Here is a 230,686-nt window from a genome sequence, read left to right on the forward strand (position 1 = left end):
GTAAGGACTGGTGGAGCGCTTAGAAGTGAGAATGCCGGTATGAGTAGCGAAAGACAAGTGAGAATCTTGTCCACCGAATGCCTAAGGTTTCCTGAGGAAGGCTCGTCCGCTCAGGGTTAGTCGGGACCTAAGCCGAGGCTGAAAAGCGTAGGCGATGGCCAACAGGTTGATATTCCTGTACCACCTCCCCGCCGTTTGAGTAATGGGGGGACGCAGTAGGATAGGGTAAGCGCGCTGCTGGATATGCGCGTTCAAGCAGTTAGGCTGATGAGTAGGCAAATCCGCTCATCATAAAGGCTGAGCTGTGATGACGAGGGAATTATAGTACCGAAGTTCCTGATTCCACACTGCCAAGAAAAGCCTCTAGCGAGGCGGGAGGTGCCCGTACCGCAAACCGACACAGGTAGGCGAGGAGAGAATCCTAAGGTGATCGAGAGAACTCTCGTTAAGGAACTCGGCAAAATGACCCCGTAACTTCGGGAGAAGGGGTGCTCTGGTAGGGTGTATAGCCCGAGAGAGCCGCAGTGAATAGGCCCAGGCGACTGTTTAGCAAAAACACAGGTCTCTGCGAAGCCGCAAGGCGAAGTATAGGGGCTGACGCCTGCCCGGTGCTGGAAGGTTAAGAGGAGGGGTTATCCTTTGGGAGAAGCTCTGAATCGAAGCCCCAGTAAACGGCGGCCGTAACTATAACGGTCCTAAGGTAGCGAAATTCCTTGTCGGGTAAGTTCCGACCCGCACGAAAGGCGTAACGATCTGGGCACTGTCTCAACGAGAGACTCGGTGAAATTATAGTACCTGTGAAGATGCAGGTTACCCGCGACAGGACGGAAAGACCCCGTGGAGCTTTACTGTAGCCTGATATTGAATTTTGGTACAGCTTGTACAGGATAGGTAGGAGCCTGAGAAGCCGGAGCGCTAGCTTCGGTGGAGGCGTCGGTGGGATACTACCCTGGCTGTATTGAAATTCTAACCCGCGGCCCTGATCGGGCCGGGAGACAGTGTCAGGTGGGCAGTTTGACTGGGGCGGTCGCCTCCTAAAATGTAACGGAGGCGCCCAAAGGTTCCCTCAGAATGGTTGGAAATCATTCGTAGAGTGTAAAGGCACAAGGGAGCTTGACTGCGAGACCTACAAGTCGAGCAGGGACGAAAGTCGGGCTTAGTGATCCGGTGGTTCCGCATGGAAGGGCCATCGCTCAACGGATAAAAGCTACCCCGGGGATAACAGGCTTATCTCCCCCAAGAGTCCACATCGACGGGGAGGTTTGGCACCTCGATGTCGGCTCATCGCATCCTGGGGCTGTAGTCGGTCCCAAGGGTTGGGCTGTTCGCCCATTAAAGCGGTACGCGAGCTGGGTTCAGAACGTCGTGAGACAGTTCGGTCCCTATCCGTCGTGGGCGTAGGAAATTTGAGAGGAGCTGTCCTTAGTACGAGAGGACCGGGATGGACACACCGCTGGTGTACCAGTTGTCTTGCCAAAGGCATCGCTGGGTAGCTATGTGTGGACGGGATAAGTGCTGAAAGCATCTAAGCATGAAGCCCCCCTCAAGATGAGATTTCCCATAGCGCAAGCTAGTAAGATCCCTGAAAGATGATCAGGTTGATAGGTCAGAGGTGGAAGCGTGGCGACATGTGTAGCTGACTGATACTAATCGATCGAGGACTTAACCAAACTTTTAAAAGCGTAAGCTTTACTCAGCAAACTGTTACCTAGTTTTGAGAGAACAAAACTTTTCAAAAAAGTCTTGCTTTCTTTATCAAATCATGTATAATATAATATGTCTGGTGGCGATAGCGAAGAGGTCACACCCGTTCCCATACCGAACACGGAAGTTAAGCTCTTTAGCGCCAATGGTAGTTGGGACTTTGTCCCTGTGAGAGTAGGACGTTGCCAGGCTGTTATTATTCCACAGTAGCTCAGTGGTAGAGCTATCGGCTGTTAACCGATCGGTCGTAGGTTCGAGTCCTACCTGTGGAGCCATTTGGAGAGCTGTCCGAGTGGCCGAAGGAGCACGATTGGAAATCGTGTAGGCGGTTAACGCTGTCTCAAGGGTTCAAATCCCTTGCTCTCCGCCATTTTTATTTAATTAGCACAGTGGCCCGTTGGTCAAGCGGTTAAGACACCGCCCTTTCACGGCGGTAACACGGGTTCGAATCCCGTACGGGTCACCATTTATTTTTATCTACATAATAGTGGAGGATTAGCTCAGCTGGGAGAGCACCTGCCTTACAAGCAGGGGGTCGGCGGTTCGATCCCGTCATCCTCCACCATATATTATCATCGCGGGGTGGAGCAGTTCGGTAGCTCGTCGGGCTCATAACCCGAAGGTCGCAGGTTCAAATCCTGTCCCCGCAACCAAGTGGTCCCGTGGTGTAGCGGTTAACATGCCTGCCTGTCACGCAGGAGATCGCGGGTTCGATTCCCGTCGGGACCGCCATTTTAAATTTAATAAGGCTCGGTAGCTCAGTTGGTAGAGCAAAGGACTGAAAATCCTTGTGTCGGCGGTTCGATTCCGTCCCGAGCCACCATTTTAAAAACAAATGTTTTTAAAATGCCGGTGTAGCTCAACTGGTAGAGCAACTGACTTGTAATCAGTAGGTTGGGGGTTCAAGTCCTCTTGCCGGCACCATAGTTATTGTGGAGGGGTAGCGAAGTGGCTAAACGCGGCGGACTGTAAATCCGCTCCTTCGGGTTCGGCAGTTCGAATCTGCCCCCCTCCACCATTTACAGGGGCATAGTTTAAAGGTAGAACTACGGTCTCCAAAACCGTCAGTGTGGGTTCGATTCCTACTGCCCCTGCCAATTATAAAAATAACATTGCATATATACGTGGCGATTGTGGCGAAGTGGTTAACGCACCGGATTGTGGTTCCGGCATTCGTGGGTTCGATTCCCATCAGTCGCCCCATTTATAAACGATATGCATATTCCAATATTGGGCTATCGCCAAGCGGTAAGGCAACGGATTTTGATTCCGTCATGCGTTGGTTCGAATCCAGCTAGCCCAGCCATATTTGCGGAAGTAGTTCAGTGGTAGAACACCACCTTGCCAAGGTGGGGGTCGCGAGTTCGAACCTCGTCTTCCGCTCCAATTTTAATAAAGTTATTTAGTCTTGAGTAAATGGCGGCATAGCCAAGTGGTAAGGCAGAGGTCTGCAAAACCTTTATCACCGGTTCAAATCCGGTTGCCGCCTCCATTTATTTACAAACTGCCGGGGTGGTGGAATTGGCAGACACACAGGACTTAAAATCCTGCGGTAGGTGACTACCGTGCCGGTTCAAGTCCGGCCCTCGGCACCATTTATAATTTTAACTTGCCTTTTTTATTTTGCCGATGTGGCGGAATTGGCAGACGCGCACGACTCAAAATCGTGTTCCTTCGGGAGTGTCGGTTCGACCCCGACCATCGGTACTTTAGCTTTACTTGACAGGATGATTCCTGTTTTTATTTTTACTTATTGGTCGACAAATTTTGATAATATTTGCGGGTGTAGTTTAGTGGTAAAACCTCAGCCTTCCAAGCTGATGTCGTGAGTTCGATTCTCATCACCCGCTCCATACATATTGTTATCACAACGCAGTGTCTCGCTTTCAAAGCTGAGATGTTGCGTTTTTTATTTTTAGCGTAAATATAGCGTCTATCTTTTCAAGATAGACGCTATATTTACGTACATCAGTTAATGACTTGATAGGTTGCTTCGCCACCGTGAATTTGAATGAACATGTCACTTAGGGATTTAGTTAGTTTATAAGCCTGTTCTTCTGAAAGTGAAGGCTTTAAATAGATGAACTGTACAGCTTGTGTTGTCTTTTCAGTTACGTACGCTCGGTTAGAATCGACATAAGGGCTTCCGAAAGCTCCTAGGGCATCTTTTGATATGATTTTATTTTCTAAAGAAATGTTACGTTCATTTAGAGCTTCATAAGACTCTTCTTTTTTACCGATAGTAAATTCGATGGGGCCCTCTAAATTAGAGGAATCATAAATTCCAATTGGTACTTCATATTGCAATGAAAAAAAGTTATTAATGTCCACAGCAGAATTGATAGAAGGTAGATATGTTTGTTTTCCTATTCGTCGAATTAAAGCTTCTATAGAAGGACGGTATTTACTTGGATCAGTTCCAAATGTTTTGAAAAGCTTTCTCCACTCGCTAACACCTTCGAATTCTGTTACTTTTTTTGACTCAAGGTCGAAATAAATGGATTCTTGAAAGAGGCGCAGACGTCCTTTTAGCATTTGAGGAGAATCACCAACTTCAATATTTTTATACTGAATGATTCCCATTTTAAAAGAAGGGCAAAGCTGTTTAATAGCGGGTGATAATGTAAAGTTCATTTTTTTGATCCTTTCTATTATAATTAGTATTTGTTCGTTTATAGATACCATCCTATCATTTCATTGAGTGAGAAAACAGTTCAATGCATGAATATATAGAATTTCTTAGAAAGGAGGCCATTACTCACTATGAATGCGTATCAGTTGAAGGAAGAAATTATTTCATACAGCAAAGAGATTGGAATCGATAAGATTGGATTTGCGAGTGCTTCTATGTTTGATGAGTTAAAGAATCGATTGTTAGCACAGCAAGAGTTAGGTTATGCTTCAGGCTTTGAAGAACCTGATATTGAAAAGAGAATAGATCCCACATTAGTTGTTCCAAAAGCTAGATCTATTATTTCAATTGCACTTGTGTATCCTTCTAAATTAAAGGATGCACCAAAGAGCACAAAGGAAGATCGCCGAGGAATCTTTTGCCGTGCTTCTTGGGGACAAGATTATCATACGGTTCTACGTGATAGGCTTCAAAAGCTTGAAACCTTTATAAAAGAAAAAGTACCTGCAGCTATCCTTCAATCGATGGTAGACACAGGCGAGCTGTCGGACCGAGCTGTAGCAGAAAGAGCTGGTATTGGCTGGAGCGGTAAGAACTGTGCCATTATTACACCTGAATTCGGTTCCTACGTGTATTTAGGAGAAATGATTACAGATATCCCGTTTCCTCCTGATAAACCGATAGAAGACGGTTGTGGTACTTGTAATAAGTGCGTTGATGCGTGTCCTACCGGCGCGCTTGTAACAGGCGGTCAGCTGAATTCGCAGCGATGCATTGCCTTTTTAACCCAAACAAAAGGATTTTTAGCTGAAGAATTTCGAAGTAAATTAGGCAATCGTTTATATGGCTGTGATACATGTCAAACTGTGTGTCCTGAAAATAAAGGAAAAGACTTTCATTTTCACCCTGAGATGGAGCCTGACCCAGAACTTGCGAAGCCTAAATTAAAACCGCTTTTAACGATGAGTAATCGTGAGTTCAAAGAGAAATTTGGACATGTTTCAGGGTCTTGGAGAGGGAAAAAGCCAATTCAGCGTAATGCCATTATTGCACTGGCCCATTTTAAAGATCAAACCGCCGTTCCAGATTTAATTGAGTTAATTAAAAATGACGTTCGCCCTGTCATTCGAGGAACAGCGGCATGGGCGTTAGGCAAAATTGGTGATAAAGAAGCGTTAGATACACTTATGAACTTAAGAGAAAAAGAAAAGGACCAAGAAGTAATTGAAGAAATGTCAAAAGGTATAGAGATGCTTCAAGAGATCTAAACCGTATTTTTATTGATAAAGTTAGCTAATGAGTCATAGCGTATAATAAACGCTTAGAAAAGTGGTGACATTATGCTAACAAAAAGGAATGTATTATATACCTTAATTAAAGCGCGTGCGGACAGCTATGTAAAAGGTGAGCTTCATGAAGACTTTAAGCCTTTCATTGAACATCAGTGTGAGCTAAAGCGGTCTCTTATAAAAAAAAGAGAAGTTGATGTTTTAAAATGTAATATGAAAGGTTCTATTCAATCTGCTCATACGGATCAGGAAGAAACAAAAGTATTATATAAAGTGCACATTCAGGCATTTTTAAAACAAAACGATTTTTTCTATATAGAAGAAGAAATTGAAGAACGTTTAGCTCTTTTTTATAAAGACACGCTTATTCAAGATGAGCTGCTGGTAAAGGATTTTTCTGAAGATGAGGTTGAAATAGATGTAGAAGAAGTAGAGCAAGACGAAGAAAGAGCCTCTTATTATGATCGTCTTGCGGCTGTTCAGTATGCAGAAAAATATTGGGATAAACCTAATGAAAGTTATAAGCAGTTTGAGGTAAACTGCACCAACTATATCTCACAGTGTTTGCATGCAGGAAAGGCGCCGATGAGGGGATATCCTAAAAAAGCAAACGGATGGTGGATGAGAGGGAACGCCTGGAGCTATAGCTGGGCAGTTGCTCATTCCATGCACAGCTATTTAAGTAACTCCAAATCAGGACTTCGGGCTGTGAGGAAATCTTCAGCAAGCGAACTTGTCCCGGGAGACGTTATCTGCTACGATTTTGAAGGAGATGGAAGATGGAATCATACGACGATTGTTGTAGCAAAAGACGGTCACGGTATGCCTCTTGTGAATGCGAACACGTATAATAGTCGAATGAGATATTGGGCTTATGAAGATTCAACGGCTTACACGCCAAGGATTAAGTATGATTTTTTCCATATCGTTGATCAGTAAGCCTTTCGTTTTAGCAAGTTAGTGGTATAATGATGAATAGATTTGTTAGCAGAGGTGAAAATTTGTGGGAGTACACGTAGTGTTATTTCAACCAGAAATTCCAGCAAATACAGGAAATATTGCGCGAACATGTGCAGCAACAAATACGACGCTGCATTTAGTTCGACCGTTAGGCTTTTCAACAGATGATAAAATGTTAAAGCGAGCTGGATTGGATTACTGGGAATTTGTAAATGTGGTGTATCATGATTCATTAGAAGAAGTATTCGAAAAGTATCCTGAAGCAGGTTTCTACTTCATCACAAAATTTGGTCAGCAGCCACATACAACATTTGACTATAGTGACTTAGAGCAGGATCATTTCTTCGTATTTGGAAGAGAAACAAAGGGTCTGCCAAAGCACATTATTGAAGAGAACATGGAAAGATGTCTTCGTTTACCGATGACAGAAAATGTTCGTTCTTTAAATTTATCTAATACAGCAGCTATTTTAATCTATGAAGCGCTGCGTCAACAAAATTATGCTGGTTTATCTTAAGTAAAAAGCGAGGTTCAAATTTTATTGAACCTCGCTTTTTTATTTATGTCGACGATGATATGTAGTGGTTATTTTTTAACGCCCGGTTTATCATTGTATCCCGCTCTGAAGATGGATGCTAAAAAAGCAATTGTTACTCCTAATACTAAAAGTAAGCGCATTGATTTTCCTCCTCAATCTAATTAAAAGGATTATAAAGCTACTACAGTTAAAACCGACTTCCCATATCTCATGATGATAATAATGACAAAATAACTCTTCTAGAGACGTAAGTTCTCTAACAAAGTTTAACCGTTCCTTCTTACTCTTTTATTATAGCTAATAAATACTTCACTGTGAATGCCTAGCAAGGACAAATTTCTGAATTTTACAATTTAAAAAGCATGTTCAAACATTTTGCTGCATAGATTGTATTAATCTTGTTCACTAGCACCATAACTAGTAGGGGAGGTCCTTTAATGGATATATTAAAGAAAGTTGAAAGATACCGCGAAGAAGAGAATCGTCTTAAGTGGGAAGGGACATTTGAAGAGTACCTAAAGCTGATTAAAGATGAGCCTTTAATTGCTCAGCCTGCACACTCTAGAGTATACAACATGATAAAGGATGCAGGAATTGAAGAGGTAAATGGTAAAAGACATTATAAATTTTTCAGTGGACAAATGTTTGGACTTGAAGATTCGCTAGAACGCTTGGTGGAAGAATATTTTCATCCAGCTGCAAAGCGTTTAGATGTTCGTAAACGTATTTTACTTTTAATGGGTCCAGTAAGTGGTGGTAAATCGACGCTAGTGACCATGTTAAAAAGAGGGCTTGAAGCTTATTCGCTTACTGATCGAGGAGCTGTTTACGCTATTAAAGGATGCCCAATGCATGAAGATCCGCTGCATTTAATTCCGCATCATTTACGTAAAGACTTTTTTGAAGAGTATGGTATCCGAATCGAAGGAAACTTATCTCCTTTAAATACAATGCGATTAGAGGAAGAGTATGGCGGCAGAATTGAAGACGTCATTATCGAACGCATTTTCTTCTCAGAGGACAAACGAACTGGAATTGGAACGTTCAGTCCTTCTGATCCGAAATCTCAAGACATTGCCGACCTAACAGGAAGCATTGACTTTTCAACAATTGCAGAGTATGGATCTGAGTCAGATCCGCGTGCTTACCGCTTTGACGGAGAGCTTAATAAAGCAAACCGGGGAATGATGGAGTTCCAGGAGATGTTAAAATGTGATGAGAAATTTTTATGGCATTTACTCTCTTTAACCCAAGAAGGAAACTTTAAAGCAGGAAGATTTGCTTTAATTAGTGCAGATGAATTAATCGTAGCGCATACAAATGAAACAGAGTATCGCTCGTTTATTTCCAATAAGAAAAATGAAGCTTTGCATTCACGAATTATTGTAATGCCTGTTCCATATAACTTAAAAGTGAGTGATGAGGAAAAAATTTATGACAAAATGATTCGTGAAAGTGACGTATCAGATGTTCATATTGCCCCTCATACGTTACGTATTGCGTCTATCTTTACTACATTAACGAGATTAAAAGAGCCTAAAAAAGGCGATATCGATTTATTAAAGAAAATGCGCCTATACGACGGTCAATCTGTAGAAGGCTATAACGATGCAGACGTAGAAGAGTTACAAAAAGAGTATACGGATGAAGGAATGAGCGGTATTGATCCTCGTTATGTCATTAATCGCATTTCATCTACCATCATTCGAAAAGATATTAAATCAATCAATGCATTAGATGTACTGCGTTCATTGAAAGAAGGGTTAGCACAGCATGCGTCTATTTCTGCTGAGGACCGAGAGCGTTACCTGAATTATATTTCTCTGGCGCGTAAAGAATATGATGAAATTGCTAAAAAAGAAGTGCAAAAAGCGTTCGTTTATTCGTACGAAGAGTCTGCTAAAACATTAATGGATAATTATTTAGATAATGTCGAAGCATACTGCAACAAAAATAAGCTTCGTGATCCGCTAACAGGAGAAGAGTTAAATCCAGATGATAAATTAATGCGTTCAATTGAAGAACAAATTGGTATTTCAGAAAATGCAAAAAAAGCATTCCGCGAAGAAATCTTAATTCGTATTTCGGCTTATGCACGTAAAGGAAAACGATTTGATTATAATTCCCATGAGCGCTTACGCGAAGCGATTCAGAAAAAATTGTTTGCGGATTTAAAAGACGTAGTGAAAATTACAACGTCCACTAAAACACCAGATGAGCAGCAGCTGAAGAAAGTAAATGAAGTAGTGGCTCGATTGATTGATGAACATGGATACAATTCAGTATCTGCTAATGAACTGCTGCGCTATGTAGGAAGTTTGTTAAATCGATAACTCAGTACTAACAAGAAAACATGGCACTTCCGATCTGTGCCATGTTTTTCTTATCTCTTAAAATAAACTCTGCATAATTAGGCTAATGTGTAGTACGCATTGCACTTAACCATCATATGATAAGTCATAAACATATACATGACACTAGACACTATAAAATGAATAGTTAATAGTGAAAGAATTAGTTAGCAAGTATACCATTCTTGCGCATAGGATAAGAGTAACCAACCTTTGAACTAAAGGTATTTGTCCGAAACTTTCGGTATAGCTTATGCATGCCGAGTAAAAACGTGCAGGTGTTTTTTAAATAAGGAGGGGAATAGCGTGGGAAAAGAAGTAGATAAAAGTTTTGCTGTCTCAAAAGAAGACTGGTCCCTCCATCGTAAAGGCCACGATGATCAAAAAAGACATCAAGAAAAAATTAAAGAAGCAATTAAAAATAATTTACCGGATTTAATTACAGAAGAAAATATCGTGATGTCCAATGGAAGAGAAGTTGTTAAAATTCCGATCAAATCATTGGATGAATATCGAATTCGGTACAATTATGATAAAAACAAACATGTGGGTCAAGGTGATGGAGACAGTAAAGTTGGGGATGTAGTAGCACGCGACGGATCTGCTGGAGATGGTCAAAAAGGAGCAGGAAAAGGTCAAGGAGCAGGAGACCAGGCTGGAGAAGACTACTTTGAAGCGGAAGTGTCCCTCATGGAGCTTCAAGAGGCTTTATTTGCTCAATTAGAATTGCCTAATCTTCAGCGAAAAGAATCTGATCAAATTGTTGTGGAACACATTGAATTTAATGATATACGACGTACAGGTTTGATGGGGAATATTGATAAAAAACGAACGATGATGAGCGCTTATAAGCGAAACGCAATGACAGGAAAGCCTGCTTTTCATCCTATTTATCCGGAGGATTTAAAATTCAAAACGTGGAATGAAGTTATAAAGCCAGAATCGAAAGCAGTCGTCTTAGCTATGATGGATACGAGCGGTTCGATGGGCATATGGGAAAAATATATGGCACGAAGCTTTTTCTTTTGGATGACACGCTTTTTACGTACGAAATATGAAACAGTGGAAATTGAATTTATTGCGCATCATACAGAGGCAAAAGTAGTATCAGAAGAAGATTTCTTCTCCAAAGGAGAAAGCGGAGGAACCATCTGCTCATCTGCTTACCGAAAAGCGCTTGAATTAATTAACCAAAAGTATGATCCGAGCCGCTATAATATTTACCCGTTTCATTTTTCAGATGGCGATAACCTAACTTCAGATAACGCAAGGTGTGTAAAGTTAGTAAATGAATTAATGAAAGTGTCAAATATGTTTGGGTATGGGGAAGTGAATCAGTACAATCGACATTCCACTTTAATGTCTGCTTACAAAAATATTCAAGACGAAAGTTTTAGACACTTTATTTTAAAACAAAAATCAGACGTTTTTCACGCGATGAAAAGCTTTTTTAGAAAAGAAACAGAAGACCAGAAATATGCGTAACCTAAAAGGCCTAGACTTGTTATCTAGGTCTTTTTTATGCGGTTTATTCAACGCTTCTTTGGAGATAGTAAAAGTACGACTTTATCCAAAAGGAGAATAAGTGAATGAACGAAAATATAAAGAGCGAAATGCAAAAACATCAACAAAATCAGCGGTTGAACGCAGCCGAGTTAGGTTATTTATGGGCGCAATATTTAGGCGATACGCTGTATGTATGTGTTCTTGGGTATTTTCTATCTGTTGTAAAAGATCCTGAGATTAAGGACCTCTTAAAAAAAGCACATCAGATTTCACAAACTCATGTAGACGAATTGACGGAATTATTCAGTTCGGAAAAAATTCCAATCCCAGTAGGTTTTGGGGAACAAGATGTGAACAAAGGAGTTCCTGCTTTATTTGATGATATTTTTATGGCTATTTATGTCAATGAAATGGCCATTGGAGGTATGAAGAAATATGCCAGAGCGCTAAGCGCAGTGAGAAGGCAAGATATTTATGACCATCTATCCCGATGTGTAAAAGAAAGCGACAGTCTTTTGGAGAATTCTAACCACGTTATTTTAAGAAAAAGCATGCTGATGAGACCTCCGGTTATTCCTTATCCTGTAAAAGTGAATTTTGTGGACCAGAAAACGTTTATATCACCATTTTTCTCTCAAATGCATCCTCTAACTTCTTTGGAGGTTACGGCTATTCAAGAAATTGTTAATACAAATGTATTAGGTAAAACGCTGATGCTGGCATTTAGTCAAGTAGCTACCACACAAAAATTACGCTCTTATTTTTTTGATGGAGTCAAGCTTGCGAGTAAGCAAATCAAGCACTTCACCGAGTTACTGTCTGAAGCTGATTTACCAAGTCCGAGGCTGCTTGATGCATATGTAACCAACTCAACGATTTCACCATTTTCAGATAAGCTGATGATGTATCATACTTCCACAGCGGTGACAATCGCTATTGATAACTGTGGTGCTGGCTTGTCTATGTCGTTCCGTTCTGATGTAGCAGTAGAATTTTCTCAGCTAATTGGACGTATAGGGAAGTATGGAAAAGATGGAATTCGGATTATGATTGAGCAAGGTTGGATGGAAGAACCTCCAATGGCAACTGATCGTAAGAAGTTGGCGGAGAAATAATAAGGATTATGTTGTGGGTTATCAGTAATTTTGTGGTACTGAAACATATATAGCTAAGAGAAAATAGATTGCTCTAGACCCACTTGAATGTGCAGTGATAAGATAAAAAAGCTGATTTTTCAAGAAGTAAGTCGAGGTGTGCAAATGAACAATAGTATAAGGGAGTCCATTGCGAAAAAAGTAGCATGGATTAGCGTATGGAGCAATATTGCCCTTACGCTAGGAAAAGTAATAGTAGGATGGATTGGAAATAGTGATGCTGTATTTGCTGATGGTATTCACTCTGCAGCGGACGTATTTGCCTCTATTATTGTCTTGTTGGTTATACGAGTAGCAAATAAGCCAGCAGATGATGATCATCCATATGGGCACGGAAAAGCAGAAGTGATTGTCTCAGGAATCGTAGGAATTATTTTATTGCTTGTATCATTTTATGTGGTATTTGAAGGAGTCGTTGGTTTATTCCATCCGGTTGAATCTCCAAATATTTTAGCCATGTGGATTGCTGTTATTTCATACATAGCAAAGGTATTGTTGTACCGTTATTCTTTAAACGTAGCGAAGCAGCACCACAGTAAGGCAATTGAGGCAATTGCATTTGATCATAAAGCAGATATTGTTGCTTCTATTGCAGCGGCAATTGGTGTTTTATTATCCATTATTGGTGATAAAATGGATGTTCAACTGCTGTTATACGGAGATAAAATAGCAAGTATCTTTGTTGCTTATTTAATTTTTAACATTGCCAGACAAATGATGGGAGAGTCTTTTCAAATCTTAATGGAAGGCAATATTGACGAAGAGCTACTGAAAGAACTTGAAGAAAGTATTTATGAATTTGAAGATGTGAAGCGGATTGATCGCGTTCGGGCAAGAGAGCATGGCCATTACATATTAGTTGATATACGTATTTCGATTGATCACTTTAAAACAATTAAGGAAGGTCATGATCTGGGACGAGAAATCAAAGCAACACTTATGAAAAAGCATGATAATATTCAGGAAGTATTAATCCATTTGAATCCTTATTATCCAGATTAAATAAGAAGCAGCGAAGTGTTATCTCGCTGCTTCTTATTATTTATAGATGTAGAAATTAATGAAATGAGTAGAATAAAATGGTGATGATTTTTATTTATAAAGAATCAAGTTTAATAAAATTGTATAAAGGGAATTGTATTTATTTATTGATGTGATAGGATAAAAAAGCATGTAAATGCATTCACTACGAATGAAAGCAGTGGACGGGTACATATAGATAATAATAAATGGTTTTGGGAGTCAAAGAAGGTGATGTTGAAGTGAATGTAAGCATCAGGTCAATCGTTAAAAAAATCATGTTCACTCTATTTATTGCGTATACGGCAGTGGTCATTTACGCTACTCTCATACGGGAAAACGAACATGTTTACGGAAAAGCAATGAACTTGGATTTATTTAGTACGATCCGTCTGATGTGGGACAGCGGGAATATAATGCTCACTCTGACAAATATACTGGGAAATATCGTGATGTTCGCGCCGCTTGGAATGTTTATCCCTTTGTTTATGAAGTGGTTTGACGGTTTTATTCAAGTGTTTACGACGGGTTTCTTAATCAGTTTTCTGATTGAAATTTTACAGTACAAGCTAACGGAACGAGTATTTGATATTGATGATATTTTTTTGAATACGCTAGGCACATTTATAGGCTGGGTTATTATTAAAATACTATATTGGATTAAGAACATGCTGAAAGCACGTTTCAAAAAAAGATGAAATTGAGAGACGTAACGAAATCAATCCAATCTAAAGACGAACAAATGGGATAAATGAGCTAGTATGGATAGCTTGTTACGCTGCGGTTGATTTCCGTGCAAGACTTTGCTTTCCGCGGGCGGCCGGTGAGTCTCCTCGTCGCTTACGCTCCTGCGGGGTCTCACTTATTCCGCTTTTCCCGCAGAAGTCTTCGCCTCGCCCTCCAATCAATCGCTAGAAGCAACTACATGCATGAAATCTACGTTCACCCTACCAATGAAAAAATCCGAGCGAGTTGGATTCTTAATCAAGAATTCAACTCGTTCGGATTTTTCTTCAACTAAAATACTTTTGGCTCAGCCTCTGCTTCTTGTTGATAGAAACACTTAATGCAGCGTCTTACGGAAGAATGTGAGGATTCAACGATAATGTGCTGACAATTTTGCTGAACAAATAATAACTTTCTTTCAAGCTGCTTAATTTGTTCTTTAAGCTGTTCTACTTCATTATTGATAGATATTTGAACCACTGTTAACAAACTCTTTAGCTTTTTCTTTCATTCCTTCTTTTCTTACTTCGTTTACATCTTTTTCATTTTCTTGAGCCATGTTACGAATATCTTGAGAAATACGCATCGAACAGAATTTAGGTCCACACATTGAACAGAAATGGGCTGTTTTAGCACCTTCAGCGGGAAGTGTTTCATCGTGATATTCTTTTGCGCGCTCTGGATCTAGTGACAGGTTAAATTGATCATTCCATCTAAACTCAAATCTTGCTTTAGACAGCGCGTTATCGCGTTTTTGTGCTCCTGGATGGCCTTTTGCTAGGTCAGCGGCATGCGCAGCAATTTTATAGGTGATAACGCCTTCTCGAACGTCTTCTTTATTCGGAAGTCCTAAATGTTCTTTTGGCGTTACGTAGCAAAGCATAGCTGTCCCAAACCAGCCAATCATTGCAGCCCCAATACCTGATGTAATATGGTCATAGCCGGGAGCGATGTCGGTTGTAAGCGGTCCAAGAGTATAGAAGGGAGCTTCCTGGCATATTTCCATTTGTTTATCTACGTTTTCTTTGATGAGGTGCATAGGGACATGTCCAGGACCTTCAATCATAACTTGAACATCGTGTTTCCAAGCAATTTTAGTTAATTCACCAAGCGTTTCTAATTCACCGAACTGTGCCTCATCATTAGCATCTGCAATGGAACCAGGACGTAGCCCATCACCAAGCGAAATAGAAATATCGTATGCTTTACAGATTTCACAGATTTCTTCAAAGCGAGTATATAAAAAGTTCTCTTCATGATGAGCTAAACACCACTGCGCCAAGATGGATCCTCCGCGTGAAACAATACCTGTCGTACGTTTCGCTGTTAGAGGAATATAGCGTAAAAGAACACCTGCGTGAATAGTAAAGTAATCAACACCTTGTTCTGCTTGTTCAATTAATGTATCGCGATATGCTTCCCACGTTAGATCTTCTGCTACGCCTTTTACTTTTTCAAGCGCTTGGTAAATAGGAACGGTCCCTACAGGAACAGGCGAGTTGCGGATAATCCATTCGCGTGTTGTGTGGATATCCTTTCCTGTTGATAAATCCATAATTGTATCGGCTCCCCAACGCGTTGCCCATGTCATTTTTTCTACTTCATCTTCAATAGCTGAACGAATAGCTGAATTTCCGATATTAGCATTAATTTTCACGTGGAATTTGCGGCCGATAATCATCGGTTCGCTTTCAGGGTGATTGATATTATTAGGGATAATGGCACGTCCTCTTGCTACTTCTTCACGCACGACTTCAGGATCCATCTGTTCACGAATAGCGATAAATTCCATTTCGGGCGTGATGATTCCTTTTTTCGCATAGTGCATTTGCGTTACATTTTTATTTTTTTTCGCGCGTAAAGGTAAACGATTAGTGATAAAGCGCTCGTACTGATCTCTTGGATCACCATCATAATAACCGTTATCCTGTGGCTGAACCGTACGGCCTTGATATGTTTCTACATCGTTTCTTTCTGCAATCCACTTTTCGCGCAGAGCCGGTAATCCTTTTTGTAAATTAATTTCATAACAGGGATCTGTATAAACACCGCTCGTGTCATATACACGTACGGGATTATTTTCTTCTTCACCAAAAGATCCTGTAGTAGGAGACTGATGAATTTCACGCATAGGCACTTTAAGGTCTTCTCTGGATCCTTGGACATATACTTTGTGACTGTTTGGAAAAGGCTTTTTCATAGAAACTGATACATTTTGTTTTGACATTACATATTCCTCCGGTTTCGCATAAAGTGTAGCTATACCGAACCATAAAAAAATCGGGTTCTGTGATAGACAGAACCCGATGGAATAGGCGAAAAAAGAATAAACATATACTATTCTTTTCAAGACTACTTCCCTCCGCTGGTATAACCCAAATCAGGTTCAAAGGGTTAAAGAGTTTTATTGCACTCTTCTCTCAGTCTGAGCTATCAGACACCCCTAGTAGAAATAACATTCAAATTATTCAATTTACGGCTTAAGTTTACCATCATTCGGTAAAAAATCAACCCCTAAATAAAAAAAGTTAGACAATTAGTGTTGTCTAGCAGCATCGATTGCAATCACAATAGCTGTAATAATATGCATGATAAACCCTAAAAATGGAATCCAAGCAACCAGTGAAGTAACAATCCCTAGTATGTTTCCATAAGCAGATAACCCTCGTCTATTAGCTAAAATGAGTGTGATAGCATGAAGAATAAATCCAATAAAAAGAGGAGTATAACTAAAGCCGATAACAATCCCCGCGCCAATTAAAGGAATTCCCAGCAAGGCTTCATACCCAGCAGTGACCCATTTCATTGTACGTACATTTCCATTCATAGTAAAAAGCCTCCTAAAAAAGATACTACTATATACGAGAAAAGAGAGAAAAAAGTTTCAAATTACTTAGGGGATATGTCGCATAAGCAAGCACTAGTTGATTAAAATGATAGATGACAGTAAAGGAGGATGGAAAAAATATAATGATTTAGTCATTTTTTCACACTACAGAAAAATAGTCTATATGATTCATTTTTAGCTAAGGGACCGGAACTTATACCGAACATAGTGACTACTTTTTAAAATAAATAAAAGCTGATATCGTGTTTTTTGGTTATAGCATGTAAGGTTTTTATTACAAATTATTAAAGATTCTTATCTTTTTGCAAATACACATTGTATTTCATAGTTTTAACAATTATGATAAAAAAGCAAGTGTCAAAATAGGAAAATAGATGAGCATGTAAAACGAAGCGATAAGCTTATTAATTTGAAAGAAAGGCAAGGTACATAGCTTTATGTGGGAAATTATTGTAGCAATCATTTTAGGGATTGTAGAAGGTTTAACAGAGTTTGCTCCTGTTTCGTCAACTGGGCATATGATTATTGTGGATGACCTGTGGTTAAATTCAAAAGAATTATTTTCATCTCCAGTAGCTAATACATTTAAAATTGTTATTCAGCTAGGGTCGATCTTAGCAGTAGTTGTTATTTTTAAAGATCGTTTTATTAATTTATTAGGATTGGGAAAAAAACCAGCTGCTCCAATTGGACCGACAAATCGCTTGAATTTAATGCAGGTAATTGTTGGTCTGTTACCCGCAGGAGTGTTAGGACTTTTGTTTGATGATTATATTGATGAACATTTGTTTTCTTTAAATACGGTGCTAATTGGCTTAGTGGTCGGAGCTGTATTAATGATTCTAGCAGATTTGTTTGGACCTAAACGTCCGCGTGTAGAGACGGTGGACCAAATGTCTTATGGACAAGCACTGGGTATAGGACTGTTTCAATGTATTGCTCTTTGGCCAGGTTTTTCTCGTTCAGGCTCAACGATTTCAGGAGGGGTTCTTCTTGGAATGAGCCATAAGGCAGCCGCAGATTTTACATTTATTATGGCAGTGCCAATCATGGCAGGAGCAAGTGGACTTTCATTGGTTAAAAACTGGCAGTATTTCACATCAGATGCACTACCGTTTTTTATTGCTGGTTTTATCAGCGCCTTTATTTTTGCGCTGGTATCTATTCGCTTTTTCCTAAAATTAATTAATCGTATTAAATTAGTGCCGTTTGCGATTTATCGAATTATTTTAGCAGTTATTCTATATTTTGTATTTTTATAAAATAAATAAGCGTGTATTATAGCCATTTAAACTTCCGATAGAGACTTAAAAAGCAAGAAAAAGCTATTGCAATGTTGCAATAGCTTTTTTGCATAAATATATATTATCGTCTTTTGAAAGCGTTTTATAAACATGGGTATTGACAAAACGTGTCGAAAAATAGTAAATTAATATTTGTGCAGTATAAAGTTAAGTAAAAGTAAGACTTCTGTTTAGTTTTATTGACTGTAAAAAACGTATGACAACGTATAGATCGTTTTAATTTTATAAAAACTGAATAATAAGCTTAATCGTATAGAGCGGGGGAATCATTATCGGCAGTAAAGCTGCCTTGGGGTGAATCCTTACAAAAGGTAGGAAACTCTCAATTCCGAATCCGACAGTTAACCCCGTTTGCTTTATTGAGAGAAAGAGCCCAAAATAGCGTAAGTAAAAGGCTGTTCTTTCTTAAGAATAGTCTTTTTTTGTTTTTTCAGAAAAGTATATACAAATGTCATACATCTTTGGGGAGGTACATCTATGAAAAAAATTCGTTTTGGTTTGGCTACGCAGATTTTTACCGGATTAATCCTCGGTGTTCTTGTAGGGGTAATTTGGTTTAACGATCCGCGTGTAGTAACATACCTACAGCCGCTAGGAGACTTGTTTTTAAGATTAATTAAGATGATTGTTATTCCAATTGTTATCTCAAGCTTAGTCGTTGGAGTTGCAGGAGCAGGGAGCGGTAAACAGGTCGGAAAGCTCGGCGTTAAAACCATTCTCTATTTTGAAATTATTACGACTTTTGCAATTGTAATCGGTGTATTGATTGCTAATATTTTTCATCCTGGGCAAGGTGTAGACATTCATTCAGCACAGAAGAGTGATATTTCACAATACGTTGAAACATCTGAACAGCAAGAAGGAAAGTCAGTGGCTGAAACTTTCTTACACATTGTTCCGACAAACTTTTTCCAGTCAATTGTTGAAGGAGACATGCTAGCAATTATCTTCTTTACAGTGTTATTTGCACTTGGAGTAGCGGCAATTGGGGAAAGAGGAAAGCCAGTTGTACAATTCTTCGACGGCGTTTCTCACGCAATGTTTCACGTGGTAAACCTTGTAATGAAAGTGGCTCCAATTGGTGTATTTGCTTTAATTGGTGTAACAGTTTCAAAATTCGGCTTAGATTCACTCCTTTCATTAGGAAAGCTTGTTATCTTAGTTTACTTAGCGTTAATTTTCTTCCTACTTGTTGTATTAGGAGGAATCGCGAAATGGGCAGGAATTAACATTTTCCACTTATTCCGCTATATGAAAGATGAACTGTTGTTAGCATACAGTACATCTAGTTCTGAGACAGTTCTTCCGCGTATTATGGAAAAACTTGAAAAGATGGGCTGTCCAAAAGCTATCGTATCGTTCGTTGTACCAATTGGTTATACATTTAACCTAGATGGTTCCGTTCTTTATCAAGCGATTGCAGCGTTATTCTTAGCGCAGGTGTACGGTATTGATTTAACGATCGTTCAACAGCTGACGCTCATTCTTGTATTGATGGTTACATCTAAAGGAATGGCTGCAGTGCCAGGGACATCATTTGTTGTATTACTGGCTACTCTTGGAACAATCGGTGTTCCCGCAGAAGGATTAGCCTTCATTGCTGGAGTAGACAGAATCATGGATATGGCACGTACGGTTGTTAACTTAGTAGGAAACACACTAGCAGCAATTGTAATGTCTAAATCAGAAGGCAAATTTGACCCTAAAAAAGGTACAGAGGTCATGAGGGCCGGCTAATTTATAAATTAAAAAGCTACTTATTCTATTCAAAAAATTAGAATAAGTAGCTTTTTTCATAATAATTCCTTTATTATTATGGGAATTGACCCTATAATATGTAACATCAGGTATAAAAATATCCAAATTTTATTCTTACATAAAGCAGTCACTGGTTCCTTTCTTTATCAGTAAATATAGAGATAGCTTAGCTAGTAGGGGGATAGTAGAGTATGTGGAAAAAGCGAATATGGGTCATCGCCTCGATAGTAATCGTATGTTTGTTAATCCCTTACAGTTTACCGATTGTGTTTGCTTTATTAACAGCATTAGCACTTGAGGGGATTGTTCAGAAATTGCATCAATCTTTTAAAATGAAGAGAGTCTATGCAGTGCTTATGACCTTCATTTTATATGTTGTTTCGCTCATACTTATTGGATTTTTTATTGTTCGGACAATCGTTACGCAAGTGGTTGCTCTTTCAAAAATAGCGCCTTCATTTGTAAAAGAAATCTATGAAACCGCGATTTATCCAACTATTATTAAGTGGAAGTACTATTCAAACGCTCTTCCTACAGAAGTGATTTCTTCTATCGAGCGCACGCTTGAAAAAACCGTAAATTCATTAGATTCTCTATTAAAAAGTACCGTAGAAATCATTATTAGCTTTGCCGCTACTGTTCCTGGGTTTCTATTAGAGTTTCTTATTTATTTAGTAGCGCTTGTATTTATCAGCCTTGAGCTGCCTGCTATTAAAAATAAAATTAAGTCATTCTTAACAGAAGAAACGAAATATAAGCTACAAGTTGTCATCACTCAGCTTATCCAAGCGGGGGTTGGTTTTATCAAGGCACAAATTATCTTAAGTGTCATGACGTTTGTAATGGCTTATGTAGGGCTTTGGCTATTAGATGTTCCGTATACCGCGCTGCTTAGTTTATTAATTGTAATTGTCGATATCTTACCAATCCTTGGGACAGGCTCGGTGCTCGTTCCATGGGGGATTTTTGCTCTTACTCAAGGGCATGACTCATTAGCAATCGGCTTATTTATTCTATTTGGAGTCATTACGGTAGTAAGACGTGTAGTAGAACCAAAAGTATTTTCTACAAATATGGGTATTTCACCTTTGGCTGCACTAGTTAGTTTGTACATTGGATTTAAACTTTTAGGTTTTGTCGGGTTATTTTTAGGACCGGCTTTAGTTATTTTATACGATGCTCTTCGTAAAGTAGGTATTATTCAAATTAACTTTAAACTATAAAAGCGCTGGATAAAACTAGCGCTTTTTTTTATTGAAACTTTTGTAGTACGTAATACGTAAAGAGGGAAAGGAAAAAACTATGCCGCGTCGTTGGTTTTTATCTATCAATCGGCTAAATTATAGTTTTGCAGTCTTAGATTTAATGACATGAGGAGGAGAATTTTTGTTAGAGTCGGTTTTACTTTCTTTAATTGAAGCGCTAAAACAGCTCTCTTATTTTGGCGTAATTTTAGCATTAACGTTTGAGTTTGTCCCCGCAGAGCTTGTTTTACCTTTAGTGGGGTATTGGGTGTATCAAGGTGATATGAATTTGTATCTAGCTATCCTTGCAGGCACAGTAGGCGGTGTTTGTGGACCGTTGACTCTTTACGCATTGGGACGTTACGGTGGACGACCGCTAGTTTTAAAATATGGGAAATATTTTTTGGTGAAAGAAAAAGAAATTGATGCTGCTGATCGCTTTTTTAATAAGTACGGCGGCGGGGTTGCTTTTTTTGGACGTTTTATTCCAGGAGTACGCACGGCAATCTCTTTTCCGTGCGGGATGGCAAAAATGAATGTATGGCTGTTTTCCATTTACACATTTGTTGCGATGCTTCCAGTAACGGCCATCTACGTATATTTAGGTTATAAGCTAGGGCCTAAATGGAAAGAGGTGGGGCCGATTGTGTCTCAATATATGCAGCCCATTGGAATCGGAATTGTTGTTTTAATTGCATTGTTTTTTATCATTAAATATGTGCGAAATAAACAAGTAGGACAGGGTTGATAAATCAAGGAAAAGAGTGAGGATATGTCAGAGCATGAACAGTTGAGAGTAGAATTACGAAAAATTGAAAAATGGGAAAAAGACCAAAAAGGACTTTTTTTCTGGGAGAGGCTGGCTCGCTTGCCTTTTTCAGCTTTAGATAAAGTAACGCCAAAGTTCATTCATCAAAAAATAGAAAAATTATTAGATGAAATTGCTAAGTATGTCGATAATGGAGGTCAGTATTTAGCTAATACGTCTGCCACGCTAGAGAAAGCATCAGCCCAATTACAAGAAAATAAGCAGCTTTCGATAGAGGATATTCAGCATTTATCTCTGCAAGAAATGGATGAATTGGCGGAGCATTTTATTGAAGTTCGAAAAAAGAACGCACAGATTCAAGGAGCTACAACCGGAGTAGGTGGAATTTTTACACTGGCTATTGATGTTCCTTTTGTATTGGGACTTACACTTAAGACACTGCAAGAAGTGGCTGTTTCTTATGGGTACGATCCCACTGAGCAGGAGGAACGTATTTTTATGGTCAAATGCATGCAGTTTTCGTCTTCAGATATTGTAGGGAAACGTGCAATCTTAGAAGAATTAGCAAGCGGCAATCGAACGCAGAGCTTGCAGCAGCTCCAAGGTTGGAGAGAAGTGTTTCTAACCTATAGAGACAGCTTGGGATGGAAAAAGCTATTTCAAATGATTCCTATAGCAGGAATGGTATTTGGGGCGTATATTAACAAACAAGCGATTACTGATATAGGAGAAGTTGGAATGATGCTCTACCGTAAAAGGCGCATTTTGGAAAAAGTCTCACAATCTAAAAAATAAAAAGAGACTAGTACGAAAGTATTTTAGTTGAAGAAAAATCCGAACGAGTTTGATTCTTGGTTGAGAATCAAATACGTTCGGATTTTTTCATTGATATAGTAAACGTAGCTTTCATGTGCTAAGTCTATTTCCTTAATCAAAATGAAAAGTAGGAATGGTAATAGTATTTTTTCGTCTGGCAATCAGTAAATAAATAATTCCGATTATACTCCATACAATACCGATAAATAAGGATGTTGTTTCTAAGTTAAGCCACATAAAAAATAAAAATAAAAATAAACTGCCAAGTAAAGGCATAAGTACATATGAAATATATCCACTGAAGGATCGTTTGTTTTGATGAATAAAATAATGGATAAAAACCGCTATGTTTACTGAACTGAACGCAATTAAAGCACCAAAATTAATTAAAGAGGTAGCTTTTTCAAGAGACAGACCTAGTGAAATTAAAGAGAGGCCACCAATAATCACCACGTTCCAAACAGGCGTCTTTGTTTTAGGGTGAATATAGCCAAAAATTCCCCGAGGCAGATAACCATCTTTCCCAATTGCATAGAGAAGTCTTGATGCACTCATATGTGAGACAAGTCCAGAAGCAATAGTTGAAGTCAAGGCCGCTGCTACAAAAATAGATTGAAAAAGCTGGCCGCCAATTTTATAAGCGATCTCCGCTGATGCACCTTCTAAATCATGAAACAAAAAGACTGAAGGGAAAAGAAGCTGAGCAAAGTAAGAAACTGTGATAAATAAGGCGCCTCCCGTACATGCAATAATAAGAATCCCTTTAGGAATGGTTTTCTCAGGCTTAAGTGTTTCTTCGGCCATGGTGGTTACAGCATCAAATCCTAAAAAAGAAAAGCATAAAATAGCTGCTCCGTTTAATAACAGAGATATAGAGACCGATTCACTTATAAACGGTTTAAATGATAACTCTTGGCCTTGAGTTGTAGCACTTAAAATAATAAAGATAATAGCTACTAAAATTTGAAAAGCAACTAATAGCGTACCAAAAGAAACGGTTAAATGAACGCTAAAAATATTCATTATGGTCATGATGACAACAAAGCTGATAATCCATACGGCCTTTGGAACACCTGGAAACAGAGAGCTTAGGTAAATATTTGTCAAAAGTGCATTGATCATTGGCAGAAATAGATAATCAAGAAGAGCCGTCCATCCTAACAAAAAACCAATGCTTGGATTCATTACTTGCTGTGCGTATGTATAAGAGGAACCAGCTCCGGGAAAAGCTTTTACCATTTTTCCGTAACTAATGGCTGTAAATAAAATAGCAATCAACGTTAATGCATAAGCGCCTGAAACATGTCCATCTGTTGATTCAGTTACAATGCCAAATGTATCAAAAACGGCCATAGGTGCCATGTAGCCTAAGCCTATCACGACGATATGCCATAATTTTAGTTGTTTAAGAAGAGAAGGTTCATGATTCATATTTGTCATCCTTTCTGTGTATAATCATTCTTCATTTTTTATTATTATACTATATTATTAGGTTTGTCATCTTTTTTTGAAAAAGAAGAGAAAATTGCGCGCTAAGAGATAAAGAGCGTTTAATTGATTACTAGATAAAGCAAAAAAATGCTTTTTTTCACTTTGATTTTTACCATTGAGTCTAGAAAGTATTTTACATAAAATGAAAGAAAGTAAAAAAGCTTCGTTTAGGATGATCTACTTGTAATAAATACGAAAACAAACTTTTGAATGCGGTTACATCTTTGTAGGTATACAAAGTTAAGAATGATGGTAAAGGAGATGAAGGAAGTGATTGCTACACCCTATATAAACTTGGAGATAAACAAGGAACCAGGTGTGCATGTCGTATTGGATGAAACAAAAAAAGATGGTGTTTATTTTATTAAATTAACGGTCAAGTCGACTAAAAAAAGAATTCTTCCAAAAATGGCGTTAAAATGGAGCGTTCCGTTGTTAGATATTCAACTATATAAATCTTTACAAACTAGTAAGGGCGATGTGAGTGCCTCTTTTGTTCATTGTTTTATGAATAAGAATGGTTCTAACCGCTACACCATTGCATGTTCAGACATACGTCATCCTATTCTGTGCGCTCCTAATTGGAAAGAAATGTGTCTAGATGTAGAAATGACCTTATTTAGTGAAAGCACTTGGTCTCTTCATAGCTATGAAACTGAACTGCGAGTAGACACAAGAATGGTTGAAACAGAAGAGTTATTCAAAGATTTAGCGAAATGGTATGAGAGAAAAGAGATTAATCTAGCATCTGCTTTTGAGCATGCAACGGCAATAGACGAAAGAGGAAATGTCTCGTTAGATGTTTGATGGTAAGGAGAGGGATAAAGTGGGAATCTTATTTAATGAACGTACAAAGGAATTTCACCTGCAGGGACGCGATGTAAGTTATATCTTTTCAGTGTTGAGAAACGGGCAGCTCGGTCACTTGTACTATGGAAAAAAGCTTAGGCACCGTTCATCTTTTCAGCATTTTTTACGTGTAGAAACAAGAGGAGCTAGCGCTTCGGTATATGAAGGAGAACTAGCATTTTCTCTTGAAACAATCAAACAAGAGTATCCTTCTTATGGAACAACAGACTTCAGAGAGCCAGCCTATCAACTTCTTCAGCAAAATGGAAGCCGAATTACAAATTTTGAATACGATAACCATAAAGTTTACGAAGGTAAGAAGCCATTAAATGGCTTACCTGCGACATATGTAGAAGAAGAGAGTGAAGCCACAAGTGTAGAAGTTGAACTGATTGATAAATTGCTCAATGTATCACTTATTTTAACGTATACCGTTTACGAAGACCGAAATATTATCACGCGTCATGCACGATTTGAGCATGGGGGAGAAGAACCAGTCGATATTTTACGTATCATGAGCGGCAGCATTGATTTGCCTACATCAAATTATGAAATGGTTCAGCTTTCCGGTGCGTGGATTCGAGAAAGACACGTTAAAACACGAATGCTTCAGCCTGGTATTCAAAGTATTTCTAGTGCGAGAGGTACAAGCAGCAGTCAGCAAAACCCATTTTTAATTTTAAAGAATCCAGCTGCAACTGAACACAGTGGAGAAGCGTATGGTTTTAGTCTTGTATACAGCGGAAACTTTCTTGGACAAGTGGAAGTAGATCATTATAATGTATCAAGAATAACGATGGGCATTCATCCTTTTGATTTTCAGTGGCGACTAGAAAGTGGACAAACTTTTCAATCACCAGAACTAGTACTGGCTTATTCAAATAGCGGGCTAAACGGTCTTAGCCAAGAGTATCATGAGCTTTATCGCAAGCGTCTTGCTAGAGGAAAATGGCGGGATTTGGAGCGGCCAGTTTTAATTAATAACTGGGAAGCTACGTATTTTGATTTTAACGAAGAGAAAATTGTACATATTGCCAAAGAAGCGCAAAAGCTAGGCGTTGAACTTTTTGTATTGGATGACGGCTGGTTCGGTAAACGTAATGATGATACAACTTCTCTTGGAGATTGGTTTGTAGATGAAAATAAGCTTCCGGGCGGTATGAAGTCATTGGCTCAAAAAGTAACGGATTTAGGTATGGACTTTGGGTTATGGTTTGAACCTGAAATGATTTCAAAGCAAAGCAACTTGTATGAAAAGCATCCAGATTGGTTGATTCATGTGCCAAATCGTCATCAGTCTCATGGACGAAATCAATATGTGCTTGATTTTTCACGAGAAGAAGTAGTGAATTATATCTATGAACGAATGGAAGCTATTTTAAGTGAAGCACCTATCTCTTATATAAAATGGGATATGAATCGAAATATAACGGAGATTGGATCTGTTGGGCTGCCCGCGAATCGTCAGTTTGAAGTAGTACATCGCTATATTTTAGGTGTGTATGATTTATATGAGCGACTAACAAGGAAGTTTCCGGATATTTTATTTGAATCATGTGCAAGCGGGGGCGCTAGATTTGATCCGGGAATGCTTTATTATGCTCCTCAAGCTTGGACGAGCGATAATACGGACGCGATTGAACGTCTGAAAATTCAGTACGGCACGTCTTTTGCCTATCCAATCAGTTCAATGGGAGCACATGTGTCAGCCGTACCAAATCATCAAGTACGCAGAGTAACAAGTCTAGAAACAAGAGGAGACGTTGCGTATTTTGGCGCATTTGGTTATGAGTTAGATGTTACGCTGATGACAGAAGATCAAAAAGAAACGGTAAAAAAACAAATTCATTACTATAAAAAACACCGATCTCTTATTCAAAATGGCACGTTCTATCGATTAAAAAGTCCGTTTGAACAAGATGGAAATGTGACTAGCTGGATGGTTGTTTCATCCGATCAAAAACAGGCAGTCATCGGTTATTATCAAGTATTGGCTAGACCAAATCCTTCTTATGAACGCATTGAGCTAAAAGGGCTTCATCCTGATTATGAATATACAGTGATGGAAACAGACCAAACAGCTTATGGAGATGAGCTCATGTACGCAGGGATTGCTCTAACTCATGAGTATCCAGGTGTTGAAGCATATGATGAAAAATCTGGAGACTTTGTATCGGTTATTTACACACTGCAAGCGCAATAAGCAAAAAGCCACTTCTATATCATAGAAGTGGCTTTTTTGAGTTAACTATTAATTATACAGTGTTGACATAAAAGGAGAAGTAATGGTAACTTTTAGTTATAATTGTTAACTTTATATTTTTTTAGTTTACTAAAGTGGAGGGGAATCGATGGAAACCACAAGTTTAAGAGGTTGGAAAGCACTTGCTCAGTCTATTATTAAAGGGAAAAAAATTACATATAACGAAGCGCTTCAACTTCTTCATGTACCGGATGAAGAAGTGTTAGAGGTCATGAATGCCGCGTACTTAATTCGTCATCATCATTATGGAAAAAAAGTAAAGCTCAATATGATTATTAATACTAAATCGGGTTTATGCCCAGAAGACTGTGGATATTGTTCGCAGTCAATTGTATCAGAAGCGCCGATTGATAAGTATGCGTGGTTAACAAAAGAGAAAATTGTAGAAGGTGCTTTTGAAGCTCAAAAAAGAAAAGCAGGTACATATTGTATCGTGGCGTCAGGCCGCCGCCCTACTGATAAAGAAGTAGCGCACGTAGTGGGAGCAGTAAAAGAAATTCGTCAAAAGACAGACTTGAAAGTCTGTGCCTGTCTAGGGTTTTTAACAGATGATCAAGCACACGAACTAGTCGAGGCGGGTGTTCATCGCTATAATCATAATTTAAATACTCACGCTGATAACTATGACAATATCTGTTCTACGCATGGCTATGAAGATCGAGTCGATACGGTTACTACATCTAAAAAAGCAGGTTTGTCACCTTGTTCCGGTGCGATTTTTGGAATGGGCGAGACAAATGAACAAGCCGTTGAATTAGCTTTTCAAATTAAAAAGTTAGATGCAGATTCTATTCCATGCAACTTTCTTGTTGCCGTTCCAGGAACGCCTCTAGAAGACAAAAAGGCGTTAAAGCCAATGCAATGCTTAAAGCTGTTAGCGATGATGCGTTTTGTAAATCCAACCAAAGAAATTCGAATTTCAGGAGGCAGAGAAGTCAACCTCAGATCACTTCAGCCGCTTGGTTTGTTTGCTGCAAACTCAATTTTTGTAGGTGATTATTTAACGACTCAAGGTCAAGAACCTACAGCTGACTGGGGTTTAATTGAAGATTTAGGATTTGAAATTGAAGAATGTGCACTGTAAAGCCGTTGAGAAATCAACGGTTTTTTGATTTTTAGGAGATTTACAGGAACTATACGGTTTTTTACAAAACTCAACAGCTTCTTTATATTTCCTTCATAAATAACCATTATTATAAAACATGTGAACGATAAGTGAATAGTTACTAAGGTTATGAAATTGAGAAACCACAAAAAACAATAGGTCTATATCAATACCCTATGCGTTTTTTGTGGTTTTTTGTGAATGAAAGGAAGGCATCGTTTTGAATAAGGAAGCAGATTTCTTACAACAGCTTGGGCAAGACCGTTTGATTGCATCCATTAAAAGCCCAAAAAATTTAGAACAATTTTTAGAAACAGAGATCCAGGCCGCCTTTTTATTAACGGGCAATATTAGTGTTATTAAACGCTATGTAGATTTACTCAAACAGCATAATCGAACGGTTTTTTTACACGTTGAAAAAATTCCAGGGATTAGCTATGACCGAGAAGGGCTTAAATTCCTTGCTAAGTTTGTAAAGCCTACAGGTATCGTAACCACTAAAAGTTCACTCATTAATTACGCAAAGCAAGAAGGACTGGTTGCTATTCAGCGGCTGTTTTTAGTTGATACAGACGCGGTAGCACAAGGGTTGAAAACCGTTCAAGATATTAAACCGGATGCATTAGAACTAATGCCAGGATTAATTCCGGAGATGATAGAGAAAGTCGTTAAAAAAACAAGTATCCCTATTATTACAGGTGGACTCATTCAAAATGAAAGCCATATCCAAGCGGCTTTAAAAGCAGGAGCTACGGCAGTTTCTACAGGGAAATCATGGTTGTGGAAAAAATATGAATGAGAGAGAAAGGAGCGTTTTTAATGAAAAAAGTAGAGCTAGTTAACATCGGGAAGTCATACGATCAAAAAACAAATGTTATTCAAGATATTAACGTCACAATTGAACCGGGAGAGTTTTTCGTACTAGTAGGTCCTTCAGGATGTGGGAAAAGTACAATGCTGAGAATGATTGCCGGATTAGAAGAAGTCACGCAGGGAGAGCTACTAATTGGAGATGTAAAAGCAAATAAACTGCTTCCAAGTCAGCGCGATTTGTCAATGGTGTTTCAAAACTATGCCTTATATCCGCATTTGACAGTGGAACAAAATATTCTTTTTGGCCTGCATACAAAGAAAATTTCAAAGCAAGAACAGCAAAAGCGCTGCAGGGAAGCAGCAGAGATGCTTGGTTTAAGTGAATATTTAAAGAGAAAGCCTAGACAGCTTTCGGGAGGACAGCGTCAGCGCGTAGCGCTCGCACGTGCTATTGTTACTCATTCGCCTATTTGCTTGATGGACGAGCCGTTATCAAACCTAGATGCGAAGCTGCGAGCAAAGATGAGATCGGAAATTCGCCAGATTCAGCGCAAGTTAGGTATTACGATGATTTATGTTACGCATGATCAAACGGAAGCGATGACGATGGCAGATCGAATGATGATTTTAAATGGAGGAAATATTCAACAAGTTGGACGTCCGCTTGATATTTACAATGCACCAAAGAACACGTTTGTAGCATCTTTTATAGGCTCTCCCCCTATGAATTTATCAAACGTTTCTATAGAAAATAACTTACTAGTTTTTGAAGATAGAAGAGCTATTTCTATGAGTACACCAAACAGTAACCTTAACGGTAAAAAAGAAGTTGTGGTTGGAGTGAGACCTGAGCATATACAGCTTGCGACAAACGATAATACGAGTTTTATTGTGGAGGTAGATAATGTAGAAATTCTAGGAACGGAAACACTGCTTACATTTCATATGGGTGACAAGCAGTGGATGGCTAAGTGGAACGGTCAATGGAATATAAAGGTGGGAGAGCGAGTTCCTATTTTTATCGATCCAAAACACCTGTTTTTATTTGATGGTGATACAGGTTCATGCTTGCACTACGAACCATTAACAGAAGATTTAACTGTAAAGGGGGCATTTGTATGAGTGCTGTTACCAAAACAGCAAACTCACCTGTTTCTGTTTCAGCAAACCCAAAAGAAAAAAAATCAATGCCTACTATCATTGTTGGACTATCTTATTTACTGCCATCCTTACTGTTATTTAGTGTATTTCTTTTCTACCCAATGATTAAGACATTATATTTAAGTCTTTTTATTACGGACACACAGGGAAATCCCTTAAATTTTGTAGGACTGCAAAATTTCTTATATCTATTTACAGATCCTAATTTCTTACAAAGTATGAAAGCTACTTTTCTATTTGTACTCTACACAGTGCCTATTGGCTTAATTATTGCATTATTCCTAGCGCTAATCGCAAATGAAAAGCTGAAAGGAATTGGTTTTTTCAGAACAATGTTTTCATCTACGATGGGAATGAGCGTAGCGGCTTCTTCTGTGATTTGGATGTTTATGTATAATCCGACAATCGGGGTTATCAATAAAGTATTAAACCTTGTAGGGATTCATGACGTGCAGTGGTTATTAGATCCTAAATATGCATTGGTTGCTGTGTCTATCTCTACAATTTGGATGAACATTGGGTTTACCTTTTTAATTTTACTTGGCGGGTTACAAAATATTGATGAAAAGCTGTATGAGAATGCGCGTATTGCTGGAGTTAGCTATTGGTATCAGCTCCGTAAAATTACGCTTCCTATGCTTTCGCCAACGCTGTTTTTTATTATCACCGTTTCGTTTATTAACGCGTTTCAAACGTTTGGACAAATTGACATTTTAACAAAAGGCGGACCTACAGATTCCACAAATGTCATTGTTTATTCAATCTACAAAGATGCATTTGTAAACTATAATGTTGGCTCTGCAAGTGCTCAAGCTACAATTTTATTTTTCTGTATTCTACTGGTTACCGCTCTTCAATTCAAGCTTGGAGAAAGGAAGGTACATTATCAATGAGCATCACGAGAAAATGGACAACTTATTCGTTACTCATTGCAGCTACTTTAGTATTGATGTTTCCTATTCTATACGCTTTTTCCATTAGTTTTATGAGTGGAGCGGAAGTGTTGGAAGGAAAGATTTGGCCGTCATCTTTTTCATTTGAAAATTATCGAGCTGCTTTTGAAAAAGTTCCGCTGCTTCATTATTTAATTAACAGTTTTGCAGTGTCTATCTTCGTCATGGCTGGGCAGCTGTTAGTTTCGAGTTTGGCCGCTTTTGCATTTGTATTTATTAAATTTAAAGGAAGAGATGCTATTTTCTTTCTCTTTATTTCTACGATGATGATTCCATGGGAAGCAACGATGGTTCCTAACTTTTTAACAGCACAAAAGCTAGGATGGATTAACAATTATTTAGGATTAACGATTCCTTTTTTTGCTTTAGCGTTTGGGACATTTTTATTGCGTCAACAGTTTAAAACCATTCCGAATGAGTTATATGAAGCTTCTCAAGTTGCAGGGATCAGCCGCTTTCGTTTCTTTTGGAACGTCGTGCTCCCCGTGTCTAAAACAAGTCTAGTTACGCTTGGTGTATATAGCTTTTTAACAACATGGAATATGTATTTATGGCCACTATTAGTGACAAATACAGAGGATGTTCGTACCGTTCAGATTGGTTTAAAGCAAATGCAAACACAGGAGATTTCAACTGATTGGGGAGTGGTTATGGCCGCTGTCGTTGTTGTTATCTTACCGACATTATTACTATTATTCCTAGGTCAAAAACGTCTTCAAAAAGGATTAACCCAAGGTGCAATTAAATAGGAGAGTGAATGTGATGAAAAAGATATTGGCTATCGTAACGGCATGCTTGCTAGTTATTCTAGGTGCTTGCTCAAATTCAACTGGTTCTTCGGAAGCGCAAGAAACAAAAAAAACAGCATCAGGTAAAACAGAAGTCGTATTTTGGCACGCTATGAGCGGTGACCTTGAAAAATCACTCAATAAAATTGTCGATGAGTACAATAAATCTCAGGACAAAGTCAAAGTAAAGCCTGTTTTCCAAGGAACGTATGAGGAAGCACAAACAAAATTTAATACAGTAGCAGGAACAAAGGATGCACCGGCTATTATGCAAACGTTCGAAGTAGGAACGAAATTCATGATAGACAGCGGTAAGATTCAGCCTGTTCAAAAGTTTATCGATCAAGACCACTATGATACTTCACAGTGGGAGAAAAACATTTCAAGCTATTACCAAGTAGATGGAAAGCAATATTCAATGCCATTTAACTCTTCAACACCTGTTCTTGTTTACAATAAAGATGCTTTTAAAAAAGCAGGGTTAGATCCTGAAAATCCTCCAAAAACATATGATGAATTAAAGGCAGCTGCAAAGAAATTAACAGAAAAACAAGGAAATAAAACATCGCAATACGGTTTTTCAATTCTAAATTACGGATGGTTCTTTGAAGAGCTAGTTGCTTCTCAAGGCGGCTTGTATGTAGATCACGAAAACGGCCGTAAAGGTGATGCTGAGAAGGCAGTATTTAATGGAAAAGAAGGACAAAACGCATTTAATTTAATCAATGATATGTACAAAGAAGGTACATTCTACAATGTAGGGCAAAACTGGGATGATATGCGCGCAGCATTTCAATCTAAAAAAATTGCAATGTTCCTGGACTCATCAGCAGGTATTAAAACACTAGTAGACAATGCTCCATTTGACGTAGGCGTATCTTATATTCCTGTCCCAAAAGAAGAGGATCGCCAAGGAGTAGCTATCGGCGGAGCATCTTTATGGATGTCTAAAGGAATCAGTGATGAAACATCAAAAGCAGCCTGGGACTTCATGAAATATTTAGCAACACCAGAAGTTCAAGCAAAATGGCACGTAGAAAGTGGATACTTTGCAGTTAACCCAAAAGCGTATGAACAAGATATTGTGAAAAAAGAGTGGGAGAAATATCCGCAGTTAAAAGTAACGGTTGATCAGCTTCGTGAAACAAAGCCTACTCCAGCTACGCAAGGTGCTTTAATTTCTGTGTTTCCTGAATCGCGTCAAAAGGTAGTAACAGGGATGGAAAGCCTGTATCAAGGAGTAAAGCCAAAAAAAGCACTTGATCAAGCAGCAAAAGAAACAAATAGAGCATTAGAAGTAGCCAATCAAAAATAACGTATGATTACCAAGCTCGTCTTTCAAGTTATTTTGAGGACGAGCTTTTTACTTAGTGAATGACTAGTTAGGGGAGATAGAGGACAATGAATACTTCAATTGATCTTTATGCGCATCGCGGCTTTAGCGGACGATATCCTGAAAATACAATGATTGCATTTGAAGAAGCTAGGAAAATGCAAGTTGCAGGTATTGAATTAGATGTACAATTAACAAAAGACGGGGAAATAGTAGTTATTCACGATGAACGAATTGACAGAACGACGAATGGAATGGGGTATGTTCAAGAATTTTCATACAAACAGCTGCGTTTATTCGATGCTGGAAGTTGGTATGACTCTCGTTTTTCTAAACAATCGATTCCAACATTAGTAGAAGTGTTTGAGTGGATGATGGACAAAAAGACAAAATTAACGGTGAATATTGAATTAAAAAATGACCGAATTTACTATCCAAAACTTGAAGAAAAAGTTCTTCGTCTAATCGATGAGTTTGATTTAGAAGATCAAGTTATTTTGTCATCTTTTAACTATGATAGCTTGGCTAAAGTGAGATCTCTCCATTCATATATACCAACAGGTTTTTTATTTGAAGGGGTGAGCGAGGATGCGATTGGAAAAGCGAAATCGATAGGAGCGCACCTACACTGTGATATGTCGTTTGCTCTTTCTTCATACGGGAAAAAAGCAAAGCAAGAGGGATTAGACTTACGAGTATATACAATTAATGAAATGAATGACTTTTTAAAGCTCCAGCAGGCTTCAGTAAAAGTAGTGATGACAGATTACCCTAACCGTTTTCCCTCTATAATGTTCAAAGGATGACGTAGAAAGAAGCCGGGACAAAAGTATTTGAGCCAAAGTGAAAAACGAACCATTGATCAAAATGTTTGATTAGTGGTTCGATTTTTTGGTTATGGTGAACGTGAGTTTCATCTGTTTCGTTCCTTCTAGCAGTTGATTGGGGGGCAAGGCGAAGACTCCCGCGGAAAGCGAAGTCTTGCATGGAAATCAACTGCGGTGTAACAAGCGGTTCAGCTCATGTATCCCATTTGTTCGTCTTTAGGTTGGATTAAGTTCGTTATGTCTCAATCTCTTTTTTTACAAAAAATATTATTCTATTCTGAATAGTATAAAAGTTATATTGTGAAATTGTTTTATAGATGATATATTGAGAATAGATTATAATGTTCCTTGTGAAAGCGAATACATGTTGCGTAGCTCCGCAAACGTTCATTTGCCGGTCCCTAGCATCGTCTGTTATCTCTTTTAGGAGGAATAAAAAATCATGTATGATCAAGATACTATCTACATTATTGGAGATGCCAAAGCTCCTCAAAGCAATCCGATCACTAAAAAGTTCAATCAGTATTTTTTAGGATTGGTAGTTGATAAAACAAATGGGAAAATTATTGATGTGGAATGCTCAGCGACGATTGAGCTGACCGTTCGATTTGTTCAATCGATTTTTATTGGACGTCACATAAGTGATCCCACCCTTACAGACGAAATTAACAGCCGCTATTTTGGGTCTTCCCAAAAAGCACTGGTGGTAGCGTTTCATGATGCACAGAAAAAATATCAGCAAATAACAGCTGCTTTGTCTACATAGACCTAGATGAAATCCAGCCTGACGTTTTCAAACGTTGGGCTGGATTTTGTTTTGTATAAAAACATTTTCATGGAGATGAAGGGGGAAGAATGAATGATTCAAGATGGATTTATGTATGTGAGTGTGTTAACTGCCTTTGCTGCGCTCATGGTAGGAATTGAAAAAAGATTTAAAGCCAATCGATTTTTTAAATTTATCCCGGGTATCGTACTTATTTATATAGGAGCTGCTCTTATGCAAACGGCAGGATTATTTGGAGATAGCGAATCAAATGTCGCCATGTATACGGGTGTTAAAAATGCACTGCTTCCGGCCATGCTGATGCTTATGCTGTTAAAGTGTGATGTTCGAAGTGTAATTAAACTTGGTCCAAGAATGCTGGGAGGATTCATTGTTGCGGTTTTTAGCATAATGGTAGGTTTTATCCTCGTCTATGCCATCTTTAAGAATTTCTATGTAGAGGATACGTGGAAAGCTTTTGGTGCTTTATCAGGAAGTTGGACGGGAGGATCAGCTAACATGGTTGCTCTCCAAGGGATCTTGGATGTTCCAGAAAATATATTTGGCTACGCTCTTATGATGGATACGATTAACTATGCCGTATGGGTTATGTTTATGTTTTGGCTTGTACCGTTTGCATCTAAATTTAATAAATGGACAAAAGCAGACGTCAGCTTTATTGAGAATAGTATAGATGAAGTCGCAGCAACTTCTGAAAGCGCAAAAGAAGGCCCTCAGTTTCAGCATCTTCTTTATTTACTTGGTCTAGGTTTGTTCGTTTCGGCATTTTCTACATTTATCGGAGGGCGTTTGCCTGAAGTGGGAGCCGTTATTAATGCAACGAGCTGGACGATTATGATTGCTTCTGTCGTTGGTCTAGTGCTTGCTGTAACCCCAGCAGCAAGAATTCCAGGTACGCTTGATGTATCCAACGTTATGTTATACATCGTTGTAGCGCTAATTGCTTCTCAATCGGATTTTTCAAATTTAGCTCAGGCTCCTATTTACTTAGTATCTGGTTTTCTTATTATGTTTGTGCACTTAGTGATTATGCTGTTGCTAGCTAAACTATTTAAATATGATTTATTTACGCTCGGGGTAGCAAGTTTAGCTAATATTGGCGGGATGGCGTCATCTCCAATGCTTGCAGCTGCTTATAACCGTGCACTGATTCCGGTAGGAGTTATTATGGCTCTGATGGGTTCCTTCTTAGGTACTTATTTTGGTATGATGATCGCCAAAATTTTAGGGGCAATCTAAGGATAAACCAAAATACGTATGGAAGAATATGTGTGCTAAATGGAAAGGAAGCGATTGAAATGATAATTAAAGAGATAACTGTAAAGTATCAAACCGTTCCACTGCTTGTTCCGTTTAAAACAGCGCTTCGAACAGCAACAGAGATAGACAGCATAAGTGTAGAAATTCAGTTAGAAAACGGAATAAAAGGAAAAGGAGCGGCTTCGCCAACATATGTTATTACAGGCGATTCTTTAGAAGGCATTCAAGCTGCACTTCAAGGGCCTATTAAACTAGCGTTAATAGGGGAGGATATACGTCAGTTTCAAAAACTCTTAAAAAAAATTCAGAGCTGCTGTATTCACAATTCAAGTGCTAAAGCGGCTGCTGATATCGCTTTGCATGATGCTTATACAAAGTTTCTCAACATTCCTTTATATGCTTTCTTGGGCGATAAGCAGCCTATCTCTACGTGTATGACGATAAGTGTTGATACACCTGAAAAAATGGCTGAAGACGCACAAAAAAGTGCAGCGGACGGATTTGACATTTTAAAAGTAAAGGTAGGTTCAATTCCTGAGCTAGACCTTGAGCGCATTAAACATATTCGATCTGTCATTCCGGATCATGTAAAACTTCGTTTGGATGCAAATCAAGGATGGACTCCAAAACAAGCAGTGCAATTAATTAATGAAATGGAAACTCTCAACTTTGGTATTGAGTTGGTAGAACAACCTGTCCCTGCTCATGATTGGGAAGGGTTAAAGTTTGTGACTGAACGAGTAAACGTACCCATTATGGCAGATGAGAGTCTATTTTCTGCCAAAGATGCATTAAGGCTTGTAAGCGGGCGATACGTGGATCTTTTGAATATTAAGCTAATGAAGTGCGGAGGAATTAATGAAGCAAGAAAAATCGCAAGTATTGCTGAGGCGAACGGTGTTGCATGTATGATTGGAAGCATGATGGAACCATCACTTTCCGTGGGAGCAGCTGCTCATCTGGCAGCCGCTCATCCGAATATCACGTATTTTGACTTAGATGCTCCTCTTTGGCTTTCAACTGAACTGGATGTGTTAAAGTACAGCGGTCAAGAGGTTTTCTTATCAGATCTTCCTGGAATAGGGGAAATCACCGTTCCTATCTCAAAATAAAAAGGTAGTAATATAGTAGAAGGAGAGAGACGATGAATATAAAACGTTGGCTTTTGACGGTAACAACAGTTATTTTAGCTACACTTGGGGTCAGTGCAGTTCCTTCTGTTCATGCTTCTGAAGAAAAAGAAACTGCTTATATAGATGTCGCAGCAGCTACTCTGTGGACAGCACCAAACATCTTGCGTGAAGTGGACGCTCCGTCAGCTACTAATCCTGTAGATATGAAAAAGTGGACCACATCGATGAATTTGAAACAGAAGCAGCAGTTATCTAGCGATGGGATGCTTGAGACACAAGCGTTATATGGAAACAAAGTAACGGTTTTAGAAAAGCAAGGAGACTGGGTCAAAGTAGCTGTAGACGGACAGCCTACTTCTCGAAATGAATTAGGATATCCCGGATGGATGCCTAATAAGCAGCTAACCTATAGTAAGAGGTACGAACAGTATGCAAAGAAGCCTTTTGTAATGGTGACAGCTCCGACTACTTATTTATATCATTCGCCTTCTTTGAAAAAGAAAGGTATTGAAGTTAGCTATAATACGCGCTTACCTCTTTTGGCAAAATCAAAGAGTGCATATAAAGTACTAAAACCAAATGGAAAGACAGCATGGATTTCTACAAAAGCAGGAAAAATCTACGCGTCTCAAAAAGATATTCCTGTACCAACTGGCACGGAGCTTGTTGAAAGTGGAAAGGCATTTTTAAACCTTCCATATTTATGGGCTGGCATGAGTGGGTTTGGATTTGACTGCTCTGGATTTACGTTTACGATGTACCAGTCCCATGGTATTACAATTCCACGTGACTCAGGGCCACAGTCTCGAGCAGGGAAATCAGTAGAGATGAACAATCTTCAACCCGGAGACTTATTATTCTTTGCCTATAACCAAGGAAAAGGAAGCGTCCACCATGTAGCAATGTATGCGGGAGATGGCATGATGATTCATTCGCCGAATTCCGAGCGGACAGTAGAGATTATTCCTTTAAACACGAAGGGGTACATGGAAGAGTATGCAGGTGCGCGCCATTATTTACCTTAATCACTAAGATGAGAAAGAAGCTCTTTTTGTGAAGGGCTTCTTTTTTAATATAGAGTATAGCTAACAAATACTTTTAAAAAAATAGAAAATTTAGTTTATTTACGTTTAACTACTTCTCAGTAAGGGAAGAAGTTAAACAAGAGAAAAAAATCATTTTTCTTCTTGAAACATATTGACTTTATGTGCAGAGCATTATATTATTATAAAGCGTCGTTGAGACATACTCGTAACAACGAAGCTGAAAAAAGAATTTTAAAAAGTTGTTGACATTACGTTAATAACTTGATAAGATAATAAAGTCGCTTAAGAGCGGCGGTTGAACTTTGAAAACTGAACAAAGCGACAAACGTCAACGTTAATTTTTATTTTTTAAATTGAGCAAGTCAAACATTTCTTCGGAGAGTTTGATCCTGGCTCAGGATGAACGCTGGCGGCGTGCCTAATACATGCAAGTCGAGCGAACTGATTAGAAGCTTGCTTCTATGACGTTAGCGGCGGACGGGTGAGTAACACGTGGGCAACCTGCCTGTAAGACTGGGATAACTTCGGGAAACCGAAGCTAATACCGGATAGGATCTTCTCCTTCATGGGAGATGATTGAAAGATGGTTTCGGCTATCACTTACAGATGGGCCCGCGGTGCATTAGCTAGTTGGTGAGGTAACGGCTCACCAAGGCAACGATGCATAGCCGACCTGAGAGGGTGATCGGCCACACTGGGACTGAGACACGGCCCAGACTCCTACGGGAGGCAGCAGTAGGGAATCTTCCGCAATGGACGAAAGTCTGACGGAGCAACGCCGCGTGAGTGATGAAGGCTTTCGGGTCGTAAAACTCTGTTGTTAGGGAAGAACAAGTACAAGAGTAACTGCTTGTACCTTGACGGTACCTAACCAGAAAGCCACGGCTAACTACGTGCCAGCAGCCGCGGTAATACGTAGGTGGCAAGCGTTATCCGGAATTATTGGGCGTAAAGCGCGCGCAGGCGGTTTCTTAAGTCTGATGTGAAAGCCCACGGCTCAACCGTGGAGGGTCATTGGAAACTGGGGAACTTGAGTGCAGAAGAGAAAAGCGGAATTCCACGTGTAGCGGTGAAATGCGTAGAGATGTGGAGGAACACCAGTGGCGAAGGCGGCTTTTTTGGTCTGTAACTGACGCTGAGGCGCGAAAGCGTGGGGAGCAAACAGGATTAGATACCCTGGTAGTCCACGCCGTAAACGATGAGTGCTAAGTGTTAGAGGGTTTCCGCCCTTTAGTGCTGCAGCTAACGCATTAAGCACTCCGCCTGGGGAGTACGGTCGCAAGACTGAAACTCAAAGGAATTGACGGGGGCCCGCACAAGCGGTGGAGCATGTGGTTTAATTCGAAGCAACGCGAAGAACCTTACCAGGTCTTGACATCCTCTGATAACTCTAGAGATAGAGCGTTCCCCTTCGGGGGACAGAGTGACAGGTGGTGCATGGTTGTCGTCAGCTCGTGTCGTGAGATGTTGGGTTAAGTCCCGCAACGAGCGCAACCCTTGATCTTAGTTGCCAGCATTTAGTTGGGCACTCTAAGGTGACTGCCGGTGACAAACCGGAGGAAGGTGGGGATGACGTCAAATCATCATGCCCCTTATGACCTGGGCTACACACGTGCTACAATGGATGGTACAAAGGGCTGCAAGACCGCGAGGTCAAGCCAATCCCATAAAACCATTCTCAGTTCGGATTGTAGGCTGCAACTCGCCTACATGAAGCTGGAATCGCTAGTAATCGCGGATCAGCATGCCGCGGTGAATACGTTCCCGGGCCTTGTACACACCGCCCGTCACACCACGAGAGTTTGTAACACCCGAAGTCGGTGGAGTAACCGTAAGGAGCTAGCCGCCTAAGGTGGGACAGATGATTGGGGTGAAGTCGTAACAAGGTAGCCGTATCGGAAGGTGCGGCTGGATCACCTCCTTTCTAAGGATTTTTACATGACGTACGTTTTGACACTTTGTTCAGTTTTGAGAGTTCAATCTCTCAATTATAGAAAGCACACTACTTTCTTCTTATCTAATAAGAAGAATTTTGGTTGCGATTGTTCTTTGAAAACTAGATAACAGTAATTGCTGAGGAAAAGTGAAACTTTTCTTTAATCAAACCAATAAATAACACAACATTACGTTGTACCATTTATTCGCTAATGGTTAAGTTAGAAAGGGCGCACGGTGAATGCCTTGGCACTAGGAGCCGATGAAGGACGGGACTAACACCGATATGCTTCGGGGAGCTGTAAGTGAGCTTTGATCCGGAGATTTCCGAATGGGGAAACCCACTGTTCGTAATGGAACAGTATCTTTATCTGAATACATAGGATATTGAAGGCAGACCCGGGGAACTGAAACATCTAAGTACCCGGAGGAAGAGAAAGCAAATGCGATTTCCTGAGTAGCGGCGAGCGAAACGGAATTAGCCCAAACCAAGAGGCTTGCCTCTTGGGGTTGTAGGACACTCTATACGGAGTTACAAAGGAACGAAGTAAATGAAGCGACCTGGAAAGGTCCGTCGAAGAAGGTAACAACCCTGTAGTTGAAACTTCGTTCCCTCTTGAGTGGATCCTGAGTACGGCGGAACACGTGAAATTCCGTCGGAAGCTGGGAGGACCATCTCCCAAGGCTAAATACTACCTAGTGACCGATAGTGAACCAGTACCGTGAGGGAAAGGTGAAAAGCACCCCGGAAGGGGAGTGAAAGAGATCCTGAAACCGTGTGCCTACAAGTAGTCAGAGCCCGTTAACGGGTGATGGCGTGCCTTTTGTAGAATGAACCGGCGAGTTACGATCCCATGCAAGGTTAAGCTGATAAGGCGGAGCCGTAGCGAAAGCGAGTCTGAATAGGGCGTTTAGTATGTGGTTGTAGACCCGAAACCAGGTGATCTACCCATGTCCAGGGTGAAGTTCAGGTAACACTGAATGGAGGCCCGAACCCACGCACGTTGAAAAGTGCGGGGATGAGGTGTGGGTAGCGGAGAAATTCCAATCGAACCTGGAGATAGCTGGTTCTCTCCGAAATAGCTTTAGGGCTAGCCTCATGTTGTAAGAGTCTTGGAGGTAGAGCACTGATTGGACTAGGGGCCCCCAACGGGTTACCGAATTCAGTCAAACTCCGAATGCCAAAGACTTATCCATGGGAGTCAGACTGCGAGTGATAAGATCCGTAGTCAAAGGGAAACAGCCCAGACCACCAGCTAAGGTCCCCAAGTATACGTTAAGTGGAAAAGGATGTGGAGTTGCTTAGACAACCAGGATGTTGGCTTAGAAGCAGCCACCATTTAAAGAGTGCGTAATAGCTCACTGGTCGAGTGACTCTGCGCCGAAAATGTACCGGGGCTAAACGTATCACCGAAGCTGTGGATTGACATCTTTGATGTCAGTGGTAGGAGAGCGTTCTAAGTGCAGCGAAGTCAGACCGTAAGGACTGGTGGAGCGCTTAGAAGTGAGAATGCCGGTATGAGTAGCGAAAGACAAGTGAGAATCTTGTCCACCGAATGCCTAAGGTTTCCTGAGGAAGGCTCGTCCGCTCAGGGTTAGTCGGGACCTAAGCCGAGGCTGAAAAGCGTAGGCGATGGCCAACAGGTTGATATTCCTGTACCACCTCCCCGCCGTTTGAGTAATGGGGGGACGCAGTAGGATAGGGTAAGCGCGCTGCTGGATATGCGCGTTCAAGCAGTTAGGCTGATGAGTAGGCAAATCCGCTCATCATGAAAGCTGAGCTGTGATGACGAGGGAACTATAGTACCGAAGTTCCTGATTCCACACTGCCAAGAAAAGCCTCTAGCGAGGCGGGAGGTGCCCGTACCGCAAACCGACACAGGTAGGCGAGGAGAGAATCCTAAGGTGATCGAGAGAACTCTCGTTAAGGAACTCGGCAAAATGACCCCGTAACTTCGGGAGAAGGGGTGCTCTGGTAGGGTGTATAGCCCGAGAGAGCCGCAGTGAATAGGCCCAGGCGACTGTTTAGCAAAAACACAGGTCTCTGCGAAGCCGCAAGGCGAAGTATAGGGGCTGACGCCTGCCCGGTGCTGGAAGGTTAAGAGGAGGGGTTATCCTTTGGGAGAAGCTCTGAATCGAAGCCCCAGTAAACGGCGGCCGTAACTATAACGGTCCTAAGGTAGCGAAATTCCTTGTCGGGTAAGTTCCGACCCGCACGAAAGGCGTAACGATCTGGGCACTGTCTCAACGAGAGACTCGGTGAAATTATAGTACCTGTGAAGATGCAGGTTACCCGCGACAGGACGGAAAGACCCCGTGGAGCTTTACTGTAGCCTGATATTGAATTTTGGTACAGCTTGTACAGGATAGGTAGGAGCCTGAGAAGCCGGAGCGCTAGCTTCGGTGGAGGCGTCGGTGGGATACTACCCTGGCTGTATTGAAATTCTAACCCGCGGCCCTGATCGGGCCGGGAGACAGTGTCAGGTGGGCAGTTTGACTGGGGCGGTCGCCTCCTAAAATGTAACGGAGGCGCCCAAAGGTTCCCTCAGAATGGTTGGAAATCATTCGTAGAGTGTAAAGGCACAAGGGAGCTTGACTGCGAGACCTACAAGTCGAGCAGGGACGAAAGTCGGGCTTAGTGATCCGGTGGTTCCGCATGGAAGGGCCATCGCTCAACGGATAAAAGCTACCCCGGGGATAACAGGCTTATCTCCCCCAAGAGTCCACATCGACGGGGAGGTTTGGCACCTCGATGTCGGCTCATCGCATCCTGGGGCTGTAGTCGGTCCCAAGGGTTGGGCTGTTCGCCCATTAAAGCGGTACGCGAGCTGGGTTCAGAACGTCGTGAGACAGTTCGGTCCCTATCCGTCGTGGGCGTAGGAAATTTGAGAGGAGCTGTCCTTAGTACGAGAGGACCGGGATGGACACACCGCTGGTGTACCAGTTGTCTTGCCAAAGGCATCGCTGGGTAGCTATGTGTGGACGGGATAAGTGCTGAAAGCATCTAAGCATGAAGCCCCCCTCAAGATGAGATTTCCCATAGCGCAAGCTAGTAAGATCCCTGAAAGATGATCAGGTTGATAGGTCAGAGGTGGAAGCGTGGCGACATGTGTAGCTGACTGATACTAATCGATCGAGGACTTAACCAAACTTTTAAAAGCGTAAGCTTTATACTCAGCAAACTGTTATCTAGTTTTGAGAGAGCAATCTCTTGTCTGGTGGCGATAGCGAAGAGGTCACACCCGTTCCCATACCGAACACGGAAGTTAAGCTCTTTAGCGCCAATGGTAGTTGGGACTTTGTCCCTGTGAGAGTAGGACGTTGCCAGGCATTTTTATTATCGCGGGGTGGAGCAGTTCGGTAGCTCGTCGGGCTCATAACCCGAAGGTCGCAGGTTCAAATCCTGTCCCCGCAACCAAATTATCTTTTATACATACTTGAATATATCATTATTATCCTTAGGCATAGCCTAAGGATTTTTTGTTTGGCTATATTTATAAACCCTTGTTTAGGTTATGATATAAGATAGTGATGCAGATTAATCAGGAGGTTTTTTCATGTTACAAAGTAATATTCAAACTTATATTGAAAAAGAAATGAACGTTCAAGGTCAATCTTTATCTCTATACCAGGAAGAAAAGGAATATGCGTTGCAAAAAGAGTTGGTACCGCAAAACCTGATAATAGAAGAAAAAGAGGCATCTTTACGTTTTAAAGATTCTTATATCGAAAGAGTAGATAAAGAAACGGACGAGCTGATCGCAGAAGAATCTCCTCTTTCGTTTTTAGATACTCCTATTTCTTACTTGAAAGAACACAGAAGTGAATTTCTATATGTAGAATCAAAATGGTTCGAATTTATTAAGCTTGATGGATGTTCTTTTGAAGTGGATGATGTGTTTGGCACATATAAAGTATTAACGGGGTTACATATGCAAAAAAAATTCGGTTCTGTACTAAAACAATTTTTTGCTAAAGAGCTTAATGAAAGCCCAACAAGCGTCCAGCTTTTATTTAATGATAAAGATGGATTATGGGATGTGAATATTGAGTTAGATGCTATAAAAGAGTTTGATGAAAAAATGTCGATAGGTGAAGCTCTTGTTCTTACATATCGTTTTTTCTTTCATCTAGTGGAGTATGTAGAGAACGAAAAAGCTTAAGAAGTGATGATTACTTTCACTGTAAAGCATAGAACTTAGTTTCTATGCTTTTTTTGATGAGTAATACGTAATGAATGCTAAATGAAGCTGGAAATACATTTACATCTCTATGTTTTTATGGAATGATAAAGAGTATCTTTACATATATGACTGCTTTGGGGAAGGACCAACTATCAGGAATCTTTCTAGTTTTTTGAGAAAGCAGCTCACATATTAGCTGTTAATAGCACTCAGAGCAAGAAAGCTTCTGTAGGATGAAGTATAATATATACATACAGGAACTATTTTTAACTTTATAAAAAATGTCTGCTGACGTATGGGATTATAAATAAAGAGGGGATGTTCATGTTATTAAGAAAAATAAAGTCTGAAGAATTGGCAGAAGTCTATCAAATGGGATATGCCGCATGGCCTAAAGGCAGGACGTACAAAGAGTATGTGAGAGATAATCAAAAAGAAGAAACATATGGAATTCGGTATGTATACGTAAATGAAGAGAATCAAATTATTGGTTCATTTATTTTGCTTCTTTTACAAACTCCTCGATTAAAGTTTGCTTTGCATGGTATTGGATCCGTTGTTGTACACCAGCTTTATCAACGAATGGGGTATGGCCGTGATATGCTTGAAGACTTTTTTAAAAAGATGAAGATAGAGAAGCGCAGCGCTATTTTTATGCTGTATAGCGATATTCTTCCTGAATATTATCATCAGTTTGGGTTTAAGGAGCTCCCTTCTCATTTACAACGTTATCCTCAATCCATTGCTATGGTAAATTGCAGCGAGTCACAATATGAATACTTAAGTAAGCAATCCATAGAAGACATACCGGCCTATTTTTAAAAGGTATGTCTTTTTTATAGTATTTATCGGCACAATCGTTTACAATTTTATGTAAGCGCTTTCTTTATTTGGAAGATGAATGATTTTATTCGTCCTCATAAGCGTAGGCAAATCGTGCAGTTAATATAAATTTTATTACATAAAACCTTGCTATCATCTTACTAGTAACTCTTATTCATTTCCCTACCATACCGATATGTACGTTTGCTGCCAAGTATAACCATATCAATATAAGGAGGAAGCAGGAAGATGAAACGATTATTTATAGCAGGGATGATTTTTATACTTTTTTTATCTTTAGGTGCTGTATCTTCTTCAGCCGCAGGAAGTTTTACCTCTAAAACATATAATGGAAGGACATACAAACTGTACGTACCTAGCAGTTATCAGAGAGGTGCTGCCTTACCTCTAGTAGTTATGCTACATGGCTGTACTCAAGACCCTGATCAATTTGCAGCAGGAACACAAATGAATGAACTGGCGGAGACAGAGAAGTTTCTTGTTCTTTATCCAGAACAACCTTCTTCTGCTAATTCAAATAAGTGTTGGAACTGGTTTGATACGGCTCATCAATCAAGGGGAAGCGGTGAACCAGCGTTAATTGCTGGAATGGTCAATCAAATAAAAAGCAGTTATTCAATAGATGCCGACCAAGTCTTTGTTGGAGGGCTATCTGCTGGTGCAGCTATGAGTGTTATTATGGGAGCTACTTATCCAGACATATTTGCAGCTATTAGCGTTGGAGCGGGCTTAGAATATAAAGCAGCGACTAATGTGACAGGTGCTTATACAGCAATGAGCAGTGGAGGTCCTAATCCTATCCAACAAGGAGATTTAGCCTATTCAGCCATGGGAGATCATAAACGAGTGGTTCCAGTTATTTTGTTTCATGGGACGGCCGACTACACTGTTGCGCCTATAAATGCGCATCAAATATTATCGCAATGGGCTCAAACAAATGATAGAGCGTCTGATGGGCTGGATAATAACAATATTGATGATACGGCAGATCAAACTGCAACAGGTACAGTATCTGGTGGAAGAAGCTATACGCAATATATTTACAAAGATACAGCTGGAAAAACAGTAATGGAAAAGTACATGATAGAAGGAATGGGACATGCTTGGTCAGGGGGAAGTACATCCGGTTCTTATACAGATCCTAAAGGACCAAATGCAACTAAATTAAGCTGGAACTTTTTTAAAAGCCATCCGAAAAATGGTGATGCTCCTAATTCAGGAGATATATCCCCACCGGTTACAGCTGCTTCACCAGCGGGAGGAACGTATGGAAGTTCTGTTTCTGTTTCATTATCAACCAATGAACCTGCCATCACTTACTATACATTAGATGGAAGCATACCAACTGTTAATTCTCTAAAGTACTCTGAGCCTATTACCATCAACTCTAGCAAAACAGTAAAGTTTTTTAGTGTAGACGCAGCGAGCAACCAAGAGGAAGTAAAGACGGAAGTTTATCAAATTTCTGGAACTTCAGAGAAACCTTCAGTATTTTCTTCGCTTGCTGCTGAAGATGGATTTATCGGAAACTTATCAGCTGACGGTATGAGTAGTTCTATTCATAAAATTGGGGATAAAGGAATGTACAATACCGACACATACCGAACCATTTTATCTTTTGACACAAGTTCTTTACCTGATGATGCAATCATTACGGATGTATCTTTAAAAATTTATCGCAAATCTTCAACTGGTAATATTTCATCTTTGAAAGGCGATATTAAAAGCCGTGTATTTGGAACTAGCAGTGCTTTAGAACAAATAGATTATCAGGCTTCACCATCTATTTCAGCGGGCTTCCAAATGTCAGTGCCTTCACTCAATAATGGATATACAACTATTCAACTTCCTTCCTCACTTTGGGGATATATGAATAGGACCGGCAAAACTCAATTTCGCTTGTCAAGCTCAGGTCCAGCGGACTTTTTAAGTGACGTAGTTGAAATTTATGGGGGCGACAGTCCTGCATATGCTCCAACTTTAACTGTTTCATATCAGTAAAAAAACCTTCTAAAAGCTAACTGCTTTTAGAAGGTTTTTTTTGCTGATAAGTTACTTTTATCACCGAATACAACTCCAACTTTTTATAGAGTTTTCTTCAAATTTTGACATGATTTTGATGAAATTTAATCATTATTCAAAAATGAATTGTCAGAAATATTACAAGAAAATGTTTAAAATTAATTAAATCCGTAATAAAAGTAAAATATTCCTGTAATGGAAGTGAAATGAACAGGTGGTATCATTCAGTCATTGAGTAAATAAGGAGGTATTCGGAAAATGAAGAAATTTGTATTTACTCTAGGGACAACGGCAATTCTTTCAGCAGGATTTGTAGGTGCAGCATCTGCCTCTACAAGCGGAACGTATGAAGTACAAAAAGGTGACACTTTATGGAAAATCGCTCAAAATCATAATGTGAGCGTAGACGAGCTAAAAGATGCTAATAACTTAACATCAACACTAATTTATCCAAATCAGACACTAAACTTATCTAGCATAAAAGAAATCGTACATACTGTAAAACGTGGTGACACTTTGTGGTCAATCGGTCAACATTATGGCGTAACAGTAGAAGAAATTAAAGAATGGAACGGTTTAACATCAGACTTAGTTTTCCCTGGAGAACAATTTAAAATTAAAACGGCACAAGCAGCTCAATCTCAAACAGCTAGTGCGCCAGTAGCAAAGGCAGCTCCACAAGCGCAGCAGCCTCAAACGGCACAAGCTCAGCAAGAACAAGCAGCACAAGAACAAACACAAAAAGAACAAGAGCAAGCTCAAGTAGCAGCACAAGAGCAAGCACAAAAAGAACAAGAACAAGCTCAAGTAGCAGCACAAGAGCAAGCACAAAAAGAACAAGAACAAGCTCAAGTAGCAGCACAAGAGCAAGCACAAAAAGAACAAGAGCAAGCTCAAGCAGCACAAGCACAGGTAGCACAAGAGCAAGCACAAAAAGAGCAAGCTCAAGCAGCAGCACAAGCACAGGTAGCACAAGAGCAAGCACAAAAAGAGCAAGCTCAAGCAGCACAAGCACAGGTAGCACAAGAGCAAGCACAAAAAGAGCAAGCTCAAGCAGCAGCACAAGCACAGGCAGCACAAGAGCAAGCACAAAAAGAGCAAGCTCAAGCAGCAGCACAAGCACAGGCAGCACAAGAGCAAGCACAAAAAGAACAAGCAGCTCAGCAACAGCAACAGCAACAAGCAGCTCAACAGCAGCAACAGCAGTCTCAACAGCAAGCTAGCGGCAAGTCTATGACTGTTGAAGCAACAGCTTATACAGCTAACTGTGCTGGATGCAGTGGTACAACAGCTACTGGAGTAAATTTAAAATCAAATCCAAATCAACGAGTAATTGCGGTTGATCCTAGCGTTATTCCATTAGGTTCAAAAGTATACGTTGAAGGTTATGGTCAAGCTGTAGCAGCAGATACAGGTGGCGCAATTAAAGGAAATCGAATTGATGTATTCGTTTCTTCAGATAGTGCTGCACAAGACTGGGGCAGAAGATCAGTTAAAATTACAGTTATCGACTAATACTAGTCTTATAGAATAGAAGTAAAGAGAGATGTCTTTTAGGAGACATCTCTTTTTTTTATGCTTAAAATGAACGTTTGAAAAAATTAGGTCCGGGCATACTAAAATTTATAGTAGGAATTAGTTTGTTATATTAGTAATTATTTCTTGATTTATATACAATGTTTGAGTGTCCTAAAAAGCTGAAAATATGTCAGGAGTATAGAAATATGAAACTTTATAAAAAAATGGCTTTACTAATAGTGCTGGGTGTTATTGCAGGATTCTCGTATCTAGGCTATCAGGGATTATTTCAGCACGACGATCATTTGAATACGTCTGATCATAATCCTTTATCTTCTTCTAAACAGAAGCAGAATAGTATAGAAATTGTAGGGAACCCAGAATCCATTGCTGTGTTAGTAAATAAACAAAATCTTCTTCCTGATCACTATGAACCCACTGACCTTGTATACCCAGACGTTCGGTTTATATTTAAAGAAAAAATTGAAAAGCGCCAAATGCGTACAGAAGCAGCAAAAGCGTTAGAAAGGATGTTTTCAGCTGCTGAACGAGAAGGAATTTACCTAGCCGGTGTTTCTGCCTATCGTTCTCAAAGCCGTCAAGAATCTCTTTATCAAGCGTATATAAAACAAGATGGAGAAGCGGCAGCTAATCATTACAGCGCTCATCCAGGCAGCAGTGAACATCAGACTGGTTTAAGTATAGATGTATCAAGCAGCACCGGTAAGTGTGCAGCTCAAGATTGTTTTAAAGATACTCCTGAAGCCAAATGGATTGAAGCAAATTCATATAAATACGGATACATTGTTCGCTATCCAGAAGGAAAGCAGCAGATTACAGGTTATAAATATGAGCCGTGGCATATACGATTTGTCGGGAAAGAACTCGCCTCTAAAGTGTCTAAGAAAGGAATTACGTTAGAAGAATATTATAATGACTACATGCAAGTTGATAATCCAGTTCAATAAAAAAGAAGAGTTATATAAACTCTTCTTTTTTGTATTGCTCGAATATACCCTTACTTTAAAAGGGGGAACGAGGGAAAGATGTAGAGATGAACCACGGGATGCTATATCCTATGCCTTACTAGTAAAAGAGTTAACGTTTATAAATTATAATGAATTTTGTGATAAAGAATACTCATGTTCGTTTTCATTTTCCTTCACATATTCTACAAAAAAGGAGGTGAAAGAAAATGAGTTTTTACGGAGGTTATGGTTATGGGTACGGATACGGAGCAGGTCACGGAAGTAGCTTTGCGTTAATCGTTGTGCTATTTATTTTACTAATTATCATTGGTGCTTCATGGGCAGGGCACTATTAATACGGTGTCCATAAATAAGCTCCCTTGAAATAATTCAAGGGAGTTATCTGTTTTTATCTATAAGTAGGTAACTGTAAGTACGAAGTGCTTACATATCCTTTAAAGCCGTTGTATTCTACAAAAGCCCAATCAAATGAAAGCTTGTTATCTTTTGAGTAGCCCCAAGCTAAGAAGCTGACGCTTTTTCCTTTAGGAATAGTTGTTACAACTTTGTTGCTTGTGCTAGGTCCTGTACGTAAATTAAGGTTAGCAGCTGTATGAACAGTAGAAGGGACTTTCATTAAATAGGAAGTACTGATATATCCGGTGCCGCCAATTATTTTAATAGCAGCCCAATCTGCATTTACAAACTTGACTACTTCAATTTGATCTTTTTTTCTTAATGTATCAAGAATCTTTCCCTGAGTGCTAGGTTTTGAACGTATATTGAGTACGTTTGCGGTCACTTCATATACGCTGAACGGTGCGTTTATTTTTTCTGCTGCACTTGCTGTTTGCTCGTGAGTGAATGGCAGTGTTCCAGATAGAGATGAAAAAGTAAAGCCCGCTGCTAATGCTAAAACCGATATAGATTTTGTAATTGTCTTCATACAAATATCCAACTCCTTAGTGAAATAGGTAATAACTTTTCTATAACACTAAGAATAAGGAATACTTGTTTCTAAATTGTTACCAACATATATCCCAGTTGTAAATTTATAAAAGGTCTGTAAAAAGGTTTATTTTACAGACCTTTTAATAGCATTATCGTTACTGTTCCTCGCGATCTTCCGTTGATTTGTAAAAAGAAAAATATACAAAAACAGATAATACTGTTCCATAAATGCTCCACAAAGCTAAAGCGAAAATAAATTCTTTCTGCAGGCAATAAATAATGGTTAAAGCAACTAGTGCAATAAAACTTATTAAAATGGTCTTTTTCATAAGCACCCCGCCTATTTAGTTTGATTACTCTATATGCTTTTTGATCTTGCTTTTACCCTATAATTATTCGACTGTTGCGCTAAAGATGAAAGGAAAAAGTTAAATAAAGCCGAACTTATAATAAAAAGAAGAATGCAGGGGGCGTTTTATGTTAGAACAACATGTGTTAGAAGATATACAAAAGCTACAGTCTATTTGCGAACAAGAAGAGCACATAGAGCTGAAGCTGAATTTTGATATGCTACGAAGTCGAAAACAAAATGAAGTTAACGATTTTTTTCATTATGAAGATAATCAGCTTGTTGGGTTTATTGGTCTTTATGGGTTTGGGAATACAGTAGAAATATGCGGAATGGTCGCTCCTAGCTATCGCCGAAAAAGGATTTTTTCAAAGCTGTTTTCTCAAGCTTTACATATCTGTAAGAAGCGTGAGTATACAGAGATTTTATTAAATGCTCCTGGCGATTCGGTTTCAGGCAGGGAGTTCTTAAAGCAAATTCCATGTTCATTTACTTTTTCAGAATATCAAATGAAGTGGACAAAAAAAGAATTGGAAGATGATAATCCCTTTGTTACACTTCGCTCTTCTAAATTAGATACAGATATGAAAATGGAAATGCAAGTTGATGTGGAATGCTTTGGTATGTCTTTAACAGAAGCAGCTGCTTATTATGAACAAATGAAAACGGAAGGAAAGCAAAATCATTTTATTGTAGAGTACAATAGTCAAGCGGTTGGAAAGTTAAGGGTATCTTATGATAAGAGCGAAGCATGGATTTATGGATTTGGTATTTTGCCTTCTTATCAAAAATTGGGAATAGGAAAAGCTGCTTTAAAACAAGTTGTTTTACAGCAGCTTAAGCTAGGATATGATATATTTCTTGAGGTTGAAGCGAAAAACAAACGCGCTTTGCAACTCTACGAAACATGCGGTTTCAATTCATATCACGTGCAGGATTATTACGTATACAGCTTGTAGATAAAAAACACGGAAATCTTAGATTTTCGTGTTTTTTATCTACATATTAGATGATATGTGCTTTTTTGAGTAAATAATGAGAAAGTAGAGAAAAAGTGATATGCCCGTTGATAAAAAAAGGGAAGGCCATACAAATATGATAGGAGCGCTGCGAGCAAGGATACACGTAAGAATACCTCCAATGAATGCTTTTCTAAACAATTGATAAGCCGTATACCCCAGGCTAATACTGATAAATACATTGATGAGGCTAAGAAAAATAAAAGAAAAAAACAAATTATTTCCTCCTTGTTTTTAATACGCCATAGAAAAGAAATATTTTACATTTTGAGTATAGCAAAAAATAAAAAAACAATAAAACTTGGATACTAAAGATGAAAAAGGAAGCTATCTGTGTTATGTATAGTAAAGTGAATGAGAGCGTTAAAAACGGGAATGAGTTAATAAAGCAATGCAGTAGAAAGAAAGGAGTAAAAGGATGGAATTTGCCCATATCTTTACACTAAGTGTATCCGTTGTGACAGCTATTAATATTTTATTAGCCGGTATTCTTATTTTCATCGAACGAAGAGATATAGGATCTACATGGGCGTGGCTTCTTATTTTATTTTTTATACCGATTGTCGGCTTTATTGTATATCTATTCTTTGGAAGACAGCTAAAACAGAAGAACTTTTATAAGTTATCATCTGATGAGCGGGAATATTTAAGATCTTCAGTAGATGAACAATTAAAAGAACTTAAAGCTACCCATGAATATCGAAATGATTTATTGATTCAACATAATAAACTGCTGTTCACTAATTTAAATTCTTCTAAGTCACTCGTGCGCACCGACAATGAAATTGTTATCTTTAGTGATGGTAATCAGAAATTTGATGCATTGTTTGAGGACATTCGAAATGCTAAAAAAGAAATTAATATTCAATATTATATTATTCAACGAGATAATCTCGGGGAAAAATTAAGAGATGAGCTAACAAAAAAAGCAAAAGAAGGCATAAAGGTTCGCGTTCTTTATGATGAAGTAGGATCTAGAAAAATGACGCCATCATTTTTTAAGGAGCTTATTTCATATGGCGGCGAAGCACAGGCATTTTTCCCTTCAATTCTTCGCTTAATTAATTTTCGGATCAACAATCGAAATCATCGAAAGCTTTGTATTATTGATGGTGAAGTAGCATACATAGGAGGATTTAACGTAGGAGATGAATATTTAGGGTTAGATCCAAAAATGGGTTATTGGAGAGACACTCATTTTCGCATTAAAGGAGAGTCAGTGAACGATATTCAAGGGAGATTCATTTTAGATTGGCATCAAGCAACAAAGCAGCCAATTGAACTGGAACAATTTTTGCATCGTACAGAAACTCATTCTGGAAAGGTTCCTGTACAAATTGTAGCAAGTGGGCCAAACTCGACTACCCAGCATCTGAAAAACATGTATATCTCATTGATTATGTCTGCCAAAGAAAGTGTGTACCTTCAAACGCCTTACTTTATTCCTGACGCAAGCTTTATGGATGCTTGTAAAATTGCTTTATTATCTGGAGTAGAGATTCATATTATGATTCCAAACAAACCCGATCATCCTTTTGTTTATTGGGCTACGTGGTCTCACGTAGGTGAACTGCTGACATATGGTGCGAATATTTATCTCTATGAAAAAGGCTTTTTGCATGCTAAAACAATTGTAGTAGATAATGAAGTGTCTTCTGTAGGAACGACGAATATTGATCCACGAAGTTTCAGCCTTAATTTTGAAGTGAATGCAGTTGTATATGACCAGCCTATTGCCAAAAAATTAAAGAACCTGTTTCTTGAAGATGTGCAATGCAGTTCAAAATTAACGCTCGAACGATATAAAGAGCGCTCTCTTCTTATAAAATTTAAAGAAGCGGTATCTCGCTTACTGTCACCAATTTTATAATACAAATCATTGATATCATGAAACAGACTTGAATTTTTAGATTCAAGTCTGTTATTTTATTGGTTTCTCCTTGTAAGGAGAGCTAGAGATAAAGTTAAAAAGTTTTACCAAAAAATCCAAGGGTATTAATACTATAACAAGCTAAAAAATGATAATACCTAGGAGGAATAGAAAATGACAAAAAATGTAGTAGGTACGTATGATTCAGAGGCAGCCGTTATTACAGCGATTCGAAATTTAAAAACACAGGGATATCCGGACAGTGCACTTTCTGTTTTGACAAACAGTGGTCCGCATCATGAAAATACAGAAGCGATTGAGCATTCTGCAGGAATTGATGTGCAAACAGTTGATACAGATCAACACTCAAAGCACCATCAATCCTTTATGGAGAAAATAAAAAATGCTTTTACTCCGTCTGAAGAAAAAATGGATCAAGATGTTAATCGAATCGAAAATCAATTAACCGAATATGGTGTACCTGCTGCAGAAGCTTCCTCATATGTATCTGATCTTAAAAACGGAAAAGTTTTGCTGATGGTAGACGCAGTTGAGCATGATAAACACAATTCAGCTCTAGGCCAAACAGTGACACCTGCTGAAAAATCAGCTGACCCAATGAATGAAAAAATGTTATACGGCAATCACGAAAATAAAATAAGGTAATGTTGAAGTAACTAAATGAGATAATAAAAGACTTCGTTCTTAAATAAAAGCTAGTTAACGAAAGGAAGGGGACCGATGAGAAATCTAGAAAAAACGGAATATGAACTTGACTATTTAAAACAGCAGCAAGAAGTTAATCAGGAGCTCATCAAAGTTTCACAGTCTCTTGTTGCTACGTTAAAACAGTATGAAGAAGAACCAGAGAACACAGAAGTGTTAGCTGTTCTTGCTGACTTAGAAGGTCAGCAAGAACAACTTAAAGCAAAGACCGAAAAGATATCTAAAGAGCTTGCACATTTATAAAGTGAGATAAAAGAAGTTCCTATAAAAGGAACTTCTTTTTATGTTTTATCATAAACAATCTATTGTGAGAGAAAGAGAACCTTATATAACGGGATGTGAACGTTATGGGGATAGTGGTTTTGTTTTAGATACATATAGAGGAGAAGAAACGCGATAAGAGATTATGTAAAAATTGGAAAAGGAAGAACGGTCATTCGCTCTTCCTCCAGCCGTATTGCTTATGATAGTGATTTAGAAACGTCCGCCGCCAAGTTGCTGTTCAGCCATTTGCACAAGGCGTTTTGTGATTTCGCCGCCTACTGAGCCGTTTGCGCGTGCAGTTGTGTCAGGACCAAGAGTTACGCCAAATTCGCTAGCGATCTCATATTTCATTTGATCGATTGCTTGTTGAGCACCGTGTACTGCTAATTCGTTGCTGCTCTTATTTCTGCTGTTTGCCATCATAATCAACTCCTTTTATAAGGTTAAGATTATGATTTGATTAATAGATAGTTTTTATACATAAAATAAAAAAATTTTTTCAAGGACTTATAGAATATGCTTATGGTAATATATAAAACGATTGAATGCTTTCGTGATAAAATAAAGGAAGAGATCACGAAGAAAGGAACAGTGAAAGTGAAACCAACCATTTACGATGTTGCGAAAAAAGCAGGGGTATCGATAGCCACTGTATCCAAAGTAATCAATCAGACAGGCCGTATTAGTGAAAAAACGATAAAAAAAGTGAATGAAGTAATGATGGAATTAGATTATCAGCCTAGCAGTGTCGCAGCGGCGTTAACAGGAAAAAAGACATACACGATTGGTGTTCTAGTTCCTGATATCTCTAATCCTTTTTTTGCAGAGGTAGCAAGAGCTTTTGAGAATAGTGCTAGAGCAGCGGGATACACGCTTTTTTTATGCAGTACAGATCATCAAACTGCGCGCGAGCATGAATATATAGATCTTTTATTTAAAAAACAAGTAGATGGAATCATTATCGCAACCGAACTAAATGATACGAAGCTCGTAAAGAAAATTGTGAAGCATGATGTACCGCTTGTATTGTTTTCAGTTGACCATCCTTCTATCTCAACGCATGTAGTGACAATTGATAACGTTCGCGGAGGATATATCGCAGGTACGTATTTAATAGAAAAAGGTCATCAATCGGTAACGATTATGACTGAAAAAGATAGGAAAAGCAGTGAAGGGCGATTAGCGGGTTTTAAGCAAGCACTCACAGAAGCAAATTTGTCACTAGAAAATCAGTCCATTATCAGCTGTTATTCAACAGTAGAAGATAGCAGAAGAGCAAGTAAACAGCTGCTTTCCTTGCCTAACAGGCCAACAGCAGTCTTTGCATGTACAGATCTAATTGGGGTATCGCTCATAAACGAGGCAAGGAAGCAGGGGCTTTCGATCCCAGGAGATCTGTCGGTAATTGGATTCGATAATACGATTTATGCCGATATTGCTGAGCCGGGTTTGACAACGATTGAACAACCCATTTCTCAGATGGCTACTAGTACGTTTGAACAGCTGTTAAAGTCTATGAAAAAAGAAGAGCATGCGAAACAGCGAGTAACGATTATTCCCGAACTAGTAGAACGTGCGTCAGTAAAAAAGTTATAAAGTAGAGAAAATAAAAAAGCTGCAGGTGTTGAGGCACCTGCAGCTTTTTCTGCTTAAGCATATTTATAGAGAGACCGGACTTTTGACTTCGTTTATTGTTTCGCCTTTAATAGTTGTCTCTGTTGGAATCGTAAGGAAACCAGTTAGAAAAGCACCAAAGAAGTATAAGCAAGCAAAGATCCAAATCACACCGCCCGTGCCCAAAAGACCAATGAAAACGGTCACAATTAAAGGGCCTACAAAAGCAGAAAGTCCAGATCCTAGGTTCAACACAGACATTGCGGCTCCTTTATTCTCAGGAGCTAAAGAAGGCACTAACGCTGTAAGAGGAACATATCCTGCTAGTGTTGCACCGTAACAGCATGCGACAATCATCATCACCCAATAATTATGTCCGACGAATTGCGGTACATAGTAAAGAGCAAGTGTTACAATCCCGCATCCAACTCCGCCGAACCATTTGATTGTATTTACCCAGCCGAACTTATCTCCAACAATACCAAAAATAATATTAAAAGCCATATTCACAAAAAACAATGTGCCCCAGATCTGCAACCATTCACTCATCGTAAAATCATGTTTCATCATGTAGGTTGGCAAGAAAACAACAAATCCAAATTGAGCAGCAGAGTTAATAATCTTTACGATTCCTCCGATGCCTACTTTAGGGTTCTCAAATGCGATTGTAATCCCTTTCATTAATTCTTTTGTTTTATTATCGTTTACTTTTTGAACGGTAAACTTGTCTTTATTCATAATAATTGAAAAGACGCCACCAATCAAAACAAAAAGCAAACCACTCCACAAAGTAGCGATTTCGCCGATTTTAGGAACCATGTAACTGGAGTAAAAGGCTCCGATTACGCTTAAACCAAGCTGGAAGACAAACCAAAACCAGCCTACTGCTTTTGAAAGCATTTCCTGAGGCGTGCGGTAAGACACCCAGACCAAGAAGGAGTAGGCAAATAAAGGGTAACCAAATCCTCTAAGAGCATAACAAATTAATATAATTGTGTAATTCATAATATGAAGTCCTAAACCTATAAATCCGATTGAACCAATAATAAAGGATATCAAGCCGAATGCCATTGCTTTTCTAGGACCCCACAATTGAACCAGTACGCCGGAGAACCAGGAAGAAACAGAGACCGTAATGCCGTAAACAGTAAACAGTAAAGCAGCATGTTCAATGGTTAAACCTCTTTCTACAAGATAAGGAGATAACCATCCTTGTTCTAAGCCATCGCCAATCATAAAAACAATAATACCTATGTATCCCCACGTTAAATGAGAAGGGATCCCAATCCTGTCTAAAGCCGTTTTTCTGGAAATAAATTCATTCATTTTTTCACACCACCAGATCGATTATTTTGTGTAAAACATCAAACTAATTTGGTTAAGCGCTTAATCTATTTGATAAAAGTATACGCTTACATTTTTTGAACGTCAATTAAAATTTTAAATATATATAATTTTCAATTAAATAATTTCAACCATAAAAATATTGGTGCTTAAGGTAATAATCACTGAATTTATGATAAAAATACTTAAATATAGAGAATTTCTTTATGTTTTAGCGATAAATAGATAAAAAAATAAAAATAGTTTTTATATACGTTTAGATGGTTGAAAAACAAATATTCTAAATAATCTATAAAAATCGTTTGCATTTTAGACAACGTTATGTATAATTGAAATCAGGAAAGCGCTTAACCAATAATTAAGGTTTGAGCGAATGTTTTCTTAACTTTTAATTAAAGGGGAAAATAAGATGGGAATTCTTACAATTGGAATAATTGGTGCTGGACGCATAGGGAAATTACACGTTGATAATTTAAAATTAATGCCACAAATAAAAATTAAAGCGGTTTCAGACGTGGTAGTAGATCATTTACATGAGTGGGCTGCAAATAAAGAAATTTCGACGTTAACAACAAATTATCAAGATTTATTAGCTGATTCAGAGATTGATGCCGTTTTCATTTGTTCGCCAACGAATACGCACGCATCGATTATTAAAGAAGCTGCTCGAGCGAAAAAACATATTTTCTGTGAAAAGCCCGTTAGTTTTTCAGTAGAAGAAACAATCCAAGCGTTAGAAGTAGTAAAAGAACATGGCGTACAGCTTCAAGTTGGCTTTAACCGACGCTTTGATCCCAACTTTAAAAAAGTGCATGATCTTGTACAGCAAGGAGAAGTAGGACAGCCGCACATTCTAAAAATTACGTCTAGAGATCCCCAGCCGCCGAGTCCGGAATATGTTCGCGCTTCAGGAGGGCTGTTCATGGATATGATGATTCATGATTTTGATATGGCTCGTTATGTAATGGGCAGCGAAGTGGTAGAAGTATCAGCTTATGGCACGACGCTCATCGATCCTGCTATTGAAGAAGCGGGAGATATAGATACAGCCATTGTGTCATTAAAATTTGCAAATGGAGCTTTAGGTGTAATTGATAACAGTCGTCAGGCTGTCTACGGTTACGATCAGCGCCTTGAAGTTTTTGGTGAAAAAGGTGCAGCTGCCGCTGACAATTGCCGTCCTACTACAGTAGAGATATCAACAGGCGAAAGCGTAGTCAAAGAGAAGCCGCTGTATTTCTTTCTTGAGCGCTATACACAAGCGTACATAGATGAAGTAACACAGTTTGCAAGAGCAATTATGGAAAATCAAAGCGTTATTTGTACAGGGAACGATGGGTTACAAGCAGAACGAATTGCTAAAGCAGCAAAAGAATCTTTACTATCAGGGCAGCCAGTAAAGATTGAACATAAAAAATATGCAGTGAATTAATGACGATAAACCTGGGGTGAAAGAAAATAAATTATTCTTTCTACCCTTTTAGGAAAGCGCTTAACTAAGGAGGGATAAAGATGAATCCACTTATTTTTAAAGAAAATCGTGGGTTAGATTTCATCGCTGTTGGCCGCTTATGTATTGATTTAAATGCAAATGAAACGCAGCGTCCGATGGAAGAGACTAAAACATTTACTAAATATGTAGGAGGCTCTCCAGCTAATATTGCGATTGGAGCAGCAAGACTAGGCTTAAAAACCGGTTTTATCGGAAAAGTATCAGATGATCAAATGGGACGCTTCATTACGGATTATCTGCAAAAAAATAAGATTAATACAGATAGCATTGTTATTGATAAAACGGGTGCCGTAACGGGGCTAGCTTTTACGGAAATCAAAAGTCCTACAGATTGCAGTATCTTAATGTATCGTGATAACGTAGCAGATTTAAAGCTGAGTCCTACAGAAGTATCCGAAGAATATATCAAACAGTCAAAGGCACTTTTAATATCTGGAACAGCTCTTGCGCAAAGTCCTTCTCGTGAAGCAGTGTTTTTAGCACTAGAACATGCACGCAAGCATGAAGTTGTTGTATTCTTTGATATCGATTATCGTCCATACACATGGGAATCAGAAGCTGAAACAGCGGTCTATTTTAATTTAGCCGCTGAAAAATCAGATGTAATTATCGGTACGCGAGAAGAGTTTGATATGATGGAAAAATTATTAAATTATGAAGAATCTAATGATCAAATAACAGCAGAGCGATGGTTTTCTCATCATGCTCAAATCGTCGTGATTAAGCACGGTGGAGAAGGATCTATTGCCTATACAAGAGACGGCGAATCTCACCGCGGAGGGATATTTAAAACAAAAGTTCTTAAAACGTTTGGCGCTGGTGATTCTTATGCTTCAGCCTTTATTTACGGATTGATGCAAGGGATGGAAATTCCGCAGGCAATGCGATTGGGCGGTGCTTCAGCTTCGATTGTGATTTCAAAGCACAGTTGTTCAGATGCCATGCCAACAAGTATTGAGCTCTTCAATTTTATGGAGACAGCAACGGAAGTTTTGCAGAAAGCTTAATAGATAAAGGGAAAACCTTAAGAGATTAAAGGGATAGAAGTTTATTAAAATGAGATAAAGGGAGAGATATTTTATGACACAAACAGCGGTAAAAACAGTAAAGAACTATATTGGCGGACAATGGATTGAATCAGCTACATCAAAAACAGAGCCTGTGTATAACCCAGCGACAGGTGAAATAATCGCACAGGTGCCTCTTTCTACAAAAGAAGATGTAGATCAAGCGGTGCAAGCAGCAAATGAAGCTTTCAAACGATGGGCAAAAACAGCCGTGCCTAAACGAGCACGCATTTTGTTCAAATATCAGCAGCTATTAGTAGATAACTGGGATGAATTAGCAAAGTTAGTGACAGTCGAAAACGGAAAAAGTTTTAACGAAGCGCGAGGTGAAGTGCAGCGTGGAATTGAATGCGTAGAGTTTGCTGCTGGAGCTCCTACGTTAATGATGGGTAAACAGCTTCCTGATATCGCAACAGACATTGAATCTGGCATGTACCGCTATCCAATTGGTGTAATTGGAGGAATTACGCCGTTTAATTTTCCAATGATGGTTCCTTGCTGGATGTTCCCGCTTGCGATTGCTTGCGGAAATACATTTGTGTTAAAGCCGTCTGAGCGTACACCGCTTTTAGCTGCAAGGCTAGCTGAACTGTTTGAAGAAGCTGGTTTGCCAAAAGGCGTGCTAAATATTGTAAACGGTGCTCATGACGTAGTGAATGGCCTTCTTGAACATAAGCTCGTAAAAGCTATTTCGTTTGTAGGTTCACAGCCTGTAGCTGAGTACGTGTATAAAAAAGGTACGGAAAACTTAAAACGTGTTCAAGCTTTAGCGGGTGCTAAAAACCACTCGATCGTATTAAATGATGCAGACTTGAACGTAGCAACAAAACAAATTATCGGAGCTGCTTTTGGTTCAGCAGGTGAACGTTGTATGGCAGCATCTGTTGTTACTGTACAAGAAGAAATTGCTGATCAATTGATTGAAAGATTAGTAGAAGAAGCCAACAATATTGTAATTGGCGACGGCTTAGAAGAAAACGTCTTCTTAGGACCGGTTATTCGTGAAAACCATAAAGAGCGTACGCTTAGCTACATCGAATCAGGCGTGCAAGAAGGAGCCGAGCTTATTCGTGACGGTCGCACAGACGCAGCAGTAAATGGCAACGGCTACTTTGTCGGACCAACGATTTTTGATCATGTTACGCAAGAAATGAAAATTTGGCAAGATGAAATTTTTGCACCTGTGCTGTCTATTGTACGCGTGAAAACATTAGAAGAAGCTATTGAAGTAGCTAATAACTCTCGATTTGCAAACGGTGCTTGCATTTATACAGATAGCGGTGCAAGCGTACGTGAATTCCGTGAAAATATTGAATCAGGTATGTTAGGAGTGAACGTAGGGGTACCGGCACCTATGGCATTCTTCCCATTCTCTGGTTGGAAAGATTCTTTTTATGGCGATCTTCATGCAAATGGTACAGACGGCGTGGAATTTTATACAAGAAAGAAAATGGTGACAACTCGCTGGTAAGTGATTCGTTAAAAATCGCATCTCATTTAAAAAGGAAGTATCAGGAATTAAAGATATTCCTTATGCCTCCTTTTTTAAAATCGCAATCTAGTACTAGAGGGGAGAAAGAAGCATGGAAACGATTAGAATGACGACGGCACAAGCATTAGTGAAATTTTTAAATCAGCAGTATGTTGAATTTGATGGAAAGCAGCACAAGTTTATCAAAGGGATTTTTACAATTTTTGGGCACGGGAACGTGGTAGGTCTTGGGCAAGCTTTGGAAGAAGACCCAGGAGATCTAGATGTATATCAAGGGCGCAATGAACAAGGAATGGCCAATGCAGCGATGGCTTTTGCAAAACAAAAACATCGAAAGCAGATTATGGCTTGTACATCTTCAGTGGGCCCAGGCTCAGCAAATATGGTTACAACGGCAGCCACCGCTTCAGCTAATAACATTCCAGTTTTGCTGCTTCCCGGTGATGTATTTGCAACTAGACAGCCGGATCCGGTTTTGCAGCAAATTGAACAGTCATATGATTTATCTATTTCTACAAACGATGCTTTTCGTCCAGTGAGCAAGTACTGGGATCGCGTAAGTCGACCTGAACAATTGATGACAGCTATGATTAATGCAATGCGTGTGTTAAGGAACCCTGCAGAAACGGGAGCTGTAACTATTTGTTTGCCTCAAGATGTGCAGGGAGAAGCATGGGATTTTCCAACTTATTTCTTCCAAAAGCGCGTTCACCGCATTGAGCGCCGTCTTCCGACTAAGGACAGTCTAGGCGATGCGATTCAAGTAATGAAAACAAAGAAAAAGCCAATCATTATTTGTGGAGGCGGCGTTCGGTATTCAGAAGCTGCAAAAGAGTTAAAACAATTTGCTAGCGAGTTCCACATTCCATTTGGAGAAACTCAAGCTGGGAAAAGTGCCGTCGAAAGCGACTATCGATATAATCTTGGCGGAATTGGTGTAACAGGGAATTTAGCTGCTAACACAATTGCTAGAGAAGCGGATTTAGTAATTGGAGTAGGCACGCGATTTACTGATTTTACAACAGCCTCTAAACAGCTTTTTCAACATCCCGAAGTGAAATTTCTTACCATTAACACATCTGAATTTCATGCAAATAAACTCGATGCTGTGAAGCTTGTAGCTGATGCAAAAGAAGGCCTGCTTGCTCTTAGGGAAGAGTTAACATCAATTGGCTATCAGTCTGGTTATACAACAGAAATTGCAAGTGCTAAAGACGCATGGGAAACAGAATTAGAACGTCTACATAGCATACGTTTTACTGGGGCAAATTTCATTCCAGAAATAAAAGGTCATTTAGATGAAAGCTTAGCTGAATATGCAGAATCACTTGGCACTCAATTAACGCAAACAGGAGTAATTGGAGAGGTGAATAAGCTCCTTGATGACAACTCCGTCATTGTTGGTGCAGCAGGAAGTCTTCCGGGTGACTTACAGAGAATGTGGAAGTCTAATAAACCCAATACCTATCATATGGAATATGGATATTCATGCATGGGATATGAAGTATCAGGCGCACTTGGAGTTAAGCTAGCGGAACCAGCTAAAGAAGTATACGCGATGGTTGGGGATGGAAGCTATCAAATGCTTCATTCAGAGCTCATTACAAGTCTTCAAGAAAGAAAAAAAATAAATATTTTACTATTTGATAATTCCGGTTTCGGATGCATTAACAACCTTCAAATGTCAACTGGAATGGGAAGTTTTGGAACAGAGTTTCGCTATCGAAGCGATGAAACAGGAAAGCTAAACGGGAACGTGATGAAAATTGATTTTGCAGCAAGCGCGGCAGGATACGGTGTAAAAACGTATAGCGTAAGTTCTCTTGAAGAATTAAAAACGGCGATGGCAGATGCACAAAAACAAGAGACTTCTACGCTAATTGATATTAAAGTACTGCCAAAAACTATGACAAATGGTTATGAATCATGGTGGCATGTAGGAGTAGCAGAGGTATCTGAAAATCAGCAAGTACAAGAAGCTTATAAAGATAAAGTGAAAAACCTTGAAATGGCAAGGATTTATTAAAAACCAAGAAAAAATTGCGGATGTTGAGGAGAAATATTCAGTACATGTAAAAGCGGTTTTAATTTCATATAAGGGAGAGGAAGAGATGTTCAAGGAAAATACGGTCAAACTGGGGATTGCTCCAATTGCTTGGACAAATGATGACATGCCTGAACTAGGAGCTGAAAATACATTTGAACAGTGTATCAGTGAGATGGCTTTAACCGGTTTTAAAGGAAGTGAGGTAGGAAACAAATATCCGCGAAACGTTTCCATCTTAAAAAAAGCACTATCGCTGCGGAACTTAGAAATTGCAAGTGCATGGTTTAGTACATTTTTAACGACAAAGCCGCTGGAAGAAACGGTGACTCCTTTTATTGAACATCGTGATTTTTTATACGAAATGGGAGCAAAAGTAATTGTTGTGTCTGAACAAGGGCACAGCATTCAAGGGCTGATGGATGTTCCTTTATTTAAAGAAAAGCCTGTGTTCACGCCAACAGAGTGGAGCAGACTTGCAGAAGGCCTGCACCATCTTGGGAAACTGGCACGAGAGAAAGATATGCATATTGTCTATCATCACCACATGGGAACAGGTGTACAAACAACAGAAGAAATTGAGCAGCTAATGGAGCTTACCAATCCGGAGCTTGTTTCGCTGCTATTTGATACCGGTCATCTTGTCTTTTCAGGAGAAGAACCTCTTTATATCTTAAAAAAATATCTGCACCGTATTAAGCATGTTCATTTAAAGGATATTCGTCAAGAAGTAGTTGATCGAGTCAAAGAACAAGACCTGAGCTTCTTGCAAGCGGTAAAAGAAGGAGCCTTTACTGTTCCAGGTGACGGAGCTATTGAATTTGATGAAGTATTTACTACGCTTGCCACTTCGGATTATAACGGATGGTTTGTCGTAGAAGCAGAACAAGATCCAGCCCTTGCTAATCCTTTTGAATATGCGTTAAAAGCAAGAAACTTTATTAAAGAAAAAAGCGGTCTTTAATTTCCATTGTAAAAGGTTTTACGCCTTTTATGTGCTTATGAAAGGAAAGGAGGAGAGGAAATGAAGCCAACCATTTATAGTGTGGCTGAAGAAGCAGGTGTATCAATTTCTACCGTATCAAAAGTCATTAATCAAACCGGTCATATTAGTGAAAGAACAAGACAAAAAGTAATTGAGGTTATGGCGCAGTTAAATTACCATCCAAGCGTCGTGGCATCTGCTTTAACAGGAAAGCCCACTAAAACGATTGGGCTTCTTATACCCGACATCTCCAATCCTTTTTTTGCTGACTTAGCAAGAAGCATAGAAGACCGAAGTCATGAGCGAGGCTTTCATGTGGTGATGTGCAATACCGATAACGATGCGGAAAAAGAGAAAAAGTATCTATCGCTGTTAATACGTCAGAGAATCGACGGTTTAATTGTAGCTTCTGCTTTTCGCAATGCTAATCTTTTAAAAAATATGCTTAAGCAAGATATACCGATTAGCGTTATTGCTTCAGAAATTCCTCATGTATCCGTTAATACAGTGACAGTGGATGACTACAAAGGAAGCTATTTAGCGACTGATTATTTACTGTCTTTACATCATGAAAACATTGCGATTATTACAGAAAATGCAAAAAGTAATCACGCCCGTTTAGATGCTTTTCGAGACGCTATGCAAGAAAATGGAATCATCATTTCACCTCAGCACGTTATTACGACCGAAGCAAGTATTCAAAAAGGATATGAAAGTGCTAAGCAAATTTTTTCAATGAAGGAGAAAGTGACGGCTATTTTTGCTTGTAACGATTTATTGGCTATCGGCGTTATGCAAGCTGCAAAAGAATTCAAAATTGATGTGCCGAAGGACTTATCAGTGATTGGATTTGATAATACGGTTCTTTCTACTACCATTACGCCCATGTTGACGACGGTAGCACAGCCGACAAAGGAAATGGCTGTAAACGTAGTGGATTTGCTGGTGAGAGAAATGGAATATCCAACGATGCATAAAGAACATTTGCTTCTTGAGCCAAAATTGATTACCCGGAAATCCACGGCTCCGTTACGAAGAGACGCCACAGCATCTACAAATAATTGAATACAATCAAGAATACTGCTGTTAATAAAAATTCAGCATAGTCACATATTCAAAAGAATTTATAGATTCTATAAAGAAAAAATGAGTGATTAGTAAATTCTAATTGCGCTACTACATAAAGGAGGAAGTTAAGCATGTTAGGTAAATTAGGTGAATTAAATAAAGGATATAACGTACTTACAGAAATGGCTGGTCAGCACAAAGATATGCTGATGGATATTGGGATTTATAAAATGTCCCAAGGAAAAGAGGCAACTTTACTAGACAGCAGCAATGAAACGGCTATTCTTCTACTAGAAGGAAAGGTAAAGCTAGAGTGGGAAGGCCATTCGAAAGAAATTCAGCGTCAGTCTCTTTTTGAAGAAGAGCCTTGGTGTTTGCATGTTTCGAAAAATGTGGAGGTTAAAATTACTGCGCTTGCCAATAGTGAAGTACTAGTTCAAAAAACGGATAATGAAAAAGAATTCTCATCAAAATTATATACGCCTGAAGATTGTCAAAATACAGTGGCTGGTGAAGGAGTGTGGGAAGGTACCGCTCAGCGTGTAATTCGAACAATCTTTGACTACAATAACGCTCCTTACTCTAACCTTGTTATTGGAGAAGTTATTTCTTATCCAGGAAGATGGTCGAGTTATCCCCCTCACCATCATGATCAGCCTGAAGTGTATTACTATCGTTTTGACAAGCCGCAAGGGTTTGGCTGTGCAATGGTTGGAGAAGATGCGTACCGTGTAGTTGATAATAGTTTTATTACAATTCCAGGTGAATTGGATCATCCTCAAGCAACGGCTCCCGGCTATGCAATGTATTTTTGCTGGATGATTCGCCATCTTGACAATAATCCATGGACAGACCGTATCATGGAAGAAGAGCATAAGTGGCTATTAGAGCCGGATGCAAAAATTTGGCCTGAGAAATAAAAGCCGATCCTTTATACGATGCTGAAAAAGCTCAAATAAATTATGCGTAAAATAATAGTTTATTTTTGTAAAATATGTTTTTATATGTTAAAGTATAACTTGTATTAATATTCAGGCGATGATATCGCTCTTTGCTGCAGATTCCTTTTTAGGAGTCTCTTTTTTTTGGAAACTGAAGCAAAAGATACAGACGATTCGTATATAAATTAAAAAGAAAAGGAGATAAGCGTAAGCCGCTTATCTCCTTTTCTTTTTAGCATTATCTAACGCTAAGTTCTTTTTCACTACTTTTTCTAAAGCAACTTCTACGTGAACATTTTTTTCATCGATGTCGTTCACAAGCACGACGGTTCCTTTTCGTCCTTTAATCTTTAAATCATCACCCGTAGAAGGAATATTTTCCCGCAGCTGGCTTAATAGAAGCTTTCTGTTTTCAAAAAAGTGGACAGCCACCATTTTATCTCACCTAATTTCATATGATATGTGTGATACAAAGATGTGTATATGAAATCCTTCCTATACATTATGTCGTCAATGGTGGTTTTAGAACACATTGAATAGACAATTGTTGTATCGATATATGAAATAAATAGGATGGCATAGTTATAAATCTCCTATCCTTGGACATACTTATACTACTAATCTAAAAAGGGATGTGGATGAAAATGAAGGTGGCTATCGGATTAAGTGTATTTACGGTCGTTACAGGGGCAATTGCGTTAGGGACGGTTTACTTTTTAGCAGGTATCTTTTCGTTTTTCTTAACGGTTTTTTCATAAAAAAAATCCACCAAGAGGTGGATTTTTTTTATTTAGCAGCGGCTTTTGTTTCATGAGGCGAATTGCCGATAAATCCAAATTTCCCGCCGACAACTTCTTTTACTTCGTGGATGACAATAAAAGAATTCGGGTCAATTTGCTGGATTTTCTTTTTAATTTTTAATAGCTCGTTCTTTTTAATAACAACGTAAATAATACGTTTATCTTTGTTGGCGTAGTAGCCATATCCGTAAAAGATGGTGGCTGCATTTCCAAACTCACTGGTGATAACTTGTGCTATGTCTTTGTATTGATCAGACATAATCGTCATTGCTTTTTTGTTGTGGAAACCTTCGATAACGACATCTACGATTTTGGCACAAAGATAGACAAATATAAAGGTATAGAGCATGTTATTGACGCCAATAGCAAAAACCGATGCTAAAATAATGACGCTGTCCATGTAGAACATGCTTTTAGAGATATTATAGCCTTTTGTGTAGTTTAATAAATAAGCCAAAAGAGTTGTTCCACCGGTAGATCCATCCGCTATAAAAATGAGAGCCAGTCCTGTTCCCATTAGTAAGGCGCCGAATACAATTCCTAAAATCATGTCGTGAACGTGAAAGGGAATATAACTGACCAGGCCGAGGAAAACGGACGTCATGACAGCTCCTAAAATAGTATAGAGAATCGTTTTTTTTGTTAGGAATTTATAGGCTAAGGCAATAAATACAAGGTTCACGAGGAAAGTGCTGATACTTGTAGGAATATGAAATAAATAATATAAAACAAGAGCAATACCAACCGTACTGCCGTCACCTAATTTATTTGGAATAACAAAAAAATCAATCGATGCAGCAACTAAAAGCGCTCCGGCAATAATTAAAATGATGTCTTTATAGATTGTTTTCAATATGCAAACCTCCCTGATCATTAGGATATTTTCACGTGGAATTTTATTTTTACTAGTGTTTCACAAATGATGAAATAAAAAACGTCTTAGAAATTGTCTAGTTATAAAACTGATCAACTTCTAAGACGAAGAATTACGATACGTGTATAGGTCTTGATCCTGCTTTTCTATGCTTCGATGTCACCGATTATATAAACCTCTGACCGCTATGTCAACGCTATGAGAGATGTTCAACTTTTCAAAAAATAGAAGGCGGTTTCCTACATAAAAAAAGAATCCTTTGCGACGGCGCAAAGGATTTTCAAATTTATTGGAATAGGGGGAATACGTTATTAGAATTGTCATTTTCATAAATTAATATACCTCTATTTTCAAAAAAAATTATTTGTTAATGACGATTGAAAGTTTGTAATTCACATGCTGATTTAGCTCTGTCAAAAAATCATTTAGTTCTTCATTTGAATGAAATTTGCATTCTAGTAAGTAGCAGCCATCGCCGCTGATTTTAAAGTTGTTGATAACGTACTCCTGCTGACTTTCTAAAAATGAGAGGTACGGGTGATGATGAAGACTCTGCTTATAGATATTTAAAAATGCATGGATGGTGTAGCCGAGTTTTCGTTCATCAATGTTAATTGTATAGCCTTTGATAATGCCTTCATCTTCTAACTTTAATACTCTAGCAGAAGCGGCTTGTCCGGTTAGATGCACTTTTTCTCCTAATTCTTTCATCTTCATACGTCCATTTTTTGATAACTCTTCTAGTATGCGCTTATCTGTATTATCTAACATCGCTACAAATCCTTTCGTATTTCAAATCAAAAGGGTTAACTATTTGATGTCACCTATGTATACTGATACGTCTTCTATTTTATACTAAAGAAAAGTAAGAAAAAAGAGCAGTCAATATGCAAGATATAGAAAGCAGCAGTAGTTTGTAAACAGCTAGATTGACGAAAGCTTAAGCTTGCTGTATGATTCTTTGAGTGTTTACGTGGTTCGTAACCATCCCACGTTAAAAAACTAAGGAGAGAATAGTAAGATGAATATAAGAACACTTTGCGTCAACGGTCTTTTAGCTGCTATGTATATTGCTGTCAGCATGCTAATTCAGCCGTTTGGCTTCACCAATATCCAATTTCGTATATCGGAAATGTTCAATCACTTAATTGTGTTTAATAAAAAGTACGTGTACGGCATTGTGCTAGGAGTATTTCTGACGAATTTGTTTTTTTCACCAATGGTCGCTTATGACCTGGTGTTTGGGGTAGGGCAATCTGTGCTATCGTTACTCATTACCATTTTTTCTATGCGCTACATTAAAAACATGTGGGCTCGTATGCTTGTTAATACACTTGTGTTTACGTTTACAATGTTTATTATTGCGTTTGAACTGCACTTAGCATTTGATTTACCATTTTTCTTTACATGGTTAACAACGGCTGTTGGTGAGTTCATTGTTATGCTTGTTGGAGCACCAATTATGGCGGCAATTAATAAACGTGTACAATTTAATAAGCTAGTTGGATAAAAAAGGATGTGGCTGTGATAAATCTCACAGCCACATCCTTTTTTCTTTGTTATTCTATAGGTGTAGTGATAAACCCCTTATTATTGAAGAGCTTTTCACGCATGGACAAATTACCCATATCTAGCATGTAAAAAGAGCAGGTCGCGTTTGCGTTCTGCTCTTTTTGCGTAAGGCAATAGGAAGTATTCGGTTAGATTATTTTGAAAGAAGGAGTGATAAATCTCACAGCGCATTCTTTTTTCTTTTGTTACGATATATATATAGTTGGCAAACTCCTTATCGAAAAGTTTTTCGCACAACAACACATTACCTATGCGTAGCAATTAAAAAAGCAGACCGATGACGGTTTGCTTTTTTAATTGTATTTTTACCATTAAATAACTTTTTTGAGTTATAGTTGTAAAATAACCTTTGTTACTAGAGAGGGGATTATTTTTTGAATAGAAAGTTAGGAATTCTTGTTTTATTAGCGTTAGCCATCTTATTTTCCGGGTGTTCAAAAGAAGAAGTAAAAGCTCCTTTAAGAGAACTAGAAAAGATACATATTAACGTAATCAAAGAACAAAAGATGAAGCGAGGGATTTCATATGAGATGGAATTAGTAAACAAGAGCGATTTGACCATCAAACAAAACAATGTCTTTTTATCCTATCCTTTAAAAATGAAAAACGGTTATTCTGAAAATAAATTTAAGGTGTTAGCAGAAGGTAATAAATTAAATATTAAGCCAAAACAAAAAGTGAAGTTAACGGCATTTCTTCCTTATAAAGGGATTAATAAAGAAGCGTTAGTTATTGATGAGCCTGACGTAAAGTGCATAGGGTATTGGAATAAAATTGATGACTACCATCAATTTTCTTTTGGAGGATCCTTGAAGCAAAAATAATATATAACTATTTGTTAAATGGTGGAACTGAGCGTGAGGGATTGATAAAGGCGGTGAATGAACAGTGAGTGTAGACACGGATAAATTAGTTAGCTTCTTTATTTTATGGGGAACACCCGCTACTTTTAGTGTAGTAGAGTACTTTAAACTGAGTAAAGCTGAAAAAAAAGAAGCTATACGAGACTTAACATCTGTAAAATCTATTGTAACAACAGGATTTATATTGACAGGAGGAGTTATGGCGAGTTTAGGTAGAGTATTATCTCTGCTGCCTCTGCAAGTTATAGGTACTTCTATTTTAGCTATTGGTGGTATTGTGAGCGCTATTGAAGCATGGAAAACAGAAAGAAAGAAAAGTATTGTTATCCTTGTTTTCATAGTATCTATGATTGCTCTTACATTTGTAATATAAATTCTGCATGTAACAAGAGCTGCTCAAATCATGAGCAGCTCTTGTTAGTTTCTTATCTATTGTGTTTCAAGCTGCTGATCTTTTTTCTTTAATGTAAGAGCGAGCAGGAACGAGACGACGGCGAAAGCGATGGCTACATAATAGACGGTATGAACTCCGCTTGTCATACTTTTTATTTGTAACAGCGTTTTATTCGTTTCATTTGATTGTTGAATAAAGTGCTGAGAAGCCATGGTCATGATGCTTGTATACAAAGCGGGACCAATCGCGCCTGAAACTTGGTTAATCGTATTTGAAATGGCTGAACCGTGAGCGTGAAGCGGTTTTGGTACTTGATTTAAAGCAAGCGTCATCACGGGCCCGATGCTTAAACCTACGCCAATTGTAAAGGCTGCGTATAAGATGGCTGCAGTCGTCGTGCTTGTTCCGCTTGAAATAGTAGTGAACAAACTTAAGATAATTGTTAAAAGGACTAAGCCCGTTAAAAGCAGCGGTTTAAATCCAATTTTATCAAACAAACGCCCTCCGACCATAGCTGTTAGAGCCAACGTTACTCCTCCTGGAAGCATAAGAAAACCTGTTTGCAAAGGAGACAGTCCCGCAGCCGTTTGGAAATAAAGCGGCAAAATTAACATCATTGAAAACTGAATCATCATAATGAGAAACATTAAAAAAATAGATCTTGAAAATACAGATGACCTAAAAGGCTTCATATTAATCATGGGAGAATTCAGTTTGGTTTGCTGTCTGACAAATAAGGCAAGAGCTACAACGCCAATGATGAGCGTAAGCCATACAATAGGATTACTCCATCCAGTCTCTTCACCAGCTGCGCTAAATCCATAAACAACTCCTCCAAATCCAATTGTAGAAAGAATAACAGACGGAATGTGAATCGTTGGTCTAGATGTTTCAGAAACGTTACTGAGTTTGAAAAGAGCAAATAGGAAGATAAGCGCCGCTGCAATTAAAAGACCTAGAAATATAATTCGCCATGAATAATATTGAATAATTAATCCTGAAAGAACCGGTCCTATTGCGGGTGCAAATAAAATAGCTACGCTAAAAATACCCATTACAGTGCCGCGTTTGCTAACAGGCACGAGTGTTAACATTGTGCTCATCACAAGAGGTAAAATAATGCCTGTTCCTAATGCTTGAATCATACGTCCGACAAAAAGTAGAGAAAACCATGGAGTGATAAAGCCAATGAAGGACCCAATTAAGTAAAAACTCATAGCTGTCACAAACAGCTGTCTTAACGTAAATCGTTGAATTAAAAAAGCAGACACCGGGACGGATATGCCAATCACAAGCATATATCCGGTAGTTAACCATTGAGCTGAGCTCGTCCTAACGTGAAAATCTGAAATGATACTTGGCAAGGCCACGTTCATGACCGTTTCACTAATTAAGCATAAAAAATTTCCTAAAATCAAAATGAAAAGGATAAGCTTACTTCGTGTACTCATTTTTTCTTCTGTTTGTGTCATAAGTGACCTCCTTTTACTAAATTAGTTTTTATTTGCAAACAGCTTGCCAATTTGGTCAGCTGCAATTTGCATAGGGACTGTACTATTTTTAGTTAATGAAAGAGTATAAGCACCTTCAATCCAAGACTGTATAGCTGAACCTAGCTGTCTTGCTTCCTCTTGTTCATAACCCGAACAAACTAACTTATCTGCATAAACTTGCTCCCACTCGTTATACACGGCTTCACAGGCCATACGAAGCGTTTCGTTTGATGACCATACTTCACTCGACATAGCAGCGAGAGAGATATCCGCTTCATTTTCCACTTGTTCAAACATTCGATCAGCCATCAGTTTTATATGATATTGAATAGCTGACGCGGCATCTTCATGAGAAGCGAGGGATTTTTCAATATAAGCTTTGACTCTTTCTCCCGTTTTTTGAATAGCTTCTTTTGCTAATTGTTGTTTTCCATCCGGAAAATAATAATAAATAGATCCTCTCGGAGCGCTGCTTTCTTTTGTAATTTGACTTAGACTGGTGGCGTGATAGCCTTTTTTGCGAAAAAGTTTAGCAGCAGCGCTTAAAATTTTTTCTTTTGAATTGGTTGGTTCCATGAAAACAGCTCCCTAATATAATTACTAGTTGATCGGTCAGTATAATGGTAGCAACTCTATACTGATCAGTCAATCCAGACGTCTAGGTCTTGTATATAAGTGAAGATTGATGCAAGTTTCACAGGTGTAAGCATTGATTGAAATGTTAAGAATAAGGTTACAAAGTATTTTGGACCTATACTTCTATTACTGTTAAAAAAATATGATTAAGTAATGAAATTAAAAGAAGACGAGAAGCGTATAGCATGTTACGATAGGGACGGTATAGAAATTGGCATATGTCTGTTTCTAATAGAAGAGACAAATTTTAAAATTTTTAAATGTAAGGTTGTGATTCACCTGAGACTGAATAAATTTATTAGCGAATCTGGAAAGGCGTCAAGACGCGGGGCAGATAAGTTAATTAGTGAAGGAAGAGTAACCGTTAATGGAAAGGTTGCAAAAATCGGAGATCAAGTTAAGCCTGGCGATGATATTCGAGTAAGCGGCCAACAGCTTCGGATTGCTCGAAATAATGTATATATTGCGCTTAATAAACCAGTCGGCATTACAAGTACGAGTGAAAAAAAAGTAAAGGGAAACATCATCGATTTAGTCAATCACCCTTTGCGTATTCATCATGTCGGACGGCTTGATAAGGATTCAGACGGCTTAATTTTACTTACAAATGACGGCGATATTATTAATGAAATTTTACGTGCAGAAAACAAGCATGAAAAAGAATATATTGTTGCAGTAGATAAGCCGATTACACCAGAGTTTATCAAAAACATGTCTGAGGGAGTAAAAATTTTAGGCACAAAAACGCTTCCTTGTAAAGTGACACAGCTGTCTAAGTATGAGTTTCAAATTATTTTAACACAGGGTTTAAATCGTCAAATTCGCCGTATGTGTGAAGTGCTCGGATATGAAGTATACCGCCTTCAGCGCACGCGTATTATGAATATCCATTTAAACAACTTACCTGTTGGGCAATGGAGAGATTTAACGAAAAAAGAGCGTACGCAGCTATTCAAAGAATTAGACTATGAACCTAAAGAGTGGTAAATCAAAAGACACCAGCCTGTTAGACTGGTGTCTTTTTTTATTCGCATACAACTACTTGTCTAGAAAATACGCTTTTGCGCGCTACGCAGCGATCTGAAATAGAAAAGCCAGCTTCATAAATCATATGGTCAATCGTATCTACTGTAATCACGACTACTTTATCCGCAAAGCGGCGAGCGTGTTTTAAAATAGAAAGCTGATCTTCAGGCGTCGCGTGGGTGTAGAGATTGTAAGGCATGTCGATGATAGCTACATCATAGTGAGTTGTAACGTCCGAAATCGGTCCAGTTTTGACATCACCGCTTAAGCCGAAATGCGCAATATTTTCACGAGATCCGTCGGTCACAAGTGGATTGATATCGCGTCCTACAATATCAATGCCCATTGAAAGTGCTTCTACAAGGACTGTACCGATACCACAGCATGGATCGATCGCTTTGATTCCTTCAGGGTTTGGAACGGCAATGTTAGCTACAGCTCTTGCAAGGCGGGTACTGAGTGCTGTAGAGTATTCACGCGGTTTCTTCAAATGATGCAGCCATACAGCTTCGCTTTTTTGATATTTCCCAAAATACCAGCGTCCTTCAAATGGAACAATGCCAAACAAATGGTCAGGGTTATGCAAGTCTGCTTCTGCTACAAAATGCCAACCCACATCACGTTCAATAGCACGCTGACCTTTATAACTTATTTTTTGATCTTTTTCCAAGTCATTAATTTTCATGAAAATGAGTTTAAATGTTTTGTCTCCAAGGTCAATATCTTCTACTTGCTTACAAATATCTGCAAGGTCATCTGATTCATACATAATATCTAATCGCTCTTTGATAAAAGGGCTTCTGCTTGGATCAAGTTTAACGGCACTTTTTATGATAGGTTTCTCAGTTTCAATTTCAAAAAGAGAGCGTCTCTCTAATTGACATAGTGAGAATTCCTCTTCGCTGCATGCGTATGTGTAGATATACTGAGGCAGCTGCGTATGGTTATTCAATATCGTATCATCCTTTATCGTATCTAATTATCCTTCTTCTCAAACAATAGCGAGAAAAGAAGAGAAAAGCAACGAATTTAAATATATTTGGCCGTGAATACTAAATTGAAGCGCTACATAGTCCACTTATTTGACAAAACATGCTAAAATAACTGGTGATAACCTGCATGTGCTGCTGTTTATACAAAAGAACTGGATCAAGGTTTCTCAAAAATCATTTACACACTGCTGACATTTTGATGAATAGGAGAGGCTACGTGATGTCTAAAAGTGATCATGAAAAGCAACAGATGAGTCGGGCTGATATGAAAAAACAAGCCAAAACATCCTCGCAAAACCTTGTGATGAACGTACTCATTGCTATTGTATCTGTATGTATTTTAGCTCTTATTATAAATATTTTTGTACTAATGAAATGAGCCGTTATGCTGCTCATTTCTTTTTATTAGGTTCAGCTTTTATTGAAGCGTTTGAGGTCTCTTTCACTAGAGAACACATTGTGAATAGCATATCTTTTTTTTACAAATGATAGTTGTGATATGATGAAGCAATAATACATTAGACAAAAAGCTGGAGGTTACTTAGTATGCCATTACTTAGATTTGATGTAATAGAAGGAAGAGATGAAAAAGAGTTAAAAACATTACTAGACGCTACTCACCGAGCGATGCTAGAAGCCTTTGGCGTCCCAGAACGCGATCGTTATCAAATTGTTCATCAGCATCCTGCTCATGAAATGATTATTGAAGATACAGGTCTAGGTTTTGAGAGAAGCAAGGATTTGGTTATTATAAGTGTAACGAGCAAACAGCGAACAGAAGAGCAAAAGCAAGCTCTTTACAGATTAATTGTAAAAGAGCTTGGAGAGAGCTGTGGCATTCAGCCAAACGACATTATGATTTCGATTGTTGAAAACGGTAATGCTGACTGGAGCTTTGGCATGGGAGAAGCTCAATTCTTAACTGGGAAATTATAAAACGGTTTATTATCTAGAGAAGCCCTTATTTCTAAGGGCTTTTTCTCATTTTGTCTATAAAAATATTATTCTCTTAGTCACATCTTACTCAAAATTAAATACAGACATCTGTCAAATGAATGATACAATAAGCTTATATGCCGTTTTGAGTGGAAAAACCATAAAAGAGTTCGGCGTACTAATTTTAGAACAACAATAAATTTACATAAAGATGTAAAGATTTAAAGGTTAAAAGAGAAATGTATAAAATCTGTAAAACAAAAGAACAGTTACGCGTTAAACATAGGAGTAAAAGGTTCTTCACGTGTTTTTTCGGATAATAAGAGAAAGTAATTTTGATCATTGAGGAGGAACTTAGAATGTTTGGATTTGATGCAGATGTATCGCCGCTAGTGCGAATTAAAGTAATTGGAGTCGGCGGTGGAGGAAATAACACCGTTAACCGTATGATTGAACACGGTGTACAAGGAGTAGAATTTATCGCCGTCAATACGGATGCTCAGGCGCTTAACTTATCTAAAGCAGATGTGAAAATGCAGATTGGTGCGGCATTAACGCGAGGATTAGGTGCAGGAGCTAATCCAGAAGTAGGAAGAGAAGCAGCCGAAGAAAGCAGAGAACAAATTCAAGAAGTACTGCAAGGCGCAGATATGGTATTCGTAACAGCTGGCATGGGCGGAGGAACCGGTACTGGAGCAGCTCCGGTTATTGCCCAAATTGCCCGTGAACTAAATGCTTTAACAATTGGAGTAGTTACTCGCCCGTTCAAGTTTGAAGGAAATAAACGTACCAAGCAAGCAGTAGGCGGTATTACTGCGATGAATGAATCGGTAGATACCCTTATTGTAATTCCAAACGACCGCTTGCTTGAAATTGTCGATAAAAAGACGCCTATGCTTGAAGCATTCCGTGAAGCAGATAATGTTCTTCGCCAAGGTATTCAAGGTATTTCGGATTTAATCGCTGTTCCAGGGCTGATTAACCTTGACTTTGCTGATGTAAAAACAATCATGTCTAATCAAGGATTTGCGCTTATGGGTATCGGACGAGCTTCCGGATCAGACCGGGCAATTGAAGCAGCGAAAAAAGCGATTTCTAGTCCGCTGCTAGATGCATCGATTGATGGAGCAAGAGGCGTGCTGTTGAACATTACGAGCGGCAGCAGCCTGAGTCTTTACGAAGTACAGGAAGCAGCAGATATTGTCACGTCCGCTTCTGATCAGGACTTAAATATGATTTTTGGGTCCGTGATCAATGAAGATTTAAAGGACGAAATGATGGTAACCGTTATTGCCACTGGATTTGATGATGAAGACATTTCACCATCAGCTTCTACTTCTAGAGTTTCAAGAGCACGCTACTAAATTAAATAACAAGCTTTTATGGTGGTAATTGTTTTTCAATTGCCTTAAAAGGGAATCCGGTGCAAATCCGGAGCGGTCCCGCCACTGTAACAAGGAGCCTTATGTCAAAAAGCCACTGTCTATTTAGAGACGGGAAGGCGGTATAAGGCAGTGACTTGAAGCCAGGAGACCTGCCATAAATCGCAGCACACAATAACCTACGAGGATAGGGAGGTGTTTTGGCAGAATCAAAAATACGATAAACAAGGGATACGTTTATCTAGATTTGTTGTGAAGACAAGCACTTCTTTTTAGAAGTGCTTTTTTTGTGTATTAAAATAGAAGGTGGAAAAATGAATGATAAATAATAAAAAACTCGTATCTATACTGCTTCTTGTTTTACTTGGTCTTACTGCTTGCGCGCCTCATGAAGAGAGTATGAGTATAAAAGAAAGAAAGAAAACGGATGAAAGCGTTACATTTTTATTTAATTTCACACCTGCAACCCTTGATCCCCATACCGATGATGATTACACGGCAGTTCGTGCAGGAGTGGGGGAGACGCTTATCAAAATCAGCGACGATTTAAAGATAAAGCCTTGGCTTGCTGAAAAGTGGAAAACAAAAGATAACGGCCTTACATGGACATTTACGATAAGAAAGAACATCACGTTTCAAAATGGCAAAGTGCTGGATGCAAATGCCGTGAAGTCTTCTCTTCAAAGAGCAATAGACCAAAGCTATGCGATGAGAAACGCTTTAAAAATCAAAGAAATGAAAGCGAACGGTCATATACTGACAATTACGTTAAAAGAGCCAATACCTAAATTCCCTTCTGAATTAGTGCATCCAAACACAGCCATTATAGACGTTAATGCTTCTCATATAGCTAAGAAGCCCATTGGCACGGGTCCATTTCACGTCTTGTCTTTTGATCAAGGAAATCAAGTGAAATTAGAAAGATATGAGGATTATTGGAATGGAAAAGTAAAATTGAAAAACGCGACCTTTGCATTTAACGAAGATGCTAATGCGCGAGTTGCTGCTCTTCAATCTGGAACAGCCGATATTATTTATCGCCCGCCTTTAGAAAGTTTGGGCACTTTACAAACAGATCCGTCTTTTAAGGTAAGTGGAGTACCTAGTGTGCGTACTCATTTATTACTTTATAATCAAACCAATGACGCATTAAAAGACGAAAATGTAAGAAAAGCTATCGATGCCTTATTGAACCGAAAAGAAATTGTCAGCAGCATAATGAACAATCAAGCGGCAGCGGCTCGAGGTCCATTTTTACCCCAATTTCCTTTTGCTGATAATACTGCTAATGAGCAAAGAGGTATCGCATCTGCTAAAAAATATTTAGAGAAAGCAGGCTATCAAATCAAAAATGGAAAAGCAATCAAAAATGGAAAGCCATTATCGCTCTCTTTGGTCACATACAGCTCGTTGCCAGAACTTCCTTTGATTGCTCAGCTTATACAGTCTAATGCGAAAGAGTTAGGAATTAATATTAAGATTCATCTCGTTGAGGACAGCGATGAATATTTAATGGCAAAAGACGATTGGGATTTAGCATTGTACAGCCTTATCACTGCACCTAGAGGAGATGCAAGCTATTATTTAAGTACGAACTATTTGCCGGGCGGTGGTTTAAATGCCAGCCGGATTAATGATGATAAGCTAACAAAAATGATTGAGCAGTTAAATTCAACCGTAGATGACGCAAAGCGAGATCAGTTAGCTAAGCAAGCAACCGCTTTGATTAATGGGAAAATGCTGACGTCATCGATTGTACATCCAAACATTGTTGTTGCTTATAATCAAAAAGTGAAAAACTGGACAACAAATCCAAGCGAGTATTATATGCTGACTCAGCATTTAGAGGTAACGCCATAGTCAATATTGCTGTTCCTATAGGGAAAAGAGAAAGTATACAATGATAGATAAAAGGATGTGACAGTAAACGTGCAAGAAGTACAAATGTATCAAATTAAAGAAATAAAAGAAAAGGATGCTGAAGTGATTCAGTTTGTCATGAATATGCGGAATGAGCTATTTCCTATGCTGGAAAAAAATCAGCTTCCTGTGGATTTGCTTCATTTTAATGAACATTATGCTCAAGCGAAAGGCGCTGCTTTTTTTTCAGCTGTCACGGAAAATCAACAAGTAATTGGAACAATTGGTTTATACGCTTACGATGGAAGGTTTCATGCATTAAAAAAGCGATATGAACATAAAACTGCAGCCGAGATTGTAAAATGCTATGTCGATCCAGCATACCGGCGTCTAGGCATTGGACAGCAGCTGTTCAAGGCAGTGGAACAATTCGCTCAAAATCATTTTTATGACACGTTGTATCTGCATACTCATCCTTTTTTACCGGGGGCTATCCCATTCTGGACTTCACAAGGTTTTATCGAAAGGCTAGCTGAACAGGATGAGCCATGGAATACGCTGCACATGGACAGAAAAATACAACCGGTCGTAATGTAACGATATTATACAGTAATTACCATGGAATCTAAATAAGAGCTCATGCTATAATGAACGTACTTACATTTATAGCCTGTAGGGCAAGTCCTTACAGAAAAGAACCACGTTTTGAATTGGCTGAAACGTGGTTTTTTTCTATGAAAAACAAATAACAAAATATTTTTAAAAATATATATGAAATCGCTTTCAAAATAATGAAATATATTATATAATTACTAGTGTTGTGTTGTACTTTGTTAGTGTTAAATCAATATCCTACATGTGTGAGCCGATTGCCTTATGGTAGTCGGCTTCCTTTTTTATGGTAGGAGTCTAAGGGGAAATAGCATTCGTTAAAATGGCTGTAATCGTCATGATAATAGTTGTCCCAAAGGCCCATTTAAAAAGAAACTTTTGATGCTCGCCGAAATCTATTTCAACCAGCCCAATCAGAATGAAAGTAGCAGGCACTAAAGGGGATAGAGGAAACCCAGTTGTGGAATGTCCCAATAAAGCTGCTCGTCCTATTTCTACAGGGTCTACACCAAAATTAGCTGCTGTATGGCTAATAACAGGCAAAATGCCAAAGTAATAAGCATCAGGTGAAAACACAAAGCTAAGAGGAAGGCTCGTTATTGCTACAACTAAGGGAAGGTGGGAGCCTAGCCATTCAGGAGTAAGGCTGACAATGGTATTAGCCATGGCATCCATCATTTTTGTTTCTGTAAAAACGCCTGTAAAAATTCCGGCTGCAAAAACCAATGTACTAACCATTACAAAGCTGTTTGCATGACTTAAGATTCTTTCCTGCTGTTCTTTTGGATGAGGAAAATTAACAAATAAAGAAATGGCAAAAGCAATAGCAAATAAAATAGGAATAGGAAGTATGTCTACGACCAAGAGAATCATTAAGCACAGTGTCAATAAGGCATTAAACCAAAAGAGTCTAGGTGGCTTCCCAGGGGTCTCATGAACTGAAAGCTGTTCAGCAAAAGCCATTGATGAACCTTTTAAATGAATGGTTCCTAAGCGCGCTTTCTCTCTTTTTCCGAGTAGATATGCTGAAAATAAAGTCCACATCAATCCCGCTGCCATAGCTGGAATCAGAGGGTTAAATAGATCTGATACTTCTAATTGTAAACTTGCTGCGGCTCTTACGAGAGGACCTCCCCAAGGAATCATATTCATAACACCTGCGCTTAAACTAATAACACAAGCCAGTATTAGTCGGTTCATTCCCAGTTTTGTGTACAAAGGAAGCAAGGCGGAAACTGTAATTAAAAATGTAGAAGAGCCGTCTCCATCTAGGCCAACAAGCATTGTAATAATGGCAGTTGCCATTACGACTTTTAAAGGATCGCCTTTCACAATGTTTAGGATACGAGAAATCATAGGATCAAATAAACCGACGTCAATCATTAGTCCAAAATATAAAATAGCAAAAACAATCATAATGGCCGTAGGAGCTACTTTTAAAATACCATTCATCATCATATCGCCCATATCAGCACTAAAACCTCCAATTACACCAAAGAGGATAGCGACAAAAATAAAAGCAACAACCACGGACAAGCGTCTACTAATGACGAGAAATAGAAAAGTCGCAATCATTCCAAACCCTAACAAAGAAAGCATTATCCATCACCCCTTAAAAGTTAGAAAATTCTATTAATTTATATTATAGCATTAGAATTAATGTTAAAGTTTGGAATTTTTAAATAAGATAGCTTCAACCTAAAACTAAAAAAGCCGCCTTATAGGCGACTGGTTTAAGCTAGGTCAGCTGTTATGGACTGCTTTTGAAGGTGATCAGACAGCAGGCTGTAAGCAATAATTTTCTTTTTATACTGTTTTACGACATCGACATGATCATCATAACTGTATACGCATAATCGAACATCTTTTTTTCCTTTTTTCGTATCGATAACCAGTGGAGTTTCACTGTCTTCTAGGTGTTTATAATAGTCCTTATTTCCTTCATGGACATAATATTGTTTTAAAAATGTTGCTTTATTAAAATAATCAATCACTTGCATTTTGTCTTTGCCTTCTAAATGTTTCCCATCAACTGTGACAGTAACGTTTTGATCATCAAGTGTTGGGTGTAATTGAAATTTAGTCATAAGCCATTTGACCACTGGAGTTGGAAGACACGTTACTAATATTTTGAGTGCACTTACAAGAATGATGGAAAGTAATACAATCCACGTCATAGTTAATCATCTCCGCTATAGTTTAAATGAAATAAGATTACATACTTATTTTACCACAGAGAACATGAGTACTTTTTGTACATTATGTGAACCTTCCTTAGTGAAAAGATGTATATGAAATGCGTTTATTTATGCACATTTAGGGAAATATAGAATTATAACAAATACTACATATAAAAAAGGAGAAAAAATTATGTTGTGGACGATTATTGGACTTTTATTTATTTTTTGGTTATTAGGATTAGTTTTTCATATTGGCGGCGGCATCATTCACATTCTTCTTGTCATTGCAGTGATTGTGCTAATCGTAAAACTTGTGAAACGAATTTAGATATAAAAGGCCTTTCCTTAGGGAAAGGCCTTTTATGTGGAGAGATTATAAAAACAAGACGTATTTTGATATAAAAAATCATATGCTTCCGTTCCAGAAACTCCTTTGAGACGTGCTATTTCCTCAACGGACTGATGTATCATTGATGGAACCGTTGTCTGGTTTTGAAAAGGTCCTTCAAATGGCCACGGACCATCTGTTTCGACCATCAAGTAGTCAAGAGGGTATTCCATGGCAAGCGCTTGGATTTTAGGCTTATATACAATATCAGGTGTAACTGAAATATAGTAACCGTTGTTTTTCATTCGTTCAACGGTTTTTTTAGCTCCTTTGAACCAGTGGAAGTGAGCTTTAGACACGGAATGTTTTTCTAGTAAGTCACACACAATTTCAGCGTCTTCATATACAGCGTGAAGAATTAACGGTTTTCCCCACTTTTTTGAATGAATAATAAAAGCTTCAAGCAGCTCCAAATAGGGCTCTAGAGAAAGAGTATAGGTCTGATTTAAGTAATAAGGTAGACCAACCTCACCAACAGCTATCATTTCTTCATTGTTTTGATCAATCCAGGCAAACAGCTCCGCTAATTCATTTGAAGAAGGCAGTATTTGTTCAGGATGAAATCCGTAGGCGGGTTTCACACAGGAATACAATTGGCTGATTTTTTGATTAAGTTGGCAAGACTGTAATGTGGAAGATACAGAAATAAGCGCTTGTAACGAAGGATCCTTCTCTATTATGTCCTTCCAGCTTTTCGGTTCATATTGATCGAGGTGAATATGAGCGTCAATGATTTGTTTCATGAGTATCGCTCCTTTCAGCCCAATTTGTTTAGAAATAATACGTAAGAAAATGTATGCTTCTGTTAGGCTTCCATCTTATTTTTTATGTGTTTTTTGTTCCCCCATTTAGTAATAGATGAAAACGTATAAACAATAAGAGCTAACCAAATAAAACTAAAAGCAATAACATGAGCTTTTGTTAGCGATTCATGGTATAGAATTACTCCTGCTAGCAGAGATAAGGTTGGTGAAATATATTGAAGAATACCATGCATTGATAATGATACTTTTTTAGCACTTTTTGTGAATAATAAGAGTGGTAGAGCTGTGACCATTCCACTTCCCATTAATAAAAGACTTGTTGAAAAAGAATCAAAAAACTGCAAGTGTGATTGAAACGTGAGGTAGCCTATGTATGCTAATGAAATAGGGGAGATGACCATCGTTTCAAGGGTTAATCCGATTGTCGAATCAGCTTTAATCTTTTTCTTTGCCAAACCATATAATCCGAAAGTAAGAGCTAAACTAAGCGAAATCCAAGGAACAACACCATAATGAAGACTGAGTGTTAATACGCCGATCCCTGCTAGTATAAATGCAAAAATTTGAGCTCCGCTTAATCTCTCTTTTAAGACAATAACACCTAATAAAACACTTGTTAGGGGATTAATATATTGTCCAAGGCTCGCTTCTACTATTTTTCCATCAATGACAGCCCACATAAAAATGCCCCAATTTGCACTAATAAGTACAGACGCAGTAAAAAGGGACCAGAATAAGGATGGTTTTTTCATTATTTCTTTTACAAACGTAATGTATGTACGCCATTTCTTTGTTATCAATAAAAGAATAAGCATAAAAATAAAAGACCAAAAAACGCGCTGAGCTAAAAGCTCCCCTGGTGCTACGTGGTGAACCAGCTTCCAATAAATTGGCGTAAGCCCCCACATAAGATAAGAAAGGACTGCATACGTTACACCATCTTTGTCATGATTTAAGTTCATTTAAAACCTTCTTTCTAACATGAGATAAATTTGGTAGTAAGAGTGATAGATTAACATAAAAAAACAGCATAAACGATTATATCACAGAGAAAAACGATTCTTCACATGTTGAATGGCTCAAAAAAGCGCTATGCGCAAGGTCATTGCTTTTCCATGTCTAAAATAAAATCAAATTGCATGTTTCTAACAAGGTAAGTGCTTACACAAGTGTGCATGATAAGCGCTCCTTCAGCTTATATTCAAGTGGTTATGAAAAACAGTTGATTTCCCCATTAGAAACTGTCAAGCTTAAGGAAGAAAAAAATCTTAGAGGAAAGAATATATAGGTGACGAATATGATCGAAATAAAAGTGTCTGCGATAAGCGACGGAGAATTTAATAGAGGTGTATTTGCTAAGCAAGATATTAAAAAAGGAACGCTTATTCACGAAGCTCCTGTTATCGCTTATCCTAATAAAGAGCATGATTTTATTGAGAAAACAACACTAGCGGATTATGCTTTTGAATATGGAGTGAATCATACGGCTATTCTTTTGGGATACGGTATGCTGTTTAATCACTCGTATACACCCAATGCTACGTATGAAATTAATTTTGACAATCATACCTTTGATTTTTATGCATATACGGATATCCAAGCAGGAGAAGAAATTCTCATCAACTATAATGGAGATGAAGATGATCAAGAGCTCCTTTGGTTTGATCGTGAAGATGAAGAAGAACAAAAGTAAAAAGTTAAGCCCATCGAAAATCGATGGGCTTTTTATTATGCTTTTTTATCTGGATACATAGTAGAATTCAAACGGATGAATTGATAAATATGCGTAATAATAACTTTTAAAACGGCATATCCAGGGACGGCTAAAATAATACCGATGATTCCGAATAAGTTTCCGGCGGTTAGAATGACAAAAATGACTGTAATCGGGTGAATGTCTAGGCTTCTTCCCATAATTTGCGGAGATATTACTTTACCTTCAAGCAATTGAACAACTGCCCAGACAATGGCTAGTTTTACAAGCATGAAAGGAGAGGTAATAAACGCAATAATAATTGCTGGTATGATGGCGATAATAGGACCAAGGTAAGGCACAACATTGGTTACCATGGCTATAATCGCTAAAAGTAATGCATAGTCTAATCCAATAATCAGATAGCCAATGAAAAGCAGTACACCTATACAAATTGCAACGAAAATTTGCCCGCGAATATATGCGCTTAGTGCATGATTCATATCGGCTAAAATAAACTTAGCCTCAGAACGAGAACGATTTGGAAGCAGCTTCACAATGTAATTAGGAAGATTTTTTCCATCTTTCAACAAGTAAAAAAGAATAAAGGGTAAAACGGCAACCGATAATATTATTTCTGTGATGGTTCCGACAAAATTAACGATACCGCTTGAAAATCCAGAAACATATTTACTCAAGTGTTTGGAAGCATCTTTTGAAAGCTTGTCTAGGTCCGTGTTGGCCGACTGAAGACCCTGCTCGACATATCGGTTATTTGAAAGATTCGTCACCGCATGCTGAACGTCATGCGTCAGCTCTGGGATATTATCAATAAGACGGTCAACTTGATTTTTTAGAGGCGGAATAACCGATGAAATAATAATGGCTAATGCGCCGATAATCACTATGTATAAAACAAGAATGGAAATAATTCGTTTTACACCTTTTCGTTCTAAAAAGTCAACAAGCGGATTAAATAAATAAAAGCAAATTCCTGCTAAGATAATCGGCAGTGCGATTGTTTTAATAAAAATAGAGATAGGAATTAAAATAAAACCGATTTTTGATAACGAAAAAATAGTCATGCTGAGAATAAAAATAATAATTGTATATACAACAAATTTATTATTTAAGATTTTTTCTCGGAAAAAAGTTCCTTTCTGAGGTCTAGGTTCCAAGCTGTTCAACTCCTTTAAAAAATAAATGTATAGTTATCATACCCTGATTTAGACTAATTTAAGAGGGTTTTTTACAAAGAAGTGTGCATACTAGTAGAAAATCTTCTAGAAAGAAGGGGTGAAATCATTGAAAGAACACAAACCGTATGATGATTTCTCTACAGTAGAAAAAAGCCACGAGTATATAACCGCTGAAGAATTTCCAGACGGTCCTTTCGGCTCTCCTGTTAATCAAAAACTTGGGAAATCTACTTCATGGGAAGAAGGGCAGCGAACGTATAGCGCATTTAATTATGAAAACAAAAATCTTCATGAAAAAGCGCAAAGATTATTTCCAGGCGCGCATCCTGTACATGATAACCCAGAGGAACATGAACAAAATCCAAGTTAATGTCTTTATTATGCTCTGAATATATTGCCCTATCTTTTTGCTGAATTATGTTGACAATAAGCAATTTAGCCTGTAATATAAAACGTAACTTATCACTGTTTCTACAGGATTCGACAAAATTTGATTTACTTAAACTTGTGATCTCAACTTCTATTTACAGCTATTAGAGCGCTGTAAGTAGAAGTTTTATTTATGTTATCGATAAAAAAGAAAAAAGCAGGTCTGCTCAAGCAGGCCTGCTTTTTTTATTATTGAACAGCGTCAAATTTATTTACTTTCCACTGAGAATTAGATTTATAGAATGTGACAGTGCGTTTTACGCTGCCGCCATCTACAGTTGGAACTGTGAATTCATAAGAGCGAACTGTTGCTGTTTGATACACAAGCTTTGTTTTTGCTTTTGACCACTCTAACATGCTGAATCCGTCGCCGATTGGATGTGCAAGTTTGCCGTTATATGTGATATAGCCGTAATTTGTTAATCCTTTTTCTACTGCACTATTTGTAAATGTCTCAGATAAGTAGCTTGATAGCTCAGCTTTTGTATCAAATTCAGGGCAAAGATACACGTACTCAGTTCCTTTATATTCAAATGTACGTTCTGTACATGGTTTGTTTTTATAACCGTGCAGAGCACTCCAGAAATGATTGCTGGCACTAGCTGCAATTTTGACAGCATTTGCATCCGTTAGTGTTGTAGATGTTGTTTGTGCTGTAACTCCAGTGCTTAGTGTAAAGAAAATAGCGATTGATGATAAAACTAGTCCAATTTTTTTCATTTCTAACTCACTCCTAATTAATTAACCTTATTTATGTAACAATTATGTGTTTTATATTTCTTTTGTTACATTTATATTACAATAAATCTGTAACAAAAGAAAGTGTTTTGTCTTTTTTTTCTTAAATTTTTTTAGTTTTTTACTAGTTTCTAAAATAGATATAGTAAGGGAATTACCAGTTAAATGTTGATTTATCAACGTTTTCAGGCGTTTCTTTCTACTTTTTAATCTTTTTGTTACAAAAATATTGTTTGTAACAAAACTGTAATAAAAGAAGCTTAATACCTTTACGATACAGAAAAATAAAGATAAAACGGTGAAAAAGTGAATGTGAAAACTGTTTTTTTTCCTTTTTTAGGCATATTTCTTTTACCATTTTCAGCTTTTTAGTAGGGTAGATTAAGAGGAGGCGAAATGATGAAAGGCATTATACATAGTGAAAAAAGTGGAATAGCAGGCATGAATTACAGAGATCTTCAGGAGATGCAACCTCAAAGAGGAGAAATAAAAATAAGGTTAAAAACAGCAGGTTTAAACCGGAGAGACTTGTTCGTTATGAAAAATCGAGGTAAAGGAGATAAGCCGTTTATTCCCGGTTCAGACGGTGCAGGTATTATAGAAGAAGTGGGAGAAGGCGTAAAAGGTTTAAAAACTGGAATAGAAGTGATCATTAATCCAAGTCTGGAGTGGGATCGTGTAGAGGACATTCCGTTTACACCTAAAATTTTAGGTGGTCCATCGAATGGAACATTTGCAGAGTATGTAATCATAAAAGCGGATAATGTTGTGCAAAAGCCATCTTATCTATCTTGGAAACAGGCGGGGGTTCTTTCATTATCCGCTTTAACTGCCTATAGAGCTCTATTTACAAAAGGGCAGTTAAAAAAAGGAGAGCACCTCCTTATTCCCGGTATAGGAAGCGGAGTCGCGACCTATGGATTGTTATTCGCAAAAGCTATCGGAGCTAACGTAACAGTCACTTCTAGAAGTGATGAAAAAAGAAAGCAAGCTCTAAAGCATGGAGCGGATTATGCGTTAGATAGCGGAAACAGTCTAAAAGAAGAAATCAACAATAGAAAAGTAGATATCATACTTGATAGTGTGGGGGCAGCTTTATTTCCTACTTATTTTGAAATATTAAAGCCAAATGGAAGAATTGTTAATTTTGGGGCGAGTTCTGGAAATGAAGTTGAATTGCCTCTAAGAACTATTTTTTATCCTCAATTCAATATACTTGGCACGTCTATGGGAAGTCAGGAAGAATTTGTGGACATGATGGATTTTATAGAGAAACATCAAATTAAACCAATCGTCGATCGATTCTATCCGTTGTCAGAGGCAGTTGCAGCTTGCGAACGATTAGATAAAGGAAAACAATTTGGCAATATAGGTTTACTTATTTCAGAATAAAAAGGTCCCCAGCGCTAACTGGGGACCTTTTTATATAATCAAACGTTTGTTTAAATGAAAGAAACAAGGTAATAACAGGATTTTTAGCAGTTTTTTATCATAACCACCAAGCTAACAAAAAGGTAACAAATCCCCCTAGTATCAAAAATCCCATGCTGTATTTGAGCGTGTATTTGAACAGTTCACTTTCTTTTCCAGCCAGTCCCACTGCTCCGGCAGCGACGGCAATTGATTGAGGAGAAAGCATTTTAGCCATCACTCCGCCGGCAGTATTGGCCGCTACAAGAATAATTGGCAAAACATTAATTTGCTGAGCTGTAGTTAGCTGCAAGTTGCCGAACAGCGCATTATTTGATACGACAGACCCCGTTAGAAATACGCCGATCCAGCCAAGAAATGGAGATAAAAATGGAAAATAAGCAGCTGATGTAGCGAGCGCTAATCCAAGTGTAGAAGACTGTCCTGAATAATTTGAAATAAAAGCAAAAGCAATGACCATCATAATAGTAATAATAGGTCTTGATAATTCTTTTACGGTTTCTAAAAGAGTGGTCCATGCCACTTTTGGCGATACGTTAAGCAAGAAAACTGAAAGGATACAAGCAATAAGAATTGCTGTGCCTGTTGCTGCAAATACGTCTATTTTTAAGACAGCAGCGTAAGGCGTAGGATCTTTTACTAAAGGCGCTGCTTTAATTACGTGATTGTGTAAAAATGGGACGTTAATAAGCAGGTTCATATGTTCAAGCATCGTTTTGACAAAAGAAATGCTCCAAGCCGTAACGAGTATCGTTAATAGAATAAAAGGAGACCAAGCCTTTAAAATCTGTTTTGGTGACAGGCTGAAGCTTTTAGCTGCTGCCGGGCTTGTTCGTTTAATATAAAAAGCAAGAGCAAGCAAACTCACAATAGAAGATGTGATATTTGGAAGTTCAGGGCCGATGTATGTAACAGTTAAATACTGTGTCAGTGCATAGGAAATGGCTGTGATGCTCGTTGCTTTCCATACGTCTTTTAATCCTTTTATCCCATCCATAATAAAGATAAGTAAAAAAGGGATAAGAAAAGAAATAATCGGAAGCTGCGTACCAAGAAAATGAGCAATTTCTTTTGGATTTATGCCAGATACTTGTCCTGCGACAATGACAGGAATCCCCATGGCGCCAAACGCTCCTGAAGCTGTATTAGCAATTAAACATAGCGCCGCTGCTTTTAACGGTTTGAAGCCAAGTCCAACTAGAAGCGCTGCTGTAATGGCAATTGGAGCTCCAAATCCCGCTGCACCTTCTAAAAAAGCATTAAAAGAAAAAGCAACAAGCAGCATTTGCAAGCGGGGGTCATCGGTTATTGAAATAATAGATTGTCTGATGGTAGTAAACTGTCCACTTTTGACAGTTAGCTTGTATAAGAACACCGCTCCGATAATAATATAGCTGATGGGCCAAAGTGCATACAGAAACCCATAGCCTGTGGCTCCTAAGACCATTGAGGCAGGCATATCATAAAAATAAATAGCAATAATCATAGAAAGAAGCACCGTAATACCGGCAGCAATGTGTCCTTTTAATTTCAAAAGAGTTAAAGCAATAAAGAAAAAGATAATGGGGATGAGTGCAATTAGTGCAGAAAGCCAAATATTATCTAACGGATTATATACCTGAGTCCACGTCATATTCATACACCTCTACTACATATTTAAAACAAGGGAGCGGGGGAGTCCCCCGCAAAAATCTTTAGATGTTACACAAAAGCTCTGTCGCGAGTTTGCTTAAGAATGCTAGCAGAGTGCTCGAGCTGCTGCTGTTCGTGAGGAGTTAAATTCAATTCAATAATTTGGCGCACGCCGTTTTTATTAATAATAGCTGGTACGCCGATATACACATCAGAAATACCGTATTGTCCTTCTAATAAAGCAGATACCGTTAAAATAGAATTCTCATCATCTAAAATAGCCTTGGTGATGCGTACAAGCCCCATCGCAATTCCGTAATAAGTCGCTCCTTTTCGATTAATAATATGGTAAGCCGCATCGCGGGTTTGTTCGAATAGATGCTGCATATCCGGTTCTTTTTCAATAGCGGCAGTATTGATAAAATGTTCGAGCTTCACACCGCCAATTTGCGCGTGGCTCCAAACAGGAAATTCCGTATCTCCATGTTCGCCCATAATATAAGCGTGGACGTTGCGAGAATCTACTTCGAAATAGTCGCTTAACAAGTAGCGGAAGCGAGCTGTGTCAAGAATCGTTCCTGAACCAATTACCCGTTCGTTTGGTAATCCTGATACTTTTTGTGTAACGTGTGCGAGAATATCAACTGGATTTGTTGCCACTAAAATGATGCCGTCAAACCCGCTGTTCATAATATCTTTTACAATGCATTCAAAAATTTTAACGTTTTTTTCAACTAGATCTAAGCGTGTTTCCCCTGGAGCTTGATTAGCGCCCGCTGTAATAACTACTAAATCAGCGTCAGCACAGTCTTTATAATCTCCAGCCCAGATTTTCATCGGTGTGGCAAATGGCATTCCATGATTGATATCGCGTGCTTCACCTTCTGCTTTTTCTTTGTTCATATCGATTAACACTAATTCATTGGCAATACCTTGATTCACCATTGAAAAAGCGTAGCTTGAGCCAACAAAACCAGTTCCGATAACGGCAACTTTTCGTGTTTTTGGTGTAAATTGTGTTTTCATTTGTATCATCCTTTGAATTTTATTTTGTGATGTTTTTCACAATGTTAGTGTAACAAGAATAAATACCCTCGGCTGTGATAAAAATCACACCCTTTAAGAAATAATAAATAATTTTACAGGGCGATTTGAGAAAAGGGTCCTCCTACATGAAATGCCACATTTAGAAAGATCTTAAACGTTTAAAGTGTTGAGTAAAGGCAACTTGTTTTGCAGAAAGCTAAAGAGTTTAACATTCTCTATTTGTATGTTAACAGCCAATAATGTTTCTATAGACCCACACCAAATCCATTTGTTACACTAAGTTTGCTTATTTTGAATAAAGGAGTGGAAGGGATGGAGAACTACTATGAGCAAGCCCAAAAAGGCGCTTGGGTTAGTATCTTATCATATATCTTTTTATCAGCATGTAAACTTATTATTGCGGGTATCACCGCTTCCTCTGCATTAAAAGCCGACGGTCTTAATAATGTTACAGATATTATTGCATCAATTGCCGTCTTAGTCGGCTTAAAAATCTCTAAAAAACCTCGCGATAATGATCACCCCTATGGACATTCCAGAGCGGAACATATCTCTTCACTTATTGCTTCTTTTATCATGATGGTCATCGGACTAGAAGTATTGGTCGATGCGGGTCAGTCATTATTTATGGACAAATCTGAAGCGCCTAATTTACTGGCTGCTTGGGTAGGTCTTGGAGCGGCTGCCATTATGGGTGGTGTCTATCGATATAATATTAAGCTTGCTAAAAAACTTGATAGCCAGTCTTTATATGCGGTTGCTAAAGATAATTTGTCTGATGCACTTGTGAGTATAGGGGCTGTTGTGGGAATTTTTGGCTCACAATTCGGCCTGCCCTGGCTGGACGTGGTAGCTGCTTTTGCTGTGGGAATTATTATTTGTAAAACAGCCATCGAGATTTTTAAAGAAGCGGCTCATTCCTTAACAGACGGATTCGACGAAGAGAAGTTAGGGCACTACAAAGAAAGCATCGAGCTTGTAGAAGGTGTAAAAGAAGTAGAAGATGTGAAAGCGCGCAAGCTTGGTAATCAAGTCGTGATTGATGTAACTGTTAAAGTAGATCCCCATTTAAATGTTATCAAAAGCCATGAAATTGCTGATCAAATTGAACATATGATGAACGATGAGCATCAAATTAAAGATACGCTTGTTCATATTGAACCTGATGCATACGAAAAGCAAAAATAAAACCAGCACGTTCTTTCGTTATGAAAGGATGCGCTGGTTTTATTTTGTGGGAATTTGAAATAAATCACAAAAACTTCTTCAAAAATGAAAATGAAAAGCCGTTATTAGTAATATAAAGATTTTTGTAGAAGGGTGAGGGAATGAAGAGGTTAAGTGCAAAGCTCGTAGTATTTTTTAGTATTTTTATAGCTAGTTTATTATTAGTTGTTTCAGGGGCTGTTTATCAATTTACCAAAACACAAATAGAAAAAGATGTAGAAGTTCAGTCTCAAAGTCAAGTGAAAGAGTTAAAAGAAACGATTCATACGTACTTAGACATGTATAGTCGTTCTTTGCTGACGTATAGTGAAAATGATGTAATTGTTAATTTTGTTAAGCAGGAAGGAGATCAAACAAACCAAGAGAAAAATCCGTATTTTACATGGAACACAGTTCAAAAAGAGTTTACGCAGTTTAAAGAAAAGTATCCAAACCTAGCACTTGAATACATAGGCACTAAAAATAAAGGAATGTATTCTGTTCCTAAACAAGAGTTTGGTTCAAACTATGATCCGACTTCAAGGGTGTGGTACAAACAAGCAGTAGAATCACCTGATAAGGTTATTTATACGGATCCATATGAAGATGCAGCAACAAAAAAGACGGTTGTGACAATTGCAAAGGCTATTTTAGATCCAGATACTAAAAATGTGCTGGGCGTTATAGCTACTGATTTAGACTTAGATGCATTAAAAAACATTGTAGGTAAAGCAGAAGTAAATCACGGTGGGTATGCATTTTTATTTGATCAAAATGGCACAGCGCTCGTTCATCCAACAGAAGCTGGGAAAAATTTAATGAATCAGCCATTTATGAAAAAAATGTACGAAGCAGACCGGAATAGAGATTTCATGAAGTATACGTTTCAAGGTGAAGAGAGAGTGATGGCATATGATACTCTCGAAGGGACGAATTGGAAGATAGGAAATGCCTTTATTTATAATGAAATGCTCTCAAGCGCTCATCATTTACTGACTGTTATTGTCTGGATTGCGTTAATTGGCATCTTATTATCAGTGGTGTTAACCATCTTTTTCTCAAGAATCATTACTAATCCGATTCGCCGCTTGAAAAATGAAGTAGCCAAAGTAACAGCTGGCGATTTAACGGTTCAGGTGAAGACGAAGTCAAAAGATGAAATTGGTGAGCTTACTCATTTATTTAATGATATGGTAGCCAAAATGAAAACATTGATTGGCACGGTTCAGACGTCTGTTGAGACAGTAAAAACGTCTGTTGAAGACTTGAGTGCCGTATCTGAAGAAGCAACTGCATCCAGTGAGGAAATCGGCCGGGCTATCCATGAGATTGCCAGCGGTGCCACGCAGCAAGCTTCTGATGCTGACTCTACTAATCATAAAACGATGAGTTTATCTTCGCAAATTGAAGAAGTCATTGAACAAAATGCACAGATTAATAAAATGACGATTGAAGCTGTAAGCATCAATGAAAAAGGTTTAAAACAGATGCAGCTCCTTCGCAACCAAACCACTGAATCGTCTCAAACGATTCACGCTGTTCAAGCTGTAATGGAAGAGTTAACAAATGAGATGAAAAAAATTGAATCTATTATTTTCACGATTAATAGTATTTCAGATCAGACAAATTTACTTGCCTTAAATGCTAGTATTGAAGCAGCTCGTGCAGGAGAACATGGCAAAGGATTTGCGGTAGTAGCTGAAGAGGTGCGAAAACTTGCTGAACAGTCCTCTCAGGCCACTGAACAAGTTCGCCATACGATTGCAGCGATTCAAGGGGAAGTCGCTGCTGCGCGTGAAGAATGCAACCGTACAGAAGAGCTTTCAAAGTCTCAAGACTTTGTGGTAGGAGATACAGAACGAGCTTTTCATGAAATTGCAACTACGATTGAACAAGTGGCGGCGGCTGTCGAACATGTGACAAGCAGCATGGACAGTATCGATGAGCATAAGGAAGACGTGGTAGCGGCCATTCAAAGCATAGCAGCTATTGCACAGCAATCAGCAGCGGGAACTGAAGAAATTACCGCTTCTACAGAAGAACAAATTAGAGCTATTTCTACTGTTTCTCAATCAGCTGAACATCTGCAAGAGATTAGTGAAGAATTGGCGAACTTGATTCGTCAGTTTAAAATTCAATAGAAAAAAAGAGGCTAGGACAAAAGTATTTTATTTAAACGAAAATCCGAACGATGAATTGAGATTCTTGATAAAGAATTCAAATCGTTCGGATTTTTTATTGATATGGTGAACGCAGGTTTCATGTATATGGCTGCTTCTAGCTGGTGATTGGAGGGCAAGACGAAGACTCCGGCCGCCCGCGGAAAGCGAAGTCTTGCACGGAAATCAGCAGCGGTGTCTCAAGCGATCCATACGAGCGTATTTCTCCTATTTGTTTGCCTTCAGCTGGTTGTGTCTTAACCTCTCTTTTATGTTTAATAGGAAAGCAACTTGCTGTAAGGCAAAAAGACTTGCTGAGTTGGAGGTGCAACAGCTGACACGCGCTGATGTGTAAACGGATGTATAAAAGAAAGCTTAATGGCATGTAAAGCTTGCTGCTGCTCTTTTAATCTCTTTCCTCCATAAAGCGTATCGCCAAGTAATGGATGGCCGATGTGACTCATATGAACACGAATTTGGTGAGTGCGTCCGGTCTCGAGCGAAAGTTCAATAAGCGTCTCATTTTTGGCCGTATTGCGTTTTAACACCCGATAAGATGTTTTGGCAGCTTGTCCCGTTCTAGATACTCTTCTTCTTGTAGCATGGTGACGATCGCGTCCAATGGGTTCATTGACGATTCCGTCCTCTTTTTTTATGATTCCTTGGACGAGGGCAATATAAGTCCGATTAATTTTACGTTCAGCCAGCAGCTGATCAAACACAGAGCTTGCTACAAAATGCTTCGTGAATAAGATAGTACCTGATGTATCGCTGTCCAAACGGTGAACGTGTCTAGGCTTTGTTTTGAGGCCTATTTTTTGAAAATAAGCAGCTACAGCATTTAAAAGAGTTTTTTGGTCTTGTTCTGATGAAGGATGAGTATCTAGGTTTATTGGTTTGTTTACGATTAGTGCGTGCTCATCTTCAAACAAAATCTCTATATCAACATTGTAAGGTGTTATTTCATTAGGCTCTGCTTCAAAAAAAGGGAGTGACACTTTATCATTTTCCTTGAGAGTGTTTCTCCATGGTAAAGGCTCACCGTTTATAAGCACATTTTTATTCATCCGAAACTGATGCAACGTTTTTTTAGGAATACGCCATTTCGTTTTTAAATAATCTTCAATTGTTTGCCCTGCATCATTTTTTGCGATTTTATCTTCTAGCCATTGGCCGTGTATACTCATATTTAATCCCTTCCTTACATACTAGTAAATATCCTTTAATCTTTTAAAAGAACTTGTAAATAATTAGGAGGAAATAACTACCTGAAGTTCTCGTTTTATGTTTATGTTATGCTAAATAAAGAGACATAAGTTAAGAGAAAAAAGGGGGGGTAACCATGAAAATTGCCCAAGCAGCTCCGCCAGAAATGGAGAATTACATAGAAGAGTTGACTGAACAGCTTCGCTATGACTTGTTACCTCGGTATGTATCTGTAGATAAGCTTAATCCTGATGAATTATTAAATCCAGATTATTGTACAGACCATTTATATAATGGCTTACTCGATGAAGCATTGCAAGTCATTAGTAGCCTTCAGACAATAATTGCCGTGATTGAAGCGATTCAACATCGGCCGATTGAAGAAAGCGACTGCGAGCAATTCGAAAAAAATATTGCAATTTTAAAAAAATACGGGTTCTTATTTCCTGTTTCCATTGAATGTTTTGCAAAAGAAAACAATTTGATTACGTATTCGTATGAATCGTTTTATAATTCATACATAAATTGAAAAGAAAAAAGCATGATTATCCCATGCTTTTTTCTTTTTTTTTATGAATTTCGGCTTTCAATTGGATAAAAAAAGAACTTGTGATATCGTTAAATTTGTATAAAGTTCTTATAGAAACATGAAATCAAATACTATTGCTTTTCATATAACAAATAAATTGAAATAATACAGATGTATAAGGTGCTGTAAATTATGTAAATCATACTAAATAATGTTATGATTAGACAGGCCGTATAAAGAAGAGCATTTATCTTTCATAAGATTACAAAACGTTTCAATCTTATTACATATGTTTAAAATTAGCCTAAATGGTTTCTTTTTACGCCTATATCATATACAATGCCCCCTAGATGATTTTTTCGAATAGCTAATAATCGTTTGGGATTATGAAAGGAGATTAATCATGAAAAAACTGATGTATACATTGCTCATTGGGTTAATTGCTGCAGCTTTAACAGCATGCGGTTCAAACGATGATGCAAAGCAATCAAAAAGTGATGATCAGAAAACTGCACAAACTGAGAAGCAAAAAGAGGCTCAGGAAAAGCAGGAAAAGCAAGCAAAAGAAATGCAGAAGAAATTAGATAAACAAAAAGTAGATGAGAAGAAAACCGTAGCGGTTGTAAACGGTAAAAAAGTTTCTGGTGAAGAATATAATGCTGCATTATCCTCATCACAAGCCCAATATCAACAAATGGGACAGGACCCAACATCTAAAGAAGCAGCTAAACAAGTAAAGCAGCAAACAATTGACAATTTAGTAGGTCAAACGCTGCTATTGCAAGAAGCTGAAAACAAAGGCTATAAAGCAACTGATGAAGAAGTAAATAAAAAGTTAAAAGAAACGAAAAAGCAGTTCAAAACAGATAAACAGTTTAAAGCGGCTTTAAAAGATGCAGGACTAACTCAATCACAATTAAAGTCTGAGCTGGCTGACAGCATTAAATATCAGCAGTACGTAGATAAAGACATCCAAACACCAGAAGTAACAGATAAAGAAATTCAAGATTATTACGATCAATTTGCAAAACAAAGCCAAAGTCAAGCAAGCGGCGGTAAAGAACAATCTCAAATGCCAAAGCTTGAAGACGTAAAGCCTCAAATTAAGCAGCAGCTTGAACAACAAAAGAAACAAGAAGCGTTGGAGAAAAAAGTTGAAGAACTTAAGAAAAATGCAAAAGTTGAAGTAAAGCTTTAAATACAAATGAAACGGCCCTTTAAAGGGCCGTTTTTTGTTATGTACATTTATTGCTTCTTGTCAGTAAAAAGGGGTGCGTGAAAGATTTTATTGTATTTTGACTTATAAGGTAAAAAGTGTTCTGATGGTTTGCCTTTCATCCTATACTTTTCTTATATAGATATAAGAGAAATTGGGGGGAGTCGATAAATGAAAAAGGTGGCTGTTTTTTTTGTTGGGCTTGTTTTTTTACTCGCGGGGATGGGTCTGACAGGCAATGCTTCTGCGGCGTCAAATCAACTTATTATTATTAACAAATCTACTAACACCCTTGCTTTTTATGATAGAGGAAAATTAGTAAGGACGTTCAAAGTTGCGACGGGGAGGCAGATGAGTTATACACCAGAGGGTACCTTTAGCATTGTGAATAAAATTAAAAACCGGCCTTATTATAAAGACAACATTCGGGGAGGAGATCCTAGGAATCCACTAGGTGATCGCTGGCTAGGATTAAATGCGCGCGGAACATATGGAACGACGTATGCTATTCATGGAAATAATAATCCAAGTTCTATCGGGACTTACGCAAGTTCTGGGTGCATTCGTATGTATGATGAAGAGGTACGCTGGCTGTTTGACCGCGTTCAAACCGGTACAAAAGTGGTTATTGGTCAATTCCATTCTCAAAGTTTTGATTCAATCGCTGTTAAAAACAAATACAAAGTAAGCAGTGCTCCAGTCGCCCAGAATCTTTGTAAAACGAAAAAGCTCTCAAAAGGCCAAATTGGTTTTGTAACGATTCAATCACCGATGGTTTTGTTAAAGGAAGAAAAAGGAAAATGGATAAAGATTCGTACGTTAAATCGCGGTGAACGCTATAATGTATATAAAATAGATGGCATTAAAGTCTCTTTAGGACCAGGATTTATTGAAAATTATCCTAATAAAAAAACATCCATAAAATTAGATATTTGCAAATAGAAAATACCGTTCATATAGCTGACTATATGAACGGTATTTTTTGAATTTTTAATAATGTTTATTATAATAAAAAACAGGGAAACTAATTGCCTAATGAAGAGAGAGAAAGGGTTGTTTGAGCGTATGTCTACAATAGATTTATCAAAATTCGAGAAAAAAATGATTATTCGTAACATCAAACCGGACGATATAGATGAAATTTTAGCACTTCAAAAGCTATCATTCCCGGGAATGGATCCGTGGAAAAAAGAACAGCTTGAAAGTCACCTGGCCATTTTTCCAGAAGGACAAATATGTGCAGAGTACGACGGGGAAATTATCGGATCTTGTTCAAGCTTGATTGTGAACTTTGATGAGTACGATGATCAGCATACGTGGGACGATATTACAGACGAAGGATACATTACAAATCATAACCCGGAAGGCTACAATCTGTATGGAATTGAAGTAATGGTTCATCCAAAGTATCGCGGCATGAAAATAGGACGCCGCTTATATGAAGCGCGTAAAGATTTAGCACGTGAATTGAACCTGAAAAGTATCATCATCGGAGGAAGAATTCCTAATTACCATAAGCATTCAGCTGAAATGTCGCCTAGAGAATATGTAGAGCAAGTTATTCATCATAAAATTTATGATCCAGTGTTATCTTTTCAGCTAATGAACGGATTTACGCTTATGCGTATAAACCCTGGTTATCTTCCTGATGATCTAGCTTCTAATAAGTATGCAACGTTGATGGAATGGAACAACGTAGATTACGTTCGCCGTTCAAAACGTCATTTTAAAACATCATTCCCAGTGCGTATTTGTGTTGTTCAGTATATGATGAAACAGATCAATTCATTTGAAGAGTTTGCAACACAGGTAGAATATTATACAGATGTTGCTTATGATGCAAAAGCCGACTTCTGCGTATTCCCGGAAATTTTCACAACTCAGCTAATGTCTTTCTTGAATGAAAAGATCCCAAGCAAAGCGGTTCAGCGCGTAGCAGAATATACCGAAGAGTACATTGAGCTATTTACTAACTTAGCGGTTAAATATAACGTAAATATTATTGGAGGATCCCACTTTGTCGAAGAAGATAATGGAGATATCTTTAATATTGCCTATCTATTCCGCCGAGATGGAACAATTGAAAAGCAGTACAAAGTGCATATTACACCTAATGAAAGAAAATGGTGGGGAATTAGCCCAGGAGACAAAGTTGAAGTGTTTGATACAGATTGCGGTAAAATTGCGATCCAAATTTGCTATGACATTGAATTTCCGGAGCTTGCTCGTATTGCTACCGATAAAGGTGCAAATATTATTTTTACACCATTCTGTACGGAAGACCGTCAAGGCTATCTGCGCGTAAGATACTGCTCTCAGGCGCGCGCGATCGAAAACCAAATTTATACGGTTATCGCAGGTACAGTTGGAAACCTGCCTGAAACAGAAAACATGGATATTCAGTACGCTCAGTCTGCTATTTTTGCACCGTCTGACTTTGAATTTGCACGAGACGGTATTGTAGGAGAATGTAATCCTAATATTGAAATGGTGGTTATTGGAGATGTAGATTTAGAAATTCTTCGTCGCCAGCGTCAATCAGGAACGGTTCGTCAATTAAAAGACCGACGCCATGACGTTTACAATATTAAATATAAAAAATAACGCAGTTTCTAAAAACATCATGCAAATGCATGGTGTTTTTTATTTCAACTTTTGCCATAATAAAAACTATTACAATGAATTTTATGGACTAACCATGGAAAAGAGGGGAAAACATGAGTTTTCATGGACAATCGGTATTACCCGCTGTTCGAGATATGAAGCAATTGGAAAAGTTTTTAGTAAGTAATTATGAGTACGGAGTTCTTTTAGATAATCAAGTGGGCATGCTAAAAGGAATTATGAAAGAGGTCCATAAGCATGAAAAGAAGCTAATCATTCATTTAGATTTAATTCATGGCTTAAAGCACGATGAGTATGCGGTTGATTTTTTGTGTCAGGAGTTTAAGCCTGCGGGGATTATTTCGACAAGAACAAACGTCATTTTAAAAGCTAAACAAAGAGGGATCTATGCCATTCAACGGGTCTTTTTATTAGACAGCACGGCTTTGAAGAAAAGCTACGAGTTAATGAAGAAAGTAAAACCCGATTATATTGAGCTTCTTCCTGGAATTGTGCCCACTTTAATCCAAGAAGTCAAAGCTGAAACAGGCATTCCAGTGTTAGCTGGAGGTTTAATACGAACAGAAAAAGAAGTTCGTAATGCTTTAGGAGCCGGGGCTTCTGCTGTTACAACATCAAATAGAGAACTGTGGAGTATTTCAACTTAAAAAAACTGTTTGACAACGCTTTCATCATCTAGTAAACTTCTAGATAAGTTAATAGATGTGAGGGAGAATAGGAGATCCACGGTATAGCCTTTTAATGATTTTATTAGGGGGATGTATTGTGGATTTTCTTATTTTCTTGTCATTTTAATCGTTTTCATACAAAGGGGAGGTTATCTATATGCAAGCATTCTTAGGAGAAATAATTGGAACAATGATTTTAATTATCCTTGGCGCTGGTGTATGTGCGGGCGTCAATTTAAAAAAATCGTTTGCTGCTAATTCAGGATGGATCGTTATCACAATGGGATGGGGAATGGCAGTAGCGATGGCAGCATATGCGGTTGGTAATATGAGTGGGGCACACTTAAATCCAGCGTTAACCGTAGCGCTTGCTATTACAGGTGATTTTCCGTGGTCACAAGTACCGATGTACATCTTAGCTCAGTTTATTGGAGCCATTCTTGGTGCAACAGTTGTTTATTTACACTATCTTCCACACTGGAAAGAAACAAAAGATGCTGGTACAAAATTAGGCGTATTCGCAACGGGACCAGCAATTGCTAACCCATTTGCAAACGTTTTAAGTGAGGCAATTGGAACGTTTGTATTAGTTGTAGGAATCTTAGCAATTGGAGCAAATAAATTTACAGATGGATTAAATCCTTTAGTAGTAGGATTTTTAATCGTAAGTATTGGTTTATCATTAGGAGGAACAACAGGCTATGCCATCAACCCTGCTCGTGATTTAGGACCTCGTATTGCTCATGCTATCTTGCCGATACCTGGCAAAGGCAGCTCGAACTGGAAATATGCTTGGGTGCCAGTAGTGGGTCCCTTAGTAGGCGGATCAATCGGGGCAGTATTTTACCAAGCGGCATTTTTAAATAAAATGTCAAGCAGCTTATGGGTTGTTTTAAGTCTAGCGCTGATTGTTTTAGCAGTTATCTACGCTGTTTCTAAACAAAAGGCAGCACAGATTCAATCAGCAGTAGTACCGAAAAAATGAATGCGCTTTACCATCTAACTATGTACAATAAAGAAACGACACTATACAGAGAATAGGGGATATTGATATGGAAAAATTTATTTTATCTTTAGACCAAGGAACAACAAGCTCACGAGCAATGTTATTTAATAAAAAAGGTGAAGTTGTACATGTAGCTCAAAAAGAGTTTACACAGTACTTTCCAAAACCAGGTTGGGTAGAGCATAATGCAAGTGAAATTTGGGGTTCTATCCTAGCAGTTATCGCATCTTGTTTATCTGAGTCAGGTGTTCATGCGGATCAAATCGAAGGAATTGGGATTACCAATCAGCGTGAAACAGCAGTAGTATGGGAAAAAACAACAGGGAAGCCGGTGTACAATGCAATTGTATGGCAGTCTCGACAAACGTCTGGTATTTGTGAAGAATTAAAAGCAAAAGGGTTAAACGATACGTTCCGCGACAAAACGGGATTATTAATTGATGCATACTTCTCTGGAACAAAAGTGAAGTGGATTTTAGATAACGTAGAAGGTGCACGAGAAAAAGCAGAAAACGGTGAATTGTTATTCGGAACAATTGATACATGGTTAATTTGGAAGCTATCAGGCGGAAAGGCGCATGTAACGGATTACTCAAACGCATCCCGCACGCTTATGTTCAATATCTACGATTTAAAATGGGATGATGAACTGCTAGATATCTTAGGGGTACCGAAATCAATGCTTCCAGAAGTAAAGCCTTCTTCTGAAGTATACGCTCATACAGTAGATTATCATTTCTTTGGTAAAAACATTCCAATTGCTGGAGCAGCAGGGGATCAGCAAGCCGCTTTATTTGGACAAGCTTGCTATGAAAAAGGAATGGCGAAAAACACCTATGGAACAGGCTGCTTTATGCTCATGAATACGGGTGAAAAAGCAGTTAAGTCCGATCACGGCTTGTTAACTACATTAGCATGGGGGATTAACGGCAAAGTAGAATATGCGCTTGAAGGCAGTATTTTTGTAGCAGGATCTGCTATTCAGTGGCTTCGCGACGGTTTAAGAATGTTTAAAAATGCGGCTGAAACTGAAAACTATGCAACGCGAGTAGAGTCTACAGACGGCGTATATATTGTGCCAGCTTTCGTAGGACTTGGAACACCTTATTGGGATAGCGATGTACGGGGAGCGATGTTTGGATTGACTCGTGGTACAAAAAAAGAACACTTTATCCGTGCAACGCTTGAATCACTAGCTTATCAAACAAGAGATGTATTAAGTGCGATGGAAGCAGATTCTGGAATTACATTAAAAACATTGCGTGTAGACGGGGGAGCAGTTAAGAATAATTTCTTAATGCAGTTCCAAAGTGATGTGTTAAACGTTCCGGTTGAACGTCCTCAAGTGAATGAAACAACGGCTCTTGGGGCAGCATATTTAGCGGGTCTTGCGGTCGGCTACTGGAAAGATTGCGATGAAATTGCGCAGCAGTGGAATATGGAAAAATCTTTCGAACCAAATATGGAAGAAGAAAAGCGTGAAGAATTATATAGCGGCTGGAAAAAAGCCGTATATGCAACAATGGCTTTTAAGTAATTATTTGATGAAAACACTTTAATTAAAAGCGCATGTATGATATAATTTAGTCAAGTTAATAAATTGGTTGGAGAATCGGAGAGACCACAGATCCATATGTAGACATACTATATATGTGATTTGTGGTCTCTCTTTTTTGTATATTGGAAAATTTTGATACCTTTAAAAATTGAAAGGGGAATGACTTATGTTTTCAAGTCAAACACGTTCGAATAAATTGGTAGACATGACACAAAATCAATATGATTTACTAGTAATTGGTGGGGGAATTACTGGGTCAGGTATTGCACTTGATGCGACTCATCGAGGCATGAAAACGGCATTAGTTGAAATGCAGGATTTCGCAGCAGGAACATCTAGTCGTTCAACGAAGCTTGTTCACGGCGGTCTACGCTATTTAAAACAGTTTGAAGTTAAAATGGTAGCCGAAGTTGGTAAAGAACGTGCCATCGTATATGAAAATGGCCCTCATGTAACGACTCCGGAGTGGATGCTGTTACCTTTCCATACAGGTGGAACATTCGGTAAATTCTCAACTTCAATTGGACTGCGCGTATATGATTTTTTAGCTGGTGTAAAACGCTCAGAGCGCCGCAAAATGTTTAGCGCAGAAGAAACGCTTAGCCGCGAGCCATTGGTGAAATCTAAAGATTTAAAAGGCGGCGGTTACTACGTTGAATATAAAACAGATGATGCACGTTTAACGATTGAAGTAGCTAAGGAAGCTGCCGCAAGAGGAGCAGACTTAGTCAATTACACAAAAGTGGAAAACTTCATCTACGATAAAGGAAAAGTAGTAGGGGCTGTTGTTCGTGATCAGCTTACGAATAAAGAATATAATATCTATGCGAAAAAAATCGTTAACGCTGCAGGTCCATGGGTGGACACGCTGCGTGAAAAAGATAATTCAAAAAAAGGCAAGCAGCTTCAATTAACAAAAGGAATTCACTTAGTTATTGATCAAGAGCGCTTCCCTTTAAAACAAGCCATTTATTTTGATACACCTGATGGACGTATGGTATTTGCGATTCCGCGTGATGGAAAAACATACGTAGGCACAACAGACACGGTCTATAAAGAAGACGCTAGACATCCGCGTATGACTGTAAAAGACCGTCAATATGTTATTGATGCGATTAACTATATGTTCCCAACGGTTGATATTACAGTAGACGACGTAGAATCAAGCTGGGCGGGTGTTCGTCCACTTATTCACGAACAAGGAAAAGATCCTTCTGAAATCTCGCGTAAAGATGAAATCTGGACATCAGAATCAGGTTTAATTACAATCGCTGGAGGGAAATTAACTGGGTACCGTAAAATGGCTGAAATTGTCGTAAATCGCGTAGCTGAAGATTTTAAAGCAGAAGGACGCGAATTTGAAAGCTGTCAAACTAAACATTTACCGATTTCTGGAGGTAATGTAGGAGGTTCAGGTGGGTTCCCAACGTTTGTAGAGCAAAAAGTCAAAGAAGGCATCAAACTAGGGTTATCACGTGACGCTGCTGAAAAGCTTGTAAAACGCTATGGCTCAAACGTAGATAAAGTATACCGCTACATGATTGAACGTCCGGATCAGCTAAAAAACAGCGACCTTCCAGCTAGTGTATTTTTGCAAATTCAATATGGCATAGAAGAAGAAATGGTTTCAAAACCAGTGGACTTCTTCATTCGACGTACGGGCGCTTTATTCTTTGATATCAACTGGGTAAGAAGCTGGAAAAAACAAGTGATTGCTCATATGGCCGAAGAGTTAAAGTGGACGCCTGAGCAAACAAAAGCTTATACGGATGAATTAGAACAGCACCTTCATGACGCAGTTGTACCAGTAGATGAAAAAGTTAACCGTATGACAGGTATTTCATGATAAAATAAAAAAGTACCTCAAAATTTGTCAATACAGCCATAATATAATAGCAGGAAGTCAAATTTTGACGAAGAAATATAATATGACTGTTAAAAAAAGAGAAAGACGATTACTCGTTTTTCTCTTTTCATACATATTTACATTTATATAAGGGGGTTTTTTTATGAGTTGGAAAGAAACGTATACATCTTGGATTAATCATCCAAATTTAGATCCTGAATTACGTCAAAATTTAGACGCAATCAAAGGTGATGAAAAACAATTAGAAGATAGTTTTTACAAAACATTGGAATTTGGAACAGGCGGAATGCGTGGGGAAATTGGAGCGGGTACAAACCGTATGAATACGTATACAATCCGAAAAGCTTCCGAAGGCTTTGCTGAGTACATTAAACAAGCTGGCGAAGAAGCTATCAAGCAAGGCGTAGTCATTGCGTATGATTCTCGCCACAAATCGCCTGAATTTGCGATGGAAGCAGCAAAAACATTAGCAAGTCACGGAATTAAAACGTATGTATTTGAAGAGCTAAGACCAACACCTGAACTTTCATTTGCAGTGCGTGAGTTAAACGCATTTGGAGGTATTGTTATTACAGCGAGCCACAATCCTCCTGAATATAACGGATACAAAGTATATGGTCCAGACGGTGGTCAGCTGCCGCCAAAAGAAGCTGATGAACTAGTTGGCTTTGTAAATGCTGTGGAAAATGAACTTACATTAGCTGTTCAATCTGAAGCGGAGCTAAAAGAAAAAGGTCTTATTGAAATGATTGGTTCAGCGATTGACGAAGCATACAATGAGAAACTAAAAACGATTTTAATTAATCCAGAGCTAGCTTCTAAAACAGGTAAAGACTTAAAGGTAGTTTTTACACCTCTACATGGTACAGCTAATAAGCCAGTTCGCAACGCGCTTCAATCCATCGGTTACGAAAATGTCACGGTTATCGAAGAACAAGAACTTCCTGATCCAAATTTCTCGACGGTTAAATCTCCGAATCCTGAAGAGCCAGCTGCATTTGAATATGCTGTTCGTAAAGGAAAAGAAATTGATGCAGATATCTTAATCGCAACGGATCCAGATGCAGACCGTTTAGGAATTGCTGTCAAAGATCCAAGCGGCGAATATGCGTTATTAACAGGAAACCAAACGGGCGCTTTATTGCTTCACTATTTGCTTTCTCAAAAGAAAGAAAAAGGCGTGCTGCCTGCTAATGGCGTTGTGTTAAAAACGATTGTAACGTCAGAAATCGGCGCACAAATTGCTCGTTCATTTGGACTGCAAGTTGTTGACACTCTAACAGGTTTTAAATTTATCGGTGAAAAAATTAAGCAATATGAGCAAACGGGCGAGTATACATTCCAATTCGGTTATGAAGAAAGCTACGGCTATTTAATTGGTGACTTTGCTCGTGACAAAGACGCTGTACAAGCAGCCATTCTAGCAGTAGAAGCTTGTGCTTATTATAAAAAGCAGGGCATGACGCTATATGAAGCGCTTCAGCAAGTATTTACTAAATATGGTTTCTATCGTGAAGGTCTGAAATCTTTAACGCTTAAAGGAAAAGAAGGATCTGAGCAAATTCAGCATATTTTGGCTACATTTAGAAATGAACCTCCTACTGACATTGCGGGATTAAATGTTTCGGTTGTAGAGGATTATACATTAAGTGAGCGTCAGCATATTAAAGCAGGAAAAGTAGAAGAAATTACATTACCAAAATCAAATGTATTAAAATATATCTTAGAAGACGGTTCTTGGTTCTGCCTTCGTCCGTCTGGTACAGAGCCAAAGGTGAAGTTCTATTTTGGCGTCGTGTCAGAAGATGAAGCAACGAGCATTGCCCATTTAGAAGCTGTACAAACAGCTGTAATGGGTGAAGTAGAACGTGTATTAGATAAAGTGAAAACGGTATAAAAGTAAAGCCTGCTCAAACTTGAGCAGGCTTCTTTTATGATACTTTATTTGATTGCGTATTTGACAAATATGAAGAAGATCGTAGGGCTTTATAAATTCTCGGAGCAAGCATAGCCCCAAGAACAGTAAAAATAAGATCCTTTACCGCAAACCACGACATAATCTTCCAAGCGGCTGCATATGTCATTGCAGGAGCTTCAAGCCAGTAATTAACCGCTACATACATATACGTAGTACCAATTAAATAAATAACTGCAATACCAACTAGCGATGAAATTAAAAAGATAGAAAAAGTTGGCTTGCCGCGCATTTCCATAATTTTTCCCGTGATAAATGCAGCTACAATATAAGAAAGCAAAAAGCCGCCGGTGCTTCCAAATAAAATGCCAATTCCTGCTTTAAATTGAGCAAATACCGGAGCGCCGGCAATGCCAATTAATACGTATACAATCATCGAAATAGAACCCATTCGGCTCCCAAGTAAAAGTCCTGCTAATATAACAAAAAAAGGCTGAAGTGAAAGAGGCACGCCGCCTACTTGTAAAAAAGGTGCCCAAGAAGTAATGTTTGCACCAATAGCCATAAGAGCTGCAAACATACCAGCTAGCGTTAAATCTAATGTGCGAAACCTTTTAGTACTCATATATGTTCCTCCCAGTATGTACTGAAATATCTTAGCGTATGTATTGAAGATTGTACGTCGAATTCACTTTTATGTCAACGATAAAAATAAATATGTTTACATATATTATTTAATGTTTTTTGAAATAAAGCATGCATATTTTTAGTGCAACATAAAAAAATAAAGAAGGGAATTCATCCCTTCTTTGTCCAAGTGTGTGTATCAAAAATACTAGTACAATGATTCTTCCAGAAGCTCCGGGTTGTGCTCCGAATATTCCGTTGCATGATCAATGTAGCGTAGTAAAGAATAGAGCTCTTCTTGAATGATGCGGTAGTTTCGTTCAAAATTGTAGGCGTGCAAAAAATGTTCAATCTTTTTTGAAAGAAAATCGTCGTCTGTTCGAACCATTAAAATTAATAAGTTATCCCATTGTGAACGGTGTGTGTAATATAAAGCTCGATCATAATCAATTACATCCATTAATAACGTTCCTCCTTTTGAGGAGTTGAAATTAGTGTATGATATTTGCGGGAATTCTTACGCTGTAAATGTTGGGCAAAAGACCAGTGCATAATTAAAAGAGGTTGTAGTCATTATGCAAGAAGAATAAACGTACAGCACCGGATAAATGATAAGAAAGGCAAAGAATGATGCAGCGTAACAGTTATATTACATTCATTATTTAAGACAACTAAATAAAAATCCCCTTTTCTTGAAAAAATGAATCTTCTTTTTGATGAAAACACATGAATTGACATGTTTGTACATAGATTGAAGTAAGGAGTGAAAGGGGGAGCTGTCGTGAAAGAAGCAGATTATAAGCAATTATACCGTGCGATTGATGAAATTACGGAAATAGCTAGCGGTTTCGGTTTGGATTTTTATCCGATGCGCTATGAAATTTGCCCGGCAGATATTATTTATACGTTTGGTGCATATGGGATGCCAACTCGTTTTTCACATTGGAGCTTTGGAAAACAATTTTACAAAATGAAATTACACTACGATCTTGGATTGAGTAAAATTTATGAATTAGTTATCAATTCAGATCCTTGTTATGCATTTTTATTGGATTCCAATGCGCTTATTCAGAATAAATTAATTGTAGCTCACGTGTTAGCCCACTGTGACTTCTTTAAAAATAACAGCCGTTTTGCCAACACTAAACGGGATATGGTAGAAAGTATGGCAGCGACTGCTGATCGAATTAAAGAATACGAAGTAAAGCACGGTAAGCGTGAAGTAGAAAAGTTTTTGGATGCTGTCCTATCGATTCAGGAACATATTGATCCGTCTCTTATGCGTGCCAAGCTTTCTTGGAGCATAGATGATGTAGAATCAGCGGAAGAAGAAAGCATTTCTCCTTACGATGATTTATGGAATTTGGATTATAAAGAAAAGAAAAAACCAAAACCTCCAAAGTCTTTTAAAAAATTTCCGCCTCAGCCTGAAAAAGACATCTTATTATTTATTGAAGAATACAGCCCTTATTTAGAGGATTGGCAGCGGGATATTTTAACGATGATGCGAGAAGAAATGCTTTATTTCTGGCCGCAGCTTGAAACAAAAATTATGAATGAAGGCTGGGCTTCTTTCTGGCATCAGCGCATTATTCGAGAAATGGACTTAACGAGTGATGAAGCGATAGAATTCGCCAAGCTAAATGCAGGGGTTGTGCAGCCGTCTAAGACGGGAATCAATCCATATTATTTAGGATTAAAAATCTTTGAAGACATTGAAGAACGCTACAATAATCCAACAGAAGATATGATTCGCCGGGGCGTGGAGCCCGGATCAGGAAGAGAGAAGATGTTTGAGGTACGTGAGGTTGAATCAGATATTTCCTTTATCCGCAATTACTTAACAAAAGATTTAGTCATGCGGGAGGATATGTACTTATTCCAAAAACAAGGAAAAGACTATAAAATCGTCGACAAAGAGTGGACAGAAGTTAGAGATCAGCTTGTTAATATGCGCGTAAACGGCGGATTTCCTTACATCACAGTAACCAATGGAGACTATTTAAAAAATGGAGAGCTCTATTTAAAACACTGGTATGAAGGAATTGAATTAGATGTCAAATACTTAGAAAAAGTGGTACCGTACGTTCATCAGCTTTGGGGCCGCCCCGTTCATTTAGAAACGGTAATGGAAGGCAAGCCAATCGCCTTTACGTATGATGGAAAAACAGTGCATAGAAAACATTTGTAAAAAAGAAGACCGCTTAAACAGCGGTCTTTTTGGGCTTCTGTAACTTATCCATATAAATTGAAAAAATAAAATTACTATGCAATAATCGAATGAGAATTACTTTCATTTAGAAAGGAAGATAAGATGTTTGTTGTAAACGCAAGTTTTGAAACAGAAAAGAAATTTGAAGAACAGCTCAAGCAAAAAGCTAAGAAAAACAAAACAGAAATTGAGGCAGCCAAAGGAAATTTATCGTTCGAATGCTGGAAAAAAGATTCCGCAGATAAAGTTGAATATGTCTTTGTATCCAAGTGGGAAGACAAGCAGTTCTTTCAAGCGTGGATCTCAAGAGAAGAACATGTGAACGAACATAAAGAAGCGAATAAAAAGAAAACGAAAGCATTTTCTGAAGCTATGGAAATCAAGAAAACGCTGCGCTTTTATGAGGCGGTAGAAGAGGACATTCTTTCCTAAAAAAGCATGCTTGACTTTCAAAAATGTTGTAACTATAATGATTACAACAAAATAGGAGTGAGAGCAATGAAAATTAGCAGTCGATTCACCGTGGCCGTTCACATACTATCTTTAATTAAAGTAGATAGCAGTCATCCTAGTACTTCAGAGTGGATTGCTAGCAGTGTAAATACAAATCCTGTTGTTATAAGACGAGTAATTGGGATGTTAAAGAAAGCTGGACTCGTGGGTGTAAAAGCCGGAGCTGGCGGAGCTTATCTATTGAAAGATTTAGAAGAGATAACGTTGTTAGACGTTTATCGAGCGGTGGCGGCAGTGGAAGAAGGAGAATTGTTTCAAATGCATGAAAATCCTAATGTGGAGTGTCCTGTAGGAGCCAATATTCAAAGTGTCCTTGAATTGATTTTAAAACGTTCTCAAGATGCCATGGAACAAGTCTTAGCCGATGTGACCATGAAAGAATTAGTGACGGATTTAATAGCAAAAATAGATGCATAATAACATGCTTCTGTTCGTAAAAAAACGGAGAAACCCAGGTTTCTCCGTTTTTTTATAGCTTTACAATTGTTCGTCCTCGAGCTTGTCCTTGTAATAAAGTCGGAAGTACCTCAGGGAGCTGTTGTAGTGAAATTTCCTGCTGAATGAAAGGTTCGAAGCTTTCAGGCTTAAAGTCATTAGCGAGTCTATTCCAAATCTCTTTTCGAGTAGGCATTGGGCAGTAAACAGAATCGATACCTAATAAATTAATCCCTCTTAAAATGAAGGGAAAGACGGTTGTTGGCACTTTGCCTCCAGCTGTTAGCCCGCTGACAGCTACAGAGCCTCCGTACTGAATTTGACTGAGGACAGAAGCTAGAGGCTCTCCGCCCACAGGATCCACTGCAGCGGCCCATTTTTGCTTGCCTAATGCTTTTAATTTGCCGTTATAAACGTCTTCACGCGCTACAATAGAGGAAGCGCCAAGCTCTTTCAAATAAGCTGCTTCCGAGCTTTTTCCCGTACTTGCTTCCACTGTGTAGCCTAATTTTGAAAGAATGGCAACCGCAAAGCTTCCTACACCTCCCGTAGCGCCTGTTACAAGCACAGAGCCATTAGATGGACTAGTATGGTTTTCCTCTAAGCGATGCACAGATAAAGCAGCTGTAAAGCCAGCTGTTCCGATAATCATTGCTTCTTTTAACGTTAAATTTTCAGGAAGAGGGACAATCCATTCGCTGCGTATGCGCGCATACTCACTATAGCCTCCAAAGTGTGATACGCCAATGTCATAGCTTGTTGCGATGACACGATCACCTTCTTTAAAATCAGGGCTGTCAGAAGATACAACGACTCCTGCTAGGTCGATTCCTGGGACAAATGGATAGCTTGTCACAATATTGCCGTTTGCGATGCTGGCTAAGCTATCTTTATAATTCACCCCTGAATAATGAACGCGAATAAGTACATCCCCTTCTGGCAAATCGTTTAGCGTCAATTCTTGGACGGACGTCTGGACTTGGTCTTCACTTTTTTTATCTACTATTAATGCTGAAAATGATTGCTCCATTTTATTTCTCCTTTCTATACTGAGATGTATATATCTATACATAGATTACCTTATTTCTATACCCATTATAGAAAATAGTAAAAGAAGTTCCTAATACTTTGATTACGAAAGAGATTATTTCATTATAAAATAGCGGTATAGCTATTAGTTAGCAATACATAGAAAAGAGGAGAAGAGAAATGAGTACAAACATATATTTTAACCATGATGCAGGTATTGATGATTTAGTATCACTTTTTTTACTGCTGCAAATGGATGATGTAAAGGTAACGGGAGTATCTGTTATTCCTGCTGACGGATACTTAGAACCGGGTATCAGCGCAAGCCAAAAAATTATTGATCGTTTTGGAAGTTATGATATCGAGGTAGCCAAATCTACTTCACGCGGTATGAATCCATTTCCAAAAGAATGGCGCATGCATACGTTTTATGTGGATGCGCTGCCGATTTTAAATGAAAAAGGGAAAGTGCAAACAAAAATAAGTCAGCTGCCTGCTCACGATCATTTAATTGAAACATTGCAGCACACAGCCGGGAAAACGACTTTATTATTTACAGGACCGTTAACTGATTTAGCAAGAGCACTTGAAAAAGCGCCGGAAATAGAAGAGAAAATTGATAAGTTAGTGTGGATGGGCGGTACATTTCAAGAAGTAGGAAATGTACAGGAACCTGAACATGATGGAACGGCGGAGTGGAATGCTTTTTGGGATCCAGAAGCAGTAGCAAAAGTATGGGAAAGCAAAATTAAAATTGAGATGGTTGCTTTAGAAAGCACGAATCAAGTTCCCTTAACGCCGGCTATTCGTCAAATGTGGGCTTCGCTTCGAAGATACGAAGGAGTAGACTTTGTAGGGCAGTGCTACGCGGCCTGCCCGCCGCTTGTCCACGTTGAAACCAATTCAACATATTATTTGTGGGATGTACTCACAACAGCATTTACAGGGAATTCAACACTTGTGAAGGTAAAAACCGTTTCGAGTATTGTGCATACAGAAACACCGAGCCAAGGAAGAACAGAAATTTCCGAAGAGGGACGACCTGTAGATGTCGTATATGATGTCACAGCCGAAGCGTTCTTTATGTACATTACAGATTTAATGAAAAAAGCAGTAGCCAAATAAAGAAAAAGGTTGCACATGAAAGTGTGCAACCTTTTTAATGAATCATATTCAAGAATTGACGTGTCCGCTCTTGTTGAGGATTTGAAAATATTTGATCCGGTGTACCTCTTTCCATAATGACACCTTGATCCATAAAAATAACTTCATCTGCTACTTCACGGGCAAAGCGCATTTCGTGAGTTACCACCACCATCGTCATTCCTTCTTTTGCCAAGTCTTTCATCGCTTGAAGAACGTCTCCTACAAGCTCAGGATCAAGAGCTGAAGTAGGCTCATCAAACAGCATAACTTTTGGGTCCATCGCCATTGCTCTGGCGATGCCAACACGCTGTTGTTGTCCGCCAGACAGCTGGAAAGGATAAAAGTCAAGCTTATCTCCTAAGCCAACTCGTGTTAATAATTCTTTCCCTCTTTTTTCTGCTTCTTGAGTAGAAACGCCTTTTACAATTACAGGACCTTCCATAACATTTTCAAGCGCACTTTTATGAGGAAACAAGTTATAGTTTTGAAAGACCATACCTGTTAGGCTTCGAAATGAAGTAATGTCTTTTTTACGAACAGGTTTGGTGAAATTCATGCTTTTTTTATCAAGTTCAATCGTGCCGTCTGTTGGGATTTCTAAAAGATTTAAGCAACGTAAAAAAGTAGTTTTACCCGATCCAGAAGGACCAATTAATACAATTACCTTGCCCTGTTCAACTTCTAAATCAATCCCTTTTAATACTTGCAAATCACCGAATGATTTATGCAAATTTTTGATATTAATCATATGAAAAACTCCTTTAGCTACTTGAAACGGTTATTTAGATACGTAACGATCTAGTCTTATTTCAATGCGTCCTTGGATAATGGATAAGATTGTGCACATAATCCAGTACAAGAGCGCTGCTTCACTATAAAGAAGTAAAAATTCATAGTTAGTCGAAGCAATTTCTTGAGCTTTACGGAACATCTCAGAAACAAGAATAAGCGATGCAAGTGACGTATCTTTAATAAGGCTAATAAAAGAGTTAGATAATGGCGGAATCGATACACGTGCTGCTTGCGGTAAGATAATCCGTCTTAACGCTTGGGAATAGGTCATACCAAGTGAGTAGCCAGCTTCCCACTGGCCTTTAGGAATAGATTGAATCGCTGCTCGGATAATTTCAGATGCATACGCACCTACACTTAATGAAAATCCAATAATAGCAGAGATAAATGGGTCAATTGTTATATCTAAATTGGGTAAGCCGTAGAAAATAATAAATAATTGCACAAGCAGCGGTGTACCTCGAATAATCGATACATAGATGCGCGCAATTATATTTAAAACTTTTATAGATGATAAACGAGCCAAGGCTGTTAAGACAGCTAAAATGATACCGAGTACAAACGTGATTAATGTTAGTGGAATAGAATATTGAATAGCTCCCTTTAGCATTGGTAAGAGAGATGATTGAGCGATTGAAATCAATTGATTCAATCGCTCTCCATCAGGAAAAATATTATTTAGGAGAAACATCTTCGCCAAACCATTTCTTAGAAATTTTTGCGTACGTTCCGTCTTTTTTCATATCTTTTAATGCTTTGTTTACTTCATCCACTAACTTACCGCTGTCTTTTCTAAACATAAAGCCGCTTGCAGCACCATCGGATTTTTCATCCGCGATTTTGATAGGTGCGTTAGGGTGCTTTTTCTTATAGTCAAGGAACGATAATTTATCGTTGATTGTAGCATCAACACGGTTTGCGCTCATTAGTTCTACTGCTTGAGCAAAACCTTCAGCACTCGTAATGTTTGCACCATAAGATTGAGCCATGTCTTTATAGTTACTTGTTAATGACTGCGCTGATTTTTTTCCTTTTAAATCTTTAAATGATTTGATATCTTTTTCGTCTTTACGAACAATTAATACGGCGCCTGACTGGATGTATGGGTCAGAGAAATCGTATTTCTTTTGACGATCTTCACGAATACCCACTTCATTAGCAATCATGTCAAAGCGTTTAGCATCTAATCCGGCAAACATGCCATCCCACTGTGTTTCTTTGAACTCAGCTTTTACGCCAAGACGTTTAGCTACTTCTTGAGCCAATTCTACATCAAACCCAGTTAGCTTTTGTTTGTCATCATGAAAAGTGAACGGAGGGTATGTACCTTCAGTTCCAATTGTTAATACACCATCTTTTTTCACTTTATTATATAAATCCTCTTGTGAAGATTTATTGTCTCCATTGTTTGCTTCATTTTTTGAGCTAGAACCGCATGCGGCAAGCACAACTGTGAAAGCTAATAGTAGCGACAAAAGTGCAGCAAATTTCTTCATTTTCTAAACCCCCTAGTATTCTGATAGGAAATGATACTCTGTGATACTAAACAAGAACACAGCAAAAGTCAACAAAAAAAACTTATACGATTAATGTGACTTAAAATAAGGAAAATATACCTTCTATACACGGTTTGTCATAAGGATACAGAAAGATTTTAAAATTTGGATTAAGTGGATTTTTAAGGGAGATTTGAGGAGTAAAAAGGAAGTTTCATGCGACGATTTTCTCTTTCATTTTTTCATGACTTTTGGTGCAATAAACATATAGTTAAATGTTAAGGTAGAAATAAATTCCTTATGGTACACTTAAAGAAGAATTTATGAAACGGAGCGATATGATGAAAGCCATAAACTTAATCTCAATTGCCTTTGGTGCTATCGCTGGTACATATGCACGTTATTTGCTGAATCTTTCCTTATTATATACGGGCTATCCAATAGGAACGGTAATTGAAAACCTATTAGGAAGCTTCATACTAGGCCTCTTAACAGGATTTTTTGTGTGGAAAAAGCCAAAAGAATGGATAAAGCTTGGACTAGGAGTTGGCGTGTGCGGCGGTTTTACAACGTATTCAACGTTTGCAGGAGACGTCATTTCTCTCACTCAGCACCATTTATTTTGGGGAGCCATTTATGTCATTGTCTCTTTAGTAGGTGGAATCCTTCTTGCTTTAGCAGGCTATCTATGCGGTGAAGCGGCAGGGGAAAATTTAGTGAAAGTACATGAGGTGAAGTAAATGAGCATAGTGAGCTTGGCACTTGGCGGGGCAGCTGGAGGAATATGCCGTTATCTTTTAGGTTTAAAAGTTACAAAAACAGTTTCAAACCCTCCTTTTCCAGTATCAATGCTGTTTGTAAACTTGCTCGGTGCGTTTGGGCTTGGTCTTTTTTACGGTAGTTATTATGGAAAGGTTCCGAGTCATGCTTATGATGATTCAATATTTTTAATGATTGGCATTGGGTTTTTTGGTGCCTTTACCACTTTTTCAACGTTTAGTGTGGAAACCGTACAGTTAATTCGAGAAAAATCTTATCGAAAAGTGTTGGCGTACGTGGGGATTTCAGCATTTGGAACAGTTGGTTTATTTACAGTCGGTTTACTGGCAGGAACGTTTTTATTTAAGTAAAGAGAATGTTTCTAGTAGGGAAAAACAAAAAGACGGAGAAGTAGAGAATGGATAGAAAAGCAGAAGTTTGGAAATACATTTTGTTGATTGTAGCTGTTGCAGGTCAGATCATCGGTTTTTTATTTTTATTTATAAATGTTGTGGCGGCATTTATTTTTTACGGTTTTTATATTCTAACTTTTATTATGTTACTCCTGCTGTTTATATGGGATCGGAAAAAGGAAAAAGACAAAGAAGAATTTGACGACTATACCGATTACTAACCATATAAAAAGCAGAATGATGCGGTGCGCCGGGCCTCTTAGTGAAGAAGCTTAAAAGATACATCTATAAAAGGAAGAGAGCCGTAAGAGCATAAAGAGATATTGTATTTACATCTAGTTGTGTTATAATTTTAAGTGCGAAAACAAAATCAATAAATAGCAATCACTAGGGGAGCTTTTTGAAGCTGAGACGAATGTATTTCGGACCCTTTGAACCTGATCTGGTTTGGACCAGCGTAGGGAAGTGGCGATCATGTTTACATAACGATGCATGCTAACCACTCTACGTTGTAGAGTGGTTTTTTGTATGTAATAAAGCCCTCTACACAAGATGAGGTGATTGAAATTTCTCTTTATTCTGAATAGAAAGGTTTCGATCATGTGGATATTCCTAAATTTCATGTCATTACAACAGATAAGCAGCCAATCGAAGAGCTTCAAAAAATTTTAACGGCTATCGCGCCTTTTGCGGGCGCCGTTCATATTAGAGAAAAAGAGAAAACGGCAAAGCAGATTCAATGTTTACTAGAAAGCCTGCCATTTTGTCGCTCTAAAATTATTGTGAATGACCGAGTTGATGTAGCGCATGCTTTAAAAGCAAAAGGCGTACAGCTTGCCTATCATAGTTTAGACGTTTCGTTTGTTATAGACGCATTTCCTTCTCTTATTGTCGGAAAATCAGTTCACTCTGTGGAAGAGGCTTTAGAAGCTGAAAAAGATGGTGCTCACTACATTCTATACGGACATATTTATTCAACACATTCAAAAAAAGGATTAAAAAGTCGAGGGATAGCAGCACTAAAGGAAGTAGTAGACGCTGTACAGATACCGGTTATTGCCATTGGAGGAATTACACCTGTAAATGCCAAAGAGGTACTTCAAACAGGAGCACACGGCATAGCTGTGATGTCTGGTGTCATGCTTGCACAAGATCCCCTCAAAGCGATTAAACAATATTCTCATATATGGACATCTGGAGGTGGAGAAAATGAAGCAGCATTATGATGTACTGTTAATCGGAGGAGGTATAATCAGCTCTTCTATCGCTTATCATTTGTCAAAACAAGGAGCGTCAGTAGCTATTCTTGAGCGCAATCAAATTGGTTGTGAAGCTTCAAGTGCAGCCGCTGGTATTTTAGGTGCTCAAGCTGAAATTGATGAAGAAGGCCCTCTTTTAGACCTTGCTATTAAGAGCAGAAGCATGTTTCCTGAACTGGTGAAGGAACTAAAAGAAAAAACGGCTATCGACGTAGAGCTCATTCAAAAAGGCTTATTAAAAGTCGCTGTAACAGAAGAAGATGCACACGTATTAAAGAAAAAAGCCGCTCAGCACCACCGGTGGGATGAACATGTAAGATGGATCGATGTAAAAGAAGCGCGTTTGTTAGAACCCGGGCTCTCTCCAGACATATACGGAGCCATTACAATACCGGGAGACGGTCAGCTAGCTCCGGCTAAGTTAACGCAAGCTCTTGCTCATGGAGCCTTGTATCACGGAGCAGATGTATTCGAATACTGTGACGCTCATTCTCTTATTATGGAAAATGAAACAGTAAAAGGTGTACAGACGTCCAAAGGCTCTTTTTATGGAGAAAAAGTAGTTATTGCAGCAGGCTCATGGGCTAAACGCTTTATTTCTTCTGAACATTTAGGTCAGGTGTTTCCTGTAAAAGGGGAGTGTATTGCTCTTCAAAGTCATAAGCCGCTGCTTTCTAAAACGATTTTTTTAGATGAAGGTTTTTACTTAGTGCCTAAGACTGGTGGAAGAATCGTAATAGGGGCAACTAAGCTACAGCATGATTTTACCAAGACGGTTTCTGCACAAGGTATTCAATTTTTGCTGAATAAAGCTTCTGTGCTTCTGCCGGCCATTAAAGAAGCCACATTTGAAAAAGCATGGGCAGGTCTTCGTCCACAAACAAATGATGGTTGGCCTTATTTAGGAGAGCATCCTGAAATAGCGAATCTACACATGGCGTTTGGCCACTACCGAAACGGTATTTTATTAAGTGCTGCAACTGGAAAAATTATGGCTGATGCTTTGTTAGGGAAAAAGCCGAATCATTCATTTTTTACATCATTTCAGCTAACGAGAGTAATGGAGGGAGTTCATTGAATCTAATCATTAATGGTAAGACCGTCACTTTCGGAGATGAAATTGAAACGGTCGAGCACTTGTTGCAGGCTCAGAACCTGCATGAACGAGTGGTAATTGTTGAGCTAAACAAGAACATTTTGCAAAAAGAAGAACATAGCGATGCATGCTTAAAAGATGGCGATATATTAGAAGTTGTTTCATTTGTCGGAGGAGGATGAAGAGTATGTTAAAAATTGGACAATATACATTTAATTCACGTTTATTATTAGGAACAGGGAAATTTCCAGACTTTACGACTCAGCGTCAAGCGGTAGAAGAGTCGGAAACAGAAATTTTAACATTTGCTGTTAGACGAATGGATATTTTTGATCAAAATCAGCCTAATTTATTAGAAGCGCTTGATGTGAAGCGTTTCACTCTTTTGCCTAACACTGCTGGAGCAAAAAATGCAGAAGAGGCCGTACGTATTGCTAAATTAGCAAAGGCTTCTGGACTTTGTGACATGGTGAAAGTAGAAGTAATTGGATGTGATAAAACGCTGCTTCCTGATCCAGTTGAAACATTAAAAGCTAGTGAAGAACTGTTAAAAGAGGGCTTTACCGTTTTACCTTACACATCAGATGATGTTTTACTTGCGCGCCGTTTGGAAGAGTTAGGCGTACATGCCATTATGCCAGGAGCTTCGCCTATCGGTTCAGGTCAAGGTATTATTAATCCGTTGAACATGCGTTTTATCATTGAACAATCAACTGTTCCAGTAATTGTAGATGCAGGTATTGGAACAGCTTCAGACGCAGCTCAAGCTATGGAGCTAGGAGCAGATGGTGTGTTATTAAATACAGCTGTTTCAGGAGCAAAAGATCCTGTGAAAATGGCTCGTGCTATGAAGCTAGCGATTGAAGCAGGACGAGCAGCATTTGAAGCAGGACGTATTAAAAAGAAACAATATGCAACGGCAAGCAGTCCAACAGAAGGGATGAGTATCGGTTGATTAATCGTTATTCCCGCCAAGAATTGTTTCAACCTATTGGAAAAGGCGGACAGCAGCAAATTCAAGAAAAGCATGTTCTGATTGTAGGAGCAGGTGCTCTTGGAACAGGGAACGCCGAGGCCCTTGTGCGAGCGGGGGTAAAGAAAATAACGCTCATTGACCGGGACTATGTAGAGTGGAGCAACCTTCAGCGGCAGCAATTGTATAGTGAAAAAGATGCTGATAAAAGAATCCCAAAAGCAATTGCCGCTAAAAAACGGCTTCACGATATTAATCATGATGTAAAAGTAGAAGCGCACGTAGCAGACGGTACCCCTCAAGTTTTAGAACAGCTTGTTGAGGGGGTAGATGTTATGATTGATGCAACCGATAATTTTGACACACGCCTTGTAATGAATGATTTATCACAAAAATATGATATTCCTTGGATTTACGGAGCATGTGTAGGAAGTTATGGAATTAGTTATACTATCATACCAAGTGAAACACCGTGTTTATCCTGTTTGCTTGAATCTGTACCGCTTGGAGGGTTAACATGTGATACAGTGGGGATTATTAGTCCTGCTGTACAAATGGTAGTCGCTCATCAAGTAACAGAAGTGTTAAAAATATTAGTCGGAGACTGGAATGCGCTTAGGAGGGAACTTGTTTCGTTTGACGTATGGAAAAATGAGTATACGAGCATCAATGTGAACGTGTTTCGCAAATCTGCTTGCCGCTCATGCGGCAGTGAACAAACGTATCCCTTTTTACAATATGAAAATCAAACGAAAACAGCTGTGCTATGCGGAAGAAACACGGTACAAATCCGTCCGGGCAAATCAGCCAAGCAGCCGCTGCAGTCTTTAGGTGAACGATTAAAAGAAAAAGGATATAAAATTGAACAAAATCCGTATCTGCTTTCTTTTTATGTAGATGATTACCGTTTAGTGATGTTTCAAGATGGGCGCGTCTTTGTCCATGGAACAAACGATATAGTAGAAGCAAAGTCACTTTATCATCGGTATATTGGGTAAGAAAGAGATGGAGGTTTCAAGCATGACAGTACCAAAAGCATTAACCATTGCTGGATCAGACAGCGGTGGAGGAGCAGGCATTCAAGCAGATTTAAAAACATTTCAAGAGCGTGACGTTTTTGGCATGTCTGTTATTACAGCTGTGACTGCACAAAATACAGTTGGCGTTCAAGGAGTTTATCCTTTAGAAGTAGAAGCAGTTGAAACGCAGTTAGATTCAATTGCCACTGACTTATTTCCTAATGCAGTGAAGACAGGTATGTTGTTCAGTGCTGATATTATTTACGCAGTGGCTCGTAAAATCAAACAGTACGGACTGCAAAATGTTGTAGTTGATCCCGTTATGATTGCAAAAGGCGGTCAGTCTCTTCTTCAAAGAGAAGCTGTACAGGCTCTAAAAGAATTATTGCCTCTTTGTGAAGTCATTACGCCGAACATACCGGAGGCGGAAGTCATCACGGGTAAAGAAATTCACACGATTGAAGACAGAAAAGAAGCGGCAAAACAGATGCATGAGCTAGGTGTAAAGTACGTGGTAATTAAAGGCGGACATGATCAATCTCATCAAGATATGATTGATATAGTGTATGATGGTCATACGTACGTTGAAATCAAGCATGAAAAGATGAATACAAAGCATACACACGGAACGGGATGCACGTTTGCTGCTTGCGTCACGGCTGAACTAGCGAAAGGCAAAAGCGTGGTTGAAGCAGTTCAAACCGCTTCGGATTTTGTTCACTATGCGATTAAGCATACGCTTGAAATTGGTTCCGGACACGGTCCTACTAATCATTGGGCGTATAGAAAATACTTTCGTTCAAACATATAAAAAAACGTGCCTACAATCTAGGCACGTTTTTTATGAAGAAGGAATATGTGTAGGAATCTCTCCATCGATGCCTAAATAATAATGTCTAATGGGCTTTAAATTATCATCAAGCTCATAAACAAGCGGCACGCTTGTGGGAATATTCAAGTTCGCAATGCCATCAGGCGAAATGTTATCCAAATACTGCATCAGAGCTCTAATCGTATTACCGTGAGCGGAAATAATGACTCTTTTGCCAGCTTTAATAGAAGGAGCAATGATTTCATCCCAGTATTCAAGAACCCGCTTTTCTGTATCAGCTAAGTTTTCAGTTGCAGGAAATTGCCCTCTACTTAAGTCCTTATACTTCGGATTGGAAGCTTCATAGCGAATATCTGTTGTCTCTAAAGCAGGAGGGCGTTCGTCCATCGACCTTCTCCACAAATGTACTTGCTCTTCTCCAAATTTTTTTGCGGTTTCTTCTTTGTTCAAGCCTTGAAGAGCTCCGTAGTGACGTTCATTCAGCCTCCAAGATTTATATACGGGAATCCACATGAAGTCCATTTGATGTAAGATAATCCACAGAGTACGAATGGATCGTTTTAAAACAGAAGTATAGGCAATATCAAACACATACTCGTTTTTTTTTAATACTTTTCCGGCTTCTCGCGCTTCTTGCAATCCATTTTTAGAAAGGTCTACATCCGTCCAGCCTGTAAATTTATTTTCAAGGTTCCATACGCTTTGTCCATGCCGAATCAATACAAGTTTTATCATCATGTTCTCCTTTCAACAGTGACTAAGGACTATATTCTTTTTTATTATGAGAAGGAAAGAGTTTTTTATCCTAAAGCTGGGAAAAGGAGTTTTTATCATTTAGAAAAAGTGATGCCGAAAAGTAAAGCTTTAACTTTTTTACGCATATGATAAAAATAAAAAAGGAAGGGAAGATAGTGGATGAGTGACCAAGAACGTCAGATTCAAGCGCTGCACGGCCAGATTGAAGATTTAAAAGAAGAAATGTATCAAATGAAGCTTGATATTAGCACATTAGAGAAAGAAAAAGGAAAGCCTGTTTTGACACCGGCTCTCGTTGGTCAAATAGGAGGTTTTGTTCTAGGTGGATTAGCTATAATTGGTATTTTTTGGATGTAGAACTTCTCGTTTTGAAAACGAAAAGTTCTCCTGATTTTTCAATAAGCAATTCCAACGCGGCATTTGGAAAACTTTTGAGCCCATATCTCATGGTAGGTAAAGTGAGCGGTATCTCCCGTTGAAATTTTAACGGCATCTGGAGGTAAAATATCTTTTTCCACTCGATACGTGCCTGTTATTTCACCCTCAGGCAAGTATGTTGGGCATATAACAGTCCAGTTTAGATCACTTTCCTTCAAGTGTAAGTATCCTTTTAAATGATCTACTGCTGCTCTGGTAGTTTTACGCTTTGATTCATTTGATTGAAAACGATACTTTTCTGGTTCTGTTCGTGATTGTAAGATGCCTGCAGTTCCAATAGTAAGAATACGATGAACGCCGTAATGCTTCATGCTGTTTATAATAAGCGGCATACTTTTTGAAATCGTCTCTGCACCATCTGTATTTAACGCGCTGACTACGATATCTTGGTGCTTGAGGGCAAAGTTGATATTTTCTTGATGAAGTACATCGCCTTGTAAGATATGTAGGTTTGGATGACTAACCTTTAGCTTATTGCGGTCTCTAACAAGTACAGTAACGTCGTTTTCATCTTTTAGCATCATTTTTAATAAAGACTGTCCAACTCGCCCTGTAGAGCCTAATAGTAAAATTTTCATTGGCTACACTCCTCTATAAAAGATAGTATCTATTCTTTAGGATATACAATCTGTATACTTATTCATAATAAAAAGCATGCGTAGCATAAAGTAATACAAAGTTGATGAATGAAATATTCAACAACAAAAAAATTTGATATGATAAAAAGACAGAAAAATCAAAAAAACAGGAGAGTGAATGTCTTTTGGGAGACTTGCCTCTGAATCAAATGATGATATTAGTCGTTTTGCTTATGTTATCAGCTTTCTTTTCATCTGCTGAGACAGCCTTTTCTAGCGTAAATAAAATTCGTTTAAAACATTACGCTGAGAAAAAATATCGGGGAAGTAAAAAAGCGCTGCATATTGCTGAACACTTTGAGCAGACGCTATCGACAATTTTAGTAGGAAATGTTGTCGTAAACATTGCTGCGTCCTCTTTGGCAGCTAAAATTGCCCTCGATGTGTTTAAAGGAAACCTAGCACTTGTGATTAGTATCATCGTTATGACCATCATCATTTTGATTTTTGGTGAAGTCTTGCCAAAATCGTTAGCTAAAGAGCATGCCGAATCTTTTGCGCTGATGATTTCTTCCTTGTTATTTATTATTATTAAATTGTTAACCCCGATTTCCTTCTTATTTTTACAGGTAAAAAAAGGAACTTCTCGCTTGTTAACGTCTGCTCCTACACCAACGATTACAGAAGATGAAATTAAAGTGATGGTAGATTTAAGCGAAGAAGAAGGAACGATTAATAATATTGAAAAAGAGCTAGTTCATCGTTCACTCAATTTTAATGACATTGTGGTGGGGCAAATTTTAAAACCTAGAATAGATGTCACAGCAGTTGACGTAAATGCCGATATTGATTCGGTTTGTCAAATGTTTCTTGAAGAAAGATATTCGAGAGTCCCTGTATACGAAGATCATATTGATAATATTATTGGCATTTTATCAGAAAGAGAATTTTTAACCTGTTTAGTCCAAAGAAAAGAGATTTCTATTCGTGATTTGTTGAGACAACCTATTTTTGTAGTAGAATCCATGAAAATATCTGTTCTATTGCCAGAGCTCCAAAAAAGTAAGGTGCACATGGCAATTGTAGTTGATGAGTTTGGTGGAACGGCCGGTCTTGTGACCTTAGAGGATATATTAGAAGAAATTGTAGGAGAGATTTGGGATGAACATGATGAAACTGTTAAGTATGTACACCAGATAGGGGAAAAGGAGTACGAATTTAACGCCGACATTCCTATTGATGAATTTTTAACCTATATAGCGGTTAGTTCTCCTGACAGTACGTGCCATACCTTAGGGGGATGGATATATGAGCAGTTTGATCATATTCCTGCTAAAGGAGACTTTTTCTCATATGAAGAGATATTGTTTACCATTAAGGAAGTAGAAAATCGACGTATTCGCAAAGTTTCCGTCAAATCATTTGCGAATAAGAATGAGGAAGCTGATTAAAAGAAACTAGAAAGCGCTCCAAGAGATCTTGGAGCGCTAAAGCCATAATATGAAATTAGTTAATATTAGTACTTGCCGCCTAAGTTTTGCTCAGCTAATTGTACTAAACGTTTTGTGATTTCGCCACCAACAGATCCGTTCGCACGAGCTGTTGCATCTGGTCCTAAGTTTACACCAAACTCACTAGCGATTTCGAACTTCATTTGATCGATAGCAGCTTGAGCACCAGGCGCTACTAACTTGTTTGATGAATTTCTGTTTGATGCGTTTTGATAATTTGCCATGTGTATTCATCTCCTCGTTAGATAAAATAGATTGTAATGGTTGAGTTAGCTGGAGTTGAACCAGCCGAGCAGATGCATCGATTAGATCTGCTTGCCTACCGCGGCGTAACTCAATGTTTGCGAGCTGTTGTGCTCGGTTGTTACTAGTATTATGGCGAAAGGGAAAAAAACATATACATAGAAATTTATTGGTAATTTATAGAAATTTTTTGTGGAGTTTGATAAAGAGTAAGAGAGTTTTATTCCGTGCATATTATAGGTACATATTGATCAGGTAAAGCGAGGTGTGCGGATGTCGATTTGTTCCTTATGTAATGGGTTTAGTGATGTACAAATAACGTGCAAAACATGTGGAAGAGTGCTGGGGGATATGGGAAAAGTCAGCGATTATTTTGATGATTACAGTGCTTACATGGAAATCGATCAGTTAAAAGTAGAAAATGGGTATCCTAGTGATTTAGCAAATCACCAATGTATTCATCTCTTTTACTGCTCTGCTTGTCACAGTGAAGAATTGAAGCAAATACAGGAATAAAAAAAGACCCCTAGGGGTCTTTTTTTATTCCTGTTCAGCACGGATGCGCTGTTCAGATTCTGCATCAAAGAAATGCGCTTTGTTCATATCTAATGCTAAGTCTAGAGATTGAAGCGGTTTAATATCTGTTCTTGAATCTACGCGTGCTACAAAATCTTGTCCGCCAAGTTTAGAATAAAGCATGGTTTCAGCTCCCATTAACTCGGATACATCGACTTTGATTGTAACTTTTGTGCCAGGTGAAGATTCAATAAATACAGGCTCATCATGGAAATCTTCAGGGCGGATGCCTAAAATAATTTGTTTGTTTAAATATCCTTGCTCGCGAAGTATTTTCATTTTACCTTCCGGAACTGCAAGAAGAGAATCGCCTACTTGAACCTTTCCGTCTTTTAACGTTCCGGTTAAGAAGTTCATAGCAGGAGAACCAATAAACCCGCCTACAAATACATTTTCAGGTTTTTCATATACTTCTTTTGGTGTACCAACCTGCTGGATAATCCCATCTTTCATAACAACCAGACGAGAAGCCATTGTCATTGCTTCGGTTTGGTCATGTGTTACGTAAATTGTCGTTGTACCCAAACGCTGGTGAAGCTTCGCAATTTCAGAACGCATTTGCACACGTAATTTCGCGTCTAAGTTTGATAAAGGTTCGTCCATTAAGAAGACCTTAGCATCACGAACAATTGCACGACCTAGAGCTACACGCTGACGCTGTCCGCCGGATAATGCTTTTGGTTTGCGCTCTAAGTATTGCTCAAGTCCTAAAATACGAGCGGCATCTTTTACGCGGCGGTCGATTTCATCTTTTGGTAATTTACGAAGTTTTAAGCCAAAAGCCATGTTGTCATATACGCTCATATGCGGATACAATGCGTAGTTTTGGAATACCATTGCAATATCGCGATCTTTTGGAGCAACGTCATTTACACGCTTGCTGTCAATATAAAAATCACCTTTGGAAATTTCCTCTAGCCCTGCAACCATACGAAGCGTTGTCGATTTCCCGCAGCCTGAAGGCCCAACAAATACAATAAATTCTTTATCTTGAATGTGAAGGTTAAAGTCTTTTACCGCCGTCACATCTTTATCATACATTTTATAAATATGTTCTAAACGTAATTCAGCCATTTCCATTTCCCCCTTGTATGTACTCTGTGAAACCGTTTTCTTAACCCTAGTGTAATTTTTTTTAATGAAACGGTAAATGGCAAACATGCACAAAAAAAAGAAAGAGTTTTCGTGCACTATTTACGAAAACCCTTTCATTTTATTTTCCATCTTGCGAATTTTTTAAAGCAAGAATGGCTAAGTAAGCAGACACAGCTCCTGTGAAGTGTTTGATATCAAGGTGTGTGCGATCAATAAATTTCTCAATTCTATACTGCAAGCTATTGCGATGCATGTACAATTTCTTAGCAGCAAGAGATACGTTTAAATTACATTCTAAATAAATTTTAATCGTTTCTAAAAGATCTCCATCATCTTTTACTAAGTCAAGTAAATGTATCATATGATTTTGGATTGCCCCTGAAGACTCTTGCAGAACCAAATGGGGTAAAACGTCGGTAAAATGGATAACATGTTTTTGTTCGACTGTATGCTTAATTTGATAAAACCATTTCTTTTCACGCTCAAAAATTAATTGCGGTGAAGACGGAAAAAAGTGAATTTGTCCTTCAAAGAACTGAATCGAAGTTTCAAAATCATGACATAGCACCTCGATAGAATCTGATAAATTTTCAGTTAAGTCATTAGGATCATCAAAGGTTTCGATAACGATACCTGATTGTTTATCAATCCACAACACAGTAATGGAGGTAGAATACAAGGCGTGAAGCGCATTTTCAAACTCTATTTTTTGTTCAAACAAACGTTTAATTAAAAACTGGGTGAAGCGAAAAGAATGGTGCGTATGATGAGAGTGAATGACTTTTTCAGGTGCTTCAAATAACAGGTTTGACCAATACAATTGCTCTGGCGTCAGTAAAGAAACTTTCTCATCATAAGGGGTTAAAAAAGCAGAAAGTAACGCCTGCTCTTTTTGAGATAAAGCCGTGTGTTCAATTCCAATGAACCCTTCATCACATGAAAACCATTTGTAACGTTCAAATTGAGAAGGGATTTTAGCCTTAATCATTTTATCCCCAAATAGTGTGTGCAGCTGTTTCATCTGTGCTCGTTCCCTTCGGTGAAAGCTTACTATTCATAAACGTGAAAAAGCATAAGCTCATGAATATAATCAATTAATTGTGTTTCATCTATTTGATTAGAAAGCGCAGTTTTCCATACAATTTGTCCATCTTTTAAATAATCAGCCTCATAATAAACCCGATTCATATAAAACGAGATATGCCAGCCCGGCATTCGATTATTTTGATACAGTGGTTTAACTTGAAAATGTGAAACCATAAAGGAAATCTCCTTTCTCAATTAGTTATTATAAGCTTACCATGAGAAAAGGAGATGAAAAATCATTTAATCTAAAAATTTTGTTAATTTGTAAAATATGTTGCATATGTGTTTAGCACCTTGCGTTTGAATATCTGTTTCATCAAAAATCATCGGTTTTGCATTCACTTCAAACAGATAATACTGTCCTTGGGCTGACTTTGCCATATCAAGAGAAAATTCTTCAACTAGAGGGAAGGACTTTTGAAGGACTTGCCCGCACGTATTTACAAAAGACGAAAGAAAGGAAGTATCTACTTCATCTTCAATATCTTGGAAAGGTGAAATGCTTCCGCCGTTTAAAGTATGTGTTGTAATGGATTGATAGGGACTATGTCGAATACCGACGCCGCTAATAACATATCCGCTATCTTTGTGATGCGCTAAAATACGTAAGTCATAGCGCCTGTCTTTGAATGGTTGCGTCTCAATCGCTTCTTGAATGAGATAAGCAGACCTGGGAAGGTCAATTGCTTGTAAAGAAGAAAATTCTTCTTTGCATTTATGATCTTGGTAAATAATTGTATGCTTATGGGAAGATAATCGAAAAATTCCAGCACCTTTACTGCTGTTAATAGGCTTAAAATAAAGGGAAGAGTGTTTGTGCAGAAGCTTAGCAATATCAATTTCTGGTGTTAAACGATAGGTTTTAGGAAGGTGAGAAGATAGTAGTGGATCCTTTGAAAATAATTGATATACTTTCCATTTTGAAAAAAAAGCGGAATTAAAAAGTGGGATGTGTTTGCCTTTAATTTTTTGATGTAAAGATGTCAGCTTCTTGGTTTCTGATTTTCTTCCTGGATAACGATTATATATAACGTTTGGCAGCGGCAAAGTTGTTTTGATCCACTGCTTTTTTGCACCGTCAAAGCAATACCCTTCAAAGAAGTGATGAGACATTGTTTCTTCAGCGAATAAAGCAAGAAGCCCGCCTTTTTCTTGCAGGGTATGATGTAAGAGTTCTAATAAAGGACGCTGTTTTACATTCAGTTTTTCCAAAACAGCTTTGTTCGTTAAAACTCCCACAATAGGACCAGCTTTTTCTCCTTTTAAACGAAGAAAAGCTTGAGTAGAAGAAATGTTTTGAGTAAAGGGAAGTTCAATTTCTTGAACTCCCCATGTGTAAGATGCTGAAGGGTTATTATGAAACCACTGCTGCTTTTCTTTGTGATAGTAAATTGTAATCATATGCTGATGCCTTCAGGTGTATTTAGATAGTATCCGGATAAGTAAATCGCATATTCTAGAGAAAGTTTTCTAGTTTGTTGATCCGCTTTTCGTAAGGCAGGGTGTGAAAAAATAGAGCGACCGGGCTTAGAGTTAGCTTCAAACAGCCACACGTTTCCTTGATAATCCACTCCAAAATCGAATCCAAGCTCTCCAATTAATCCGTTCAACTCCTGTTCAAGCACATGACTAATTGAGATAGCGGCATCTTTTAGCTTATTTTCAATTTCTTTTTTGTAAGAAGGGTTGGTGAATATTTTGGCTGTAGCTTCAATTTCTCCGCCGTAATCAAGATGCGTAGTGATGCTGTTAGGACCGGCTACTTTAGCAGCTAGAGCAGTAAGCATCCATTGGTTATTCCCGTCTTTATTCGTATGCACGCGAAAGTCTACACAGCGTTTTTCTTTTTTGATTAATAAAATACCCTGCTGAGCAATGTAGGAAGGATTAGTAAGTAAATATTCAAATTCTGATAATAGATCCTCTAAGGTTTCTTTTTCTTGAACATGAAGACCTTTTTCTCCTTTGTAAGTCAGCGTGTACATGGAATCCTTAAAAGATAGGGTATAAATGCCGCGGCCTAAGCTTCCGTTTTTCGGTTTTAAATAAACGGTTTGATGAAGAAGCAGAAGTTTTTTTATTTGCTCACACGAAGGACTTTCAACCGTGTAAGGTAACAAATAGGCTGTCTGCTCGTTCAGTTTTAAAAGCTCATGAATTTCCCACTTGTTGAAAAAATCAGGATTAAAAAATGGAATGCCGTAATCAGTCATCATCTTTTCTTTAATGAACTTAAAAGGAGCTAACCCCTCTGTTTTTCGATTTGGCAAACGATTATATACAACGTTAGGAAGCGGGATTTCATGCTGTGTCCAGCCGCTTTCTTCATAAAAATAGCCGTTTATGGTCCCGGTTTCCCAGTTGATATGATGGGTTCCAAAAATAAAAGGCAGTCCCCCTGTTATACTTGCAGTAGAAAGAAGTTTAGCTAAGTGAAGGGAACGCTTTCCAATTGGCCGCAGCAGAGAACCAGTAAAACCAGCGGATAACACACCGATTAAAGGTCCTAAGTGAATGGTCTCATTCACAATAATAGGGTGCATCATATGGGCGAAAGGAATTTGAAGTTTTGTCATTAGCTCAGCTGAAATCTGAATTTCTTCACGTTCTGAAGATTGTATAAGGCATGGAGCTGTCATTGTTCCAAAAGCTGCTTGTTTCAAGGAGTCTTTGTAAAGAGATGCAGGAACAGAAAGATCGCAGCCTAGCTGCTCTACTACAACAAGGCGAGTAAGAGTTTTTTTCATAGCATTACTCCTTACGATACGATAGTGTGTTAGCTAAATAGACGCAGTAAGACAGGACATTTTTATACATGACTTCTTTTTGTTCAGGTGCTGTCTCCAGTACTATTTTTCTTCCCGGTTTCGAATTTAAATCTAGAATCCAGATGCTGAAGTCTCTCGAGATACATAAATCAATACCTAATTCAAAAAGAGAAGGAAAATGATTTTCCAGCACGGACGGAATCGTTTTACAAATGGTGTTGATTTCATCCATTACATATTGACGATGAACGCGAGGGATGCGAGGCAGCAAGTTCTCAAAAGGTACAATAGACGCTCCTGAACTTACATTTGTTACGATGGAGTCCCGTTCACCTTGTCTAATTCCTCTTCCAATTTCTTTCCAAGCACCATCGTTTCCTTTTTGTAATAGCAGTCTTATATCAAAAGGAGTGCGTTCATAAGGGAAAAATGAAATATGGGGCTGAGCAATATACAGTACATCACTGGTCGTTTTCGTAAACCAGTTCTTAAACTCCTGAAAAGAGGAAAATAGAATCGTGTTTACAATGTCATTTTGTTGATAAGAAGCTTCAATTTCACGTCCGCGCTGTCTTAATTTCACAATTCCTTTACCTTGTGAGCCGTTGGCAGGTTTAATCATTAGGCTATCGTTTGTTCGAAGCAGCTGAACAAGTTGCTCTACACTTTCGATTGGAGTGGTAGGAGGAATATATGAAGATAAATAGCTATCTTTTTTAATTACTTCATAGACATCTAGCTTATTGGGCAATCCATGGCCTAAAAATGTAACATCTTCCCGCTGTTTAAGCCAGTTTACAATAGGGCGAGCCTTTTTAGACAGCGAGTCTTTTCGATAAAAGCAGCGATCGTAAATAAACGAAGGAAGTAAGAAGGAATCTTCTATCCATTTCTTTTGTTGTAAATCGTAGCGGAAGCCTTCAATATTTTCGGTGTTAGGATGAATGTTAAAAGGAGTAAAACGGTATATTTCAATCGAAAACTCAGAAGCATGTTTAGCAATTTCGGTCACGTACTCCACTTCTTGCTGTGGGTGAATAGTTAAAAAGCCTAATGAAATCATCGTAAATCCTCCTTGGCAAATTGAAAATTCGTTGCATGCAGACAATAATCAAGCAGTGCTTTTGTTGATGGACGGACAGAGAAAGCGCTTGAATCTGATTGTTTGGAAGGTTTGACATTTACTTCAATAATCCAAGGCTTTCCTTCTTGATCAATCGCTAAATCAATACCGAATTCTGCATAAACTTCAGACGGGTGAGAAAGCTGCGTGCAAATTTCAATCGCAATCTCTTTTAAAAGTGAAAGGATATGGCGCGTAGTTTTTGAATCATAGAGCTGAGTTAACACTTGCTGAGGAGGATGAATATCTCCTCCACGGGCAAGGTTCGAGACGAAATTGCCGGGTTTTGATACACGTGTGACAATGGACGTGATTTTCCACGTCAAGTCGTCTTTTTTATGACAGAGAATGCGGAAATCAAAAGGGCACTGTTTGTATGTCTGCAGTGAAATTCCTTCTTGGATGAGAAATCCTTGCCTTTTTAATTGACTATAAAGCGTTTCAAATAAGTCATAGAGAGATTCATATTCTTTTTCATACGTCTGCGTAAACGTTGTATAGTCTAAAATATACTTCTCTTTCTTTGAAATTTTAAAAATATTTTTTCCTTGGCTACCATGAACAGGCTTCAGAAAAACATCGTCATGAAGTTCCAAAGCGTCAAGAAGATCTTGACGTGAATGAAGCTGATACGTTTTAGGTAAATATGGAAGCAAGTGTACGACATCTTTAAGCTGTTGAAAAACCGTCCATTTATTTAAGTAGCGTGGGTTAAAGAAAGGAACGTCATGCTCTTTCAAAAATGTTTTAAAGGTTTGAAAATCAGCGGTTTGCTCCGTTTTCCTGGCATGAATCCGGTTGTGTACGATTCCCGGAAAGGGAACGTCTGAATAAACCCATCGATCAGCGCGATAAACATATCCTTTAGGGGATAATGACTTCACGTCGCTTAATTTGCTCACATAGCAAAAACACCCTAACTCCTTGCAAGCTTGAACAAATTCCTTACAAAATACAGAAATGGAGCCAAAGAGTTCTTCATCTTCTCGAACTTCTGTTACGATGCTAATCACGGGTCCCAACCTAAACGTGTTCTCTTCATAAATGCCTCTCAGCTGATGCGTTTCATACGGAAAGCGAAAGTCTGTAAATAGAGCTGCTGACATCATGAAACAGCATTCTCGATGCTGAAAAACGGTGGCTTCGACTTCTTTTGTGATGGAGCCTACTGTTAACGTAAACTCGTGCTTGCACTTCACACGGGAGAACAGAGCAGAACTAATGTAAATGTCGTTGCTCATATGGTTCTCTAGTGGTTTTAGAGAAATGGTAAAAGTATTCATAAACGAATCCTCTTTTTCTTTCTTTTAGTAGGCGAATGCTGATATATACTATGAGGAATTAGCCCAATCTGTGAAGAGAATTTATCGTTTTCTGAGAAAATAAAGGTCTTAAGCTGAATTTTATATAATAATTTGTTATAGTTAGGGAAGTCAAGAAATTATAGAACTTAATTAGGAGGAACTTAACGTGTCTGTAAACTTACATGATGTAGCAAATGATTTAGAAAAAGCAATTCGTCAAAGCGACGATTACACAAACTTAAAAAACTTATATGCAGCAGTAAACGCTGATCAAGGTTCAAAACAATTATTTGAGCGTTTCCGTACAATGCAAATGGAGCTGCAACAAAAGCAAATGATGGGCCAAGAAATCACTGAAGAAGAAGTTCAGCAAGCTCAACAAACAGTTGCAATCGTTCAACAAGATCAAAATATCGCGAAGCTAATGGAAGCTGAGCAACGTATGAGCATGGTAATTGGTGAATTAAACAAAATTATCATGAAGCCACTTGAAGAACTTTACGGTGCGGCTGAATAAGAGATAGAGAAAAGAGGAAAAGAGAAATCTTTTCCTCTTTTTTTTATGCGGAAATTTCTTCTAATTGTGCAGTTCTGCTCATAAGCTTAGTAACAAGGCTACACATGCCGACTATCATGAAAAGGTCATTTATAACCGTATCCTAACGGATTAGACATCTATGAAAGAAGGGGTTCTCATATGGCTTATCGATTGCTAGCGTTGAATATTGATGGAACCATTTTAAATAGCCAAGGGCGCGTTACAAAAGAAACGAAAGACGCAATTCAATTCGTGAAAAATAAAGGGGTTTACGTTACGTTAGTAACAAACAGGCATTTTCCGTCTGCTAAAAAAATTGCTCGGTCACTTAAAGTTCATCCAGCAATGCTAATTACTCATAGCGGTGCCTTTATTGGAACATCGATAGACAAACCGATACTAGATAAGAGAATTAGCGAGGAAAAAACATTTAATCTCATTCAGCTTTTTGAAAATTTTAATTGTCATGTCCGCATTTTACATGAAAGGTTTTCAATTGGAAATCGTGTAAAGCTTCCTAATAACATTGTAGCTAAAAGTGTGTTAAAAACGGGAGAACCGCTCTTTTATCCCGTGCAGTTCGTAGATTCATTAGGAGATACGCTTCGTGATGAACCTGTTTCTACGCCAAAAATAGAAGTGTATTTTGCAGATCGTAGAGAAAAAGAATACGCCGAGCAAACAATTGCTAGTGCAGTTCCGGATATTGAATGGTTTTCGTATCCAAATGAAAATAGATGTTATATTACGCCAAAAGGAGCTACAAAAGCTGCCGGCGTTCGTTATGTAGCAAATCGTCTAGGGATACCAATGGAAGATGTGGTAGCAATTGGAAATTGCTATGATGATTTAGAAACGATTGAACATGCGGGAATGGGTGTGGCCATGGGCAATTCACCAACAGAATTAAAAATGCTTGCGGATTGGGTTACTCGTTCTAATAATGAAAATGGTGTAGCCTATATGGTAAAAGAATTATTTAGAAAGCAGCAGCGCCTTGGTTATCTTCATCAAATTGACAGCTTTCGTTTAAAATAAATAAAGGAAAAAAGAGGCTAGGACAAAAGTAGTTTAGTCGAAGGAAGACCCGAACGATGAATCGAGATTCTTGATAGAGAATCCAATTCGTTCGGATTTTTTTATTGGTAGAGTGAACGTAGGTTTCATATATGTAGGTGCTTCTAGCTGTTGATTGGAGGGCAAGGCGAAGACTTCTGCGGGAAAAGCGCAAGCGACGAGGAGGCTCATCGCCCGCCCGCGGAAAGCAAAGCCTTGCAAGGAAATCAACTGCGGTGTCACAAGCGGTTCAGCTCATGTAGCCCATTTGTTCGTCTTTAGATTGAATTAATGGAGTTATGGCTTAGTCTCTTTTTCCGTTTGTTTTCTGTCCGCGTATTCCCTTGAGCTGAGCACCTTGACCGGACATGCGTAGGTTTTGTAAACTGATTACTTAGATAGAATTGATTTGAAAGGTGATTATATTGAACATTTATATAAAAGGTATAGAAGATGAGCGTTTTTTACGTCCGCTTCACCGAATTTCAGATTTGTTTTTTGAAGAAAGCAACGTCTCCTTTGAGGATGATAACGAAGCTCAGCTGAAGGTCGAAGTAGAGCTAAAAGTTCATGAAGAAATTTATGCGAAAGCAGTGCTGCATGACGCTGAAACGGACAAGGTGTTTACAGAAGAGCTTTCTAAATCGTTTACGCCGTATGAAACAGAAAAAGAAAAATTTAAGCAAATAAAAAATGTGGTGCTTCGCGTCTACTTATCTGTGCTACAGGAGTATACAAACATTGTTCAAAAATGGGGTATTTTAACCGGTATTCGTCCGACGAAGCTGCTTCATATGAAACTGCAGTCAGGCAAAAGTAAAGAACAAGCGCATCGTGAGCTAAAGGAAGAATATTTAATCACCGACGACAAAATTAATTTAATGCAGCATATTGTGGATCGTCAACTAGCAGCTATTCCTGATTTACATGAGTTAAAGAACGAGGTAAGCATTTATATAGGCATTCCGTTTTGTCCGACAAAGTGTGCATACTGTACATTCCCAGCCTATGCGATTAACGGACGTCAAGGATCCGTTACGTCATTTTTAGGCGGCTTGCATTATGAGATGCGTGAAGTAGGAAAATGGCTAAAAGACAATAACGTCAAGATTACAACCGTCTATTATGGCGGAGGCACACCAACGAGCATTACTGCTGAAGAAATGGACATGCTGTATGAAGAGATGTATGAATCGTTCCCGGATGTACAAAATATCCGTGAAATTACGGTAGAAGCAGGAAGACCCGATACGATTACGGAAGAAAAGCTAGCTGTTTTAAACAAATGGAATATTGATCGGATTAGTGTAAATCCGCAGTCTTATATTCAAGAAACCTTAAAAGCTATTGGACGTCATCATACAGTTGAAGAAACTATTGATAAATTTCATCTTTCTCGAAAAATGGGGATGAATAACATTAACATGGACTTAATTATTGGGCTTCCAAATGAAGGTGTAGAAGAATTTCAGCATACGCTAGACGAATCTAAAAAATTGCTTCCTGAATCTTTAACTGTTCATACGCTATCGTTTAAACGCGCGTCTGAAATGACTCAAAATAAACGGAAATACAAAGTAGCAGATCGCTATGAAATTGGTAAAATGATGGATTTAGCGACTGAGTGGACTCAAGAACAAGGGTATGAACCTTATTATTTATATCGCCAAAAAAATATTTTAGGTAATTTAGAAAACGTTGGATATTCATTCCCTGGTCAAGAGAGCCTGTACAATATTATGATCATGGAAGAAAAGCAGACGATTATTGGGCTTGGATGCGGGGCATCCAGTAAGTTCGTGCATCCAGAAACAGGCATTATTACAAGGTTTGCGAATCCAAAAGACCCAAAATCGTATAACGATGGATTCGAGCACTACACACAAGAGAAACTCAAGATTTTAGATGAATTGTTTAGGAAATAAAAAGGTCACTTTTTAGTGATCTTTTTTTATTTTCAGCAGGGAAATGTCGGAATCTGTTGAATATATAAAAAAGTTGTAAGCGTTTTCTTATTATGGCGATGCGAGGTGCCGCTTAATGATAAATGTACAGTTAACCGTACCATCTATGATGGAAAGAGCTGAAAAGCTGTTTGGTAAAAAAGAAGTGGTTTCTAAATCTTCAAAAGGAATTCAGCGTTTAACTTATAATCAGTTAATAAAACGGACTCGGCAGCTCTCTAGTATGCTAGAACGAATTGGAGTGAAGCGAGGAGAAAGAGTCGGAACGTTTGCATGGAATCATCATAGACATCTAGAGGCTTATTTTGCTGTGCCGGGAATAGGCGCTGTTCTTCACACAATTAATATCCGGTTAGATTCTGAGCAAATTGTATACATCATTAATCATGCACGCGATAAAGTCATTTTACTTGATGAATGCTTTTTACCTTTATTTGGAAGTATTCATCAAAAGCTTCCACATGTTGAAGCCTATATCATTATGTCAGATGAAGGTGAGCTGCCAGAAACAGACTTGCCAGTTTATCATTACGAAAATTGGATTCAGCAAGGGCATGAATCGCATTCCTTTGTTCAAGATTTAAACGAAGAAGAACCAGCAGGCCTTTGTTATACCTCTGCTACTACAGGAGAGCCAAAGGGCGTTGTATATTCTCATCGCGCTATTTATTTGCACTGTATGGCGCTAGGGCTTGCTGATAGTGCTGGATTATCAGAAGCTGATACCGCTATGCCTATCGTTCCAATGTTTCACGTGAACGCATGGGGGATTCCTTTCGCTGCGGTCTGGTTTGGGACAAAGCTCGTGCTGCCGGGTGCTTTTTGTACCTCGGAGACGATTGCCTCTCTGATTGAACAAGAGAGAGTAACTCTGGCTGCAGCAGTACCTACCGTTTGGTTAAACTTTTTACAAGAGTTAGAAAAAAAGCCTTACGCAGTTGATAGTTTGCGAGCTATTTTATGCGGTGGATCAGCGGCCCCAAAAAGCGTAATTCGAGAATTTCAGGAAAAATATCAAATTGAATTTATGCATGCATACGGAATGACGGAAACAAGCCCTGTTGTGACCGTCTCCCGCTTAAAAAGCTATCAGTACAGCGAAGACTCTGAGTATCAGCTCAGCATAAAAGCGAAGCAAGGTTTCTTAGTTCCTGGCGTTGAAATGAAAGTAATAGGTCAAAATGGAGAAGTTGCTTGGGATGGAGCGGAAATGGGTGAGCTATTACTAAAGGGCCCATGGGTAGCTTCTGAATATTACAAGGATAAAAGAACAGAAGATACGTTTAAAGACGGCTGGCTGTATACCGGAGATATTGTGACGGTTGACGAAGAGGGAACGATCAAAATCGTAGACCGAACAAAAGATTTAATTAAAAGCGGAGGAGAATGGATTTCATCGGTTGATCTAGAAAACGCACTTATTGCCCATAGAGCTGTTTTCGAAGCCTGTGTCATAGCAGTCCCTCATAAGGTGTGGCAAGAGCGTCCAGTTGCTTGTGTCGTGTTAAAAGATGCATACAAAGGTATTGTTTCGTCAGAAGAGCTGCTCAAATTTTTAGCGCCGCAGTTCGCGAAATGGTGGCTTCCAGATGACATTTTATTTATGGATGAAATCCCGAAGAAAACGGTAGGAAAGTTCTTAAAACGTACGCTTCGTGAACAAATCGTCAATCATTATCAGAAAGGGTGAGTAACATGACCGTCGAATTAAAAGTAGTAGAACTAGTTTTGCAAGAGCGTATCGCCACAATTTCGTTTAACAGGCCGGATGCGTTAAATGCATTAAACGAAGAAGTGCTAGAGCAGTTTATTCAATGTTTAAAAGTTGTCGAAGAAAGCGAAGCAGATTTTTTAATAGTAAAGGGAAACGGAAAAGTATTTTCAGCAGGCGGAGATATTAATATGATGATGTCACCTTCACAATCAAAACGTTTTGAGCAGGTAATGGATTTGATTAATGAAGCCGTGCTGACTTTATACAGCCTGCCTCAAATGACGATAAGTGTACTGCACGGTGCGGCAGCAGGGCTAGGGCTCAGCATCGCGCTTGCTTCTGATTATATTATTGCAGAAAGACACACAAAAATTGCCATGAACTTTATCGGCATTGCTCTAATTCCAGACGGAGGCGGTCACTTTTTACTAGAAAAGCGCATCGGTGCTCATCGTGCAAAACAGCTGATTTGGGAAGGAAAGACATTAAAAGCAGAGGAAGCTCATCAATTTGGCATAATTGATGAAATAAAAGAAGGAGATTTGGCGAAGCATGTAGAAGATTATCTCTCATATTGGCTAAAAAAACCTTCACGGGCTTTGAAGGAAACAAAGCGAATTTATGTGGAGACATCTGTTTCACAATTAAAGCAAGTGCTTGCGCTTGAAAAAAGAAGTCAGTTTGCTATGAGCCAAAGTTCGGATCATAAGGAAGGTGTACGTGCGTTTCTGGAAAAGCGAGCGCCTGTTTTTAATCAAAGTGAAAAAGATATTTCCGAAAATTAAGTGAACTAGTTTAAAAGCCAATATTTTTGTCTATCATATTGATAGAGCATGTTTAAAAGTTGCAAAACAGTGGTAACACAAGATAATGTAGAAACTAATGAGGTGATTGGAAATGAACAAAACAGATTTAGTAAACGCAGTGGCAACAAAATCAGAGTTAACAAAAGCAGATGCATCTAAAGCAGTTGACGCATTACTAGAAACAATTTCATCAACGCTAGGTGAAGGTGAAAAAATTCAGTTAATCGGCTTCGGTACATTTGAAGTACGCGAGCGTGCTGCTCGTACAGGCCGTAACCCTCAAACGGGTGAAGAAATGCAAATTCCAGCATCAAAAGTACCAGCATTTAAAGCTGGTAAAGAACTAAAAGAAGCTGTAAAGTAATATAAAACGCCGGAAAGCAAACCTTTCCGGCGTTTTGTATTAACGATGAAATAATACAAGTTTTCCGCTGGAGCTAACGCATCGATGCGTTTTTTCTAAATAGGAAAGCTCTTCTAACTTCTTGGTGCCGATAGTCTTTGCTTCTGTCTCAGAAGCTGCTTCAAAACTTTCATCTATTAATTTTTCTCCTGTCTTTTCAAAAGCGGTTAATGTGTAAGTACTCATAAAATCTACTCTCCTCTTATAGTATAATTGTAAGCGTATTTAACATATTTCTCGTCCTATTCCCCTAAATCCTGCTAAGGTTTACAGATATCATTTTTTTCCATACAATAAACATAGGTTTATTTACAAAGGAGGAATTAAATGTCTCTTTCTATCCGTGAAGTTTCAAAAAGGTACGGTGAATTTACAGCTGTAAATGAGCTATCCTTGCAAATTCCAAAAGGCGAAGTGTTTGGTTTTTTAGGTGCAAACGGTGCTGGCAAAACGACAACGTTTCGAATGATTTTAGGGCTCATTGAACCAACCTCAGGTCACATCCAATGGAATGATAAATCTTTAACTTACAGTAGAAGTCATCTAGTTGGCTACCTTCCAGAAGAAAGGGGATTATATCCGAAATTAAAAGTCAAAGATCAGCTTGTGTACCTTGGACGGTTGCGCGGAATGAAAAAAGCTAACGTGCTGCAAGAAATGGAGCACTGGTTATCTCGATTTAATATTCCTCAATATGCTTCCAAAAAAGTAGAAGAGCTATCCAAAGGAAATCAGCAAAAAATTCAATTTATTGCCTCCGTTATTCATCGACCCGAGCTGCTTATTTTAGACGAACCTTTTAGCGGCTTGGATCCTGTAAATGTAGAGGTATTAAAAGAAGCGGTGCTTGATTTAAAAAAACGCGGAACGACGATTGTTTTTTCAAGTCATCGAATGGAACATGTGGAAGAACTTTGTGAATATTTATGTATTATGCATCATGGCACGCCTGTTGTGTATGGAAGGCTGCCGGAGATCAAACGTTCATTTGGAAAGAAAAACGTCATTGTACACGGAAAAGGTCCGTTTGAGAGAATTACAGAGCTTGAAGGCGTTGTAAAGGTAAAAAAAACGGTTGAGGGCATGAATGTTCAAATCCAACATGAATCCGTATCACAACTCATTTTTCAAGAACTTAAACACTTTTCATTTGTATCTAAATTCGCAGTGGAAGAGCCTTCATTAAATGATATTTTCATTGAAAAGGTAGGTGCTTCCTATGAATAAATTTTGGGTCATTGTCTTTCATACATATCTTAATAAATTAAAAACAAAATCTTTTATTATTACGACGATTATTACTGCTATTATTCTAGTTGCTCTTACAAATATGGAGAAAATTATCGACGTTTTTAATTCAGACGATAATGGAACAAATGTGGGTGTCATCTATGAAGTGGAAAGCGTATATACTTTGTTCAAACAAAATGTAAATGCTATGGATAAAGACATTCATTTAAAAGAATTTACGTCTGAGTCTAAGGCAAAGCAAGCGGTAAAAAGCGGGCAGCTCGATAGCTATTTACTTTTATCTTTAAACGATAAGCAGTTGCCCCAAGCTGTGTACAAAGCTAACTCTTTGGCCGAATCAAACCTTTCTTCTACCTTAGAACAGGCGGTACAGCAAACAAAAGTGGCTATGGCTACAGTAAAAATTGGGTTAGAAGAAAAGCAGATTGATCAGCTTTACAGCCCTGTCTCATTCAAAAAGGAAGCGTTAGTTGAAAATGCCAAAACAGAACAAGAGCTAAATCAAGCAAGAGGTCTTGTGTATGTGCTGCTGTTTGTTATTTATTTTGCCGTTATCATGTATGGGAGCATGATTGCGATGGAAGTAGCTACTGAAAAATCATCCCGCGTTATGGAGATCCTTGTATCGAGCGTATCACCTATTACACAAATGTTTGCTAAAATCATTGGAATTGCCCTGCTCAGCTTAACGCAGCTTGCAGTGATACTGAGCGTGGGCTACACATCGTTAAAGGCCAGTGTGGAAACAAATCATAACGGTATCTTTTCTTATCTCGGATTTAATGATGTTCCGCTGACTACATTCGTGTATGCATTTGTCTTTTTCATATTGGGGTACTTTCTTTTTGCTACGCTCGCGGCTTTTTTAGGTTCTCTTGTGAGCCGTATTGAAGATGTACAGCAAATGATTACGCCCATGACCCTTGTGATTGTGGCCGCTTTTTTAATTGCTATGTTTGGACTTGGTGATCCTGAAACCACAATCATTACGGTCACATCTTTTATCCCGTTTTTTGCTCCGATGATTATGTTTTTGCGTGTAGGTATGTTAAATGTTCCTGTGTGGGAAGTGAGTGTATCGATAGGGATTTTAGTTGTGACGATTACTGCTTTAGCTATATTTGGTGCCCGTGTGTATAAAGGAGGAGTCCTTATGTATGGTCAATCTACCTCTTTTAAAGATATTAAAAAGGCGCTGCAGTTAACGAAAAAAGAAACATAAAGCAGTGAGGTTGAGACATAACTAAATTAATCCAATCTAAAGATGAACAAATGGGATACATAAGCTGAACCGCTTGTGACACCGCAGTTGATTTCCGTGCAAGACTTCGCTTTCCGCGGGCGGCCGATGAGTCTTCTCGTCGCTTTCGCTCCTGTGGGGTCTCATCCCTTCCGCTTTTCCCGCAGGAGTCTTCGTCTAGCCCTCCAATCAACTGCTAGAAGTAACGAAACAGATGAAGCCTACGTTCACCATAACAAAAAAAACGAACCACTAATCAAAAATTATGATCAATGGTTCGTTTTTCATTTCAGCTCAAATACTTCTGTCCCGGATTCTTTTATGAAAAAGGGTCTACCCGTGCATTCGGTGCCAAGCGATGGTAAAATGAGATGTAAAGAGCTGTAAATAAGCGGACGAAGCGATAAGAGCTTCGTTATCAAATACATAGAATGAAGTGGTAAGGAGGAAAAGGTCATGACAAAAGGAATTGCTCAATACGAAGTAGGAGAGCAAGTTGATCTTTATTTTTTAATTAAATCCTCAACGAGAGGAATTGCAAGCAATGGAAAGCCATTTTTAACGGTAATCCTACAAGATAAAACAGGTGATATTGAAGCCAAGCTGTGGGATGCATCCCCAGATGACGAGGAAAATTATGCTGCTCAAAAGATTGTGCGAGCTGCTGGAGAAGTAATGAATTACCGCGGGCGCAACCAGCTGAAAATACGCAACATTCGTCCTGCACAGCCCCAAGACGGAGTGCGCACATCTGATTTTTTAGAAGTGGCACCTTTATCTCAAGAAGAAATGGTCGAACATATTACAAAGAGTATATTTGAAATGAAAAATTCGAATGTCCAGCGCATTACTCGCCATTTGTTTAAAAAATATCAAACGGAATTTCTAGAATATCCGGCAGCAACTAAAAATCACCATGAGTTTGTATCGGGACTTGCCTACCATGTGGTGTCTATGCTGAAGCTGGCTGAGTCATTTTCAACCCTTTATCCAAGCTTAAACCGCGACTTGCTGTACGCTGGAGTTATTCTTCATGACCTTGGCAAAGTATTTGAACTTTCAGGTCCTGTTTCGACGATATACACAGTCGAAGGGAACTTGCTTGGCCATATTTCGATTATGGTGAATGAAATTGGAAAAGCGGCAGAAGAATTAGCGATTGAAGGAGAAGAGGTTATGCTTCTTCAGCACCTTGTATTATCGCATCACGGTAAGGAAGAGTGGGGAAGTCCGAAAAAGCCGTTAATTAAAGAGGCTGAGATGCTTCATTTGATTGACAATGTAGACGCTAAAATGAATATGCTTGATCGAGCATTAACAAAAGTGAAGCCCGGTGAGTTTACAGAGCGTATTTTTGCACTTGATAATCGCTCATTTTATAAACCAACGATTGATTAAAAAGGTATAAGTCTTTCTTCCTTCGCATATAGTGGTTGTAAATAACTGTGATGGGGGATCAATATATGGTGACACTACCAATTTGGATTTATTTAGTTGTAGCAGGCATTTTCTTTAGTGGATTTATGGCGATTCGTGCTGCACAACATGATAAGCAAGTGGATGATTCGTTTATTGAAAAAGAGGGACAAGTCTTCATCGAAAGAATGCAAGTGGAAAAAGAAAGACGCAACAGCGATTCCATCTGATTATATAAAAGAGCCTGTCACATGAGTGACAGGCTCTTAGCATTACTGTTGAGGAGTTTCTACGCCAGATTGACTATCTGTTGCACCTTCCTCGAAAATTGGTTTTACATTTTTATCTTTGACTTCCACTTTTGCTTTATCAAGTTCTTTTTGAATCTTCTTGTTCGCTTCTGCTTGATCTACTTTTGAACGTTTGATTTGCTGCTCAAGTTCAGGTTTCTTTTTCTCAAACGATTCTACTTTCTTTTTATCGACTAGTTTAATGATATGGTAGCCGTATTCTGTTTTGATTGGTTTACTTACTGCACCTTTTTTCAGCTTGTAAGCCGCTTCTTCAAATTCTTTAACCATTTGGCCTTCACCGAAGTAGCCTAAATCGCCGCCGTTAGCTGCAGACTGCTGATCCGTTGAATATTCTTTTGCCAGACTAGCAAAGTCCTCGCCTTTTTTGATTTTCGCTTCTACTTCGTTTGCTGTTTTTTCGTCTTTTACTAAAATATGACTTGCGCGAATTTGAGGTTTTTGAGCTTTATATTCATCATAAGCTTTTTTCAGTTCTTTGTCCGATACCTTAATGCCTGCTGTAGCAGCTTTTTCACGGAGAATATCAACTTTTAGCATATCTTTGACTTCTTTTTCGCCTTTTTGCTTAATAACTGAATCCACCTGATCACCGTATTGTTCTCTTAGAATGTTCAACTGCTGATCAAGCTCTTTATCCGTTACTTTATATTTTTTACTCAATACTTTTTCTTCGGTAACGCTTCGTACGAGTGTATTAAATTGGTCTTGTCCGATTGTATCTTTCATTTGCTTATACAAATCATCTTGAGTGATATTGCCTGCTTTTGTTTCTACAATTACTTTTGAAGAATCGTTTGCATTTGAAGCATCACTTCCCACACTGCATGCTGATAAAGCAACGAGACTGGCTGCCGTTGTTAGTGCAACTAAGCTTTTTTTCATACGTAAACACTCCTACTCATCATTTTTACTTATGTAGCTTGACTCAAGATTTACTATATCACATTTCCTGATGTTAGCAAATGAAGTTAAAACCACGTAAATTTACATTTATTTTCCACTAAGCATGGAGTGATTATACGCTTATGATTGCTTTTTTATAAAGCGTTCTCAAAATGGTGGACAAACTCACAGAGTAATTTCCAAACGAGAAGCAAGAGAAATAAATTATGGAGTTTGGGCTAAAAGCCTAGACGTTTTTTGAGCTGATGCATAAGATGCAGTATTAGTAAACAAAGGGGGTGCTCAAATGAGCGGCTGCGGATATGGAGGCGGTTTTGCACTATTAGTTGTATTGTTTATCTTATTAGTCATTGTTGGTTGTGCATGTTACCACTAGGAAACAGATGAATATAAAGGGAAAGGGGCGATAGATATGGGTTCTTACGGATGCGGATACGGCAGTGGATTTGCTCTATTAGTCGTATTATTCATCTTATTAGTTATCATCGGAGCTAGCTGTTTTTGCTAAGCCTATAAAAAAGCGGTGAGACATCTCACCGTTTTTTATGTAAATGATACTTCAATATAAGATGAAACTAATAAAATGGTAATTAATACATTAATCGTACGAAAAACTTTAGGCTGTTTTTCAGCTGGAATTTCTTTTTGAATACACAATGTATTTGTTAGTGCATTGATGTAGAATAAAATGAATAGTGCAAATACAATAAAGAATATGTACATAAAAATCCCCCTAACAAAATCAGTGTGACGAAGACAAAAAGTCTTATAGTCATTTATATAGTACAGCTTTGTATGAATTTACAAATATCTATATTAACATTACCAAAAAAGCGGTAAAATAGATAGTTATATATACAGTTGAGCAAAGAATTTCAAAAGGTATTTACACAGAAATGCGGTTTTTATTTTATAAAGGGTAGTTAAGAAGTTGAGAAATAGGTTTTAAACGAAATAGCAAAGTGAATGGATAAGAAATGAGTAACAATTAGCCATTGTGCAAAAGGATTGTTAAAAAGGACAGAGGGATTTATATTAATATATGCAGTGAGTACATAATCAGTATATGAAAATCTTTATACGGTGCTACTCAAACAGGAAATGTGAATGACGAAGAAAGAATTATTTGGAAGAACATGAATGAATCATGTACAATATGGAGTAGAGGTATATGAACGTTGAAGGAGTAGGGGAAGCGGATGGAAACTTTAGAATCTCGAGTATCACGTTTAGAATATTACATAAAACTGTTATCTGGGACATCTGAACAAGAAGCTAAACCATTTATTGATTTAGTGGTAAGAAATCAGCTTACAAAGAAGGAAGTAGAGGGAATTTTAATTCTGTGTGAAGATACAAAAAACGAATATATTGAGCAAAAAGCGGAAGGTCTAACAGACTTTGTTCCGCTTCTTACACAATTTGTTGGTATGCTGAATTATAAATTAAATCCTAGAGAGACGGTCGAATCGCTTCGTTATCAACCTTCTTATCAAGATGTGATGAATGAATTTTTTGAAATTATTCAATGGATAAGGGACTAACCATTAAGAGTTTGAAATAGTCTCCTGGTGGTTCTCTTTATCTTTCTTGACAAGCTTGCCATCTTCTTCAGTGAATTCTTCTTCGATATGATGGAAAGATCGCTCGAAGATATCCATAAAATCTTCACCGTAAATTTTGCGGATGACGGTCATTAATTCCATAAACTCAGGGAATTTGCCGTACAAGTCGCGCAACGGAAGTGCGCCGCTGAACACTGAATTATTAGAAGGTTCGTAATGTTCCATTAAATCTAATAAAATGGCCTCGCCTTTATCTGTCAGCTGAATGTACGTATTTCGCTTGTCGCTTTCTTTTTTAGAAAACTCAAGTAAACCTCGTTCTTCTAGTTTTTTGGAGAAGTTAAATGCAGTAGAAACGTGCATAACTCCAAACTTGGCAATTTCGGAAATGGAAGCCCCGTTTAAATGATATGAAATCCATAAAATATGATGCTCGTTAATATTAAGGTCATAAGGCTTAATCCATTGCTGCCAATCCTTCTCTACGGTTTTCCAAAGGGCTTTACTTAATTGGGCAATGCGTTGGCTAAATAGAAGTGCTTCTTTCAAACTGTAATCTTGATCACTAGTCTTTTTCATCTTCTCCCACCTACTTAGTCTCTTTTTTTATTTATCTTCTATTATGCCAATAAAATAAAAAATTATAAAGATGTAAATTTACAAAATTTTAAAAAATTAAAAAAGAAGGCGTTTTAACCTTCTTTTTTGTCAATTTTTTCATTGGGATTTTTAGTTGTCTGTACATGTTCCTCTAGGTTTGACAAAGAATTTTGGATTTCTTTCAAATGATGCTGAATGGATTCCTTATAAGGGACAATTTCTTCTTTAAACTGACCAAGGGTAGTAGAAAGGTCACTTGCGATATTTTTCACTATAGTATTTCCTTCTCTGGCGGTCATTTGTACTTGTTGAGAAACAGCTTTTATTTTTGTTGAGAGCTCTTGTTGTGAAGCGTTAACTCGGTCTTTTCTAGAACTGACACGCTGTTTAAGTTCTCGTCCTGAATATGGAGTAACAAGAAGCGTTGTAATAGCGGCTACGGTGCTTCCGATTGCTGCTCCAGCTGCTAGTTTTTTCATTCTACTCATTATTTATTTCCTCCTATGTAGTAAAGTAATTGCTAACACTTCCTTCTGACATAATCATAAAAAAATAGCATAGATTTATACAAAAGAAGGAGGTTATCAACATGGGGTAGCTTTATTCATTCTTTTGATGATTAGCCTGAGTTTTTTTCTGGCTGCCTTTAAATGGTTTAGCCTTACGACTAGAACGGCATCATATCCACCTAAACATGTGCTTAAACAAAAGTCTCTTACATGTGCGACAGTGGCTTTTGCGAGTTTTTTATTGGCGCTTATACTTTATTATGTAACCTAGGATGGGGAACTTAAACCTTTATTACATAGTAAGTCTTCATACCTATTGTATGAGCTGCAAATGAAATTTAAGTGAAAAGCATCCTGTACCATTTCTTTTTAAACAAAAAGTTAAGAGTCGAACTGTAGGCTGCCTCTAAAAGATCAGCAACATACTATAAATGAACCGTTTTATCTAAAGGTCCGCCACGCTTTGGTGGGCCTTAGCTTTTGGTGTAAAAAAAGAGCCTGATTCTTAATTAAATCAGGCTCTTGACGTTACGATAATTTTGCTTTGATGCTTGTGCGTTTTAGAACGGATTGAACAATTGGATAAATAACGACCATAACGATTGTATTCACTACTGTTGCAGGTAATACAACCGCAGCAACAAGTGCCATGACGCTGTTTCCGCCCGGTAAGCCGACGATTAGCGCGGCAGCTGACAAGAATACGGTTCCTGATACGAGTGTGCCAACAGCTGTTAAAGCAGCGGCCACTGGTGTTTTAATGCCTGTTGCTTTTTTCACAAGCATAAATAATGCAAAGAAAACAAATGCTGTAATTGGTTTATCAACTAAGTTTGCAATATGTCCTCCCGGGAAACTAGACGTTAAAGCAGAAATAAAAGCTGTTGTGAAGCTTACTAGTACTACATTTTTTACGCTAGGAAACAACAGGATTGCTAAAAACATCATTGTTAACATCATATCTGGCTTCATTCCAAATAAAATAGGAGGTACCACCGTGTGGAGAACCGCTCCAATTCCGACTAATAACGCTAAAGAAACTAAAACTTTTGTATTCATTTCTCATCTCTCCTCTTCTAAGCTAAGCTCGAAATATACCAATAGTGCGTCTATGCCCATTGCATATATTTACATACTGATTATAACATATTTATGTGAAAAAAGAATCAGTTAATTCTGCCAATTATGCGTTTGCCTGTGCAAATTCATCCATAAAGACGGCAAGAGCTTCACACGCTTCAAGCGGTACAGCATTGTAAATAGAAGCGCGGCATCCGCCGATTGAACGGTGTCCAGCTAATCCTACGAAGCCTTTTTCTTTTGCTTGCTGTAAAAACGCAGCGGTTAACTCATCGGTTGGTAAAGTAAACGTTACGTTCATAATTGATCGGCTTTCCTCTGTAGCGTGAGGGGTATAGAAACCATTTGAACGTTCCATGCTTGTATAGAGTAACTTAGCTTTTTTATGATTTTGGGCTTCAATTGCTTTAACGCCACCTTGTTCTTTAATCCAATCTAAAACAAGTGAAAGCATATAAATGCCAAACGTTGGAGGAGTGTTGTAAAGAGAATTGCTCTTTACGTGTGTCTCATAATTCAGCATTGTTGGTAAACCTTCAGGAATACGTTTAAGCAATTCTTTCTTCAAAATGACAACCGTGACACCAGATGGTCCGAGATTTTTCTGAGCACCAGCATAAATGAGTGAGAACTTAGATACATCAATTTGACGGCAAAGAATGTCGCTTGACATGTCGGCAATTAAGTCTACTCCTTCAATAGAAGGATAGTCAGCCCATTGTGTACCAAAAATGGTATTGTTAGACGTGATATGCAAGTACCCAATCTCTTCTTTTGGAAGCTTTACATCATCTAAAGCTGGAATAGAGCGGTAGTTCTCTTCTTTAGTAGAAGCAACAACTGCTGTTTTTCCAAGTTTCTTTGCTTCTTTTAATGCTTTTTCCGACCATGATCCGGTTAGTACATATGCACCGACTTGATCGGGAGCTAAAAAGTTCATTGGAATCATAGAGAATTGCAGGCTTGCTCCGCCCTGCAGGAATAAAATTTCATGTGTATCTGGAATATTAAGCAATTCCGTGAGTGTTTCTTTAGCATGTGTTAATACATCTTCAAACTCTTTGCTGCGATGTGATAATTCCATCACAGACATACCCGTATTTTTAAAATTAACTAGCTCCTCTTGAGCAAGTTGTAAGACAGGTAGGGGAAGCGCAGACGGACCTGCATTAAAATTATAAGCTCTGTTTAACGTAATCACATTAATTCCTCCTCAAATTAGTTCGAACACTCATCATACAAAATGGCTAATGACTGATGTCAGAAAGAATATCATTATACTATCATGAAAACCATTGATTGTGGAGGTAACTTTTCAAAAATTTAAATTAATCTGTAAAGAGAAAATAATAGAAAAAAGTATAAGCAAACATGTTTTGGCAAACATGTAAATGAAATGTTTATATGCTATACTGATGGAAGAAATAATGTGGAGGAACAGAATGAGAGTATTAAAATATGCAATATTAGGGCTCTTAGATCAGAAGGAGCTCAGCGGGTATGACATTACCAGACTTTTTAAAGAAGAGGTCGGTAATTTTTGGAGTGCTAAGCACAGCCAGATTTATCCCGAGTTAAAGCGATTAACAGAAGAGGGATTTATTCGCTATGAAACCGTGATTCAAGGCAAGAAATTAGAAAAAAAGATGTATTCGATAACGGAAGAAGGAAGGGCCGAGTTAAGCAAGTGGCTCACTACGATTGATCCTATTCCTGAAACAACTAAAGATGAATTTATGTTAAAAGCTTATTTTGCTTCATCCATGTCAATAGAAGAGTTAAAGCAACAAATAGATAATCAACTATCAAGCAGGAAAGTGAAGCTAACTTTTTTAAAGAAACGAATGGATGACCTTTTGGAACAAGTTAATCATCACATTACCGTTTCGTCTCCTCAATTTGGTCATTATTTGGTGCTTTCTCGCGCTCAAGACCGGGAGACAAGCTATATCAATTGGCTTGAACGTACGCTGAATTTAATTGAAAAAGAACAATAAGAAAAGGTGAGCGATCATGACTTGGTGCATAAAATTATTTCAAGAGCTGACAAACGATGAGCTTTATGAAATTCTACAGGTTCGCACCGCTATTTTTGTTGTCGAACAGAAGTGTGCTTACTTAGAAGTAGATGGAAAAGACAAACTTGCTTATCACTTGTTCAAAAAAGAGAATGAGAAAATTATTGCATACCTTAGAGTTTTACCAAAAGGAATTAGCTATCGGGAAGCTTCTCTTGGGCGCATTATTGTAAAACAAGCACAGCGCGGTACAGGTCTCGGAAGAGAACTAGTAGCAAGAGGAATTAATTTTCTAGAGAATGAGTTGCACGAGAAGACAATTAAAATTCAAGCTCAAAGCAGGCTTCAAACATTTTATGAATCGTTTGGTTTTAGACCTATTTCCGATATTTATTCAGATGAAGGGCTTCCCCACGTAGATATGCTAAAGACACCTTAGAAACTTCACCAATTGTGTGAAGTTTTTCTATTTCTGAAACGGGTAAGGTGAAAGAAAGATGTTACGCTTTAGTACTGCGCAGATAGAATCGATATGACTACTACTAAATTAGTAATTTATGAATAAGATAGGTAATGAATTTGTTTCTTTTTACTTATTCTTTGATTTTAAGTAAGTGATATATTGAAGAAAGTAATAATATTGTATATAATGATTTTTGTAACAAAAATGTAACAATTACGTAATATTATTAATATTGATTCAGAAAGAAATTTGTTGTACATATTGCTTGGAGGCATTTTTATGAGTGCAAAGGAAAAGAAAAATAGGTATATATATAGTTTGGATGGACTTCGAGCTTTCGCTGTTATGTCTGTCATTGCATATCACTTAGGATTTGGATGGGCATCTGGAGGATTTCTAGGAGTTGACGTTTTCTTTGTATTGTCAGGGTATTTAATTACCTCGATTTTACTGGTGCAATCTTGGGAAAATCCTTTGAAAAATTTGAAGCATTTTTGGATCAGCCGAACGAGAAGACTTCTTCCAGCTGTGTATGTGATGGTAGTATTAACTGCAGCGTGGGTTATTTTATTTAACCGGCCATTGTTAACAACGCTACGAGGCGATGCATTATCGTCTATTTTTTATATGAGTAACTGGTGGTTTATTTTTCATAAAGTTTCATATTTTGATAGTTTTGGATCACCGTCACCATTAAAGAACTTATGGTCACTTGCTATTGAAGAGCAGTTTTATATTGTGTGGCCACTTGTTTTATTGTTGGGTTTAAAGTTTATCAAAAAGAGAGGAATTCTTTCTCTATTCATTTTAGCTGGAGTAATGGCCTCAGCTATTCTAATGTCTTTTTTATATGAGCCAGGAGGAGATCCTAGCCGCATTTATTATGGAACCGATACTCGGCTGTTTGCCCTTTTAATCGGATGTTTACTTGCATTTGTCTGGCCGATGTATCGTTTATCATCAAAAAACCTTCCAGCCGTAGGCAAGCAAGTATTAAACGCGGTAAGTATGGTGAGTTTCTTTGTATTTATTCTCTGCGTATGGAGCGTTGATGAGTATACTCATGCATCTTTTCTTTATCAAGGTGGAATGCTGCTGATTTGTTTAAACGCTGCTGTACTGGTTGCAACGATTAGTCATCCTAGTAGTTTTTTAGGAAAAGCTTTGTCGTTTAAACCGCTTCGCTGGCTTGGCACTAGATCATACGGTATCTATTTGTGGCATTATCCGGTTATTGTTCTTACAACACCTGTATCCGAGATTGGCCGCCCGGTCTATTGGCATGCGCTGTTACAAGTAGGGCTTACATTTATCATTGCTGAACTTTCGTACCGTTACATCGAAGTGCCTATCCGCACACGCGGCTTTCGCTATTATTTCCGGCACTATCACCCGAGAGAGCTTTTTAAATGGCGTAATCTCTCTCGTTCGAGACAAGCGGTTTTGGGCAGTCTCATTTTCTTTTTGGCGTTGTTTACAGCGGATATGACAAGCTTTGCTATTAGTAAGCAACAAAAGGATGAAACGGCAGCAAAAGAGACAGAGGTTAAAATTCAAACGAATCATAAAGAAAATGCTTCAACTTCTGTCAAAGACAAGAACAAAGCGGAAGACAAAAAAGCAGAGAACGCGGAAAAGACTTCCGGGGAAGAAAAATCTGATGCAAAAGAAAAACAGCAGCCGAATTCTTACAGAGATGTTCTTGCGATTGGAGACTCGGTCATGCTGGATATTGCTCCTAATCTTAAAGAGATGCCGCTTAGTATTACGATTGACGGAAAAGTAGGAAGGCAGCTCAATGAAGCACTGCAGCTAACTCCTAGCTATCAAGCATTTAATAATCCGAACAGCGCAGTGATTATTGAGTTAGGAACAAACGGCTATTTTACAAATGAAGAACTTGAACAACTGTTAAAAGCTTTTTCACACGCGGACGTTTACTTAGTGAATACGCGCGTTCCTCGTTCCTGGGAAAGCACGGTGAACAAGAACTTGAAAGCTGCCTCTGAAAAGTTTGATAACGTCACGCTCGTAGATTGGTACTCAGAGGCTTCTAAGCACCCTGAATACTTTACATCAGACGGTGTCCATTTGGTACCTGAAGGATCAAGAGCATTAACAAAATTGATTGAAGAGCGTATGAATTTAGAAGTTAAGGTGGAAAGTCGTTCATAATAAGTGAAAAGCCGCACTATGTTTTATATCACAAACTGATTAAACATGTGTCAAATGAATAGATAAAACAAAAAAAGCTTACATGTGTAAGCTTTTTCTGTTTCAAGAAAGGCGAGAAGAAATATTACCAGCGATTTCTTGAAGTTTTTGAGGCGTGTATTCGCTTGTATGCTCTTTCCATACAGCACCGAATCCATCGCCTTCCCCGTAGCGAGGAATAATGTGCATATGATAATGAAACACGGATTGACCAGCTTTTTCACCGTTATTATTTAAGATGTTTAAGCCGATTGGGCTGTACGTTTCTTTAATTGCATTAGCGATTTGAGGAACCACTTCAAATAAATTGCGCGCAATTTCCGGCGTTAGTTCGTGAATGTCTTTTTTATGTACTTTTGGAATCACAAGTGTATGACCCTTTGTTACTTGACTAATGTCTAAAAAAGCTAATACATGTTCATTTTCAAATACTTTTGCACCTGGAATTTCACCGCGAATAATTTTGCAAAAAATACAGTTTTCATCATGTGTGCTCATTATGTTCACCTTCCGTTACCAATATAAATGTATGGGTATACATGTACGTTTATTTTACCACAAAGTAGAAATGCAATCAGCAGGCAAGAAATAGCTACTGGCATTTTATATACAAAAACGGGATGCAAACGATTATGCATCCCGTCATGTGAAGAAGGAAAAAATAGCTTTTAATGCAGCATATGATCTTTAAGGAACACCTCATTTACGTAATTGCGTTGCCTAATGAAACAGTAACTTGAAAAAGTATATTCTCTTTAACAAACACCTCATTTAAGCATTGAGCTAAAAAAATATACAATGTGAACGAAATCGTTCATGGTCTTTGACAAACACCTCATTTACACAGTAATAAATGAACATTATTGTCTACCCATTATATAGATTCTTACTACGTTCATGACTACCATCCCCTTATGAATCAAACATACATCGATTTACAATAAGGTTTTCTGAAATATGCCTGCTGTAGACACCTCATCCCAAATGTAAGAAGCTTTGTAATGATTAGTTGTAATCAATAACTTGTTTTCCTTCTTCCCTATATAGAATGTCCCGATATTTCGATTATATTCTGGAAAAATTAACCGAAAAAAATTGAAAACGATGTGAGGAAGAAAAAGATTTGGTACAATAGAGCAAATAGCGCTTGCGCTTGTAGACAAAAAAGAACAAATAAAAGGAGATCGTGATGGGTTCTTTATTGCAAATTAACAATATTACAGGGGGATATACAAAAACTCCCGTCTTAAAAGATGTATCGTTTGATGTAAATGCAGGTGAATTAGTTGGGTTAATCGGCTTAAACGGAGCCGGCAAAAGTACAACGATTAAACATATCATTGGATTAATGGAAGCAAAAAAAGGAAGTGTATCCATTAATAATAAAACCTTTCAACAAGACCCAACAGGTTATCGAAGTCAGTTTACGTTTATTCCAGAAACTCCTGTGCTATACGATGAATTAACATTAAAAGAACATTTAGATATGACAGCTATGGCTTATGGACTTGAGCCTCAAACATATGAAGCCCGTTTGCAGCCGCTTTTAAAAGAATTTCGTTTAGACCGGAAGTTAAAATGGTTCCCTGCGCATTTTTCAAAAGGAATGAAGCAGAAGGTTATGATTATGTGCGCTTTTTTGGTTCAGCCGTCTCTTTATATTATTGATGAACCTTTTTTAGGTTTAGACCCGCTTGGTATTCAATCTTTACTTGATTTGATGACAGATATGAAAAAGCAAGGTGCAGGCATTTTAATGTCCACACACATTTTGGCGACCGCGGAACGCTACTGTGATAAATTTGTTATTTTACATAACGGAGAAGTAAGAGCGCAAGGAACGCTTAAAGACCTTCAAGAAGAATTTCAGATGCGCAATGCTACTCTTGATGAAATTTATATTGAATTAACAAAGGAAGAAGGCTATGAGTAAGATTGATGCATTATGGAAGCAACGATTTCAGCAGTATTTAGTGGATGTAAGAAGATATACAAAATATATCTTAAATGACCACATTAAATTAGTGTTAATTTTTGCGATTGGCGGTTTGGCCTACTATTATCAACAGTGGTTGAGTACATTAACACCTGCGTTTCCTTCGGCTGTAGTGATTGCGATACTTATGGGATTGATTTTAACCATGGGTCAAATTCAAACGTTTTTAAAACGACCTGATTTAGTCTTTTTACTTCCTTTGGAGACGAAGCTGCAGCCTTATTTTAAAAAATCTTTTTGGTTTACCTTTACGATTCAGCTTTATATTTTATTATTTGCAACTGGTGCAGCAGCGCCTCTTCATGTAAAAGTAATGCATGATTCTTACTCAAACGTTTTTGTGTTTTTTCTGCTATTACTCATCTTGAAAGTTGTAAACTTAGGCATGTCTTGGTGGGCCGTATGGTTTGAAGAAAAGTGGGCGAAGTGGACAGATTATATCGTCAGGTTTTTCTTGAACGCGGTTTTTACGTATTTCTTATTTTCGCATGCATACGTATTCTTTACAGGAGTCGTAGCGGTGATTATGATTGCGCTAGCCATTTATTATCGCTCCCTTACAAAAAGAAAGCCGATTAAATGGGAAAAGCTAATTGACTTAGAAGAAAAGCGCATGGGCTATTTTTATCGATTAGCTAATTTATTTACGGACGTTCCTCAGGTAAAAGAGCGAATCAAACGCCGTAGATATTTAGATTGGCTATTAACACGTATTCCATTTCGTCAAAGTGCCACTTACCATTACTTGTACACCAGAACATTTTTGCGATCAGGAGATTATTTAAGTTTGCTCGTTCGCTTAACTGTCATTGGCGGATTTTTAATTGTAGCTGCGCCGTTTCAATATGGCAATGTAGTGGTTGTTTTATTTGTTGTATACATGACGGGTTTTCAATTACTCCCGCTTTGGAAGCAGCACAAACAGATTTTATGGCTTTCTCTTTATCCGGTTGAAGCTAAAGAACGAAAAAAGGCATTTTTGGATGTATGGAAGAAAGCGCTGTATGTACAAATTCTTGTCCTCGCCATAGTGGTGGCTTTTTCTAATATAGTTGCTGCACTGCTTTCCGTGGCAGCAGGTGCTATATTTATTCACTTATTTGTAAATGCTTATGTAAATAAAAAATTAACGTAAAAAAAGCTCCGAATGGAGCTTTTTTTACGTTTTTAGACTACTTTTGAGACGAAGATAATATCCGAAAGCGATAGACGTTCATCGCTACTTTTGTGAGATGATCAAGAAGCTGATAATTAGCATATGCACCTACAACAGCTCCGATTCCCGGCATCAGCTGAAACATTTTCACAACATCAATGTAATCGCGATATTCTTGTTGAAAAGCTTTCCAATCAAGCTCAAGAAGTTCCTCTTTCTTTTCCTCCCAGCTTTCTACTACTTCGAGCAGCTTAGTTCTATGGTCGTCGCTGCAAAAGGCAAGATGAAAAATATACAGCATATAAATGCGTTCTTCTTTTTCTTTTACATCAAAACCATACGTAGCGGCAATGTCAAATAAGCACTTCATTTTTATGGAAAGAAGAAGCGGGAAATCTGCTGCACCTAAAAGGAGACCGCCTGCACCAGTACCAGCTCCTTCTACAGCAGCAGTTTTTTTGTACTTAGGTATGAGCTCCAAAATTCTTTTCTCTTTTTCTTCAAACGAAAGACCGCTAACATCTCTTTTTTTAGTGGTGAAATCGGATCCAACAAGCGTGGTTTCAACCATTTTTTTTATGCTTTCAGTCATAATCTTATGGACTTTAGCAGGGATTTTTTCATTTATTTTAAGCTGTAAAGATTTTGCGGTCCGTTGAAATTTAGAAGGTCGTTTCAACATGCTGAATTTCCAATGTTCAGCTTCTTGTAACACTTTTTCTTCATACGTATTCACAAAAGTCACCTCATTTCAGTCGATATAAATACTACGTTTTAAGTGAGAAAAAGGTTCCTAAAATAAAACAACAAGCACTCGTCTGCTTATCCGTACGAATGCTTGCTGAATGATTAATTAGCTTTTATTACGTTTTTAGAATGAGCTTGTTCTCTTAAATACTCAACAGCAGCCGTACCAAGCGTTTTAGCTGCGATAAGCATTGCTTTTTCGTTAAAATCAAATTTAGGATGATGATGAGGATAAGGAGCATCTACACCTTCTGGCTGAGCTCCTGTAAAAAAGAACGTTCCTTTAATATGCTGCAAATAATAAGAGAAATCTTCCCCAGTCATGTGAGGCTCCGTTTCTTCGACTGTATGAACTTCATTGATTTGAGAAGCAGCAGAAGCAAGAAAGGCCGTTTCTTCCGGGTGGTTTACGACGGAAGGATAGCCGCGCGTATAACTCAGTTCATAAGAAGCATCAGCTGTTAAGCATGTACCTTGGACAATTCGTTCGATTTCTTTTTCGACATCATTTCGTACATCTTCATTAAATGTTCTTACCGTTCCAATTAGTCGAGCAGAATCAGCAATAATATTAAATGCATTTTCCGCTACAAAAGAACCTATGCTCACAACCGCTGAATCAATTGGGTTTACACGTCTGCTTACAATTTGCTGTAAATTAACAACAAGCTGAGAGGCGATGACGATTGAATCTTTTGTTTTGTGGGGCTGTGCACCGTGTCCGCCTGCTCCTTTGATCGTAATTTCAAAGCGATCAGCAGCAGCCATAATAGGGCCCGTTCGATATTGAACCACACCAGTCGGAGTTAATGACCATAAATGCGTTCCGAATATCGCTTCCACACCGTCTAAGCATCCGTCTTCAATCATGGACTTGGCGCCTCCGGGAGCGTACTCTTCGGCGTGCTGATGAATGAAGACGATTTTACCAGGGAGAGAATCTCTTATTTCAAAAAGCGCTTTAGCAAGGACTAAAAGAGTAGCCGTATGACCATCGTGACCACACGCATGCATCACGCCCGGAACAGTTGATTGATATGGTACATCTTTTTCATCTTGAATAGGAAGGGCATCAAAGTCGGCTCTCAAAGCTACAGTAGGACCAGGGTTTCCTCCTTGAATGCTTGCTACAATGCCGTTTCCTCCTACATTTGCTCGGTAAGAAATACCGATTTTGTCATAAAAAGACCGAATGTAGGCAGCGGTTTGAAATTCTTTAAAAGACGGTTCTGGATACTGATGCAGATATCGGCGGATTTGAACCATTTCATCAAATTTTTCTTCAAGTAAAGTATGTAGCTTGGAATTCACATGACCATATCCTTTCTGTATAAGTTGAATAAAGTTTTGAATTTTTTGACATTTTAATCATTATATCATTATCTATAAAAAAGAAAAGAATGTAAGCGTTGTTATTGAAAAAAGTAATTGAATCATGAAATACTTTATATACATAATAGATACATAAGATGAGAAATAGGGATAAAGAATGAGTTTTTTACCAATTTCCTCATGAGATAATAGGAGGTAACTATATGGTAGATTCACAAACTGTATCCCTGTACAAAAAATTGATGTGGGCGTTTGGGATTGCGGGTCTCGTTTTTTTAGGAGTGTTGTTCGCCGTGTCGACGAATTCTTTTGAAGGAGATCACTGGCTTGTGTCAGCTATAGATGGTAATACCATTCTTCAGTCAGCGTCATCTGTTTTTCATGGCCTTTCTTTTTTAGCTTCAAAAGTGATGATTATGGTTCTTTTAGCTGTACTTCTCGTTTTTTTATTTTTCAAAAAGGACTATATCGGCATGATATCGGCATTTTTACTTATTTTAAGTGGTGATATTATTAATAAAGCAGTTAAAGATGCGGTAGAACGAGGACGTCCTCTTGAAGGCATCGAAGGCTACAGTTTTCCAAGCGGTCATGCGATGATGGGAATTCTTATCTACGGTCTGATTATCTTTTTTCTAACAAAGCATATGAACAGTCAAAAGGTAGCCAAGTGGTATCAGTTTGCAATTACTTTAATCGTTTTATTAATAGGTGTGAGCCGTATTCTATTAAGAGAACACTTTTTAACAGATGTCTTAGCTGGCTACAGCTTAGGGCTTATGTGGCTTATTGTAGGCATTTTCTTCTATACGCTTGTTTATGCGTATGTAAGGCCGTCAGCGGAAAAAGAGTTTCCAAAAGGCATGTAAAAAATATATACATATGGCCCCCTTCATAAAAAGAAGGGGGCTTTTGTTTAAACTAAGAACATCGCGACAATCGTTGTAACGACTAATCCAATCGCTACAGGTTTTAAATTACGTCTGGCGAGTTCAAACGGACTGACTCCGCAAATTGCAGCAGCTGGAATCAACGCCCATGGAATCAACGTGCCTCCCCCAACCCAAATCGCAGCAATTTGCCCTAAAGCAGTTAGGGTGGCAGCGCCCGATCCTAAAGCAGATGCAAATAAATGAGAGACAGAGCCTACAAGTGAAATGCCTGAAAAGCCTGAACCGTCTAATCCGGTAATAGCTCCTAGAGCAGTTATCGTTACAGTAGCGATCTGTGCGGTTAACGGCACAGTGGAAGCAAGCGCAACGCCTAGATCATTTACAAGTCCATGTGATCCTTTCGGAAGAAAGTCACCAATGATTGTTGTGAATCCAGCATCTCCTAAGTAGAAAAAAGCTGCAATCGGAATAACGGGACCGAATACTTTAAAACCAAACTGCAAGCCTTCAATCAAGTAGGAAGTTGTTTGTTCAAGACCTTTTCCTTTATGAGCAATAAGTGAAACTACCACTAAAATAAACAAAGCCGTGCCTCCAACGAGAGCAGTCGCATCTCCTCCCTGTAAATGAAGGGCGAACATTGCCCATACGTCTATAGCAAAGAAAAGGGGAACTATAATGGCTAAAGCCCGGCGTATTGAAGAAGAAAGAGGTGTGGATTGGACAGAAGAACTGCTTGTTAAAATTGTCGGTTGAACGTGAATTCTATTGTGCTTCATATCTTGTTTTAAAAAGTAAAAAGCAGAGAGTGTCGTAACAACTCCCATCACAATGACCAGAGGGACACTTGCTTGAACCACCTCGTGAACCGGAAGACCTGCTGCGTCAGCTGTTATCTTAGGAGCAGCTTGAATAACAAAGTCTCCTGAAAGCGCAACGCCGTGGCCGAATAAATTCATCGCTACAGCTACGCCTATAGCTGGAAGCCCTACGCGGATGGCCACTGGTAAAAGCACGGCTCCAAGTAAAGCAACGGCTGGAGAAGGCCAGAAAAAATAGGAGATGGTCATCATAACTAATCCAATAACCCAATAGGCAAGAGCAGGTGTTTTAATGAGGCGAGCAAAAGGTGAAATCATCGATTCATTTATTCCTGTAGCCATTAAGACTTTACTCATGGATACAATAATTGAAATAATTAAAATGGTAGGAAGCAGTTCTGTAATGGCATAAATGAAGCTGGAAAAAACAGCGCTGACGGAGTGGCTTAACGAAGAGGTAGCCGTTAAGGAAAGCAAAAAAATCCCGAGTATACAAAGGATACTTGTATCTCGCCGCATAACCATAAAGCCGATAATGAAGACGATAAAAAGGACATACATCCAATGAAGAGCTCCAAGCTCTATGCCCATAAAAATTCCTCCCAATAGGTGATGTAGTATACAATATGACATTTGCGCCTATTGTGATACTCGCCTACTAGGAGGATGTTTGCTTATTTAACTACGTGGTATGAGGTCACATAAGAAGGGCGAGAGAAAATCGACGGTTGCTGATCCACGCCTTCTGACGTACCGCGTTTTTTGTGTGCTTCATCATAGGCTTTTGAAGACTGCCAATCGCTAAATGAACTTTCATCTTTCCACCCTGTAAAGATAATGTATGTGTCATTTTGCAGTGGACGAAGCACACGAATAGCTGAGAAGCCCGGTTCACTTTCAATTAAACGAGCTCGTTGGCTAAATCGCTGTTCAAACAAAGGGCGGCCTTCATCTGTAACTGAAATATTATTTAGTACAGCAAATCCGCTATCTGCAAGATCTCCAGAAGCATCTAATACTTCATAAGCATGTCCTTCTTTAAAAATTGTATCTCCATCTGTTTCGTGAACTAGTGCAAATTGATCGTCATCTTTGTGAAGCAGTAATAAACGTTCGCTTGGATGTTCGTCGATCAACTTCTGAAGGTAAGGGCCTGTTCCGTAAGTAATAAATATCTTCATGGATTATACTTCCTTTCTAATTGGGAATTGCATACAATTTACAATTGTAAATCATACTAAAATTATAAAATTTTACACACAAAAATTCAAAAATTGTGAACTTCTAATGAAGATGGTAAAGTAAAACATTGATGAAGTTGTTTTCTATATTATCAAAAATTTAGCGAAAGAAAAGGGGTGGCATGATGTACAAAAAAGGCTTATACGCAATTGCTGCCTTAGTTGGAATTTTTCTATTAGGATTGATTGGATATATTATCATCTTGTTTCTTGGAAACTATGTAATTGATGAGAAAAAGATCGTCATGGACTCGGCTACGAGATTAGTGGACGAAAATGGAGACGAATTAACAAAGCTCTATGTGAAAAATCGGGACTTGGTTTCAATTGACAAGATTCCAAAGCATGTGCAACAAGCATTTATTTCAATTGAAGACGTTCGTTTTTATGAACACCACGGAATCGATTTTAAATCTATTGGTCGAGCATTATACCGAGATATATTGGCTGGAGGAAGTGTTGAAGGAGGAAGTACTTTAACACAGCAGCTGGCTAAAAATGTGTTTTTATCTAATGATAAAACACTGCTTAGAAAAACAAAAGAAGTAGTGGTGGCCATTAACTTGGAGCAGCGTTACAGTAAGCAAAAACTGCTTGAAATGTATTTGAACCAAATATACTTTGGACATGGAGCCTATGGAATCCAAGCTGCATCCAAGCTTTACTTCAATAAAGATGTCTCCGAATTAACGGTAGAAGAAGGTGCACTGCTCGCTGCACTGCCAAAAGCACCGAATTCTTATTCTCCTATTTTACATCCAGAAAAAAGTATAGAACGTAGAAATGTTGTGTTAAATGCCATGCAAAAAGCAGGTTATTTATCAGCTGAAAAAAATGTCCGTTTGCAAGGAAGAACGCTGGGGTTGAACGTAAAGGAACAGGCTAAAAACCCAGCGTATTTAACCTATATCGATATGGTTATTCAAGAAGCAGAGAAGAAATACAGCCTTTCGAGCAATGAGCTTCTGCGCGGCGGTTATACGGTCAAAGTACCTATGAGTACAAAAGTACAAGAAGCCGCCTACGAGCTGATGAAAGAAAATCGTTATTTTCCAGGTACAGATAACAGTGCCCAAGGTGCTTTTGTATTAGTCGATAACAAAAGCGGAGGAGTTTTATCTGTTATGGGAGGACGAGATTATGTACAAAAATCGCTCAATCGCGTAAATGTCAAAAGACAGACAGGTTCTACGATGAAACCTATTGCGGTATATGGCCCTGCGTTAGAAGAAGGTCAATTCAAGCCTTATTCTTTGCTGCAAGACAAGCTTAGAAGCTACGGGGGATACGCACCTAAAAATGTAGACGGCCAATATGCTAAAAAGGTAACGATGTACGATGCCCTAAAAGATTCTAAAAACGCAGCTGCTGTCTGGACATTGAATCAGCTAGGAGTTGAAACAAGTAAACAGTATCTCACAAAGCTAGGAATTCCTTTAGAAGATAAAGGGCTTGCGATTGCTCTTGGAGGATTAAAGGAAGGAATTACACCGCTTCAATTAGCAGGAGCGTACCGGGCATTTGCTGAAAACGGAGAAAACATCCAACCGTACTTTATTCAAGAAATAAAAGATCAAGACGGAAAAGTGATTGCAAAAGCTGTTCCCGACACTCACAAAGCATTTTCAAAACAGACGGCTTGGTATATGACAAAAATGCTTCAAGGAGTTGTTAAAGAAGGAACGGCAAAAAATGGAGAGTTTAAAGGAGAGTTAGCAGGAAAAACAGGGTCTACTTCGTATACGAATGTTAAAGGAGCCACAAGGGATGCTTGGTTCGTTGGATATACGCCAGATGTTGTAGGAAGCGTGTGGATGGGATATGATTCTACAAATGACCAGCATTATTTAACAAAAGGAAGTTCTTATCCGACTCTATTGTTTAAAGACATTCTCACAAGAGCTGGTTACGACGAAGCTGCATTTCAAAAACCAGCAGGCGTTAAAGATCTGCCAAAACCAATACGCTTAGAGCAAGTTAAAGACTTAAAACAAGAATTAACATTCCATCCATTTGGTTTGCTAACGGTAAATTTATCGTGGACACCTTCACCTGATAAAAGAGCTGTTTATTATGTTTATGAGAAAAAAGGAGATAAAGCCGAAGTAATTGGCAAAGTGAAGGGAAAAGGAGCATTTGAAAAAGAGCGTGTGAATCTGCTCGACAGTCCTACTTATTATGTAGTTCCTTACAATTCCCAAACAAAACAAAAAGGAAAAAAATCCAATGAAGTAACACCTGCTCTTTTTCAATAAAAAAAGGGAGAGTAGGGCGAATTTTTGACATTTTTAGCAGGTGGCTATACAAGTCGTAAAGAAATGGGTATAGTGACAAGTAGAGAATATAACGTGAAACTTTAATCAGTAGAGGAACCGGTATGTTCCTTTGCTGATTATTGTCTGTCTAATCGAAGAAAATACGGATGGAAGACAATCGAGAAAGGTGGAAATTATGAGTCAAGGAACGTTTAACGATACTTTTTTAAAAGCCTGTAGAGGGGAAAAAACGGATCATGTTCCGGTTTGGTATATGCGCCAAGCAGGGCGTTCGCAGCCGGAATACCGAAAGCTAAAAGAGAAGTACTCTTTATTTGAAATCACTCATCAGCCGGAGCTTGGAGCATACGTAACACGCCTGCCCGTTGAACAGTACGGAGTGGATGCAGCTATTTTATATAAAGATATAATGTCACCGCTTCCTTCAATTGGAGTGGATGTTGAAATCAAGTCAGGAATTGGTCCCGTAATTTCTAATCCAATTCAATCTTTAAGCGATGTAGAAAAACTAGGAGAAATTACGCCGGAAGAAGATGTTCCGTATGTATTAGATACGATTAAGCTGTTAACAACAGAACAGTTAAACGTACCTCTAATTGGCTTTGCGGGTGCTCCTTTTACAGTGGCAAGCTATATGATTGAAGGAGGACCTTCAAAAAATTACAATAAAACAAAAGCATTTATGTATACGGAACCTAAAGCATGGTTTGCACTAATGGATAAGTTAGCAGATATGACGATTACATATGTAAAAGCGCAAATTGACGCTGGGGCAAAAGCCATTCAAATCTTTGATTCATGGGTGGGTGCTTTAAATGTAGCGGATTATCGTTACTTTATAAAACCTGTTATGGAGCGAATTTTCACCTCTTTGCGTGAAAAAAATGTACCGCTCATTATGTTTGGAGTAGGAGCAAGTCATTTGGCAAAAGAATGGCATGATCTTCCGCTGGATGTAGTGGGATTAGATTGGCGAACGCAGCTGGATGAAGCACGTGCATTAGGCTTAACAAAAACACTGCAAGGAAACTTAGATCCTGCTATTTTGTTAGCTCCATGGGCAGTTATTGAAGAACGTGTAACAGAAATATTAGATAAAGGGATGGCCAGTCCTGGTTACGTCTTTAACTTAGGGCACGGCGTTTTTCCACAGGTTCAGCCGGAAACGTTGAAGCGTTTAACAACCTTTATTCATGAATATTCTGCAAATAGACAATAAATTGTCAAATAATTTGGAGCGCTAAACTTTGAATTTTTCTTTTTATTCATGGCAAAATGAAGACAAGTATTGAATCTAACAAAGAGGTGTCGAACACATGAGTAAAAAAGTAATGGGATTACTTGTAATGGCATATGGAACGCCATATAAAGAAGAAGATATTGAACGTTACTATACACATATCCGCCGCGGACGTAAACCTTCACCGGAAGCCTTAGAAGATTTACAAAACCGCTACGAAGCAATCGGGGGCATTTCACCTCTTGCAAAAATTACGCAACAGCAAATGGAAAGTCTGGAAAAGCGCTTGAATGAAGTGCAGAATGAAATTGAATTTAAAGCGTATCTTGGCTTAAAGCATATTGAACCATTTGTTGAAGATGCAGTAGAAGCAATGCATAAAGACGGAATTAAAGAAGCGGTCAGCATTGTGCTTGCACCTCACTTTTCAACGTTTAGCGTAAAATCCTATAATGGGCGCGCCAAAGAAACGGCTGAAAAATTAGGAGGACCAATCATTCATTCTGTAGAAAGCTGGTACAGTGAGCCAAAGTTCATTCAGTACTGGGCTACACGTGTTAAACAAACGTTTGATTTAATAGACGAAGAGAAACGCCAAAAAGCCGTGTTGATTGTTTCTGCGCATAGCTTGCCAGAAAAAATTATTGCAGCAGGAGATCCATATCCAAATCAGCTTCAAGAAACAGCGGATTTAATTGCACAAGCAGCTGGTATTGAACATTACGAAATTGGCTGGCAAAGTGCTGGAAATACGCCTGAGCCATGGATAGGTCCTGATGTCCAAGATTTAACAAGAAAATTGCATGAAGAAAAAGGCTATACTTCGTTCGTCTATACCCCGGTTGGATTTATCGCAGACCACTTAGAAGTACTTTATGATAACGACTACGAATGCAAAGTGGTGACAGATGAAATTGGGGCTGATTATTACCGCCCTGAAATGCCGAATGCACAGCCTGAATTTATCGATGGGTTAGCTACAGTTGTGTTAAAACGAATTGCCCGTTAAGTCAATATAGATTCTTTGTACGTTGAACAGGGACGAAAAGTAACTTATAATCAATATAAAGAAAAGTAAGAAGCGAGCTATGGATTTCCATAATCGCTTCTCTTTATATTGAATTTTACAGAAAAGGCGATGATAACATGACGGATAGACGAAAAAAGGTTGTCATCATCGGTGGAGGAATAACAGGTCTTTCAGCTGCCTATTATTTGCAAAAAAAAATAAAGGATCATCAGCTGCCAATTGATCTTCAACTAATAGAAGCGACGCATCGGCTTGGTGGGAAAATTCAAACGGTCAAACGAGACGGGTATTTATTTGAAAAAGGTCCTGATTCATTTTTAGCGCGTAAGCTAGCTGCTACAAAACTGGCAAAAGAAGTGGGGCTAGGCAGGGAGCTAGTTGGAAATGAAAAGGGAAAATCCTATATTCTAGTAAAAGATACACCGCATGCGCTGCCTGATGGTGCTGTAATGGGGATACCAACCAAGTTATCTCCTTTTATCACAACAGGGTTATTTTCACCTGTTGGCAAGCTGCGCGCAGCAGCTGATTTTTTTATACCGAAGACAAAAAATCAGGATGACCGTTCGCTAGGCGTATTTTTTAGAAGACGGTTTGGTGATGAAGTTGTTGAAAATTTAATTGAGCCTCTATTATCAGGAATTTACGCAGGAGACGTTGATCGTTTGAGTTTAAGATCAACATTTCCACAGTTTCTGCATGCTGAACATAAGTATAGAAGCTTAATTGTTGGAATGAAAAAGCTAAAAGAAATTCACCCACAGCACGGTGATGATTCGGAGTTTAAAAAAAATAGTGTCTTTTTAACATTAAAAGAAGGTCTTCAATCGCTAGTAGATGGGGTAGAAAAAGCAATAGATCCTGATATTATTACAAAAGGAATAAAAGTAGAGAAAATTTATAAAGAAGATACCACATATGAATTATCGTTAAATAGCGGGAAAGTAATAAAAGCAGACAGCGTTATTGTAACTTCTCCTCATGCAGCTGCTCAGTCTATGCTTTCGGAATATAAAATATTCGAACCGTTGAAGCATATGCCTTCCACTTCAGTTGCTACTGTTGTGATAGCCTTTGCACAAGAAGCGCTGCAAGACAATCTAGATGCAATGAACATTGCCGTTTCAAGAAATAGCGATTACACGATTACGGCGTGCACATGGCTAAATAAAAAGTGGCCGCATGCGGTTCCGGAAGGAAAAGTGCTGCTGAGATGTTTAGTTGGACGAACCGGGGATGAAGCTGTGGTGGATCAGCCTGACGATGAAATTTTCAAAATTGTCCTGGAGGATTTGAAGAAGCTCATCACAATTTCTGCTGAGCCCGAATTTTACGCGGTAACGAGATGGAAGCAGTCAATGCCTCAGTATACGGTCGGACATCACGATATGCTAGATACGATGAACGAAAAGCTTGAAAAAGAGCTTGCCGGTCTTTATGTAGCGGGAAGCTCATACGAAGGTCTGGGTATACCAGAATGTGTAGAGCAAGGAGAAGATGTGGCTAAAAAAGCGGTTAAATATGTGCAGCAACTGTAGAAGTGGAGCGGTGAATCAATGCTCCGCTTTTTTGTCTACTACCTGTAGAGAAAGGTTATACTAAGAGAAGAGATTGTGGTTGAAAAGCAAAAGAAACTTATGCTATAGTAAAACCGTACTTGTTGACTGAAATATTCATTTGGTCAGAAAGAAGGGGATAACGTGGCTATAGACCGAAAGCAATCAGTTGTTGATGCAGCGTCAAAATCATTTGCGCTGTTTGGATATAAAGCAACGACTATGGAGCAAGTGGCGAAGCTTGCAAATGTCGGAAAAGGAACGATTTATACTTTTTTTAAAAACAAAGAAGAGTTATTCGATGAAATTGTTACACGAATGATTCGAGAAATGACAGATGCAGCTGAAACTGTCATTGATAGCAACCGTCCTTTTTTTGAAAATGCCCAAGCAGCTATTTTTCGAATCTTAGAATTCCGCACTGAGCATCAGCTCATGCTGAAGCTGGTACAGGAACAGCAGTTAGGCACTACAGCAGTGCAAGAAGTGCTGGTGCGAGTAGAAGAAGAGATTTTGACTTATATAAAAAACAAAATCGAAATTGCGATTTCTAAAAAAGAAATCAAACCGTGCAACCCGGAGCTCACAGCTTTTCTACTATTTAAAATGTACATTGCACTCGTCTATGATTGGGAAAAACGGCATGAGCCGCTTTCAGAAGAAAAAATTGCTGAATTAATTGAACTATACTTTTTACGCGGTCTGTCTCAGTGAGATGGGCTTTTTTCATAGAAAAAACAAAAAAGGTCTCATGACGAGACCTTTTTTTATTGTTCATTAGTATCTTTTTTTACACCGTTTAATTCTGTATTCCCTGTTTTTGCATCTTCTTCTTTTTGTTCTACTTCTGTATTTCCTTGCTTTTTAAGCTTGAAGTAGGCATCAATAACATCACCTGTAATAGTTTTACTTTGTCCTCCAGAATTCGCTCCAGCCACATACGCAGAAGGAATAACAACTGCTACGGCTACTTCAGGATTATCATAAGGCGCATAAGAGACAAAAGTGGAGTTACGTACGCTTACGCCTTGATTATAGGTTTCAGCTGTTCCTGACTTACCTGCTATATTATATTTTCTGTATTTTGGATTTGTATACAAGGCGTGCCCAGTACCGCCTTGAGCAGTAACAACACGACGAAAACCACGCTTTACGATGTCAATTTGTGACTGATTCATGGTAATACGGTTTAATACTTGTGGTTCCACGGAACTTTGTATACTTCCTTTTAGTTCGCTGTCAAGTTCAGGCTCACGAATTTCTTTCACAAGGTGAGGTTTCATTCTGTATCCACCGTTGGCAATTGTTGAAATGTATTGAACAAGCTGAAGCGGTGTATACGTATCGTATTGACCAATTGCAAAGTCGAGAGCTTTACCAGGTTCATTTGTTACAGTATTACGAATACCGGTTGATTCGTTTTCTAAATCAATTCCAGTTGGAATGCCAAGACCGAACTGGCTGTAGTATGAACGCATCTTATTAAAAATAGACGGTGAGATATGCAATGATCCACCAGGTCGATAAGTTTCACCAGCCATGTTTAGAATCGTTCTATACATAAAAACGTTAGAAGATTGCTCAAGGGCTTTTTCGATACCTGTAGCTCCCATATTATGAGAGGATTTCTTCGGTTTAGTACCAGCAAACTTCATTGGCGCGTCATAAAAAACCGTGCCAGGCTGAATTGCACCTGAGTCAAGTCCGGCTAGAACGGTCGCTCCTTTAACAGCGGAACCTACTTCATAAGAAGTTGTAAGATTTCCAAGCGCGAAGTCTTGAACTTTGCGTGCTCCTGTTTGTTTGTCAGTAACAAGCTGTTTTCCTCCCATCGCTAAAATGTCTCCTGTATGTGGATCCATCATGATAGCAAACGCTCGGTCCATCAGGCGGTTCCTAGCAGCGCCTTCAAGTACAGCTTTCGTTAAAACATCTTCGACTTGCTTTTGCAGCTCCATATCAATTGTTAAAATTAAGTCACTGCCGCGCTGACCTTCAGTAACGGTCTCTTGGCTCACTAAGTTGCCGGAGCGATCGGTTACGTTTTGTATGCGCGCTTTTTGACCGCGAAGAACGTCTTCGTACTGCTTTTCTAAATAACTTTTTCCAACTCGGTCGTTACGGCTGTAGCCGTGTGACAAATAGTACTGTAAGTTTTCGCTTGGCAATCCTTCATCAGCTGATGTGATTTTACCAAGCAGGGTGCTAAGTAAGTCATCGTATGTATACATACGGTCCCAGTAAGTTGTCGTATCGACGCCCGGCAAGTCACTCAGCTGCTCACTAATAACGGCAAGCTCTTTATCAGTTAAGCCGCTTTTAATAATTTGAGCAGTTAACGCATACCCGCCTTCCATCTTGCTTTTAATGGCAATCACTTCAAGGTCGTCTTTCACCGATAGAAGTTCATTTTTAGTAATACGCTTCAGCTGAAGAGGATACAAATCATCTTCAGAAATTTTTTCTTCTTTTACTTTTTGCTTATCCGCTGCGGTAATTTTTTTCGCTGCTGCTTTTGGATGAGTTGCAATCCAGTAATCTTTTAAGTCGCGTTCTGTTAGCTTAATCGTATTTTTATCTTTCTTTTTATCCGATTTGCCAAACACGTCTGTTGTAACAGGAACATCAATAAGAGTGGCAAGCTTTCTAGCTACTTTTAGCTTGTCTTCTTGAGTGACGCCTTTCAAACGCGTGTACGTGACAGCGTTCAACGGTTTATTATCCACGATAACGCGGTCATAGCGGTCTAGCATCTTTCCGCGAGGAACCGGTGAATCTACCGTTTCATCTTCTGTTTTTTCAACTTCTCGTTTATAGTTCTCTCCGTACACAATCTGTACGAAGCCTAATCGTAAAATGAGTGCAGAAAAAAGCAGGAAAACCACAATAAACAGCCAGTTAATTCGAAATGAGACATGTGTTTTTTTGCGCTTTTTAGTTTTCATGTAAACCCCTTCACTTTGTTTATACAAGTTAAAAAAATTCATAAATTTTCTTATGAATCTATCACTCTACATATTAACATAATTTTGTCTATAAATGTTATTAGGTGGAATAAAACAGACAAAAAATTTATAGAAATTTTTGCGGAAGAAGAGAGACCTGTCGAAGGTTGCTGAAGGGGGTGTTCAATATTTTCCACTCGGTTGTTCAATATTGTTACCTGTTCAAATGTCCTAGAATCGGTAAAATAAAGAGAGATAGATATCAAGGGGGGCAAAACGAATGAAAATGAAAAGGCTTTCAATAATGTCTGGCGTGTTAGCAACATCACTTTTATTTGCGACAGCATGTTCAAACTCAGGTACGGATTCAAAAGCAAGTAAATCAACAGGCTCAGGTGATCAAGTTGTTATTGATATGTTCCAGTTCAAAGTGGAAATTGCAGATCAGCTGAAAGAATTAACGGATGAATATACAAAAGAACATCCAAACGTAAAGTTTAACATCCAAACAGTCGGCGGAGGCGCGGACTATGGTGCAGCATTAAAAGCACAGTTTGCCTCTGGAAATGAACCTGATATCTTTAACAATGGAGGGTTCCAAGAAGCGCAAACGTGGAAGGATAAATTAGAAGATTTATCTGATCAGCCGTGGGTAGATAATCTGTATGATATCGCCAAAGAACCGATGACAATGGACGGAAAAATCTATGGTCAGCCGCTAAACTTAGAAGGTTATGGTTTTATTTATAATAAAGATTTATTTGAAAAAGCAGGCATTAAAGAATTACCTAAAACGCTGTCAGAATTAGAAGCAGCTTCTAAAAAGCTTAAAGCAAAAGGCATTACGCCATTTTCTAATGGATACGGCGAGTGGTGGGTGCTAGGTAACCACTTATTTAATATTCCAATGGCACAGCAAGACGATCCAGATGCGTTTATTAAAGGTCTAAACGAAGGAAAAGCAAAATTTGAAGGCAATGAAACGTTTAAGCAATTTATGAATCTGTTCGATTTAACGTTAAAGTATGGAAATAAAAATCCACTAACGACAGACTACAATACACAAGTTACTCAATTTGCTTCTGGTGAAACAGCAATGATGCAACAAGGTAACTGGACGGTAAATATGATTACGAAAATTAATCCGGACATGAAAATGGGCTTTATTCCAATGCCAATCAGCAACGATGCGAAGAAAAATGATAAATTAGCAATCGGAGTTCCAAATAACTGGGTAGTGAACAAAAATGCGCCAGATGCAGATAAAAAAGCAGCGAAGGAATTCTTAAATTGGATGGTTTCTTCTAAAGAGGGTCAAAAATTCTTAGTTGAAAAGTTCAAGTTCATTCCAGCGTTCAAAAACATCGATGGAAAAGGAATCGATTCTTTATCTGATGATATCTTAAAATACTCTGAAGAAGGTAAAACATTATCTTGGAACTGGTTTAAGTATCCGGAAGGAACGGTTCAAGAAGTCGGAGCAGCAATGCAGTCTTATGCAGGCAAGCAAATGACGGAAGAAGAGTTTATGAAGAAATTAGATACAATTTGGGCAAAAATGAAAAAGTAAACAAAAAGTCCGCGTGGAAAACGCGGACTTTTTGGCGTGAAAAAATAGCTGATTAGATTCATAGTTATGAAAAAATAATAGTCAATTGAAAGCGCTTTTAATGTATAATAATAGTCATAATGTATGACATTAGTCAAAGGAGGTTATTTGTGAAAGGCTGGAGCATACGCAAGAAATTAATTTTGTTTTTCTTATTCGCAACGGTTATTCCATTTTTAATTTCGACGATTTTTACGTATCAATACACCAAAGAAACGGTTAAGAATCGATTTATTTCTACCAACTATCAAGTTATTAAAAACGGAAGCAATGATTTGAGCGATTACTTAAATGAAATTGCTAATATTACAAAAAGGCTGTACGGCTACCACCCATTTATTAAAGTGTTAGATGAAGGTGTATCAAGTGACTTAGGAGCCAATCAACTGGAAATATCACGAACTCTTCTTTATTTATATAATACTCGTCCAGAGATTGAACAGCTCCATCTTTACATTGAAAACGGGCATGACTCGTATACAGCTTACAATTCAAAAGTGAGCAGCAGAGGGAAGTACGATGATATTTACACTCAGCCTTACTATTCTTATTTAAATAAAAATCATAAATTTCTTGTGATTGAGCCTACCCATGAAATTTATAGCTACAATAATTTATCAACGTTAATTGATTCACTGCCGAATCAAGTTATTAGCTTTCATCAGCGGATTGATGAGATTCCATCAGACAAGTTGTTAGCTTATCTATCTTTAGACATTAATATGACACAAATTCAATCTATATCGCAGCGCCTATATAATGAAGAGTCAGAAGATTTTTATTTAATGAACAATAAAGGGAAGGTTTTGTATTCCTCTGATTCAAAGGTTATTGGAAAAAATGAAAATTACGCGTGGGTGAAGGCGCTTACTTCTCAAAAAGACCATAGCATGGAATGGGAAGATAAAAGCTTCTCAGGCGTATTAATGTATGAAAAGCTTAAACAGCCCTTTGAGAACTTGTACATTGTGAAACGAATTCCTTACAGTGTTTTATATGAGGATGCAAGAAAGACAGCACTTATGAATGTATTAATTGGCCTGCCATTTCTGTGTATGCTCGTTATCGCTACGCTTTTTATATCAGTACGTTTTACACAGCCGATTAACGTATTGATTCGCAATATGAAAGAAGTGGAAAAAGGATCATTTGAGGTGCGGTTTAAATCGCTTGGAAACGATGAATTTGGTGTTTTAGGAAGGCATTTTACCTCTATGGTGGAAACAATTAATGACTTGATTGAACGTAAATTTCGATTGGAATTAGAAAATAAATCAACGCAGCTAAAAGTGCTGCAGTCACAAATTAATCCGCATTTTTTATACAACGCATTTCAATCGATTGGAACTCTTGCTCTTAAGCATAAAGCAGTTGAAGTATATTCTTTATTAACCTCACTTTCGCACATTATGCGTTACAGCATGAATATGAAAGAGGATATCGTTAGCTTAAAGCAAGAAGTCGATCACGTAAAAGCTTTCTTAAGTCTGCAGAAGCAGCGGTTTGGTTCAAAGTTTGAGTATGAGTTAAATATCGAAAAAGAGGCAGAGCTTATGCGAATACCGAAAATGATTTTGCAGCCTCTTGTTGAGAATTCTTTTAAGCATGGATTCGAAACCCGCACAGGAAGCGGAAAGCTGTTGATTTCAGCGGATTTGAACGGCGAAGAACTGATTCTAACTGTTTCTGATAACGGAAAAGGGATAGGGCAGCAAGAGTTGAATCAATTAAAAACGAGACTCCAGCAATCGTATAATCAAACAGATGAGCATATTGGGTTGCAAAACATTTACGAACGACTTCGCATCTACTATGGAGATCATGCTTCAATGCAAATTAGCAGTCAAGAAAATCACGATTTTACCGTTGTCATAAAGCTAACAACAATTGAAGAAAAGAGGGATAGTGATGAAAGTATTAATCGTGGATGATGAAGAGCATGTAAGAGAAGGAATAAAGCTGCTTGGACAGTGGGAAGAGCATGAAATTACAGATGTGATAGAAGCTGATAGCGGTGAGCAAGCGATTGCGCTTATCGAGGATCACGGACCGGAAATCATTTTTACTGATATGAAGATGCCTAATATCGATGGAATTGCTTTGTTGGAGTGGATTAAAGAGAATTCACCTTCTAGCAAAACGATTGTGGTAACAGGGTATGATGACTACCACTATATGCGTAAAGCTATTCATTTTGGAAGTACGGATTATATTCTAAAGCCAGTGGATCCTTCGATTTTAAACGATACGCTTATACGAGCTGTAACCCAATGGAAGAAAGAAGAAGAGTCCAGAAAAGTTCATAATAGCAGCTATCGTTTAATCAATGAAATGAAGCCGATTTATCGAGATCGAAAACTGACGCAGTTAATGAACAATTATTTGCTAAATCAATCAATCTATGAAGAGTTTGGTTTCCATCTGACTAGAGAATATGAAGTGGGGATTGTACGTGTAGATGAATCTATCATTCGTTCTTTTGGCGGTGACCGGGATTTAGCCTATTTTTCAATTTTAAATGTAATCAATGAAATGCTGATGGCAGCAGAAAATGGAGTAGCCTTCCGTTATTTATCAAATAAGTGGGAAATTATCATTATATTTTGGAATGATTTTGAACGCATAACCTCTTTACTGACGACTTTACATACAGCAATTCGCCGTACGTTAGACGTGAGCTGTCGGATTGCAAGAGGGTGCAAAGTTTCTTCTATTGATCAGCTAATGAAATCCTATGAAGATGCGAAAAACTCGCTTTTATTAAGCAATGTTCTTGATCAAAATAAAGTGAAGGTCTACGGCGAGCAAGACGTTTTAGCAAGTGCTTTATTAATAAATATGATGGATTATAACAGTAAAATTGAAGAAGCGCTGCAAGTCGGGAAGTTTGAAGCCTTTTTGCCGGTATTCAATGAAATTATCACAGCTTTTGAAGCACAAAATTATCTATCATTAAAGCAAATTCTGCATTTTGAGCAGGAATATCAGCTGTTAAGTCAGCATTGGTTAAAAAGATATCACATTCCTTATACGATAAATAACGGTCCTGAATATGTTCTTTCTTTTTTCTATAACCAAGATGGGCAGTTTCAGCTAGCAAAGTATGTAGAGAGAAAGAAGCATGAAGTAAAGCGCTTTTTAAAAGTAGTAAAAAGGTATAGCAAGCAAAACAATCGCGACGTTATTTATGAGATCGAACAATATTTGCAGCAAAATTTTCATCGAGATGTGAAGCTTCAAGAAATATCGGAACGTTTCTATTTAAGCCGTGAATACATTTCGAGAAAGTTTAAGCAAGAATTTCAAGAAAACATTTCAGATTATATGGTGAAAGTCAGAATGAATAAAGCCAAATCACTTTTACTAAATGAAGAACTAAAAATCTATGAAATTGCGAATATGATTGGATATCATGATGATAAATACTTTCGAAAAGTGTTTAAAAAAGTAGAAGGCATTACGCCAAACGAGTATCGCAGTTTGACCGTATAAAAAAAGCTGAAACTGTTATAAAACAGTTTCAGCTTTTTTTATTTCATGATATCTAGACAGTGATCGCATTTGTTTCCGTAGCACTCATGCTGTTCCTCGATGTCGTTTCCGCATTCTACGCACTTTTTATTGGGTAATCTTTTGAAAAATTCAGTCATTTTTTCTAACATTTTAAATCCCCTCCGTTGTTTTTGTTACTAATATTGTATTATAACAGATGATAAAATGTCAATTATGTTTTATAACAATTTAGCCTATTTTGCTATTCTAAGTGGTTATTTGTTATATAACAATGAGTTATTTCGATAAAATGGCCGAAACGAGTGCCTTTCAGTTAGTTTTCAAAAAAAAGTAGGGTATACTGAACGTAATAAAAATAGTACGAAAGGGTGATTGAAATGAAAGTAACTATTATTGGTTTTTGGGGAGGATATCCCGCGGTTTCAGAAGCTACTTCTAGCTATTTAGTGGAGCACGATGGATTTCAGCTGCTTGTTGATTGTGGAAGCGGTGCATTGGCTCAGCTGCAAAAGTATGCAAAGCCAGAAGAAATAGATGCTATGATTTTATCTCATTATCATCATGATCACGTCGCTGATGTCGGAGTATTTCAATATGCTCGCCTCATTCAGACTCATCTAGGGAACGCTGTTAAGGAACTTTCTATTTACGGACATACATATGATCAGGAAAGCTTCAACAAACTTACTCATAAAGGAATTACTAAAGGGGTAGAGTATGATCCGAGTCAAAAACTTGAAGTTGGGCCTTTTACCATCGAATTTATGAAAACGAAACATCCAGTCGTTTGTTATGCCATGAGAATAAGCGCCGGCAATCAAACTGTCGTGTACACAGCGGACTCTAGTTATTTAGAAGAGTTTGTTTCCTTCTCAGAAGAAGCAGATCTTCTTATTTGTGAATGTAATTTTTATGCCAATCAAGATGGAAGAGGCGCTGGACACATGACAAGTACAGAAGCCGGTACACTTGCTTCAAAGGCAAGTGTCAAACACCTCATGCTTACTCACCTTCCGCACTATGGAGAACATCAACAGCTAGTAGAGGAAGCCGCTGCTCATTATAGAGGTACGCTTACGTTAGCTGAATCAGGATATGTATGGGAATAACAAGGAGGAAAATGAATGTTATTTATTGATAATCAAAAAAATTATGATCCCCGAATTAACTTAGCAATTGAAGAGTATGCGCTCAAGCATCTAGACATTAATGAGACATATCTGCTGTTTTATATTAATGAACCTTCTATTATTATTGGAAAAAACCAGAACACCATTGAGGAGATTAATACAAAATATGTTGAAGATCAGCAAATTCATGTAGTGAGACGTCTATCTGGAGGCGGTGCCGTTTATCATGATAAAGGAAATTTAAACTTCAGCTTTATTACGAAAGACGATGGAAATAGCTTTCATAATTTTAAAAAGTTTACCGAGCCGGTCGTGGAAGCGTTAAAGAAATTAGGAGTTAATGCTGAGCTAAGCGGACGAAATGATTTAATGGCTGAAGGACGGAAAATTTCTGGAAATGCTCAGTTTTCAACGAAAGGGAGAATGTTCAGCCATGGAACTCTTCTTTTTGATTCAGAGATTGAAAACGTCGTATCAGCGTTAAAAGTAAAAAAAGATAAAATTGAATCCAAAGGCATTAAGTCTATTCGAAATAGAGTAGCGAATATCAGCGAATTTTTAGAACAGAAAGTAACGGTGGAAGAATTTAGAGAAATGCTGCTTCGGTATATCTTTGACGGAGAAGAAAATATAACAGAATATAAACTAACGGAAAAAGATTGGGAAACGATTCATCAAATTTCTAAAGAGCGCTATCAGTCATGGGATTGGAACTATGGAAAATCACCTAAATTTAACTTACAGCACTCTCACCGCTTTCCTGTGGGGCAAATTGACGTTCGTTTAGAAGTGAATAAAGGAAAAATCGATGCTTGCACCATTTATGGAGATTTCTTTGGAGTGGGGGATGTCCAGGAAGTACAGGAAAAATTAACAGGTGTTCGTTATGAAAAAGCTTCTATTGAACAAGCCTTAGAAGACATCGATATTCCACATTATTTTGGTAATATTACAAAAGAAAAGTTTGTTGAATTAATCTATTAAGAAAAAAGTCTGCTACATCAGGCTTTTTTTCTTTTTAAACAGATGAGTCTTGTCAATAGAACAGCAGTAACATTATAATAGAATAGAAGAAGTAAGAATTTTTTCATTATTATGACTTAATAATGAATGGTTGTTCATTCATTCGTTATTAAAAGGAGGAAGTTATGAGATGAATTTGTCAGCACAGCTTCATAAAACAGCTGAGCAATTTCCACAAAAATCGGCATATGTTTTTATGGACCAGGAAACATCTTATGCAGATCTTGATGCATCGGTATCTAAGTTTGCTAATGGTCTGAAGCAATTAGGTGTAAAAAAAGGAGATCATATCGCTTTGATTGTCGGCAACTCGCCTCATTTTGTTATTGGATTGTACGGTGCTCTTCGAGTAGGAGCTACTGTTATACCCATTAATCCTATTTACACAGCGGATGAAATTAGCTACATGCTTCAGGATGGAGATGTAAAAGCAGTTATTGCGGTTGATTTACTTCTCCCTATTTTAAAGAAAATTATTGGACACACTCCATTTTTGGAACATGTTATCTTATGTGAAACGACAGATACAGTGGAAAATATACCTTCTTATTTTCACACGTTTTCGCAAGTTGTAAACAGAGGGGAAGCTACATATGATTTTCTGGAGTTAAAAGAAGAAGATGTGGCCATCATTCTGTATACGTCAGGAACGACTGGAAAACCAAAAGGAGCTATGCTTACACATAAGAATATTTATTCAAATGCTCAAGACGTAGCAGATTATTTAAGTATAAATGGGAATGACCGAGTCGTAGCTGCTTTGCCGATGTTTCACGTATTTTGTTTAACTGTTTCATTGAATGCGCCTTTAATGAATGGAGGAACGATATTAATTGAACCGAAATTCAGTCCATCTTCTATATTTGAATTAATTCAAAATCGACAAGCGACTATTTTTGCCGGCGTTCCCACAATGTATAATTTCTTACTTCAGCATGACAAAGGGAAAAAAGAGCACTTTCACACGGTAAGGCTTTGTATATCAGGCGGGGCATCAATGCCGGTGGCACTTCTAACCAATTTTGAACGTAAGTTTGGGGTAATGGTAGCAGAAGGGTATGGATTATCTGAGGCTTCTCCTGTGACATGTTTCAATCCGATTGACCGAGAGAGAAAAGCCGGTTCTATAGGCACATCTATTATGAATGTTGAAAATAAAGTGGTAAACGAACTAGGAGAAGAAGTAGAAGTAGGACAAGTTGGCGAACTTATCGTCAAAGGTCCTAACGTGATGAAAGGGTATTACAAGCTTTCTGAAGACACGGAATATGCTCTCCGAGATGGTTGGCTGTATACAGGTGACTTAGCAAGAAGGGATAAGGAAGGTTATTTTTATATCGTTGACCGTAAAAAAGATTTAATTATTGTAGGAGGATATAATGTTTATCCTCGCGAAGTAGAAGAAGTGCTATATGCGCATCCAGATATTGTAGAAGTGGCTGTTATCGGAGTCCCTGATCCTTCTTTAGGTGAATGTGTTAAGTGTTACGTGGTTTGCAATAATCAAGAGATAACAGAAGAGAAGCTTATTGCCTACTGCAAAGAGCACCTTGCTAAATATAAAGTGCCAAGTGAAATTGAATTTTTAAAAGAACTTCCTAAAAATACAACGGGAAAAATTTTAAGGCGTGCACTGAAGCAACAAGTATCTCAGGAGCGATAAAATGAAAGCGATTCCAAGTTGGAGGTGGTAAAAGGATGTCATCTATTTCTTATGAAATAAAGGGACACGTCGCCCATGTGATACTGAACCGTCCGGAAGCGATGAATGCTTTTAATTACGATATGCTTAAAGAATTGGAAGAAGTAATTGAAGGAATTCGTATTCAAAAAGATATTCGAGTTGTGACGTTTAAAGGGGCAGGTGAAAAGTCTTTTAGTGTAGGTGCCGATTTAAAAGAACGTAAAACCCTCTCTGATCAAGAGGTAAAGCGCAATATTTACAAAATAGGAGAAGTGTTTTCGAAGATAGAGCAGCTTCCTCAGCCAACGATAGCAATCATCAATGGATATGCATTTGGAGGAGGAATGGAGCTGGCTTTAGCATGTGATTTCCGGATTGCTTCAACCGAAGCGCTTATGGGTTTAACGGAAACAAGCTTAGCGATTATACCAGGCGCAGGAGGAACACAGCGTCTCCCTCGGTTAGTTGGGGAAGCAAAAGCAATGGAACTAATTTTAACAGCTCAGCGTCTCTCAGCATCAGAAGCGAAAGAATGTGGTCTAGTAACGAAGGTGGCTCCCGGATATGAAATAGAAGAAACAATAGATATTTTTATCTCTCTTTTATTGAAAAATGGGCCAATTGCACTTCAGCAAGCAAAATTTGCTATTAAAGAAGGAATGAAGGCAGATTTGCAGACTGGTTTGCAAATTGAACGAAAAGCATATGAGTTAACGATTCCGACAGAAGATCGTCTAGAGGCGCTTCAAGCATTTGCTGAGAAGAGAAGACCTAGTTTTAAAGGGAAATAAGAAAGGGCTGTCTAATGGACAGCTCTTTTTTAGTTTCTTCTAATAAGAATAATAAAAAAGAATATGTAAAAGCGCAGGAACAAAGAAGGCAAAATTACAGCTGGCTTTTGCCTATAATATTTACTATAATACGGTGAAGTAGTCATTGTTCAAATCTATAAATAAAAGTTTTTAATTTTTTCTTTAAAAACCGTTGACTTTAGTTAAAATATATTTTATTATTATAAAGCGTCGTTGAGACATACCGTTAACAACGAAGCTAAAAAAAGAATTTTAAAAAGTTGTTGACATTACGTTGATAACTTGATAAGATGATAAAGTCGCTTAAGAGCGGCGGTTGAACTTTGAAAACTGAACAAAGCGACAAACGTCAACGTTAATTTTTATTTTTAAATTGAGCAAGTCAAACATTTCTTCGGAGAGTTTGATCCTGGCTCAGGATGAACGCTGGCGGCGTGCCTAATACATGCAAGTCGAGCGAACTGATTAGAAGCTTGCTTCTATGACGTTAGCGGCGGACGGGTGAGTAACACGTGGGCAACCTGCCTGTAAGACTGGGATAACTTCGGGAAACCGAAGCTAATACCGGATAGGATCTTCTCCTTCATGGGAGATGATTGAAAGATGGTTTCGGCTATCACTTACAGATGGGCCCGCGGTGCATTAGCTAGTTGGTGAGGTAACGGCTCACCAAGGCAACGATGCATAGCCGACCTGAGAGGGTGATCGGCCACACTGGGACTGAGACACGGCCCAGACTCCTACGGGAGGCAGCAGTAGGGAATCTTCCGCAATGGACGAAAGTCTGACGGAGCAACGCCGCGTGAGTGATGAAGGCTTTCGGGTCGTAAAACTCTGTTGTTAGGGAAGAACAAGTACGAGAGTAACTGCTCGTACCTTGACGGTACCTAACCAGAAAGCCACGGCTAACTACGTGCCAGCAGCCGCGGTAATACGTAGGTGGCAAGCGTTATCCGGAATTATTGGGCGTAAAGCGCGCGCAGGCGGTTTCTTAAGTCTGATGTGAAAGCCCACGGCTCAACCGTGGAGGGTCATTGGAAACTGGGGAACTTGAGTGCAGAAGAGAAAAGCGGAATTCCACGTGTAGCGGTGAAATGCGTAGAGATGTGGAGGAACACCAGTGGCGAAGGCGGCTTTTTGGTCTGTAACTGACGCTGAGGCGCGAAAGCGTGGGGAGCAAACAGGATTAGATACCCTGGTAGTCCACGCCGTAAACGATGAGTGCTAAGTGTTAGAGGGTTTCCGCCCTTTAGTGCTGCAGCTAACGCATTAAGCACTCCGCCTGGGGAGTACGGTCGCAAGACTGAAACTCAAAGGAATTGACGGGGCCCGCACAAGCGGTGGAGCATGTGGTTTAATTCGAAGCAACGCGAAGAACCTTACCAGGTCTTGACATCCTCTGACAACTCTAGAGATAGAGCGTTCCCCTTCGGGGGACAGAGTGACAGGTGGTGCATGGTTGTCGTCAGCTCGTGTCGTGAGATGTTGGGTTAAGTCCCGCAACGAGCGCAACCCTTGATCTTAGTTGCCAGCATTTAGTTGGGCACTCTAAGGTGACTGCCGGTGACAAACCGGAGGAAGGTGGGGATGACGTCAAATCATCATGCCCCTTATGACCTGGGCTACACACGTGCTACAATGGATGGTACAAAGGGCTGCAAGACCGCGAGGTCAAGCCAATCCCATAAAACCATTCTCAGTTCGGATTGTAGGCTGCAACTCGCCTACATGAAGCTGGAATCGCTAGTAATCGCGGATCAGCATGCCGCGGTGAATACGTTCCCGGGCCTTGTACACACCGCCCGTCACACCACGAGAGTTTGTAACACCCGAAGTCGGTGGAGTAACCGTAAGGAGCTAGCCGCCTAAGGTGGGACAGATGATTGGGGTGAAGTCGTAACAAGGTAGCCGTATCGGAAGGTGCGGCTGGATCACCTCCTTTCTAAGGATTTTTATAAGACGTACGTTTTGACACTTTGTTCAGTTTTGAGAGTTCAATCTCTCATTAATAATTGCGCCTGCGATTACTCGGCGCAAAACTGCACGTAGATATCACAGTGATGTTCATCATGATGTGATTGAAGTCAGTTGTTTTGTTCTTTGAAAACTAGATAACAGTAATTGCTGAGGAAAAGTGAAACTTTTCTTTAATCAAACCAATAAATAACACAACATTATGTTGTACCATTTATTCGCTAATGGTTAAGTTAGAAAGGGCGCACGGTGAATGCCTTGGCACTAGGAGCCGATGAAGGACGGGACTAACACCGATATGCTTCGGGGAGCTGTAAGTGAGCTTTGATCCGGAGATTTCCGAATGGGGAAACCCACTGTTCGTAATGGAACAGTATCTTTATCTGAATACATAGGATATTGAAGGCAGACCCGGGGAACTGAAACATCTAAGTACCCGGAGGAAGAGAAAGCAAATGCGATTTCCTGAGTAGCGGCGAGCGAAACGGAATTAGCCCAAACCAAGAGGCTTGCCTCTTGGGGTTGTAGGACACTCTATACGGAGTTACAAAGGAACGAAGTAAATGAAGCGACCTGGAAAGGTCCGTCGAAGAAGGTAACAACCCTGTAGTTGAAACTTCGTTCCCTCTTGAGTGGATCCTGAGTACGGCGGAACACGTGAAATTCCGTCGGAAGCTGGGAGGACCATCTCCCAAGGCTAAATACTACCTAGTGACCGATAGTGAACCAGTACCGTGAGGGAAAGGTGAAAAGCACCCCGGAAGGGGAGTGAAAGAGATCCTGAAACCGTGTGCCTACAAGTAGTCAGAGCCCGTTAACGGGTGATGGCGTGCCTTTTGTAGAATGAACCGGCGAGTTACGATCCCATGCAAGGTTAAGCTGATAAGGCGGAGCCGTAGCGAAAGCGAGTCTGAATAGGGCGTTTAGTATGTGGTTGTAGACCCGAAACCAGGTGATCTACCCATGTCCAGGGTGAAGTTCAGGTAACACTGAATGGAGGCCCGAACCCACGCACGTTGAAAAGTGCGGGGATGAGGTGTGGGTAGCGGAGAAATTCCAATCGAACCTGGAGATAGCTGGTTCTCTCCGAAATAGCTTTAGGGCTAGCCTCATGTTGTAAGAGTCTTGGAGGTAGAGCACTGATTGGACTAGGGGCCCCAACGGGTTACCGAATTCAGTCAAACTCCGAATGCCAAAGACTTATCCATGGGAGTCAGACTGCGAGTGATAAGATCCGTAGTCAAAAGGGAAACAGCCCAGACCACCAGCTAAGGTCCCCAAGTATACGTTAAGTGGAAAAGGATGTGGAGTTGCTTAGACAACCAGGATGTTGGCTTAGAAGCAGCCACCATTTAAAGAGTGCGTAATAGCTCACTGGTCGAGTGACTCTGCGCCGAAAATGTACCGGGGCTAAACGTATCACCGAAGCTGTGGATTGACATCTTTGATGTCAGTGGTAGGAGAGCGTTCTAAGTGCTGTGAAGTCAGACCGTAAGGACTGGTGGAGCGCTTAGAAGTGAGAATGCCGGTATGAGTAGCGAAAGACAAGTGAGAATCTTGTCCACCGAATGCCTAAGGTTTCCTGAGGAAGGCTCGTCCGCTCAGGGTTAGTCGGGACCTAAGCCGAGGCTGAAAAGCGTAGGCGATGGCCAACAGGTTGATATTCCTGTACCACCTCCCCGCCGTTTGAGTAATGGGGGGACGCAGTAGGATAGGGTAAGCGCGCTGCTGGATATGCGCGTTCAAGCAGTTAGGCTGATGAGTAGGCAAATCCGCTCATCATAAAGGCTGAGCTGTGATGACGAGGGAATTATAGTACCGAAGTTCCTGATTCCACACTGCCAAGAAAAGCCTCTAGCGAGGCGGGAGGTGCCCGTACCGCAAACCGACACAGGTAGGCGAGGAGAGAATCCTAAGGTGATCGAGAGAACTCTCGTTAAGGAACTCGGCAAAATGACCCCGTAACTTCGGGAGAAGGGGTGCTCTGGTAGGGTGTATAGCCCGAGAGAGCCGCAGTGAATAGGCCCAGGCGACTGTTTAGCAAAACACAGGTCTCTGCGAAGCCGCAAGGCGAAGTATAGGGGCTGACGCCTGCCCGGTGCTGGAAGGTTAAGAGGAGGGGTTATCCTTTGGGAGAAGCTCTGAATCGAAGCCCCAGTAAACGGCGGCCGTAACTATAACGGTCCTAAGGTAGCGAAATTCCTTGTCGGGTAAGTTCCGACCCGCACGAAAGGCGTAACGATCTGGGCACTGTCTCAACGAGAGACTCGGTGAAATTATAGTACCTGTGAAGATGCAGGTTACCCGCGACAGGACGGAAAGACCCCGTGGAGCTTTACTGTAGCCTGATATTGAATTTTGGTACAGCTTGTACAGGATAGGTAGGAGCCTGAGAAGCCGGAGCGCTAGCTTCGGTGGAGGCGTCGGTGGGATACTACCCTGGCTGTATTGAAATTCTAACCCGCGGCCCTGATCGGGCCGGGAGACAGTGTCAGGTGGGCAGTTTGACTGGGGCGGTCGCCTCCTAAAATGTAACGGAGGCGCCCAAAGGTTCCCTCAGAATGGTTGGAAATCATTCGTAGAGTGTAAAGGCACAAGGGAGCTTGACTGCGAGACCTACAAGTCGAGCAGGGACGAAAGTCGGGCTTAGTGATCCGGTGGTTCCGCATGGAAGGGCCATCGCTCAACGGATAAAAGCTACCCCGGGGATAACAGGCTTATCTCCCCCAAGAGTCCACATCGACGGGGAGGTTTGGCACCTCGATGTCGGCTCATCGCATCCTGGGGCTGTAGTCGGTCCCAAGGGTTGGGCTGTTCGCCCATTAAAGCGGTACGCGAGCTGGGTTCAGAACGTCGTGAGACAGTTCGGTCCCTATCCGTCGTGGGCGTAGGAAATTTGAGAGGAGCTGTCCTTAGTACGAGAGGACCGGGATGGACACACCGCTGGTGTACCAGTTGTCTTGCCAAAGGCATCGCTGGGTAGCTATGTGTGGACGGGATAAGTGCTGAAAGCATCTAAGCATGAAGCCCCCCTCAAGATGAGATTTCCCATAGCGCAAGCTAGTAAGATCCCTGAAAGATGATCAGGTTGATAGGTCAGAGGTGGAAGCGTGGCGACATGTGTAGCTGACTGATACTAATCGATCGAGGACTTAACCAAACTTTAAAAGCGTAAGCTTTACTCAGCAAACTGTTATCTAGTTTTGAGAGAGCAATCTCTTGTCTGGTGGCGATAGCGAAGAGGTCACACCCGTTCCCATACCGAACACGGAAGTTAAGCTCTTTAGCGCCAATGGTAGTTGGGACTTTGTCCCTGTGAGAGTAGGACGTTGCCAGGCAATGAATAAGACCCCTTTTTATGCTCTTATAAAAGAGTCTAGGGGTTTTTTATTTGGCTCATTTATAAAAATCTTATATACAATGAATATTCTGTATGATACGTGGAGGATTAGCTCAGCTGGGAGAGCACCTGCCTTACAAGCAGGGGGTCGGCGGTTCGATCCCGTCATCCTCCACCACCGTGCCGGTGTAGCTCAACTGGTAGAGCAACTGACTTGTAATCAGTAGGTTGGGGGTTCAAGTCCTCTTGCCGGCACCATTTATATCGGAGGGGTAGCGAAGTGGCTAAACGCGGCGGACTGTAAATCCGCTCCTTCGGGTTCGGCAGTTCGAATCTGCCCCCCTCCACCATTTTTATTGGGCTATCGCCAAGCGGTAAGGCAACGGATTTTGATTCCGTCATGCGTTGGTTCGAATCCAGCTAGCCCAGCCATAGAGAGCCATTAGCTCAGTTGGTAGAGCATCTGACTTTTAATCAGAGGGTCGAAGGTTCGAGTCCTTCATGGCTCATTTTAATAAGCGGAAGTAGTTCAGTGGTAGAACACCACCTTGCCAAGGTGGGGGTCGCGAGTTCGAACCTCGTCTTCCGCTCCATATAAAGCGCCCGTAGCTCAATTGGATAGAGCGTTTGACTACGGATCAAAAGGTTAGGGGTTCGACTCCTCTCGGGCGCGCCATAAACGGGAAGTAGCTCAGCTTGGTAGAGCACTTGGTTTGGGACCAAGGGGTCGCAGGTTCGAATCCTGTCTTCCCGACCATTTATGGGGCCTTAGCTCAGCTGGGAGAGCGCCTGCCTTGCACGCAGGAGGTCAGCGGTTCGATCCCGCTAGGCTCCACCAATTAAACTGAATAATTGTAACGAATAATATGGCGGTGTAGCTCAGCTGGCTAGAGCGTACGGTTCATACCCGTGAGGTCGTGGGTTCGACTCCCTCCGCCGCTACCATATAAGTTACATTTGTCATAAATATACGGAGGAATACCCAAGTCCGGCTGAAGGGATCGGTCTTGAAAACCGACAGGGGTGTTAAAGCCCGCGGGGGTTCGAATCCCTCTTCCTCCGCCATTTATTTATATCATATTCATATCATCGCGGGGTGGAGCAGTTCGGTAGCTCGTCGGGCTCATAACCCGAAGGTCGCAGGTTCAAATCCTGTCCCCGCAACCAAAGTGGTCCCGTGGTGTAGCGGTTAACATGCCTGCCTGTCACGCAGGAGATCGCGGGTTCGATTCCCGTCGGGACCGCCATTTTGTTTGGCTCGGTAGCTCAGTTGGTAGAGCAAAGGACTGAAAATCCTTGTGTCGGCGGTTCGATTCCGTCCCGAGCCACCATTTTAAGACGGCGATTGTGGCGAAGTGGTTAACGCACCGGATTGTGGTTCCGGCATTCGTGGGTTCGATTCCCATCAGTCGCCCCATCTTAAGTAACGCGGGTGTAGTTTAGTGGTAAAACCTCAGCCTTCCAAGCTGATGTCGTGAGTTCGATTCTCATCACCCGCTCCAAATGAAGGGCCTATAGCTCAGCTGGTTAGAGCGCACGCCTGATAAGCGTGAGGTCGGTGGTTCGAGTCCACTTAGGCCCACCATATTCCACAGTAGCTCAGTGGTAGAGCTATCGGCTGTTAACCGATCGGTCGTAGGTTCGAGTCCTACCTGTGGAGCCATACTGGCCCGTTGGTCAAGCGGTTAAGACACCGCCCTTTCACGGCGGTAACACGGGTTCGAATCCCGTACGGGTCATCTTAAAAGCAGTTTGCATATGCAAACTGCTTTTTTTGTTTGTAAACAGAGTTTATTCTTTTGTCTAAACTCTATTTTTCGTTTTTCTATGATTTCCTCGCGCCAAATTGCATTTCTTGTAGCACATCTATAAACGCTTGTTCTAAATTTCGAAAAAAAACCTACAATAGTAATAACAGCATACTGTTTGTACAAAAGGAGGGGAATGCGTGAAAAAAATTGTTTGGTGGTCCATCGGAGTTTTTCTTGTGTATGGAGCGTGTATTTGGGTGTATTTATTCTATATAAGCGATACCTCTATTCCACAATCATTAAAAGGCACCAGCGTAGACCCGGCTACGTTTATGAATGCACGAGAACTTATGTTAACCGAAAAATATTCAAAAATTAGAGATGCACTCTTTTTTATCCGAATTCCATATGAGTGGCTAGGGTTTATTTTAATTTTAGTGTTAGGTGTGTCTAAGAAAGTTAATAAGTGGTCTAAAGACGTCAGCCGTTTCAGTCTTCTCCAAACTGCTATTTATGTATTTTGGTTATCTGTTCTGCTGCTGATCTATTCTTTTCCTATGGACTGGATTAGCTATAAGCTTTCAACGGCTTACCATATTACGACGCAACCTTTCCAAGGATGGATGAAAGATCTTTTTACAGATTTTTGGGTGAACTATGCCACGATGTTTTTAGTGATTGCTGTGTTATATACATTCATTCGTAAGTTTTCAAAAAGATGGTGGCTGTATGCGTGGCTAGTATCTATTCCATTTACGCTATTTTTGACGTTTATTCAACCAGTGGTTATCGATCCGTTATATAACGATTTTTATCCATTAAAGAATAAAGAGCTGGAGACGAAAATTTTGCATTTAGCAGACGAAGCTCATATACCTGCTAAGCATGTATATGAAGTAAACATGTCTGAAAAAACGAACTCTCTCAATGCGTATGTAACGGGAATAGGTTCTAATTCAAGAATTGTGTTATGGGATACTACTCTTAATAAATTGACGGAACGTGAAATTTTGTTTATCATGGCGCACGAAATGGGTCATTATGTGAAGAAACATATTTATGTGGGGATTGCTTCAGCTTTAGTTTTATCGATTGTAGGTTTATGGCTAACGAAACATTTAGCTAGCTTTGTGATTAAGAGATGGGGGAAAGCATTAAAAATCACTTCTCTTAGTGATTTAAATTCATTACCGCTTATTCTACTTATTTTTTCTGTGCTCACATTTGCTGTAAGTCCGTTAACAAATATGCAGTCGCGTCATCATGAACTTCAATCTGACACGTACGCCATGGACCTAACAGGAGATAAACAAGCTGCTATTAAAACGTTTCAGGACTTAACAAAATCAGGACTTTCCCAGGTGAATCCGCCGTATTTAGTGAAAATTTTCCGATATGGTCACCCAACAATACTGGAAAGAATTTCATTTGTTGAGAAGTATGAAAGAAATGAATAAGTGATATAAGAAAAAGTAAAGGATAAATGAAGCCTTTTATACGTAGGTATTAGTAGAAAAGCCTCCTTGCGAGTAGGAAAAAAATTCTAAAAGGAGGTTTCATTTTCGGAAGTACTGTTATATAATAACGTATGTAAAATAAAAACTGTTTTATAACAATAGGGAGGAATAGTTATTTGTGATTGAAAAGATAGCAGTCGAAATTCTCAACGTATATTCACCTCAGCGAAGTCTTACTACATGTCCTTCAACTATTTACTTATTTCATCTACGTTCTTACTAATATTATGGCAAACTGCTAATTTACTTCATCATGAAACAGACATATTCTCACTGCTGCGTTTTATATTTTTATGAATATAGAATTTTAAATTCATTAGGGGGTATAAAGAATGAAAGACATTCGTGTAAAAAACCTTGAAGAGCACTGGAAAAGCGATGAGCGTTGGAAAGGAATTGAACGTCCATATTCTGCAGAAAAAGTCATTGGACTGAGAGGATCCATTGATATTGAACATACGCTTGCTAGAAGAGGGGCCGAAAAGTTCTGGAACTTATTAAAAACAGAGCCATACGTGCATGCATTAGGAGCTTTAACAGGAAATCAAGCGGTACAACAGGTAAAAGCAGGGTTAAAAGCAATTTACCTCAGCGGATGGCAAGTAGCTGCAGATGCAAACCTTTCAGGAAATATGTATCCTGATCAAAGTCTATATCCAGCAAACAGCGTGCCGCATGTTGTGAAACGAATCAATCAGGCGCTGCAGCGTGCTGATCAAATTCAGCATTTAGAAGGAGAAGGGAATATCGATTATTTTGCTCCAATTGTAGCAGATGCAGAAGCAGGGTTTGGAGGGCAGTTAAACGTATTTGAATTAATGAAAGGAATGATTGAGTCGGGAGCATCTGCCGTACACTTTGAAGATCAATTATCCTCTGAGAAAAAGTGTGGTCATCTCGGCGGCAAGGTACTGCTTCCAACTCAGACGGCTGTGAAAAATTTAATTGCTGCTCGTTTAGCTGCTGATGTAATGGGTGTTCCAACACTTCTAATTGCTCGTACCGATGCTGATGCCGCTGATTTAATTACAAGTGATGTTGATCCTGTAGATCGCCAGTTTATTACGGGTGAACGCACCGCTGAAGGTTTTTATCGCACGAGAGCCGGAATCGATCAAGCTATTGCTCGTGGCTTAGCATATGCGCCATATGCTGATCTAGTATGGTGCGAGACCTCTGAACCAAACTTAGAACAAGCACAAAAATTTGCAGATGCTATTCATGAAAAATTCCCAGGTAAAATGCTTGCTTATAACTGTTCACCATCTTTCAACTGGAAGAAAAAATTAGATAAGAAAACGATTGAAAAATTCCAAAGAGAAATTGCGAAAATGGGCTACAAATTTCAATTCGTTACGCTTGCTGGCTTCCACGCTTTAAATCACAGCATGTTTGAGCTGGCGCGAGGATATAAAACAAGAGGAATGGCAGCTTATTCAGAGTTACAAGAAAGAGAGTTTGCTAGTGAAATAAATGGATATACAGCTACAAGACATCAGCGTGAAGTAGGCACGGGTTATTTTGATGAAGTGGCGCAAGTAGTTTCTGGTGGGACTTCCTCTACAACAGCTTTAAAAGGTTCAACGGAAGAAGAGCAGTTTCAGGCACATAAATAATAAAAAATCTATGAGTGGAACGGTTGGTTACTTCCACTCATAGGAAAAATCCTAACAAAAAAGATTCTTACAGATGTAAGAATCTTTTTTTATGTAGTAAACACGATTTAACAGACAGCTGTTCTTCCTGAGAAGAAAGTATCTGCCTGTTAAACGTACATATAAATCATTAACATGAATTAAGTTCTTAAAATATTAAGTAGATGTTTGAAGCAGGGATTGGTACTGTGCTGATAGCTCATAAAAAGCAATTTCATCACGTTGATCTAATGCCGTGTTAATGTTTGTTTCTAACAGTTCTTTTTGACGCTTAAAAAGCGATTCATCAATTACCATTTCGATATAAACATCCAACATACTCACAGTATCAATTACTTTTTTCTTGCGAGCGAGGGACTTCATCATTTCCGTGTACGATTTTTCATTGTTCATACCTCATCACCTCTGCACCCTTTTTATTATTATATAGATTAAAAGAAGAAAAAACAACTAATTTTCTAAATTTTTAGATTTTTATTTTTAGAAATGGTAAAGTAAGAGGGAAACGCTACTTTCGTTTTTATCGATTGACTATTTGGTTTAAAAATGAATGCTTGGGGGCGAAGAAATTGAATCATTTAAAAAAGCGTACGGTAACGATAGAGGATTTGTATGAATTGAAGTCTGTTTATAATCCTCAGATTTCTCCAGATGGAAAAAGTGTAGTTTATACGGTTCGAGAAACGAAGAAAATAGAGAACGCGTATGAAACGCAGCTGTTTATGTTAGATCTTGAAACGAAAAAAACAAAGCAATTAACGTACTATAAAGGAAATAATCATTCTCCCGCCTGGTCCCCTGACGGCAAGTGGATTGCTTTTTTATCCGATCGCAGTCAAGCGGTCCAGCTCCACCTATTAGCAGCGACAGGCGGGGAAGCAGAAGCACTCACAGATCTTGAAAAAGGCGTTAGTAATCCGGTGTGGTCTCCTTATAGTGACGAAATTATGTTTTCCACAAAAGTAGAAGAAAAAGCTGTAAGAGTTGAACAAAATCATGAACATCCCCAGCCATATGAAGTGGAACGTTTACTGTATAAATCCGATGTTAGCGGTTATTTAAAAGGTGAATATACTCAAGTTGCTGTCGTTAAACTTAAAAATAAAGAAGTGACGTTTTTAACGGATGGACCTTATCATCACTCTGTAGGATGCTGGGCCCCTAATGCAAACTCAATTGTATTTTGCAGCAGCCGAGGAGAGAATCCGGATTTATCGTTAACCATGGACGTGTTTATTTTGCATCGTGATACTAAAAAATTAACATCTATTACAGCAGAAACAGGATATTTTCATCAAGTTTCGTGGTCACCGGATGGGTCATACATAGCTTACATTGGAAATGAACGTACATACGGATCAGCTTCAATGAATGACATATACATTTATCAGATCTCTAACCAAAAAACAGCTTGTGTCACTGCTGGCATAGACTTAGAAGTAGGAGATATGGTAGCAGGAGATTTTCACTTTGGAAGAACCGCAGCGGGAGTTATGTGGAGCAGTAATGAAGAATTTTATTTTGTCGTAAGTGAAAAGGGTTCTGTAGGCATATATAAAGGAAATGTGAATGGAAAGTTAGACCCTGTACTTATGGATAATGCTCACGTATATGGGGTATCTGTTCTTCCCAATTGTGAGGAAGCTATCGTAGCAATCAGTACATTTACACATCCTGGAGATCTTTATTCTCTAAATTTAAAAACAGAGGAATTAGTGAAGCTGACAAACGTTAATGACTCATTTTTAAAGCATGTGCAGCTCACAGAAGCAGAATCTTTTTACGCGACTTCTACGGACGGTCTACATATCCACAGTTGGGTAGTAAAAGCTGCTGCCACAAACCATGGATCTCCAACCATTTTAGAAATCCACGGAGGTCCGCATCTTATGTATGGTCATACATTTATGCTTGAATTCCAAGTACTTGCATCAAAAGGGTTCAATATCCTCTTTTCTAATCCAAGAGGCGGCAGAGGATATGGTCAAGCATTTACAGATGCGGTTCGAGGGGATTACGGAGGCATGGATTATACGGACTTGATGGCAGTAACCGACGAAGCAGTTAAGCGCTACTCTTATATTAATGAAGATAAGCTTGGCGTAACAGGAGGAAGCTACGGAGGGTTTATGACAAACTGGATTGTAGGAAGTACAAATCGGTTTAAAGCAGCGGTGACGCAACGGTCTATTTCAAATTGGACAAGTTTTTACGGCGTTAGTGATATTGGCTATTATTTTACCGAATGGGAATTAAAAGCTGATATTTATGAAAATCCGGAAAAACTTTGGAACCACTCGCCGCTTCGTTTAGCGGAGAACGTTAAAACACCGCTGTTAATTTTACATAGTGAACAGGATTATAGATGTCCAATTGAACAAGCTGAACAGCTTTATGTAGCACTGAAAAGAAAAGATAAAGAAGTAGAATTTATTCGTTTTCCCCAGTCTAATCATGAACTTTCTAGAAGCGGTAAGCCTAATTTACGAACGGCGAGACTAAAATATTTAACAAGCTGGTTTAAACGTTATTTAAAACAGTCTCAGTAAAAAGTGCATGGCTGTTCAACCAAATATGTGTGTGTAAATAAAGGCTGTATGGCAAACGTAAAAGGACAGGAAAGGTAAAACGCTGTAAAACTTTTGTTTGGTAAAGGAAAGTAGTACAATAAGTGAAAAGTAGCACAGTTGTTTAAATAAGGAGAACATTCGATGGATTTTGAAACATTAAAGCATTATTTGACATTAGACGGCGTCCTCGAGTTATTAAAACAATATCAATCATTTGGAATCATTCCAGGGCTGCTGTTGCCTATTTTAGAAGCGTTTATCCCCATCTTGCCGCTTTTTGCGTTTGTAATGGCCAATGCTGCCGCTTTTGGCTTATGGTTAGGTTTTTTAATTTCATGGGTTGGCAGCTGCGTTGGATCACTGCTTGTCTTTTTGATTTTTAGAAAATATGGACAGGCGAGGTTCTTACATTTCATCAGCCGGCATGCGCAAATTCGAAAGATTATGATTTGGGTAGAAAGACACGGTTTCGGACCGCTGTTTATTATGCTTTGTTTCCCTTTTACCCCATCTTCGGCGATTAATGTAGTAGCAGGGCTATCACGTGTTAGTATGGCTCAGTTTATGCTTGCTGTATTAGCCGGTAAAATGGTGATGATATTTATGATGAGCTTTATTGGGGCCGATTTTGTTTCATTTGTGAAACAGCCTTTAAAAGCAGTACTTGTTTTAGTCATCATTTTTGTTCTATGGCTTGTTGGAAAACAAATTGAACGAAGATTAAATGAAAAATCTAAAATGAAACAGTATGACAAATAGTTTGTTTATATATAACAAATAGTGATGAAAGACTGCTTTTTAATAGGCAGTCTTTTGTTATACATGCAGCCAAAAGGGGTATTGTAAACTATAGAAAAGCCTTTTCTTATAGGGATACAACAGCATTTTTGAAAGGATCTTAAAATTTTTCTTAAAGAAGTTATTTGTCTGTTTATTCGGTTGGTAGAACAATGCACATACAGAGTATCTGTCCAGTAATGAACAAGTTTTTTGTTTATCAATTATGAAAAATATGCTAAAATAAAAGAAAAAACTGGGAATAACTTAGACGTCTATTCCTAGTTGCACCTAAGTAATGAACTCTTTGTTTTCTAGAGATATACATGTTTTTTCTCAACATGTATTATCACCTCATGTATTTCAAAACGTTTTCTTAAAAATTATATGAATGATTTTTGAGCTTGACTACTAAGATGTAAGTAGAGGGATCATTACTAGAAAAGCACCGAATGATCATTAAGACGTGCTTGGCGTCGTTTTGAGGAGGGGAATGCGCTACTAAGATTCAAGCGACTTGCTGATTAATCGTTGTTAGTAATCGTCTTATAGCGCGGGTGACATGAGATTAAAAGATAAAGTGGCAATTATTACGGGTGCAGCAAATGGATTAGGGTTCGAAGCTTCTCGAATATTCGCACAAGAGGGTGCAAAGGTCGCTATGGTTGACTACGATGCAAAAGCGGGAGAAGAACGAGCAGCTCACCTAAAAGAAGAAGGCGGAGATGTAGCATTCTTTCAAGTGAACGTAGCGGATCGAGACAGTGTAGATGCAATGGTAGAAGAAGTAGTGAAACGCTACTCTAAAATAGATATTTTAATTAACAATGCGGGTATCACCAGAGATGGAATGCTAACCAAATTATCAGTTGAAAATTTTCAAGCGGTAATTAACGTAAACCTTACAGGCGTTTTTCACTGTACACAAGCAGTGGTACCGCATATGATTGCTCAAGGTAAAGGGAAAATTATTAGCACATCTTCGGTATCTGGCGTATATGGAAATGTTGGTCAAACAAACTATGCGGCGACAAAGGCAGGCGTAGTAGGAATGACAAAGACATGGGCTAAAGAGCTGGGACGAAAAGGAATTAATGTAAACGCTGTAGCTCCCGGGTTTATTGAGACGGATATGGTCAAGGCGATGCCAGACAAAATCATTGATCAAATGAAATCCACTATTCCTTTACAAAGGTTAGGTCAGCCTTCTGACATTGGTTATGCTTATCTGTATTTAGCATCTGATGAGTCCAACTATATTAACGGTACAACACTGCATGTAGATGGTGGAATCATGATGTAAAAGTAGAAAATAACTCGCTTTTCTAAAACTTTTCGGTGGTCTTTTGACTACTGAAAAGTTTTTTTGTTGCATCCAGCATTTCACATATCGGCAAAGTGGAATTTTGTCTGCAAGTTCAGTAAAATAATAAGAAGAGAGATAGAGAGATTTAGATGATTATCACTATAAAATTTTGACGACTGCGTCACGTGTTTACGTGGCGTTTATCCATTTTGTACTTAAACAAATGAAAATATAGAGAAAAAAATGAAGGGGTGAAAACGTGGGGCTACAGTTTTTATTAGGACGTTCAGGAAGCGGGAAAACGGAATATCTTTTAAATAGCATGCGCCAAGAGCTGTTAAATGCTCCGCTTGGGCATCCACTTATTTATATTGTACCTGAACAGATGACATTTCAGTCGGAGTATGCGCTTGTTCAAACACCTGGGTTAGAAGGCATGATGCGTGCTCAAGTTTATAGTTTTACACGTCTTGCATGGCGTATCCTGCAAGAAGTCGGAGGTATTAGCCGCTATCATGTGGATCAAACAGGTATTCATATGATGCTTAAAAAAATTATCGAACATCAAAAAGAAGAGCTTCGACTGTTTGCCAATTCTTCAGAACAAGCAGGGTTTATTGAAGAACTAGAAAAAATGGTTAAAGAATTTAAACAGTACACGGTAGATGCCCCGTCTCTCGAAGAGATGAAGAAAAAGCTTCAAGCAGAAGATGAGAAAGTCCTTGCTGATAAATTACATGATTTACATCTCATTTACGGAGAATTAGAAAAACAGCTGATGACGAAATATGTAGATGGAGAAGATTACTTGAAACTGCTGAGTGAAAAAGTAGCGTCTTCTGCCTACCTTGCTCAAGCAACGATTTATGTAGATGGATTTCATCACTATACTCCTCAAGAATTAACGGTATTAGTAGAGCTGATGAAAGTTTGTAGAGAAGTAAAAATAGCGGTTACTTCTGATTATTCATATCAAGATTTTATTCCAAATGACTTGCACTTGTTTCGATTAACGAGCGAAACGTACCAAGAAATAATGGGCCTGGCGGCTGAAAACGGGATAGAGATTCAAGAGCCAAACGTATTTAACGAACAAAAGAGGCATCAAAACAGTCCAGAGCTTGCCTATTTAGAACGATATTATGATGAACGGCCAACGCCGGAATTTCAGTCAGAGCCCGAACACATTCAGCTGCTGCCGGCTGTTAGCCGAAGAGCAGAAGTAGAAGGGATTGCAAGAGAAGTGCTGTCGCTTGTGCGCGATCACGGCTATCGCTACCGTGATATTGCCTTGATTGTTAGAAATGCAGAAGATTATCATGACTTGCTTCAAACCATTTTTCGAGATTATGAAATTCCGTACTTTATTGACCAAAAGCGATCGATGTTTCACCATCCACTCGTTGAATTTATTCGTTCAGTCTTAGAGGTGGTAAGCGGGTCATGGCGGTATGAAACCATCTTTCGAACAGTGAAAACAGATCTTTTATTTCCTTTGTCATCTGATGTGCACCAGCTTCGCGAAGAGATGGATGAATTAGAAAATTACGTGCTTGCTTACGGTATTCAAGGATCTAAGTGGACGAGCAAGGAACCATTTACCTACAGAAAATATCGTTCGCTTGAAGACATGAACCTTGGAAAAACGGACGAGGAGCTTGCTTTTGAACAAAAAATAAATGAATTAAAAAATATGATTGTCCCTCCTATTTACTCGCTTCAGCAAAAATTAAAACAAGCGAAAATAGGAAAAGAAAAAGCAGAAGCGCTCTATCGTTTTTTAACGAATTTAGATATTCCACAAAAGATAGAAGCGCTGCGCAATCGATGTGAAGAAGAAGGAAAGCTTCAAGAAGCAAGAGAGCACGAGCAGGTATGGAAAGCAATTCTTCACTTATTTGATCAGTTTGTTGAAATGATGGGAGAAGAGAAAGTATCGATTTCTTTGTTCGCAGATCTATTTGAGACAGGGCTTGACAGCATGCAGTTTGCACTTGTTCCGCCTGCACTGGATCAAGTGGTTGTGGCAAGTTTTGAGCGTTCGCGTTTATCCGATATCAAAGCAAGCTTTGTGTTAGGTGTAAATGACGGTGTGATTCCAGCTAAACCAAAAAGCGATGGCCTGTTATCTGAGAAGGAGAGAGAGCAGCTGCTTGAATCAGGTTTATTACTTGCGCCAACTGGAAGGCAAAAGCTGTTTGACGAACAATTTCTCATTTATTTAGCACTTTCCAGCTCTTCTGAAAAACTTTATGTTTCGTATCCTCTTGCCAATGAGGAAGGGAAGACCCTGCTGCCTTCACTCGTTATTAATCGAGTAAAAGAGCTATTTCCGCTGCTGCAGGAAAAGCTGTTAATGATGGAACCTACGGATTTAGAAGAAGAAAAGCAAGTTGATTATATAACAAATCCCTTAACGAGCATCGCGCATTTAGCCAGCCAGCTGCAAGGATGGAAACGTCATTATCCGATGAGTGCCGCTTGGTGGGATGTATATAATTTTTATGTGGAAAATTCAGATTGGAACTCATACAGCGAGAAAGTACTAAGCAGCTTATTTTATAAAAATGAAGCAAAACGGTTAACAAAGAAAACGAGTCAGCGTCTGTATGGACAACATATTCAAGCAAGCGTATCGAGAATGGAAAAATTTGAAGCCTGTCCATATGCTCATTTTGCTTCTCACGGGCTCAAGCTTAAAGAACGAAAAGTTTTCAAATTAGCAGCTCCTGACATAGGCGAGTTATTTCACGCGGCGTTGAAAATGATTTCAGACGAACTTCGCGGCGGTCAAAAAGAATGGAAGAACTTAACGAGAAAAGACTGTCAGCAGCTTTCTACGGCTGTGGTGCATGAACTTGCTCCGCGCTTACAAAATGAGATTTTATTGAGCTCGAATCGCCATCATTATTTAACACATAAGCTGCAGCAAATTATTGAACGTGCGTCGCTTGTGTTAAGTGAGCACGCTAAGATGAGCGGCTTTGTTCCTGTTGGATTGGAGCTTGGATTTGGACCTAGCGCGGAGCTGCCTTCTATGCAGTTCACACTGCCAAATGGCCATACGATGGAACTCGTTGGCCGAATTGACAGGGTAGATAAAGCGGAAAGCTCAAAAGGACTTTTACTGCGTATTGTCGACTATAAATCAAGCGATAAAGCATTAAACTTAGTGGAAGTGTACTACGGTTTATCTCTTCAAATTTTAGCTTATTTAGACATAGTCGTGACGTATGCTGAACAGCTTCTTCATGATAATAGAGGAGCATTGCCTGCTGGCGTTCTTTATTTCCACGTTCATAATCCAATGATTAACAGTACTAAAGCATTACAGCCTGATCAAATTGAAGCTGAAATCTTCAAGAAGTTTAAAATGAAAGGACTGCTTTTAGGAGACGAGGAAGCAGTAAGGTTAATGGACGAAACGTTAGAATCAGGGCACTCACAGGTTATATCAGCTGGCATTAAAAAGACAGGGGGCTTTTATTCCAATTCTTCGGTTGCGAGCGAAGAAGATTTTACACATCTCCGTCAGTATGTGCGAGGTAAATTTGTGGAGGCAGGTACAGAGATTACAAATGGGAAAATTGATATTTCGCCTTATAAACTAAAAGATAAAACACCATGTGCGTTTTGTGAATACCGCTCAATTTGTCAGTTCGATGAATCAATGGAAAACAACGAATATCGTCAGCTTAGTACAGAGAGTCAAAGTGTTATTTTAGATAAAATTCGAGAGGAGGCCAAACGAGATGAGTGAAGATATACACGTAAAACCGGCCGACTCCCAGTGGACGGATGATCAGTGGAACGCCATTGTTTCATCCGGTCAAGATATATTAGTAGCCGCGGCGGCTGGCTCAGGAAAAACAGCGGTTTTAGTCGAACGTATTATTAAAAAGATTACGATGGGCGAGGAACCAATCGATGTTGATAGATTACTCGTTGCTACGTTTACAAATGCTTCTGCAGCCGAAATGAGAAATCGAATTGGAGAAGCATTGGAAAAAGAGTTAAAAAAGAATCCATCTTCTTTACACTTACGCAGACAGCTTAATTTATTAAACCGTGCGTCGATTTCTACGCTCCACTCTTTTTGTTTAGAAGTCATTCGAACGTATTATTATTTGATTGATGTAGACCCTGGTTTTCGGATTGCAGATGATACGGAAGCGGATCTTCTGCGTGAAGAAGTATTAGAAGAATTGTTTGAAGAACAGTACAGTATTGAACAGAACGAGCGATTCTTTGATTTAATTGACCGTTATACAAGTGACAGAAATGACTTAGATATTCAGCTTATGGTAAGAAAGCTATATGACTTTGCAAGATCTAATCCTGACCCAAACGGCTGGCTTGAAATGATCGTGAGTCAATATGATGTGACAGAAGACTCTTCTATTGATTCACTTCCGTTTCTATCTTTTCTTTTACAAGAAGTAACAACGCAGCTGATGGGTATTGAGTCGATTTTAAAACAGGGCTTAGAGCTAACAAAGCTGCCAGGAGGGCCTGCTCCTCGCGCCGTTAATGCAGAGGAAGACCTGGCTCAAATTCATCGGCTGCTCAGCGCTTCTAAGCATTCTTTTGCTGATTTGCATGAGGAAATGCAAAATTTGAATTTTACTCGTTTAAAGCCATGTAAAGGAGAAGCATACGACTCGCAGCTTTTAGATGATTTCGGAGAGCTTCGCAAAAAAGCTAAGACAAGTCTTGAAAAACTTCACGCTGATTTGTTTTCTAGGCCTTTGCACGGCTACATGGCTGATTTTGAGAAAATGAAGCCCGTTATTGAAACGCTAATCTTTTTAGTTCAGCGCTTCGGTGAACGATATGAACACATTAAAAAAGAGAAAGGGTTAGTGGACTTTTCTGATTTAGAACATTATTGCCTGCAAATCTTGAGTGTAAAAGAAGATGGGGTGCTTAAGCCTTCGTCCATTGCCCAAAAATATCGCACTCAGTTTGAAGAGGTGCTTGTTGACGAATATCAAGATACAAATATGGTTCAAGAAACACTGATTAAATTAGTAACGAGAGATAGTGAAGAACAAGGGAATTTATTTATGGTTGGAGATGTAAAACAATCCATTTACCGCTTTCGTTTAGCGGAGCCATTTTTGTTTTTAACAAAGTACAAGCGCTTTACGCAAGATGGTCGCCAGTTCGGAAAACGTATCGATTTGAATAAAAACTTCCGCAGTCGTTCCCAAGTGCTTGATGCTACAAACTTTATTTTTAACCAGCTGATGGATGAAGAAGTAGGGGAAATTGCATATGACGATGATGCTTCTTTAAAATTAGGAGCATCGTATCCAAAAGTGGAAGGAATGGAAACGGAGCTTCTGCTAATTGCAAAAGAAAATGCAGAAGAAGGAGCGGAAGAAGAATCGGATTCTTCTCTTGTCGCTTTTTCAGAAGCAGAGCTTGAAACGGCTCAGTTAGAGGCAAGAGCAATGGCGCGCAAAATCAAAGAACTCGTTCAAAACCGTTTTCAAATATATGATCGCAAGCTCGATATCATGAGAAACGTGACGTATCGTGACTTTGTTATTTTGCTTCGTTCCATGCCTTGGGCTGCGCAGATTATGGATGAATTTAAGCAAGAAGGCGTGCCGATTTATGCCGATTTATCAACAGGCTATTTTGATGCTACTGAAGTGATGATTATGATGTCTTTATTAAAAGTAGTAGATAACCCGCATCAAGACATTCCGTTAGCTTCTGTTCTTCGCTCACCGGTAGTAGGGCTTTCAGATGAAGAGTTAGCTACACTGAGAGCAGAGCAAAAGAAAGGAACGTATTACGATGCGTTAAAAACGTACTTAGCGGTTTCAGATGACGAAGAACTTCGCGATAAAATAAAATATTTCTATGAGCAGTTAAAAGCATGGAGAACACAAGCTAGACAAAGCTCTTTGTCAGAACTAGTATGGCAAATTTACCGTGATACGGGTTTCTATGAGTTTGTTGGCGGACTTCCTGGTGGGAAACAGCGTCAAGCCAATTTACGTGCTCTTTACGATCGCGCTCGCCAGTATGAGGCAACTTCATTTAGAGGTCTGTTTCGATTTTTACGCTTTATTGAACGCATGCAGGACCGAGGGAACGATTTAGGAGCTGCTCGAGCACTGGGAGAACAAGAAGATGTGGTGCGTTTGATGACGATCCACAGCAGTAAAGGTCTTGAGTTTCCTGTTGTTTTTGTAGCTGGTCTTGCTCGTCAGTTTAACTTAATGGACTTAAATAAAGCATATTTACTCGATAAAGAACTAGGTTTTGGATCTAAATATATTGATCCAAAACTGCGTATTACGTACCCGACTCTTCTTCAGCAGACCATGAAGAAAAAAATGAAAAAAGAAAGCATGGCAGAGGAAATGCGGGTATTATACGTAGCTTTGACGCGTGCGAAAGAAAAACTTATTTTAGTTGGAACAGTAAAAGACGCACCAGAAAAGCTCAGACAATGGAGCTCAGTTATGGCACATGAAGATTGGACGCTTCCAGCTCACGTGAGAAGAGATGCAAAATGTTATTTAGACTGGATTGGACCTTCTTTAATTCGTCACCAAAATGTTAGTCATATGGTTGAAGGAGAGGTCCAGCCGGCTGAGATGATTCATCAGCATGCTTCAAGCTGGAAACTTTCAACGTTATTAGCAGGTGATTTAGCCGAACAGCCTCTTGAAGAGCAGCATCATCATGAAGAGCTTTTGAACGCTCTTCAAAAGCATAAGCCAGTTTCAGAATCCAGCGATTATAAAGACGAAGTATATAGACGCTTAAATTGGTCTTATGATTATCGTGTAGCTTCCGTTCATCGTTCGAAGCAATCTGTTTCTGAACTAAAAAGGCAGCAGCAGCTGACGGACGCAGGGGGAAGCGACGATCTCGTTCGGGGATCTAAAGCACCTCTTGAAAATCGTCCGCTGTTTCTTCAAGAGAAATCTCTCACAGGAGCTGAAAGAGGAACAGCTACACATGCCGTTATGCAGCAGCTTCCATTAAATAAAGCTTATACCCTTGAAATGGTTCAAGACTTTATTCAATCAATGGTTACCAAAGAATTATTGACGCAAGAACAAGCGGATGCCGTTGATGCAAATGATGTAGCAGACTTTTTAGACAGTGACATTGCACAAGGTATTCGAACGGCTCGCATGGTTTATAGAGAGATGCCTTTTAGTTTAGGTGTCTCCGCTAAAGAAATCTATGATCATTGGGAGCAGGAAGACGAAACAATTTTAGTGCAAGGTATTATTGATTGTTTGTATGAAACGGAAGAAGGCCTCGTTTTACTTGATTTTAAAACGGATAATATTTCGGATCGTTTTCAAGGGGATTTTGAACGAGCAAAACCATTTCTAATTGAAAGATACCGCATTCAGTTAGAGCTTTACGCAAAGGCCATTGAGCGGATTGTAAAACAACCTGTGCAGCATCGCTATCTGTACTTTTTAGATGGTGGACATGCTGTTGAAATATAAAAAAAGAAGAAGGCGCTGGTCTTCTTCTTTTTCACCAATAAGGAGAGAGTAACATGCGTTTATTACATACAGCGGATTGGCATTTGGGGCGAACGTTAGAAGGTCGAAGCCGTCTGGCTGAGCAAGCACAGTTTTTAGATGAACTGGCAGACATTGTGGAAGAGGAAAAGATAGATGCTATTCTCATGGCGGGAGATGCCTTTGATACGGTTAACCCTCCAGCAGCGGCAGAGCAGCTTTTTTACGAAAGTATGTCTAGGTTGAGCAACAATGGAAAACGTCCGATTATTGTTATTGCAGGTAATCATGATAACCCAGATCGGCTGTCGGCGGCTTCTCCATTAGCTGTTCATCAAAATATTACGCTTCTTGGTTTGCCTACTACCGATGTAGAAAGCATTCACATTCCTACATCAGATGAAATATTAAAGGTTGCGGCTCTTCCTTACCCATCTGAATCAAGGTTAAAGGAACTGTTAGCAGAAGAAAATGATGAGCTGGCTCTTCGAAATTCATATGATGCCAGAGTAAAAGGTATTTTCGATAAAATGAGTGAGCAGTTCACAACAGATACCGTTAATATTGCCATGAGTCATATTTACGTAGCAGGCGGAAGTTCAACGGACTCAGAACGTCCAATTGAAGTAGGAGGAGCTTATACGGTGGCGGCAACTAGTTTACCTGCTACTGCTCAATATGTAGCATTAGGACATTTGCATCGCCCGCAAATGATCAATCGCGCCAACACCCTTGCAAGATATTCCGGTTCACCTCTTGCTTATAGTTTTTCAGAGTCAGGATATGCAAAGTCCGTTACCATTTTAGATGCTAAGCCAGGAAAAGAGATTGAGATGACTGAAATTCCATTATCTAGCGGAAAGCCTTTGACACGTTGGAAAGCGAAAAACGGATTGTCAGAAGTATATACATGGCTTGAGGAGCAAAAAGATACGCAGGCATGGGTTGATTTAGAAGTTCACGTAGAAGATGCACTTTCACTAGAAGAAATCCATCGCCTTCGCAAGCTTCATCCAGGCTTTATTCATATTCGTCCGATATTCAAAGCAGAAGAACTAGCACTTGAAACACGTTCACAGCGCGAAGTGCCGATCGAAGAACTGTTTACAAAGTTCTACAGCAGGCAAACCGGCGGAGGGGCACCTGATACTGAATTAGTCAAACTGTTTTTAACCTTGATTAACGATGAAGAAGTATCGGGAAAGGAGGATGAAAAATGAAACCTATTAACTTGACCGTTTCGGGGCTTCACAGTTTTAGAGAAAAACAAACTGTCGATTTTGAAGCGTTGTGTTCAGGCGGTGTGTTTGGAATATTTGGTCCTACAGGAAGCGGGAAATCCTCCATTTTGGATGCCATTACACTAGCTTTATACGGAAAAGTAGAGCGTGCAGCCAATAATACACAAGGAATTTTAAATCACGGGGAAAATGAACTGAAAGTATCGTTTACGTTCGAGCTAGAAAACGCTAGTCATAAAAAACGCTATACTGTTGAACGAAGCTTTAAACGGACGGATGAGCTGCGTGTAAAATCAGCTTCAAGTCGATTGATTGAAATCGAAGATGAAACGTACGTATTAGCAGATAAAACAAATGATGTAAACCAGCAGGTACAGGAGCTTCTTGGTTTAACAATTGATGATTTTACAAGAGCTGTTGTATTACCACAAGGAAAATTTGCGGAGTTTTTATCGTTAAAAGGGACGGAGCGTCGTCAAATGCTTCAGCGTCTTTTTAATCTTGAGCAGTATGGAGATCAGCTTAGTAAGAAAATACGCTATCAAGTTCAGCAGCTAAAGACAGACCTAGATAAAATCACGGCAGAACAAACGGGATTAGGTGAAGCTTCAACAGAGAAAGTAACGGAAGCCGAGCAGCTTGTAAGTGATAGCATTGTACTTTTGGAAAAACGAGAAAAAGAAGCGTCTGATTTGCAGGAGAGATACGATCAGCAGGCGTCTCTTTGGAAAGCGCAGCAGGAAAAAGCACTGATAGAAGAAAAACTAGTGCATGCTTCTAAGCAGGAAGAGGAGATTAAACAAAAGCAAGATTTGCTGACGAAAGCTCAGCAGGCAGAACGTCTTTTTCCTTATTTAGAAACATTTGAACAAGCTGAAAAACAGCAGAAGCTTTATGAAGATAAAGTAGAAAAATTAAAAGCACAAATTGTTCAAAAAAGTGAGGAATATAAGCGATCGAATAGCTTATATGAGCAGGCTCGCTTGCAAAAAAATGAACAGCAGCCCAAATTAGTGGTTCAAAAAGAACAGCTTCAACAAGCTTCTGATCTTCAAAAACAAATTAAAGAAGGTCAGCAAGAAATAAAAGAAGCGGAAGTTTCTCTTCAGCAAAAGCAGCAGGCACTTCAAGGGAAAAATGATGAATTAATGGAAGCAGATAAGCGGTATCAGCAAGGCTTGACTCTTCAAAAAGAGTTAAAGGAAGCATTAACAAAAGTGGAGATTCAACCTGATTATCGGCAGGCTGTTCAGCAAGCATTCTACCGTTATCAAGTATGGAATAACGATAAAAAAAACCTAGATGAAGGTCAAAAAACGTATAAAGAAAAAGCCGAACAGCTTAAGCATTTGCACACACAAAAACAAACACACCAAGAGAGATATCAGCAAACAATAGAACGAAGTAAAGAGTTATTTTCAGATATTCAAGGCTTGTATCACACTGTATGTGAGCGGGAAAAAGAGTTTCAGCAGCTTTTTCAACAAGCAGATCGTTTAATGAGCGATCTAAAAAGACGTAAAGAAAAAGAATGGTCACGCCGTCTGGCTCATCAATTAGCTGAGCAGCTGACCCAAGGAGAGCCTTGTCCAGTTTGTGGCTCTGAGCATCACCCTAACCCCGTGTTACACCAACAAGAAGATGACGTCACAACTGAATCAGCGGATCAGTTCGAAGATCAAGTCAATCAATTGCGTGAACAGCGATTTAGCTATTCGTCGCTCAAAATGCAGCTTGAACAGCTAGCTAAACCTCTTGTTGAAAAAATACCTGAGTTATCTGAGTTTATGAACGAAGCTGGCGAAGTTCCTGCTTTAGGAGAAATGGATACAGATGTCTTTGGCCATTATGCTAAGAAAATAGAAGTTGAAATCAAATCTCTTGAGCAGGATTATTTGCAGGTAAGTGAAAAACAGCAAGCAATTCTCGGGCAGGTACAAAAGGTCCAGCAAAGTCTTGAAAAGATTGAATTAGAGCTTGCTCATTATCAAAAAGAACAAGCTGAATTAGAAGGAAAAGTAAATCAGCAAAAACAAGCGCTACAAGCAGGAAAAGAAGCTTTTCAACAAGATTATCCTTCCTTTGTATTTGAAGAGATGGAAAAAATTAATGAAAGGCTGACTGAAAGAGAAAAAGAAGAGCAGACAATAAAGGCTCGAATTGAAAAAAGCAGCGTATTTTTTGAAAATCAGCAAAAGAAAATCGAACGTCTAAAAGAAGAGAAATATGCGGGCGAAAAAGAATTTACAGAATTAAAAGCAATGCTGTCTCATAAACAATCTCTTGTTCACTCGCAAATTGAACGCTTGCGTACGCTTACAGATCAAGAAGATATTGAACAGGCGCTGCAAAAAACAGTTCTTTTACTTGCGGAGTTAGAGACGAATGAACAGCAGGCGTATCAACATTGGCAGACTGTTCAAAAAGCGTATCAAACGCTGCAAATGGATGAAAAAGCAGCGAGCGAATCTCTAGAAACAGCTCATATCCAGTATAAAAAAGCAGCTGAAAAATGGGAAGAAGCTATAGGGAATTCTTTATTCAGCGAAGGAAAAGAAGTTCAGCAAGCTTTGTTATCACATGATGAGATGAAAGTGTTGGATGAAACTGTTCAGGCTTATTGGGACAACATAAAACAGATGAAGTCATCAATTGAACAGTTAAATATCCAGCTGAATCACCAGTCCATAGAAGAGCAGCAATTTGAAGAAACTCAGCAGCTGCTTCATGATATAAAAGCGGCTGTGAAAGAAGCCGTTCAGCTCAAGGGAGCAGCTGAGCAAACGTTAAAAAGCGTCAAAGAACGACATGAGCGATTTTTAGTGCTTGAACAAGACCGTGAAGAAAAACAAGCGTTATTTGAACAGTATCAAAAGCTTCAAACAGTATTTAAAGGAAATGCTTTCGTGGAATATATTGCTGAAGAACAGCTGATGTCCGTTAGCCGAGATGCTTCGGAGCGTCTGGGTATATTAACACGTCAGCGCTATGCGATTGAAGTTGATTCCCAAGGCGGCTTTATCATGAGAGATGATGCAAATGGAGGCGTAAAACGTCCGGTTTCAACTTTATCTGGTGGAGAGACGTTTTTAACTTCGCTGGCTTTAGCCCTTTCATTATCTGCACAAATTCAGCTAAGAGGAGAATATCCACTGCAGTTTTTCTTTTTAGATGAAGGATTTGGAACACTTGATGGAGAGCTTCTTGATACCGTTGTTACAGCGCTTGAAAAGCTTCAATCAAATAATTTATCAATTGGGGTCATCAGTCACGTTCAAGAACTTCGTGCTCGTCTGCCAAAACGTTTGATTGTTGAGCCGTCCGAGCCATCTGGCAAAGGAACTAGTGTAAGAGTAGAAACTTTATAGGGAAGGAAATCTATATGAAGAAAAAAGACAGGCGGATAGGAACATGCGAATTATGCGGAAGGCAGGATGTCTTGACGACCGTACATCATTTAACGCCAAAGGAAATGGGCGGAGCGTTTGAACCAACGGCAAACTTATGTATTCCGTGTCATAAACAAATTCATGCATTATACACAAATGATGAATTAGCCATTCGTCTTAATACGATTTCTTTATTACAAGCTGATTCTAAAATTAGCTCTTTTATTAAATGGATTCGTAAACAACCTTCTTCTAAATTACCTAAAACCAAGAAATCAAACAGCCGAAAATTCAAATGAATAAAAAACCCCTTATCCGCTTTAATAGCAAAGATAAGGGGTTTTTTTAAGCATTTGCTGCTATATTTTGATCGAATAAATCTGGATCTAACGTATTTGTTCCTGAAATGCCATTGTTGGTATTAACAAAGTTACCTGTATTTAAAGAACCAGAGCCTGCCGCGGTTTTAGCCGCGCTTTTTGGAGAAACATAGAACGTATCTCCAAACGTTACGACACCGCCTCCGACGCTCGTGATACTAACGGGTCCAATCAATGCTGGCATGAAATTCACACCCTTTTTTCGTGATATTAATTTAGTATATGAGCAGCTTTTTAAAAGGTTCACTCACTGCTGCTAGCTTGTGAAGAAGCACTATTTGATGTTCCTGTTTCAGCTTCCTTTGAAGGTTCATCGTTGATCAGTTCGCGAATATGCTTAATGCGAGCTTCTGCATAAACATTGCACGTTGATCCAATATGGATAACTGATGAGAATGAGCACCCTTTTATATCAATTCTGTTAACGCGGATCAAAGGTATTTCATTCCATGTTTGAACGGGAATAGGTTCGTAATCGCCATGAGGAATAGGCTCATTAAAGATAGCGTAATCATCAAAGTTTCCTTCTCTACCGTAGAAAAACGGATACTGCCTCCGATCAGCTAAAGCTTTATTAAGTAGATGAATTTCTGTTGAATCTCCAATTTGGCAAAAGGAGCTCGCCGACAAGGAATTAATTTCTATATAATTAACAGAAGATGTGCGTGAAAGCATAGGTAAGCTCCTTTATGATAACGATAGTGGAACATAAGGGCCGATAATCAAAGATTCAGCCGGCGTATCAAATGTTGAGGATAGAGAGATGTAATTGGCATCACCAATTAAAAAAAGAGAAGAAGAAGATACGCCTGTAATACTAACGTCTCCAACAAGCAATTCGCGGTTTACAACGTTAAAGTTCATGAAGGGGGTCCACCTTTCTTTAAAGATTCAGGTAAATACGTTAAAAATGCGTCAATTCCTTTTTTCATATCTTCATAAAGTTTACCGATAATTTGAGGTTTGATTTGTTCAAAATTTCGTTCCATTTCTTCCGGCTGAACTTGCTGTATATAAAAAGTAATCCGCTGCTGCAGCTGCTTTTTAATATCTTCTAAAATAAACTCGTAGTACGATTCATCAATCATCATCGAGCGCTCATCAAGCACATGTTGAACCATAGAAAATCCATATTGATTAAGTTCACTTAAAATCGTTTCGTGGATATCAGAGACCCACTGTTTTTCTAGGTGGCGGTCCAATGGTTTTAAGCTAGGATTTTGCGGTCCAGGACCTCCGGGTTGTCCCGGCTGCTCACTTTGAGGCGGCTGCCCTTGTGGCTGAGCTCCTTGCGAAAATGTTACTTCTGGTTTCTCATTGATAATGATATCTTCTAAATTATCAGGCGTAAGAGGATTTAATCCAATATTTAATGTTCCATCTAATGAATCAATTTTTAACTGTTCAAATTTATATTCAATTTTATCAATTTTAATAGGTGGCTGTTCACCTAACTCTTTTATTTTTTGCTGAAGTTCTTGTACGTTTTTTTCAAGCTGAGCAATGCGTCCTTCTTGCTGCTGAATATACGAAGACATTTGCTGAACATACTGATGTACTTGCTGAATATAGTTCATGTTATCCACCTTCAATCACCTCGATTCCCTTATCTTCTGATAAAGAAAATAGTTATATATATACATATGGCGATGAAGGTTGTAACATGTCAGTCGTTGTCTCGAGCTGGAGGAGTTAACGACTGTGAAAAAGGAGCTGGGGCAGTGCCCGCGCCGGTTCCGGGAGTAAAGGTAGAAGGAGAAACAGATCCAAGAATGCCTTTTTTTGTTTCAGTAGGTGCGGCGCCTGTAAATCCTCCTGTATTAAAGAGATTTGAGTTTGGTTTAATGACACCAACGCTTCCAATTTGAAGTACCGAAGAGTTACTTACAGCACTGATTTTCATACTTTGAATACAGATACTTTGATTCACATAAAAGTTCATAAGCATCCTCCTGTATGAGCTTCATTTCTATTATAGATTTCCAGCGACATTTTGATCATTTACGTCATTGTCTGACGTATTGGTTGAGCTCTGCTGATTCACAACATATAATCCGTCACCTGTATTAAACGAACCTGCGCCAGCAAATGTTTTAGCAGTGGAAATAGGGGCTATTGTATAAACATCTCCAATATGAAAGACGCTGGCTGAACCAACACTGTTAAGATTAACAACACCAACAATGGCAGGCATAGGCAAACACCCTTTTAATTTAGTCTAGTAACAGCATATGAAGCCTAGACAAAAAGGTGATTAATGCTTTTTCCTTATCTATATGCAGAGAGTAAGCAAAACATTAAAGAGAGGAATGGAAATAGTAAACATTGAAGAAAAACTTTTGCGTTCGATATAATGTGAAAGCAATAATGAAATAAGGTAAGGTGTGAAAGAATGAAACGTTTCAAAATGAACGCAGCTGATAAAGAACAGCGTATTGAAGCAGCGGATGTATTAAAAGGAATCGCGCTTATTGGTATTTTGCTCATGAACATGCCGAATTTTTATTCCCCTGCTTCCTATTACGACAATAATTTGTTGGACCGTTCAAGAATGAACTATGTTGCTAATGGATTAGTTGATGTAGTTGTAGGGCAGGCAGGCTACGCGCTGCTCGCTATTTTGTTTGGATTTGGTTTTATGAAAATGTTCCAGCGTACATACGAAAGGAAAGTAAGCTTTACTCCTTTTTATGTACGAAGAATGACGGCTTTGCTTCTTGTTGGGGCTATTCATGCTTTATTTATTTGGCACGGTGATATGATTGTGATATACAGCTTCTTTGCTTTGATCATGCTATTTTTTCAAGAAGCAAAGAAAGAAGTGTTATTAGCGTGGGGAACCGGAATATTTAGCATTTACGCTGTGATTATGATTGTTATTTTAACACTAGCGGCTTTTGCTAATGAAGGAGATACAGCAGCGGGAATTCACCAGCCTATTATTGACCAAGCGCTTCAAGTATATGGACACGGAAGTTTTGCGTCAATCTTTCATCAGCGCTTGTTTGATTGGTACTACGCGTATAATTTAAATACGGTTCCTTTTCTGTTTTTATCGCTATTTCCACTGTTTTTATTAGGCGGTTTTATGGCAAAAAGCGAGTGGTTCGAAGAAATAGAAGAATATATAGTGGAGACAAAGTGGCTTTGTCTTATTTCATTCATCGCGTATACAGCATCATCCGTACTGCCGTATGTTTTAGATCACAATGTAGCTACATCTTATATCCACGATACAATCGGAGGAACGGCAGGAGCTATTTTTATTGTAACGTTGGTCACATTAGCTATGCGAAGTGTATCTATTCAAAAAATCATGCAGCCATTTGCCTTTTTTGGGAGAATGATTTTAACTAATTATATTGTCCAGTCTATTGTATGTACATTCCTTTTTTACTCATATGGGTTAGGATACTACGGACATATTTCAATTGTAGAAGGTTTGGGTATTGCGATGATTATCATTTTTATTCAACTGCTGGGAAGCTGGATATGGATGAGCCTATTTTCAGATGGGCCGCTTGAAAAACTCATTCGGTATGCTACTTATGGACGCAGCCGCTAAAAATCCTTTTCCTTCCTTATATTATTGTTGAAGGAAAGGTTTTCATGATATGATATTTTCAGAAAGGACGTGAGATGAATGGCTCCACTACATATTCATGTAACGCTTTGGACATTGTTGATTATCTCGTTTGTGGTTTCGTTGATTTTACATCGAGCAGGTAAAGCTAAAGGTCAGAAAATCCTACATATGGTGGCGAGACTCCTATACTTATTAGTATTAGTATCAGGTCTGCATATGTTAGCAGCTTGGTACCATTTTCAAGGTGCAGCGCTCATTAAAGGGATTGCCGGAGTGCTAGTGCTTGTGGGAATGGAAATGGTACTTGTTCGTACTGAAAAAAGAAAACGTACAGGCGTTGCTTGGGCAGTTCTTGCAATTGCGCTTATCTTAGTATTCTATTACGGATATGTCGTACTAGGATAAGAAAAAAGCTATCTTGGATAAGATAGCTTTTTTCTTTTGCTTTAATCTAAAAAAATATTCATCGAACGCTCTCCATCGTTAACGGTATATTCAAATCGATCTAGGTGATGTGTACCTCGTTCGAATAAATGCTGAACGGCACAAATTTTTTCCTCATTGTCATAAATGATAAAATTAGCACCTTTTGTATCACCGTCTGTCGGTAAAAAACATAATGTGTTGTGACAGTAAATACAATCATAAAGAGAGAATTTTAATGAATTTAAGTGCTGAGTAAATGATAAAAAGGTCTCTTTCGGTAGTGATTGAAGAAGCTGTTCGTATGCATAAGGTAGCTTTTTAGTCAGTCTTAACTTATCCCCATTTCGCAATAAATACGTTCCATCGTGAAGCTTTATTTGACGGTCATCAACCATAATGGCTTTTTCCCAGCGCGTATCAATAAGAAGTTCTAATGTATCATCCATTACTTCATGGAGCATGGAAGCTTCGTCACTTTCATCTTCAAAGAAAATCCACTGTGAATCAACACATTCAACCGTACCAATCACGAAGGAACGCGGCTGATTGTTCATAGCTTGTTGTTTAGAATAATGATTCATAATCAAACCTCCGTGTGAAATTTATCCATATTTTTTTATTGCCTAAAAAAGCTCTCTTTATAACTCAAAAGTAAAAATAAAATATAAGGACAATTCAACTGTAACTATTGCGTGCATACAATGGCATTATTTCATTCATAAACAAGAGCGTGAAAGAAAGGATGATAAACGATGTGTGGTATAACGGGTTGGGTCGACTTAAAGCGATCGCTTTTAAATGAAACAGCAATAATAACAAAAATGGCTGACACTTTATCGAAAAGAGGTCCTGATGACACCAACGTATGGACACAGCAGCATGTTGCTTTTGGGCACAAACGCTTAGTTGTAGTAGATCCTCAAGGCGGAAGACAGCCGATGACACGAGAAAAAAATGAACAGCTCTACACGCTTTGCTATAATGGAGAGCTTTACAACACGGAAGATATTCGGAAAGAATTACTAAAAAGAGGTTATCAATTTCAGGGACATTCAGATACGGAAGTACTTCTAACATCTTATATAGAATGGAAAGAAGCATGCGTAGATCATTTTAACGGTATCTTTGCTTTTTCAATCTGGGATGAAGCCAATGAAAAGTTATTTATAGCACGCGACAGAATGGGAGTGAAGCCCTTATTCTATCGATCTTATGAAGGTGGAATTCAATTTGCATCAGAATTAAAAGCGATATTAGCTCATCCTGAGGTGAAAGCAGAAGTAGGATTAGATGGATTAGCAGAAGTGTTTGGCTTAGGACCTTCTCGTTCTCCCGGCCACGGCGTATTTAAAGAAATAAATGAATTGCGCCCGGCTCACGCGCTCACGCTTACGCGTAACGGGTTGAAGATTTGGCGATACTGGAACGTAAAAAGTGAGCAGCATACAGATGATTTAGGTGAAACTACAGAAAAAGTTAAATTTTTAGTGCAAGACGCGATTGTAAGACAGCTAGTGTCGGATGTCCCGGTTTGTACATTTTTATCAGGTGGGGTAGATTCAAGCGCCATTACAGCAATTGCTGCAAATGCGTTCAAAGAAAGCGGCAAGGGCTCTCTTCATACGTATTCTATCGATTATGAAGACAATGATAAATTTTTTAAAGCAAATGAGTTTCAGCCAAATTCTGATGGAACTTATATCAAGCTCATGTCGGATACGTTTCAAACAAATCATCACCGCTGCATTATTTCAACGGAGGACCTTGTGCAGCATTTAACAGAAGCTGTAGAGGTGAGAGACCTTCCTGGAATGGCTGATGTAGATTCATCGCTGCTTTGGTTTTGCCGTGAAATCAAACAAGATTTTGTCGTGAGCTTATCAGGAGAATGTGCGGATGAAATTTTTGGAGGATATCCGTGGTTTCACCGAAAACATGATTTGTCTTCGGATACCTTCCCATGGATGCGTTCATTAGATGCTCGAATTGATTTGCTGCAAAGTTCATGGAGAAAGAAATTACAGTTAGAAGATTATGTGCGTGCAAGATATGAAGAAACATTAAAGGAAGTGCCTGAATTAGAGGGTGAATCGTTAGAAGATGCTCAGCGTAGAAAGCTGTTTTATTTAAATCAGATTTGGTTTATGACAACTTTATTAGATCGTAAAGATCGCATGAGCATGGGCGCGAGCTTAGAAGTACGCGTACCTTTTGCAGATCATCGCCTTGTGGAATATGCATGGAATATTCCGTGGGAGATGAAAATGACGGGCAATAAAGAGAAAGGAATTTTACGCAAAGCGCTTGAAGGAATTTTGCCTCATGACGTTCTTTATCGCAAGAAAAGCCCTTACCCTAAAACGCATAACCCAGCTTATACAAAAGCTGTAACTGTATGGCTGCAATCTCTTTTACAAGATAAACAGTCACCTCTTCATGAATTTTTTGATAAGCAACAGTTAAAGCATATTATTGATACAGGCGGAGAAGGATTTAAAGCGCCGTGGTTTGGTCAATTAATGACAGGACCTCAGCTGCTAGCTCATCTAGCTCAAATTCACGTCTGGTTTACTCACAATAATATTCAAATTGTTGAATGACAGGACCCTCTCAGTACAGAGGGTTTTTTTTATGAAATAAGTCATCTGTTTCTCTTTTTTGTACGTTTAAGTAGAGAAGAAGACCGCAGTCTATTTTTGTATAACTTTACATAGATATAAAATAAAAGCATGAAAGCACCGAATAAAGGGAAAGTGTACTGAAAACCTGGAAAAATGGTACAAACGTCATATTTTAATGGTTTAGTTATTGGTAATTTTATGATTTGAATAAAGACAAGCAGTTTATCGTTGTGTTTAATAATAAAGCTTTGTATAATATTTGTATAACTATTGTATAAGATTAGGAGTGTATGTATGCAAAAAAACGTAATCGTGATTGGAGCAGGTCCAGGGGGACTAGCGGCAGCAATGCTGTTAGCAAGTCATGGCTATAAAGTAGATGTATATGAAAAGCAAGGATACGTGGGCGGGCGAAATTCAGCGATTAAAATGTCAGGTTATACGTTTGATATGGGACCTACATTTTTGAGCATGCCACAGATTTTTGAAGAATTATTTCAAGCTGCTAATCGCAATGCGCATGATTACATGGACTTAAAACGTCTAAATCTCATGTATGAGCTTATCTTTGATGATGCGAAGATTCAGATGACGGATAATCATAAAAAGATGAAAGAAGAAATTGAACGTTTATACCCAGGAAACGGAGAAGGCTATGAGCGTTTTATGAAAGATACCGAAGCAAAGATGGCGGCTTTGCTGCCTTTATTGCAGGGCCAGATGGACCGTTTTCATCACTATTTAAAGCCTGAGGCAATTCGAGCACTACCGCATTTATCCTTAGGTAAAACACTCTATGATGTACTTGGCAAGTATTTCACCGATGAGAAATTGAAATTAGCTTTTACTTTTCAATCAAAGTACTTGGGAATGTCCCCTTGGGAATGTCCAGGAGCCTTTTCTATTTTATCGTTTATGGAACATGCTTACGGCATCTTCCATCCGATAGGAGGAGTAAATCAACTATCTCAAGCAATGGCAAAAGTAGTGGAAGAACATCAAGGGCACATCCACTTAAACCAAGGTGTCCAAAAACTATGGATTGAAAATAAGAGAGTAAAAGGAATTATTCTAGAAAATGGAGAGCGAATAGGGGCAGACGACGTCATTATCAATGGAGATTTTGCTCATGCGATGACGAATTTAATAGATGAAGGTACCCTTAAAAAATATGCAGTTAAAAAACTTGAAAAGAAAAAATACTCTTGTTCCACTTTCATGATTTATCTAGGCATAGACAAACAGTACAAAGACCTGCCTCATCACACGATTGTGTTCGCTGAAGATTATAAAAAAAATGTAGAAGAGATTACGAAAACGCTAGCTCTTTCAGAAGACCCTTCCATCTACATTCAAAACCCAGGTGTAACAGACCCAACTTTAGCACCAGAAGGAAAGTCTGCTCTTTATATTTTAGCGCCGGTTCCAAATAATTTCAGCGGTGTAAACTGGGATGAAAAACAAAAAGATTTTCGAGATGCAGTATTAAAAATTGTAGAAAAGAAAACGGGTTTCAAAGATTTAGAGAGTCATATTGAAGTTGAAAAAATCATTTCACCAAAGCAGTGGGAAGAAGACGTACTGGTCTACAAAGGAGCGACATTTAACCTTGGCCATCAGCTCACTCAAATGATGGTGCTGCGTCCGCATAATAAATTTGAAGAATTAGAAAATTGCTGGCTAGTTGGAGGAGGAACTCATCCAGGGAGCGGTCTACCAACTATTCTGGAATCATCTCGCATTACGACAAAGCTCATCTTAAAAAGAGACGGACAATTACTGAATGAGCCGTTTAAAACCATGAAGGAAATGGAGAGTGCATTATGAGAACAGCAATTGTTGGAGGCGGCATAGGCGGTTTAATTACCGCTTTGTTATTAAGCAAACGAGGGTTTTCTGTTGATATTTTCGAAAAAGAAAACAAGCTGGGCGGCCGGTTGGCGTTTGTAGAAAAAGACGGTTATAAAATTGATGAAGGTCCCACGATTGTCTTACTGCCTTTAATGCTTGAACGTATTTTAGATGAAGCGGGCATTTCTGCTTCTCAATATGAACTAATACGCTGTGATCCACTTTATGATATTCATTTTCCAGACGGTACGACCTATACAAAAAAAGCGACTGAAAAAGATCAGTTAGAGGAGATTAGCCGTTTGTTTCCAGGCGAAGAGCAAAACTACCGGCGTTTTATGACTGAATTAAAAAAGCGATTTGAATTAGGAAGTAAGGCATTTTTGGGAAAAACATTTGTAAATAAACGAGATTTTTGGACATGGCAAAACATCAAGGCATTAAAAAAAATGAATGCAAATAAATCAATGAGAAAATTTGTTTCAACGTATTTCCATGATGAACGTCTAGTAGATGCCTATTCGCTGCAATCTCTCTATATTGGAGGGAATCCTTATTCGGCACCAGCTATTTATTCCCTTGTTCCTTACAGTGAGCATGCTCATGGCATCTATTACGTAAAAGGGGGGTACGCAAGTCTTGTGCCACTTCTTGAAAAGACGCTGATAGAGCAAGGTGTAAGCATTCAATTGAATAAAGCGGTTCAAGAGCTTTCTATATCAGGAGACAAGACGGAAGGGGTTGTTGTTGACGAAAAACTTTACCCATTTGATCAAGTTGTTTTAAATGGCGACTTTCCTAATATGGCGAAAATCGCTCGAAAAAAAGAAAAGAAGTATGTGCCTTCGTCCAGCTGTCTGCTACTTTATCTTGGTTTGAAGAGAAAATATGATCATCACAATGTGCATCAATACTTTATGGGCAATGATTTGGCTAAACATATGGAAGCAGTGTTTAAGCATAAAACGATTCCTGAAGATCCCGCTATTTATACATTTAATCCCTCTGTTATTGATCCATCATTAGCTCCTGAAGGGAAAAGTGTGCTATATGCACTTGTACCGGTTCCATCAGGTGGCCACATTGATTGGAGCAATCAGCAAGATTTTGTTGACGGAATCATTCGAACTTTAGAAGAAAAAGGATTTGAAGAGCTGCGTAAAGAAATAGAGTGGGTAAAAGTACGCACGCCAAATGATGCTCAAGCATTTGGACTTTACGAAGGCGGAAGCTTTGGTATTGCTCCTGAGCTGTTTCAGTCAGGCGTATTCAGACCTCAGTACCAGCCGTACGAATATAAAAATGTTTTTGCGGTCGGAGCATCTATTCATCCAGGCGGAGGTGTGCCAATTGTTATGCAAGGAGCAAAAATGTTGGCCGATCATCTTATTGAACAATCATCTGTTCAAACGGTTGCAAAGCTTTCTTAAGATCTTGTGAAGCCATAAGGAAATGATGGTTTATCCTTTAATAGAGAAAGGGGTCCTATATGATGAACATTTCGTTAGACAAAGCGTACAATCAGTGTGAAGAAATTATTAAAGAAAACTCAAAAACGTTTTACAAAGCTTTTTCCATGCTGCCGTCAAAACAAAGAAAGGCAGTATGGGCGGTATATGCATTTTGCCGTCAAGTTGATGATATTGTAGATGAAGGAAGCAACCCTGAAATAGAGCTGCAGCAATTCGAATCAGAATTTGCCCGGTTTAAAAATGGAGAACTATTAAACGAAAGCGCCATGTGGGTAGCTCTGCGCAATGTATTTGAACAATATGAGATGAATGTTCAAGCGTTTGATGATATGATTACCGGCCAGCGAATGGATTTAGTAAAAAAAGAATACAATACGCTTGATGAAGTGAAAACATACTCTTATCACGTAGCGAGTACGGTAGGGTTAATGCTTTTACCGATTTTAGCTCCAACTACTCATAAAGAATTAGAAGAAGAAGCAGTTGCATTAGGCATTGCGATGCAGCTGACCAACATTTTAAGAGACGTTGGGGAAGACTTAGAGCGAGGGCGCATTTATTTACCGAAAGACCTTATGAATTCTTATGGATATACGCGCACGCTATTAGAGAACCGGTGGGTCACTTCTGAATTTATAGAAATGTGGGAGCACTTGGCCAAGGAAGCGGAAATGTATTATATAAAAGGGCTTCAGTCGATTCATAAATATCCCGTGGCTTCTCGTTTACCTCTTACAGGAGCGGCGCATTTATACCGAGCGATTCTTGATAAAATTCGAAAAGAACATTATGAAGTATTTACAGAAAAGCACTTTGTCACAAGTCAAGTGAAAAAGCAAATTATGACATCTATTTCTACGGGGTAACGCAAAGGAATTACTTTTCCTTTGCGTTACTTTTTTTAAAAAATATATGAAGGCGTTAACTATTATGCAAATAAGAAAAAAGTCTCATTTTTATCAAGTATTAACTTGAATATTCAGAAAATTAACTATATGATAATATACATAACATTAAATGTGAATAAAACTAACATGGGAGAGGGGTTACAATGAAAAAAGTAGAAGCCATCATTCGTCCAGAAAAATTTCAAGCACTGCGCGTAAAATTAGAGGAAGTAGGAATAAACGGATTAACGGTCTCAGAAGTGGCAGGCTGCGGTCAGCAAAAAGGAGAGGAGGGACTGTTCAGGGGACAAAGTTTTGAAATCAAACTAGTACCTAAAGTCAAGGTAGAAATGATTTTAGAAGCAGGGCAAGTTGATGAAGTCATTAAGATCATTCAATCAATTTGTTCTACGAATCAAATAGGCGACGGAAAGGTTTTTGTATATCCGGTAGAGGATGCTGTACGTATTAGAACGGGAGAAGCAGGTGTAGCGGCTATTTTATAAAAAGAGAGTGTTATTTTAATAGAGGGGGAGTTAAGCGTTGAAAAAGAAAATTAGTGCGGCTTTGTTTATTAGTTTGTTAGCGGCAACACGCGTTAATGCGGCTGACCCAACTGTCGAATCAGTCAGTGCATCAATTGACATGATGTGGGTAATGTTTGGGGCAGTACTTGTATTTTTAATGCACGCAGGGTTTGCGATGGTTGAAACAGGCTTCACTCGTTCTAAAAATTCGCTTAATATCTTAATGAAAAATATGCTAACGGTAGCTGTATCTTCCGTATTGTATTTTGTAATTGGTTTTGCTCTTATGTTTGGAAGTTCTAAAGGAGGATTTATCGGTTCAAGCGGTTTCTTTTTAAATGGAGAAAGCGATCAAATGAGCTTTTTTGTCTTCCAAATTGTTTTTGCAGCAACGTGCGCTACGATTATTTCAGGAGCGGTAGCGGAACGTATGAAACTATCGAGCTATATGATGCTCACAATTGCGATGGTAGCTGTTGTTTATCCAGTTGTAGGTCACTGGGTATGGGGAGGAGGATGGTTGTCTAAACTAGGCTTCGTAGATTTTGCAGGGTCGACAGTTGTTCATTTGACTGGAGCTCTTGGCGCGGCTGTAGCAGTTACTTTCCTAGGGGCACGTCTTGGAAAGTATGGAAGCGACGGAAAAGTCAATGCTATTCAAGGGCATAACATTCCACTTGGCGCGTTGGGTGTATTTATTCTATGGTTTGGCTGGTTTGGATTTAATGGAGGAAGTACATTAGCAGCCGATCCTGCTCTTGTACCTGGAATCATCGCAACGACATTAATGTCTGGGTCATGCGGAGTTCTGTCTTCTGCTTTATACGCAAAGTTTCGCTACAAACTTGTTGACGCTAGCTTAACATTAAACGGTGCCTTAGCCGGGCTTGTAGGGATTACAGCTGGAACAGCAAACGTATCGATCCCAGGCGCGATTGTCATTGGGCTGACTGCAGGAATTATTCTAGTAGAAGCTGTACACTTTATCGATAGCAAACTGAAGTTAGATGATCCAGTTGGCGCTATTACCGTTCACGGAATTTGCGGTATTTGGGGGACGTTAGCGGTAGGGCTGTTTGATACAGCTAATGGCTTATTTTATGGCGGCGGCGTACAGCTATTAGGTATTCAAGCTCTTGGAATTGTAGCGGTGATGGGCTGGACAATTGGAACGGTTGGATTGTTTCTGTTTGTCCTCACGCGTTTTTCTTCCATTCGAGTATCAAGCGAAGAAGAAATTGCTGGTTTAGATTTTGCTGAACACGGTTCATCCGCATACGAATTTCGTGAAAGTTTTGTAGCGACAGGAGACGGTAATCTTCATCCTGAATTTGGTGTTGGATTGATTGAGCGATTAAATAAAGTTGGTAAAGTATCGGATAAACCTCATATATCGAACGTAAATGAGACGGTATAGCAGTATATAGATGGAAAAAAGTGATTAAAAGTAAAAACTTTTAATCACTTTTTTTGTTTTTATCAACTTATTTAACAATAATGTAAGCGTTAACGTTATAATGGAAACAAAAGTGAGTTTGAAACAGTTCGTCTATAGGAGGGGAATAGATGAAATGGAAAAGGACAAGTATGCTGCTTGTACTATTATTGCTTTTTGGAAGCAGTGCCTCAGCACAAGAACATAAAGATATACGTGATGAGGTGATATACTCGTTGATGATTAACCGTTTTTATAACGGAAGTGAACAGAATGATCGAAATGTTAACTATGAACGCTCAGATGCCTATTATGGAGGCGATTTACAGGGAGTAGCACAAAAGTTAGACTATATTCAAGAGATGGGATTTACCGCTGTTTTATTAACGCCTTTTATGGAAAACGATGATAAAGGCTATCATGGATATGCGGTGACCAACCATTATAAAATAGACGATCATTTTGGAACGTTAAAAGACTTACAAAATCTTGTGAAAAAAGCACATGAGCGCAATATGAAAATTATAGTCGAATTTCCTTTAACGATCAGTAACACTCATACCTGGGTAGCAGATAAAGGAAAGCAAACATGGATAAGTAATGAATCCGGTACAGATAACGAAGTAATTAAAGCGCTGCCTCACCTTAATCTAAAAGAAAGCGGTGTGCAGAAATACCTTATTAAAAATGCTGCTTGGTGGAGCAAACAAGCAGATATTGACGGTTATTACGTTAAAGATATCGATCAAGCTCCTTCTGCATTTATTTCATCCTTTTCTCAGACGCTAAAAAACATGAATCCTTCCTTTCTATTAATAGGAGAAATAAACGGGGATTCATTAAAAACAAATAAACAGGCTGAGTCGCTAGGAATGGATTTGCTTGTAGATAGAACGCTAGCCGAAGCCACTGCTGCTACGTTTAGCGGTACTACTCGTCCGCAGAAAATGTTGTATGACAAGTGGGGGAAAGGAAGTAATCAGCCTTTAGCAAATTTTTTAGATGATGTTCATAGCACACGTTTTACGGCAAAAGCATTAAAGAGGGAAAATCATCCTGGAGCCCGAACAAAGCAAGGGCTTTCCTACCTTTATACTTCGCCGAGTGTACCAATCGTTTTTTATGGAACGGAAATTGCGCTGAATGGGGGAAAGGGAGCAGAAAATTATGGCATGATGAATTTTTTAGCTAATCCCGATATTATAGATCATTTGAAAAAACTGGCTGAACTTAGAGCAAAGTCGCCTTCCCTTCGAAAAGGAAGCTTTACCCTTGTGTCTGAGCAAAAAGGTGTGGCTGTATACAAGAGAAGGTATAAGGACGAAACGACGTTTGTTGTGATTAATAATACAAAGGACACGTCAGCTGTTAATGTCCCGCTTAAAAAAGTTGGAAAAGAAAATGAACTAAGAGGGTTAATAACGGAAGGAATTATACGACCAGTTGACGATGTATACAACATTTCATTGGAGCCTGAGACCACAAATGTATATAAAGTAGTGAAAAAGTCAGGGTTTAATATTGGATATATCGCAGCGGTTGCCGCTGTTTATACGGGATTTGGCATCTTTTTGTACAAAGCATCGTCAAAAAGAAGAAAAGAAAAGAAAATTTCTCAATCTCATAAAAAGGACAGCGCGTCGTAGCTGTCAAATTATATTGGATAAGTATTAGTAATGAAGAAAACATAATTAAGAGGTGGAATTATGGGTGTAACAATAAAAGATGTGGCAAATTTAGCAAATGTAGCCCCTTCGACGGTATCTCGCGTCATTGCAGACAGCTCAAGAATTAGTGAAAAAACAAAACAGCGCGTGCGATCGGCTATGAAAGAACTTGGTTATCACCCAAATATTATTGCGCGAAGTCTAGCAAATCAAACGACAGAGGCAGTCGGCCTAGTGATGCCGAGCTCAGCAGACAAGGTGTTTCAAAATCCATTCTTTCCCGAAGTGCTAAGAGGAATCAGCACCGGAGCTCACGAAAACAAAAGAGCGATTTATATGTCCACTGGAGAAACGGAAGAAGAGATTTTTGCAGAAGTTGTTCAAATGGTACAGGGGAGACGAGTGGATGGATTAATTTTGCTGTACTCCAAAGTTGATGATCAAGTGCTTTCTTATTTGCAAGAACAGAGCGTGCCGTTTGTAGTTATTGGAAAGCCGTTTAAACATAGTGAAAGCATCACGTTTGTTGATAATGATAATTTTAAAGCTGGAAAAGAAGCGACGGAATATTTAATTGAATCTGGTCATGAGCGTATTGCTTTTATTGGTGGAAGTCTTGAATTAGTCGTTACCATTGACCGTTTAACAGGCTATGATAAAGCGATTCAAAAGGCAAACATTCCTTACCGGGACGAGTATGTGATTCATGAAGAATTTCTACAGAAGGGAGGAAAAGAAGCTGTTTGCGAACTTTTATCTCTAAAAGAACGTCCAACGGCTCTGGTAGTAGCAGATGATCTAATGGCATTAGGCGTTTTAAATACATTGGATGAAATGGGGATTTCGGTTCCTGAAGACATATCGATTGTCAGTTTTAATAATGTTTTGATCGCCGAAATGGCTAGACCTGCTCTCACATCGATTGATATTAATATTTTTGAACTTGGTTATCAGGCTGTACGCTGCTTGATTAAGCAGATTGAAACGCCATATGCTGTTGCAGAACAAGTGCGCGTTCCTCACAAAATGATTAAAAGACAGTCCTGTAAAACCATTCAAATGACGAAAAGATAACTTTATAAACAAATAGAAAGAGGCTGGAACAAAAAAAATTTAGTTGAAGAAAAATCCGAACGATGAATCGTTCGGATTTTTTCATGTGTTTAGTTGCTTCGAGCTGTTGATTGAAGTGATTTAGTTATGTCTCAATCTTTTTCTTTGTGCTAAAAATTTTGGCGTTTAAAGTGCAAAAAAATATACACATGCCAATTATTTTTTATTTTATCAAAAAGAAAGAATGATATAAGTGGTGAAAACCTTGATGATAAAGAGGCTGTAAAGTTTTATTAAAAGTTGGCACGCTATTTGCATAACTATAAAGTAAACAAAGATTTGCATACTAGGAGGTATATATCATGGTAGTTTCTTATTCTCATGAACCATTTACAAATTTTAAGGATGAAAACAATAAAAAGGCATTTCAAGAAGCATTAACATATGTAAATACACAGCTTGGCAAAACGTACCCGCTTGTGATCAACGGTGAAAAAGTGGAAACTGAAGAGAAAATTACGTCTGTTAACCCAGCGAATATAAAAGAAGTGATTGGATATGTCTCTACAGTAAATAAAGACCTAGCAGAGCAAGCGATGCAGTCAGCTTTAAAAGCTTTTGAAACGTGGAAAAAATGGAAAGTAGAACATCGCGCAGATATTCTTTTCCGTGCAGCGGCCATCATCCGTCGAAGAAAACATGAATTTTCTAGTTATCTTGTAAAAGAAGCGGGAAAGCCTTGGAACGAAGCAGATGCTGATACAGCAGAAGCAATTGATTTTTTAGAGTACTATGCACGTCAAGTCCTGACATTAAAAGATGGTTCTCCAGTAAAGAGTCGAGACGGTGAGTATAATCAGTACAATTATATTCCGCTTGGCGTAGGTATTATCATTTCACCATTTAACTTCCCGTTAGCTATTATGGCTGGAACAGCAGTAGCAGCTATCGTAACAGGCAACACGATTTTATTAAAGCCAGCTGATGCCACTCCTGTAGTAGCAGCGAAATTTGTAGAAGTAATGGAAGAAGCAGGTTTACCGAAAGGCGTATTAAACTTTATTCCTGGTGCTACACCTGAAATCGGCGACTACTTAGTGGAACATCCAAAAACACGCTTTGTTTCATTTACCGGCTCGCGCGCAGTAGGTTGCCGCATTTACGAAAGAGCAGCAAAAGTACAGCCGGGCCAAAAATGGCTAAAACGCGTTATTGCTGAAATGGGCGGAAAAGATACGGTGGTTGTAGACAAAGATGCGGATCTTGATTTAGCTGCTTCTTCAATCGTATACTCTGCATTTGGTTTTGCAGGGCAAAAGTGCTCCGCTGGTTCTCGTGCTGTTGTGCATCAAGATGTGTATGATGAAGTGCTTGAAAAAGCAGTTGCGCTAACAAAAACATTAACCGTTGGAAACCCGGAAGAAGTTTCAACTTATATGGGACCTGTTATTCACGAGGCTTCGTATAAAAAAGTATTATCGTATATTGAAATTGGAAAAGAAGAAGGACGACTTGTTGCGGGAGGAGAAGCAGACAATTCAACTGGATACTTTATTCAGCCAACTATTTTTGCGGATGTAGATGAAAAAGCTCGTCTCATGCAAGAAGAAATTTTTGGTCCGGTAGTAGCATTCTCTAAAGCGCGAGATTTTGATCATATGATGGAGATTGCAAACAATACAGAATATGCATTAACAGGCGCTTTATTATCAAATAACCGCGAGCATATTGAGCGCGCTCGTGAAGAGTTCCATGTTGGAAATCTGTATTTTAACAGAGGATGTACAGGAGCGATTGTTGGTTACCAGCCTTTTGGCGGATTTAATATGTCAGGAACGGATTCAAAAGCAGGCGGACCGGATTATCTTGTTCTTCACATGCAAGCAAAAACAACATCTGAAACATTCTAATTGGAAAATAAGGAGGAGTAAATATGACAACTGAAACACAAAAAACGGTGAAAATCATTGAGCAAACAGAAAAATTTGGGGCACACAACTATCATCCGCTGCCGATTGTAATTGAAAAGGCAGAAGGCGTATGGGTACACGATCCAGAAAATAATAAATATATGGATATGCTAAGTGCTTATTCCGCTGTTAACCAAGGACATCGTCATCCAAAAATTATTGAAGCATTAAAACGTCAAGCTGATAAAGTAACGTTAACGTCACGAGCGTTTCATAATGATCAGCTTGGTCCATGGTATGAAAAGATTTGTAAATTAACAAATAAAAATATGGCTCTTCCAATGAATACGGGAGCAGAAGCGGTGGAAACAGCCGTTAAAGCTGCACGCCGCTGGGCTTACGATGTGAAAGGCGTTGCTGAAAATCAAGCACAAATCATCGCATGTGTGGGCAACTTCCACGGTCGTACAATGACAGCTGTTTCCTTATCGTCTGAAGCAGAATATCAACGTGGTTTTGGACCGATGCTTCCAGGGCTTCAAACCATTCCTTACGGTGATTTAGAAGCGTTAAAAGCTGCTATTACACCAAATACAGCCGCATTTTTAATTGAGCCAATTCAAGGTGAAGCAGGTATCGTTTTACCTCCGGAAGGCTTCTTAAAAGCTGCAGCTGACTTATGTAAAGAACATAATGTGCTATTTATTGCTGATGAAATCCAAGTTGGCTTAGCGCGTACAGGCAAAATGTTTGCTTGTGATTGGGAAGGCGTAGAACCAGATATGCTGATTTTAGGTAAAGCGCTTGGAGGCGGAGTTTTCCCTATTTCTTGCGTAGTAGCTAATGAAGACATTTTAAGCGTCTTTAACCCTGGCTCTCATGGCTCAACATTTGGAGGAAACCCGCTTGCTTGTGCCGTATCATTAGCTGCTTTGGAAGTAATTGAAGATGAAGAACTTCCAGCGCGTTCATTAGAATTAGGTTCTTATTTCAAGCAGAAGCTCCAAAGCTTAAGCAATCCAGTTATTAAAGAAGTGCGCGGCCGCGGTCTATTCATCGGGGTAGAATTACACGAAGAAGCTCGTCCTTATTGTGAAAAATTAAAAGATCAAGGTTTGCTTTGTAAAGAAACGCACAGTACGGTTATTCGTTTTGCTCCGCCGCTAACGATTTCAAAAGAAGAGTTGGACTGGGCAATTGAACGAATTGAAAAAGTATTTGCTGAGTAATCGGTTTAAAGTAAATAAAAATAGTACGATATGTATATATCGTACTATTTTTATTCATATGCAGCTAAATGACGTTTTTATTTGATAGGCAGGAGGAATAGAAGTGTATATCCAACTCTCACAGCTAAGCATGGAAGAGCAAGTTGAATGTTTAACAAAAGCGTTAGTGAAAATCAAAAGTATCAATGGGACAAGCGGCGAAGTAAAGATTGCTGATTTCATTAAAAACACGCTTCAAAGTTTTCCTTATTTCAAAGAAAATCCCCTTCACGTTTGGGAACAGAAAATTAATGGCGATACGCTAGGTAGAAAAAATGTATTTGCTTTTATTCAAGGCAGCAAAAAAAATGCTCAAACAATGATTTATCACGCTCACTTAGATACGGTTGGCATTGAAGATTTTGGTTCATTAAAAGACATAGCGTTAAATCCAGAAGAACTTCAGCGCTATTTCTCTGTGCATAACATTAATGAAGATGTACAGCGAGATGCTCGCTCAGGTGAATGGATGTTTGGAAGAGGAGCCGTTGATATGCAAAGTGGAATTGCTGTACATTTAGCCAATGTGCTGCATTTTACTAAGCATCCAAATCAATTAGAAGGAAACGTGCTTTTTATGGTCAACCCAGATGAGGAAAGTCAGCATACTGGAATTATTTCTGCTGTTTCTGAACTGAACCGTTTAAAAAAAGAAAAAAACCTTTCATATGTAGCAGCGATTAATACCGACTTTATTACACCTCTTTACGATGGAGATTCCACGCGTTATATTTATACAGGAGCCGCCGGGAAACTGCTTCCATGTTTTTATATTTACGGAAGGGAAGTACATGTAGGAGATACGCTTGCTGGTATAGATCCTAATTTGATTGCATCTGAGATTACGGGAAGCATCCATAACAATATTAATCTAGCTGAAAATATTGAAGGAGAGCTGGTACTGCCACCTTCCTGTCTGTATCAACGAGATAATAAAGAGGCTTATAATGTGCAAACCGCTGTAAGCAGTCATTTGTATTTTAACTATTTCATCTATGAACGAACGGCAAAAGAAGTGATGAGTCAATTAATTGGATTATCAATTGAAGCATGTGAAAAAGTGGAGAAAAAACTTTCTGATTATTACGAACTTTTTGTTCAAAGAACGAATTTGCCAAAGCGAAACTTGTCTTGGAAAGTGGATGTTGTGAGTTTGGAAGATTACCTGGAAGAATTGGATCAAAAAGGGATAAATGCTCAGGCTTGTATTGAACGAGCTTTCGAACAGTATGCGCATTTAGAACTTAGAACAAGGTGCTTTAAAGTGATTGAAGAACTTCAAAAGTTAGATCCGCATCAAAGTCCGCGCGTAATTGTCTTTTTTGCACCGCCTTACTTGCCTCATAATCACTTGAAGAAAGACGAAAGCAGGGATCAGCAGCTTCTTTATCCATTACAAGTGGCTGTGGAGAAGGTTGGAAAACAGACGGGAGAGACGTTTCAGTTTAAAAAATTTTTCCCCTACCTAGCGGATGGCAGCTTTTTGTCTCTTCATGAGACAGATGAGGAAATCGATGCTTTTACACGTAACTTTCCGGGGTGGGGGATTGCAGGGGCGATTCCTTTCCGTGAAATTCGAGAGTTAAATATTCCGTCCATCAATATAGGAGTATATGGGAAAGACGGACATAAGTGGACAGAGCGAGTGTACAAGCCTTATTCGTTCGGCGTCCTTCCTAAGTTGATTCAAGAAACAACTGTTCAGATGTTAAAAAGCAGGCATGCTTGTACAAACCACATATAAGAAAATGAAGAACGGAGGTACCGATGAATAGACATACAGAACAAAACCAATTACAGAGAACAATGAAAAGCAGACATTTATTTATGATTGCGTTAGGAGGCGTGATTGGGACAGGCCTATTTTTAGGTTCGGGTTTTACTATTAGCCAGGCAGGGCCGGGAGGAGCCATTCTTGCATATATAATAGGCGGCTTCCTCATGTACTTAGTTATGCTTTGTTTAGGAGAGCTAGCGGTAGCAATGCCGGTTTCAGGTTCCTTTCAAGAATACGCTACAAGGTTTTTAGGACCTTCTACAGGCTTTATGATTGGATGGCTGTACTGGTTCAGCTGGGCAAATACGACAGGGCTTGAATTTACGTCAGCAGGAATTTTAATGCAGAGATGGTTTCCTGATGTACCTGTATGGTCATGGTGCTTGATTTTTGGCGTCATTACATTTTTAATTAACGCTCTTTCTGCTCGAAGCTATGCTGAAACTGAGTTTTGGTTTTCGAGTATTAAAGTTACGGCTATTATTCTATTTATTTTAATTGGAGGAGCTGCTGTTTTTGGTTTTATCGACTTCAAGGGAGGAGAACCCGCACCGTTTCTTTCGCATTTCACGCAAGGCGCAGGTCTTTTTCCAAATGGAATACTGGCAGTTCTATTGACTTTAGTAACGGTTAACTTTTCGTTTCAAGGAACGGAGCTTGTCGGCATTGCAGCAGGAGAAAGTGAAAGTCCTGAGAAAACGTTGCCGAGATCTATTCGAAATGTCATTTGGAGAACGCTGTTTTTCTTTGTGTTAGCTATGTTTGTTTTAGTCTCTATTCTGCCATACAAAACAGCAGGAGTCATTGAAAGTCCGTTTGTTGCCGTATTAGATCAAATTGGCATTCCATACGCAGCGGATATCATGAACTTTGTCATTTTAACAGCCGTTCTATCAGTGGCGAACTCCGGCGTTTATGCTGCTTCTCGTATGCTTTGGTCACTGTCAAACAGCAATATGGGGCCAAAACCTTTGAAGAAATTATCTTCAAAAGGTGTTCCAATTAACGCATTAATTGTGACAATGATTATTTCAGGGTGCTCGTTGATTACAAGCGTCGTGGCTGCTGAAACCGTATATCTTTGGTTTATTTCGATTTCAGGAATGGTGACCATTATTGTTTGGATGTCCATTTGTGCCTCTCAATTTATGTTCCGCCGTCATTTTTTAGCGGAAGGAGGAGACATAAAGGAATTGAAATTTAAAACGCCGCTTTATCCGTTCGTTCCTATTCTAGGTTTTTGTTTGTATGGACTTGTATTAATCAGCTTAATTTTTATTCCGGATCAACGAATTGGTCTTTACTGCGGGGTCCCTTTAATTATTGTACTCTACGTGTATTATCACGTAGGAATCAAGAAAAATATTAATCAAAAACAATCGGATTCACCGGTTTATAAAGCAAAATAAAAAAGAAGTGCACTGTGCACTTCTTTTTTATTTAGAGCGGATGTTTAATCGTTTCATACGATACTGCAAGCTTTGTCTGGTCAGCCCTAGTATCTTAGCACTTTTTGAGATGTTGTGTCTGTGTTGTTCAAGCGTTTGTTTAATACATTCTGCTTCGAACGCTAACAGCTGTTCCTTTAAAGGAAGAGAAGGGTGAAAAGCGCTTGGATAA

The 230,686-nt window shown here is 38.8% G+C and carries 207 protein-coding genes, 37 tRNA genes, 8 rRNA genes and 5 riboswitches (2 of these 257 only partly in view); of the genes, 187 read left to right on the forward strand and 65 right to left on the reverse strand.

Going from position 1 to position 230,686, the window contains the following annotated elements:
• The 19 genes from LIS78_RS02170 to LIS78_RS02260 form a co-directional block, all read left to right on the forward strand.
• A 23S ribosomal RNA gene (locus tag LIS78_RS02170) occupies positions 1-1,670 on the forward strand; it begins 1,265 nt to the left of the window's first position.
• 109 nt (positions 1,671-1,779) lie between these two features.
• Positions 1,780-1,895, forward strand: a 5S ribosomal RNA gene (gene rrf / locus LIS78_RS02175).
• A 9-nt stretch (positions 1,896-1,904) separates the two neighbouring features.
• Positions 1,905-1,979 (forward strand) — tRNA-Asn (locus LIS78_RS02180).
• A 3-nt stretch (positions 1,980-1,982) separates the two neighbouring features.
• Positions 1,983-2,074, forward strand: a tRNA-Ser gene (locus LIS78_RS02185).
• Positions 2,075-2,095: 21 nt separating this feature from the next.
• A tRNA-Glu gene (locus LIS78_RS02190) sits at positions 2,096-2,170 on the forward strand.
• A 23-nt stretch (positions 2,171-2,193) separates the two neighbouring features.
• A tRNA-Val gene (locus LIS78_RS02195) sits at positions 2,194-2,269 on the forward strand.
• Positions 2,270-2,280: 11 nt separating this feature from the next.
• Positions 2,281-2,357 (forward strand) — tRNA-Met (locus tag LIS78_RS02200).
• Between the two features lie 3 nt (positions 2,358-2,360).
• Positions 2,361-2,436, forward strand: a tRNA-Asp gene (locus LIS78_RS02205).
• A 15-nt stretch (positions 2,437-2,451) separates the two neighbouring features.
• Positions 2,452-2,527, forward strand: a tRNA-Phe gene (locus tag LIS78_RS02210).
• A 25-nt stretch (positions 2,528-2,552) separates the two neighbouring features.
• Positions 2,553-2,628, forward strand: a tRNA-Thr gene (locus LIS78_RS02215).
• A gap of 10 nt (positions 2,629-2,638) precedes the next feature.
• A tRNA-Tyr gene (locus LIS78_RS02220) sits at positions 2,639-2,722 on the forward strand.
• A gap of 5 nt (positions 2,723-2,727) precedes the next feature.
• Positions 2,728-2,801: transfer RNA gene (locus LIS78_RS02225), tRNA-Trp, on the forward strand.
• Positions 2,802-2,831: 30 nt separating this feature from the next.
• Positions 2,832-2,907, forward strand: a tRNA-His gene (locus LIS78_RS02230).
• Between the two features lie 28 nt (positions 2,908-2,935).
• Positions 2,936-3,010 (forward strand) — tRNA-Gln (locus LIS78_RS02235).
• Between the two features lie 5 nt (positions 3,011-3,015).
• A tRNA-Gly gene (locus LIS78_RS02240) sits at positions 3,016-3,090 on the forward strand.
• Between the two features lie 32 nt (positions 3,091-3,122).
• Positions 3,123-3,196: transfer RNA gene (locus LIS78_RS02245), tRNA-Cys, on the forward strand.
• 14 nt (positions 3,197-3,210) lie between these two features.
• Positions 3,211-3,299 (forward strand) — tRNA-Leu (locus LIS78_RS02250).
• 30 nt (positions 3,300-3,329) lie between these two features.
• A tRNA-Leu gene (locus LIS78_RS02255) sits at positions 3,330-3,411 on the forward strand.
• A gap of 72 nt (positions 3,412-3,483) precedes the next feature.
• Positions 3,484-3,557 (forward strand) — tRNA-Gly (locus tag LIS78_RS02260).
• Between the two features lie 115 nt (positions 3,558-3,672).
• Here the strand turns inward: LIS78_RS02260 and LIS78_RS02265 are convergent.
• The gene (locus LIS78_RS02265) at positions 3,673-4,338 is read right to left on the reverse strand and encodes a B3/B4 domain-containing protein (RefSeq protein ID WP_029325270.1); all 666 of its coding nucleotides are present in this window, start codon (positions 4,336-4,338) and stop codon (positions 3,673-3,675) included.
• Between the two features lie 129 nt (positions 4,339-4,467).
• On the opposite strand from LIS78_RS02265, the gene queG reads away from it, so the two are divergent.
• From queG to LIS78_RS02305, 8 genes are all read left to right on the forward strand, one after another.
• Positions 4,468-5,604 (forward strand): tRNA epoxyqueuosine(34) reductase QueG, encoded by a 1,137-nt coding sequence (gene queG, locus LIS78_RS02270; protein ID WP_209150873.1) that lies wholly within the window; start codon positions 4,468-4,470, stop codon positions 5,602-5,604.
• Between the two features lie 72 nt (positions 5,605-5,676).
• Positions 5,677-6,564 carry an amidase domain-containing protein gene (locus LIS78_RS02275; protein WP_252284591.1) on the forward strand — a complete coding sequence of 296 codons (888 nt, stop codon included), beginning with the start codon at positions 5,677-5,679 and terminating at the stop codon, positions 6,562-6,564.
• Positions 6,565-6,628: 64 nt separating this feature from the next.
• Positions 6,629-7,102: a tRNA (uridine(34)/cytosine(34)/5-carboxymethylaminomethyluridine(34)-2'-O)-methyltransferase TrmL gene (trmL, locus tag LIS78_RS02280; protein WP_016762878.1), complete on the forward strand. Its 474-nt coding sequence runs from the start codon at positions 6,629-6,631 to the stop codon at positions 7,100-7,102.
• A gap of 458 nt (positions 7,103-7,560) precedes the next feature.
• Entirely contained in the window at positions 7,561-9,456 is a 1,896-nt protein-coding gene (locus LIS78_RS02285; RefSeq protein ID WP_013055179.1) for a PrkA family serine protein kinase, read from the forward strand.
• Between the two features lie 324 nt (positions 9,457-9,780).
• A complete protein-coding gene (yhbH, locus tag LIS78_RS02290) occupies positions 9,781-10,959 on the forward strand; it encodes a sporulation protein YhbH (RefSeq protein ID WP_028412691.1) in 1,179 nt (392 codons plus the stop codon).
• A 104-nt stretch (positions 10,960-11,063) separates the two neighbouring features.
• Positions 11,064-12,095, forward strand: a complete 1,032-nt coding sequence (locus LIS78_RS02295; RefSeq protein ID WP_209150874.1) for a DUF3231 family protein — start codon at positions 11,064-11,066, stop codon at positions 12,093-12,095.
• A 144-nt stretch (positions 12,096-12,239) separates the two neighbouring features.
• Positions 12,240-13,136, forward strand: coding sequence for a cation diffusion facilitator family transporter (locus LIS78_RS02300; protein WP_029325274.1), 897 nt, complete (start codon positions 12,240-12,242; stop codon positions 13,134-13,136).
• 260 nt (positions 13,137-13,396) lie between these two features.
• The gene (locus LIS78_RS02305) at positions 13,397-13,852 is read left to right on the forward strand and encodes a VanZ family protein (protein WP_229754499.1); all 456 of its coding nucleotides are present in this window, start codon (positions 13,397-13,399) and stop codon (positions 13,850-13,852) included.
• A 75-nt stretch (positions 13,853-13,927) separates the two neighbouring features.
• Here the strand turns inward: LIS78_RS02305 and LIS78_RS31235 are convergent, their stop codons facing one another.
• From LIS78_RS31235 to LIS78_RS02320, 4 genes are all read right to left on the reverse strand, one after another.
• On the reverse strand, positions 13,928-14,062 hold the full coding sequence (locus tag LIS78_RS31235; protein WP_268241083.1) for a hypothetical protein: 135 nt from the start codon (positions 14,060-14,062) through the stop codon (positions 13,928-13,930).
• A 109-nt stretch (positions 14,063-14,171) separates the two neighbouring features.
• Positions 14,172-14,360 carry a hypothetical protein gene (locus LIS78_RS02310; RefSeq protein ID WP_028410320.1) on the reverse strand — a complete coding sequence of 63 codons (189 nt, stop codon included), beginning with the start codon at positions 14,358-14,360 and terminating at the stop codon, positions 14,172-14,174.
• Positions 14,338-16,107, reverse strand: coding sequence for a phosphomethylpyrimidine synthase ThiC (gene thiC / locus LIS78_RS02315; RefSeq protein WP_195781331.1), 1,770 nt, complete (start codon positions 16,105-16,107; stop codon positions 14,338-14,340). The genes LIS78_RS02310 and thiC overlap by 23 nt, the downstream gene beginning before the upstream one ends.
• A gap of 113 nt (positions 16,108-16,220) precedes the next feature.
• Positions 16,221-16,335: riboswitch (TPP riboswitch) on the reverse strand.
• A gap of 81 nt (positions 16,336-16,416) precedes the next feature.
• The gene (locus LIS78_RS02320) at positions 16,417-16,707 is read right to left on the reverse strand and encodes a hypothetical protein (RefSeq protein WP_209150875.1); all 291 of its coding nucleotides are present in this window, start codon (positions 16,705-16,707) and stop codon (positions 16,417-16,419) included.
• Between the two features lie 458 nt (positions 16,708-17,165).
• On the opposite strand from LIS78_RS02320, the gene LIS78_RS02325 reads away from it, so the two are divergent.
• The 5 genes from LIS78_RS02325 (at position 17,166) to LIS78_RS02345 (ending at position 22,598) form a co-directional block, all read left to right on the forward strand.
• Complete coding sequence (locus LIS78_RS02325) at positions 17,166-17,990, forward strand: undecaprenyl-diphosphate phosphatase (protein ID WP_209150876.1); 825 nt, start codon at positions 17,166-17,168, stop codon at positions 17,988-17,990.
• Between the two features lie 273 nt (positions 17,991-18,263).
• Positions 18,264-18,403, forward strand: a riboswitch (cyclic di-AMP (ydaO/yuaA leader).
• 106 nt (positions 18,404-18,509) lie between these two features.
• Positions 18,510-19,769 carry a glutamate/proton symporter GltT gene (gene gltT / locus LIS78_RS02330; protein WP_098239943.1) on the forward strand — a complete coding sequence of 420 codons (1,260 nt, stop codon included), beginning with the start codon at positions 18,510-18,512 and terminating at the stop codon, positions 19,767-19,769.
• A 212-nt stretch (positions 19,770-19,981) separates the two neighbouring features.
• Positions 19,982-21,013 (forward strand): sporulation integral membrane protein YtvI, encoded by a 1,032-nt coding sequence (ytvI, locus tag LIS78_RS02335; protein WP_013055188.1) that lies wholly within the window; start codon positions 19,982-19,984, stop codon positions 21,011-21,013.
• A gap of 163 nt (positions 21,014-21,176) precedes the next feature.
• On the forward strand, positions 21,177-21,782 hold the full coding sequence (locus tag LIS78_RS02340) for a DedA family protein (protein WP_195781327.1): 606 nt from the start codon (positions 21,177-21,179) through the stop codon (positions 21,780-21,782).
• A gap of 24 nt (positions 21,783-21,806) precedes the next feature.
• Positions 21,807-22,598, forward strand: coding sequence for an EcsC family protein (locus LIS78_RS02345; protein ID WP_252284592.1), 792 nt, complete (start codon positions 21,807-21,809; stop codon positions 22,596-22,598).
• A 132-nt stretch (positions 22,599-22,730) separates the two neighbouring features.
• On the opposite strand, the gene LIS78_RS02350 is transcribed toward LIS78_RS02345, so the two are convergent.
• Positions 22,731-24,050: an APC family permease gene (locus LIS78_RS02350; protein ID WP_252284593.1), complete on the reverse strand. Its 1,320-nt coding sequence runs from the start codon at positions 24,048-24,050 to the stop codon at positions 22,731-22,733.
• Positions 24,051-24,371: 321 nt separating this feature from the next.
• On the opposite strand from LIS78_RS02350, the gene LIS78_RS02355 reads away from it, so the two are divergent.
• The 23 genes from LIS78_RS02355 to LIS78_RS02465 all read left to right on the forward strand — a co-directional run bounded on the left by LIS78_RS02355 (position 24,372) and on the right by LIS78_RS02465 (position 50,254).
• Positions 24,372-24,917: a hypothetical protein gene (locus LIS78_RS02355; RefSeq protein WP_252285318.1), complete on the forward strand. Its 546-nt coding sequence runs from the start codon at positions 24,372-24,374 to the stop codon at positions 24,915-24,917.
• A gap of 19 nt (positions 24,918-24,936) precedes the next feature.
• Complete coding sequence (locus tag LIS78_RS02360) at positions 24,937-27,162, forward strand: alpha-galactosidase (protein ID WP_252284594.1); 2,226 nt, start codon at positions 24,937-24,939, stop codon at positions 27,160-27,162.
• A gap of 148 nt (positions 27,163-27,310) precedes the next feature.
• Positions 27,311-28,306 carry a biotin synthase BioB gene (gene bioB, locus LIS78_RS02365; protein ID WP_252284595.1) on the forward strand — a complete coding sequence of 332 codons (996 nt, stop codon included), beginning with the start codon at positions 27,311-27,313 and terminating at the stop codon, positions 28,304-28,306.
• 241 nt (positions 28,307-28,547) lie between these two features.
• Complete coding sequence (locus tag LIS78_RS02370) at positions 28,548-29,126, forward strand: glycerol-3-phosphate responsive antiterminator (RefSeq protein ID WP_025753238.1); 579 nt, start codon at positions 28,548-28,550, stop codon at positions 29,124-29,126.
• Positions 29,127-29,146: 20 nt separating this feature from the next.
• Positions 29,147-30,262, forward strand: coding sequence for an ABC transporter ATP-binding protein (locus tag LIS78_RS02375; protein WP_252284596.1), 1,116 nt, complete (start codon positions 29,147-29,149; stop codon positions 30,260-30,262).
• On the forward strand, positions 30,259-31,194 hold the full coding sequence (locus LIS78_RS02380; RefSeq protein ID WP_209150881.1) for a carbohydrate ABC transporter permease: 936 nt from the start codon (positions 30,259-30,261) through the stop codon (positions 31,192-31,194). Before LIS78_RS02375 ends, LIS78_RS02380 begins: the two co-directional genes overlap by 4 nt.
• On the forward strand, positions 31,191-32,003 hold the full coding sequence (locus tag LIS78_RS02385) for a carbohydrate ABC transporter permease (RefSeq protein ID WP_195781319.1): 813 nt from the start codon (positions 31,191-31,193) through the stop codon (positions 32,001-32,003). The genes LIS78_RS02380 and LIS78_RS02385 overlap by 4 nt, the downstream gene beginning before the upstream one ends.
• Positions 32,004-32,016: 13 nt before the next feature.
• Positions 32,017-33,357: an ABC transporter substrate-binding protein gene (locus LIS78_RS02390; RefSeq protein WP_195781318.1), complete on the forward strand. Its 1,341-nt coding sequence runs from the start codon at positions 32,017-32,019 to the stop codon at positions 33,355-33,357.
• A gap of 86 nt (positions 33,358-33,443) precedes the next feature.
• On the forward strand, positions 33,444-34,181 hold the full coding sequence (locus LIS78_RS02395) for a glycerophosphodiester phosphodiesterase (RefSeq protein WP_195781317.1): 738 nt from the start codon (positions 33,444-33,446) through the stop codon (positions 34,179-34,181).
• A gap of 463 nt (positions 34,182-34,644) precedes the next feature.
• Complete coding sequence (locus LIS78_RS02400) at positions 34,645-34,968, forward strand: DUF3870 domain-containing protein (RefSeq protein ID WP_014461787.1); 324 nt, start codon at positions 34,645-34,647, stop codon at positions 34,966-34,968.
• A gap of 93 nt (positions 34,969-35,061) precedes the next feature.
• Complete coding sequence (locus LIS78_RS02405; protein ID WP_209150882.1) at positions 35,062-36,228, forward strand: DUF819 family protein; 1,167 nt, start codon at positions 35,062-35,064, stop codon at positions 36,226-36,228.
• 59 nt (positions 36,229-36,287) lie between these two features.
• Positions 36,288-37,361, forward strand: coding sequence for a dipeptide epimerase (locus LIS78_RS02410; protein WP_195783330.1), 1,074 nt, complete (start codon positions 36,288-36,290; stop codon positions 37,359-37,361).
• A gap of 32 nt (positions 37,362-37,393) precedes the next feature.
• Positions 37,394-38,407: a C40 family peptidase gene (locus LIS78_RS02415; protein WP_252284597.1), complete on the forward strand. Its 1,014-nt coding sequence runs from the start codon at positions 37,394-37,396 to the stop codon at positions 38,405-38,407.
• Between the two features lie 392 nt (positions 38,408-38,799).
• A 16S ribosomal RNA gene (locus LIS78_RS02420) occupies positions 38,800-40,352 on the forward strand.
• Positions 40,353-40,577: 225 nt separating this feature from the next.
• Positions 40,578-43,512: ribosomal RNA gene (locus LIS78_RS02425) — 23S ribosomal RNA — on the forward strand.
• A gap of 65 nt (positions 43,513-43,577) precedes the next feature.
• Positions 43,578-43,693, forward strand: a 5S ribosomal RNA gene (gene rrf, locus LIS78_RS02430).
• Together the 16S, 23S and 5S rRNA genes with 1 tRNA gene alongside form the textbook arrangement of a ribosomal RNA operon.
• An 11-nt stretch (positions 43,694-43,704) precedes the next feature.
• Positions 43,705-43,781: transfer RNA gene (locus tag LIS78_RS02435), tRNA-Met, on the forward strand.
• A 139-nt stretch (positions 43,782-43,920) separates the two neighbouring features.
• Positions 43,921-44,526, forward strand: coding sequence for a hypothetical protein (locus LIS78_RS02440; protein WP_209150884.1), 606 nt, complete (start codon positions 43,921-43,923; stop codon positions 44,524-44,526).
• A gap of 345 nt (positions 44,527-44,871) precedes the next feature.
• Positions 44,872-45,369 carry a GNAT family N-acetyltransferase gene (locus LIS78_RS02445; protein WP_013055206.1) on the forward strand — a complete coding sequence of 166 codons (498 nt, stop codon included), beginning with the start codon at positions 44,872-44,874 and terminating at the stop codon, positions 45,367-45,369.
• A 249-nt stretch (positions 45,370-45,618) separates the two neighbouring features.
• Positions 45,619-47,391, forward strand: a complete 1,773-nt coding sequence (locus LIS78_RS02450; RefSeq protein WP_252284598.1) for an extracellular catalytic domain type 1 short-chain-length polyhydroxyalkanoate depolymerase — start codon at positions 45,619-45,621, stop codon at positions 47,389-47,391.
• Positions 47,392-47,670: 279 nt separating this feature from the next.
• Positions 47,671-48,927 carry a LysM peptidoglycan-binding and 3D domain-containing protein gene (locus LIS78_RS02455; protein ID WP_252284599.1) on the forward strand — a complete coding sequence of 419 codons (1,257 nt, stop codon included), beginning with the start codon at positions 47,671-47,673 and terminating at the stop codon, positions 48,925-48,927.
• Positions 48,928-49,136: 209 nt separating this feature from the next.
• Positions 49,137-49,898: a M15 family metallopeptidase gene (locus LIS78_RS02460; protein ID WP_013055209.1), complete on the forward strand. Its 762-nt coding sequence runs from the start codon at positions 49,137-49,139 to the stop codon at positions 49,896-49,898.
• A 227-nt stretch (positions 49,899-50,125) separates the two neighbouring features.
• The gene (locus LIS78_RS02465) at positions 50,126-50,254 is read left to right on the forward strand and encodes a YjcZ family sporulation protein (RefSeq protein WP_013055210.1); all 129 of its coding nucleotides are present in this window, start codon (positions 50,126-50,128) and stop codon (positions 50,252-50,254) included.
• 53 nt (positions 50,255-50,307) lie between these two features.
• Here LIS78_RS02465 and LIS78_RS02470 read toward each other — a convergent pair whose 3' ends face one another.
• Together LIS78_RS02470 and LIS78_RS02475 are read right to left on the reverse strand one after the other, a co-directional pair.
• Positions 50,308-50,844 carry an SH3 domain-containing protein gene (locus tag LIS78_RS02470; RefSeq protein WP_013055211.1) on the reverse strand — a complete coding sequence of 179 codons (537 nt, stop codon included), beginning with the start codon at positions 50,842-50,844 and terminating at the stop codon, positions 50,308-50,310.
• Between the two features lie 160 nt (positions 50,845-51,004).
• On the reverse strand, positions 51,005-51,178 hold the full coding sequence (locus tag LIS78_RS02475; protein ID WP_164796970.1) for a hypothetical protein: 174 nt from the start codon (positions 51,176-51,178) through the stop codon (positions 51,005-51,007).
• Positions 51,179-51,326: 148 nt separating this feature from the next.
• On the opposite strand from LIS78_RS02475, the gene LIS78_RS02480 reads away from it, so the two are divergent.
• From LIS78_RS02480 to LIS78_RS02495, 4 genes are all read left to right on the forward strand, one after another.
• Entirely contained in the window at positions 51,327-52,157 is an 831-nt protein-coding gene (locus tag LIS78_RS02480; RefSeq protein WP_252284600.1) for a GNAT family N-acetyltransferase, read from the forward strand.
• 478 nt (positions 52,158-52,635) lie between these two features.
• Positions 52,636-54,087, forward strand: coding sequence for a cardiolipin synthase (cls, locus tag LIS78_RS02485; protein WP_195781309.1), 1,452 nt, complete (start codon positions 52,636-52,638; stop codon positions 54,085-54,087).
• A gap of 174 nt (positions 54,088-54,261) precedes the next feature.
• Positions 54,262-54,753, forward strand: a complete 492-nt coding sequence (locus LIS78_RS02490) for a YflT domain-containing protein (protein WP_195781308.1) — start codon at positions 54,262-54,264, stop codon at positions 54,751-54,753.
• A gap of 75 nt (positions 54,754-54,828) precedes the next feature.
• The gene (locus tag LIS78_RS02495; protein WP_013055216.1) at positions 54,829-55,056 is read left to right on the forward strand and encodes a hypothetical protein; all 228 of its coding nucleotides are present in this window, start codon (positions 54,829-54,831) and stop codon (positions 55,054-55,056) included.
• Positions 55,057-55,287: 231 nt separating this feature from the next.
• On the opposite strand, the gene LIS78_RS02500 is transcribed toward LIS78_RS02495, so the two are convergent.
• Positions 55,288-55,497, reverse strand: a complete 210-nt coding sequence (locus LIS78_RS02500) for an alpha/beta-type small acid-soluble spore protein (protein ID WP_016762907.1) — start codon at positions 55,495-55,497, stop codon at positions 55,288-55,290.
• 177 nt (positions 55,498-55,674) lie between these two features.
• Here LIS78_RS02500 and LIS78_RS02505 point away from each other — a divergent pair, with 177 nt between their 5' ends.
• On the forward strand, positions 55,675-56,673 hold the full coding sequence (locus tag LIS78_RS02505) for a LacI family DNA-binding transcriptional regulator (protein WP_013055218.1): 999 nt from the start codon (positions 55,675-55,677) through the stop codon (positions 56,671-56,673).
• A gap of 63 nt (positions 56,674-56,736) precedes the next feature.
• Here LIS78_RS02505 and LIS78_RS02510 read toward each other — a convergent pair whose 3' ends face one another.
• Positions 56,737-58,017, reverse strand: a complete 1,281-nt coding sequence (locus LIS78_RS02510; protein ID WP_195781307.1) for an MFS transporter — start codon at positions 58,015-58,017, stop codon at positions 56,737-56,739.
• Positions 58,018-58,444: 427 nt separating this feature from the next.
• On the opposite strand from LIS78_RS02510, the gene iolG reads away from it, so the two are divergent.
• From iolG to LIS78_RS02545, 7 genes are all read left to right on the forward strand, one after another.
• Positions 58,445-59,467, forward strand: coding sequence for an inositol 2-dehydrogenase (gene iolG / locus LIS78_RS02515; RefSeq protein ID WP_195781306.1), 1,023 nt, complete (start codon positions 58,445-58,447; stop codon positions 59,465-59,467).
• 80 nt (positions 59,468-59,547) lie between these two features.
• Positions 59,548-60,555, forward strand: a complete 1,008-nt coding sequence (gene iolC / locus LIS78_RS02520; RefSeq protein WP_209150891.1) for a 5-dehydro-2-deoxygluconokinase — start codon at positions 59,548-59,550, stop codon at positions 60,553-60,555.
• A 73-nt stretch (positions 60,556-60,628) separates the two neighbouring features.
• Complete coding sequence (locus LIS78_RS02525) at positions 60,629-62,086, forward strand: CoA-acylating methylmalonate-semialdehyde dehydrogenase (protein WP_195781304.1); 1,458 nt, start codon at positions 60,629-60,631, stop codon at positions 62,084-62,086.
• A gap of 112 nt (positions 62,087-62,198) precedes the next feature.
• Positions 62,199-64,133, forward strand: coding sequence for a 3D-(3,5/4)-trihydroxycyclohexane-1,2-dione acylhydrolase (decyclizing) (gene iolD, locus LIS78_RS02530; protein ID WP_209150892.1), 1,935 nt, complete (start codon positions 62,199-62,201; stop codon positions 64,131-64,133).
• Positions 64,134-64,218: 85 nt separating this feature from the next.
• Positions 64,219-65,115, forward strand: coding sequence for a myo-inosose-2 dehydratase (gene iolE / locus LIS78_RS02535; RefSeq protein WP_057240557.1), 897 nt, complete (start codon positions 64,219-64,221; stop codon positions 65,113-65,115).
• Between the two features lie 60 nt (positions 65,116-65,175).
• A complete protein-coding gene (locus tag LIS78_RS02540; protein WP_252284601.1) occupies positions 65,176-66,201 on the forward strand; it encodes a LacI family DNA-binding transcriptional regulator in 1,026 nt (341 codons plus the stop codon).
• Positions 66,202-66,335: 134 nt separating this feature from the next.
• Positions 66,336-67,124 (forward strand): 5-deoxy-glucuronate isomerase, encoded by a 789-nt coding sequence (locus tag LIS78_RS02545; protein ID WP_209150894.1) that lies wholly within the window; start codon positions 66,336-66,338, stop codon positions 67,122-67,124.
• Positions 67,125-67,361: 237 nt separating this feature from the next.
• On the opposite strand, the gene LIS78_RS02550 is transcribed toward LIS78_RS02545, so the two are convergent.
• The 3 genes from LIS78_RS02550 to LIS78_RS02560 form a co-directional block, all read right to left on the reverse strand.
• A complete protein-coding gene (locus LIS78_RS02550; protein ID WP_013055227.1) occupies positions 67,362-67,580 on the reverse strand; it encodes a hypothetical protein in 219 nt (72 codons plus the stop codon).
• 351 nt (positions 67,581-67,931) lie between these two features.
• A complete protein-coding gene (locus tag LIS78_RS02555; protein ID WP_195781300.1) occupies positions 67,932-68,798 on the reverse strand; it encodes a YitT family protein in 867 nt (288 codons plus the stop codon).
• 381 nt (positions 68,799-69,179) lie between these two features.
• Entirely contained in the window at positions 69,180-69,590 is a 411-nt protein-coding gene (locus LIS78_RS02560; RefSeq protein WP_252284602.1) for an Lrp/AsnC family transcriptional regulator, read from the reverse strand.
• A 196-nt stretch (positions 69,591-69,786) separates the two neighbouring features.
• Positions 69,787-69,831, forward strand: a riboswitch (PreQ1 riboswitch).
• A 9-nt stretch (positions 69,832-69,840) separates the two neighbouring features.
• Between LIS78_RS02560 and LIS78_RS02565 the strand changes: the two genes are divergently transcribed.
• The 3 genes from LIS78_RS02565 (at position 69,841) to LIS78_RS02575 (ending at position 71,627) form a co-directional block, all read left to right on the forward strand.
• Positions 69,841-70,329, forward strand: coding sequence for a QueT transporter family protein (locus LIS78_RS02565; RefSeq protein WP_013081607.1), 489 nt, complete (start codon positions 69,841-69,843; stop codon positions 70,327-70,329).
• Between the two features lie 436 nt (positions 70,330-70,765).
• Positions 70,766-71,215 (forward strand): hypothetical protein, encoded by a 450-nt coding sequence (locus tag LIS78_RS02570; protein ID WP_195781298.1) that lies wholly within the window; start codon positions 70,766-70,768, stop codon positions 71,213-71,215.
• 64 nt (positions 71,216-71,279) lie between these two features.
• Positions 71,280-71,627 (forward strand): hypothetical protein, encoded by a 348-nt coding sequence (locus LIS78_RS02575; RefSeq protein WP_209150895.1) that lies wholly within the window; start codon positions 71,280-71,282, stop codon positions 71,625-71,627.
• Between the two features lie 56 nt (positions 71,628-71,683).
• Here the strand turns inward: LIS78_RS02575 and LIS78_RS02580 are convergent, their stop codons facing one another.
• Together LIS78_RS02580 and LIS78_RS02585 are read right to left on the reverse strand one after the other, a co-directional pair.
• Complete coding sequence (locus LIS78_RS02580) at positions 71,684-73,120, reverse strand: DHA2 family efflux MFS transporter permease subunit (protein WP_195781297.1); 1,437 nt, start codon at positions 73,118-73,120, stop codon at positions 71,684-71,686.
• Positions 73,121-73,141: 21 nt separating this feature from the next.
• The gene (locus LIS78_RS02585) at positions 73,142-73,717 is read right to left on the reverse strand and encodes a TetR/AcrR family transcriptional regulator (protein WP_121946261.1); all 576 of its coding nucleotides are present in this window, start codon (positions 73,715-73,717) and stop codon (positions 73,142-73,144) included.
• A gap of 330 nt (positions 73,718-74,047) precedes the next feature.
• Here LIS78_RS02585 and rluF point away from each other — a divergent pair, with 330 nt between their 5' ends.
• Positions 74,048-74,764: a 23S rRNA pseudouridine(2604) synthase RluF gene (gene rluF / locus LIS78_RS02590; RefSeq protein ID WP_014461744.1), complete on the forward strand. Its 717-nt coding sequence runs from the start codon at positions 74,048-74,050 to the stop codon at positions 74,762-74,764.
• Between the two features lie 37 nt (positions 74,765-74,801).
• Here rluF and LIS78_RS02595 read toward each other — a convergent pair whose 3' ends face one another.
• Positions 74,802-75,755 (reverse strand): TRM11 family SAM-dependent methyltransferase, encoded by a 954-nt coding sequence (locus LIS78_RS02595; RefSeq protein WP_195781296.1) that lies wholly within the window; start codon positions 75,753-75,755, stop codon positions 74,802-74,804.
• 260 nt (positions 75,756-76,015) lie between these two features.
• On the opposite strand from LIS78_RS02595, the gene LIS78_RS02600 reads away from it, so the two are divergent.
• The 5 genes from LIS78_RS02600 (at position 76,016) to LIS78_RS02620 (ending at position 80,570) form a co-directional block, all read left to right on the forward strand.
• Positions 76,016-76,174 carry a hypothetical protein gene (locus tag LIS78_RS02600; RefSeq protein ID WP_013081614.1) on the forward strand — a complete coding sequence of 53 codons (159 nt, stop codon included), beginning with the start codon at positions 76,016-76,018 and terminating at the stop codon, positions 76,172-76,174.
• Between the two features lie 167 nt (positions 76,175-76,341).
• Entirely contained in the window at positions 76,342-76,731 is a 390-nt protein-coding gene (locus LIS78_RS02605; RefSeq protein ID WP_014461740.1) for a tautomerase family protein, read from the forward strand.
• Positions 76,732-77,090: 359 nt separating this feature from the next.
• Positions 77,091-78,095 carry a cell division protein FtsZ gene (gene ftsZ, locus LIS78_RS02610; protein ID WP_014461739.1) on the forward strand — a complete coding sequence of 335 codons (1,005 nt, stop codon included), beginning with the start codon at positions 77,091-77,093 and terminating at the stop codon, positions 78,093-78,095.
• Between the two features lie 2 nt (positions 78,096-78,097).
• A riboswitch (cobalamin riboswitch) is annotated at positions 78,098-78,287 on the forward strand.
• A 144-nt stretch (positions 78,288-78,431) separates the two neighbouring features.
• On the forward strand, positions 78,432-79,973 hold the full coding sequence (gene nikA, locus LIS78_RS02615) for a nickel ABC transporter substrate-binding protein (RefSeq protein WP_195781295.1): 1,542 nt from the start codon (positions 78,432-78,434) through the stop codon (positions 79,971-79,973).
• Between the two features lie 69 nt (positions 79,974-80,042).
• The gene (locus LIS78_RS02620; RefSeq protein WP_195781294.1) at positions 80,043-80,570 is read left to right on the forward strand and encodes a GNAT family N-acetyltransferase; all 528 of its coding nucleotides are present in this window, start codon (positions 80,043-80,045) and stop codon (positions 80,568-80,570) included.
• 312 nt (positions 80,571-80,882) lie between these two features.
• On the opposite strand, the gene LIS78_RS02625 is transcribed toward LIS78_RS02620, so the two are convergent.
• Together LIS78_RS02625 and LIS78_RS02630 are read right to left on the reverse strand one after the other, a co-directional pair.
• Positions 80,883-82,184, reverse strand: coding sequence for a CitMHS family transporter (locus LIS78_RS02625; protein ID WP_252284603.1), 1,302 nt, complete (start codon positions 82,182-82,184; stop codon positions 80,883-80,885).
• 134 nt (positions 82,185-82,318) lie between these two features.
• Positions 82,319-82,762, reverse strand: coding sequence for a YfmQ family protein (locus tag LIS78_RS02630; protein ID WP_013055243.1), 444 nt, complete (start codon positions 82,760-82,762; stop codon positions 82,319-82,321).
• Positions 82,763-82,955: 193 nt separating this feature from the next.
• Here LIS78_RS02630 and LIS78_RS02635 point away from each other — a divergent pair, with 193 nt between their 5' ends.
• Positions 82,956-83,093 (forward strand): lmo0937 family membrane protein, encoded by a 138-nt coding sequence (locus tag LIS78_RS02635; RefSeq protein WP_013055244.1) that lies wholly within the window; start codon positions 82,956-82,958, stop codon positions 83,091-83,093.
• A 32-nt stretch (positions 83,094-83,125) separates the two neighbouring features.
• On the opposite strand, the gene LIS78_RS02640 is transcribed toward LIS78_RS02635, so the two are convergent.
• Positions 83,126-83,896 carry a TatD family hydrolase gene (locus LIS78_RS02640; protein WP_013055245.1) on the reverse strand — a complete coding sequence of 257 codons (771 nt, stop codon included), beginning with the start codon at positions 83,894-83,896 and terminating at the stop codon, positions 83,126-83,128.
• 62 nt (positions 83,897-83,958) lie between these two features.
• Complete coding sequence (gene rarD, locus LIS78_RS02645; protein ID WP_252284604.1) at positions 83,959-84,879, reverse strand: EamA family transporter RarD; 921 nt, start codon at positions 84,877-84,879, stop codon at positions 83,959-83,961.
• Between the two features lie 335 nt (positions 84,880-85,214).
• Here rarD and LIS78_RS02650 point away from each other — a divergent pair, with 335 nt between their 5' ends.
• Entirely contained in the window at positions 85,215-85,610 is a 396-nt protein-coding gene (locus tag LIS78_RS02650; RefSeq protein WP_013055247.1) for an SET domain-containing protein, read from the forward strand.
• A gap of 35 nt (positions 85,611-85,645) precedes the next feature.
• Here LIS78_RS02650 and LIS78_RS02655 read toward each other — a convergent pair whose 3' ends face one another.
• Positions 85,646-86,788, reverse strand: coding sequence for an AI-2E family transporter (locus LIS78_RS02655; protein ID WP_013055248.1), 1,143 nt, complete (start codon positions 86,786-86,788; stop codon positions 85,646-85,648).
• A gap of 127 nt (positions 86,789-86,915) precedes the next feature.
• Between LIS78_RS02655 and LIS78_RS02660 the strand changes: the two genes are divergently transcribed.
• Positions 86,916-87,179: a hypothetical protein gene (locus LIS78_RS02660; RefSeq protein ID WP_013055249.1), complete on the forward strand. Its 264-nt coding sequence runs from the start codon at positions 86,916-86,918 to the stop codon at positions 87,177-87,179.
• A 248-nt stretch (positions 87,180-87,427) separates the two neighbouring features.
• Here LIS78_RS02660 and LIS78_RS02665 read toward each other — a convergent pair whose 3' ends face one another.
• A complete protein-coding gene (locus LIS78_RS02665) occupies positions 87,428-87,958 on the reverse strand; it encodes a DL-endopeptidase inhibitor IseA (protein ID WP_013055250.1) in 531 nt (176 codons plus the stop codon).
• Positions 87,959-88,375: 417 nt separating this feature from the next.
• On the opposite strand from LIS78_RS02665, the gene LIS78_RS02670 reads away from it, so the two are divergent.
• The gene (locus tag LIS78_RS02670; RefSeq protein WP_252284605.1) at positions 88,376-89,368 is read left to right on the forward strand and encodes a zinc-binding dehydrogenase; all 993 of its coding nucleotides are present in this window, start codon (positions 88,376-88,378) and stop codon (positions 89,366-89,368) included.
• A 97-nt stretch (positions 89,369-89,465) separates the two neighbouring features.
• Here the strand turns inward: LIS78_RS02670 and LIS78_RS02675 are convergent, their stop codons facing one another.
• Together LIS78_RS02675 and LIS78_RS02680 are read right to left on the reverse strand one after the other, a co-directional pair.
• Entirely contained in the window at positions 89,466-91,046 is a 1,581-nt protein-coding gene (locus LIS78_RS02675; protein ID WP_252284606.1) for a lactate permease LctP family transporter, read from the reverse strand.
• A 62-nt stretch (positions 91,047-91,108) separates the two neighbouring features.
• A complete protein-coding gene (locus LIS78_RS02680) occupies positions 91,109-92,065 on the reverse strand; it encodes an L-lactate dehydrogenase (RefSeq protein ID WP_013081626.1) in 957 nt (318 codons plus the stop codon).
• A gap of 333 nt (positions 92,066-92,398) precedes the next feature.
• Between LIS78_RS02680 and LIS78_RS02685 the strand changes: the two genes are divergently transcribed.
• The 3 genes from LIS78_RS02685 to LIS78_RS31240 all read left to right on the forward strand — a co-directional run bounded on the left by LIS78_RS02685 (position 92,399) and on the right by LIS78_RS31240 (position 95,712).
• Positions 92,399-93,274 (forward strand): cation diffusion facilitator family transporter, encoded by an 876-nt coding sequence (locus LIS78_RS02685; RefSeq protein ID WP_252284607.1) that lies wholly within the window; start codon positions 92,399-92,401, stop codon positions 93,272-93,274.
• Positions 93,275-93,414: 140 nt separating this feature from the next.
• On the forward strand, positions 93,415-95,433 hold the full coding sequence (locus LIS78_RS02690; protein ID WP_252284608.1) for a methyl-accepting chemotaxis protein: 2,019 nt from the start codon (positions 93,415-93,417) through the stop codon (positions 95,431-95,433).
• 147 nt (positions 95,434-95,580) lie between these two features.
• Positions 95,581-95,712, forward strand: a complete 132-nt coding sequence (locus tag LIS78_RS31240; protein ID WP_280640300.1) for a hypothetical protein — start codon at positions 95,581-95,583, stop codon at positions 95,710-95,712.
• 14 nt (positions 95,713-95,726) lie between these two features.
• On the opposite strand, the gene LIS78_RS02695 is transcribed toward LIS78_RS31240, so the two are convergent.
• On the reverse strand, positions 95,727-96,638 hold the full coding sequence (locus tag LIS78_RS02695; RefSeq protein WP_252284609.1) for an RluA family pseudouridine synthase: 912 nt from the start codon (positions 96,636-96,638) through the stop codon (positions 95,727-95,729).
• Between the two features lie 155 nt (positions 96,639-96,793).
• Between LIS78_RS02695 and LIS78_RS02700 the strand changes: the two genes are divergently transcribed.
• The 9 genes from LIS78_RS02700 to LIS78_RS02740 all read left to right on the forward strand — a co-directional run bounded on the left by LIS78_RS02700 (position 96,794) and on the right by LIS78_RS02740 (position 108,023).
• On the forward strand, positions 96,794-97,186 hold the full coding sequence (locus LIS78_RS02700) for a YhcU family protein (RefSeq protein ID WP_013081630.1): 393 nt from the start codon (positions 96,794-96,796) through the stop codon (positions 97,184-97,186).
• Positions 97,187-97,589: 403 nt separating this feature from the next.
• Positions 97,590-98,384 (forward strand): SurA N-terminal domain-containing protein, encoded by a 795-nt coding sequence (locus LIS78_RS02705; protein ID WP_013055258.1) that lies wholly within the window; start codon positions 97,590-97,592, stop codon positions 98,382-98,384.
• Positions 98,385-98,573: 189 nt separating this feature from the next.
• A complete protein-coding gene (locus tag LIS78_RS02710) occupies positions 98,574-99,344 on the forward strand; it encodes a L,D-transpeptidase (RefSeq protein ID WP_195781281.1) in 771 nt (256 codons plus the stop codon).
• Positions 99,345-99,467: 123 nt separating this feature from the next.
• Positions 99,468-101,006 (forward strand): carbon-nitrogen hydrolase family protein, encoded by a 1,539-nt coding sequence (locus LIS78_RS02715; protein WP_013055260.1) that lies wholly within the window; start codon positions 99,468-99,470, stop codon positions 101,004-101,006.
• 113 nt (positions 101,007-101,119) lie between these two features.
• On the forward strand, positions 101,120-101,674 hold the full coding sequence (locus tag LIS78_RS02720; RefSeq protein WP_034654553.1) for a glycerol-3-phosphate responsive antiterminator: 555 nt from the start codon (positions 101,120-101,122) through the stop codon (positions 101,672-101,674).
• 178 nt (positions 101,675-101,852) lie between these two features.
• Positions 101,853-102,680 (forward strand): MIP/aquaporin family protein, encoded by an 828-nt coding sequence (locus LIS78_RS02725; RefSeq protein ID WP_013055262.1) that lies wholly within the window; start codon positions 101,853-101,855, stop codon positions 102,678-102,680.
• A 67-nt stretch (positions 102,681-102,747) separates the two neighbouring features.
• Positions 102,748-104,238, forward strand: a complete 1,491-nt coding sequence (gene glpK / locus LIS78_RS02730; protein ID WP_195781280.1) for a glycerol kinase GlpK — start codon at positions 102,748-102,750, stop codon at positions 104,236-104,238.
• A 187-nt stretch (positions 104,239-104,425) separates the two neighbouring features.
• Positions 104,426-106,105 (forward strand): glycerol-3-phosphate dehydrogenase/oxidase, encoded by a 1,680-nt coding sequence (locus tag LIS78_RS02735; protein ID WP_016762944.1) that lies wholly within the window; start codon positions 104,426-104,428, stop codon positions 106,103-106,105.
• Between the two features lie 163 nt (positions 106,106-106,268).
• Positions 106,269-108,023: a phospho-sugar mutase gene (locus LIS78_RS02740; RefSeq protein ID WP_195781279.1), complete on the forward strand. Its 1,755-nt coding sequence runs from the start codon at positions 106,269-106,271 to the stop codon at positions 108,021-108,023.
• 34 nt (positions 108,024-108,057) lie between these two features.
• Here LIS78_RS02740 and LIS78_RS02745 read toward each other — a convergent pair whose 3' ends face one another.
• Together LIS78_RS02745 and LIS78_RS02750 are read right to left on the reverse strand one after the other, a co-directional pair.
• Positions 108,058-108,666 (reverse strand): biotin transporter BioY, encoded by a 609-nt coding sequence (locus LIS78_RS02745; protein ID WP_013055266.1) that lies wholly within the window; start codon positions 108,664-108,666, stop codon positions 108,058-108,060.
• A 210-nt stretch (positions 108,667-108,876) separates the two neighbouring features.
• The gene (locus LIS78_RS02750; protein ID WP_013055267.1) at positions 108,877-109,128 is read right to left on the reverse strand and encodes a YhdB family protein; all 252 of its coding nucleotides are present in this window, start codon (positions 109,126-109,128) and stop codon (positions 108,877-108,879) included.
• Positions 109,129-109,449: 321 nt separating this feature from the next.
• Between LIS78_RS02750 and LIS78_RS02755 the strand changes: the two genes are divergently transcribed.
• The 3 genes from LIS78_RS02755 (at position 109,450) to LIS78_RS02765 (ending at position 111,810) form a co-directional block, all read left to right on the forward strand.
• Positions 109,450-110,859 carry a SpoVR family protein gene (locus LIS78_RS02755; protein WP_252284610.1) on the forward strand — a complete coding sequence of 470 codons (1,410 nt, stop codon included), beginning with the start codon at positions 109,450-109,452 and terminating at the stop codon, positions 110,857-110,859.
• Positions 110,860-110,982: 123 nt separating this feature from the next.
• Positions 110,983-111,312 (forward strand): antibiotic biosynthesis monooxygenase family protein, encoded by a 330-nt coding sequence (locus LIS78_RS02760; protein ID WP_252284611.1) that lies wholly within the window; start codon positions 110,983-110,985, stop codon positions 111,310-111,312.
• Between the two features lie 66 nt (positions 111,313-111,378).
• Entirely contained in the window at positions 111,379-111,810 is a 432-nt protein-coding gene (locus LIS78_RS02765) for an Rrf2 family transcriptional regulator (RefSeq protein ID WP_013081642.1), read from the forward strand.
• Between the two features lie 52 nt (positions 111,811-111,862).
• Here the strand turns inward: LIS78_RS02765 and LIS78_RS02770 are convergent, their stop codons facing one another.
• Positions 111,863-112,858: an NADPH:quinone oxidoreductase family protein gene (locus LIS78_RS02770; protein WP_209150902.1), complete on the reverse strand. Its 996-nt coding sequence runs from the start codon at positions 112,856-112,858 to the stop codon at positions 111,863-111,865.
• A 179-nt stretch (positions 112,859-113,037) separates the two neighbouring features.
• Here LIS78_RS02770 and LIS78_RS02775 point away from each other — a divergent pair, with 179 nt between their 5' ends.
• A complete protein-coding gene (locus LIS78_RS02775) occupies positions 113,038-113,982 on the forward strand; it encodes a nucleoside hydrolase (protein ID WP_252284612.1) in 945 nt (314 codons plus the stop codon).
• A gap of 34 nt (positions 113,983-114,016) precedes the next feature.
• On the opposite strand, the gene LIS78_RS02780 is transcribed toward LIS78_RS02775, so the two are convergent.
• The 3 genes from LIS78_RS02780 to LIS78_RS02790 are packed head-to-tail and all read right to left on the reverse strand — an operon-like array spanning position 114,017 to position 116,291.
• Positions 114,017-114,751 (reverse strand): amino acid ABC transporter ATP-binding protein, encoded by a 735-nt coding sequence (locus LIS78_RS02780; protein ID WP_013081645.1) that lies wholly within the window; start codon positions 114,749-114,751, stop codon positions 114,017-114,019.
• Positions 114,752-114,781: 30 nt separating this feature from the next.
• Positions 114,782-115,486: an amino acid ABC transporter permease gene (locus LIS78_RS02785; RefSeq protein ID WP_013055275.1), complete on the reverse strand. Its 705-nt coding sequence runs from the start codon at positions 115,484-115,486 to the stop codon at positions 114,782-114,784.
• Entirely contained in the window at positions 115,470-116,291 is an 822-nt protein-coding gene (locus LIS78_RS02790) for an amino acid ABC transporter substrate-binding protein (protein ID WP_013081647.1), read from the reverse strand. The genes LIS78_RS02785 and LIS78_RS02790 overlap by 17 nt, the downstream gene beginning before the upstream one ends.
• 341 nt (positions 116,292-116,632) lie before the next feature.
• Here LIS78_RS02790 and LIS78_RS02795 point away from each other — a divergent pair, with 341 nt between their 5' ends.
• The 9 genes from LIS78_RS02795 to thiD all read left to right on the forward strand — a co-directional run bounded on the left by LIS78_RS02795 (position 116,633) and on the right by thiD (position 122,621).
• Complete coding sequence (locus LIS78_RS02795) at positions 116,633-117,031, forward strand: fluoride efflux transporter FluC (protein ID WP_057274995.1); 399 nt, start codon at positions 116,633-116,635, stop codon at positions 117,029-117,031.
• Complete coding sequence (gene crcB, locus LIS78_RS02800; protein ID WP_195781274.1) at positions 117,032-117,421, forward strand: fluoride efflux transporter CrcB; 390 nt, start codon at positions 117,032-117,034, stop codon at positions 117,419-117,421.
• Positions 117,422-117,468: 47 nt separating this feature from the next.
• The gene (locus tag LIS78_RS02805; RefSeq protein WP_013055279.1) at positions 117,469-117,684 is read left to right on the forward strand and encodes a hypothetical protein; all 216 of its coding nucleotides are present in this window, start codon (positions 117,469-117,471) and stop codon (positions 117,682-117,684) included.
• 158 nt (positions 117,685-117,842) lie between these two features.
• A riboswitch (TPP riboswitch) is annotated at positions 117,843-117,944 on the forward strand.
• A 121-nt stretch (positions 117,945-118,065) separates the two neighbouring features.
• The gene (locus LIS78_RS02810; RefSeq protein WP_195781273.1) at positions 118,066-118,689 is read left to right on the forward strand and encodes a thiamine phosphate synthase; all 624 of its coding nucleotides are present in this window, start codon (positions 118,066-118,068) and stop codon (positions 118,687-118,689) included.
• Positions 118,673-119,800 (forward strand): glycine oxidase ThiO, encoded by a 1,128-nt coding sequence (gene thiO, locus LIS78_RS02815; RefSeq protein WP_252284613.1) that lies wholly within the window; start codon positions 118,673-118,675, stop codon positions 119,798-119,800. The genes LIS78_RS02810 and thiO overlap by 17 nt, the downstream gene beginning before the upstream one ends.
• Positions 119,797-120,000 (forward strand): sulfur carrier protein ThiS, encoded by a 204-nt coding sequence (thiS, locus tag LIS78_RS02820; protein ID WP_013055282.1) that lies wholly within the window; start codon positions 119,797-119,799, stop codon positions 119,998-120,000. Before thiO ends, thiS begins: the two co-directional genes overlap by 4 nt.
• 5 nt (positions 120,001-120,005) lie before the next feature.
• Positions 120,006-120,773 carry a thiazole synthase gene (locus LIS78_RS02825; RefSeq protein WP_252284614.1) on the forward strand — a complete coding sequence of 256 codons (768 nt, stop codon included), beginning with the start codon at positions 120,006-120,008 and terminating at the stop codon, positions 120,771-120,773.
• A complete protein-coding gene (locus LIS78_RS02830) occupies positions 120,770-121,789 on the forward strand; it encodes a thiazole biosynthesis adenylyltransferase ThiF (protein WP_195781270.1) in 1,020 nt (339 codons plus the stop codon). The genes LIS78_RS02825 and LIS78_RS02830 overlap by 4 nt, the downstream gene beginning before the upstream one ends.
• A 22-nt stretch (positions 121,790-121,811) precedes the next feature.
• Positions 121,812-122,621 (forward strand): bifunctional hydroxymethylpyrimidine kinase/phosphomethylpyrimidine kinase, encoded by an 810-nt coding sequence (gene thiD, locus LIS78_RS02835; protein WP_252284615.1) that lies wholly within the window; start codon positions 121,812-121,814, stop codon positions 122,619-122,621.
• A gap of 30 nt (positions 122,622-122,651) precedes the next feature.
• Here thiD and gpmA read toward each other — a convergent pair whose 3' ends face one another.
• The gene (gene gpmA, locus LIS78_RS02840) at positions 122,652-123,377 is read right to left on the reverse strand and encodes a 2,3-diphosphoglycerate-dependent phosphoglycerate mutase (RefSeq protein WP_252284616.1); all 726 of its coding nucleotides are present in this window, start codon (positions 123,375-123,377) and stop codon (positions 122,652-122,654) included.
• 180 nt (positions 123,378-123,557) lie between these two features.
• Between gpmA and LIS78_RS02845 the strand changes: the two genes are divergently transcribed.
• Complete coding sequence (locus LIS78_RS02845; RefSeq protein WP_016762958.1) at positions 123,558-123,755, forward strand: hypothetical protein; 198 nt, start codon at positions 123,558-123,560, stop codon at positions 123,753-123,755.
• Between the two features lie 38 nt (positions 123,756-123,793).
• Here the strand turns inward: LIS78_RS02845 and LIS78_RS02850 are convergent, their stop codons facing one another.
• Positions 123,794-124,414 (reverse strand): NAD(P)-dependent oxidoreductase, encoded by a 621-nt coding sequence (locus LIS78_RS02850; protein ID WP_195781267.1) that lies wholly within the window; start codon positions 124,412-124,414, stop codon positions 123,794-123,796.
• Between the two features lie 185 nt (positions 124,415-124,599).
• Here LIS78_RS02850 and LIS78_RS02855 point away from each other — a divergent pair, with 185 nt between their 5' ends.
• Positions 124,600-125,865: a hemolysin family protein gene (locus tag LIS78_RS02855; protein WP_252284617.1), complete on the forward strand. Its 1,266-nt coding sequence runs from the start codon at positions 124,600-124,602 to the stop codon at positions 125,863-125,865.
• 65 nt (positions 125,866-125,930) lie between these two features.
• On the opposite strand, the gene LIS78_RS02860 is transcribed toward LIS78_RS02855, so the two are convergent.
• Positions 125,931-126,149, reverse strand: a complete 219-nt coding sequence (locus LIS78_RS02860) for an alpha/beta-type small acid-soluble spore protein (RefSeq protein ID WP_013055290.1) — start codon at positions 126,147-126,149, stop codon at positions 125,931-125,933.
• Positions 126,150-126,519: 370 nt separating this feature from the next.
• Here LIS78_RS02860 and LIS78_RS02865 point away from each other — a divergent pair, with 370 nt between their 5' ends.
• A complete protein-coding gene (locus LIS78_RS02865) occupies positions 126,520-126,684 on the forward strand; it encodes a hypothetical protein (RefSeq protein WP_326832995.1) in 165 nt (54 codons plus the stop codon).
• A 24-nt stretch (positions 126,685-126,708) separates the two neighbouring features.
• Here LIS78_RS02865 and LIS78_RS02870 read toward each other — a convergent pair whose 3' ends face one another.
• The 7 genes from LIS78_RS02870 to LIS78_RS02900 form a co-directional block, all read right to left on the reverse strand.
• Positions 126,709-127,818 (reverse strand): ABC transporter ATP-binding protein, encoded by a 1,110-nt coding sequence (locus LIS78_RS02870; protein ID WP_029320758.1) that lies wholly within the window; start codon positions 127,816-127,818, stop codon positions 126,709-126,711.
• A gap of 139 nt (positions 127,819-127,957) precedes the next feature.
• On the reverse strand, positions 127,958-128,860 hold the full coding sequence (locus tag LIS78_RS02875) for a PucR family transcriptional regulator (RefSeq protein ID WP_195781264.1): 903 nt from the start codon (positions 128,858-128,860) through the stop codon (positions 127,958-127,960).
• Positions 128,861-128,889: 29 nt separating this feature from the next.
• Positions 128,890-129,099 (reverse strand): YheE family protein, encoded by a 210-nt coding sequence (locus LIS78_RS02880; RefSeq protein WP_013055294.1) that lies wholly within the window; start codon positions 129,097-129,099, stop codon positions 128,890-128,892.
• Positions 129,100-129,165: 66 nt separating this feature from the next.
• Positions 129,166-130,326: a YheC/YheD family protein gene (locus LIS78_RS02885; RefSeq protein ID WP_252284618.1), complete on the reverse strand. Its 1,161-nt coding sequence runs from the start codon at positions 130,324-130,326 to the stop codon at positions 129,166-129,168.
• Positions 130,323-131,672 (reverse strand): YheC/YheD family endospore coat-associated protein, encoded by a 1,350-nt coding sequence (locus LIS78_RS02890; RefSeq protein WP_252284619.1) that lies wholly within the window; start codon positions 131,670-131,672, stop codon positions 130,323-130,325. Before LIS78_RS02890 ends, LIS78_RS02885 begins: the two co-directional genes overlap by 4 nt.
• A gap of 4 nt (positions 131,673-131,676) precedes the next feature.
• Positions 131,677-132,756: a YheC/YheD family endospore coat-associated protein gene (locus LIS78_RS02895; RefSeq protein ID WP_209150915.1), complete on the reverse strand. Its 1,080-nt coding sequence runs from the start codon at positions 132,754-132,756 to the stop codon at positions 131,677-131,679.
• Complete coding sequence (locus LIS78_RS02900; protein WP_252284620.1) at positions 132,753-134,099, reverse strand: YheC/YheD family endospore coat-associated protein; 1,347 nt, start codon at positions 134,097-134,099, stop codon at positions 132,753-132,755. Before LIS78_RS02900 ends, LIS78_RS02895 begins: the two co-directional genes overlap by 4 nt.
• A 187-nt stretch (positions 134,100-134,286) precedes the next feature.
• Between LIS78_RS02900 and LIS78_RS02905 the strand changes: the two genes are divergently transcribed.
• The 7 genes from LIS78_RS02905 to LIS78_RS02935 all read left to right on the forward strand — a co-directional run bounded on the left by LIS78_RS02905 (position 134,287) and on the right by LIS78_RS02935 (position 140,562).
• Positions 134,287-134,637, forward strand: a complete 351-nt coding sequence (locus tag LIS78_RS02905) for a YlbF/YmcA family competence regulator (protein WP_013055299.1) — start codon at positions 134,287-134,289, stop codon at positions 134,635-134,637.
• A 180-nt stretch (positions 134,638-134,817) separates the two neighbouring features.
• A complete protein-coding gene (locus LIS78_RS02910) occupies positions 134,818-135,696 on the forward strand; it encodes a Cof-type HAD-IIB family hydrolase (RefSeq protein ID WP_013055300.1) in 879 nt (292 codons plus the stop codon).
• 137 nt (positions 135,697-135,833) lie between these two features.
• Entirely contained in the window at positions 135,834-135,977 is a 144-nt protein-coding gene (locus LIS78_RS02915; protein ID WP_209151787.1) for a hypothetical protein, read from the forward strand.
• Positions 135,978-136,139: 162 nt separating this feature from the next.
• Positions 136,140-137,639, forward strand: coding sequence for a coproporphyrinogen III oxidase (locus tag LIS78_RS02920; RefSeq protein WP_209150918.1), 1,500 nt, complete (start codon positions 136,140-136,142; stop codon positions 137,637-137,639).
• A 115-nt stretch (positions 137,640-137,754) separates the two neighbouring features.
• Positions 137,755-139,368, forward strand: a complete 1,614-nt coding sequence (locus LIS78_RS02925) for a long-chain fatty acid--CoA ligase (protein WP_252284621.1) — start codon at positions 137,755-137,757, stop codon at positions 139,366-139,368.
• Positions 139,369-139,373: 5 nt separating this feature from the next.
• Positions 139,374-140,177: an enoyl-CoA hydratase gene (locus LIS78_RS02930; RefSeq protein WP_057274991.1), complete on the forward strand. Its 804-nt coding sequence runs from the start codon at positions 139,374-139,376 to the stop codon at positions 140,175-140,177.
• Between the two features lie 112 nt (positions 140,178-140,289).
• Positions 140,290-140,562: an HU family DNA-binding protein gene (locus tag LIS78_RS02935; protein ID WP_013055305.1), complete on the forward strand. Its 273-nt coding sequence runs from the start codon at positions 140,290-140,292 to the stop codon at positions 140,560-140,562.
• 39 nt (positions 140,563-140,601) lie between these two features.
• On the opposite strand, the gene LIS78_RS02940 is transcribed toward LIS78_RS02935, so the two are convergent.
• Positions 140,602-140,787 carry a YhzD family protein gene (locus LIS78_RS02940; protein ID WP_013055306.1) on the reverse strand — a complete coding sequence of 62 codons (186 nt, stop codon included), beginning with the start codon at positions 140,785-140,787 and terminating at the stop codon, positions 140,602-140,604.
• Positions 140,788-140,928: 141 nt separating this feature from the next.
• On the opposite strand from LIS78_RS02940, the gene LIS78_RS02945 reads away from it, so the two are divergent.
• Both LIS78_RS02945 and LIS78_RS02950 read left to right on the forward strand, forming a co-directional pair.
• A complete protein-coding gene (locus LIS78_RS02945) occupies positions 140,929-141,828 on the forward strand; it encodes an ABC transporter ATP-binding protein (RefSeq protein ID WP_209150920.1) in 900 nt (299 codons plus the stop codon).
• Positions 141,821-143,074, forward strand: a complete 1,254-nt coding sequence (locus tag LIS78_RS02950) for an ABC transporter permease (protein ID WP_209150921.1) — start codon at positions 141,821-141,823, stop codon at positions 143,072-143,074. The genes LIS78_RS02945 and LIS78_RS02950 overlap by 8 nt, the downstream gene beginning before the upstream one ends.
• Here LIS78_RS02950 and LIS78_RS02955 read toward each other — a convergent pair.
• The gene (locus tag LIS78_RS02955; protein ID WP_209150922.1) at positions 143,037-143,285 is read right to left on the reverse strand and encodes a hypothetical protein; all 249 of its coding nucleotides are present in this window, start codon (positions 143,283-143,285) and stop codon (positions 143,037-143,039) included. The two genes, LIS78_RS02950 and LIS78_RS02955, sit on opposite strands and share 38 nt — an antisense overlap.
• A gap of 263 nt (positions 143,286-143,548) precedes the next feature.
• On the opposite strand from LIS78_RS02955, the gene yhaM reads away from it, so the two are divergent.
• Positions 143,549-144,490 (forward strand): 3'-5' exoribonuclease YhaM, encoded by a 942-nt coding sequence (gene yhaM, locus LIS78_RS02960; protein ID WP_013055309.1) that lies wholly within the window; start codon positions 143,549-143,551, stop codon positions 144,488-144,490.
• Between the two features lie 65 nt (positions 144,491-144,555).
• On the forward strand, positions 144,556-144,738 hold the full coding sequence (locus LIS78_RS02965) for a sporulation YhaL family protein (protein ID WP_013055310.1): 183 nt from the start codon (positions 144,556-144,558) through the stop codon (positions 144,736-144,738).
• Between the two features lie 42 nt (positions 144,739-144,780).
• Here LIS78_RS02965 and LIS78_RS02970 read toward each other — a convergent pair whose 3' ends face one another.
• Positions 144,781-145,704, reverse strand: coding sequence for a peptidylprolyl isomerase (locus LIS78_RS02970; protein ID WP_209150923.1), 924 nt, complete (start codon positions 145,702-145,704; stop codon positions 144,781-144,783).
• Positions 145,705-146,011: 307 nt separating this feature from the next.
• Here LIS78_RS02970 and LIS78_RS02975 point away from each other — a divergent pair, with 307 nt between their 5' ends.
• Together LIS78_RS02975 and LIS78_RS02980 are read left to right on the forward strand one after the other, a co-directional pair.
• Positions 146,012-146,101 (forward strand): YjcZ family sporulation protein, encoded by a 90-nt coding sequence (locus LIS78_RS02975; protein ID WP_074682953.1) that lies wholly within the window; start codon positions 146,012-146,014, stop codon positions 146,099-146,101.
• Positions 146,102-146,137: 36 nt separating this feature from the next.
• Entirely contained in the window at positions 146,138-146,233 is a 96-nt protein-coding gene (locus tag LIS78_RS02980; RefSeq protein WP_016762974.1) for a YjcZ family sporulation protein, read from the forward strand.
• 35 nt (positions 146,234-146,268) lie between these two features.
• Here LIS78_RS02980 and LIS78_RS02985 read toward each other — a convergent pair whose 3' ends face one another.
• Complete coding sequence (locus LIS78_RS02985) at positions 146,269-146,448, reverse strand: hypothetical protein (protein ID WP_013055312.1); 180 nt, start codon at positions 146,446-146,448, stop codon at positions 146,269-146,271.
• 476 nt (positions 146,449-146,924) lie between these two features.
• On the opposite strand from LIS78_RS02985, the gene LIS78_RS02990 reads away from it, so the two are divergent.
• The gene (locus LIS78_RS02990) at positions 146,925-147,269 is read left to right on the forward strand and encodes a DUF1878 family protein (protein WP_252284622.1); all 345 of its coding nucleotides are present in this window, start codon (positions 146,925-146,927) and stop codon (positions 147,267-147,269) included.
• Between the two features lie 3 nt (positions 147,270-147,272).
• Here LIS78_RS02990 and LIS78_RS02995 read toward each other — a convergent pair whose 3' ends face one another.
• Both LIS78_RS02995 and LIS78_RS03000 read right to left on the reverse strand, forming a co-directional pair.
• A complete protein-coding gene (locus LIS78_RS02995) occupies positions 147,273-147,869 on the reverse strand; it encodes an HTH-type transcriptional regulator Hpr (protein WP_014461677.1) in 597 nt (198 codons plus the stop codon).
• A gap of 113 nt (positions 147,870-147,982) precedes the next feature.
• The gene (locus LIS78_RS03000; protein ID WP_195781252.1) at positions 147,983-148,378 is read right to left on the reverse strand and encodes a YtxH domain-containing protein; all 396 of its coding nucleotides are present in this window, start codon (positions 148,376-148,378) and stop codon (positions 147,983-147,985) included.
• A 118-nt stretch (positions 148,379-148,496) separates the two neighbouring features.
• Here LIS78_RS03000 and yhzF point away from each other — a divergent pair, with 118 nt between their 5' ends.
• Positions 148,497-148,670, forward strand: coding sequence for a membrane protein YhzF (gene yhzF, locus LIS78_RS31770; RefSeq protein ID WP_465119511.1), 174 nt, complete (start codon positions 148,497-148,499; stop codon positions 148,668-148,670).
• A 257-nt stretch (positions 148,671-148,927) separates the two neighbouring features.
• On the opposite strand, the gene LIS78_RS03005 is transcribed toward yhzF, so the two are convergent.
• Together LIS78_RS03005 and serC are read right to left on the reverse strand one after the other, a co-directional pair.
• The gene (locus LIS78_RS03005; protein ID WP_195781251.1) at positions 148,928-149,458 is read right to left on the reverse strand and encodes a tryptophan transporter; all 531 of its coding nucleotides are present in this window, start codon (positions 149,456-149,458) and stop codon (positions 148,928-148,930) included.
• Between the two features lie 124 nt (positions 149,459-149,582).
• Positions 149,583-150,680: a 3-phosphoserine/phosphohydroxythreonine transaminase gene (gene serC / locus LIS78_RS03010; protein ID WP_043981712.1), complete on the reverse strand. Its 1,098-nt coding sequence runs from the start codon at positions 150,678-150,680 to the stop codon at positions 149,583-149,585.
• Between the two features lie 241 nt (positions 150,681-150,921).
• Here serC and LIS78_RS03015 point away from each other — a divergent pair, with 241 nt between their 5' ends.
• From LIS78_RS03015 to LIS78_RS03025, 3 genes are all read left to right on the forward strand, one after another.
• The gene (locus LIS78_RS03015) at positions 150,922-151,476 is read left to right on the forward strand and encodes a PadR family transcriptional regulator (protein ID WP_025752934.1); all 555 of its coding nucleotides are present in this window, start codon (positions 150,922-150,924) and stop codon (positions 151,474-151,476) included.
• 16 nt (positions 151,477-151,492) lie between these two features.
• Positions 151,493-151,936, forward strand: a complete 444-nt coding sequence (locus LIS78_RS03020; protein WP_209150924.1) for a GNAT family N-acetyltransferase — start codon at positions 151,493-151,495, stop codon at positions 151,934-151,936.
• Positions 151,937-152,239: 303 nt separating this feature from the next.
• Positions 152,240-154,135, forward strand: a complete 1,896-nt coding sequence (locus LIS78_RS03025; protein WP_209150925.1) for an acyltransferase family protein — start codon at positions 152,240-152,242, stop codon at positions 154,133-154,135.
• Between the two features lie 102 nt (positions 154,136-154,237).
• On the opposite strand, the gene LIS78_RS03030 is transcribed toward LIS78_RS03025, so the two are convergent.
• Positions 154,238-154,672: an HIT family protein gene (locus LIS78_RS03030; RefSeq protein WP_252284623.1), complete on the reverse strand. Its 435-nt coding sequence runs from the start codon at positions 154,670-154,672 to the stop codon at positions 154,238-154,240.
• Positions 154,673-155,363: 691 nt separating this feature from the next.
• Here LIS78_RS03030 and LIS78_RS03035 point away from each other — a divergent pair.
• Both LIS78_RS03035 and LIS78_RS03040 read left to right on the forward strand, forming a co-directional pair.
• Entirely contained in the window at positions 155,364-156,107 is a 744-nt protein-coding gene (locus LIS78_RS03035; protein ID WP_013055321.1) for an ABC transporter ATP-binding protein, read from the forward strand.
• The gene (locus LIS78_RS03040; protein WP_252284624.1) at positions 156,100-157,305 is read left to right on the forward strand and encodes an ABC transporter permease; all 1,206 of its coding nucleotides are present in this window, start codon (positions 156,100-156,102) and stop codon (positions 157,303-157,305) included. The genes LIS78_RS03035 and LIS78_RS03040 overlap by 8 nt, the downstream gene beginning before the upstream one ends.
• 37 nt (positions 157,306-157,342) lie before the next feature.
• On the opposite strand, the gene LIS78_RS03045 is transcribed toward LIS78_RS03040, so the two are convergent.
• Together LIS78_RS03045 and LIS78_RS03050 are read right to left on the reverse strand one after the other, a co-directional pair.
• Positions 157,343-158,062 (reverse strand): EcsC family protein, encoded by a 720-nt coding sequence (locus LIS78_RS03045; protein WP_195781246.1) that lies wholly within the window; start codon positions 158,060-158,062, stop codon positions 157,343-157,345.
• A 113-nt stretch (positions 158,063-158,175) separates the two neighbouring features.
• On the reverse strand, positions 158,176-159,384 hold the full coding sequence (locus LIS78_RS03050) for a M20 family metallopeptidase (RefSeq protein WP_286676940.1): 1,209 nt from the start codon (positions 159,382-159,384) through the stop codon (positions 158,176-158,178).
• A 224-nt stretch (positions 159,385-159,608) separates the two neighbouring features.
• On the opposite strand from LIS78_RS03050, the gene LIS78_RS03055 reads away from it, so the two are divergent.
• On the forward strand, positions 159,609-160,274 hold the full coding sequence (locus LIS78_RS03055; protein WP_252284625.1) for a phosphatase PAP2 family protein: 666 nt from the start codon (positions 159,609-159,611) through the stop codon (positions 160,272-160,274).
• Between the two features lie 47 nt (positions 160,275-160,321).
• Here LIS78_RS03055 and LIS78_RS03060 read toward each other — a convergent pair whose 3' ends face one another.
• Positions 160,322-161,710 carry a hypothetical protein gene (locus LIS78_RS03060; RefSeq protein WP_209150928.1) on the reverse strand — a complete coding sequence of 463 codons (1,389 nt, stop codon included), beginning with the start codon at positions 161,708-161,710 and terminating at the stop codon, positions 160,322-160,324.
• An 83-nt stretch (positions 161,711-161,793) separates the two neighbouring features.
• Positions 161,794-162,300, reverse strand: a complete 507-nt coding sequence (locus LIS78_RS03065; protein ID WP_209150929.1) for an antibiotic biosynthesis monooxygenase family protein — start codon at positions 162,298-162,300, stop codon at positions 161,794-161,796.
• A gap of 185 nt (positions 162,301-162,485) precedes the next feature.
• Between LIS78_RS03065 and LIS78_RS03070 the strand changes: the two genes are divergently transcribed.
• The 5 genes from LIS78_RS03070 (at position 162,486) to LIS78_RS03090 (ending at position 169,176) form a co-directional block, all read left to right on the forward strand.
• On the forward strand, positions 162,486-164,615 hold the full coding sequence (locus LIS78_RS03070) for a transglycosylase domain-containing protein (RefSeq protein WP_252284626.1): 2,130 nt from the start codon (positions 162,486-162,488) through the stop codon (positions 164,613-164,615).
• Positions 164,616-164,811: 196 nt separating this feature from the next.
• Positions 164,812-165,855, forward strand: coding sequence for a uroporphyrinogen decarboxylase (hemE, locus tag LIS78_RS03075; RefSeq protein ID WP_252284627.1), 1,044 nt, complete (start codon positions 164,812-164,814; stop codon positions 165,853-165,855).
• 97 nt (positions 165,856-165,952) lie between these two features.
• Entirely contained in the window at positions 165,953-166,885 is a 933-nt protein-coding gene (gene hemH, locus LIS78_RS03080; RefSeq protein ID WP_195781241.1) for a ferrochelatase, read from the forward strand.
• 137 nt (positions 166,886-167,022) lie between these two features.
• Positions 167,023-168,444 (forward strand): protoporphyrinogen oxidase, encoded by a 1,422-nt coding sequence (gene hemY, locus LIS78_RS03085; RefSeq protein WP_195781240.1) that lies wholly within the window; start codon positions 167,023-167,025, stop codon positions 168,442-168,444.
• A gap of 162 nt (positions 168,445-168,606) precedes the next feature.
• Entirely contained in the window at positions 168,607-169,176 is a 570-nt protein-coding gene (locus tag LIS78_RS03090) for a TetR/AcrR family transcriptional regulator (protein ID WP_013081690.1), read from the forward strand.
• Between the two features lie 53 nt (positions 169,177-169,229).
• Here LIS78_RS03090 and LIS78_RS03095 read toward each other — a convergent pair whose 3' ends face one another.
• Positions 169,230-171,407 carry a peptidoglycan D,D-transpeptidase FtsI family protein gene (locus LIS78_RS03095; RefSeq protein WP_252284628.1) on the reverse strand — a complete coding sequence of 726 codons (2,178 nt, stop codon included), beginning with the start codon at positions 171,405-171,407 and terminating at the stop codon, positions 169,230-169,232.
• 280 nt (positions 171,408-171,687) lie between these two features.
• Between LIS78_RS03095 and LIS78_RS03100 the strand changes: the two genes are divergently transcribed.
• The 3 genes from LIS78_RS03100 (at position 171,688) to LIS78_RS03110 (ending at position 176,508) form a co-directional block, all read left to right on the forward strand.
• Positions 171,688-172,977 carry an ABC transporter substrate-binding protein gene (locus tag LIS78_RS03100; RefSeq protein WP_013081692.1) on the forward strand — a complete coding sequence of 430 codons (1,290 nt, stop codon included), beginning with the start codon at positions 171,688-171,690 and terminating at the stop codon, positions 172,975-172,977.
• A 149-nt stretch (positions 172,978-173,126) separates the two neighbouring features.
• On the forward strand, positions 173,127-174,947 hold the full coding sequence (locus LIS78_RS03105) for a cache domain-containing sensor histidine kinase (protein ID WP_252284629.1): 1,821 nt from the start codon (positions 173,127-173,129) through the stop codon (positions 174,945-174,947).
• Positions 174,925-176,508 carry a response regulator gene (locus tag LIS78_RS03110; protein WP_252284630.1) on the forward strand — a complete coding sequence of 528 codons (1,584 nt, stop codon included), beginning with the start codon at positions 174,925-174,927 and terminating at the stop codon, positions 176,506-176,508. The genes LIS78_RS03105 and LIS78_RS03110 overlap by 23 nt, the downstream gene beginning before the upstream one ends.
• A gap of 38 nt (positions 176,509-176,546) precedes the next feature.
• Here the strand turns inward: LIS78_RS03110 and yhfH are convergent, their stop codons facing one another.
• A complete protein-coding gene (gene yhfH / locus LIS78_RS03115) occupies positions 176,547-176,678 on the reverse strand; it encodes a protein YhfH (protein WP_013055337.1) in 132 nt (43 codons plus the stop codon).
• Between the two features lie 228 nt (positions 176,679-176,906).
• On the opposite strand from yhfH, the gene LIS78_RS03120 reads away from it, so the two are divergent.
• From LIS78_RS03120 to aceA, 28 genes are all read left to right on the forward strand, one after another.
• Complete coding sequence (locus LIS78_RS03120) at positions 176,907-177,638, forward strand: MBL fold metallo-hydrolase (protein WP_252284631.1); 732 nt, start codon at positions 176,907-176,909, stop codon at positions 177,636-177,638.
• A 15-nt stretch (positions 177,639-177,653) separates the two neighbouring features.
• Positions 177,654-178,643: a lipoate--protein ligase gene (gene lplA / locus LIS78_RS03125; protein ID WP_252284632.1), complete on the forward strand. Its 990-nt coding sequence runs from the start codon at positions 177,654-177,656 to the stop codon at positions 178,641-178,643.
• Between the two features lie 169 nt (positions 178,644-178,812).
• Positions 178,813-180,345: a fatty acid--CoA ligase family protein gene (locus LIS78_RS03130; protein WP_252284633.1), complete on the forward strand. Its 1,533-nt coding sequence runs from the start codon at positions 178,813-178,815 to the stop codon at positions 180,343-180,345.
• A gap of 35 nt (positions 180,346-180,380) precedes the next feature.
• Positions 180,381-181,157, forward strand: coding sequence for an enoyl-CoA hydratase-related protein (locus LIS78_RS03135; protein WP_209150940.1), 777 nt, complete (start codon positions 180,381-180,383; stop codon positions 181,155-181,157).
• Positions 181,158-181,569: 412 nt separating this feature from the next.
• A 16S ribosomal RNA gene (locus tag LIS78_RS03140) occupies positions 181,570-183,120 on the forward strand.
• A 258-nt stretch (positions 183,121-183,378) separates the two neighbouring features.
• A 23S ribosomal RNA gene (locus LIS78_RS03145) occupies positions 183,379-186,312 on the forward strand.
• A gap of 62 nt (positions 186,313-186,374) precedes the next feature.
• Positions 186,375-186,490, forward strand: a 5S ribosomal RNA gene (rrf, locus tag LIS78_RS03150).
• A 104-nt stretch (positions 186,491-186,594) separates the two neighbouring features.
• Positions 186,595-186,670 (forward strand) — tRNA-Val (locus LIS78_RS03155).
• A 4-nt stretch (positions 186,671-186,674) separates the two neighbouring features.
• Positions 186,675-186,750: transfer RNA gene (locus LIS78_RS03160), tRNA-Thr, on the forward strand.
• Between the two features lie 8 nt (positions 186,751-186,758).
• Positions 186,759-186,842: transfer RNA gene (locus tag LIS78_RS03165), tRNA-Tyr, on the forward strand.
• 7 nt (positions 186,843-186,849) lie between these two features.
• Positions 186,850-186,924: transfer RNA gene (locus LIS78_RS03170), tRNA-Gln, on the forward strand.
• A 4-nt stretch (positions 186,925-186,928) separates the two neighbouring features.
• Positions 186,929-187,001, forward strand: a tRNA-Lys gene (locus LIS78_RS03175).
• 9 nt (positions 187,002-187,010) lie between these two features.
• Positions 187,011-187,085, forward strand: a tRNA-Gly gene (locus LIS78_RS03180).
• Positions 187,086-187,091: 6 nt separating this feature from the next.
• Positions 187,092-187,168, forward strand: a tRNA-Arg gene (locus LIS78_RS03185).
• A 4-nt stretch (positions 187,169-187,172) separates the two neighbouring features.
• Positions 187,173-187,249 (forward strand) — tRNA-Pro (locus LIS78_RS03190).
• A gap of 5 nt (positions 187,250-187,254) precedes the next feature.
• Positions 187,255-187,330 (forward strand) — tRNA-Ala (locus LIS78_RS03195).
• Between the two features lie 30 nt (positions 187,331-187,360).
• A tRNA-Met gene (locus tag LIS78_RS03200) sits at positions 187,361-187,437 on the forward strand.
• A 27-nt stretch (positions 187,438-187,464) separates the two neighbouring features.
• Positions 187,465-187,557, forward strand: a tRNA-Ser gene (locus LIS78_RS03205).
• Between the two features lie 25 nt (positions 187,558-187,582).
• A tRNA-Met gene (locus LIS78_RS03210) sits at positions 187,583-187,659 on the forward strand.
• A gap of 4 nt (positions 187,660-187,663) precedes the next feature.
• A tRNA-Asp gene (locus tag LIS78_RS03215) sits at positions 187,664-187,739 on the forward strand.
• Between the two features lie 8 nt (positions 187,740-187,747).
• Positions 187,748-187,823, forward strand: a tRNA-Phe gene (locus LIS78_RS03220).
• A gap of 10 nt (positions 187,824-187,833) precedes the next feature.
• Positions 187,834-187,909, forward strand: a tRNA-His gene (locus LIS78_RS03225).
• An 11-nt stretch (positions 187,910-187,920) separates the two neighbouring features.
• Positions 187,921-187,994 (forward strand) — tRNA-Gly (locus LIS78_RS03230).
• 6 nt (positions 187,995-188,000) lie between these two features.
• Positions 188,001-188,077: transfer RNA gene (locus LIS78_RS03235), tRNA-Ile, on the forward strand.
• 3 nt (positions 188,078-188,080) lie between these two features.
• Positions 188,081-188,155: transfer RNA gene (locus tag LIS78_RS03240), tRNA-Asn, on the forward strand.
• Positions 188,156-188,159: 4 nt separating this feature from the next.
• Positions 188,160-188,231 (forward strand) — tRNA-Glu (locus tag LIS78_RS03245).
• Positions 188,232-188,440: 209 nt separating this feature from the next.
• Positions 188,441-189,700 (forward strand): M48 family metallopeptidase, encoded by a 1,260-nt coding sequence (locus LIS78_RS03250; RefSeq protein ID WP_252284634.1) that lies wholly within the window; start codon positions 188,441-188,443, stop codon positions 189,698-189,700.
• 392 nt (positions 189,701-190,092) lie between these two features.
• Positions 190,093-191,376 (forward strand): isocitrate lyase, encoded by a 1,284-nt coding sequence (gene aceA, locus LIS78_RS03255; RefSeq protein ID WP_252284635.1) that lies wholly within the window; start codon positions 190,093-190,095, stop codon positions 191,374-191,376.
• Between the two features lie 195 nt (positions 191,377-191,571).
• On the opposite strand, the gene LIS78_RS03260 is transcribed toward aceA, so the two are convergent.
• Complete coding sequence (locus LIS78_RS03260; RefSeq protein ID WP_013055344.1) at positions 191,572-191,808, reverse strand: IDEAL domain-containing protein; 237 nt, start codon at positions 191,806-191,808, stop codon at positions 191,572-191,574.
• A gap of 176 nt (positions 191,809-191,984) precedes the next feature.
• On the opposite strand from LIS78_RS03260, the gene LIS78_RS03265 reads away from it, so the two are divergent.
• The 8 genes from LIS78_RS03265 (at position 191,985) to hlpB (ending at position 208,505) form a co-directional block, all read left to right on the forward strand.
• Positions 191,985-193,964, forward strand: coding sequence for a S9 family peptidase (locus LIS78_RS03265; protein WP_252284636.1), 1,980 nt, complete (start codon positions 191,985-191,987; stop codon positions 193,962-193,964).
• A gap of 162 nt (positions 193,965-194,126) precedes the next feature.
• Positions 194,127-194,744, forward strand: coding sequence for a TVP38/TMEM64 family protein (locus LIS78_RS03270; RefSeq protein ID WP_195781231.1), 618 nt, complete (start codon positions 194,127-194,129; stop codon positions 194,742-194,744).
• A gap of 580 nt (positions 194,745-195,324) precedes the next feature.
• Positions 195,325-196,065, forward strand: coding sequence for a 3-oxoacyl-ACP reductase FabG (gene fabG / locus LIS78_RS03275; RefSeq protein WP_195781230.1), 741 nt, complete (start codon positions 195,325-195,327; stop codon positions 196,063-196,065).
• Positions 196,066-196,327: 262 nt separating this feature from the next.
• Positions 196,328-199,828: a helicase-exonuclease AddAB subunit AddB gene (gene addB, locus LIS78_RS03280; protein ID WP_252284637.1), complete on the forward strand. Its 3,501-nt coding sequence runs from the start codon at positions 196,328-196,330 to the stop codon at positions 199,826-199,828.
• Positions 199,821-203,558: a helicase-exonuclease AddAB subunit AddA gene (gene addA, locus LIS78_RS03285; RefSeq protein ID WP_252284638.1), complete on the forward strand. Its 3,738-nt coding sequence runs from the start codon at positions 199,821-199,823 to the stop codon at positions 203,556-203,558. Before addB ends, addA begins: the two co-directional genes overlap by 8 nt.
• Before the next feature lie 53 nt (positions 203,559-203,611).
• Entirely contained in the window at positions 203,612-204,796 is a 1,185-nt protein-coding gene (locus tag LIS78_RS03290) for an exonuclease SbcCD subunit D (RefSeq protein WP_252284639.1), read from the forward strand.
• The gene (locus tag LIS78_RS03295; protein ID WP_252284640.1) at positions 204,793-208,185 is read left to right on the forward strand and encodes an AAA family ATPase; all 3,393 of its coding nucleotides are present in this window, start codon (positions 204,793-204,795) and stop codon (positions 208,183-208,185) included. The genes LIS78_RS03290 and LIS78_RS03295 overlap by 4 nt, the downstream gene beginning before the upstream one ends.
• A 14-nt stretch (positions 208,186-208,199) precedes the next feature.
• Positions 208,200-208,505, forward strand: coding sequence for an HNH nuclease-like protein HlpB (gene hlpB / locus LIS78_RS03300; RefSeq protein ID WP_047931029.1), 306 nt, complete (start codon positions 208,200-208,202; stop codon positions 208,503-208,505).
• A 46-nt stretch (positions 208,506-208,551) separates the two neighbouring features.
• On the opposite strand, the gene LIS78_RS03305 is transcribed toward hlpB, so the two are convergent.
• The 6 genes from LIS78_RS03305 to LIS78_RS03330 all read right to left on the reverse strand — a co-directional run bounded on the left by LIS78_RS03305 (position 208,552) and on the right by LIS78_RS03330 (position 210,780).
• Entirely contained in the window at positions 208,552-208,770 is a 219-nt protein-coding gene (locus tag LIS78_RS03305; RefSeq protein ID WP_195781225.1) for a spore germination protein, read from the reverse strand.
• Between the two features lie 59 nt (positions 208,771-208,829).
• Positions 208,830-209,261, reverse strand: a complete 432-nt coding sequence (locus tag LIS78_RS03310) for a spore germination protein GerPE (RefSeq protein ID WP_195781224.1) — start codon at positions 209,259-209,261, stop codon at positions 208,830-208,832.
• Between the two features lie 12 nt (positions 209,262-209,273).
• Positions 209,274-209,450 (reverse strand): spore germination protein GerPD, encoded by a 177-nt coding sequence (locus LIS78_RS03315; protein ID WP_013055355.1) that lies wholly within the window; start codon positions 209,448-209,450, stop codon positions 209,274-209,276.
• Entirely contained in the window at positions 209,447-210,163 is a 717-nt protein-coding gene (gene gerPC / locus LIS78_RS03320; protein ID WP_116076845.1) for a spore germination protein GerPC, read from the reverse strand. The genes LIS78_RS03315 and gerPC overlap by 4 nt, the downstream gene beginning before the upstream one ends.
• 89 nt (positions 210,164-210,252) lie before the next feature.
• On the reverse strand, positions 210,253-210,528 hold the full coding sequence (locus tag LIS78_RS03325) for a spore germination protein GerPB (protein ID WP_029324687.1): 276 nt from the start codon (positions 210,526-210,528) through the stop codon (positions 210,253-210,255).
• 30 nt (positions 210,529-210,558) lie between these two features.
• Positions 210,559-210,780 (reverse strand): spore germination protein, encoded by a 222-nt coding sequence (locus tag LIS78_RS03330; RefSeq protein WP_013055358.1) that lies wholly within the window; start codon positions 210,778-210,780, stop codon positions 210,559-210,561.
• Positions 210,781-210,978: 198 nt separating this feature from the next.
• Between LIS78_RS03330 and LIS78_RS03335 the strand changes: the two genes are divergently transcribed.
• Both LIS78_RS03335 and LIS78_RS03340 read left to right on the forward strand, forming a co-directional pair.
• Entirely contained in the window at positions 210,979-212,151 is a 1,173-nt protein-coding gene (locus LIS78_RS03335; RefSeq protein ID WP_209150949.1) for a DUF418 domain-containing protein, read from the forward strand.
• Between the two features lie 78 nt (positions 212,152-212,229).
• The gene (locus tag LIS78_RS03340) at positions 212,230-212,577 is read left to right on the forward strand and encodes a DUF1516 family protein (RefSeq protein ID WP_116515066.1); all 348 of its coding nucleotides are present in this window, start codon (positions 212,230-212,232) and stop codon (positions 212,575-212,577) included.
• A gap of 41 nt (positions 212,578-212,618) precedes the next feature.
• Here LIS78_RS03340 and LIS78_RS03345 read toward each other — a convergent pair whose 3' ends face one another.
• On the reverse strand, positions 212,619-213,179 hold the full coding sequence (locus LIS78_RS03345; protein WP_195781222.1) for a DUF2777 domain-containing protein: 561 nt from the start codon (positions 213,177-213,179) through the stop codon (positions 212,619-212,621).
• A 171-nt stretch (positions 213,180-213,350) separates the two neighbouring features.
• Between LIS78_RS03345 and asnB the strand changes: the two genes are divergently transcribed.
• The 12 genes from asnB to LIS78_RS03405 all read left to right on the forward strand — a co-directional run bounded on the left by asnB (position 213,351) and on the right by LIS78_RS03405 (position 230,475).
• Positions 213,351-215,198: an asparagine synthase (glutamine-hydrolyzing) gene (gene asnB / locus LIS78_RS03350; RefSeq protein WP_252284641.1), complete on the forward strand. Its 1,848-nt coding sequence runs from the start codon at positions 213,351-213,353 to the stop codon at positions 215,196-215,198.
• A 315-nt stretch (positions 215,199-215,513) separates the two neighbouring features.
• The gene (locus tag LIS78_RS03355; protein WP_195781220.1) at positions 215,514-217,046 is read left to right on the forward strand and encodes a phytoene desaturase family protein; all 1,533 of its coding nucleotides are present in this window, start codon (positions 215,514-215,516) and stop codon (positions 217,044-217,046) included.
• On the forward strand, positions 217,043-218,500 hold the full coding sequence (locus LIS78_RS03360) for a phytoene desaturase family protein (protein ID WP_252284642.1): 1,458 nt from the start codon (positions 217,043-217,045) through the stop codon (positions 218,498-218,500). Before LIS78_RS03355 ends, LIS78_RS03360 begins: the two co-directional genes overlap by 4 nt.
• Before the next feature lie 59 nt (positions 218,501-218,559).
• On the forward strand, positions 218,560-219,408 hold the full coding sequence (locus LIS78_RS03365; protein ID WP_195781218.1) for a phytoene/squalene synthase family protein: 849 nt from the start codon (positions 218,560-218,562) through the stop codon (positions 219,406-219,408).
• Between the two features lie 185 nt (positions 219,409-219,593).
• On the forward strand, positions 219,594-219,935 hold the full coding sequence (locus LIS78_RS03370; protein WP_195781217.1) for a P-II family nitrogen regulator: 342 nt from the start codon (positions 219,594-219,596) through the stop codon (positions 219,933-219,935).
• 37 nt (positions 219,936-219,972) lie between these two features.
• Positions 219,973-221,373, forward strand: a complete 1,401-nt coding sequence (locus LIS78_RS03375; RefSeq protein WP_252284643.1) for an ammonium transporter — start codon at positions 219,973-219,975, stop codon at positions 221,371-221,373.
• A gap of 149 nt (positions 221,374-221,522) precedes the next feature.
• Complete coding sequence (locus tag LIS78_RS03380; RefSeq protein WP_195781215.1) at positions 221,523-223,037, forward strand: alpha-amylase family glycosyl hydrolase; 1,515 nt, start codon at positions 221,523-221,525, stop codon at positions 223,035-223,037.
• Between the two features lie 60 nt (positions 223,038-223,097).
• A complete protein-coding gene (locus LIS78_RS03385; protein ID WP_013055369.1) occupies positions 223,098-224,132 on the forward strand; it encodes a LacI family DNA-binding transcriptional regulator in 1,035 nt (344 codons plus the stop codon).
• A 341-nt stretch (positions 224,133-224,473) separates the two neighbouring features.
• Positions 224,474-226,021, forward strand: coding sequence for an L-glutamate gamma-semialdehyde dehydrogenase (gene pruA / locus LIS78_RS03390; RefSeq protein ID WP_209150953.1), 1,548 nt, complete (start codon positions 224,474-224,476; stop codon positions 226,019-226,021).
• 23 nt (positions 226,022-226,044) lie between these two features.
• Positions 226,045-227,250, forward strand: coding sequence for an ornithine--oxo-acid transaminase (locus LIS78_RS03395; protein WP_252284644.1), 1,206 nt, complete (start codon positions 226,045-226,047; stop codon positions 227,248-227,250).
• 103 nt (positions 227,251-227,353) lie between these two features.
• Complete coding sequence (locus tag LIS78_RS03400) at positions 227,354-229,033, forward strand: M20/M25/M40 family metallo-hydrolase (RefSeq protein ID WP_252284645.1); 1,680 nt, start codon at positions 227,354-227,356, stop codon at positions 229,031-229,033.
• Positions 229,034-229,056: 23 nt separating this feature from the next.
• Positions 229,057-230,475, forward strand: coding sequence for an amino acid permease (locus LIS78_RS03405; protein WP_252284646.1), 1,419 nt, complete (start codon positions 229,057-229,059; stop codon positions 230,473-230,475).
• A gap of 27 nt (positions 230,476-230,502) precedes the next feature.
• Here LIS78_RS03405 and LIS78_RS03410 read toward each other — a convergent pair whose 3' ends face one another.
• Positions 230,503-230,686, reverse strand: the final stretch of a protein-coding gene (locus LIS78_RS03410) for a sigma-54 interaction domain-containing protein (protein WP_209150956.1). The gene runs 1,229 nt beyond the window's last position; only the last 184 of its 1,413 coding nucleotides appear in the window; the start codon falls outside the window, past its right edge; its stop codon occupies positions 230,503-230,505.

Origin of the sequence: Priestia megaterium (genome assembly GCF_023824195.1) — a bacterium.
Lineage (GTDB): Bacteria > Bacillota > Bacilli > Bacillales > Bacillaceae_H > Priestia > Priestia megaterium_D.

What these genes read in the sequence shown, in the direction of transcription:
- LIS78_RS02265 (WP_029325270.1), bottom strand. Translation starts at nt 4,338, where the DNA reads ATGAACTTTACATTATCACCCGCTATTAAACAGCTTTGCCCTTCTTTT.
- queG (WP_209150873.1), top strand. Translation starts at nt 4,468, where the DNA reads ATGAATGCGTATCAGTTGAAGGAAGAAATTATTTCATACAGCAAAGAG.
- LIS78_RS02275 (WP_252284591.1), top strand. Translation starts at nt 5,677, where the DNA reads ATGCTAACAAAAAGGAATGTATTATATACCTTAATTAAAGCGCGTGCG.
- LIS78_RS02285 (WP_013055179.1), top strand. Translation starts at nt 7,561, where the DNA reads ATGGATATATTAAAGAAAGTTGAAAGATACCGCGAAGAAGAGAATCGT.
- LIS78_RS02295 (WP_209150874.1), top strand. Translation starts at nt 11,064, where the DNA reads ATGAACGAAAATATAAAGAGCGAAATGCAAAAACATCAACAAAATCAG.
- LIS78_RS02300 (WP_029325274.1), top strand. Translation starts at nt 12,240, where the DNA reads ATGAACAATAGTATAAGGGAGTCCATTGCGAAAAAAGTAGCATGGATT.
- thiC (WP_195781331.1), bottom strand. Translation starts at nt 16,107, where the DNA reads ATGTCAAAACAAAATGTATCAGTTTCTATGAAAAAGCCTTTTCCAAAC.
- LIS78_RS02320 (WP_209150875.1), bottom strand. Translation starts at nt 16,707, where the DNA reads ATGAATGGAAATGTACGTACAATGAAATGGGTCACTGCTGGGTATGAA.
- LIS78_RS02325 (WP_209150876.1), top strand. Translation starts at nt 17,166, where the DNA reads ATGTGGGAAATTATTGTAGCAATCATTTTAGGGATTGTAGAAGGTTTA.
- gltT (WP_098239943.1), top strand. Translation starts at nt 18,510, where the DNA reads ATGAAAAAAATTCGTTTTGGTTTGGCTACGCAGATTTTTACCGGATTA.
- ytvI (WP_013055188.1), top strand. Translation starts at nt 19,982, where the DNA reads ATGTGGAAAAAGCGAATATGGGTCATCGCCTCGATAGTAATCGTATGT.
- LIS78_RS02345 (WP_252284592.1), top strand. Translation starts at nt 21,807, where the DNA reads ATGTCAGAGCATGAACAGTTGAGAGTAGAATTACGAAAAATTGAAAAA.
- LIS78_RS02350 (WP_252284593.1), bottom strand. Translation starts at nt 24,050, where the DNA reads ATGAATCATGAACCTTCTCTTCTTAAACAACTAAAATTATGGCATATC.
- LIS78_RS02355 (WP_252285318.1), top strand. Translation starts at nt 24,372, where the DNA reads ATGAAGGAAGTGATTGCTACACCCTATATAAACTTGGAGATAAACAAG.
- bioB (WP_252284595.1), top strand. Translation starts at nt 27,311, where the DNA reads ATGGAAACCACAAGTTTAAGAGGTTGGAAAGCACTTGCTCAGTCTATT.
- LIS78_RS02375 (WP_252284596.1), top strand. Translation starts at nt 29,147, where the DNA reads ATGAAAAAAGTAGAGCTAGTTAACATCGGGAAGTCATACGATCAAAAA.
- LIS78_RS02380 (WP_209150881.1), top strand. Translation starts at nt 30,259, where the DNA reads ATGAGTGCTGTTACCAAAACAGCAAACTCACCTGTTTCTGTTTCAGCA.
- LIS78_RS02385 (WP_195781319.1), top strand. Translation starts at nt 31,191, where the DNA reads ATGAGCATCACGAGAAAATGGACAACTTATTCGTTACTCATTGCAGCT.
- LIS78_RS02390 (WP_195781318.1), top strand. Translation starts at nt 32,017, where the DNA reads ATGAAAAAGATATTGGCTATCGTAACGGCATGCTTGCTAGTTATTCTA.
- LIS78_RS02395 (WP_195781317.1), top strand. Translation starts at nt 33,444, where the DNA reads ATGAATACTTCAATTGATCTTTATGCGCATCGCGGCTTTAGCGGACGA.
- LIS78_RS02400 (WP_014461787.1), top strand. Translation starts at nt 34,645, where the DNA reads ATGTATGATCAAGATACTATCTACATTATTGGAGATGCCAAAGCTCCT.
- LIS78_RS02405 (WP_209150882.1), top strand. Translation starts at nt 35,062, where the DNA reads ATGATTCAAGATGGATTTATGTATGTGAGTGTGTTAACTGCCTTTGCT.
- LIS78_RS02410 (WP_195783330.1), top strand. Translation starts at nt 36,288, where the DNA reads ATGATAATTAAAGAGATAACTGTAAAGTATCAAACCGTTCCACTGCTT.
- LIS78_RS02415 (WP_252284597.1), top strand. Translation starts at nt 37,394, where the DNA reads ATGAATATAAAACGTTGGCTTTTGACGGTAACAACAGTTATTTTAGCT.
- LIS78_RS02440 (WP_209150884.1), top strand. Translation starts at nt 43,921, where the DNA reads ATGTTACAAAGTAATATTCAAACTTATATTGAAAAAGAAATGAACGTT.
- LIS78_RS02445 (WP_013055206.1), top strand. Translation starts at nt 44,872, where the DNA reads ATGTTATTAAGAAAAATAAAGTCTGAAGAATTGGCAGAAGTCTATCAA.
- LIS78_RS02450 (WP_252284598.1), top strand. Translation starts at nt 45,619, where the DNA reads ATGAAACGATTATTTATAGCAGGGATGATTTTTATACTTTTTTTATCT.
- LIS78_RS02455 (WP_252284599.1), top strand. Translation starts at nt 47,671, where the DNA reads ATGAAGAAATTTGTATTTACTCTAGGGACAACGGCAATTCTTTCAGCA.
- LIS78_RS02460 (WP_013055209.1), top strand. Translation starts at nt 49,137, where the DNA reads ATGAAACTTTATAAAAAAATGGCTTTACTAATAGTGCTGGGTGTTATT.
- LIS78_RS02465 (WP_013055210.1), top strand. Translation starts at nt 50,126, where the DNA reads ATGAGTTTTTACGGAGGTTATGGTTATGGGTACGGATACGGAGCAGGT.
- LIS78_RS02470 (WP_013055211.1), bottom strand. Translation starts at nt 50,844, where the DNA reads ATGAAGACAATTACAAAATCTATATCGGTTTTAGCATTAGCAGCGGGC.
- LIS78_RS02475 (WP_164796970.1), bottom strand. Translation starts at nt 51,178, where the DNA reads ATGAAAAAGACCATTTTAATAAGTTTTATTGCACTAGTTGCTTTAACC.
- LIS78_RS02480 (WP_252284600.1), top strand. Translation starts at nt 51,327, where the DNA reads ATGTTAGAACAACATGTGTTAGAAGATATACAAAAGCTACAGTCTATT.
- cls (WP_195781309.1), top strand. Translation starts at nt 52,636, where the DNA reads ATGGAATTTGCCCATATCTTTACACTAAGTGTATCCGTTGTGACAGCT.
- LIS78_RS02490 (WP_195781308.1), top strand. Translation starts at nt 54,262, where the DNA reads ATGACAAAAAATGTAGTAGGTACGTATGATTCAGAGGCAGCCGTTATT.
- LIS78_RS02495 (WP_013055216.1), top strand. Translation starts at nt 54,829, where the DNA reads ATGAGAAATCTAGAAAAAACGGAATATGAACTTGACTATTTAAAACAG.
- LIS78_RS02500 (WP_016762907.1), bottom strand. Translation starts at nt 55,497, where the DNA reads ATGGCAAACAGCAGAAATAAGAGCAGCAACGAATTAGCAGTACACGGT.
- LIS78_RS02510 (WP_195781307.1), bottom strand. Translation starts at nt 58,017, where the DNA reads ATGAATGAATTTATTTCCAGAAAAACGGCTTTAGACAGGATTGGGATC.
- iolG (WP_195781306.1), top strand. Translation starts at nt 58,445, where the DNA reads ATGGGAATTCTTACAATTGGAATAATTGGTGCTGGACGCATAGGGAAA.
- iolC (WP_209150891.1), top strand. Translation starts at nt 59,548, where the DNA reads ATGAATCCACTTATTTTTAAAGAAAATCGTGGGTTAGATTTCATCGCT.
- LIS78_RS02525 (WP_195781304.1), top strand. Translation starts at nt 60,629, where the DNA reads ATGACACAAACAGCGGTAAAAACAGTAAAGAACTATATTGGCGGACAA.
- iolD (WP_209150892.1), top strand. Translation starts at nt 62,199, where the DNA reads ATGGAAACGATTAGAATGACGACGGCACAAGCATTAGTGAAATTTTTA.
- iolE (WP_057240557.1), top strand. Translation starts at nt 64,219, where the DNA reads ATGTTCAAGGAAAATACGGTCAAACTGGGGATTGCTCCAATTGCTTGG.
- LIS78_RS02540 (WP_252284601.1), top strand. Translation starts at nt 65,176, where the DNA reads ATGAAGCCAACCATTTATAGTGTGGCTGAAGAAGCAGGTGTATCAATT.
- LIS78_RS02545 (WP_209150894.1), top strand. Translation starts at nt 66,336, where the DNA reads ATGTTAGGTAAATTAGGTGAATTAAATAAAGGATATAACGTACTTACA.
- LIS78_RS02550 (WP_013055227.1), bottom strand. Translation starts at nt 67,580, where the DNA reads ATGGTGGCTGTCCACTTTTTTGAAAACAGAAAGCTTCTATTAAGCCAG.
- LIS78_RS02560 (WP_252284602.1), bottom strand. Translation starts at nt 69,590, where the DNA reads ATGTTAGATAATACAGATAAGCGCATACTAGAAGAGTTATCAAAAAAT.
- LIS78_RS02565 (WP_013081607.1), top strand. Translation starts at nt 69,841, where the DNA reads ATGAATATAAGAACACTTTGCGTCAACGGTCTTTTAGCTGCTATGTAT.
- LIS78_RS02580 (WP_195781297.1), bottom strand. Translation starts at nt 73,120, where the DNA reads ATGACACAAACAGAAGAAAAAATGAGTACACGAAGTAAGCTTATCCTT.
- LIS78_RS02585 (WP_121946261.1), bottom strand. Translation starts at nt 73,717, where the DNA reads ATGGAACCAACCAATTCAAAAGAAAAAATTTTAAGCGCTGCTGCTAAA.
- LIS78_RS02600 (WP_013081614.1), top strand. Translation starts at nt 76,016, where the DNA reads ATGTCTAAAAGTGATCATGAAAAGCAACAGATGAGTCGGGCTGATATG.
- LIS78_RS02605 (WP_014461740.1), top strand. Translation starts at nt 76,342, where the DNA reads ATGCCATTACTTAGATTTGATGTAATAGAAGGAAGAGATGAAAAAGAG.
- ftsZ (WP_014461739.1), top strand. Translation starts at nt 77,091, where the DNA reads ATGTTTGGATTTGATGCAGATGTATCGCCGCTAGTGCGAATTAAAGTA.
- nikA (WP_195781295.1), top strand. Translation starts at nt 78,432, where the DNA reads ATGATAAATAATAAAAAACTCGTATCTATACTGCTTCTTGTTTTACTT.
- LIS78_RS02625 (WP_252284603.1), bottom strand. Translation starts at nt 82,184, where the DNA reads ATGCTTTCTTTGTTAGGGTTTGGAATGATTGCGACTTTTCTATTTCTC.
- LIS78_RS02630 (WP_013055243.1), bottom strand. Translation starts at nt 82,762, where the DNA reads ATGACGTGGATTGTATTACTTTCCATCATTCTTGTAAGTGCACTCAAA.
- LIS78_RS02635 (WP_013055244.1), top strand. Translation starts at nt 82,956, where the DNA reads ATGTTGTGGACGATTATTGGACTTTTATTTATTTTTTGGTTATTAGGA.
- LIS78_RS02640 (WP_013055245.1), bottom strand. Translation starts at nt 83,896, where the DNA reads ATGAAACAAATCATTGACGCTCATATTCACCTCGATCAATATGAACCG.
- rarD (WP_252284604.1), bottom strand. Translation starts at nt 84,879, where the DNA reads ATGAACTTAAATCATGACAAAGATGGTGTAACGTATGCAGTCCTTTCT.
- LIS78_RS02650 (WP_013055247.1), top strand. Translation starts at nt 85,215, where the DNA reads ATGATCGAAATAAAAGTGTCTGCGATAAGCGACGGAGAATTTAATAGA.
- LIS78_RS02665 (WP_013055250.1), bottom strand. Translation starts at nt 87,958, where the DNA reads ATGAAAAAAATTGGACTAGTTTTATCATCAATCGCTATTTTCTTTACA.
- LIS78_RS02670 (WP_252284605.1), top strand. Translation starts at nt 88,376, where the DNA reads ATGAAAGGCATTATACATAGTGAAAAAAGTGGAATAGCAGGCATGAAT.
- LIS78_RS02675 (WP_252284606.1), bottom strand. Translation starts at nt 91,046, where the DNA reads ATGAATATGACGTGGACTCAGGTATATAATCCGTTAGATAATATTTGG.
- LIS78_RS02680 (WP_013081626.1), bottom strand. Translation starts at nt 92,065, where the DNA reads ATGAAAACACAATTTACACCAAAAACACGAAAAGTTGCCGTTATCGGA.
- LIS78_RS02685 (WP_252284607.1), top strand. Translation starts at nt 92,399, where the DNA reads ATGGAGAACTACTATGAGCAAGCCCAAAAAGGCGCTTGGGTTAGTATC.
- LIS78_RS02690 (WP_252284608.1), top strand. Translation starts at nt 93,415, where the DNA reads ATGAAGAGGTTAAGTGCAAAGCTCGTAGTATTTTTTAGTATTTTTATA.
- LIS78_RS02695 (WP_252284609.1), bottom strand. Translation starts at nt 96,638, where the DNA reads ATGAGTATACACGGCCAATGGCTAGAAGATAAAATCGCAAAAAATGAT.
- LIS78_RS02700 (WP_013081630.1), top strand. Translation starts at nt 96,794, where the DNA reads ATGAAAATTGCCCAAGCAGCTCCGCCAGAAATGGAGAATTACATAGAA.
- LIS78_RS02705 (WP_013055258.1), top strand. Translation starts at nt 97,590, where the DNA reads ATGAAAAAACTGATGTATACATTGCTCATTGGGTTAATTGCTGCAGCT.
- LIS78_RS02710 (WP_195781281.1), top strand. Translation starts at nt 98,574, where the DNA reads ATGAAAAAGGTGGCTGTTTTTTTTGTTGGGCTTGTTTTTTTACTCGCG.
- LIS78_RS02715 (WP_013055260.1), top strand. Translation starts at nt 99,468, where the DNA reads ATGTCTACAATAGATTTATCAAAATTCGAGAAAAAAATGATTATTCGT.
- LIS78_RS02720 (WP_034654553.1), top strand. Translation starts at nt 101,120, where the DNA reads ATGAGTTTTCATGGACAATCGGTATTACCCGCTGTTCGAGATATGAAG.
- LIS78_RS02725 (WP_013055262.1), top strand. Translation starts at nt 101,853, where the DNA reads ATGCAAGCATTCTTAGGAGAAATAATTGGAACAATGATTTTAATTATC.
- glpK (WP_195781280.1), top strand. Translation starts at nt 102,748, where the DNA reads ATGGAAAAATTTATTTTATCTTTAGACCAAGGAACAACAAGCTCACGA.
- LIS78_RS02735 (WP_016762944.1), top strand. Translation starts at nt 104,426, where the DNA reads ATGTTTTCAAGTCAAACACGTTCGAATAAATTGGTAGACATGACACAA.
- LIS78_RS02740 (WP_195781279.1), top strand. Translation starts at nt 106,269, where the DNA reads ATGAGTTGGAAAGAAACGTATACATCTTGGATTAATCATCCAAATTTA.
- LIS78_RS02745 (WP_013055266.1), bottom strand. Translation starts at nt 108,666, where the DNA reads ATGAGTACTAAAAGGTTTCGCACATTAGATTTAACGCTAGCTGGTATG.
- LIS78_RS02750 (WP_013055267.1), bottom strand. Translation starts at nt 109,128, where the DNA reads ATGGATGTAATTGATTATGATCGAGCTTTATATTACACACACCGTTCA.
- LIS78_RS02760 (WP_252284611.1), top strand. Translation starts at nt 110,983, where the DNA reads ATGTTTGTTGTAAACGCAAGTTTTGAAACAGAAAAGAAATTTGAAGAA.
- LIS78_RS02765 (WP_013081642.1), top strand. Translation starts at nt 111,379, where the DNA reads ATGAAAATTAGCAGTCGATTCACCGTGGCCGTTCACATACTATCTTTA.
- LIS78_RS02770 (WP_209150902.1), bottom strand. Translation starts at nt 112,858, where the DNA reads ATGGAGCAATCATTTTCAGCATTAATAGTAGATAAAAAAAGTGAAGAC.
- LIS78_RS02775 (WP_252284612.1), top strand. Translation starts at nt 113,038, where the DNA reads ATGAGTACAAACATATATTTTAACCATGATGCAGGTATTGATGATTTA.
- LIS78_RS02780 (WP_013081645.1), bottom strand. Translation starts at nt 114,751, where the DNA reads ATGATTAATATCAAAAATTTGCATAAATCATTCGGTGATTTGCAAGTA.
- LIS78_RS02785 (WP_013055275.1), bottom strand. Translation starts at nt 115,486, where the DNA reads ATGTTTCTCCTAAATAATATTTTTCCTGATGGAGAGCGATTGAATCAA.
- LIS78_RS02790 (WP_013081647.1), bottom strand. Translation starts at nt 116,291, where the DNA reads ATGAAGAAATTTGCTGCACTTTTGTCGCTACTATTAGCTTTCACAGTT.
- LIS78_RS02795 (WP_057274995.1), top strand. Translation starts at nt 116,633, where the DNA reads ATGAAAGCCATAAACTTAATCTCAATTGCCTTTGGTGCTATCGCTGGT.
- crcB (WP_195781274.1), top strand. Translation starts at nt 117,032, where the DNA reads ATGAGCATAGTGAGCTTGGCACTTGGCGGGGCAGCTGGAGGAATATGC.
- LIS78_RS02805 (WP_013055279.1), top strand. Translation starts at nt 117,469, where the DNA reads ATGGATAGAAAAGCAGAAGTTTGGAAATACATTTTGTTGATTGTAGCT.
- thiO (WP_252284613.1), top strand. Translation starts at nt 118,673, where the DNA reads ATGAAGCAGCATTATGATGTACTGTTAATCGGAGGAGGTATAATCAGC.
- LIS78_RS02825 (WP_252284614.1), top strand. Translation starts at nt 120,006, where the DNA reads ATGTTAAAAATTGGACAATATACATTTAATTCACGTTTATTATTAGGA.
- thiD (WP_252284615.1), top strand. Translation starts at nt 121,812, where the DNA reads ATGACAGTACCAAAAGCATTAACCATTGCTGGATCAGACAGCGGTGGA.
- gpmA (WP_252284616.1), bottom strand. Translation starts at nt 123,377, where the DNA reads ATGATAAAACTTGTATTGATTCGGCATGGACAAAGCGTATGGAACCTT.
- LIS78_RS02845 (WP_016762958.1), top strand. Translation starts at nt 123,558, where the DNA reads ATGAGTGACCAAGAACGTCAGATTCAAGCGCTGCACGGCCAGATTGAA.
- LIS78_RS02850 (WP_195781267.1), bottom strand. Translation starts at nt 124,414, where the DNA reads ATGAAAATTTTACTATTAGGCTCTACAGGGCGAGTTGGACAGTCTTTA.
- LIS78_RS02860 (WP_013055290.1), bottom strand. Translation starts at nt 126,149, where the DNA reads ATGGCAAATTATCAAAACGCATCAAACAGAAATTCATCAAACAAGTTA.
- LIS78_RS02865 (WP_326832995.1), top strand. Translation starts at nt 126,520, where the DNA reads ATGGGAAAAGTCAGCGATTATTTTGATGATTACAGTGCTTACATGGAA.
- LIS78_RS02870 (WP_029320758.1), bottom strand. Translation starts at nt 127,818, where the DNA reads ATGGCTGAATTACGTTTAGAACATATTTATAAAATGTATGATAAAGAT.
- LIS78_RS02875 (WP_195781264.1), bottom strand. Translation starts at nt 128,860, where the DNA reads ATGAAACAGCTGCACACACTATTTGGGGATAAAATGATTAAGGCTAAA.
- LIS78_RS02880 (WP_013055294.1), bottom strand. Translation starts at nt 129,099, where the DNA reads ATGGTTTCACATTTTCAAGTTAAACCACTGTATCAAAATAATCGAATG.
- LIS78_RS02885 (WP_252284618.1), bottom strand. Translation starts at nt 130,326, where the DNA reads ATGATTACAATTTACTATCACAAAGAAAAGCAGCAGTGGTTTCATAAT.
- LIS78_RS02890 (WP_252284619.1), bottom strand. Translation starts at nt 131,672, where the DNA reads ATGAAAAAAACTCTTACTCGCCTTGTTGTAGTAGAGCAGCTAGGCTGC.
- LIS78_RS02895 (WP_209150915.1), bottom strand. Translation starts at nt 132,756, where the DNA reads ATGATTTCATTAGGCTTTTTAACTATTCACCCACAGCAAGAAGTGGAG.
- LIS78_RS02900 (WP_252284620.1), bottom strand. Translation starts at nt 134,099, where the DNA reads ATGAATACTTTTACCATTTCTCTAAAACCACTAGAGAACCATATGAGC.
- LIS78_RS02910 (WP_013055300.1), top strand. Translation starts at nt 134,818, where the DNA reads ATGGCTTATCGATTGCTAGCGTTGAATATTGATGGAACCATTTTAAAT.
- LIS78_RS02925 (WP_252284621.1), top strand. Translation starts at nt 137,755, where the DNA reads ATGATAAATGTACAGTTAACCGTACCATCTATGATGGAAAGAGCTGAA.
- LIS78_RS02930 (WP_057274991.1), top strand. Translation starts at nt 139,374, where the DNA reads ATGACCGTCGAATTAAAAGTAGTAGAACTAGTTTTGCAAGAGCGTATC.
- LIS78_RS02935 (WP_013055305.1), top strand. Translation starts at nt 140,290, where the DNA reads ATGAACAAAACAGATTTAGTAAACGCAGTGGCAACAAAATCAGAGTTA.
- LIS78_RS02940 (WP_013055306.1), bottom strand. Translation starts at nt 140,787, where the DNA reads ATGAGTACTTACACATTAACCGCTTTTGAAAAGACAGGAGAAAAATTA.
- LIS78_RS02945 (WP_209150920.1), top strand. Translation starts at nt 140,929, where the DNA reads ATGTCTCTTTCTATCCGTGAAGTTTCAAAAAGGTACGGTGAATTTACA.
- LIS78_RS02950 (WP_209150921.1), top strand. Translation starts at nt 141,821, where the DNA reads ATGAATAAATTTTGGGTCATTGTCTTTCATACATATCTTAATAAATTA.
- yhaM (WP_013055309.1), top strand. Translation starts at nt 143,549, where the DNA reads ATGACAAAAGGAATTGCTCAATACGAAGTAGGAGAGCAAGTTGATCTT.
- LIS78_RS02965 (WP_013055310.1), top strand. Translation starts at nt 144,556, where the DNA reads ATGGTGACACTACCAATTTGGATTTATTTAGTTGTAGCAGGCATTTTC.
- LIS78_RS02970 (WP_209150923.1), bottom strand. Translation starts at nt 145,704, where the DNA reads ATGAAAAAAAGCTTAGTTGCACTAACAACGGCAGCCAGTCTCGTTGCT.
- LIS78_RS02975 (WP_074682953.1), top strand. Translation starts at nt 146,012, where the DNA reads ATGAGCGGCTGCGGATATGGAGGCGGTTTTGCACTATTAGTTGTATTG.
- LIS78_RS02980 (WP_016762974.1), top strand. Translation starts at nt 146,138, where the DNA reads ATGGGTTCTTACGGATGCGGATACGGCAGTGGATTTGCTCTATTAGTC.
- LIS78_RS02985 (WP_013055312.1), bottom strand. Translation starts at nt 146,448, where the DNA reads ATGTACATATTCTTTATTGTATTTGCACTATTCATTTTATTCTACATC.
- LIS78_RS02990 (WP_252284622.1), top strand. Translation starts at nt 146,925, where the DNA reads ATGGAAACTTTAGAATCTCGAGTATCACGTTTAGAATATTACATAAAA.
- LIS78_RS02995 (WP_014461677.1), bottom strand. Translation starts at nt 147,869, where the DNA reads ATGAAAAAGACTAGTGATCAAGATTACAGTTTGAAAGAAGCACTTCTA.
- LIS78_RS03000 (WP_195781252.1), bottom strand. Translation starts at nt 148,378, where the DNA reads ATGAGTAGAATGAAAAAACTAGCAGCTGGAGCAGCAATCGGAAGCACC.
- LIS78_RS03005 (WP_195781251.1), bottom strand. Translation starts at nt 149,458, where the DNA reads ATGAATACAAAAGTTTTAGTTTCTTTAGCGTTATTAGTCGGAATTGGA.
- LIS78_RS03015 (WP_025752934.1), top strand. Translation starts at nt 150,922, where the DNA reads ATGAGAGTATTAAAATATGCAATATTAGGGCTCTTAGATCAGAAGGAG.
- LIS78_RS03020 (WP_209150924.1), top strand. Translation starts at nt 151,493, where the DNA reads ATGACTTGGTGCATAAAATTATTTCAAGAGCTGACAAACGATGAGCTT.
- LIS78_RS03025 (WP_209150925.1), top strand. Translation starts at nt 152,240, where the DNA reads ATGAGTGCAAAGGAAAAGAAAAATAGGTATATATATAGTTTGGATGGA.
- LIS78_RS03030 (WP_252284623.1), bottom strand. Translation starts at nt 154,672, where the DNA reads ATGAGCACACATGATGAAAACTGTATTTTTTGCAAAATTATTCGCGGT.
- LIS78_RS03035 (WP_013055321.1), top strand. Translation starts at nt 155,364, where the DNA reads ATGGGTTCTTTATTGCAAATTAACAATATTACAGGGGGATATACAAAA.
- LIS78_RS03040 (WP_252284624.1), top strand. Translation starts at nt 156,100, where the DNA reads ATGAGTAAGATTGATGCATTATGGAAGCAACGATTTCAGCAGTATTTA.
- LIS78_RS03055 (WP_252284625.1), top strand. Translation starts at nt 159,609, where the DNA reads ATGGTAGATTCACAAACTGTATCCCTGTACAAAAAATTGATGTGGGCG.
- LIS78_RS03060 (WP_209150928.1), bottom strand. Translation starts at nt 161,710, where the DNA reads ATGGGCATAGAGCTTGGAGCTCTTCATTGGATGTATGTCCTTTTTATC.
- LIS78_RS03065 (WP_209150929.1), bottom strand. Translation starts at nt 162,300, where the DNA reads ATGAAGATATTTATTACTTACGGAACAGGCCCTTACCTTCAGAAGTTG.
- LIS78_RS03070 (WP_252284626.1), top strand. Translation starts at nt 162,486, where the DNA reads ATGTACAAAAAAGGCTTATACGCAATTGCTGCCTTAGTTGGAATTTTT.
- hemE (WP_252284627.1), top strand. Translation starts at nt 164,812, where the DNA reads ATGAGTCAAGGAACGTTTAACGATACTTTTTTAAAAGCCTGTAGAGGG.
- hemH (WP_195781241.1), top strand. Translation starts at nt 165,953, where the DNA reads ATGAGTAAAAAAGTAATGGGATTACTTGTAATGGCATATGGAACGCCA.
- hemY (WP_195781240.1), top strand. Translation starts at nt 167,023, where the DNA reads ATGACGGATAGACGAAAAAAGGTTGTCATCATCGGTGGAGGAATAACA.
- LIS78_RS03095 (WP_252284628.1), bottom strand. Translation starts at nt 171,407, where the DNA reads ATGAAAACTAAAAAGCGCAAAAAAACACATGTCTCATTTCGAATTAAC.
- LIS78_RS03100 (WP_013081692.1), top strand. Translation starts at nt 171,688, where the DNA reads ATGAAAATGAAAAGGCTTTCAATAATGTCTGGCGTGTTAGCAACATCA.
- LIS78_RS03110 (WP_252284630.1), top strand. Translation starts at nt 174,925, where the DNA reads ATGAAAGTATTAATCGTGGATGATGAAGAGCATGTAAGAGAAGGAATA.
- yhfH (WP_013055337.1), bottom strand. Translation starts at nt 176,678, where the DNA reads ATGTTAGAAAAAATGACTGAATTTTTCAAAAGATTACCCAATAAAAAG.
- LIS78_RS03120 (WP_252284631.1), top strand. Translation starts at nt 176,907, where the DNA reads ATGAAAGTAACTATTATTGGTTTTTGGGGAGGATATCCCGCGGTTTCA.
- lplA (WP_252284632.1), top strand. Translation starts at nt 177,654, where the DNA reads ATGTTATTTATTGATAATCAAAAAAATTATGATCCCCGAATTAACTTA.
- LIS78_RS03130 (WP_252284633.1), top strand. Translation starts at nt 178,813, where the DNA reads ATGAATTTGTCAGCACAGCTTCATAAAACAGCTGAGCAATTTCCACAA.
- LIS78_RS03135 (WP_209150940.1), top strand. Translation starts at nt 180,381, where the DNA reads ATGTCATCTATTTCTTATGAAATAAAGGGACACGTCGCCCATGTGATA.
- aceA (WP_252284635.1), top strand. Translation starts at nt 190,093, where the DNA reads ATGAAAGACATTCGTGTAAAAAACCTTGAAGAGCACTGGAAAAGCGAT.
- LIS78_RS03260 (WP_013055344.1), bottom strand. Translation starts at nt 191,808, where the DNA reads ATGAACAATGAAAAATCGTACACGGAAATGATGAAGTCCCTCGCTCGC.
- LIS78_RS03270 (WP_195781231.1), top strand. Translation starts at nt 194,127, where the DNA reads ATGGATTTTGAAACATTAAAGCATTATTTGACATTAGACGGCGTCCTC.
- fabG (WP_195781230.1), top strand. Translation starts at nt 195,325, where the DNA reads ATGAGATTAAAAGATAAAGTGGCAATTATTACGGGTGCAGCAAATGGA.
- addA (WP_252284638.1), top strand. Translation starts at nt 199,821, where the DNA reads ATGAGTGAAGATATACACGTAAAACCGGCCGACTCCCAGTGGACGGAT.
- LIS78_RS03290 (WP_252284639.1), top strand. Translation starts at nt 203,612, where the DNA reads ATGCGTTTATTACATACAGCGGATTGGCATTTGGGGCGAACGTTAGAA.
- LIS78_RS03295 (WP_252284640.1), top strand. Translation starts at nt 204,793, where the DNA reads ATGAAACCTATTAACTTGACCGTTTCGGGGCTTCACAGTTTTAGAGAA.
- hlpB (WP_047931029.1), top strand. Translation starts at nt 208,200, where the DNA reads ATGAAGAAAAAAGACAGGCGGATAGGAACATGCGAATTATGCGGAAGG.
- LIS78_RS03305 (WP_195781225.1), bottom strand. Translation starts at nt 208,770, where the DNA reads ATGCCAGCATTGATTGGACCCGTTAGTATCACGAGCGTCGGAGGCGGT.
- LIS78_RS03310 (WP_195781224.1), bottom strand. Translation starts at nt 209,261, where the DNA reads ATGCTTTCACGCACATCTTCTGTTAATTATATAGAAATTAATTCCTTG.
- LIS78_RS03315 (WP_013055355.1), bottom strand. Translation starts at nt 209,450, where the DNA reads ATGAACTTTAACGTTGTAAACCGCGAATTGCTTGTTGGAGACGTTAGT.
- gerPC (WP_116076845.1), bottom strand. Translation starts at nt 210,163, where the DNA reads ATGAACTATATTCAGCAAGTACATCAGTATGTTCAGCAAATGTCTTCG.
- LIS78_RS03325 (WP_029324687.1), bottom strand. Translation starts at nt 210,528, where the DNA reads ATGAACTTTTATGTGAATCAAAGTATCTGTATTCAAAGTATGAAAATC.
- LIS78_RS03330 (WP_013055358.1), bottom strand. Translation starts at nt 210,780, where the DNA reads ATGCCTGCCATTGTTGGTGTTGTTAATCTTAACAGTGTTGGTTCAGCC.
- LIS78_RS03335 (WP_209150949.1), top strand. Translation starts at nt 210,979, where the DNA reads ATGAAACGTTTCAAAATGAACGCAGCTGATAAAGAACAGCGTATTGAA.
- LIS78_RS03340 (WP_116515066.1), top strand. Translation starts at nt 212,230, where the DNA reads ATGGCTCCACTACATATTCATGTAACGCTTTGGACATTGTTGATTATC.
- LIS78_RS03345 (WP_195781222.1), bottom strand. Translation starts at nt 213,179, where the DNA reads ATGAATCATTATTCTAAACAACAAGCTATGAACAATCAGCCGCGTTCC.
- asnB (WP_252284641.1), top strand. Translation starts at nt 213,351, where the DNA reads ATGTGTGGTATAACGGGTTGGGTCGACTTAAAGCGATCGCTTTTAAAT.
- LIS78_RS03355 (WP_195781220.1), top strand. Translation starts at nt 215,514, where the DNA reads ATGCAAAAAAACGTAATCGTGATTGGAGCAGGTCCAGGGGGACTAGCG.
- LIS78_RS03360 (WP_252284642.1), top strand. Translation starts at nt 217,043, where the DNA reads ATGAGAACAGCAATTGTTGGAGGCGGCATAGGCGGTTTAATTACCGCT.
- LIS78_RS03365 (WP_195781218.1), top strand. Translation starts at nt 218,560, where the DNA reads ATGATGAACATTTCGTTAGACAAAGCGTACAATCAGTGTGAAGAAATT.
- LIS78_RS03370 (WP_195781217.1), top strand. Translation starts at nt 219,594, where the DNA reads ATGAAAAAAGTAGAAGCCATCATTCGTCCAGAAAAATTTCAAGCACTG.
- LIS78_RS03380 (WP_195781215.1), top strand. Translation starts at nt 221,523, where the DNA reads ATGAAATGGAAAAGGACAAGTATGCTGCTTGTACTATTATTGCTTTTT.
- LIS78_RS03385 (WP_013055369.1), top strand. Translation starts at nt 223,098, where the DNA reads ATGGGTGTAACAATAAAAGATGTGGCAAATTTAGCAAATGTAGCCCCT.
- pruA (WP_209150953.1), top strand. Translation starts at nt 224,474, where the DNA reads ATGGTAGTTTCTTATTCTCATGAACCATTTACAAATTTTAAGGATGAA.
- LIS78_RS03395 (WP_252284644.1), top strand. Translation starts at nt 226,045, where the DNA reads ATGACAACTGAAACACAAAAAACGGTGAAAATCATTGAGCAAACAGAA.
- LIS78_RS03405 (WP_252284646.1), top strand. Translation starts at nt 229,057, where the DNA reads ATGAATAGACATACAGAACAAAACCAATTACAGAGAACAATGAAAAGC.